At 29.4% G+C, this 217,318-nt stretch carries 148 protein-coding genes, 2 pseudogenes and 1 riboswitch (1 of these 151 only partly in view); of the genes and pseudogenes, 122 read left to right on the forward strand and 28 right to left on the reverse strand.

Features of this window, described 5'->3' with window-relative positions; all coding sequences use genetic code 11:
- From L3B96_RS02240 to L3B96_RS02265, 6 genes are all read left to right on the forward strand, one after another.
- Window positions 1-176, forward strand: the end of a protein-coding gene (locus L3B96_RS02240; RefSeq protein WP_077854556.1) for an amidohydrolase family protein. 1,384 nt of this gene lie to the left of the window's left edge; the window shows 176 of its 1,560 coding nt (coding positions 1,385-1,560); the start codon falls outside the window, past its left edge; the stop codon is at window positions 174-176.
- Between the two features lie 21 nt (window positions 177-197).
- A complete protein-coding gene (locus L3B96_RS02245; protein WP_238858684.1) occupies window positions 198-1,034 on the forward strand; it encodes a sugar phosphate isomerase/epimerase family protein in 837 nt (278 codons plus the stop codon).
- A 231-nt stretch (window positions 1,035-1,265) separates the two neighbouring features.
- Window positions 1,266-2,690 (forward strand): Na+/H+ antiporter NhaC family protein, encoded by a 1,425-nt coding sequence (locus tag L3B96_RS02250; RefSeq protein ID WP_238858685.1) that lies wholly within the window; start codon window positions 1,266-1,268, stop codon window positions 2,688-2,690.
- Window positions 2,691-2,758: 68 nt separating this feature from the next.
- Window positions 2,759-3,727 (forward strand): SIS domain-containing protein, encoded by a 969-nt coding sequence (locus L3B96_RS02255; protein WP_077854558.1) that lies wholly within the window; start codon window positions 2,759-2,761, stop codon window positions 3,725-3,727.
- A 23-nt stretch (window positions 3,728-3,750) separates the two neighbouring features.
- Window positions 3,751-4,596 carry a fructoselysine 6-kinase gene (locus L3B96_RS02260; RefSeq protein ID WP_338108726.1) on the forward strand — a complete coding sequence of 282 codons (846 nt, stop codon included), beginning with the start codon at window positions 3,751-3,753 and terminating at the stop codon, window positions 4,594-4,596.
- A gap of 178 nt (window positions 4,597-4,774) precedes the next feature.
- Window positions 4,775-5,506 (forward strand): GntR family transcriptional regulator, encoded by a 732-nt coding sequence (locus L3B96_RS02265; protein ID WP_077854560.1) that lies wholly within the window; start codon window positions 4,775-4,777, stop codon window positions 5,504-5,506.
- Window positions 5,507-5,614: 108 nt separating this feature from the next.
- On the opposite strand, the gene L3B96_RS02270 is transcribed toward L3B96_RS02265, so the two are convergent.
- A complete protein-coding gene (locus L3B96_RS02270) occupies window positions 5,615-6,817 on the reverse strand; it encodes a DHHA1 domain-containing protein (RefSeq protein ID WP_077854561.1) in 1,203 nt (400 codons plus the stop codon).
- A gap of 299 nt (window positions 6,818-7,116) precedes the next feature.
- Between L3B96_RS02270 and L3B96_RS02275 the strand changes: the two genes are divergently transcribed.
- A complete protein-coding gene (locus L3B96_RS02275) occupies window positions 7,117-7,641 on the forward strand; it encodes a putative ABC transporter permease (RefSeq protein ID WP_238858686.1) in 525 nt (174 codons plus the stop codon).
- A gap of 95 nt (window positions 7,642-7,736) precedes the next feature.
- On the opposite strand, the gene L3B96_RS02280 is transcribed toward L3B96_RS02275, so the two are convergent.
- Window positions 7,737-8,927: a pyridoxal phosphate-dependent aminotransferase gene (locus tag L3B96_RS02280; protein ID WP_238858687.1), complete on the reverse strand. Its 1,191-nt coding sequence runs from the start codon at window positions 8,925-8,927 to the stop codon at window positions 7,737-7,739.
- 670 nt (window positions 8,928-9,597) lie between these two features.
- Here L3B96_RS02280 and L3B96_RS02285 point away from each other — a divergent pair.
- Window positions 9,598-10,860, forward strand: coding sequence for a methyl-accepting chemotaxis protein (locus tag L3B96_RS02285; protein ID WP_238858688.1), 1,263 nt, complete (start codon window positions 9,598-9,600; stop codon window positions 10,858-10,860).
- A gap of 60 nt (window positions 10,861-10,920) precedes the next feature.
- On the opposite strand, the gene L3B96_RS02290 is transcribed toward L3B96_RS02285, so the two are convergent.
- Entirely contained in the window at window positions 10,921-11,847 is a 927-nt protein-coding gene (locus tag L3B96_RS02290) for a DUF4097 family beta strand repeat-containing protein (protein ID WP_238858689.1), read from the reverse strand.
- On the reverse strand, window positions 11,844-12,839 hold the full coding sequence (locus tag L3B96_RS02295; RefSeq protein ID WP_012060942.1) for a DUF1700 domain-containing protein: 996 nt from the start codon (window positions 12,837-12,839) through the stop codon (window positions 11,844-11,846). The genes L3B96_RS02290 and L3B96_RS02295 overlap by 4 nt, the downstream gene beginning before the upstream one ends.
- 266 nt (window positions 12,840-13,105) lie before the next feature.
- On the opposite strand from L3B96_RS02295, the gene L3B96_RS02300 reads away from it, so the two are divergent.
- From L3B96_RS02300 to L3B96_RS02350, 11 genes are all read left to right on the forward strand, one after another.
- Window positions 13,106-13,294, forward strand: coding sequence for a hypothetical protein (locus L3B96_RS02300; protein ID WP_238858690.1), 189 nt, complete (start codon window positions 13,106-13,108; stop codon window positions 13,292-13,294).
- Between the two features lie 393 nt (window positions 13,295-13,687).
- Entirely contained in the window at window positions 13,688-14,362 is a 675-nt protein-coding gene (locus tag L3B96_RS02305; protein ID WP_012060941.1) for a hydrolase, read from the forward strand.
- 178 nt (window positions 14,363-14,540) lie between these two features.
- A riboswitch (Lysine riboswitch) is annotated at window positions 14,541-14,711 on the forward strand.
- 315 nt (window positions 14,712-15,026) lie between these two features.
- Window positions 15,027-16,322: a diaminopimelate decarboxylase gene (gene lysA, locus L3B96_RS02310; protein ID WP_012060940.1), complete on the forward strand. Its 1,296-nt coding sequence runs from the start codon at window positions 15,027-15,029 to the stop codon at window positions 16,320-16,322.
- Between the two features lie 312 nt (window positions 16,323-16,634).
- Window positions 16,635-17,210 carry a signal peptidase I gene (gene lepB, locus L3B96_RS02315; RefSeq protein WP_238858691.1) on the forward strand — a complete coding sequence of 192 codons (576 nt, stop codon included), beginning with the start codon at window positions 16,635-16,637 and terminating at the stop codon, window positions 17,208-17,210.
- Between the two features lie 207 nt (window positions 17,211-17,417).
- The gene (gene lepB / locus L3B96_RS02320; protein ID WP_065418582.1) at window positions 17,418-17,960 is read left to right on the forward strand and encodes a signal peptidase I; all 543 of its coding nucleotides are present in this window, start codon (window positions 17,418-17,420) and stop codon (window positions 17,958-17,960) included.
- A 207-nt stretch (window positions 17,961-18,167) separates the two neighbouring features.
- On the forward strand, window positions 18,168-18,392 hold the full coding sequence (locus L3B96_RS02325; RefSeq protein WP_238858693.1) for a DUF3006 domain-containing protein: 225 nt from the start codon (window positions 18,168-18,170) through the stop codon (window positions 18,390-18,392).
- 209 nt (window positions 18,393-18,601) lie between these two features.
- Complete coding sequence (ftsH, locus tag L3B96_RS02330; protein ID WP_238858694.1) at window positions 18,602-20,734, forward strand: ATP-dependent zinc metalloprotease FtsH; 2,133 nt, start codon at window positions 18,602-18,604, stop codon at window positions 20,732-20,734.
- Between the two features lie 268 nt (window positions 20,735-21,002).
- Window positions 21,003-23,177 (forward strand): RNA polymerase recycling motor HelD, encoded by a 2,175-nt coding sequence (gene helD / locus L3B96_RS02335; protein WP_238858695.1) that lies wholly within the window; start codon window positions 21,003-21,005, stop codon window positions 23,175-23,177.
- A gap of 548 nt (window positions 23,178-23,725) precedes the next feature.
- Window positions 23,726-24,562, forward strand: coding sequence for an ABC transporter substrate-binding protein (locus L3B96_RS02340; protein ID WP_238858696.1), 837 nt, complete (start codon window positions 23,726-23,728; stop codon window positions 24,560-24,562).
- Window positions 24,563-25,319: 757 nt separating this feature from the next.
- On the forward strand, window positions 25,320-25,979 hold the full coding sequence (locus tag L3B96_RS02345; RefSeq protein WP_012060933.1) for an amino acid ABC transporter permease: 660 nt from the start codon (window positions 25,320-25,322) through the stop codon (window positions 25,977-25,979).
- Window positions 25,966-26,688 carry an amino acid ABC transporter ATP-binding protein gene (locus tag L3B96_RS02350; protein ID WP_238858697.1) on the forward strand — a complete coding sequence of 241 codons (723 nt, stop codon included), beginning with the start codon at window positions 25,966-25,968 and terminating at the stop codon, window positions 26,686-26,688. The genes L3B96_RS02345 and L3B96_RS02350 overlap by 14 nt, the downstream gene beginning before the upstream one ends.
- 490 nt (window positions 26,689-27,178) lie before the next feature.
- Here L3B96_RS02350 and L3B96_RS02355 read toward each other — a convergent pair whose 3' ends face one another.
- Window positions 27,179-27,985: a DUF2628 domain-containing protein gene (locus L3B96_RS02355; RefSeq protein WP_238858698.1), complete on the reverse strand. Its 807-nt coding sequence runs from the start codon at window positions 27,983-27,985 to the stop codon at window positions 27,179-27,181.
- A 256-nt stretch (window positions 27,986-28,241) separates the two neighbouring features.
- The gene (locus L3B96_RS02360; RefSeq protein WP_238858792.1) at window positions 28,242-29,417 is read right to left on the reverse strand and encodes a cation diffusion facilitator family transporter; all 1,176 of its coding nucleotides are present in this window, start codon (window positions 29,415-29,417) and stop codon (window positions 28,242-28,244) included.
- 218 nt (window positions 29,418-29,635) lie between these two features.
- Here L3B96_RS02360 and dapA point away from each other — a divergent pair, with 218 nt between their 5' ends.
- From dapA to L3B96_RS02390, 6 genes are all read left to right on the forward strand, one after another.
- Window positions 29,636-30,508: a 4-hydroxy-tetrahydrodipicolinate synthase gene (gene dapA, locus L3B96_RS02365; RefSeq protein WP_238858793.1), complete on the forward strand. Its 873-nt coding sequence runs from the start codon at window positions 29,636-29,638 to the stop codon at window positions 30,506-30,508.
- A 416-nt stretch (window positions 30,509-30,924) separates the two neighbouring features.
- A complete protein-coding gene (locus L3B96_RS02370) occupies window positions 30,925-31,989 on the forward strand; it encodes a phage replisome organizer N-terminal domain-containing protein (protein WP_238858699.1) in 1,065 nt (354 codons plus the stop codon).
- Window positions 31,990-32,137: 148 nt separating this feature from the next.
- Window positions 32,138-33,424 carry a M18 family aminopeptidase gene (locus tag L3B96_RS02375; protein ID WP_238858700.1) on the forward strand — a complete coding sequence of 429 codons (1,287 nt, stop codon included), beginning with the start codon at window positions 32,138-32,140 and terminating at the stop codon, window positions 33,422-33,424.
- 425 nt (window positions 33,425-33,849) lie between these two features.
- On the forward strand, window positions 33,850-43,095 hold the full coding sequence (locus tag L3B96_RS02380; RefSeq protein ID WP_238858701.1) for a glucoamylase family protein: 9,246 nt from the start codon (window positions 33,850-33,852) through the stop codon (window positions 43,093-43,095).
- A gap of 1,536 nt (window positions 43,096-44,631) precedes the next feature.
- Window positions 44,632-46,749, forward strand: coding sequence for a methyl-accepting chemotaxis protein (locus L3B96_RS02385; protein WP_103698805.1), 2,118 nt, complete (start codon window positions 44,632-44,634; stop codon window positions 46,747-46,749).
- A gap of 217 nt (window positions 46,750-46,966) precedes the next feature.
- Window positions 46,967-47,827, forward strand: a complete 861-nt coding sequence (locus L3B96_RS02390; protein WP_012060924.1) for a YitT family protein — start codon at window positions 46,967-46,969, stop codon at window positions 47,825-47,827.
- Between the two features lie 199 nt (window positions 47,828-48,026).
- On the opposite strand, the gene L3B96_RS02395 is transcribed toward L3B96_RS02390, so the two are convergent.
- The 4 genes from L3B96_RS02395 to L3B96_RS02410 all read right to left on the reverse strand — a co-directional run bounded on the left by L3B96_RS02395 (window position 48,027) and on the right by L3B96_RS02410 (window position 49,188).
- Window positions 48,027-48,293, reverse strand: a complete 267-nt coding sequence (locus L3B96_RS02395; protein ID WP_238858702.1) for a hypothetical protein — start codon at window positions 48,291-48,293, stop codon at window positions 48,027-48,029.
- Window positions 48,294-48,337: 44 nt separating this feature from the next.
- Window positions 48,338-48,589 (reverse strand): hypothetical protein, encoded by a 252-nt coding sequence (locus L3B96_RS02400; RefSeq protein WP_236895877.1) that lies wholly within the window; start codon window positions 48,587-48,589, stop codon window positions 48,338-48,340.
- A 98-nt stretch (window positions 48,590-48,687) separates the two neighbouring features.
- On the reverse strand, window positions 48,688-48,909 hold the full coding sequence (locus L3B96_RS02405; protein WP_077838297.1) for a hypothetical protein: 222 nt from the start codon (window positions 48,907-48,909) through the stop codon (window positions 48,688-48,690).
- Window positions 48,910-48,921: 12 nt separating this feature from the next.
- Entirely contained in the window at window positions 48,922-49,188 is a 267-nt protein-coding gene (locus L3B96_RS02410) for a hypothetical protein (protein ID WP_238858703.1), read from the reverse strand.
- Between the two features lie 233 nt (window positions 49,189-49,421).
- On the opposite strand from L3B96_RS02410, the gene L3B96_RS02415 reads away from it, so the two are divergent.
- The 7 genes from L3B96_RS02415 (at window position 49,422) to L3B96_RS02445 (ending at window position 61,422) form a co-directional block, all read left to right on the forward strand.
- A complete protein-coding gene (locus L3B96_RS02415; protein WP_236895883.1) occupies window positions 49,422-51,149 on the forward strand; it encodes a cadherin-like beta sandwich domain-containing protein in 1,728 nt (575 codons plus the stop codon).
- A gap of 467 nt (window positions 51,150-51,616) precedes the next feature.
- Complete coding sequence (locus L3B96_RS02420; RefSeq protein ID WP_238858704.1) at window positions 51,617-52,918, forward strand: cadherin-like beta sandwich domain-containing protein; 1,302 nt, start codon at window positions 51,617-51,619, stop codon at window positions 52,916-52,918.
- Between the two features lie 156 nt (window positions 52,919-53,074).
- The gene (locus L3B96_RS02425; protein ID WP_238858705.1) at window positions 53,075-54,349 is read left to right on the forward strand and encodes a cadherin-like beta sandwich domain-containing protein; all 1,275 of its coding nucleotides are present in this window, start codon (window positions 53,075-53,077) and stop codon (window positions 54,347-54,349) included.
- 230 nt (window positions 54,350-54,579) lie between these two features.
- Window positions 54,580-56,121 carry a cadherin-like beta sandwich domain-containing protein gene (locus L3B96_RS02430; RefSeq protein WP_238858706.1) on the forward strand — a complete coding sequence of 514 codons (1,542 nt, stop codon included), beginning with the start codon at window positions 54,580-54,582 and terminating at the stop codon, window positions 56,119-56,121.
- A 50-nt stretch (window positions 56,122-56,171) separates the two neighbouring features.
- Entirely contained in the window at window positions 56,172-57,416 is a 1,245-nt protein-coding gene (locus L3B96_RS02435; protein WP_238858707.1) for a cadherin-like beta sandwich domain-containing protein, read from the forward strand.
- Between the two features lie 143 nt (window positions 57,417-57,559).
- On the forward strand, window positions 57,560-58,777 hold the full coding sequence (locus L3B96_RS02440) for a cadherin-like beta sandwich domain-containing protein (protein ID WP_238858708.1): 1,218 nt from the start codon (window positions 57,560-57,562) through the stop codon (window positions 58,775-58,777).
- A gap of 872 nt (window positions 58,778-59,649) precedes the next feature.
- Window positions 59,650-61,422, forward strand: a complete 1,773-nt coding sequence (locus L3B96_RS02445; protein ID WP_238858709.1) for an N-acetylmuramoyl-L-alanine amidase family protein — start codon at window positions 59,650-59,652, stop codon at window positions 61,420-61,422.
- A gap of 1,132 nt (window positions 61,423-62,554) precedes the next feature.
- Here the strand turns inward: L3B96_RS02445 and L3B96_RS02450 are convergent.
- From L3B96_RS02450 to L3B96_RS02460, 3 genes are all read right to left on the reverse strand, one after another.
- The gene (locus tag L3B96_RS02450) at window positions 62,555-64,387 is read right to left on the reverse strand and encodes an O-antigen ligase family protein (RefSeq protein ID WP_238858710.1); all 1,833 of its coding nucleotides are present in this window, start codon (window positions 64,385-64,387) and stop codon (window positions 62,555-62,557) included.
- 166 nt (window positions 64,388-64,553) lie between these two features.
- Entirely contained in the window at window positions 64,554-65,423 is an 870-nt protein-coding gene (locus tag L3B96_RS02455) for a glycosyltransferase family 2 protein (protein WP_238858711.1), read from the reverse strand.
- A gap of 75 nt (window positions 65,424-65,498) precedes the next feature.
- The gene (locus L3B96_RS02460; RefSeq protein WP_238858712.1) at window positions 65,499-66,917 is read right to left on the reverse strand and encodes an undecaprenyl-phosphate glucose phosphotransferase; all 1,419 of its coding nucleotides are present in this window, start codon (window positions 66,915-66,917) and stop codon (window positions 65,499-65,501) included.
- A gap of 387 nt (window positions 66,918-67,304) precedes the next feature.
- On the opposite strand from L3B96_RS02460, the gene rfbA reads away from it, so the two are divergent.
- The 24 genes from rfbA (at window position 67,305) to L3B96_RS02580 (ending at window position 98,480) form a co-directional block, all read left to right on the forward strand.
- A complete protein-coding gene (gene rfbA / locus L3B96_RS02465) occupies window positions 67,305-68,219 on the forward strand; it encodes a glucose-1-phosphate thymidylyltransferase RfbA (protein WP_238858713.1) in 915 nt (304 codons plus the stop codon).
- Between the two features lie 33 nt (window positions 68,220-68,252).
- Window positions 68,253-68,804, forward strand: coding sequence for a dTDP-4-dehydrorhamnose 3,5-epimerase (gene rfbC, locus L3B96_RS02470; RefSeq protein WP_238858714.1), 552 nt, complete (start codon window positions 68,253-68,255; stop codon window positions 68,802-68,804).
- A gap of 167 nt (window positions 68,805-68,971) precedes the next feature.
- A complete protein-coding gene (rfbB, locus tag L3B96_RS02475; protein WP_238858715.1) occupies window positions 68,972-69,991 on the forward strand; it encodes a dTDP-glucose 4,6-dehydratase in 1,020 nt (339 codons plus the stop codon).
- Window positions 69,978-70,919, forward strand: a complete 942-nt coding sequence (locus L3B96_RS02480; protein WP_238858716.1) for a glycosyltransferase — start codon at window positions 69,978-69,980, stop codon at window positions 70,917-70,919. The genes rfbB and L3B96_RS02480 overlap by 14 nt, the downstream gene beginning before the upstream one ends.
- A gap of 10 nt (window positions 70,920-70,929) precedes the next feature.
- Window positions 70,930-71,769, forward strand: a complete 840-nt coding sequence (gene rfbD, locus L3B96_RS02485; RefSeq protein WP_238858717.1) for a dTDP-4-dehydrorhamnose reductase — start codon at window positions 70,930-70,932, stop codon at window positions 71,767-71,769.
- A 76-nt stretch (window positions 71,770-71,845) separates the two neighbouring features.
- Complete coding sequence (locus L3B96_RS02490; protein WP_238858718.1) at window positions 71,846-72,622, forward strand: ABC transporter permease; 777 nt, start codon at window positions 71,846-71,848, stop codon at window positions 72,620-72,622.
- A gap of 18 nt (window positions 72,623-72,640) precedes the next feature.
- Window positions 72,641-73,378, forward strand: coding sequence for an ABC transporter ATP-binding protein (locus L3B96_RS02495; RefSeq protein WP_238858719.1), 738 nt, complete (start codon window positions 72,641-72,643; stop codon window positions 73,376-73,378).
- A 12-nt stretch (window positions 73,379-73,390) separates the two neighbouring features.
- On the forward strand, window positions 73,391-77,479 hold the full coding sequence (locus L3B96_RS02500; protein WP_238858720.1) for a glycosyltransferase: 4,089 nt from the start codon (window positions 73,391-73,393) through the stop codon (window positions 77,477-77,479).
- Window positions 77,472-78,803, forward strand: a complete 1,332-nt coding sequence (locus tag L3B96_RS02505) for a UDP-glucose/GDP-mannose dehydrogenase family protein (protein WP_238858721.1) — start codon at window positions 77,472-77,474, stop codon at window positions 78,801-78,803. Before L3B96_RS02500 ends, L3B96_RS02505 begins: the two co-directional genes overlap by 8 nt.
- A gap of 994 nt (window positions 78,804-79,797) precedes the next feature.
- Complete coding sequence (locus L3B96_RS02510) at window positions 79,798-82,485, forward strand: YfhO family protein (RefSeq protein ID WP_238858722.1); 2,688 nt, start codon at window positions 79,798-79,800, stop codon at window positions 82,483-82,485.
- Window positions 82,469-83,599 (forward strand): dTDP-4-amino-4,6-dideoxygalactose transaminase, encoded by a 1,131-nt coding sequence (gene rffA, locus L3B96_RS02515; RefSeq protein WP_238858723.1) that lies wholly within the window; start codon window positions 82,469-82,471, stop codon window positions 83,597-83,599. The genes L3B96_RS02510 and rffA overlap by 17 nt, the downstream gene beginning before the upstream one ends.
- Window positions 83,600-83,727: 128 nt before the next feature.
- Window positions 83,728-84,702, forward strand: coding sequence for a glycosyltransferase (locus L3B96_RS02520; RefSeq protein ID WP_238858724.1), 975 nt, complete (start codon window positions 83,728-83,730; stop codon window positions 84,700-84,702).
- 53 nt (window positions 84,703-84,755) lie between these two features.
- Complete coding sequence (locus L3B96_RS02525) at window positions 84,756-85,907, forward strand: ATP-grasp domain-containing protein (RefSeq protein WP_238858725.1); 1,152 nt, start codon at window positions 84,756-84,758, stop codon at window positions 85,905-85,907.
- Window positions 85,908-85,910: 3 nt separating this feature from the next.
- A complete protein-coding gene (locus L3B96_RS02530) occupies window positions 85,911-86,255 on the forward strand; it encodes an EamA family transporter (protein WP_238858726.1) in 345 nt (114 codons plus the stop codon).
- Window positions 86,248-86,583, forward strand: coding sequence for an EamA family transporter (locus tag L3B96_RS02535; protein ID WP_238858727.1), 336 nt, complete (start codon window positions 86,248-86,250; stop codon window positions 86,581-86,583). Before L3B96_RS02530 ends, L3B96_RS02535 begins: the two co-directional genes overlap by 8 nt.
- Before the next feature lie 162 nt (window positions 86,584-86,745).
- Window positions 86,746-88,662, forward strand: a complete 1,917-nt coding sequence (locus L3B96_RS02540) for a heparinase II/III family protein (protein WP_238858728.1) — start codon at window positions 86,746-86,748, stop codon at window positions 88,660-88,662.
- A 294-nt stretch (window positions 88,663-88,956) separates the two neighbouring features.
- Window positions 88,957-89,808: a glycosyltransferase gene (locus tag L3B96_RS02545; protein WP_238858729.1), complete on the forward strand. Its 852-nt coding sequence runs from the start codon at window positions 88,957-88,959 to the stop codon at window positions 89,806-89,808.
- 1,028 nt (window positions 89,809-90,836) lie between these two features.
- Window positions 90,837-92,792 carry a BglG family transcription antiterminator gene (locus tag L3B96_RS02550; protein ID WP_238858730.1) on the forward strand — a complete coding sequence of 652 codons (1,956 nt, stop codon included), beginning with the start codon at window positions 90,837-90,839 and terminating at the stop codon, window positions 92,790-92,792.
- A gap of 20 nt (window positions 92,793-92,812) precedes the next feature.
- Entirely contained in the window at window positions 92,813-93,280 is a 468-nt protein-coding gene (locus L3B96_RS02555) for a PTS sugar transporter subunit IIA (protein ID WP_238858731.1), read from the forward strand.
- Window positions 93,281-93,307: 27 nt separating this feature from the next.
- Window positions 93,308-93,586: a PTS galactitol transporter subunit IIB gene (gene gatB / locus L3B96_RS02560; protein WP_041900287.1), complete on the forward strand. Its 279-nt coding sequence runs from the start codon at window positions 93,308-93,310 to the stop codon at window positions 93,584-93,586.
- A 38-nt stretch (window positions 93,587-93,624) separates the two neighbouring features.
- Complete coding sequence (locus L3B96_RS02565; protein WP_238858732.1) at window positions 93,625-95,007, forward strand: galactitol-specific PTS transporter subunit IIC; 1,383 nt, start codon at window positions 93,625-93,627, stop codon at window positions 95,005-95,007.
- Window positions 94,979-96,019 carry a galactitol-1-phosphate 5-dehydrogenase gene (locus tag L3B96_RS02570; RefSeq protein WP_238858733.1) on the forward strand — a complete coding sequence of 347 codons (1,041 nt, stop codon included), beginning with the start codon at window positions 94,979-94,981 and terminating at the stop codon, window positions 96,017-96,019. Before L3B96_RS02565 ends, L3B96_RS02570 begins: the two co-directional genes overlap by 29 nt.
- A gap of 15 nt (window positions 96,020-96,034) precedes the next feature.
- On the forward strand, window positions 96,035-96,892 hold the full coding sequence (locus L3B96_RS02575) for a tagatose bisphosphate family class II aldolase (protein WP_238858734.1): 858 nt from the start codon (window positions 96,035-96,037) through the stop codon (window positions 96,890-96,892).
- A 253-nt stretch (window positions 96,893-97,145) separates the two neighbouring features.
- A complete protein-coding gene (locus tag L3B96_RS02580; RefSeq protein ID WP_238858735.1) occupies window positions 97,146-98,480 on the forward strand; it encodes a class II D-tagatose-bisphosphate aldolase, non-catalytic subunit in 1,335 nt (444 codons plus the stop codon).
- A gap of 65 nt (window positions 98,481-98,545) precedes the next feature.
- On the opposite strand, the gene L3B96_RS02585 is transcribed toward L3B96_RS02580, so the two are convergent.
- Both L3B96_RS02585 and L3B96_RS02590 read right to left on the reverse strand, forming a co-directional pair.
- The gene (locus L3B96_RS02585; RefSeq protein ID WP_238858736.1) at window positions 98,546-99,679 is read right to left on the reverse strand and encodes a cadherin-like beta sandwich domain-containing protein; all 1,134 of its coding nucleotides are present in this window, start codon (window positions 99,677-99,679) and stop codon (window positions 98,546-98,548) included.
- Between the two features lie 246 nt (window positions 99,680-99,925).
- Window positions 99,926-100,930, reverse strand: a complete 1,005-nt coding sequence (locus L3B96_RS02590) for a C40 family peptidase (RefSeq protein ID WP_023974323.1) — start codon at window positions 100,928-100,930, stop codon at window positions 99,926-99,928.
- Between the two features lie 265 nt (window positions 100,931-101,195).
- Between L3B96_RS02590 and L3B96_RS02595 the strand changes: the two genes are divergently transcribed.
- The 27 genes from L3B96_RS02595 to L3B96_RS02725 all read left to right on the forward strand — a co-directional run bounded on the left by L3B96_RS02595 (window position 101,196) and on the right by L3B96_RS02725 (window position 140,312).
- A complete protein-coding gene (locus tag L3B96_RS02595; protein ID WP_017212064.1) occupies window positions 101,196-102,287 on the forward strand; it encodes an AI-2E family transporter in 1,092 nt (363 codons plus the stop codon).
- A 368-nt stretch (window positions 102,288-102,655) separates the two neighbouring features.
- Window positions 102,656-102,856: a hypothetical protein gene (locus L3B96_RS02600; protein WP_238858737.1), complete on the forward strand. Its 201-nt coding sequence runs from the start codon at window positions 102,656-102,658 to the stop codon at window positions 102,854-102,856.
- A gap of 131 nt (window positions 102,857-102,987) precedes the next feature.
- Window positions 102,988-103,953 carry a protein tyrosine phosphatase gene (locus tag L3B96_RS02605; RefSeq protein WP_238858738.1) on the forward strand — a complete coding sequence of 322 codons (966 nt, stop codon included), beginning with the start codon at window positions 102,988-102,990 and terminating at the stop codon, window positions 103,951-103,953.
- A gap of 149 nt (window positions 103,954-104,102) precedes the next feature.
- Window positions 104,103-104,795 carry a Wzz/FepE/Etk N-terminal domain-containing protein gene (locus tag L3B96_RS02610; protein WP_077309679.1) on the forward strand — a complete coding sequence of 231 codons (693 nt, stop codon included), beginning with the start codon at window positions 104,103-104,105 and terminating at the stop codon, window positions 104,793-104,795.
- A gap of 280 nt (window positions 104,796-105,075) precedes the next feature.
- Complete coding sequence (locus tag L3B96_RS02615) at window positions 105,076-105,798, forward strand: CpsD/CapB family tyrosine-protein kinase (RefSeq protein ID WP_041901248.1); 723 nt, start codon at window positions 105,076-105,078, stop codon at window positions 105,796-105,798.
- A 124-nt stretch (window positions 105,799-105,922) separates the two neighbouring features.
- Window positions 105,923-106,705, forward strand: coding sequence for a CpsB/CapC family capsule biosynthesis tyrosine phosphatase (locus L3B96_RS02620; RefSeq protein WP_238858739.1), 783 nt, complete (start codon window positions 105,923-105,925; stop codon window positions 106,703-106,705).
- A gap of 344 nt (window positions 106,706-107,049) precedes the next feature.
- On the forward strand, window positions 107,050-107,712 hold the full coding sequence (locus L3B96_RS02625; RefSeq protein ID WP_238858740.1) for a sugar transferase: 663 nt from the start codon (window positions 107,050-107,052) through the stop codon (window positions 107,710-107,712).
- A 157-nt stretch (window positions 107,713-107,869) separates the two neighbouring features.
- Window positions 107,870-109,225, forward strand: coding sequence for a UDP-glucose/GDP-mannose dehydrogenase family protein (locus L3B96_RS02630; RefSeq protein ID WP_238858741.1), 1,356 nt, complete (start codon window positions 107,870-107,872; stop codon window positions 109,223-109,225).
- Window positions 109,226-109,324: 99 nt separating this feature from the next.
- Window positions 109,325-109,774, forward strand: coding sequence for a UDP-N-acetylglucosamine--LPS N-acetylglucosamine transferase (locus L3B96_RS02635; RefSeq protein ID WP_023974317.1), 450 nt, complete (start codon window positions 109,325-109,327; stop codon window positions 109,772-109,774).
- Window positions 109,771-110,259, forward strand: a complete 489-nt coding sequence (gene pssE, locus L3B96_RS02640; RefSeq protein WP_012060890.1) for a PssE/Cps14G family polysaccharide biosynthesis glycosyltransferase — start codon at window positions 109,771-109,773, stop codon at window positions 110,257-110,259. Before L3B96_RS02635 ends, pssE begins: the two co-directional genes overlap by 4 nt.
- A 30-nt stretch (window positions 110,260-110,289) precedes the next feature.
- Window positions 110,290-111,378, forward strand: coding sequence for a glycosyltransferase family 4 protein (locus L3B96_RS02645; protein ID WP_238858742.1), 1,089 nt, complete (start codon window positions 110,290-110,292; stop codon window positions 111,376-111,378).
- A gap of 225 nt (window positions 111,379-111,603) precedes the next feature.
- Entirely contained in the window at window positions 111,604-112,161 is a 558-nt protein-coding gene (locus L3B96_RS02650; protein WP_238858743.1) for an acyltransferase, read from the forward strand.
- A gap of 530 nt (window positions 112,162-112,691) precedes the next feature.
- Window positions 112,692-113,693 (forward strand): hypothetical protein, encoded by a 1,002-nt coding sequence (locus tag L3B96_RS02655; protein WP_238858744.1) that lies wholly within the window; start codon window positions 112,692-112,694, stop codon window positions 113,691-113,693.
- A gap of 134 nt (window positions 113,694-113,827) precedes the next feature.
- A complete protein-coding gene (locus L3B96_RS02660; RefSeq protein ID WP_238858745.1) occupies window positions 113,828-114,988 on the forward strand; it encodes a glycosyltransferase in 1,161 nt (386 codons plus the stop codon).
- Between the two features lie 41 nt (window positions 114,989-115,029).
- Entirely contained in the window at window positions 115,030-115,998 is a 969-nt protein-coding gene (locus L3B96_RS02665; protein ID WP_238858746.1) for a glycosyltransferase, read from the forward strand.
- Between the two features lie 225 nt (window positions 115,999-116,223).
- Window positions 116,224-117,405, forward strand: coding sequence for a glycosyltransferase family 4 protein (locus L3B96_RS02670; RefSeq protein WP_238858747.1), 1,182 nt, complete (start codon window positions 116,224-116,226; stop codon window positions 117,403-117,405).
- Window positions 117,406-117,439: 34 nt separating this feature from the next.
- Window positions 117,440-118,870, forward strand: a complete 1,431-nt coding sequence (locus L3B96_RS02675; RefSeq protein ID WP_238858748.1) for a lipopolysaccharide biosynthesis protein — start codon at window positions 117,440-117,442, stop codon at window positions 118,868-118,870.
- A gap of 40 nt (window positions 118,871-118,910) precedes the next feature.
- The gene (locus tag L3B96_RS02680) at window positions 118,911-120,878 is read left to right on the forward strand and encodes an ABC transporter ATP-binding protein/permease (RefSeq protein ID WP_238858749.1); all 1,968 of its coding nucleotides are present in this window, start codon (window positions 118,911-118,913) and stop codon (window positions 120,876-120,878) included.
- Between the two features lie 1,029 nt (window positions 120,879-121,907).
- The gene (locus L3B96_RS02685; RefSeq protein WP_238858750.1) at window positions 121,908-123,653 is read left to right on the forward strand and encodes an N-acetylmuramoyl-L-alanine amidase family protein; all 1,746 of its coding nucleotides are present in this window, start codon (window positions 121,908-121,910) and stop codon (window positions 123,651-123,653) included.
- Between the two features lie 432 nt (window positions 123,654-124,085).
- Window positions 124,086-125,507 (forward strand): cadherin-like beta sandwich domain-containing protein, encoded by a 1,422-nt coding sequence (locus tag L3B96_RS02690; protein ID WP_238858751.1) that lies wholly within the window; start codon window positions 124,086-124,088, stop codon window positions 125,505-125,507.
- A 323-nt stretch (window positions 125,508-125,830) separates the two neighbouring features.
- Window positions 125,831-128,065: a cadherin-like beta sandwich domain-containing protein gene (locus L3B96_RS02695; protein ID WP_238858752.1), complete on the forward strand. Its 2,235-nt coding sequence runs from the start codon at window positions 125,831-125,833 to the stop codon at window positions 128,063-128,065.
- Window positions 128,066-128,334: 269 nt separating this feature from the next.
- Window positions 128,335-129,642 (forward strand): methyl-accepting chemotaxis protein, encoded by a 1,308-nt coding sequence (locus tag L3B96_RS02700; RefSeq protein WP_238858753.1) that lies wholly within the window; start codon window positions 128,335-128,337, stop codon window positions 129,640-129,642.
- 176 nt (window positions 129,643-129,818) lie between these two features.
- Window positions 129,819-131,873, forward strand: coding sequence for an HD domain-containing phosphohydrolase (locus tag L3B96_RS02705; RefSeq protein ID WP_238858754.1), 2,055 nt, complete (start codon window positions 129,819-129,821; stop codon window positions 131,871-131,873).
- 377 nt (window positions 131,874-132,250) lie between these two features.
- Window positions 132,251-134,356 (forward strand): cell wall-binding protein, encoded by a 2,106-nt coding sequence (locus tag L3B96_RS02710; RefSeq protein ID WP_238858755.1) that lies wholly within the window; start codon window positions 132,251-132,253, stop codon window positions 134,354-134,356.
- A 315-nt stretch (window positions 134,357-134,671) separates the two neighbouring features.
- Window positions 134,672-137,989: an Ig-like domain-containing protein gene (locus L3B96_RS02715; RefSeq protein ID WP_238858756.1), complete on the forward strand. Its 3,318-nt coding sequence runs from the start codon at window positions 134,672-134,674 to the stop codon at window positions 137,987-137,989.
- A 91-nt stretch (window positions 137,990-138,080) separates the two neighbouring features.
- Window positions 138,081-139,148, forward strand: coding sequence for an InlB B-repeat-containing protein (locus L3B96_RS27390; protein ID WP_238858757.1), 1,068 nt, complete (start codon window positions 138,081-138,083; stop codon window positions 139,146-139,148).
- A gap of 291 nt (window positions 139,149-139,439) precedes the next feature.
- Window positions 139,440-140,312 carry a glycerophosphodiester phosphodiesterase gene (locus L3B96_RS02725; protein WP_012060874.1) on the forward strand — a complete coding sequence of 291 codons (873 nt, stop codon included), beginning with the start codon at window positions 139,440-139,442 and terminating at the stop codon, window positions 140,310-140,312.
- 273 nt (window positions 140,313-140,585) lie between these two features.
- Here L3B96_RS02725 and L3B96_RS02730 read toward each other — a convergent pair whose 3' ends face one another.
- The 3 genes from L3B96_RS02730 to L3B96_RS02740 all read right to left on the reverse strand — a co-directional run bounded on the left by L3B96_RS02730 (window position 140,586) and on the right by L3B96_RS02740 (window position 147,061).
- Window positions 140,586-142,535: an N-acetylmuramoyl-L-alanine amidase family protein gene (locus L3B96_RS02730; protein ID WP_012060873.1), complete on the reverse strand. Its 1,950-nt coding sequence runs from the start codon at window positions 142,533-142,535 to the stop codon at window positions 140,586-140,588.
- A 315-nt stretch (window positions 142,536-142,850) separates the two neighbouring features.
- Window positions 142,851-144,641: an N-acetylmuramoyl-L-alanine amidase family protein gene (locus tag L3B96_RS02735; protein WP_238858758.1), complete on the reverse strand. Its 1,791-nt coding sequence runs from the start codon at window positions 144,639-144,641 to the stop codon at window positions 142,851-142,853.
- Window positions 144,642-145,174: 533 nt separating this feature from the next.
- Window positions 145,175-147,061: an N-acetylmuramoyl-L-alanine amidase family protein gene (locus L3B96_RS02740; protein ID WP_238858759.1), complete on the reverse strand. Its 1,887-nt coding sequence runs from the start codon at window positions 147,059-147,061 to the stop codon at window positions 145,175-145,177.
- Window positions 147,062-147,589: 528 nt separating this feature from the next.
- On the opposite strand from L3B96_RS02740, the gene L3B96_RS02745 reads away from it, so the two are divergent.
- The gene (locus L3B96_RS02745) at window positions 147,590-149,185 is read left to right on the forward strand and encodes a peptide chain release factor 3 (RefSeq protein ID WP_012060870.1); all 1,596 of its coding nucleotides are present in this window, start codon (window positions 147,590-147,592) and stop codon (window positions 149,183-149,185) included.
- A 151-nt stretch (window positions 149,186-149,336) separates the two neighbouring features.
- On the opposite strand, the gene L3B96_RS02750 is transcribed toward L3B96_RS02745, so the two are convergent.
- On the reverse strand, window positions 149,337-150,296 hold the full coding sequence (locus tag L3B96_RS02750; protein ID WP_012060869.1) for a DNRLRE domain-containing protein: 960 nt from the start codon (window positions 150,294-150,296) through the stop codon (window positions 149,337-149,339).
- A 413-nt stretch (window positions 150,297-150,709) separates the two neighbouring features.
- Complete coding sequence (locus L3B96_RS02755; protein ID WP_012060868.1) at window positions 150,710-150,994, reverse strand: hypothetical protein; 285 nt, start codon at window positions 150,992-150,994, stop codon at window positions 150,710-150,712.
- Between the two features lie 364 nt (window positions 150,995-151,358).
- On the opposite strand from L3B96_RS02755, the gene L3B96_RS02760 reads away from it, so the two are divergent.
- The 7 genes from L3B96_RS02760 to L3B96_RS02790 all read left to right on the forward strand — a co-directional run bounded on the left by L3B96_RS02760 (window position 151,359) and on the right by L3B96_RS02790 (window position 161,355).
- On the forward strand, window positions 151,359-153,869 hold the full coding sequence (locus L3B96_RS02760; RefSeq protein ID WP_238858760.1) for a glycosyltransferase: 2,511 nt from the start codon (window positions 151,359-151,361) through the stop codon (window positions 153,867-153,869).
- Window positions 153,866-154,828, forward strand: a complete 963-nt coding sequence (locus L3B96_RS02765; RefSeq protein WP_238858761.1) for an NAD-dependent epimerase/dehydratase family protein — start codon at window positions 153,866-153,868, stop codon at window positions 154,826-154,828. The genes L3B96_RS02760 and L3B96_RS02765 overlap by 4 nt, the downstream gene beginning before the upstream one ends.
- On the forward strand, window positions 154,821-155,924 hold the full coding sequence (locus L3B96_RS02770) for a DegT/DnrJ/EryC1/StrS family aminotransferase (protein ID WP_238858762.1): 1,104 nt from the start codon (window positions 154,821-154,823) through the stop codon (window positions 155,922-155,924). Before L3B96_RS02765 ends, L3B96_RS02770 begins: the two co-directional genes overlap by 8 nt.
- Window positions 155,917-156,954, forward strand: a complete 1,038-nt coding sequence (locus tag L3B96_RS02775; RefSeq protein WP_238858763.1) for a hypothetical protein — start codon at window positions 155,917-155,919, stop codon at window positions 156,952-156,954. Before L3B96_RS02770 ends, L3B96_RS02775 begins: the two co-directional genes overlap by 8 nt.
- A gap of 18 nt (window positions 156,955-156,972) precedes the next feature.
- On the forward strand, window positions 156,973-157,863 hold the full coding sequence (locus tag L3B96_RS02780) for a UDP-3-O-(3-hydroxymyristoyl)glucosamine N-acyltransferase (protein ID WP_238858764.1): 891 nt from the start codon (window positions 156,973-156,975) through the stop codon (window positions 157,861-157,863).
- A gap of 332 nt (window positions 157,864-158,195) precedes the next feature.
- A complete protein-coding gene (locus tag L3B96_RS02785) occupies window positions 158,196-159,512 on the forward strand; it encodes a nucleotide sugar dehydrogenase (RefSeq protein ID WP_238858765.1) in 1,317 nt (438 codons plus the stop codon).
- Window positions 159,513-159,567: 55 nt separating this feature from the next.
- Complete coding sequence (locus tag L3B96_RS02790; protein WP_238858766.1) at window positions 159,568-161,355, forward strand: glycosyltransferase; 1,788 nt, start codon at window positions 159,568-159,570, stop codon at window positions 161,353-161,355.
- Window positions 161,356-161,808: 453 nt separating this feature from the next.
- Here L3B96_RS02790 and L3B96_RS02795 read toward each other — a convergent pair whose 3' ends face one another.
- On the reverse strand, window positions 161,809-162,285 hold the full coding sequence (locus tag L3B96_RS02795; protein ID WP_171787453.1) for a PTS glucose transporter subunit IIA: 477 nt from the start codon (window positions 162,283-162,285) through the stop codon (window positions 161,809-161,811).
- A 353-nt stretch (window positions 162,286-162,638) separates the two neighbouring features.
- Here L3B96_RS02795 and L3B96_RS02800 point away from each other — a divergent pair.
- From L3B96_RS02800 to L3B96_RS02815, 3 genes and pseudogenes are all read left to right on the forward strand, one after another.
- A pseudogene (locus L3B96_RS02800) lies at window positions 162,639-163,044 on the forward strand (PTS transporter subunit EIIC); the annotation flags it as partial.
- Between the two features lie 6 nt (window positions 163,045-163,050).
- Window positions 163,051-163,296, forward strand: a pseudogene (locus L3B96_RS02805) (6-phospho-alpha-glucosidase); the annotation flags it as partial.
- Between the two features lie 71 nt (window positions 163,297-163,367).
- The gene (locus L3B96_RS02815; RefSeq protein ID WP_238858767.1) at window positions 163,368-163,919 is read left to right on the forward strand and encodes an SIS domain-containing protein; all 552 of its coding nucleotides are present in this window, start codon (window positions 163,368-163,370) and stop codon (window positions 163,917-163,919) included.
- Between the two features lie 86 nt (window positions 163,920-164,005).
- Here L3B96_RS02815 and L3B96_RS02820 read toward each other — a convergent pair whose 3' ends face one another.
- On the reverse strand, window positions 164,006-165,076 hold the full coding sequence (locus L3B96_RS02820) for a diguanylate cyclase (protein ID WP_077829668.1): 1,071 nt from the start codon (window positions 165,074-165,076) through the stop codon (window positions 164,006-164,008).
- Window positions 165,077-165,255: 179 nt separating this feature from the next.
- On the opposite strand from L3B96_RS02820, the gene L3B96_RS02825 reads away from it, so the two are divergent.
- The 7 genes from L3B96_RS02825 to L3B96_RS02855 all read left to right on the forward strand — a co-directional run bounded on the left by L3B96_RS02825 (window position 165,256) and on the right by L3B96_RS02855 (window position 178,038).
- Window positions 165,256-165,582 (forward strand): hypothetical protein, encoded by a 327-nt coding sequence (locus tag L3B96_RS02825; protein WP_012060854.1) that lies wholly within the window; start codon window positions 165,256-165,258, stop codon window positions 165,580-165,582.
- Between the two features lie 331 nt (window positions 165,583-165,913).
- Window positions 165,914-168,184 carry an N-acetylmuramoyl-L-alanine amidase gene (locus L3B96_RS02830; RefSeq protein ID WP_077829669.1) on the forward strand — a complete coding sequence of 757 codons (2,271 nt, stop codon included), beginning with the start codon at window positions 165,914-165,916 and terminating at the stop codon, window positions 168,182-168,184.
- A gap of 465 nt (window positions 168,185-168,649) precedes the next feature.
- Window positions 168,650-170,635 (forward strand): N-acetylmuramoyl-L-alanine amidase, encoded by a 1,986-nt coding sequence (locus tag L3B96_RS02835; protein ID WP_077829670.1) that lies wholly within the window; start codon window positions 168,650-168,652, stop codon window positions 170,633-170,635.
- 291 nt (window positions 170,636-170,926) lie between these two features.
- Window positions 170,927-171,325: a hypothetical protein gene (locus L3B96_RS02840; RefSeq protein WP_238858768.1), complete on the forward strand. Its 399-nt coding sequence runs from the start codon at window positions 170,927-170,929 to the stop codon at window positions 171,323-171,325.
- 432 nt (window positions 171,326-171,757) lie between these two features.
- Window positions 171,758-174,916, forward strand: a complete 3,159-nt coding sequence (locus L3B96_RS02845; RefSeq protein WP_238858769.1) for a cadherin-like beta sandwich domain-containing protein — start codon at window positions 171,758-171,760, stop codon at window positions 174,914-174,916.
- Between the two features lie 452 nt (window positions 174,917-175,368).
- Window positions 175,369-177,219: a winged helix-turn-helix transcriptional regulator gene (locus L3B96_RS02850; RefSeq protein WP_238858770.1), complete on the forward strand. Its 1,851-nt coding sequence runs from the start codon at window positions 175,369-175,371 to the stop codon at window positions 177,217-177,219.
- Window positions 177,220-177,342: 123 nt separating this feature from the next.
- Window positions 177,343-178,038: a sugar phosphate nucleotidyltransferase gene (locus L3B96_RS02855; RefSeq protein ID WP_012060848.1), complete on the forward strand. Its 696-nt coding sequence runs from the start codon at window positions 177,343-177,345 to the stop codon at window positions 178,036-178,038.
- Window positions 178,039-178,157: 119 nt separating this feature from the next.
- Here the strand turns inward: L3B96_RS02855 and L3B96_RS02860 are convergent, their stop codons facing one another.
- Together L3B96_RS02860 and L3B96_RS02865 are read right to left on the reverse strand one after the other, a co-directional pair.
- Window positions 178,158-178,853, reverse strand: coding sequence for an NAD(P)H-dependent oxidoreductase (locus L3B96_RS02860; RefSeq protein ID WP_065418418.1), 696 nt, complete (start codon window positions 178,851-178,853; stop codon window positions 178,158-178,160).
- 6 nt (window positions 178,854-178,859) lie between these two features.
- Window positions 178,860-179,468 carry a TetR/AcrR family transcriptional regulator gene (locus tag L3B96_RS02865; RefSeq protein ID WP_238858771.1) on the reverse strand — a complete coding sequence of 203 codons (609 nt, stop codon included), beginning with the start codon at window positions 179,466-179,468 and terminating at the stop codon, window positions 178,860-178,862.
- Window positions 179,469-179,941: 473 nt separating this feature from the next.
- Between L3B96_RS02865 and L3B96_RS02870 the strand changes: the two genes are divergently transcribed.
- The 9 genes from L3B96_RS02870 to L3B96_RS02910 all read left to right on the forward strand — a co-directional run bounded on the left by L3B96_RS02870 (window position 179,942) and on the right by L3B96_RS02910 (window position 193,975).
- Window positions 179,942-181,402 (forward strand): oligosaccharide flippase family protein, encoded by a 1,461-nt coding sequence (locus L3B96_RS02870; RefSeq protein ID WP_238858772.1) that lies wholly within the window; start codon window positions 179,942-179,944, stop codon window positions 181,400-181,402.
- A gap of 413 nt (window positions 181,403-181,815) precedes the next feature.
- Window positions 181,816-182,913, forward strand: a complete 1,098-nt coding sequence (locus tag L3B96_RS02875; protein ID WP_012060844.1) for a membrane protein — start codon at window positions 181,816-181,818, stop codon at window positions 182,911-182,913.
- A 1-nt stretch (window position 182,914) separates the two neighbouring features.
- Window positions 182,915-183,181: a hypothetical protein gene (locus L3B96_RS02880; RefSeq protein WP_238858773.1), complete on the forward strand. Its 267-nt coding sequence runs from the start codon at window positions 182,915-182,917 to the stop codon at window positions 183,179-183,181.
- Between the two features lie 416 nt (window positions 183,182-183,597).
- Window positions 183,598-186,000, forward strand: coding sequence for a diguanylate cyclase (locus L3B96_RS02885; RefSeq protein WP_238858774.1), 2,403 nt, complete (start codon window positions 183,598-183,600; stop codon window positions 185,998-186,000).
- A 209-nt stretch (window positions 186,001-186,209) separates the two neighbouring features.
- On the forward strand, window positions 186,210-188,375 hold the full coding sequence (locus L3B96_RS02890; RefSeq protein ID WP_238858775.1) for a YhgE/Pip domain-containing protein: 2,166 nt from the start codon (window positions 186,210-186,212) through the stop codon (window positions 188,373-188,375).
- A gap of 271 nt (window positions 188,376-188,646) precedes the next feature.
- Window positions 188,647-191,334: a sigma-54-dependent transcriptional regulator gene (locus L3B96_RS02895; RefSeq protein WP_238858776.1), complete on the forward strand. Its 2,688-nt coding sequence runs from the start codon at window positions 188,647-188,649 to the stop codon at window positions 191,332-191,334.
- A 432-nt stretch (window positions 191,335-191,766) separates the two neighbouring features.
- Window positions 191,767-192,090, forward strand: coding sequence for a PTS lactose/cellobiose transporter subunit IIA (locus L3B96_RS02900; protein WP_238858777.1), 324 nt, complete (start codon window positions 191,767-191,769; stop codon window positions 192,088-192,090).
- Between the two features lie 77 nt (window positions 192,091-192,167).
- Window positions 192,168-192,476, forward strand: a complete 309-nt coding sequence (locus L3B96_RS02905; RefSeq protein ID WP_238858778.1) for a PTS sugar transporter subunit IIB — start codon at window positions 192,168-192,170, stop codon at window positions 192,474-192,476.
- Window positions 192,477-192,664: 188 nt separating this feature from the next.
- Window positions 192,665-193,975: a PTS sugar transporter subunit IIC gene (locus L3B96_RS02910; RefSeq protein WP_238858779.1), complete on the forward strand. Its 1,311-nt coding sequence runs from the start codon at window positions 192,665-192,667 to the stop codon at window positions 193,973-193,975.
- A 154-nt stretch (window positions 193,976-194,129) separates the two neighbouring features.
- On the opposite strand, the gene L3B96_RS02915 is transcribed toward L3B96_RS02910, so the two are convergent.
- The gene (locus L3B96_RS02915) at window positions 194,130-195,878 is read right to left on the reverse strand and encodes a methyl-accepting chemotaxis protein (protein ID WP_238858780.1); all 1,749 of its coding nucleotides are present in this window, start codon (window positions 195,876-195,878) and stop codon (window positions 194,130-194,132) included.
- Between the two features lie 449 nt (window positions 195,879-196,327).
- Between L3B96_RS02915 and L3B96_RS02920 the strand changes: the two genes are divergently transcribed.
- The 8 genes from L3B96_RS02920 to L3B96_RS02955 all read left to right on the forward strand — a co-directional run bounded on the left by L3B96_RS02920 (window position 196,328) and on the right by L3B96_RS02955 (window position 208,383).
- Complete coding sequence (locus L3B96_RS02920; RefSeq protein WP_238858781.1) at window positions 196,328-197,800, forward strand: L-fucose/L-arabinose isomerase family protein; 1,473 nt, start codon at window positions 196,328-196,330, stop codon at window positions 197,798-197,800.
- A 355-nt stretch (window positions 197,801-198,155) separates the two neighbouring features.
- Window positions 198,156-199,469, forward strand: coding sequence for an extracellular solute-binding protein (locus tag L3B96_RS02925; protein WP_017209824.1), 1,314 nt, complete (start codon window positions 198,156-198,158; stop codon window positions 199,467-199,469).
- Between the two features lie 266 nt (window positions 199,470-199,735).
- Window positions 199,736-200,635, forward strand: a complete 900-nt coding sequence (locus L3B96_RS02930; RefSeq protein WP_012060833.1) for a sugar ABC transporter permease — start codon at window positions 199,736-199,738, stop codon at window positions 200,633-200,635.
- Window positions 200,636-200,640: 5 nt separating this feature from the next.
- Window positions 200,641-201,483, forward strand: coding sequence for a carbohydrate ABC transporter permease (locus L3B96_RS02935; RefSeq protein WP_023975926.1), 843 nt, complete (start codon window positions 200,641-200,643; stop codon window positions 201,481-201,483).
- A gap of 60 nt (window positions 201,484-201,543) precedes the next feature.
- Window positions 201,544-203,313 (forward strand): sensor histidine kinase, encoded by a 1,770-nt coding sequence (locus L3B96_RS02940; protein ID WP_012060831.1) that lies wholly within the window; start codon window positions 201,544-201,546, stop codon window positions 203,311-203,313.
- A complete protein-coding gene (locus tag L3B96_RS02945) occupies window positions 203,313-204,908 on the forward strand; it encodes a response regulator (RefSeq protein WP_238858782.1) in 1,596 nt (531 codons plus the stop codon). The genes L3B96_RS02940 and L3B96_RS02945 overlap by 1 nt, the downstream gene beginning before the upstream one ends.
- Window positions 204,871-206,196, forward strand: coding sequence for a glycoside hydrolase family 30 protein (locus L3B96_RS02950; RefSeq protein WP_238858783.1), 1,326 nt, complete (start codon window positions 204,871-204,873; stop codon window positions 206,194-206,196). Before L3B96_RS02945 ends, L3B96_RS02950 begins: the two co-directional genes overlap by 38 nt.
- 57 nt (window positions 206,197-206,253) lie before the next feature.
- The gene (locus L3B96_RS02955; RefSeq protein ID WP_238858784.1) at window positions 206,254-208,383 is read left to right on the forward strand and encodes a glycoside hydrolase family 3 C-terminal domain-containing protein; all 2,130 of its coding nucleotides are present in this window, start codon (window positions 206,254-206,256) and stop codon (window positions 208,381-208,383) included.
- A 72-nt stretch (window positions 208,384-208,455) separates the two neighbouring features.
- On the opposite strand, the gene L3B96_RS02960 is transcribed toward L3B96_RS02955, so the two are convergent.
- The 3 genes from L3B96_RS02960 to L3B96_RS02970 are packed head-to-tail and all read right to left on the reverse strand — an operon-like array spanning window position 208,456 to window position 211,190.
- Entirely contained in the window at window positions 208,456-209,241 is a 786-nt protein-coding gene (locus L3B96_RS02960) for an SGNH/GDSL hydrolase family protein (RefSeq protein WP_238858785.1), read from the reverse strand.
- Between the two features lie 16 nt (window positions 209,242-209,257).
- Window positions 209,258-210,262, reverse strand: coding sequence for an ABC transporter permease (locus tag L3B96_RS02965; protein ID WP_238858786.1), 1,005 nt, complete (start codon window positions 210,260-210,262; stop codon window positions 209,258-209,260).
- 13 nt (window positions 210,263-210,275) lie between these two features.
- Window positions 210,276-211,190, reverse strand: a complete 915-nt coding sequence (locus L3B96_RS02970; protein ID WP_238858787.1) for an ABC transporter ATP-binding protein — start codon at window positions 211,188-211,190, stop codon at window positions 210,276-210,278.
- 570 nt (window positions 211,191-211,760) lie between these two features.
- Here L3B96_RS02970 and L3B96_RS02975 point away from each other — a divergent pair.
- From L3B96_RS02975 to L3B96_RS02990, 4 genes are all read left to right on the forward strand, one after another.
- Complete coding sequence (locus L3B96_RS02975) at window positions 211,761-213,122, forward strand: 6-phospho-beta-glucosidase (RefSeq protein WP_238858788.1); 1,362 nt, start codon at window positions 211,761-211,763, stop codon at window positions 213,120-213,122.
- A gap of 90 nt (window positions 213,123-213,212) precedes the next feature.
- Window positions 213,213-214,673 carry a 6-phospho-beta-glucosidase gene (locus tag L3B96_RS02980; protein WP_238858789.1) on the forward strand — a complete coding sequence of 487 codons (1,461 nt, stop codon included), beginning with the start codon at window positions 213,213-213,215 and terminating at the stop codon, window positions 214,671-214,673.
- Window positions 214,674-214,995: 322 nt separating this feature from the next.
- On the forward strand, window positions 214,996-215,901 hold the full coding sequence (locus L3B96_RS02985) for a zinc ABC transporter substrate-binding protein (protein ID WP_238858790.1): 906 nt from the start codon (window positions 214,996-214,998) through the stop codon (window positions 215,899-215,901).
- 106 nt (window positions 215,902-216,007) lie between these two features.
- Window positions 216,008-217,054 (forward strand): CobW family GTP-binding protein, encoded by a 1,047-nt coding sequence (locus tag L3B96_RS02990; protein ID WP_238858791.1) that lies wholly within the window; start codon window positions 216,008-216,010, stop codon window positions 217,052-217,054.
- Window positions 217,055-217,318 lie beyond the last annotated feature (264 nt).

Below are 217,318 nucleotides of genomic sequence, written 5' to 3' on the forward strand. Positions count from 1 at the left end.
TAGGCGGCCAATATAATTGCGGATTTGAAGATAAATTAGGAACTTTAGAAGTAGGAAAATTAGCAGATATTGCTGTACTAAATAGAAACATTTTTAAGACTCAAATGGAAGAAATGAGAGATGTAGAAATTTGCTTAACTATCGTTGATGGTAAAATTGTGCATAATAAACTTTAAAGGTTTGAGGGGGAATATTTTATGGAGCTTATAACAAGGGAACAAGTAGCAGGAATGAACATTCATTATCTATTTTATTCATTAGATTATTTTTTAGATTCTCAAGTAAAAGCAGGTATTAAGACCATTGAACTGTGGCCAGGAGTGCCTCATTTTTTCCTTGATTCTATGACTTATAGTGAATGTAAAATTATAAAGAAGAAAATTGAATCAAGGGGATTACAAGTTAAGATATTAACACCAGAAAATTGCACCTATCAATACCAATTTGCAGCTAAGGAACCTGAACTTTGTGAAAAGAGTTTTAAGTATTTTAGTAATGCAATAAAAGTGGCTGGGGAATTAGGTTGCGAAATTATGGCTATAAACTCCGGATGGGGTTATCTAAATGAAGATAGAGAAGAAGCGTGGAAGCGCTCATCAAATATGCTTTCAAGATTATCAGATGTTGCTAGTAGAGAAGGGATAAAGTTAGCAATGGAGTCCTTAAGACCAGAAGAATCACAACTTGTAATTACTCTTAATGATGCAAAAAGAATGTTCGATGAAATAAATCATCCAAATTTAAAAGTAATGATAGATACTATAGCGATAGGAGTAGCGGGAGAAACAATACAGCAATGGTTTGATGTATTTAAGAATGATATAATACACACTCATTTTGTTGACGGAAATCCATATGGACACTTAATTTGGGGTGATGGTAAGTACGATCAGGAAGGTTTTTTAAAGATTTTAAAGGATAATGGGTATAAAGGGTATTTGGGTCAGGAAATTACAGAGTTTAGCTACTTTAAAGATCCAGCATCGCATGATATACGAAATATGACATCGTTTGAAAGATTTATGTTCAAGTAATAGGAGAATAGTATTTCCAACAACTTATGTTTTTATAAAGAAATCATATATAAAGCTTTAATATAAGAATAAGTTGCATTGCATCTTATAATACGTTATAATACGTATTATAAGATGTGGATAAAACAAACATTTATTTTAAGATTATTGGTAATTATATAGGTAATGTTATTGCGAGATAATTACGCAATGTTAAAAGAAATAAATTGATTATTAATAGGAGTGATTAATATGTTTAGTAAAAAGTTAAAAATGCCACATACTTATACGTTACTCTTTGGGTTAATAATTTTGATAGCATTATTAACGTGGATTATACCTAGTGGACAGTTTCAAAAAGAAGATCAGATTGTATCAGGAATGACTAAAAGTGTAATAGTAGCTGATACATATGAACAAGTTCCTAAAATTGATGCAGAAGGAAAAGACTTAAGACAAGGACCTTTTGATGTATTGATGGCTCCAAGTAAAGGAATACAGAAATCAGTTGAAGTTATAGCATTTATTTTTGTATTAGGAGGATCATTTTCAATACTAATGAAAACAGGAGCAATTGATTCTGGAGTTTCAGTTGTAGCAAGAAAGTTTCAAGGAAAAGAAAAGATTATTATAGTACTTATGATGACACTTATTGGAATTGGAGGATCAGTAATAGGAACTAGTGAAGAAACCATACCTTTTTATATGGTATTTATTCCATTAATGATGAGTTTTGGCTATGATTCATTAACAGCTATAATGATGATATTTTTAGCATCACAAGTTGGATATGTTGGAGCAACATTAAATCCATTTTCAGTACTTGTGGCGCAGGGAGTAGCAGGAATACAAGGAAATCCACAATTGTGGTTTAGAGCAATTCAATTTGTTGTTTATATGATTATAACGATAACTTTTGTTTTGCTGTATGCAAAGAATGTTAAAAACGATCCTAAAAAATCCTTAGTTTATGAAGAAGATTTAGCAAACAGAGATTTCTTTTTAGCAAATAGAGAATCATTAGATAAAGTTGAATTTACAGGTAGGCATAAGGTTATACTAATTGGATTTGCTGTAAGCATGGGAATAATGATTTGGGGATTACTTGAAAAAGGATTTTATATGAATGAGATTGCAGCAATTTTCTTAATGCTTGGTTTATTTTCTGGAATTGTTGCTAGATTTTCAGAAAAAGACATGGCTGAAACCTTTGTAGAAGGCTGTAAGGATTTTGCATACCCTGCAGTAATAATAGGTATAGCAAGTGCGATTCTTGTAATAGCTGAGGATGGCATGATAATAGATACTATTTTAAATACTTTAGCAAATAGTTTAAAAGGAATGCCGGTAGCTGTATTTACAACAATAATGCTTTTTGTACAAAATATTATTGCATTATTCGTTCCATCATCATCAGGGCAAGCAGCTTTAACAATGCCTCTTATGGCTCCACTTGGAGAATTAATACATGTTAATAAAGAAGCAATTGTTACTACTTATCAAGCAGGAAATGGATTAACTAATATGATATCACCGACAGGTGGGGTTTTAATGGCTGCACTTGGAATTGGAAGAATAAGTCTTTCTAAATGGATTAAATCTGTAGCAAAGATAGTGATTGTATTAGAAGTAACTGCAGCAATATTCTGTGCAATATCGGCGTATTTGCCAATATAAAAATAAAACAGCATAAAATCATAAAATGATTTAAATATAAAAGATTATAAATATTAGGAGGAATAACAATGAATATTAGAGAAATCGTAGGAAAAATCAAATCAAGTAAGGAAGACGGAATAAAGGAAGTGTTCTTAGTAGCATGTGGTGGGTCTTTAGTAGATATGTATTCATCACAATATTTTTTACAAAGTGAAGCAAGAGAATTAAGAGTTTTATCATATACAAGTAATGAATTTGTACATGCGACACCAAAATCATTAGGAAAAAATTCGGTAGTAATAGCATGCTCACATGGTGGAAATACTCCTGAAACAGTCGAAGCAGCTAAAGTAGCTAGAGAGAAAGGGGCAGCGACTATAACATTAACACATAATAAAGATGCAGATTTAATTAAGTATGCAGATTACAATATCCTTTACGAATGGGGAAATGATACAAGCGTAGAAGACAATCCAATGGCAATAATTCTAAATATAGCAGTCGAAATATTAAATCAAACAGAAGTTTATGAAGGATATAATAAATTTATGGAAGGTTTAAAGATTGTAAATGATGTTGTAAAAAGAGGCCAAGGTTTAGTTGCAGAAAGAGCAAAGAAATATGCAGAAAAATATAAAGATGAGCCAATAACATATGTATTAGGAAGCGGAGCATCATATGGTCATGCCTATGGATTCTCAATATGTTCACTAATGGAAATGCAATGGATGAACGCATCAGCAGTGCACTCAGGTGAGTACTTCCATGGACCATTTGAAGTAACTGATAAGGAAACACTATATTTATTATTAATGAATGAAGGTAGAACTAGAGAATTAGATGAAAGAGCACTTAAATTCCTAAATAAATATGGTGCAAAAGTTGAAGTCGTTGATTGCAAAGAACTTGGAATTAGTGTAATTGATAGTTCAGTAGTTGAATTCTTTAATCCTATAGTATTCTATAGCATTTTATGTGTGTATAGGGAAGAATTAGCAAAACTTAGAAACCATGATTTAGATACCAGAAGATATATGGGAAAAGTTGAATATTAAAATATTTAAGTGTAGGAGAAGATATTATGGTAAAAGTTATTGGGTTAGGAGATAACGTTGTAGATAAATATGAGCATATTAGAACAATGTATCCAGGTGGAAATGCATTAAATTTTGCAGCTTATGCAAAAAAAATAGGAATAAATTCAGCATTTTTAGGTGCATTTGGATCAGATGCTGAAGCAGATCATGTTCAAAATACAATTCATGAACTTGGCTTAGATATTTCAAAGTGCAGACATTTTAATGGAGAAAATGGATGCGCAAGAGTAACTCTAGAAGATGGTGATAGAGTTTTTCTTGGAAGCAATGAAGGTGGAGTTTTAAGAGAAAATGGATTAAATCTTACGCAAGATGATTTAGAATATATTAAAACCTTCGATTTAGTACATGCGGGTTTATACGGATATACTGAGCCAGAACTTGATAAAATAAAAGAATTAAACATTCCAATATCTTTTGATTTCTCTGATGATTTTACAATTGAGGAAGTTGAAAGAATTGCTCCTAAAGTAGATTTTAGCTTCTTCTCATGTAGTCATTTAAAGACTGATGAAATGCTTAATCTAATAATGAAAGCTTATAAGCTTGGAAGTAAAATAGTAGTAGTTACTATGGGAGAAAAAGGTGCATTGTTATATGATGGAACTAAGTTCTATTCACAAGAGCCAGAGCTTGTTGAAGCTGTAGATACAATGGGAGCAGGGGATTCATTTTTAACAGCATTCCTAGTAAATTATATAAGTAACGTCAAAGAAAATAAATTAGATAGGGAAATAATAATTAAAGAAAGTCTAAATGAAGCTGCCATATTTTCAGCTAAAACATGCTTAGTAGAAGGTTCATTTGGATATGGTAAAAAATATTAATTAAAAGTATAGTGGCTGTTGAATATTGATTATTTAATCATTAATATCCAACAGCCATTTTAAGATCACTGGAATAAAGCAAAAAATTCATACTATCAGAACAATAGATTAATTGAAGTTTTAAAAATGTTGTGATAGTATATAATTAATATTATAGATATTTAAAAGGAGTCTTTATATGCTAATACAAGATAATATTATTCCTTTATATCAACAATTAGCGGATATTATACGTAATTCAATAACGAGCGGAGAGTTAAAATATGGAGATAAGATTCCAACAGAAGTTGAGTTAAGTGAAAAATATAATGTTAGTAGGATAACAGTACGTGCAGCTATAAATGAATTAGTTGAGTCAGGTTTTCTTATAAAAAAGCAAGGAAAAGGAACATTTGTAAGTAAGCCAAAAGTTCAGAGGAAAATTGAGTATTTATCTAGTTTTACTGCCGCTTGTGAGGCCAGCGGCTTGAAAGTAACCAATGAAATAATTAAAAGAGAGATAGTGGAGCCAGAAATAGAAGACATTAGAGATTTAGAACTAGATGATGATGATAAGTTAATATATATTCAAAGGGTTAGACTTGCAGGTGGGGAACCATTAATGCTAGAAAATAACTATTTTTCTTTTAAAAGGTTTAATTTTTTACTAACAGAGGATTTAAATGGGTCGCTATATGAATTATTAAGGAATAAATATGATATAAATCCATCTGATTCACCTAACTCAGGAAAGGATCATACCACAATAGAAATTGCAAAAGCTATGGATGAAGAGGCTGCGCTATTGATGGTGCAAAAGGGTGAACCCTTGTTTTATATAAAGACTGTTATTTATGATGATAAGAATAGACCAGTACATATAGGAAAACAGTATGTTATAGGCGAAAGATATAAATTCGTAATATCATAGTATAAATTTATTAAAGAGAAGAGCGTTGAAAGATAAGTCCAACGCTCTTCTCTTTGAATTAAAATCTACATATATATGTTGCAATTCACAATGCACATTTCATATATTTTATGCTAGGGATTGAGATACTTTATTAAATGCATAGTCCATTGCACTTTCTAAATTTGAATTATTTTTTCCTGCTCCTTGAGCTTGGAAAGGACTTCCGCCGCCTTTTCCATCGATAAGAGATATAGCATCTTTTAAAAGTTCATTCATTTTGATATCTTTAATGTCTTTAGAACAAGCAAATAATAGATTTACTTTTTCATCAGATTTTACTGCCATTAGAGCTACTGTGTTCTCATTTTCGATAAGCTTAGAAGTAAGGTTATTCACATACTTTAGGTTTTCACCATCAAATATTTGTTTAATTACTTTAACATTATTTATTTTAGCTGCATTTTCAAGAATTTCCTTAACTTGATATTTAGCTAGTAGAATGTTAAGATTTTTATTTGTTTCATTAGCTTCACGAAGATTTTGATTTAAGTTCTTTATACCATTTATAGCTTCATTTTCATTACAACTTAAATATCTGCATATAGAAGTTTGAAATTCATCTTTCTTAAAAGAATCAGAAATAGCACGTTCGCCAGCTAGAAACTCTATTCTTGTTCCCTCTTTATGTTTCTCAAATTTTTTTATTTTAATAAGTCTTAAGTCAAGAGTAGATGTAGGGTGGAGTCCGCAGCAAGCATTAATATCAAAATCTCCTATTTTTACGATTCTAATATCCTCTTCAGTATTTGGAAGAGCACGTCTAAGAGATAACTTTTTAAGTTCGGCTTTAGTTGGAACAAAAGATTCTACAGGTAAGGCATCCCCTATAACTTTATTAGCAAGTCTTTCTGCTTCTCTAACTTGTTCTTCAGTTAAGACACCATAAATATCTACTGTGCTTATATCAGAACCTAGGTGAATAGCAAAAGTATTAGCGTTAAAAAGGTTGAAGAAAGATCCTGATAAAACATGTTGACCTAAATGCTGATGCATACCATCTTGTCTTCTATCCCAATCAATTGAACATTTAACCTTATGTATCTTGAGTGGTTTCTTTTCAACCACATGATAAACAATTTCCTCTTTTTCGTATACATCAATAACTTTTTGATCTTCTAGAGTTCCAATATCACAGCTTTGTCCGCCACCTCCTGGGAAAAATGCTGTTTTATCCAATATAACATGAAATTTATTATCAATTTCTTTTATATCAACAATTTCAGCAGTAAATTCTTTAAGGTATCGATTATCATAATATAATTTTTCCATATGTAAATTAGCCTCCTAAAATATAATAATATCTAAGGCTCAGCTATAAATAATTTTTATAGTTTGTTTAACCTGAGTCTAAGAAAAGTTCAATAATATCATTATAGCAGATAGTTCATTAATATTGCATTTTTAAGAATCAAGAAATAGGTACAAAATTTCCTTAAAAATTATTATTACCCTATAGTAGAAGTTTTTTACGGGATAAAAGAGTTAAGCCCTACAAATAATATTAGTACTTTAGGTGTACAAAAAGATATGTATCTTTTATGCATTGATATTTAGAAGAGGTGATTAATATGAATGTAGTGTTTTATCTGGTATTTAATTTTATATTTCATTCATTTATAGGGTGGATATTAGAGGAAGGTTATAGCTTTTCAACTACAAAAAAGTTTCAAGAAGATGGTTTCTTAATAGGACCATTTAAGCCGATGTACGGAATGGCAGTTATGTTTCTCATAATATGCAATGAACTGTTAGAGATTTCTGGAATTCCATTAATATTATTATGTTTCTTAATACCAACGACAGTAGAATATATAAGTGGGTATATACTTAAGCACTCTTTTAACAAAGTATACTGGGATTATTCTGAATTTAGGTATAATATTCATGGATTTGTCACTCTTAGATTCTCTATATATTGGATGGTGCTTAGCCTTATTGGTCTTTATTATTTGCAACCCAGTTTATATGAGTTATATATGGAGAATATGAAAATTATTAATATCTTTGTAGTTTTAGGAGGCTCTATATTATTAATAGACCTATATATAACTGTAAAGAAATTAGAATATGAGAAGCTTAGAATGATACAGTAATTTTATTGAAAAAATAATAGAAATCATATTTTTATAAAAAATAGATATAAATATTATTTGAGTAATATTTATATCTACCTAAATTATATAATTTATTATTTTAAATTATATAGAGAAGCTAACTTATCAAAAGCAGGCAAAGATTTTTCTATTTTCTCATATGAAGTGCAGTAAGCTAATCTTACGTGTCCAGGGCATCCAAACGAAGAGCCTGGAACAAGTAATAAATTAAATTGTTTTGCATCTTCGCAGAACTTTTTATCATCATCGATTGGTGATTTTGGAAATAAGTAAAATGCACCTTGTGGTTTAACACAAGTGAAACCAAGAGATATCAAATGATTATATAAAAGATCACGATTTTTCTTATAAATATTTACATCCACTTCAGCATCTAAGGATTTTGCAATTACCCTCTGGAATAAAGATGGAGCATTTACAAATCCTAAAATTCTAGTTGCAATATTTAGTGAAGCCATCATATCTGTAAAATCAGCCATAGATGAGTTGGCAACTACATAACCAATACGTTCACCAGGCAAAGATAAAGATTTACTATAAGAGTACCCAATGAAAGTATTATCATAATATTTTAAAATACAAGGGACTTCAATATCATCATAAACAATTTCTCTGTATGGTTCATCAGAGATCAAATATATTGATGTATTAAATTCTTCTTGCTTATTATTAAGTAACGTTGCTAAGTCTTTTATTATTTTCTCTGAGTAAATAACACCGGTAGGATTATTTGGGTTGTTTATTATTAAAGCTTTTGTTCTAGGAGTAATAACCTCACTTAAAGCCTTTAAGTCAGGCTCAAAAGTTTCAGTATTAGTAGGACAAGTTACTAGTTTACCATCAAAATTTTTTACATAGTTCCCGTATTCTCCAAAGTAAGGAGAAAAAGTAATAATTTCGTCATCTGGATTTAATATAGATTTTAGGATTATATTTAATCCGCCTGCAGCCCCACAAGTCATAACAATATTATCTTTAGAAAGTGTTAAATTATGTTTTCTGTTTATAAAATTACTTATATTTGTTCTAACATCATCATAGCCAGAATTGTTCATATAACCATGTACTAAATTTGGTGTTTCTTCATTCAAGATTTCAAAGATAACTTCCTTTACTTTACTTGGAGGTTCAACATTTGGATTCCCTATACTATAATCGAAAACATTTTCTTCTCCATATATTTCTGATAATCTTTTTCCTTCTTCAAACATAGCTCTTATAATGGAATTATTTGCAACAAGAGATTTCATTTTATTTGATATCATTTCTAGCCCCCCGATTTATATTTAAATTTTATTCTAATTTTTGAAAGTACATTCAATTTGATTGATATATATAGTTTATCACATTTTGTAATAATAATTAATAACACAGTTATTTATTTAGGAATATATTACAATTAAATTTACATAATTTTAGTTTTAAATTATAACTCAAAATGTAAAACCTATTCATAATATTGCAAAAATAATTTTTCATTATAATTCTAAAATATTACAAAAGTTTTACTCGAAATTGTGAATTTCAATATATAAATATATAAAGTTATTTCTAAAATATAATATGTATCTTAGTGAACGCTTAGAAATTATATTATATGTTGCAATACTAATTTAAGTTTAGTGAAGCTTAAAATAACGTTAAACTTTAATCAATATGGTTGAAAATAAAAAAATCGCATGATATGCTAATATGTGTACAAAAAAGTAGAAATTTTACATTAAGTATTAAAATATGGTAGAACGATTACAGTGTAGCATAGTTACTATAGATTAATATAAGATTATATTAATTAACCAGTAGTATTGACTATGTCCAGAGAATCTTTTTGGCATTAGCTAATTGTAGTCGTTAAAAATCAAAGTATATATGATTTTAATAAAATTAAGTATAAGTATTAATTAGATGACAAAGTAGAAAGAAGGGGTGTTTTAAATGAACGAAGACAAAAAAATCAGTTTATTACAGTCTGTTGGAGTGAAAATTTTCTCTGGATATTTCATAATGGCATTAGTTGGAATTGGGATAGGAATAGGGATAAAAACTAGTACGACACTTACGGCTATAGCTGTAGGAATTGCCGTTATATTAGGGGGCGTATTTGTAGTTACAACATTAGGTAAAATAATTACACCACTACATGAAATAAAGAAGTTAGCAGAAAGAATGAGCGAATATGATATTTCAACTAATATTACAATTACAAGAAAAGATGAATTTGGATTTATAGGACAAGCTTTAAATAAAGCTCAGGATAATTTAAGGCATATGATAGAAGTGTGTGCAGATAACGCAACAAATGTGTCCGCTTTAAGTGAAGAAGCATCTGCGGTTGTTCAAGAAATATCAACTAGTTTGGAAAATATAAATTTAGAGTTTGAAAAAATCGATTCAAAAACACAAGATAATAGTAGCAATGTTGAAGAAGTATATGCATCAATTCAACAAGTAAATGCCAATATGGAAGAATTAGAAGCACAAGCGGAAAAGGGTAATGATAATTCAAATGGTATAAAGGAAAGAGCTAAGGCTGTAGAAAAAAATAGCAAAAGAGCAATTGAAAATACAGCACTTGTATATAACCAAAAGGAAGAACATATAAAGAAAGCAATAGAAGAATCAAAGGTAGTAGAAGAGATAAAAGTAATGGCGGACTCAATAGCTAGTATAGCAGAGCAAACTAATTTGTTAGCATTGAATGCAGCAATCGAGGCTGCTAGAGCGGGTGAATCAGGTAAGGGGTTTGCAGTTGTTGCGGAGGAAGTGAGAAAGCTTGCAGAGGAGTCAGCATCATCTGTAATTACTATACAAAATACTATAGAAAGAGTAGAAAAAGCATTTAATAATCTTTCAGAGAATAGTAAAGAGATAATTGGCTTTATTAAAACTAATGTAAAAGAAGATTTAGAAGGATACGGAAGTATCGCTTTACAATATACTAAAGATGGTGAGTTTGTAAGTGCAATGTCTAAAAAAATAGCTGAGATGTCTGAACATGTAAATGCATCAATTGAACAGGTTAGTGCAGCTATATCAAATACTGCAAAAAATTCTGAGGAGGTTTCCGGTAGTACACATAGCATACAACAGGGAATAGATGATACATCAACTGCTATGAAACAAGTAGTTGAAACAATAAGTAAGGAAGCTATTAAGGCAGAAGAACTAAGCAGTATTATTTCAAAGTTTAAACTATAGGATATATAACATAATGCACAATGAACAATTAGTATAAGATTGTCATTGTGCATTAAAATTTTACTTTATATTAAGATTTCCACTTTCAGTAGTAATATTTATAAGAGAACTTTCATCGCCGGAAGATAATTTATCGTTAGGAGAATTTAAGCTTCCAGATTTCGTTTCGTAGTTTATTTTATAGCCTGAGCTTTCTGGTATAGATAAGTGTATGGATCCAGAATGAGAGCTTAAAGACATATTGTTCAAGGAATCAATTATTCTCAAATTGATATCTCCAGATAAAGTATTTCCATTTATACTTCCTAAGTTACCATTTCCAATAATATCACCAGAAGAAGAAGATAGTTTGGTTTCAGTTGATGTTTCTATATTATCAAAGGTTATATTTCCGTTGGAACTATTTAAGTCTAAATAATTTAAAAATGAATCTGAAAGAGATATAGATCCACTAGTAGATGAAAGATTAAGTGTATTTAATGATAAGCTAGAAATATTTATATCGCCGCTGCTTGTGGTTATTTTTAAAGTGCTCTTATCTTTAAAATTATAAGGTATACTTACTGAAATACTTGCGTCACTGGGAGTATCATATCTAGCGTTGAAAGCTAATCTATTACCACTTTGAATTTCATACAAGTCATTAGAAATATTATTGTTGCTTTTGATTTGAATTTTTAAATCATCACCATCATAATCAACGACTTTAATATCTTGCGAGTTTAAGCTGAAGTCGATCTCATTGACATTATCATTTAGGACATAATCTTTAGACAGATATGAAGTATTAAAATCCAAGTTGAAATTGTTAAAATTCAAATTATGTTCCAAGGCACTGGGGCTTAGATGAAGTTCATCGGCGTAGTTAGAAAGTTTGTAGCCACTTTGAACTAGAGCAATGCATCCAGAAGTATAAAATGTAATGGATAGAAGTAATAGTATTAACATAAATATCTTCATATTAGAAGAAATGAATTTCTTTTTCATAGCGACTCCCCACCTTTAAACTTTAAGAACTTATATGTTTTAGCCAAAATTAATATGAGAAATTTGCAGAGATAGAAAAATATAATCATTAAAAGCAGTGATAATGAGAGTGAACCTAAAGAAAATAGTACTATTACCGGGTATGGAAAATTCGAGACAAATGCTGGAATATTAGGTAGCGTAAAAAAGTTTGTAAAAGTTCCACCAATTAGTACTCCAATACTAGCGATAAAAATACTTATTGCTATTCCCAAGAGTCCGATAAAGCAGCCAATAACACCAGTTATAACTGGAAAGAATATTACTAAAGATAAGATTACAATAAAAAATTTTAAGATAATATTTATGTTGAAGTTAGAAATCTTATTTTTAGATTTATTATTAAAAATACTCATTATTTGACGCATATTAAAATTAAATTCTGAAATGAAGGAAATATGATTACTGCGTTTAAAGTTATTCTCATTATTGATATTATATTTTGATTCTTTTAATTCAGCACATTTATAATTGCTTTTTTGAATATCAAGTGATATATTTTCATTATGAAGGTCATAAAAACAATCATTTGAAGCATAAGAATTATTAGACTTAAAATCATTAAAGTTGGAATCAGTTTTTAAATCATTCTTGTTTTCTGAATAGATATTACTGAACTTTTTATTAGTTTTAAAATTGTGACATGCATTGATATGTTTATTATCAGTGCTCACATCAGTGGCATCTATGTTAGAAATCTCGTCGCTAGTTTCAGTGCTAGCATTATTAGTTAAATTATCTAAGGTAATGGTAATATGCAAATGTTCATTTCTAAGTTTATTAACTATTAAATTAGGATCACCTAATTCCTTTGCTATATCGTCTTCTGTTCTTCCAACAGTTAATCTAGTTTTAAAGTAATTTTCATAATAAGAAATAATATCTTGCAGCTTTATTTCAGGAAAGTCTTTTAAACCATCCATTAAAATGTTAAAAAATTCATTTTGGGTCATTGCAATAAATCTCCTTTTACCTAACTTCAGAATATATTTCCTGATTAAAAGTATATGATAGGAATGAAAAGACCACAAGATATTACTTTATACTTTAATGTTTTATTAAGGTGTTGTAACTTAGAAATTAACAAAGTATTAAGAAATTCTTAAGGATGCCCATAGTATTTTATTGGTAGTGTTATTATTATCCACATAAATATGATTAATTATAAAATCGAATTTTGTAATTATACGCTTCAACAAGAAGTTTTGTGAATAAACTTGTGGACAAACTTAAAGGATATAAAATAAAACTAAGGCTCAGCCTTGTAAATACAAGGCTTGTTTATACTGTTGATAATAGTATAAAATCTGTGGATAACTTAATTGTCAAATATGATATTCAATTAGTTGTTTATGAATGTTTTAGAATTAATTATGGACTTGATTTCAATAAATATGGAGATAATTGATTATAGGGAGAGAAATTTGTAGAAAGTCTTTCCTGAGAATTTTTGGTTGAGAAATTTAATGAGATGTATTTATAAACAATATGCACATATTTGTGGATAAAAACTGTGGATATTGTGGATAAATAAAATTTAACTTTAAGTAATACGAGAAAGTAGTATAATATAAATAGTAATTAATGGAATTTAACATATTGTATGAAGATAAGTGATTTATTTTAAAAATATTATAATTATAAGTATATATGCGAAAGATAATTTTAATTTAGAAAATTTTTAATAGAGGGTTAATTTATAGGAAAGTATAATTATAAAAGATAATAAAAGAAAAATGTATAACTAGAGAAATTTATTATAAAAATCTAACCGATAGTTAATGGGGAGGGGATAAAAATTATGACCAATAAAGATGTTAAATATGTTCCTCAAATAAAGGGTACGCTTAGGAATCATGTAATTGAGGTTCCGGCAGTTATAAGAAATTGTGGTGGAATTAAAATTTTTGGGAAGAGAATAAAATCATTGCTATTTAGTACAGATGTAGCATTAATAAGAAATAGCAATGCTGATGCAATTATTGCGGTATATCCATTTACACCACAGCCTGTAATAACACAGGCACTTGTTATGGCAGCTGATGTTCCGGTTTTTTGTGGCGTAGGCGGAGGAATAACACAAGGAAAAAGAGTTGTGAATTTAGCTATGGATGCAGAATTCAAAGGTGCTATGGGAGTTGTTGTAAATGCACCTACGAGTAATGAAATTGTTAATAAGATTAGGTCAACAATAGATATACCAGTAATAGTAACGGTCATTTCTGAAGATGAAGATATTGCTAAAAGGATTGAAGCTGGAGCTACAATACTTAATGTCTCAGGTGGAAGAAATACCGCTAATATAGTCAGAAATATCAGAAAGAGATTTCCAGAGTTTCCGATAATAGCAACTGGAGGACCAACTGAAGAGTCAATTAAAGAGACAATTCAAGCTGGAGCAAATGCTATAACTTTTACACCACCAACATCAGCAAGTATTATGGGAGATCTTATGGATGAGTATAGGAAAGAATAGGAACTTAATAAGCTTGGGTTTTATACCATTAATTTAAAGTTAAAAAAGTATTGCTTTAAGTTTAATTTATGGTATCATATTTGTAACAGTTTAATAAAATGATATTGTGCAGATAATGATTTATAATGTCATTAATATTAAAATATTAATGAATTCTAATAATATAATATATAACATGACCTGGGGTAGAGGTGCTGCAATAAATAGTAGGTATGAGGAGTTGGCAAACGTTGATTTATACTAAAAGGTATTACAGCCGAAGAAAATAGATTATTATGCGATAATCTTTTTCTGGGTATTCATAGAATATGTGAATAACTGTCACGAAGAGTGTTGAGCTACAAGGTACTTTTTTCAGTTATAAATTAACAGTTTGAAAAGAATAATAATGATTTTGTTAGTATAGACGTTCAAATTCATTTATTAATCTTTTGCGAAGAATTGATAATTAATGAAAATATTGTGCATAAATTTAGCGTAAAGATCTACCACTCGTCACAGATATACTCTGTGGCGTTTGTTTTTTATTATAATTATTAGTTAATACAACAGCAATAATCCGGAGTTAATGCAAAAAACGGATATTTTTTATTGAAATTGGTGTTGTGATTTATTTTAATCAATGAAGCAATAGCTAATAAAATATAATTTGGGGGTTAATCAAATGAAGTTGTTTGGAACAATGAAAGTAGAAGACAATCAATTAATGATTGGAGGCATCAGTGCTAAAAATTTAGTGAGAGAATATGGGAGTCCGTTATATGTATTTGATGAAGATTTAATAAGAGAATACTGTAGGGATTATAGAAAATATTTCAAGTGCGAAGAGAATAATAATAGAGTAGCTTTTGCAGGAAAAGCATTTTTGACACTTCAAATGTGTAAATTATTGAAGGAAGAGAATATGTGTCTTGATGTTGTATCTGGGGGGGAATTATACACTGCATATAAGTCTGAATTTCCACTTGAAAAAGTTATGTTCCATGGAAATAATAAGACTCTATCTGAGATTGAACTTGGCGTAAGACTAGGTGTAGGTAATTTTGTAGTAGATAATTATTACGAAATAGACGCATTAAATGATATAGCTAAAGAATATAATAAGGTACAAAATATTTATTTAAGAATAACGCCAGGTATTGAAGCGCATACTCATGATTATATAAAGACTGGACAAATAGATTCAAAATTTGGCTTTGCTCCAGTTGGTACTGTAATAGAAGATGCTATTAAAAAAGCTATAAGTTTAGAGAATATAAATCTTGCAGGAATACATTGTCATATAGGTTCGCAAATATTTGACTTAGAGCCATATGAAGATGCTGTTGAAATAATGTTAGAACTTGTGAGAAATACAAAGGAAAACCTAGGTTACCTAATAAACGAAGTAGATTTTGGCGGAGGTTTTGGTATATATTATACCGAGGGAGACGAACCAAGAAGTACTGAAGAATATTGCAGCACAATAATTAATAAAGTTGATGAAGTGTGTGCGAGAACAGGTCAAGAAAGGCCAATTCTTACAATAGAGCCAGGAAGAAGTATTGTAGCTAATGCAGGAACAACTTTATATACTGTAGGATCAGTCAAGGAAATTCCGAGTGTTAGAAAATATGTATCAGTAGACGGTGGAATGACTGATAATATAAGACCGGCTCTTTATAATGCAGAATATGAATGTATTCTTGCAAGTGGAGTTGAAGGAGATAGAGAAGAAACAGTTACGATATCAGGAAAATGTTGTGAATCGGGAGATATATTATTAGAAAATATTAAAATTCCAGAAGTTAAAAGCGGAGATATTCTAGCAATAATGACTACAGGAGCATATGGTTATTCTATGTCAAGCAATTATAATAGAATACCAAAGCCAGCGGTTGTAATGGTTAAAGATAATGAAACAAGACTTATTTGCAAAAGAGAATCTTATGATGATCTATTAAAGAATGATGTTGAATAGATATAAGTATTTGAATATGTTTAAGTAAGAATTTAAATTATATAGATTTCCTAAAAAGATTATGCACTAATTTTTAAGATTGGTGCATATTTTTGTTATAAAATTAACATCTTATAAATATTTTAGATAGTAAAATATGTTATACTAATATAGCATATTAAAATATGCACATTAGAAAAAAGCGCGAAGCGCAACCAAGATCATTTTAATTAGAAAAAAGCGCGAAGCGCAACTAAGAACTTTTTAAGTGAAATGATTTATATAATTAAGGATTATGAAAAAATGGGGTATTAATGAAAAATTACGTGTAATATGGGACATGGAGGTAATATTGTGGCAGAAAATAACGAAGATGAAATTGTAGCAGATAAAAAAGAAAAAAAGAAGTCCATATTAAATGAATGGATAATTGATATTGCAGTTGTTCTTTGCATAGCGCTTCTCGTATGGAATTTTGTGGGATACGGTGTTTGGATTACAAGTGGATCTATGATTCCAACATTGGAAGTTAAAGATAGATTGCTAGTAACTAGGGTACATAATCCTAAAAATTTAAAAGAAGGAGATATTGTATTATTTAAAAATGACGAATTTAAGGGTGAGATTTTAATAAAAAGATTAATAGGACTTCCGGGAGATACAATAGAAATTAAAAATGGTGTTGTTTATAGAAACGGTCAGGAGCTCAAGGAAGACTATGTGAAAAATAATGAGATATACAATGGAAGTTTTAAAGTACCAGATAATAAGTATTTCTTCTTAGGTGATAATAGAGCTAACTCAGATGATTCTAGGTATTGGAAAGATCCTTACGTTGATGAATCATATATAGAAGGAAAGGCTCAAGTAAAGTATTATCCTATAAAAGATTTTGAAATATTAAAATAATATGAGTTAAATTTTTTACAAAGTGTGAATAATACTTAGTATGTGGTATAAGATAAACGAATCTTGCAAAAGGGAGAACATTTAATGAATGAAAATGATTATGTAATGGAATCAAAGGACATAGATTTAAATTGTTCTGATAACATCACTAATAGGTCAGATAACGATTTTCTAAAGAAAAAATTAGACAAAAAAAAGAATAAAGAATTGCTATCTAATAAAAATATTATAGGAAGTTTTTCGTTTGAAAGCACTTTCTTTAGAGAGTGGATAATTCCTATAATAGCAGCTATAGGAATGGCTTTTTTAATAAATAAATTTTTGATTTACACCGTATATATACCTAGTGAATCAATGGTTCCTACTTTAAATATTGGTGATAAATTAATAGTAACTAGAATTTATGACACTAGTAGGATTAATAGAGGAGATATAGCAGTATTCTATTCAAAGGAACTTGATGAGGTTCTTATAAAAAGAGTTATAGGTCTTCCGGGAGATCACATCGAAATACACGGAGGTACTGTTACTGTAAATGGATCAGATATTAAAGAAGATTATGTAAAAAATAACGAAAATTTTGATGGAGTTTTCGATGTGCCTGAAAATAAGTTTTTCTTTTTGGGAGATAATAGGAGCCGATCAAATGATGCAAGAAGATGGATTAATCCATATATAGATGCCTCAAATATACAAGGAAGAGCTGTATTAAAATTCTATCCATTTAAAGATTTTGGAAGCTTAAATTAATAGTAAGACTTAGGAATATAATATGGTGCAAGATAGACTAGCATGCTCACTTGTTATTTTTTAGTGGTTACTAAGAGTTATTGGTGATATTTTCATAGATATACTGTATAATTTAGGTGATTAGAGGAAAACTTACTTGCGTTCGCTCTCTAAGTAAGCTATTCACTATTCTTGGAATTAATTTATACTGTGAAAAGAGGATGCTAAGTGAGTGAAAAGTATATAATAGATAGAGTAGAAGGAAATTATGTTATAATTGAAAATGAAAATGGGGATATAGATAAAATATCTATTAGGAATGTTACAGGGGATTTTAAAGAAGGAGATATTTTAATTAATATAGATAATAAATATTTTAAAGTCGATAAAAAGTCCACAGAAATTCGCAAAAAACAAATAGATAATAAGATGAAAGATATGTGGGAAGAATGAGCTGATTTATGAATATTAATAAAATATAAATTTAAAATCAATTCAGATATAATTGAGTTTGAGCTTTAGCCTAACTTGTAACAAAGGTGAAAAGGTAAATGAAATTCTATATTGTCTGAAATTGTGTTACTTATATAGGAAATTGATGAATATAAAAGTAGTACAGTATTGGACATAATGATTAATAAATATAATGGGAAGGTGATTAGATGCAGAATAATAATAATGGTAATAAAAAGAATAACAAAAATAAGAATTCTTTTACTATAGCAATTACTTATTTTTTAATAGCTTTTGCATTTTTGATGGCATTTAACTATGCAAGAGAAGAAGCTACAATGAAAGAAATTAACTATAATGAGTTTTTAACTTTATTAGATAATAAGGAAATTTCAAAAGTAGTTATAACTAGTGAAAACTTATTAATAACACCAAGCGAAGATAATGAAGAATACAAAGGTAAAACTTTGTATACAGCAAATATGAAGGATGAAGCATTAATAACTAAGCTTAATGCAGCTGGAATTGATTTTACAGGTAAAAATCCTAAAGAATCACCAATGATGAATATTCTGCTTACTTGGATATTGCCTATGATTCTTATATTCTTCATGTGGAGATTTTTGTTCTCTAAGATGGGCGGAGGCGGAGGCGGTGTCATGGGCATCGGTAAAAATAACGCTAAGGTCTACATGGAAAGTGAAATAAAAGTAACTTTTGATGATGTGGCAGGTCAGGAAGAAGCTAAAGAATCCTTAAAAGAAGTAATAGACTTCTTAAATGCGCCAGCCAAATATACTGAAATTGGAGCTAAATTACCTAAAGGTGTTTTACTTGTAGGACCTCCGGGGACAGGAAAAACTCTTATTGCAAAAGCAGTTGCAGGAGAAGCAAGAGTTCCATTTTTCTCGCTTTCAGGTTCAAGTTTTGTTGAAATGTTCGTTGGAGTTGGAGCATCAAGAGTAAGAGAATTATTCAAAGATGCAGTAGCTAAAGCTCCATGTATTATTTTTATAGATGAAATTGATGCAATTGGTAAGAGCAGAGATAATCAAATGCAAAGTAACGATGAAAGAGAACAAACTTTAAATCAATTACTTTCTGAAATGGATGGATTTGATTCATCTAAAGGTGTAGTTTTACTTGGAGCTACAAATAGACCAGAAATACTTGATAAGGCTCTTTTAAGACCAGGTAGATTTGATAGAAGAGTTATAGTTGATAGACCAGACTTTAAAGGAAGAGAAGCTATACTTCATGTTCATGCAAAGAATGTAATGCTAGGACCTGATGTGGATTTAGCTGAAATAGCTAAGAGTACTCCAGGTGCTGTAGGAGCCGATCTTGCGAATATCATTAATGAAGGTGCTTTAAGAGCTGTAAGAAGAAGAAGAAAAACAGTTCTTCAAGAGGACTTAAGAGAAGCAGTTGAGGTTATAATTGCAGGTAAAGAAAAGAAAGATAGAATTCTATCACCTAAGGAAAGAGAAGTTGTTGCATTCCATGAAGTTGGGCATGCACTTGTTGCAGCGATGCTTAAAGGAGCAGACCCTGTACATAAAATAACTATAGTCCCTAGAACTATGGGAGCATTAGGTTATACTATGCAATTACCAGAAGAAGAAAAATATTTGACATCTAGAGAAGAATTAATAAATCAAATTACTGTAATGCTTGGTGGTAGATCTGCTGAAGAGGAAGTATTTGATTTAGTTTCTACAGGAGCTTCAAATGATATAGAAAGAGCTACTCAACAGGCTAGAAGCATGGTTTCTATTTACGGAATGAGTGATAGATTTGATATGATGGCTTTAGAATCAGTGCAAAATAGATATCTAGATGGTAGAGCTGTCAGAAACTGTAGCGAAGAGACTTCTACTATTTTAGATGAAGAAACACTAAGAATAATAAAGCATGCTCATGCAAATGCTAGACAGATTCTTAGGGATAATAGAGATTTATTAGATAAAATTTCGGAAGTACTTTTAGAGAAAGAAACAATATTTGGAGAAGAATTCTTTGATTTAGTCTATGAAAAATATCCTGAAATGAAGGAAGAAAAAGAAAAGGAAAAATCAGAGAACGAAAAGAGAGTAAAAGAGTTAGCAGAAAGAAGAGCTAAAAAGCATGCTTTAGATATTGTTATAGATGATAAGTCTGAAAAGTCACAAAGAGATTTTCAAGATTTAGGGAAATCAGAATTAATAACAAGTAATCAAACATCTATAATTATGGAAAGTGACGCTAAGGCAGAGGGCGCAGCTGAAAATATTAATGATGATAAATTTATATCTAAAGAAGAGGAATCTGATAAAAAGGATTCTGAAACTGATAATATTTAAAGAGACAAATTGACATGTAAATATAGTATTTAATGCACAGTGGAGGAATGAAACCTAAAAAGAGTTTTTAGCCATACATTGTGCATTTTATAGTTTAAATGTATAATTAACAATACAAAATTCATGGAATTTGTGTGAAAATATTGGCATAAGGGTATAATAATATTTCACAGGAAGAAATAAAAGATTAGTTATTGGTAGTTAATCGCCTTATATGATACTTCAAGGTAATAAATTAACTGCCTATTGATCTAAGGGGGTCACAATATTGAGCAAACAAGTAGATTTTATAAGAGAAGAGGAAAAGTTAAGTGAAATTTTAGAAATTCTAAATAAAGAAATTTTAAAGTATTTAGAAAAAAGAAAGAATGTCACAAACTATATCCTTGAGGCTAGAAAAAAATACGTTGAGGAATATAAAGATGATGAAGACCAGATTATAGATTATTTTGATCACGAAAATTATGTGAAGGAAGAAGCCTATAGAACAATTGATAAAAGGCTTATGGAATATACAAAGCTTAAGGAAATACCTTATTTCGGAAAGGTTTCATTTAAAGAAGGAGAAGACATTCCAGAAGATATGTATGTGGGTAGATATGGATTGACGCTTGAAAATAGTTTTGAACCATTAATTGTTGATTGGAGAGCACCTATTGCATCACTTTTTTATAAAGGAACTCTTGGTAAATCAAGTTATAATCCACCTTCAGGAGAAATAGAAGTAGACATATTATCAAGAAAGCAACTTGTAATTAAGAAAGGTCAGTTAAAAGGAGTATTTGATTCAGCTATAGATGTTAAAGATGAAATACTACAAATGGTTTTAACAGATAATTCATCCGATAAATTAAAAGATATAGTAATGACTATTCAAAAGGAACAAGATGAGATTATAAGAGAGGATAGAAATAAAATAGTCGTTGTAAATGGGGTTGCCGGTTCAGGAAAGACAACTATCGCACTTCATAGAATATCCTATTTACTATACAATTTTAGAAAACAATTTGGAGATAAGGTATTAATCTTTGGACCTAATGATATTTTTATGGATTATATAGCTCAAGTATTGCCTTCGCTTGGAGAAAGTAATATTAAACAAACAACCTTTGAAAATTTTGCGAAGAAAGAAATTAATTTAAAATATGAAAATATAAAGAGCTTCGGTAGCTATATTGAAGATGCTATGAATGGAAAAGAAGATACTTTAGAAGAATATAGATATAAGAGTTCTAAGGCATTTGTTGATTTATTAAATTCTAACTTAGAAATTTTAAATAAAGAATATTTTAAGATACAACCAATTAGATTTAAGAAAGAAGAGATTGTTACAGCTAAAGAGATAGAAGAACTATTTACAAATTATTATAAAGATATGCCTTTGTTTAGAAGAAGTGAGAAAATAAAAAGAATATTAATATCTAAAATAAAAGATAAGAGAGATGAAGAAGTTTATAAGATAAATACTGAGTTTAAAGAAAAGATTAGCAGCTTATCAGAGAAGGAACTTGAAATAGAAAAAAATAATCTAGAATATTTAAAAAGAATTAAGATAAGAGAAATTGTAAGAGCGGTTATGAAATCTCGTGATGAATTAGATACTTGGATTAAGTACGAACCAGTAATAGATATTTATAAGAAAATTGTTAATTTAGATACTGATAAAAACTATATTAATGACTTAGAGAATCTTAATAATGAAGACTTAGGTGAGAATAAAGAAAGACTAAGCTATATGGATTTATCTGGCATACTTTATTTAATGATTAAGTTAAAAGGTATAAAAGTAAAAAATGAGATAAAGCATATTGTAATTGATGAGGCACAGGATTATAGTTTTATTCAATTTGAAATAATTAAAGAAATAACAGGTTGCAAGAGCTATACAATTGTTGGTGATTCAAACCAGAGATTAATAACAACTAGCGAAGAACCTGCAATGCTTCACCTTGACGATGTATTTAAAGATCTTAATGTGGAAATTACAAAGTATGAGCTAAATAAGAGTTACAGATCAACTCAAGATATAATGGAGTATTCAAATAAATTCTTGGATAAAGATAAGATTGTTCCTTTGGTTAGAAAAGGAGAAGCTGTCATTGAAGAAGAAGTTTCTAATAATGAGGAATTTGTTGATACAATAATATCATTAATTGAAGATTATGAAGAAGAGGGATACGAGAATGTTGCAGTAATCTTTAAGGATAAAAATGAATTGAATAAATTCTCTCATGTTATTAAAGAAAAGATCAATATTCAAAGTTTAGATAATGATGATATTATGTATAAGGGTGGAAAAGTAATTCTACCAGCTTATTTGGCAAAAGGATTAGAATTTGATGGAGTTATAATAGTAGAAAGTGAAGAGATCGAACCGTTAGTTAAATATATAATGTGTACCAGAGCATTACACAGGTTGTCTGCAGTTAAGTATTTAATATAGTTATATTATAAACTTAACTCTCAGGCCTTATTATCTTAAAAGCTATACGGCTATATAAAATAAAGAATTTTATATAGAATGAGCTATGCTATCTGAAATTTATATATACTAAGCTAGATAATCAATTTTAAATAATAAGTAGGCGGCACCGATAATATGATATTTATGATGGTGCCGCTTTTATTTTTTATTATGTGAATAATTTTTCATAAAGTATGCAAAGTGAAAAATTATAATATAAATTTAATGAGAATAAAATTTCATGATTTTTTGTGAATTTTAAATTATAGAAATACTAAATAAAATTTTTTTATGATTTTAAAATGATTAAAAAACGCTTAAAGCAAGCTTGAAAGCCTTATAATACTAATATATATAACTATTTCCAATACATAAAATATATATTTAAATATATAATAAGTAATGAGGATAAATTTAATTTTAATGAATAATAATTAAACTTTTTATCATATTTCTATTGAGTAAATATAAAAAAGTGTGTATAATTATGCTATCGTTAGTAGAGTAAAGTTTTGGAGGTATTAATAATGAAAGTTGGTATAGTAAAAAAATTAGTTGCTATTGCAGCAGCATCAGCTATTGCAATAGGAATGGTAGGCTGTGGAAACAGCACTAAAGGAAACAAAGAAAACACAAGCAGTAATGCTTCTGCATTACAGGCAATAAAATCAAAAGGTAAGCTTGTAATAGGAACAAGTGCCGATTATCCACCATATGAATTCCATAAAGAAGTAGATGGAAAAGATCAAATCGTTGGATTCGATATTGAAATGGCAAAAGAAATTGCAAAAGATTTAGGAGTAGAACTTGAAGTAAAAGATATGGCATTTGATGGATTGTTAGTAGCACTTCAATCAGATAAAATAGATATGGTATTTGCAGGTATGACTCCAACAGACGAAAGAAAACAAAATGCAGATTTCTCAGACATATATTATACTGCAACACATAGATTTGTACTTAGATCAGGTGATGAATCTGGAATAACTAAAATGGAAGATTTAAAAGGAAAGAAAATAGGAGTACAAAAAGGTTCAATACAAGAAGGTATAGCAAAGGATAACTTTGATGCAGCAAATATAAAATCATTAGACAAAGTTACTGATTTAATATTAGATTTAAAAAACAATAAAGTTGATGCAGTTTTAGCTGAACAACCAGTTGCTCAAATAAATGTTGATAAGAACGAAGGTATCGCAATTGCAGACAAATTAGAAGTTAAAGATCCAGATGGTGGATCTGCTATAGCTATGAAAAAAGGTTCAACTGATTTAACAGATCAAGTTAATAAGACAATAAAGAGATTAAAAGATGAAGATAAGATAAAGCAGTTTGTATTAGATGCAAATAAACTAGTAGATTAATCCTATTAGGCACTAAAAAGTACGATAGAAAATAACGAGTTAGAGATGTAGTATATATTTTGTTATTGACAAGGTGAATTTAGATAATATAATTTATTCCTTCATGAAAGTTATTTAAAATTTTAGAAGTTATATTGGGATTATTTAAAATCACTTTGTACCCCTTGTGGGTATAAGTTTGACTGAAACCGGGTGATAAAGAGAGAGCTTCACCTGAGAAGTTTTACCTTGTACTAAGTAATGAAAGTTTTAGCATATAGAAACTATAAGGTAATACATACCAGTATAGTAGGATGCAAAATATACTGACATCATAGCTTGTTATTTTTTTGAGTATTAGATATATATGTTGCAATGCACATTTCACAATTCACAATTATGGCTAAAGTTCTTGAAATATTTTTAGAATTATGATGAAGAATTATTTTTTAAATATATATATTTAAAGTTATTTTTATATTGGAAATTAACAACAGTTGAAAATTATCGGATAATGTCTTATAATTAAAAATTAGTGGCTATTTTATTATATGTATATTATCAAGTGAAACTTGATTCAGATGGAGGCTTGTCCATGGCTGAATCTTAGTTGAGCTTATTTAGGGTCGTGTCAATGTTATCTCAAACTTAAGCAGAGAACCTAAATCTACGATTTAGTGTGAATTGCTTACTCATCTGACTTTAGGAAGAGGAGTGTTATATATTGTGAGAGTATTACAGTGGCTAGACATCAGATAAAGAACTAGGAGGGAAAATATTGAATTTTACATTTTTAGGAAAATACTCTGAATATTATTTAAAAGGTGCAGAAATTACTATTGTATTAGCATTTTTTGCAGTGCTATGTGGTACAATCTTAGGCCTTGCATTAACTCTTTTAAGGCGTTCAAAATTTAAACCAATAAGCTATATAGCAGCAGCTTATGTAGAATTTGTAAGAGGTACTCCACTTCTAGTTCAAATCTATATAATCTATATAGGATTACCTAAGCTTATAGGAATAGATATGCCTGATATGACTGTTGGATCAATAGCTTTAGCATTAAACTCAGCAGCATATATATCTGAAATAATAAGAGCTGGTATCGAAGCAGTGGACAAAGGTCAAATGGAAGCAGCCAGAAGTTTAGGAATGAATCAAGGGTTAGCAATGGTTCATGTTATAATTCCACAAGCATTTAAGAATATATTACCTGCTCTTGGAAATGAATTTATTTCTGTAATAAAAGAATCATCAATGGTTTCTGTTATAGGTGTTGCAGAACTTATGTATAATGCAAGTATTGTAAGAGGAAATACAGCTTTAGGATTGGAACCAATAATTGTAGCAGCAGTAGTTTACTTTGTTTTAACTTTCACTTTGACAAGATGTTTAGGTTATGTTGAAAGGAGGATGAAAGCAAGTGATATACGTTAAAGATTTACATAAAAGCTTTGGAAAAAATAAGGTGTTAAAAGGAATAGATGAGCATATCAGCAAAGGTGAAGTTGTAGTTGTAATTGGGCCTTCTGGGTCAGGAAAAAGTACATTTTTAAGATGTCTTAACTTATTGGAGACTCCTACATCTGGACAAATTACTTTTGAAGATAAGGATATAACATCAAAAGCAACCAATATAGATAAGATGAGAGAAAAAATGGGGATGGTATTCCAACAATTTAATTTGTTTCCCCATAAAACAGTATGCGAAAATATATGCTTAGCTCCTATTAAAGTAAAAGGAATCTCTAAAGATGAAGCTAAAAGTATAGCAGAAAACTTATTAAATAAGGTTGGTTTGATAGATAAAATAGATGCTTACCCATCATCACTATCAGGTGGACAAAAGCAAAGAATTGCAATAGCTAGAGCTTTAGCTATGCAGCCAGATGTTATGTTATTCGATGAACCAACATCTGCTTTAGATCCTGAAATGGTTGGAGAAGTTCTAAATGTTATGAAAGATCTTGCAAAGGAAGGTATGACAATGGTAGTTGTTACACACGAAATGGGATTTGCAAGAGAAGTTGGAGATAGAATATTATTTATGGATGAAGGAAAAATATTAGAATCTGGGACTCCAGAGGAAGTATTTAAGAATCCTAAAAATCCACGTACAATAGACTTTTTATCTAAAGTTTTATAATTAACTATACAACAAGGCGTTCACCATAATAACTATTTTTATTAGTTATTATGGTGAACGCCTAAAATTTTAATATAGATAAACCAATTATAATCCATACTTATGCGTATAGCTCGCCGAAATGAATAATATACTTTTGTTCCAGTTTCTAGGTAATTCTGATGGGTGATTCTAAGGCTATAAAGTTGCACCCAAAGTGCTAGCCTCAAAGAACAAGCTTTGAACTAGCACATTTGGAACAACTTATAGCCAAAGAATCACATCCATCAAAATCACCAATGAAACATTCCACAAAAGTATATTACTCATTTCTAGGTGGAGAATATTTCATAGTCTAAGTATGGTTTATGATTGTATTATCTATATAGATACCTAATTAAGAGTGGGAATTCACCGAAACTATAAGAATTATTACTTCGTAAATTTATCTAAAAATTATAAGTACCAGGTTGTATTAACTTTAAAGTATCTAAACTTTTAGTTTAACAAGCTAAAAGTAGTACGAAGGAGAAGAAAATTTATGTGGTGCAATCCTAGTTGAAAGCCACATACCAAGTGAAATTACTATAAACATAATATGGAGAGCTAATACAATTAATGGTGCGGCTAAATTAACTCCGCCTTTTTTACGTAATTTATTTATATATTCAGTATTGCTGAGATTTTGTATATTGATAACATTCATTTTGAAGTTTTTAATCTTACGTTCGCAATTGTTAAGATAAATAAAATTTGCATATAAAGTTAATATAATTCTTATGAGTAGTAGCAAAGATAAGTGTATTCCCCTTGGAAAAATTGCTGAAGATACTAAGGTTAAGAGTATCAAAGCAGCTCCTGGAACATAAAGTTTTCTGTATAATAACCAATAGTAACCGAAGAAAAAACATGGCCAGTTCCAAGATAAAAATTTATGTTTATCGTTATATTTGTTGAGGTGCTTAATATAGAAACCGCTATTATTACCAATAAAGATAGCTAGTTCGTCTCTAGAAATATTGTTGCTTTTGTTGTAAGGAATAGAATATATATTTTTAAATCTGTTTGTATTCTGATTATTATCATAGTCATTTCTATTATGATAGACTTTGTTTTGATTAAAGTTATCATTGGATTTGGAGTTGTTTTCAACATGATCTACTTTAATATCAGCATTAACTCTACTATTTAAGTTGTTTTCAGTATAATCTATATTAGTTTTTTCAGTATTTTTAATCGTAGTACCGAAATAAGAACACATAGGATTTATACACACATCATTTATTCCTAGTTCTTCTGAACAATGTGGACATTTCAAAATTATATCCTCCTTTTAATAGCACTTAATACTAAAAGAATATCACAAATTTATCCAATTAACAATGAGAAGGACAGCAAATAGGATAAGGCAAAAAGGAATAATGAATTGAAAAAATTTAGGTGAGGGTTCAGCTTTATTTATACTTATAGTTTTAAGGATAAGAATATGTATTAAATGGGATGCAGCAATATAGAAAAAGTACAGCCATTATTTCAAACTAGAAGTTCCTTGGTTTGAAATAACGGCTGTATTTTTATGTGTAGTGTTTGTCTATAGTAATGACACAGTTATAAGAAGGATGATATTTCTTCACTCCTTCAGATATTATATTTATAAGTTCAGTATCAGTTATAGAGAGTTCTTTTGATGGTTCAATAACAACGTCAAAAATTAAGTTCTTAATATCACCTTCACCGACTACTCTAAAATCATGTATTGACTCTATATAATCATATTTTTCAATTATGGATAGAATTTCATCATAAGCTTCTTTGACTTCGCCTTCAATAATGCAGATAGGATCGATGTGAATAACTAAGTAAATCTTAAGTGCTTTTGAAATTTCTCTTTCAGCTTTATCGATCACTTCGTGAATATCTACAACGTTAATATTTCCAGGAATTTCAGCATGAATAGATGCCATACATTTACCAGGACCATAATTGTGAACTATTAAATCATGTGAGCCTAGGATGTTATCATAAGACAAAACCATTCTTTCTATGGATTCAACAAGTTCTGGATCTGGCGCTTCTCCTAAAAGTGGATTGATAGTATCTTTAACTAAATTGAAACCGGCATAAACAATGAATAATGCAACAAACATTCCTATATATCCGTCTATAGGGAAAGAAGTGAATTTTGAAGCTAAAAATGAAATAGCCACACAAGTAGTGGTAAATACATCCCCTAGAGCATCTGTAGAAGCAGCTTTTAGAGCAGAGGAATTAATCTTTTCACCAATAAATTTATTAAATTTAGAAAGCCAAATCTTAAAAAAGATAGATATAATAAGCAAAATAAAAGAAGTCATCTCAAAGGTAATAGGCTCTGGTTTAATTATTTTTTCAAAGGAAGATTTAATAAATTGAAAACCAACCAACATTACCATAAAAGCTACAATTAAAGCTGAAAGGTACTCAATTCTTCCATGTCCAAAAGGATGCTCTCTATCTGCGGGCTTGTTTGAAAGTTTAAACCCTAAAATGGTTATTAAAGATGATGCAGCATCAGAAAGGTTATTAAAGGCATCAGCCATAATAGCAATACTGGAAACAACAATTCCTACAGAAAGCTTTATAACAAACAACATAACATTCGCTAATATCCCAATAATTCCACCGAGTATACCGTAAGAACTTCTAACTGTGTCATCTTTAACATTAGAATTATCCTTAACAAATTTATTAACTATAAGTTCAAAAAACATGAAATACACTCCAATCATAAGAAATTACCAATAAGCATTACATCTATTATATTAAATATTTTTAGTTAAGCAAGTATTTTTTTACCAGAAATTAAGCAATCTAACACTAATAAATATATATTTCATATTTTAAATATATTCTAAGTTTATAGTAGCACTTTACTGTGTTATAATTTATATAGAAAATATTCGAGGGGGCAATTTTTATGAAGGATATTATATTTACTGGTGCAGCAGTTGCAATTGTTACACCTTTTACAGAAGATGGAATTAATTTCTCTGAATTAAAAAAACTAATTGATTTTAATATAGAGAATGGTACAGATGCAATTGTAATTGCAGGAACTACAGGTGAGTCTTCAACTATGACTGATGAAGAACACAGGGAAGTTATTAGATTTACAGTAGAATATGTGAATAAGAGAGTACCAGTTATTGCGGGCACAGGATCTAATGATACAGTTTATGCTGTTCAATTATCAAAATACGCTGAAAGTGTTGGTGTAGATGCACTTTTATTAGTAACACCATATTACAATAAAACTACTCAAACTGGATTAATAAAGCATTACAATTATATTGCGGATAGAGTTAATATCCCAATAATTCTATATAATGTACCATCAAGAACAGGAGTTAATATAACACCTGAAACATATGCAGAATTAGCTAAGCATCCACGTATAGTTGCAACAAAAGAAGCTAGTGGGGATCTTTCCGCGATTGCAAAGATAAAAGCGATATGTAAAGATGAACTTAATATATATTCTGGAAATGATGATCAAATAGTTCCAATCTTATCACTTGGGGGAAAAGGCGTTATTTCAGTTTTTTCAAATATTATGCCAAAAGAGTCTCATGAAATTTGTAGTTTATATTTTGAAGGAAAAGTTGAAGAAAGCTGTAACCTTCAAACAAAATATTTAGATCTTATTAATACATTATTTATAGAAGTAAACCCAATCCCAGTAAAGACTGCACTAGGAATTATGGGATATAACGTAGGACCACTTAGAATGCCATTATTCCCAATGGAAGGCAAGAATCTAGAAAAATTACGCGAAGAACTTGCTAAAAATAATCTTATATAAGTTTTAGTATGCATTTTAAGTATAGATAAATAATATGTAATTTAGATTTACACAATAATTCACATAAATAAGCAATATATCAATGGACGCTTGGATGTTATAAATTCGGGCGTTCATTTTTGTTTTTTACAAGGAAATTATAAAAAGTTAAATCTATAAATTAGTGTTGAAAATGTCAGAAATATATATTTTACGAGGCAGATGCGTAAGTTTTTTTGAGATTTACGATTGCCTACCATTTTACTGTATCAAAATATTTTGTGTATTAGATCCAAATTAAAATTTAGATGTATTTTACCCATGGAATAAAATGATTCCTAGAAAAAATATAAAAAATTTTAGAGAAATTATGTAATTGCTCATTTTTATACATATATTCCATATAGAAGACTAATTTAAATGGGAGAGTGTTAAAGATGAAAGAAAGAAAATCTGTTAAATTAAGAGTTGATATGTATGATGATACTAAATCTAAAATAATAGATACAATGAATGAAAGGGACCTTATTCAGTATATTTGGATTAGACTTATTGTCTTAGCTGGGAAGGTAAATTTAGAAGGAGAATTATTTTTGTCTAGAAATATTCCATACACAATGGAAACCCTTGCTATAGAATTTAATAGAGATATTGAACAAGTGAAATTAGCTATGAAAGTTTTAATGGATTTAGAAATGATTGAGTTTACTGAAGATAAAATCTATAAAGTAAAAAACTTTGCTAAGCATCAAAATATTAAAATGAATAAGAATACTGAAATTAAAGATAATGTAGTAAAAGAAAATGATTCTAGTCACAAAATAGATGAGTTTAAAATTAAAGATAGAGAAAATCTAATAGATATTGATTCAAAAAGTAGTGGATACAAAAATGTTGATGAAATTGTTAGAAATAAAACTGCTAAAATTGAAGATAAGAGTATTATGATCCCTAAGGAAGAGATAAATAAAAAGAATAATTATGATAATAATATTAACAATTGTAATAGATATAATAAAGATTCTACCAGTGTGGATTCTAAATTTGTAGTTAAAGGTAATACAGAAAATGAAAGCTTTGAAAATAGTAATAAAAATAATAGTAACACCATAATTGATGAAAGAACGCAGAATAGTGATACCATAAATGCTAGTATAGATTCTATCAATAATAAAGATAACAATAAAAACATAGAATGTATAGATGATAATAGAAATGCAGACGTGATAGCTAGTAATATTGCTTGCATAAACAACAATGCTAACATGAATATCAGCTTAGAAACTGAAAAAGGTTCCTACGAAAGCAATGTAACTAATGCAAAGTCAAGTATACCAATCTCCGTGAAAAATAAGAATAGTAAGGGTAGAAAAAAATCCAATAATAAAAACGTCATTAACGAGATAAATTTAAGTGACGATGATGAAGAAATTGTTGAACTTTGTTCAGGAGATATGCCGCTAGGAAAAGATGAAAAAGTAGTCATGGCATTTACTATGTAGGTATTATCTAATATAAAATTTTCTAGATAATCACATATATAAAATATGCATTATTTTCTAAAAAGGTATATAATATTAAAAGTGAATTTAATATTGTTTAATGTTTTACGAGAAAAATTTAATTTATGTAGGGAGAGATAATAACTATATGAATAATGCGCAAGAATTATTAGATTTTATAAATAAGGGTAAGACGGCTTTTCAAAGTACTTATGAAATTAAAAATATCTTAGATAAGCAAGGTTATACAGAAATTAAAGAAGAAGATAAATGGGAGTTAAAAAAAGGTGGTAAACACTATATTATAAAAAATAACTCTGCATTAATTGCCTTTGAAATAGGAAATGGTGATATTGAAAAAGATGGGTTCAGATTAATAGGGGCACATACTGATTCACCAGGATTTAGAATAAAGCCAAATCCAGAAATGAAAGTTGAAGGACATTATGTGAAATTAAATACTGAAGTATATGGAGGGCCAATACTAAGTACTTGGTTTGATAGACCTTTAAGCATAGCAGGAAGAGTAACTTTAAAGGGAGAAAATCCATTCAGTCCAAGAGTTGAATTATTGGATGTAAATAAGCCAATCTTAATTATTCCTAACTTAGCAATACATATGAATAGAAGCGTGAATGAGGGCTATGAATATAATAAGCAAAAAGATACGTTACCAATGCTTACAATAGTTGAAGATAAGCTAGAAGAGGATAATTATTTAATTAATTTAATAGCAGAAACTTTAAAGGTAGATTCTAGCGATATATTAGATTTCGATTTGTTTTTATATGAGTATGCAGAAGGTATGCTAATTGGCTTAAATGATGAATTTATATCATGCGGAAGACTAGATGATTTATGGATGGTATTTGCAGGATTAAAAGCTTTAATAAGCAGTAATGAAATTAAAGCAACGAAGGTATTAGTAGCTTTAGATAATGAGGAAATAGGAAGCTTAACATCCCAAGGTGCAAATTCATCAATTTTAGAAAATATTTTAGAGAGAATAACTTTGGGTCTTGAAAAAGATAGAGAAAGTTTCAAGAGAGCATTAAGCAACTCAATAATGATCTCAGCAGACTTAGCTCATGCAATACATCCAAACTATGTTGAAAAATGTGATCCTACAAATAAGCCTATGCTTGGAAAAGGGCCTGTACTTAAAATTGCAGCAGGTGGAAGTTATTCAACTGATAGTTATGCAAGTGCTGTCTTCAAAGGAATCTGTGAAAAAGCTGAAGTTCCATGTCAGGTATTTGTAAATAGATCGGATTTAAGAGGGGGAACAACCATTGGACCTATTACTGCATCAAAATTAAATATACCAGTAATAGATATGGGAGCGCCACTACTAAGTATGCATTCAATAAGAGAATTAGCTACTGTAAAGGATAATGAATATACAATTAAGGCATTTACTGAGTTTTTTAATTAATAGATTGTAATAGTAATTAACAATGGGAAATGTCTAAGCATCTATTAAAGTGAAGACTTTTTAATAACTTGTTAATTTTAAAGCATCAGCTAATATCTAATGAACGTTAATAAATAGCCATTTTAAGGTTGTCTACATGATAACTTTAGATGGCTATTTTTTTATAGATTATGAATATAAGAATACTTTTTATAATTTTGGTAAAAATATCTCCGTTGGGTAATTGTTATTAATGTTAGGTATATGAAAGAAAATAATAATCGATAATGCAAAATGTTGTATTTATCTTTAGATAAAAAAATATGATTTCCTTATAGCGAGGTACTTTTGGGAAGTTATGTTTATAAAGTATAAAGATAAATAGACTATCATATTAACCTATTATTTTTTTTGAATATACCAATAGTAAGAAGGGAGTTTTTTACTTGAGGAGAAATAATTCTTATGGAGTAAGAAAGAATGTTTTAAAAGAGTTAGCTGATGGATTTTCTTGCATCCATGAAAATTTTAGGTACTTTAGCAAATTATCTAAGAACGGATATAAAGTGCTTGGGGCATCTGAATGGCTTCTTGATAATATATACTTAATAGAAAAAGAGTACAAAGCGATAAAGATTGAGATGCCTATAGATTATTTTAAGGGACTATCTTCTATAGGTAATGTTAATTACAATAGAAATAAAGATAACAATACAGATGAAGATAATGAAAATAGGGAACTTATTCCACGCATTTTTGTAGTGGCGAAGGACTATATAAATAATGGGAATGAGATTGATTGTGATAAACTTATATCATATATAAACGGACTTCAAGGCGATATTGAAAACGGAAATTTTAATAATAAAGAGAAAATTTTCACTACAGGAGAATTGTGGGCATTCCCATTAATGCTTAAAATAGCTATAATAATAAATTTATCTAAGTATACTAACGAACTTGTTGATATTCAAAAAGAAATCATAAGAGGAAGAGATATAGCTGAAAAGATAATAGATGCAATTAATAACAATAAGTTCGAAGAAAAAATAGGAAATATTAATGTTGGGAAGAATATTGGACCTTTATTTTTAAGAGAATTTTTTAGTGTATTAAGAGATAATTCTATAGAAGATCCAAGAATAAATGATCTTGTAGAGTCTAAATGGAAAGTAAATTCGGATTTAGATAAAAATAATATTAGAAGTGATTTAAGAGAAGAAGTTTTAGAAAGAAATATTGGAGAATACATAACATTTATTAGAAAGATTGAGGGAATAAGCTGGAGAAGATTCTTTGAAGAAACTTCTTTTGTTGAAAAAATACTTAAAAATGATCCTGCGAATATTTATGATAGCATGGATTTTGAATCTAAGGATTATTATAGGCATAAGCTCGAAAAGATGGCTAGAATATCAAACGCAGATGAAATTACTTTAGCTAGCAATATTTTAGAGCTTGCAAGAAATAGTAAAACTAATAAAGAAGAAAATTATAAATGCCATATTGGATATTACTTAATTGATGAGGGAATAAACGAGTTAAAGAAATATGGAAATAATATAAAAACAACTATATCTGCAAATACGTATGTAGCATGCAATATCTTTGGAACACTTTTAATAAGTTTTCTTATTTTATTAATAAGCAGCTTATTAGGTGTTAGATACACTTTGGTACAGTACGTAATTTCGTTCCTTATAATATTAATTCCAGTCAATGAAATAATAATTGGACTTACGAATTATACTGTGGGTAAAGTTGTTGATATTAGATTAATTCCAAAATTAAATTTTAGTTCAGGAATTCCTAAAGAAAATAAAACTGTAGTTGTAATACCGGCTATAGTAAATTCTAAAGAGAAAGTTAAAGAACTTATGAAAAAATTAGAAGTAGCATATTGCGGAAATAAAGATAAGAATATTTATTTTGCTTTGCTAAGTGATTTTCATGATTCTGAGCATGAGACTTCTCCGGAAGATGTTGAGATAATTAAATCAGGAGTTCAATATGCTAGAGATTTAAATGAGAAATATTCCGATGACTTTAAAAATGATCAAGGAGTTAGTGAAAATAGATTCTTTTTCTTTAGTAGAAAGAGAATTTATAATAAGAAAGAAAATGTATTCATGGGCAGAGAAAGAAAACGTGGAAAGTTAATGGAATTTATGGCTCTTATTAGAGATGGTAAGAATCATACTTATAATGTTTTTAGCTCGGATATTCAAGAACTGAAACAAGTTAAGTATCTAATTACATTAGATGAAGATACTTTCATGCCTAGGGAAAGTGCTTTTAAACTTGTAGGGGCTATGAGCCATATTCTTAATATTCCTCATATAAAAAGCAATAGAGTCGCAAGAGGATATGGAATAATGCAGCCTAAGGTGAGCATTAGCCTAGAAGCTAAGAATCAAACTTATTTTTCAAAAGTATTTGGAGGAGAAGAAGGAGTTGATGGATATTCCGTTGCTTATTCTGACACTTATCAAGATTTATTTGGAGAAGGGTCCTTTACTGGTAAAGGAATAATATGTATAGATGAATTTTATAAAGTGTTAAGTAATTCTATAAAAGATGATACAGTCTTAAGTCATGATTTGCTTGAGGGTGGTATTGCAAGATGTGGATTATTAAGTGATGTGGAATTTATTGATGGATATCCAGCATTTTATGAATCTAGCTGCAAAAGATTGCATAGATGGGTTAGAGGTGACTGGCAGCTAATAGGATGGTTATTTTCTAATAAAATAAATTTATTATATAAGTGGAAGATATTTGATAATCTAAGAAGAAGTTTATTAGCACCTAATTTACTTCTCGCTCTTATATTATCTCTCACTGTTTTATTTGGAAGAAGTCAAGTTGCACTTCTTGCCTTTTTAGCTTTAATAACTCCATTAGTATTTGTGGTAACAGATTTTGTTGTAACACCTAAAAATAAATTAATGGGAGCATTTAAAACGCTAGAGCAGATAGTGCTAATAGTAAGCTTTATTCCTTATCAAGCTTTTTTGATGCTTGATGCAATAATAGTAACACTATATAGAGTGATGTTTTCTAAGAAAAATCTTTTAGAATGGCAGTCAGCAGAACTTGTAGAAAAAAACTCAAGGAATAATTTTATTAATTATTTAAAGAGAATGTGGATTGCTCCTATAATGGGTCTGCTTGTACTATACTTATCATTTTATAGTTCGTTAGGAGTAGTTACTTATAGTGTAGTGGTTGCGGCATTATGGATAGTTAGCCCTTATATGGCTTATACCATAAGTATTAAACGTCCAGAACACAAGAAGAATACTTTAAAGAATGAAGAAAAAACTTACTTAAGAAAAATTTCTAGAAGAATATATGCTTATTATGAGGATTTTGTTAATGAAGAAAACAACTACCTAGCTCCAGATAACTATCAGGAGAAGCCATTTAAGGGAGTTGCACATAGAACCTCTCCAACTAATATAGGTATGGGAATTACTTCAAGCATTGCTGCATATGACTTGGGATATATAACTATGGCAGAGTTTGTTGACAGAATAGAACTCATATTAAATAGCATGAAAACTCTTCAAAAGGTTAATGGTCATTATCTAAATTGGTATGATACAAAAACAAAAGAACCTTTATGGCCTAGATATGTATCAACAGTTGATAGTGGAAATCTTCTAGGTAACCTATGGGTACTAAAGAGGTCTATGGAAGAGCTTAAACATAATAAAGTTATAAGAGTAAAAGAAGTTACATCTTTGAATGATATTTACAAAATAATTGAAGATGAAGCCCCTAATTTAAAGCTTAAATTTTCTTCACATATTAACATTGGAGAATATATAAATGTATTAAATGAAATTTCCTTTAAACTTCAAGATTTAAAGGAAACAGAGCAGATAATCAGTCTAAAGCAGAAACTTAAGTCGGAAAATAATAATATAAGTAATGAAAATAACTTAAGTGATGAAGAGGAAAACAGTATAGGTGAATTAAAACTTGAGAGTGAAGAAGCAAGATATTGGATTGATAAGCTTATAGGTGAGGTTAGAAAAAAGATTAGCTATTATAACTTTATTTTTGAAGGTATAGAAAAGTTATATAGCAAGGAATTTTTCGAAGGAGTCCCAGATATTGTTGAATTAATCCACAGATGCGAGAATTATAGAAGAAAAAATGGGGATAATTTCAGAGGCAAATTTAGAGAAAAGATAAATAATTTTAAAAATTACATAGATAAAATAGATAATATAATACAAGATATTGATAAAATAACAGAAGAAATGGATTTTACTTTTCTTTATGATAAAACTAGAGGACTATTCTCTATCGGATATAATGTAGAGGAAAATTCTCTTGGAAACTCATATTATGATTTACTTGCATCTGAGTCAAGAATAGCATCTTTTGTTGCGATAGCTAAAAATGATGTGCCTTCTTCTCATTGGTTTAAGCTAGGACGTTCCATGACTAACGCATTCCATACTCATTCACTAGTATCTTGGAGTGGAACTATGTTTGAGTATTTTATGCCATCATTAATAATGAGGAATTATCCTAAGACCTTACTTAGTCAAACTTATAAGTCTGTCATAAAGGCGCAAAAAAGCTTTGCAAAACAAAAGAAGTCTCCTTGGGGGATATCAGAATCTGCATTTTATGAATTTGATGCGGCAGAAAATTATCAATATAAGGCATTTGGAGTGCCTGGACTTGGTCTTAAGCGGGGACTTGAAGATGATCTTGTAATATCTCCATATTCAACATTAATGGCTATTTCTTTTGATAAAGATTCTGGAATTAAAAATCTTAAAGAACTTGAAAAGTTAGGTGCATTAGGAAGATATGGTTTCATAGAAGCTTTAGATTATACTAAAGCTAGGAAAGATAAGTACATAATGACACTTTCTAAAAGTGATCTTCTTGAGCAGAATATTTCAACAAATGGAAAAAATTATACACAAAATGTGGATAAGTATGAGGATTATGTGGATAACTACGAAAAAATAGTGGATAATACACAGGATAAAAATACAAGTTATATGAATGATAAGCATGTTGATAATGTGAATAATGTGGATAAGAATGATGAAATCAGTAGGATTCACATGAATAATGACGATGAGAGTAATTATGATAACTCAAGTTATCCACAGAAGGTCAATAAAGTTGCAACTTATATGGTACATCATTTAGGAATGTCACTTATGGCTTTGGATAATATTCTATGTAATGATATTTTGATAAATAGATTTCACGATCTTCCTGAGATAAAATCTACAGAACTTTTACTAAAAGAGAAAATTCCACAAAATGTTGTTTTTGAAAGAAATGAAGATTTTTCTGTTAAGAATAGATATTTTGAGGGAGAGGTTTTAATTCCAAGAGTATTTGAAAAAGTGAATCAGGATAGTCCACAAGTATTACTATTAAGCAATGGTGAATATTCATCTATGTTAACAGTAAACGGAAATGGATATTCAAAAAAGAATGATACTATGCTTTATAGATGGAAGGGAAACTCTACAAGTGATGATAGTGGAATGTTCTTCTATGTAAAGAATTTAAATTCAAATGAATATTGGAGTTCAACCTTTGAGCCTTGTAAAGATATTGGAGATAAGTATTCAGTTGAGTTCAATTTAGATAAAGCTAAATTTAGTAGAAAAGATGGCAACATTGAAACTTCGATGGAAGTTTCAATATCATCAGAAGAAAACTTTGAAGTTAGAAAATTAACTTTAAATAACAAAGGAGATAAGGGAAGAAGTATTGAAATAACAAGTTACATGGAAGTGACTTTAGCTACATTCAGTGCTGACGTAGTTCATCCAACATTCTCTAATTTATTTGTTCAAACAGAATATGATGAAAAGGAAAGTGTTCTTATAGGAAGCAGAAGAGGTAGAGTCAAGAATGCAAAAATTCCATATATTTTCCATAAGGCGGTTGTTAATGGAGACTTAGAGGGAAGTATTTCATATGAAACTTCAAGAATAAATTTTATAGGAAGAAATAGAGAATTGAAGAATCCAAAAGCTATGGATAATGATAAGGCTTTAGATAATACTGTGGGAACAGTTTTAGATCCTATAATGAGTATAAGAACAAGAATTAGATTAGAGCCTAACTCCAAGAAGGAAATTTATTATATAACTGGAATATGTGAATCAAAAGAACAAATACTTGAAATATGCAAAAATAACAATGACAACAGTAAGCTAGAGAGAGTATTTAAAAATTATAGCATAAGTGCACAGCTTGAACTAAAGACTTTAGGAATAAGAAGTGCTATAGCCAATATATTCCAAAGTGCTGCAAGCTCAATTTTCTTTCTAACTAATACTAGAAAAAATAGAGAAGAATATATTAGTAATATTTCAATGCATCAAAAGGATTTGTGGGCATATGGAATCTCAGGAGATTTACCTATTATAATGTTGTCTATAGAAAATGAAGAAGACATAAATTTAGTATATACTATGGTAAAATTCCACAATTACTTAAGAATTAAGGGAGTTAAGCTAGATTTAATTATATATAATAATGAAGAAGTTTCTTATGATGAACCACTTCAAAAAAACATAATGGAAGTAATAAGGTCATCCAATGTAGGTAATTACTTAAATAAAGCGGGTGGAATATTTATTCACAATAAGGCAACCATGGACGCTGAAATTAAGGATTTACTAATAGGAATTTCTAGAGTATATGTAGATAAGAATAATCCATTAAGTTCATATGCATATAATGAAAAGAATTTTAATAGATATGTGGACTTAGATGATGAGGGATTAGATTCGCGTATAGCTTTAAGAAATAATTCAAGGTTTAAGGATAAATATAAGGATGAAAATACTAACCAAGATACAGATGGTGAAAACATACCTTATGAAGTATATGATAATGATGAAGAAGTAATTAATATTCATGATTTAATAAAGAATATTAATGAGCCAGAAGATCAAGATGATATTGAAGATTTAGAAATAGATAAAAAATCTAATCAAAGTAAGAAGGAAAGAGAGTTAGTTTATAACTCGGAAATTTCAAGTTTAGTTGATTTAGATTTGGATGTATCAAAAGATTCTAATAATTATAGTAAAGATGCGGATGAGGATCCTGATGTAAGTGATTTAGATTTCTTTAATGGTTATGGTGGATTTTGTAAGAAAGATAATAGTTATATAATAAAACTATCTAATTATAGAAATACACCAGCACCTTGGATTAATGTTATTTCAAATGATGACTTCGGATTTCATATATCAGAAGTAGGATCAGGATATACTTGGTGTGGAAATTCTAGAGAAAATAAAATAACGCCTTGGAGCAATGATTATATTAGAGATCCTATAGGAGAAGCATTATATATTAAAGATAATGACTCAAGTAAGTATTTTTCAATAACACCAAAGCCTGTAAGAGATTCAGGTGATTACTTAATAAAACATAGCTTTGGATACTCTGAATACAGACATACAGCATATAATATAAAAGGAAAATTAGAAATTTTTGCTCCTAAAAATGAAAGATTAAAAATTCAGAGGGTTACGCTAGAAAACTTAAGTAATGAGGATAGAAGTGTTTCGCTATTCTACTATGCAAAACTTGTTTTGGGTGTTTATGAGTATGATAGTTCAAGATATATCTCAACATATATAGGTGGAGATGAATCAAACTACAAAGAAACAATGGATGTAGTAAATAGAAGCAGCATTAAAAATAGTAATGAAGATTTTGCATTTAGAAATAAATTTATAGGTGCTCATAATCCATACAGTGAATACTTTGGAAAATTAAATGCTTACTTAACCATTATAGGTGGGAAAGAATTGAGTTTCACTGGAGATAATAAAGAGTTTTTAGGTATTGGAGGAGAAACCTTTAGTCCTGAGGCTCTAAAACATAATAGATTAAGCAATAAGTCTGGTGGCATCTATGACCCTTGTTTAGCGGCACAAACAAGTATTATGTTAAGAAAAGGTGAGAAAAAGGAACTGCTAATCCTATTTGGTCAAGATGAAAAAGAAAAAATAGATGAATTAATAAGTAAATATAAGATTTTTGGAAATGCAGAAAATGAATTAGATAAAGTAAAACAATATTGGAGCAATTTCCTAGGAAATATACAAGTTAAGACACCAGATAAGTCATTAGATTATCTTTTGAATGGATGGCTTTTATATCAAACTTTAAGTTGTAGATATTTAAGCAGAAGTGCATTTTATCAAAGTGGTGGTGCTTATGGATTCAGAGATCAGCTTCAAGATTCTATGTCACTTGGGTTTGTAAATCCAGAAATAACAAAGGCACAGATACTAAGAAGTGCTTCAAGACAGTATGTAGAAGGTGATGTTCAACATTGGTGGCATCCTGTTGTTAATTCGGGAATAAGAACTAGATTTAGCGATGATTTATTATGGCTTCCTTATGTAACGGCCGAATATATTAACTCCACAGGAGATTACGATATTTTAAATGCTACTGCTCCGTACTTAGAAGATGAACCTTTAAGAGAAGGTGAAGATGAAAGATATACCATAGTAAATCAATCATCAAAGGAAGGAACTATATATGAACATTGTTTAAAAGCTATAGAAAAGAGTTTGAACTTTGGTATTCATAATATTCCTTTAATGGGTAGTGGAGACTGGAATGATGGAATGAGTACTGTTGGAAACGAAGGAAAAGGAGAAAGCGTATGGCTTGGTTGGTTCCTATATTCAATATTAGAAAGCTTTATTGAAATTGCAGATAAGCAAAACGATAAGAAAACAAAGGAACATTTTGAGGAAAGAAGAGAGTTTATACGAGATAATCTAGAGAAAAACGCTTGGGATGGCGGCTGGTATAGAAGAGCATACTTTGATGATGGTACGCCTCTTGGTTCAAGAGAAAATCCAGAATGCAGAATTGACTCGTTAGCTCAAAGCTGGGCAATTATATCAGGTGCAGGACAGAAGGAACGTAGTATTGAAGCAATGGAAGCCGTGGATAATAACCTTGTAAAGAAAGATAAGGGAATGATTTTATTGCTTGCACCACCATTTAGTAATTCTAAGTTAGAACCAGGTTATATAAAAGGATATGTGCCCGGTGTAAGAGAAAATGGAGGTCAATATACTCATGCAGCAGTTTGGGTGATACTTGCTTTAACTAAACTTGGGCTTGGTGATAAAGCAGTAAGCTATTTTAATATGATAAATCCTATAAATCATGCAAAAACAGAGTTGGAGTGTATGACATATAAAGTAGAACCTTATGTGATGGCAGCGGACGTGTATATAAAAGAGCCTCATGCAGGAAGAGGAGGCTGGAGCTGGTATACAGGAGCTTCAGGATGGATGTACAGAGTTGGTGTTGAAAATATCTTGGGACTTAGAAAGATTCAAGATAAGGGATATGCTATAAATCCTTGCATACCAGAATCTTGGAATGAATTTGAAATAAAGATTACAAATGAAAAAGAAGATTACACTATAAAAGTATCTAGAGCAAATAATGAAAATGGGTTAAATGTAAATACTAAGAATAATGAACAAAATAATAATTATAAAAGTAATGCAGAATCCATACCTTATAGCTCAAAAAATAGTGATAATCAAATTGTTACAAAGGTAGTTGTAAATGGAGAAGTAATGAAAGATAAACTTATTCCAAGAAACAGCGGTAAGTTAGAAGTTTTTGTATACTTAAAATGAGTATATAGATAAAACGAATATAATCTATACTTATGCGTATGCCTCACCGAAATGAATAATATACTTTTGTTCCAGTTTCTGGGTAATTGTGATGGGTGATTCTAAGGCTATAAAGTTGCACCAAAAGTGCTAGCCTCAAAGAACAAGCTTTGAACTAGCACATTTGGAACAACTTATAGCCAAGAATCACATCCATCAAAATTACCAATGAAACATTCCACAAAAGTATATCACTCATTTCTGGTTGGAATATATTTCATAGTCTGAGTATAGTTTATGATTGTGTTATCTATAGATATCTAAGTTTAAGAATTAAATTTAAATCTGAAATTTAAATTTTCCACTAAAGCTAAGTTTTCAGTTGATGATCATATAAACTTAATTTAAAAGTCGCATATATAATATTGTTAGGAACTTAGAGTAAATTAATTTAAGCTGTATAAGATGATTTTATAATTATCTTATACAGCTTTTTTTATAAAAGTATAGAGATTTCCATTCATATATAGATAAACAATTCAAGAATTAGACTTATTAGATGAACATATTTACAAATTTTCTAAAACTTCGAGTTCATATCTTCACTAGAAATCATAAATATATTTGTGAAGAAAACATTTGAAAATGAGCTGTTAAAGGTTCTTAGCTGTAGGTTGTTCCAATTTAGCTTGTCAAACTGAAAGTTGGAGCATGCTAAATTGGATACAATCTGCCGCTTAGAAACTTCAGCGATATTTTCATAGCTTTTCGGAACAAAATATTTATGATTTCGGTAAGTTATCACATAAGTTTAGTTTTAAATTTGGATATCTATATAGATATCAAATTTGAGAATTATACTTATAGCTTGAAAAATCTGCTATATCAGAAAGGACAGGTACTCTTTTGTGCAGTGTTACATTAGAGAATATGTTGCAGGCATTTCTTCATCATAAGTTGTTCCATTTTTGCTTGTCACGAGCTTGTCTCGGGAGCATGCTGAAATGGTGCAACTTATGATGTTAGAAAGCCTCAACTTATTCTCAGTAACCGAAATAACAGAGTACCTGTCCTTTCGGTAAGTTATTTCATAAGTCTAAGTCTTGTTTTGGATATCTATATGTTGCAATTCATAATTCATATTTCAAAATTCACAGTTACGGCTAAAATTCTTGTAATATTTTTAGAATTATGATGAAGGATTATTTTTGCAATGTATATAACAAGGGATTTTAATTATTTAAGCGGTATAAAAAATTAAGAGTGTTACCATGAAATTGATATTACTTAGTCTAAGTGAATCTATTCATAAAATTAAGTCTAAGACTAACTTTTCTTTAGAATTTTATTAAATATGTAGTTTATTATATAAAAAACATTATAAATGTTGATAATAGCTAGTAATATGTTATAATTTATCAATAATGCATGAAAAATAAGCATAACTTGTAAAAGAATAAGTATATTTATTGTAATAAACATAATTTTTATAGTGTAAAAAATAATTCTAAAACTACTACTTATTTTATAAGAAATATTGATAAGGGGAGAAAATAAATGGGATTGATTAGAAAACAATATGAAAAGACAATGGACAAGCAAACAAATAATAAAGATAAAAATAGCTCTGTGAAAATAAAGAGCATAAAAAGCGAACTCCTAATCACAATGTTATCAATATCCGTTGTACTGACTCTTGGAATTATTTTATGTGTAAGCACCATTTTATCGAAATATTATGATAATGAAATAAATAGTAAGAATGAAATGTTATCTAAGCTTATATCAAAAAATGTTTCTTCTTTTATGGATACGGCGTATAAAGTGACAGAAGATCTGGCATATAATTCAGAAGTAAGAGAAGGAAGTAAAGATACAAAGGAAAAAGTACTTAAAGAAACTAAAGACAGAAATCCATATTTTGAATTATTATATATGCAGGATGAAAAAGGAATGCAGACAGGAAGATCATCAGGGGATCTTGCTGACAGATCAGACAGATGGTGGTTTGCGCAAGCAAAAAGTTCTTTATCATCATTCGTATCAAAGTCATATTATTCAGTTTCTTCTAAGAATCCAGTAACTTCAATATTTGTTCCTTTGGTTGAAGATAATAAGTTTGTTGGAGTAATGGGGTCTGATATTAATTTAGAAAAATTGCAGGAAGTAGTAAGTGAATATTCAGATGAAGCATCAGGAAGATATTCTTTCATAATAGATGGGGAGGGTGTTGTTGTTGCACATCCTAATACCGAAGTGATTGAAGAATTATATAATTATAAAAACCAAACTAGAACAACTGGAGTCAAAGAGGGAAATCCTAAGGAAGAACCGATAGAAGTGTCGGATGGGTTAAAAGAAATTATAGCTCAGTTGATGGCTGGGAATGATGGTAGCCTTAAGTATAAAGAAAATGGTCAAAATTACTATGCATCTTATACGAACATAAAATTAGATGGGAATTCATTTAATTGGTCAGTCATAACAGTTCAAAAGGAATCCAGTGCAAAAGCTATTATAAATAAAATAACAAAAATTTCATTAATTGCAGGCTTAATAATATTACTTGCAGCAGCTGCAGTAATCATGTATGTATCGAAAAGAATTTCAATGCCTATAATAGAAATATCAAACTTATTATCTATAGCATCAACTGGTGATTTTACAGTAAAATCTTCTACTAGAGCGAAAAATGAAATTAAATTATTAGGTGAAAGCTTCAATGAGATGATGAGTAAGGTTTCTGCTTTATTAATCAAAACAAAAGATTTGACTCATGATATGAAAGAGAGTTCTGCAATTTTGGCTGAAAAGTCTCAGGAAACAACTAATGTGGCAAGGGATATAAATATTACATCACAAGAAATAGCGCAAGGAGCATCTAATCAAGCTAGTGGAGCAGAAGAGAGTGCAAGACTTGGAGAAGACATGAGGGGAGAATTTAATCAGTTAGAGGAAAAGACTAATCTAATGATTAATGAATCAATCAATTCATCTAAAGCAATTGCAAATGGAATTAACAAGGTTCAAGATTTAAAAGAAAAGGCACAAACAACAATTTCCATTGTAGAAAAAACTCAAGGAAATATAGAAAGCTTAAGTGATAAATCTAAGAATATAGAAAATATACTTGGAGTTTTAAAGGGGATTGCAGAGCAGACTCAGTTACTTGCACTAAATGCATCTATAGAAGCGGCAAGAGCAGGGGAAGCTGGCAAAGGTTTTGCAGTAGTTGCAACAGAGATTCAAAAATTATCACAAAATTCAGCAGTATCAACTAAAAATATAGCAGAGATAATTTTAAATATAAAGCAAGATATATTAAGCAGTGTAAGTGATATGAAAAAAGTAAAAGAAGTATCTATGGATCAATTCGTTTCAGTAAATGAAGTGAATGAAGCCTTTAATAATATTACACAGGCGACTGACACAATAACAACTGCAATAGATTATATGGGAAGCTTTGTTGAAGAAATGAATGACAAAAATGAACAAGTAGTTAATTCAATAAATAATATTGCGGCAATATCAGAAGAAACAGCAGCATGTTCACAGGAAGTAACGGCATCAATTCAAACTCAAACGGAAGCTATTTTAGAAGTATCACAGGAAGTGGAAAAACTGAAAGAAAAAGCTGAGCGTTTAGAAATGGAAGTTGATAAGTTTAAAATTTAATAAATTCTCAATGTAAATAGATATCATGTTACTATTCTGGTAGTAATATTGATATTTATTTGCTATATCACATAAATTATTAATAATTACTTGATAAATAGTAAAAACTTTTTGTAGAAACTGTAAAAAATCTGTTGAAAATACTAAAGATTGAATATAGAATAATATCTGAAAAATGAAATGAAACCCAAATAACCATTTTGCAAGGAGTATACAAATGAGTTTATATTATAAGTTGAAGCATAATATAGTTGATGTGTTTTTCATATTTTTAGGCTGCATGATTGCATCGTTAGGGGTAAATCTATTTTTAGTACATGCAAAACTTTTAAGTGGTGGTGCCACTGGTATTGCACTGATTTTAGAGTACACTCTTAAAGTTCCATCTGGAGTAGTAATCTTAATAATTAATTTACCACTACTTGTATTGAGTTATAAAAAACTCGATAGATCATTTACGATTTATACAACAATAGGGATGCTTAGTCTTTCAGCTTCTCTGCTTATAACAAAACCACTTTCACGCCTAATTGATATGAATGGTGATTTACTTATCTTTTGTATATATGGTGGGGTTTTATGTGGTATTGGCTATGGAATGGTATTTTTAAGACATGGTTCCACAGGAGGAACAGATATTATAACCATGCTTATTAGAAAAAAATATTCGAATTTTAATATAGGAAGTTTGGGATTTTCTCTAAACTTGATAATAGTTATTATAGGAGCATTAATATTTGGTATTCCACAAGCATTGTATACTCTTATTTCTTTGTTCATTCAAAGTACAGTTCTTGACAGAGTATTAAAAGGATTTAGCAGTAAAAAACTTCTTCTTATTCTAACAAGAAAAGAAAAGGAAATTATTGATTATGTAATAAAAGATCTTAACCGTGGAGTTACATCTTTGTTTGCTGAAGGTGAGTATACTCATGATAAAAAGAAAATGCTTTACTGTATTGTAAGCTCACACCAAATGGTTGAACTAAAGAGCATTGTGCATCAGATAGATCCAGGAGCTTTTATAACAATTATTGATATATCTGAAGTTAGAGGTAAGGGCTTTTTGACAATTTAAAATAATATGAAAGTCCACCATAAAAATTTAATTTATGGTGGACTTTTTGGAAATAAGCACTAAATTAAAATGATAAACTTTAGTGCCTGAGTATTATGGGGTACGAATATTATTCTTACCAACAGCGGGAAATTTATTCAAAAACATAATAAATTTTTTATAATACTTATTACTGGATTTTTTATAAGTATTTATAAAATTAATCATCTCCATCTATTTCATAATTATCAGGAGAAAGCATATCTTGTGTGTAATCAAATTCTTGATTAGCTATATTATTTACAACAATAGGGTCAACTGCTGGATTAGGCATATTTATAGGGAAATCTACACCAGTTGCACTTTCGACATCATCTCTGCTTGGATGATAATTAGTTCTCATTTTTGGCAAGTAGGAATTAGTAAAGTCTTTTTTACTACCATCTCTCACATCAGAAGTATGAGATACTTTCTTTTCTTCACTCATATAAAATCACTCCTAATTTTATTAAATTATTTTTATTAAGCTCTTCATATTAAATCACTATATTTAGATTCATCAGAGTCGCCGTCAGCATTTAGATCAATAAGCTCTGTATCTAGATTAGTTCTAGATATATTTGCATTATTTAAGCTTTTGGCATTTCTTTCACTCGAGTCAGTAGTTTTTCCTACATTTTCAGAATCAGAAGCCTTTGAGTTTGGTGAATTTTCTTCACTGTACTTTTCCGTTGGATAATCATCGCCAGGGTTTATACTAAATGGAATTTTTGATTGACTCATAAAAATCACTCCTATCTTTTGCTTAATATTATTTATAATATAAATATAGATTTAGAACAGATTTTGACTTGTTATAGATAAAGTTATATTCATGCTATTTATATTAGTGATTTTGGTTCGACTGGCTCAGGATGCTCCAATCCATTAGCATCTTCAATGCTTTTTTCACTTGGAGCATGGTCGGCTTTCGAATCTGGAAGATACATACTTTTTATTTTTTTTAGTTCAGAATCATTTGGGTCTGATGGATGTGAATCAGTTAATTCTTCTCCAGAATAATATTTTTCATTTTCATTAGATGATATTTTTTCTTTACTCATTAATAATCACTCCTAACTTCTCAAAATATTATGGTTTTTGTATTCAAAAGCATCTTCGTGATTCATAGCAACAGGTCCTGTTACTGGATGCGGTTTAGAAGATGTTGAACTCGTTATATTTTTATTAGGGCCGTCAGTTGAAAGGGGATTTAAACTTCTAGTTGGTGCAATGTTATCTCGTCCTTCTTGCCTATTAGAAGATTCAGGCCTTGTACCAGATAACTTCTCAACATCATAATCTCCTAGAGTAGGACTATATGGTGTTCTTTCTTTGCTCATTGTAATCACTCCTCACATATTAAATTTTGAAATTTATTTATAGTACATAATGTCTGAAATTTTGCGATAACTAAAGTAAATAAAACTTAGTTATATTTTATTATCTGAAAAAAGAGTCGTATTAATGCTAGAAATATTTAGATTTTATATAGAAAACATGGTAAAATTATGTTAAGTGATTTTTTTTTGTTATTTTTAAAAAATTCACTTTATAATGGATGAGGAGGAATTTTATGAATAAAAATATAAAAAGAATAATTGCGATCACAGTTGCTGTCAATACAATTTCAACAATTTCACCTACGACATTAAATACATATTTTGTAGGAGCAAAACCTGTTTATGCGTCTTCATATTCTCCAGACGATGAACAATTAAAAACTCTAAAGATAAAGTCTTTAGATGGAGAAACTCTTGATTTACGTGATGGGTATAATGGAGATACAGTAAAATTAAGCGATGAAACAGAATACTATACAAAGCTTACTGATGATAGTGATGGAATTAAGATAACGGCTGACGCTGAAGGTGATGATTATGTAGTTAAGATTTTTACATCTGATGCAGAAAATGCTACAGCTTATGATCCAGGAGATGAGATCTTACTTGGAAAAGGTGATACAACTTTATATATAAGAACGTATGAGTCTAAATCAGCATTTAATAAAGTAAAGAACAATGTATCAGACTGCGAAGAAGAATATACATTAAATGTAAGAAAAACTACAGAAAGTTCTTATGAGGACGATTCTCAAGATCCAATATATCTCGATAATATTGACTTAAGCAAAGGAGATATAGATTTCATAAAGGGAAAAACAAGCTATGACATAAAAGTTGATGAAAATGTTGATAGCATGTGGATCAAAGCAATTCCAGAAAATAATAGCGACAGAGTCAGAGTAGATGGATCATTAGTGGATTCTGATGATAACTATAAGGAAACTGTATCTTTAGATAAAGGTAAAAATGAGATTAAAATAAAAGTTACAGATAGTAAGGATAATCAAAGAACATATACATTAAATGTTACTAGAGGAGACGATTCTGATAACGAAGATGATATATATTTAGATCATATAACTTTAAGTGAAGGCGATATTGACTTTTCTAAAGATGATAATTCATACAACGTTGATTTAGATGAGTCTGTAAGTAAAATAACTATAGGTGCAGAGCCAGAAGATAGCGATTATTCAGTTACAATTGATGGAGATGAAGTAAGATCAAGTGATGATTATGAAAAGAAAGTATCATTAGATAAAGGGAAAAATGTCATAAAGGTAAATGTTGAGGATGAGTTGAATGATAAAAAGAGAACTTATACTTTAACTGTAAATAGGGGTAAGGAAGCAGATGACAGCAAAGACAATAATACTGAGGATACATCGGATAAAAAATCTCAATGGGTTCAAACAACTGATGGTTGGAAGTATTATGATGAAAATGGAAAAGTATTAAAAAATTCATGGCTTTATGATAAAGATCAGAAAGTATACTGCTATTTGGATAAGGATGGTTTAAGAGTTACAGGCTGGCATAAAGATAATGAAAAATGGTACTTGTTAGATAGTAAAGGTGCAATGCTTACAGGTTGGCAAAAAGATAATGAAAAGTGGTATTTATTGGGGTCGGATGGAGCAATGGTTACAGGCTGGCATAAAGAAACAGTAGATGATCAAAATAAGAACACTGATGCATCAACTAATTCAGGAGATAATGATACTAAAAAAGTTGACAATTGGTATTATTTAAATCAAGATGGCTCAATGAGGACAGGCTGGTTATCAGATGGTGGAAAGTGGTACTTCTTTAATGCAGATGGAACAATGCAAAAAGGATGGTTAATTGACTATAATTCAAAATACTATTTAACTGAAGATGGTAGCATGGCAACTGGAACAAGAACTATTAATGGAAAAGAGTATAAATTCAATAATAGTGGAGCTTTAATACTTTAGGAAAATATTATGAACATTAATTTAATTGTACATTTAATTTAGTTTTTAGATTAAGTTACTAATAATGAAACAAGAACTCGCTTTGTTTGCATAAGTGAGTTCTTGTTTTATGAATTAAATGATTATCTAACCAAAAGATAAAATTAAGTTTTCAATTACTAACATATACATTGCAAAAATAATTCTTCATCATAAGTCTGAAAATGTTGCAAGAATTTTAGTAGAAATTTTGAAATGTGCATTGTGAATTGTAACATATATAAGTTAATTATTTATAAAAAATTAATATTTATATAATAGAATTTTTAGAACTATGTAGTATACTTGGAATAGTATAGGATTATAGTTCTATATTTATAATTAAATTAAGTTATGTTATTATAACTATATAATGTTTATTTATATAATAAGTAAGTTATGTAAAAGTAAATAGATTAATTTTATAAATAGAAATAGGGAGGAAGTTTATGCATAAAAAAATTAAATATATAATTGCAGCAACTCTTGTTGTTGCAGCTGTTTCAGGATTTGCACCAAGTAACAATTTTCTATTAGGAAGCGTTGAAGCTTATGCATCAACATATAATGATGCGAGTAATGGAGAATTAAAATCGTTAGATTTGACTTGGGGTAGCGGAAGCAAAATTAAATTGCTTGATAGTTATTCTGGAGATGAAGTAGATTTGTCAAGCGATACTGACTATTATGTGCAGCTTAAAGGTGTGAGTGACTTTAATATAGCTGCAGAAGTAAAAGGAAGTGGATATGTAGTTAAGATGTTCACTTCATCAAGCAGATCTGAAAAAGGTGAAGATGTTGGACAAGATGTTAATATCGGTTCTGGCTATAAAGATATTTATTTAAGAACATATAAGAGTGAGGAAGCATATAAGGAAGCTTATAATGACGGAGATGTAAGTAATTGTGAAAAGACTTATATTATTCATGCAAGAAAAGAAAGTAGTACATCAGAAGCAGAAGAAGATAGAGAATATGCTTATTTAGATGGAATTTACTTAAGTGATGGAAGTGTTGATTTCTCAAAAAATAAAACTTCTTATGATGTGAATGTTGATGAAGATGTTGACAAATTAACTGTTAGAGCTAACCCTGACGATGATGATGATTATATAGAAATTAACGGAAATTCAGTATATGAAGATGACAATTTCGAAAAGACAGTTAATTTAGATAAAGGAAATAATACTATAACAATATATGTTGAGCATGAGGATGAAGATACAACTTATACTTTGAATGTATATAGAGGTAAATCAGCAAATAAAACTGATTCTTCAAATGGCCAAAACTTTGCAATTCAAACTCAAGAAGGCAGCCTTAATGCATGGCAAAGAGTAGATGGAAAATGGAGATATGTAGATGGCACAGGTTCAGTTTTAAAAAATAAGTGGTGGTTTGATAAGGATACCGGAAAGAATTATTATTTAGGACAAGATGGATTTAGGACTACAGGATGGTTTAGTGATAATAACAACTGGTATTATTTCAACGAGAATGGTGAAATGCAGACTGGATGGGTAAATATCAATAAAAATTGGTATTATCTAAATAAAAGTGGAGCTATGCAAATGGGATGGTTAGAAGATTCAACTGGAAACTGGTACTATCTTGATGGCAGTGGAGCTATGGAGACAGGATGGATTGAAGATTCAACTGGGAAATGGTATTACTTGGATTCTACAGGTAAAATGATAAAAGATTCTGCAATGGGTGCTTATAAATTAGGCACTGATGGAGCATTAGAATAATAATACTTCTGTAAATAAATTGTAAACTTGGATGTATCAAGTGCACGATAGTGAAATAAGTGGTAAAATAATTATAATATGTAATTAAGGCACAATTAATAAAATTATAGACTTCTATTATTTTCTTTCATGTGTCTAAAGTGGAGGGAGAACATTATGAATAAAAATTTAAAAAAAATAGTTGCAATTGCATTAGCAATAGGAGCTATTTCAGCAGTAGCGCCTGCAACAAATATAAATTTCTTAACTACAAAAGCTTATGCATCATCTGATGACGATTCAAATGACGAAACTGAACTTGAAAGCTTACAATTGCTTACTGAAAGCGGAAGCAAAATAAAGCTTTACGAAAGCAGCAGCTATGATAGTGATGATAAAGTCGATGCAGATGATGTAGAACCTGATGGAAAATATTATGCTAAGACGTCAGCAGATACTATAAGTATAGATATAGATGGACCAAGTTCGAAATATGTCAGAGTTTTTAAGGGAACTTCTGATTCAACTAAAGGTAAAAAAATAAGCAGTGATATAAGTTTAGATGGAGATTCAACTACTACTCTTACTGTAAGAGTGTATGATGAAGAACCAGATGATGATGTAAGATATGAAGATGACGATTATTCAAGTGAATATACAATAAAGGTTAAATGTACAGCTGATTCTTCGGATTCAGATGATGAGGATTCAAGTGACAGTTCAGATGATTACGATGATATATACCTAGATAGACTTAGTGTAGATGGCCAAAGTATAAGTTTATCTAAATCAAAAGTTGAATATACCTATAATGTAAGTAGTGATACAGATGAAGTAACAATTAAAGCAACTCCAGAAGATGAAGATTATGACGTTACAATAGATGGCGATAGTGTAGATGATGATGATAAGTACAAATCGGATGTAGATTTGGATAAGGGTGAAAATAAAATTAAAATTGAACTTGAAGATGGTGATGATGAAAGAGTATATACATTAATCATAAACAGAGGCGGCACATCATCGACTACAGGAAGTACAACAAATACAGCTTCTGGTTCACCAAGCAGTGCAACTGATGTTTCAGCAACTGTTAAAAATAAATGGGTACAAGTTGGAGGAAACTGGCAGTATAAAGATGCAGCAGGAAATACAGTGAAAAATACATGGGTACAAAATTATTTTGTACAAGCCGATGGAAATATGGCTACTGGTTGGTTAAATTATAGTGGAAAGTGGTACTATCTAGGTTCTGATGGAGCAAGAAAAACAGGATGGCAACAAGCAGGTGGAAAATGGTACTACCTAGACTCAGAAGGTGCAATGCAAACTGGATGGGTTAGAGATTTAGGTAGTGGAAAGTATTACTATTTAAATAGCGATGGATCTATGGCTTATAATACAATGATTGGTAAATATAAGTTAGGATCAGATGGAGCTTGGATTAACTAAGAATATAAATATTATAATAACTAAAAAAGCAAAAGAACGTTTATTTAATAGACGTTTCTTTTGCTTTAAATAAATATATTCAAAAGCTTCAAATATATTTACAATATTTTATATTAGTGGTAATATTACTAAAAAACTCAAAAAGCCTACTTTAATTGTTAATCCTGATATATAATTAATTAAGGATGTATTTACTAATTAAATATATAAGTAGAAACGGGGGAAATAAAATGAAGAAAAATATGATTAAAATAGTTTCAATAGCATTAGCTCTTGGAATCGTTTCAGCAGCAGCGCCTGCTACAAATATAAATGTATTGACTACAAAAGCTTATGCAGCAACTGATAACGATGATGATTATTTGGATCGCTTAGAATTAAATGATGAAGACGGGAATAACATAAAACTATATAGTGATAGTGATTATGACAGCAAAGTAAATGCTAGCGATGTAGAAGAGGGAGAAACTTATTACGCAAAAACTTCATCAGATACTGTAAGTATTGATATTGATGGGCCTGATGAAAAATATGTTAGAGTATTTAATGGGACATCATCTTCTTCAAAAGGAAAAGAGATGGGGGAGGACGTTGATTTATCAGATGATTCTTCAACTACGACTCTTACAATAAAGGTATATGGCAAAGAACCAGATGATGATATGAGATACAAAGATAATGATGATTATAATGTCTTAAGTACATATAGGATTAAAGTAGAGAACGCAAATTATAATCAAAATAAGGATAATGATAATATTTATTTAGAAAGACTCAGCGTAAATAATAATAAGGTTGAGTTGTCAAAATCTGAATTAACTTATACTTATAATGTTGCCAGTGATGTAAAGAGAGTAACAATTAAAGCAACACCAGAAGATGATGATTATGATGTTACTATAGATAATAAAAATGTTCAAAGTGCCGATAATTATAAAAAGGAAGTAGATTTAGATGAAGGTACAAATGAGTTTGAAATAGAACTTGAAGATGGTGACAAAGATAGAGTATATACTTTGGTAATAAATAGGGGGAATCCTTCATCAAATGGTACAAGTTCATCAGATGGGACAGAACCAGAACATCAAGATAGTATTTACCTAGATAAACTAAGCATTGATGGCAGACTTTTCTCATTATCACAATCACAAGTAAATTATAGTTCTAATGTCCCTAGTGATGTAAACAAAGTAACAATTAAGGCTGAACCAGAAAAAGATTTTTATACAGTTAAGGTTAACGGTGATGAAGTATTTGAAGATGATGATTACAAATCAACAGTTAATCTAAAAGATGGTGAAAATAAGATCAAGGTAGATGTTAAAAATGAAAATAGTAGTGAAGAAAGAGTTTATACTTTGACTGTAATTAGAGGAAGTGTGACTTCAACACAAAATAATACTGGATCATCTGCAGCTAATCAATGGGTACAAGTAAATGGAATATGGAAGTATAATGATGCATCAGGAACTTTTGTTAAGAATACTTGGGTAGGAAATTATTACTTACTTGATAGCGGAAATATGGCTACTGGATGGTTAAATTATAGTGGAAGCTGGTACTATTTAGGAAGTGATGGAGCTAGAAAAACAGGCTGGCAGTTAGTAGATGGAGCTTGGTATTATATGGATTCACAAGGTAAGATACAAACAGGCTGGATTAAAGATTCAAACGGAAAGTATTATTATTTAAATAGCAATGGTGCCATGGCATATAATACAACAGTAGGCGGATATAAATTAGGGTATGATGGTGCGTGGATACAAAAATAAGAATTATTAACTTAGAATGGTAATGCATAATAAAAGTGGAGGGATAAACTATGAGTAAAAACATAAAGAGAGTGATTGTAATTGTACTAGCAATAGGAACAATTTCAGCAGCGACACCAGTTTCAAAAATAAATTTATTAACTACAAGGGCTTATGCTTCGACTACTAATGATGAAAGTACATTGGATAGTTTATCATTAGATGATAGTGATGGTAATAATGTAAAACTGTATGATGATAATGATTATAAGAATAGAGTTAAGGAAGAAGATGTTCATGAAGATGAAACATATTATGCCAAAACTTCATCAAAAACTGTAAGTGTGGATATAAGCGGGCCAGATGATAACTTTGTCAGAGTATTTAGAGATAGTTCAGATTCTACTAAAGGTAAAGAAGTAGGAGATGATATTCAGTTAACAGATAAATCAGTTGTTACTGATCTTATTATAAAGGTATATGGGAAAGATCTAGATGGTGAAAGTGTAAGAAATAATGAGCATGATGATAATGAGTATGATCTGCTAAATACATATGAAGTAAAAGTGAGACATGTAGACGAAGCTGATTCAGATAAAACAGATTTTGATGATATTTATTTGGAGAGACTTAGTATAGCTGGAAGTACTATAAATTTATCAAATTCAATAACTAAGTATACTTATAATGTAGATAGTGATGTAAACCAAGTAGCAATAAAAGCAACACCAGAAAATGATAACTACGATGTTACTATAGATGGTGAAGATGCTGATTATGATGATAATTATAAGAGAACTGTTAATTTGGAAAAAGGTCAAAATATCATAAAAGTAGAAATTGAACATAATAATAAAGATAGAGTATATACTTTAATTATAAATAGAGGAAATGTTTCTTCAAGTAATACAAACAATAGTTCAACTAATACTAATACAAATACAGGAAGTAAAGATGTTAAAGCTAATCAATGGGTACAAACAAATGGAATATGGCAGTATAATGATGCAGAAGGAAAAGTAGTAAAGAATAGTTGGATACAAAATTATTATTTAAATGCTGATGGAAATATGGTTACAGGGTGGTTGAATCTTAATGGAACCTGGTATTACTTTGGAACAGATGGAGCTAAGAAAGTTGGATGGCAACAATCAAGTGGAAAATGGTATTATCTAGATTCAGAAGGAAGAATGCAGACTGGATGGGTAAAAGATAGGAACGGAAAATATTATTATTTAAATAGTGATGGGTCTATGGCTTATAACACTAAAATTGGTGTATACAGATTAGGCGCTGATGGGGCTTGGATTAAATAAATTTAATTTTAATCGGGTTAAAAATAAAGAACGCTTATGAAATAGGCGTTCTTTATATTATTTTATATAAGGCAGAATAAAAAAATAACCATGGTATCTTGAACTTGTTATTTATTTCATATGCCTAAAAGGAGAGAGAATATATGAACAAAAATTTGAAAAAAATAATAGCCATAATATTAGCTGTAAATACTGTTAGTACAATTGCACCAGCAGCTAATTTGGGTCTACTAACTACTAAAGCTTATGCAGCCGATAAAATAACTAATTTAACAGTAGAAGATTCAAACGGAGATAATATGTCTCTTTATAGTGAGAGTGATTGTACAGATAAGCATAGGGTAGACAGTGATGATGTACAACCTGGAAAGACTTACTATACTAGAAAGACTTCGGCAGATGAAATAAATATAGATGCAGATGGGGTGGATTCAGATAATATAAGAGTATTTGAAGAAACATCATCAGATACTGAAGGAAAAGATATTGGAGAGGATGTTGATTTATCATCAGGGACAAATGTTATTACTGTAAGAGTATATAACGGAGACCCGGGAACAGTAAAATATAGTGATAATTCTTATGTAAATGAATATAAGATTAGAGTAAAATACTCCGAATCAAATGATGATGACGATGAGGATTCAGACAATGTATACTTAAGCAGTATTACGTTAATGGGAGGAAATATAGACTTCTCAAAAAAAGTGTATACTTATGATGTGCAAGTTCCAGAAGATTTAAGTAAAATTACAATACGTGCAAGGCCTGATTGCGATAGCGGTAAATATGATGATTATAAGGTAAAAATAAATGGAGTAAAAGTTGATAAAGATGATAAATTTAAGGATGATGTATCATTAAATAAAGGGAAAAATGTAATAGATATAAAAGTTGAAGATGATGATGATAATGAAAGAGTATATACTTTAAATATTACTAGAGGTAAAGATAATTCAAATAATAATTCCAAAAGCAGTGAACAAGCAGAAGTTACTAAAACAAGTCAATGGGTTCAAGTTGATGGGAAATGGCAATACAAAGATTCAACAGGTAACTCAGTAAAGAATACTTGGGTGCAAAACTATTTTGTACAAGCCGATGGGAATATGGCGACAGGTTGGTTAAATAATAATGGAAAGTGGTACTATCTAGGAGATGATGGAGCTAGAAAAATAGGGTGGCAATTAGTAAATGGAAATTGGTACTACTTAGATTCACAAGGAACAATGCAGGTTGGATGGATTAAAGACATAAATAATGGAAAATATTATTATCTAAATAATGATGGGTCTATGGCATATAACACAACAATTGGTGAATATAAATTAGGATCAGATGGAGCTTGGTACAATAGATAATAGGAAGAAAAATTTTATTTAATAGATATAGGCAAACAGAATGTAATTTAGAATTATGCGATAATCCACAGAAAGAAGAAACATTGTTATTTCGCAGGACTATGAAAATTTCGCTGAAAGTACTAAATTGCAGGTTGCATTACTAATGCTTGTTCCCAATTTCATTGTGACAAGCATTAGTAGAACAACCTACAATTAAGAACTTTTGACAGCTCATTTTCAATGCCTGCTGCATAAAAATGTTTCTTCTTTCTAGTTGGGATATATTTTATAGTATAAATCCAACATATAATTAGTTTATCTATATAATACAGAAATGATATATAACTAATAATGAAAAAATTAAATTTATAAGAAAAAAGGTACCAAAATGAATTTAAGTAGTTGTATTGTATAATGAAAGTTTATTTGGATAGTTATAGAAGGTATTCATTTAAAATGAATTATATCCAAGTAGCTCAAAATTATAAAAATAGAACTATATAAAACTTAATAATACAATTTTAATTGTATATATTAGTTAACTTAGAATTTAATAAATTTATTTTCTAATATTAACTAAAAAATATATTTATATATTTTTAAAAAAAAGTACCCAAAGTGAATTTTGGCATTGTATTATTTAGTGATATTACAGTAAATACTAGGAAGAACAGTAAATTATGAAAGTTAATAGCATTTTATGTACAAGCATTATGTAATGTGGTATCATGTTATAGTTAATGTAAATGTGTAATAAATTACATGTAGTTTTATTAATTACTAAGAAATTTATACAAAAATATACATTAGTAGTTATTATATAACTTTACATAGTTGTACAATAATGCTATAATTTATCTGAATTTTAAAATTTAGGAGGAAAAGAAATTATGTTTAAAAGAGCAAACAAAATTACATCTTTATTAGTAGCTGCTGCTTCAGTTATGGCTTTAGTGCCTGCTTATGCTGCAGACGTAAAGAAAGTTGATTCAGAAGACGGTACTGTATACAATGCAGTAGCATACAAAGACGGTAAATTCTTTGTTGATGGAGAAATCAACGATGATGAAGAAGCTTACTATGTAGCTGACGGAAAATTCAACAAATTAGATGATGTTGATTCAGGAGATGAAGCAAATCTATTTGGAGAAAAATACTTAGATGTATCAGACGGAGACTACACTGTTGATTTAGATAAAGGTAGTGTAACTGATGATGACGTAGTTGGAGATACTGCAGATGATGCTGCAGCAGCTTTAAGAAAGAAAATCAAAGATGACACAGACGATAGATATAATGAAGATAAAGCAGATGACATAAAGAAGGAAGAAGAGTTAACTTTAATTCCAGGAGCAAAATACGGAAAAGTTTGGTATTCAACAACTTATGATCAAACAGCTGGTAAACATGCTAATGATACTGCACTTTCATTCAACGTTTTCACTGACACAGATGGTAACTATATAGATGCAGATTACAACTTAGGAAAATTAAAAGTTACAACAACTGCTACTGGTGCAAGCGCAGATAAGACAGTAACTATCGAAAATACAAATGATACTTACGATACTCAATCAGCTGATGGTATTGTTGGTAAAGATGGATTAAGTGCTAGTGTTAAACAAAAGGCAGTGCTAACACAAGATGCTGATTATATCTACAGACTTGTAAAAGTAACAGTTAAAACAACTAATGGTGCTGGAATAACAGAAATCAATGATATTAAAATAGATGGAATTCAAGATTCAGTATTTACTCGTGGAACTGATGGAACAGACAAGACTGTATCATTCACAGCTATCCAAAAGATATCAAAAGCACAAAATTCTGATGATGTAGATGGAGCTAAATATGCTAAAACAGTAACTACTTATGCTTTATCTAATGATTCAGGAAGCAAATTAGATGAAGAAAGTTTATTCATAGACAACAATGGAGCTGCTGTTACTACAACTAAATATACTGTAGCTAATGGAAAGCTTATAGCTTACAATACTGCTATTAATGATAATAAAAAAGTAACTGTTGATGCATATACATTAAAGACAAAAGGTGGATACTACTACGCTGATGAAGAAGATAAGAGCTCAGAAGATTGCGAATTAAGTGCTCAAGATAAAGCAACAGCAGCTGTTCAAACAGACGTTGATGGAAACCTTTGGAGATTAGACGGTGGATACATCTACAAATTCGATAACACTGATGACTGGGATAAAGTTTACAAAGTAGACGGATCTTTCGATGAATTCTCAGTTTATGACAAAGATAACATGGTTGCTTGGAGCGAAGATGATGATGTATATTCATTAATCGGAGGAAAGAGCGATGATAACAACGGTGGAACAACAACTCCTGTAACTACAGCAGGATGGACTCAAACTTCAGCAGGATGGACTTACACTAAAGCTGATGGAACTAAAGCTACTGGATGGTTACAAGACGGTGGTGCTTGGTACTACTTAAAAGCTGATGGTACAATGGCTACAGGTTGGGTTCAAGATGGAGCAACTTGGTACTACTTAAACGGATCAGGTGCTATGCAAACTGGTTGGTTAAATGATAACGGAACTTGGTACTACTTAAATGGATCAGGTGCTATGTTATCTAACACAACAACTCCTGATGGATATTATGTAGGAGCTAATGGAGCTTGGGTTAAATAGTTTTAATCTAAACTTATTAGATAAATAAAAAAGGACAAGGCTTAGCCTTGTCCTTTTTTTATCAATAATATTATTATATAATGAATTTACATTTGAAACTCTAATGGGCTAAGTGCTAAATTAAGATTAGAAAGTAGAAAATTAATTGTGATATATTAGAGAGAATAAAAGGATTTTATGATAATAAAAACATGGTAAGATATGATAACAAATAGGGGTAATTCCTGTTTGGAGAATAGGTAATTTAATTCACTTATATTGTGTGCATGTATCATCATTTAGAAATATTGAAATAGATTCCTAAGAGTTTTAGGATTAGGATATATATTTTGTCTATATTCATATTAATATCAGGCTTGCTTGCAACGTTCTAAATCCAGAGCCGCTATTATAGGGTAATTTATTTAAGAAATCCCGCTATATTATAGTTAACTTGAATAAATTAATAGGCTTTAGTAGTGAATCATATGATGACCATTTTTAGCCTTACTTTCAAGTTATAAAACCATTCTTAGATTTCCTATCAATAATATTTATTATTTCGTAATAATAAAATTTTACTGCAATCATTTGTGTTAGTTTATTTTATATAAGTTTTCTTATTAAGTTTTTTATCCTTTCTTTATTGTTAGTATTTTTGTATTTTTATGTAATTCTATTGGCAAGCGAGTATTTTAATATCTAATAGGCTATGGTGAGTATGATTGCATAAGATTATAATACAAACGCCGTAGTATGATGGAACCTATCATCTTTAAGTTAATAACTAATGCTGTAAATTAGAGAATGGGTGAAGTTGTGTGTTATTTTCATTAAATTCAATTGATAAATTTCTTATGCCTTAGGAGCTAAGGGTTTTAATTTATGAAAAAAGACTGTATTAATGATTTTGTAAATAGTGATCGAGTATTGGTAATATACATTTTAATATATTCTCTTTAAAGTATTATTTGCTGGGAGAATTACATCTACTATATATAATTTGCATTCAATAATTTATCTCTAAAGCGAATAATGATAGAAATATGTTTCTTTTATTTAAGTACTATTCTCAAATAAGATGAAAAAATAACCAAGAAGTAATATGTATTCCCTCTTGGTTATTTAATATTAATCTATTAAGATACAATTATTATTTATTACTTTTCTTACGAAGATTTTCCCTATTCATAAAGTTAATTGCAATACCAACTCCGAAAATTATCCAGAATATTGGGGCTACACCCACAACTGAATCGTTAAATATCCCAGCAAATAAGTATCCAATAATACCTAGACATGTAATAGCGCCTAAAGCTTGATTTCTATCTTCAAAGTTGTTTTTAAGAGCATAAAGCTTTATGCTATCAATAATGTAAATAAGAAGCATTGCTATAAATCCAACTAATGCAATTACACCATAATTTATTGCTATTTGCAAATAAAGATTATGAGCCTTATCTACAACTATATTTGGAGTATCATAAGCATAATATTTACCTATTAAATCACCTTGTGGAAAGTCAAACACAAAAGTGTCAGGACCAGTTCCAAGTATCATAGTATTTTTTATGAGAGGAAGAGATCTAGACCAAATGTAACCTCTAGAAGATCCTAATTTTTCTTTACCTTTAAATCCAAAGGTTTCGGGAGTTTGTAAATCAATATAATTCTTTGTGCTCATATCTATTAAGTGAAATATTTTGTTGTCATTTAACTTGAATAGGAAAGTTGGTTGATTGTTTATATTTAAGAGAAGTGAGTCACTGATAACTGACTTCTTATCAAGCTTTCCAAAAGCAAATGTGATATTTTTAAAAGTTTCAATATTTGTTGATAATACTTTGCCATTTAAAGCATATGGAACAACTTCACCATTTGAATCTTTAAATACAGGATTACCACTTTCATAAGTTATTTTTAAAGTATCATTAGGTAGCACAACTTCTGTCGTTGAGTCTATATACTTAATGTCTTTTACAGGAGTATAATTTGTATAATCTAAATCACTAGTATCTTTAAAAATACTGAAAGCATCCGATGCTAAGCTAGGAATTCTTTTGAAAAGACTTCCTTTAGATGCGAAGTTTGCGCCAACAAACAATATAATTAAGGTAATAACACCAATCAAGATACCTTTCCAACGTTTAATAAGAGGTTTATAGAATATTATAATACCAAATATTAAAGCACCTAATACACCAATAATCCCTGAACGTGCAGTACTTCCAAATAAGAGCCAAAATGAAAGAAGAGTACCAATAAAAGATAGAATTTTGTACATAACTTCATCTTCGAAAATTGTATAGCAGAATAAAATAGGTAGAGCAATTGATACGAAACTTCCCATGTAATTATAACTAGCCAAAGTACCATAAATAGTTCCTTTTTCATTAAGTAAATCTATACCTGAATTGGAACTAGCACCTGCAATAGAAGCACCTAAAGAAGTTTTAATTAGATCTTGTCCAATATATTGGAAAAGGCCTAAAAAGGCATTAATAAATACTAAAATTAAAAGTGGAGTAATAATATACTTATAATTATTAGTAGTTTTAAAAGTATAGAGTGAGTATAAAAAAAGTACTATGTAACACGCAATTATTATAAATCCTTCAGCCCTATCAAACATTCCCCAAAAGGATACTTGTTTATATTTTGAAAATATTGCAGATAAAAACGTGAAAAGTGTAAATACACCACATGCGATTAAAATATAATTAACCAACTTATCTTTTCTACTAAATATTTTCTTGAAGAAAATAACACAAGTGATAATTAATATAACGGAAAATATTATTAAAAGAAGAGCTTTTCTTTGTGAAAATAAATCTGTTTTAACTGTTGTGCCCCATATCCTAATTAGATTTTCATCAAGTTTAACGGCTGCCATTCTTACAATTAAAGGTATAGTGCTTAATATAAATGCAATAGGCAAAAAAAAGTTAAAAGATTTTTCATTAGAATTGTTTCTGGAATTTGTCATTTTCTACACATCCTAATATTTTTATTTTTGTAATATACAAATGTTAATATGTAATATTATAGCATTGAGAATAAGCTATTGCAATGTATGCATATATCTATAAATTCGCGTAATAATTGAATGGCAGAGTAAAAACGATTTTTTAGAATTTATAATAATGCTGATTTTATTTAAAAGCATTCTTTATGATTTGAACTAAGTATTTTAACCAAATTCCTATAAATACAAGAAATGTCACAGCAAAATTGTACTTTTTATAATAATGTTTTTTATAAAAAATCCACATTGCCTGATGAAAGTCATATATGACTTTAGATCTTTTCTTTTTAGAACTGCCGCCTTTATAATGTATGATTTGTGCTTTTGGGTAATAGAGTATCTTATATCCCAATTCTTTAATTTTATAACATAAATCTATATCTTCACCATACATAAAAAAATCTTCATCAAGGCCACCTACTTTGTCAAAAATAGATTTTGGCATAAGCATAAATGCTCCAGTAAGGCAATCAACTTCTCCAATATTATCTTCACTTAGATGAAGTGCATTATATTGTCCATACTTTGATGGATTTTTTTTATGTAATTTCAAAAAATAATATAAAGAGGCTTTAGGAGTGGGGAAACCACGTTTGCAAGCATGATCTAGCTCACCATTAGCCAAAACTACTTTACAACCTAATGCACCAATGTTTTTATCTTTTTCCATTTTTGCTAAACATTTTTCTAAACAATTTTCCTTAAGCATAGTGTCAGAATTTAATAATAATATATATTTTCCTCTAGCAAATTTAATTCCTATATTATTTGCCTTTGCAAAGCCTAAATTATCTTTATTTATAATTATGCGAAGTTTTTGGGTTATTACAATGTTTCTATATTCATCTTGTAATTTATTAATGCTACCATCGCTAGAAGCATTATCTACAAGTATTATTTCATAATTAAAGTCATGATGATCTTTAATTATAGAATCTATTGTTTGTTTAGTAAGATTATAAGTATTGTAATTTACAATGATAATAGATAATTTCATGTTTTTTCTCCCTTGATAGGCTTTTATTAAGTGCATAAAAATTATTGATAAGAATAAATAGAAATTGAAGTCTCGTTATAAATTAACTTCATTGTTTGTTGAGTTAGTGTTATCTATCATAATTTTTTCATTGTTTTTAAACCCTTTGAAGGCAGTTTTAAACAATATGCTGATATCCATTAAGATATTCCAGTTTTCTATATAGTGAATATCAAATTCAATTCTTTTTTTTATGGAAGTATCACCTCTATAGCCATTTACCTGTGCTAATCCAGTTATTCCCGGTTTTACTTGATGTTTTACCATGTAAAGAGGAATTTCATTTTTAAAGTTTTCAACAAAATGTGGAAGCTCAGGTCTAGGACCTACTAAACTCATATCACCTTTTAATACATTAAAAAATTGAGGTAATTCATCTATGGAAAATTTACGAATAAAAGAACCAAATTTAGTTTTTCTAGGATCATTATCGGTGCTCCAGCCTGTCTCCTCTTGCGAATTAATTTTCATGGATCTAAATTTATACATAACAAATAAATTTTTGTTTAATCCAACACGTTTTTGCTTAAATATTACAGGACCCTTTGAAGTAAATTTGATAATCACAGCAGTGATAATCATTATAGGGCTTGTACATAATATTAAAAAAAGTGAACCTAGTATGTCTAAGGATCTTTTTATAAAGGCATTTCCTAAGTTGTCTAATGGGATTCTTCTTATATTAATTAGAGGAATGCTTCCGAGTTGATCAATGTATGGCTGGCTTGGAATATATTTATAGCAAAATGGTATTATAGAAATTTTTGTACCGCTTTTTTCACAATCCGAAACTATATTTTCTAAATGCTTTGCATCTGACAAATCAAGAGCACAAACAACTTCATCAGGTTTATATTCATTTAGAACATTATATAAATCAGAATAATTTCCAAGCTTTTTGCCATAGAAATTAGAAACATCTGACACATATCCAGAATAATTATATCCAAAACCTCTATTATTTTTAAGAACATCCAAGTATTCATTTGCAACCTCTCCGGCACCAACAATTACTACATGTTTTAAATTTAGTCCTTTAGTTCTCATTCTTGATAATACTTTTCTTAAAATCAATCTTTTGGCCATTATTAACATGATGTTCACAAAATAAAAAATAATAATAACTAGCCTCGAAATGTGTACTAATTTTAGAACAAATAACAATGATAAAAGAATAGCAGTAAGAATCGTATTTGACTTAATTATTGCACTACATTCCTTTACAAATGATCTTGTTCTAAACGAGTGATAGAGGTTAAAAAAATTAAACAAAATTAAATTTATTGGGATTATTATAATAGAAAATTCAATATATGTAGTTAAAGTTATGTAATAAGTGTCAGGTGAAAAAATATAAAAACGAATTAAATATGCTAGTGTAATTGAGATAAATAAAATTATAATATCTGAAATAGCATTAAATTTATTCAAGAGGTTTTGATTTTCCTTTATCATCTATATCATCCTTTATAGTTGAAATTTAAACTGCTTCATTATCGTGTCATAAATGTCTAAATGTTTACTAAATAACAAAAATCATATACATATTTTAGGTGTATAATATCATTTTACATAAAAGTTTGCAATAAATAAAGGGTTTCAATAAATTGGACTAACTACCAATGTATAATTATAGCAGTAGTCATTTATTTATTCTTTATAATATGATAAAATTCAATATAGAATGTGAATAAAGTGTATATGTTCCAACTTTAAAGTTCTTATTTATGAATAAAGAGGTTTGAAATCTTTAGTTGTGTATTCAAATTTACTTAAGTTAGATTAATTAAATGATGTTCTAGATAATGAAAATTCGATGGAATTCTGATAAATTAATGTCTAATGACTAAAAGTATAGAGAAAGAAGTGATTATTTTGACAAAAGGTATAATACTTGCGGGTGGAAGCGGGACAAGACTTTATCCACTAACTATGGTGACTTCAAAACAGTTGTTACCAGTATATGACAAACCTATGATTTATTATCCATTATCAACTTTAATGTTAGCTGGAATTAAGGATATATTAATAATTTCAACACCTAATGATCTACCTAATTTTGAAAAGTTATTAGGTGATGGATCCAGATATGGAATTAATTTATCTTATAAAGTGCAACCATCTCCCGATGGACTAGCTCAGGCTTTTATTTTGGGAGAAGAGTTTATAGGAAATGATAATTGTGCAATGATTCTTGGAGATAATATATTTCATGGAAATGGACTTAAAAATCATTTGAAAAAAGCAGCAGAAAATGAAGGCCGTGCAACAGTTTTTGGATATTATGTAGATGATCCAGAACGATTTGGTGTAGTAGAATTTGATGTTAATGGAAAAGCTGTATCGTTGGAAGAGAAACCAGATAATCCAAAATCTAATTATGCTGTAACAGGGCTTTATTTTTATGATAATAAAGTATGTGAATATGCAAAAACTTTAAAGCCATCCCAAAGAGGAGAATTAGAGATTACAGATCTAAATAAAATTTACCTTGAACAAGGAAACTTAGATGTAATAACCCTTGGAAGAGGATATGGCTGGCTTGACACTGGAACAGTAGATAGCTTAACAGAAGCTTCAGAATATGTAAAAGTAATTGAAACTAGGCAAGGTCTTAAAATAGCGTGTTTAGAAGAGATTTCTTATAAGAATGGATGGATAGATAAGAAAACATTACTTGAAAGCGCAGAGCAATATGGAAAGAGTCCTTATGGACAGCATTTGAAGAATGTAGCAGATAATAAAGTTATTTATTAATTGCTAATTGTACATTGAAAAGAGGGATACATAATGAATTTAATAAAAACAAAATTAGAAGGGGTTTATATAGTGGAACCAAAAGTTTTTGGTGATGAACGAGGATGGTTTATGGAAACTTACTCTAGAATTAAAACACCAGAAATAGCTTGTGATTTTGTACAGGACAATCAATCTTATTCTAGGGAAAAAGGGATACTTAGAGGTATTCACTTTCAAAATGGAGAGCATGCTCAAGCAAAATTAGTACGTTGTGTTAGGGGTGCAGTACTAGATGTTGCAGTAGATTTAAGAAAAGGCTCTAGTACGTATAAACAATGGGTAGCAGTAGAGCTGTCAGCAGAAAATAAAAAGCAACTCTTTATTCCAAGAGGATTTGGACATGGATTTTTGACAGTAACTAATGATGTTGAATTTGTGTATAAGACAGATAATTATTATAATTATGAAAGCGATAGAAGTATTAGTTATTGCGATCCTGAAATAGGTGTTGAATGGGGAATAGAAAAGCCTATTCTTTCAGAAAAAGATAAAAAAGCACCGCTACTTAAAGATAGTGATTGTACATTTATATATAATAAATAATTAATAATGGACTTAAAGAATTGACAGTTGACAATGTACAATTGGCAATGAAGGATGAAAAGATTGTAGTTTTTCTGAAAAATTAAATTTAAGAAGTTCCAATGGAATTTAATCCTAAATTGTCGATTGTTAATTTTCAATTGTACATTGAAAACGGAGTGTGGAAAATGAAAATAGTTGTAACAGGTGGAGCAGGGTTTATAGGTGGTAACTTTGTTCACTATATGCTTAATAAATATAAAGATTATAAAATTATCTGCGTAGATGCGTTAACCTATGCTGGAAATATGGAAACACTCGCATCAGTTAAGGATAATTCTAATTTTAGTTTTTATAAAATAGATATAGCTGATAGAAATGCGGTGTTCAATATGTTCGGAACGGAAAAGCCTGATATAATAGTAAATTTTGCAGCAGAAAGTCATGTGGATCGTTCCATTGAAAACCCAGAAATATTTTTAAAAACTAATATTATGGGTACACAAGTACTTATGGATGCTTGTAGAAAATATGGAATAAAGAGATATCATCAAGTATCTACAGATGAAGTCTATGGAGATTTACCTTTAGACAGACTAGATTTATTTTTTACTGAAGAGACACCTTTACATACATCAAGTCCATATTCAGCAAGTAAGGCATCAGCAGATCTGTTAGTTGGAGCATATTATAGAACCTTTAATGTTCCAGCTACAATTTCGCGTTGCTCTAATAACTATGGGCCATATCATTTCCCAGAAAAGTTAATTCCCCTTATGATAGCAAATGCTTTAAATAATAAAGAATTGCCCGTATATGGAACTGGTGAAAATGTGCGTGACTGGTTATATGTAGAAGATCATTGCAGTGCAATTGATTTAATTATTCATAAGGGCAGAGTTGGGGAAGTATACAATATTGGTGGACATAATGAACGTACAAATTTAGAAGTAGTTAAAACTATTATTCATGAACTAGGTAAATCAGAAGATCTTATTAAATTTGTTGGAGATCGTAAGGGTCATGATATGCGTTATGCTATTAATCCAACAAAAATTCATAATGAACTTGGCTGGCTTCCTACAACAACTTTTGATGAAGGAATTAAGAAGACTATTAAGTGGTATTTAAATAATAAAGCTTGGTGGAAAAATATAATCAGTGGCGAATATCAAAACTATTATAAGGGGATGTATGAAAATAGATAATACTTTAATAGAAATAAATAGGCCATTAGTATCTATATTATTAGCTGTATATAAACCAAATGAATCTTGGTTTATAGAACAGCTGATTTCTTTAAATGAACAAACTTATGAGAATATAGAGTTATTAGTTTATGATGATTGCCCTGAGTTCCCGGCTAGTGAAGAGTTGATAAAAAGATATATTACAAATTTTTCATATGTGATAGTAAGAGGTCTTGAGAATAAAGGATCCAATAAAGCATTTGAAGAACTTACAAAAATGGCAACAGGTGATTTTTTTGCATACTGTGACCAAGATGATATATGGGAATCTAATAAAATAAAGATTCTTTTAAATACATTGAAAAAGGATAATTCTTTATTGGTTTATAGTGATATGTCTGTAATAGATGAGGAAGGAAAAGTAATAGCAAAAACGTTAATTGAAAAGAAACCAAGAATAAATTATGTTTCTGGGGAAACGTTATTTCCTAAATTTTTTTTTAGTAATTGTGTTTCTGGATGCTGCCTTCTTATAGATAAAAAAATAGCAAAGAAATCTATTCCATTTTCAGAAGTTACTATACATGACCAATGGCTTTGCATGATGGCTAGCTATTATGGAAAAATATCTTTTATAAATGCAGCAATGGTAAGATATAGAATGCATGAAAATAATCAAACAGGAAGTTTAAGGGGAATTTACAATAAAAAAGATTATTATAATTTAAGAGTAGATATATTAAAGCAAAGAATTAATGAAATAAAGAAACATATTAATAACATAAATTTAAATGAAATTGAGAATTTTTGCAATGCTAGGATAAATAAAAATATATTGAAAATATTAAAATACTCTTATTTAGATACAAAAGAAGCATACTTTGAAATTATAATAAAATATATTCCGAATTGGTTATTTAAAATTATAATTAATAAATTAAAGTGAGATGATAAAAATGATTCTTGTTACTGGAGTAAATGGACAATTAGGTTATGATGTTATAAAAGAATTAAATAAAAGGAATGAAGAATGTATAGGAATTGGCAGAGAAGAATTAGATATTACAAATAGTACTGCTACCTATGAATATATTATAAAATTAAAGCCAAAATGTATTATACATTGTGCAGCATATACAGCAGTGGATAAAGCCGAGGATGAAGAAAAAATATGTTCTAAGGTAAACGTATATGGTACAGAGAATATAGCCAAGGCTTGCAAAAAAATAGATTCTAAAATGATTTACATATCTACAGATTATGTTTTTAATGGTAAAGGTAATATTCCATTTGAAGTAGATGGAAATAAGGAATCACTTTCAGTTTACGGAAAATCAAAGTATGAAGGTGAATTGAAGGTGAAAGAAATTTTAGATAAATATTTCATAGTTAGAGTTTCTTGGGTATTTGGAATTAATGGAAATAATTTTGTGAAAACCATGCTTAAACTTGGAGAAAAAAAAGAAAGTTTGAGTGTAGTTTGTGATCAAATCGGAAGTCCTACTTATACAGCAGATTTAGCACCGCTTTTATGTGATATGGCTGTATCGGAAAAGTATGGAATATATCATGCTACTAATGAAGGCTTTTGCTCATGGGCTGAGTTTGCTAAAGAAATTATGAGAAAAGCAAATTTAAATTGTAATATAAATCCCATTCCAACAAGTGAGTATCCAACTAAGGCGGTAAGGCCCTTTAATTCTAGGCTTTCCAAGAAAAGTCTTCTAGATAATGGATTCAATATCCTACCAAATTGGAAAGATGCTTTAGATAGATTTTTATTAGAAATAATATAATGACATAGTATAATCTAATTATTTATTATTCAAAATATTAATTATGAAAATTATATGTGACAAATAGGAGAGTTTTATGAAAAAATATTGGTATAATTTTACTAAGTACAGGCACTTATTGGCTGAGCTGGTGAGAAAAGATATAAAAGTTAAATATAAAAGATCTTATTTAGGATTATTATGGACATTACTTAATCCACTATTAATGATGATTGTTTTAACAGCAGTATTTTCAACTTTGTTTAAGCACAATATACCTAATTTTCCAGTATACCTTTTGACTGGAAAGATAATGTTTGATTTTTTCTCTCAGGCTACTAATGGAGCCTTAGGTTCTGTTATAGGGGGAAGTTCATTACTCAAGAAAGTATATATTCCTAAATATATATTTCCATTATCAAAAGTAGCATTTGCATTTGTAAATCTATTGTTTTCATTAATTGCATTATTACTTGTAATGATAGTAACCAAAACTCCATTTAATTTAACATTAATTATGTTGCCATTGCCGTTATTTTACATATTTCTATTTTCGTTGGGATTGGGCTTAATATTAGCTACTTATACAGTATTTTTTAGAGATATAATGCATTTATATGGAGTATTGCTTACAGCTTGGATGTATTTTACACCTTTGTTTTATCCAGCAGAAATTTTACCAAAGAATATTTTATGGGTATTAGAAGTAAATCCTCTTTACCATACGATTGAAATGCTAAGAAATATAGTATTATATAATAAAGTGCCTACACTTATGGATAATGTAATCTGCCTTTCTTTTGGATTAGTTGCTCTTATAATAGGATTACTTGTATTTTACAAAAAACAAGATGAGTTTATACTTAGTATATAGAAATAAAGGAGTTTAGCGATGAAGGATGAAATAGTGGTTTCAGTAGATGAAGTATCTATGAGATTCAATCTAGGCCAGGAAAAGATAGATAATTTAAAGGAATACTTTATTAAGTTTATAAAAAATCAACTTCTATATAAAGAATTTTGGGCGCTCAAAAATATAAGTTTAAAGGTTAGAAAAGGTGAAGTATTTGGAATTGTAGGCTATAATGGGTCTGGTAAAAGTACATTATTAAAAATAATAGCAGGAGTTATGAAACCTACAAAAGGGAGAGTAAAAATAAAAGGATCAATGGCACCACTAATAGAATTAGGTGCGGGATTTGATAATAATTTAACAGGAAGAGAAAATGTGTATTTAAATGGTGCAATTTTAGGATATTCAAAGCAAAAACTTGATAAAGCATTTGATGATATACTTGAATTTTCAGAGTTGGGTAACTTTATTGATGTGCCTGTTAAAAATTATTCATCTGGGATGGTTGCAAGACTAGCATTTTCTATTGCTACAATAGTAGAGCCACAAATATTAATTGTAGATGAGGTTCTCTCTGTGGGAGATTATAAATTTCAAGAAAAATGTCAAGATAAATTGAAGAAAATGATAGATAGAGGTACTACAGTATTGTTTGTATCTCATTCTATCAAACAAGTAGAGGAATTATGTGATAGAGTTGCTTGGATAGATAAAGGCCAGCTTAGGATGGTCGGAGATTCAAAAACTGTGTGTCAAATGTTTTTAGAGAATAAGTAAAGGAGATTAACTATGAATAGATTTTGGGATATTGTAATGAAACCATGCTTAGAAGCAATAAATGCAAAAAAGATAGTGGAGATAGGATCAGATAATGGTTATGGAACTAAAAACTTAATTAAATATTGTGAAGATGTGCAAGGTACAGTTATATCTATAGATCCATTTCCTAAATATGATAGTGAAGAATGGGAAAAAGAACACGAAGGGGTATTCAAGCTTTACAAAGATTTAAGTTTAAATAGATTACCTTTGCTAAAGGATTATGATGTGATTTTAGTTGATGGGGATCATAATTGGTATACCGTATATAATGAGTTGAAAATAATTGGAAATACTTTCGGGAATAACGAATTGCCACTAATTTTTCTACATGATATTGATTGGCCATATGCAAGAAGAGACTTATATTATAATCCAGATAATATACCAGTTGGTTATAGACAAGCGTATGCTAAAAAGGGTATGTTACCTGGTGAGTTAAATTTAGTAGATGAGGGTGGATTGAATGACCATCTAGATAATTCTATTTATGAAAATAATCCTAGAAATGGAGTTCGTACCGCTATCGAAGACTTTATTAAAGAATTTCCGAATCAAGAGAATATTGAATTTGTTTCTATCCCAGGATTTTTTGGGCTAGGAATAGTTTTTGATAAAAAGAAACATGAAAATATATTAAATGTTATTAATAATCAAACTGTTAAACAAGATGTTATACATAAGATAGAAGATGAACGTATAGATTTTATAATAAAATGCAAAGATTTGAAAAGAAGCAATTTAGAAAAGAATAGACAAAATACGGAATTAAACAAGGAGAATTCAGAATTAAGCAGGCAGAATTCAGAATTAAGCAAGCAGAATTCAGAATTAAGCAAACAAAACACGGAATTAAAAAATAAAATAGACAATTATATACGTATAAAGGATGCATTACAAACAACAGTTCAACAGAAAAAAGCAGATCAGACTAAAATTCAATCCGAAAATGATGTTTTAAAAGATAAGTATGATAATCAGTTAGAAGAAAATAAAAAAATGCAACAATTAATTAAAGAAAAAGATAAGCGTATTAACAAATTAGTAATAGATAATACAATACATTTAGGCTCTATAAAATATAGGATTGGTGATGCAATTGTTAGAGGAATGAAGCCATCTATAGATACAATTAAGATGCCAGTTAGAATAGCGAGATTATTTAAAGAGGGAATACAAAAGAAAAAAAAAAATTCTCTAAAAATAGAGAATAAAGAGAGAAAAGAAAGTGCATTAAATTTAGCACCTAAATTAGATGTGGCTATTCAGAAAGTTGAAAACTTTATGATAAGAGATTTAGAGCAATTAGAAAAAGACAAAAAATATATTTCAAGTTTACATACAAAATATATTGAAACAAGTGGAATACAAGGAAACCCTCTTGTTTCAATTATTGTAGTAAATCATAATGGTGCGGATCATTTAAAAATTTTCTTTAAATCAATTATAGAAAATATAAAGTATGATGCTATTGAGCTTATTGTAGTGGACAATGCATCTAACGATAAGTCATTAGATATCATTAATAATTATGCAAATAATCTAGATATAAAGGTTATAAAAAATTCGAAAAATGAAACTTATTCTAAAGCAAATAATCAAGGTGCGGAAATAGCAAAAGGTGAATATTTTTTATTTGCCAATAATGATATAGAAGTATTTGAAGGCTGGCTTGAGGAATTACTTATTACTTGTTGTAATAATAAAAAAATAGGTGTGGCAGGATCATTGTTATTCTATCCAGAATGTCCAAAAGATAGCCCAAATAAAGATAAGTCCTTCACTATTCAACACTGCGGAATTAAGTTTAATAAAACAGAAGAGCGAATGGTTCCGTACAATTATTTAAATGGGAAATCTCCGAACGAGTCAATAAAGGAGACAACTAGTATTGCAAGTGTAACTGGTGCATCCTTAATGGTTCAGCGTAATAAATTTTTCCAAGTAGGAGGATTTACAGAAGAATATATATATGGTTATGAAGATGTTGATTTTAGCTTAAAGTTAATAAAGAAGGGATATACTAATTACATTGTTCCATCATCAATGGCTTATCACTTTGAATTTGGGACACAATCAAAGCAAAGTTCAGTTGCGGTAAGTAAAAGAAGACTAAATAATATAAAAATATTTAAGTTAAGATGGGAAGCTTGGTTAGAAAAGCAATATAATGAATCTATTTTTACTAAAGATAACAGATTTTTTGATACAAAGATAAAAGTAGCATTTGCAGTAACAGAGGCAGGAGACGATGTAACAGCAGGAGATTATTTCACAGCAATGGAATTTGGCGAAGCCATGAAGAACAGAGGATGGGAAATTGAATTTCTTAAGAGAAAGGGACCTGAAGATTGGTACCAAGTAAATGATGATGTTGATATAGTAATCGCTCTATTAGATGTCTATGATGTGAGAAAAGTTAAATGCAACAATAAAAATTTAGTTACAGTCGCTTGGGCAAGAAATTGGTTTGAAAGATGGGCAAGTAAACCTTATATAAATGACTATACTTATGTGGCTGCTTCAAGTGAGATTGCATGTGAGTATATGGAAGGTATTATTGATAAAAAAGTTTTACTGTTAAAAATTGGAAGCAACAAAGAAAGATTTACTTTAAATAAGATATTAAGTCCAGAGTTAGAATGTGATTATTGTTTTACAGGGAGCTATTGGAATGATCCAAGAGAGATTATTGATATGTTGAATCCACAAAAATATCCGGAATATAAATTTAACATCTACGGTGCAAATTGGGATAAAATTGATAAGTTTGCACCATATAATAAAGGATTTGTATCATATTCTACAATGCCTGAGATTTATGCTTCAACCAAGATTGTTATAGATGATGCGAACAGGGTAACTAAGCCATTTGGTTCAGTAAATAGTAGAGTGTTTGATGCTTTATGCAGCGGAGTTCTTGTCATTACCAATGGTTTACTTGGAGCAGAACATACATTTAATAAATTACTGCCAACTTATACAAATGAAAAAGAACTCCATGATCTTATAACTTATTATTTAACTCATGAAGAAGAAAGAATAGAATTAGTTAAGAAATTGCAAACAGAGGTATTAGAACATCACACTTATGACACTAGAGTAGATGAATTATTAGGAATGCTAGGTTGCGTGAAACCTAGAAAAACAGTAATTATTAAGACACCTGTTCCTAGGGCAGAAATTGCAGAAGAGTGGGGAGATTACCATTTTGCATTAGCACTAATCAGAGAATTTGAAAAATTAGGATATGAAGCTAAATTCCAATATCTTAACCAATGGAATGATGATGATTCTTATGCAGATATAATTATGGTACTAAGAGGTCTTAATAAATATGAACCTAAAAATTATCATTACAATATTATGTGGAATATTTCTCATCCAGATAAGATTACTATGGAAGAGTATTATTCTTATGATACTACATATATTGCCTCAGAAATTTGGGCAGAACATGTTAGAAGAAATGCACAAAACTCTTATACAAAAATAGAAGTGTTATTACAATGTTCAGATACCTTGGTATTTAAACCAGTTGAAAATGATTGTTTAGAATATGAATTACTGTTTGTTGGAAATTCTAGAAAGATATTTAGAAAAGTAATTAAAGATTTAATACCAAGTAAGTATCAATTGTCTGTATTTGGAACAAACTGGAGAGGACTAATTCCAGATGAGTATATAAAAGGAGAAAACATTCCAAATACAGAACTTTATAGGCATTATGGAGGCGCAAAAGTTGTTTTAAATGATCATTGGGATGATATGAGAGAAAAAGGATTTATATCTAATAGAATCTTTGATGCTTTAGCGTGTAAGAGTTTTATAATAACAGATGAAGTACAAGGATTAGAAAAATATTTTGGTGATGCAGTAGTTACTTATAAAGATAAGGTAGACTTAGGGCAAAAAATAGATTTATATATTAGTAATGAGAAATTAAGACAAGAAAAGATAAAACAAGGATACGAAATAGTTATTAAAAATCATACATTTGAACAAAGAGTAAAACAAATAGTAAATGATATTAATTTAGAGGAGAATAATTATGCTTAAAATAGGTGTAGTAGGGACTGGATATGTAGGCCTAGTTCAAGGTGTTATTATGGCGGAATTTGGAATGCAAGTAACTTGTATGGATATAATTGAAGAAAAAATTCACATGTTGCAAGAAGGAAAAGTGCCCATATATGAACCAGGATTGAAAGAACTAATGGATAAAAATGTAGAAGCAGGGAGATTACGATTTTCCACAGATATGAAGTGGACAACTGAAAATAGTGATGTGATTTTTATTGCAGTAGGAACTCCACCTAAGGATGATGGAAGTGCTGATTTGACTTATGTTTTGCAAGTAGCAGAAAGCATTGCTAAGTATATGAATGGATATAAAGTTATAGTTGATAAATCAACAGTACCTGTTGGAACAGGAAAACTTGTTAAAGAAACCATTCAAAAAATATTAAACAACAGAGAATGTAATTATGGTTTTGATGTCGTTTCAAATCCAGAATTCTTAAGAGAAGGAAAAGCAGTAAGGGATTGTTTGACACCAGACCGTGTAGTAATAGGGACTGAATCGGAAAAAGCAAAAAATATTATGAAAAAAGTATATGATGTACTTTACATTAATCAAACCCCATTTTTATTTACCAATATAGAGACAGCGGAAATGATTAAATATGCATGTAATGCATTTTTAGCAGTTAAGATTAGTTATATTAATGAGATGGCACTTTTAGCAGAAAAAGTAGGTGCGAATATACAAGAAATTGCAAGAGGAATGGGAATGGATGGGCGAATATCCCCTAAATTTTTGCATGCTGGTCCAGGATATGGTGGATCTTGTTTTCCAAAAGATACAAGAGCAATAGCTGATATTGCTAAAAAGCATGGTGAAGAATTTAAAGTGGTGGAAGCAGCTATTGCAGCAAATGAAAAACAAAAGCAGAAGATGGTGGATAAAATCACTGCCGTCTTAGGAGAAGATAATCAACTCGAAGATATAAAAGTAGCTATATTAGGGCTGTCATTTAAACCAGATACTGATGATATGAGAGAGGCACCTTCTATAGATATAATTAATGGATTAGTATCTAAAGGAGCAAAAATTCAAGCGTTTTGCCCACAAGGAATGAGTGAGGCAAAGTGGAGGCTTGTGAATATAAAAGAATCAATTTTATATACCAAGAATGAATATGAAGCTGTTGAAGGCGTTGATGCAGTTGTTCTTATGACAGAATGGCATCAGTTTAGAGGGATGGATTTAAATAGAATTAAAGAAAATATGAGGGGAGAAGTCTTTTTTGATTTAAGAAATGTTTATTCAAAAAGTGATGATATAAAATTAATATTTAAGTATTATTCAGTTGGAATGTAAAGATTTTGGAATCTGTTGGTAATTTAGTGCTATTATAAATGGTTGCATACTTAAGCATAGTATTTTGAGTTATATTTTTATTGAAGCTTCTAGAGTAAAACATGGTGATTAATTAAAATCTAAAACATTGGATGAGATTTTTCATATTTTAGATAAATAAGTATTTAGTAAAAATAATCATATTCACATATACAAGTACGGATAATTAGATAAATTTAGATCAAGTAACTTCTAAATCAAGATTGATAGCTTAAATTTTTTTATTCAATGATCAATTATGGTAAAATGTAAAAATTAAAAATAAGGTTATAGTAAGATATTAAATAAGATTAATATCTGTGGAAAATAGAACTAATAAAGTGAAATGCGTTAATGCACGGTAAAGGTGAAAGATTAGATATTGCCTACAGTAAAATATAAAATAGAAAAACTTAGCGAATAAAAGAAAAAATTTAAAAATGATTTTGCAATTTTAAAAATGCATCAATAACTTAGTATGTACTATTTTCTATAAAATATGAATACATGGTTAGGAGTTATCAAGTAATATAAAAGAATTCATTTGTAAAGAGAAATAAGAAAAAGTATATACTTGCAGGAAAAATAATAGAATCAAATTTATTTGAATATTGGATTATGAAACTGGTAAAGCATATTGTGATAAACAAAGGAAGTATTACATAAAGATAGTTAGTGATTTTTTCTATTTTTAAATATAAGTTAAAGACAGACTTGAATTAATATTTTTAATATTACTTAGTCTGAAAATGGATTCGATAGGGAGTATGTCGCTATAGTTAAATTATTCTATTGATAATAATGTATTTTAGAATTCTTTACTACAAGATAGAATATGATTCAAAAACTTGTATGAATATAAACATATGTTTCCCAATTATGTAATAGTTAGATCATGTGTCCGAATGTTGAAAGTAATTTACGATATATGTATTTAAAGAGTCAGCTACGTTTTTATTTGGAGAGGAAATTATTTATGAAGAAAATTATTTATTTATTTCGGGATAAGTACGTTAAAATTTATAGTTTAGTATTTTTTATTATTACGGCAATAGTATTTGCCAAATTTATTTTTGGAAATAATCTATTAATATATACCGACACTGGTTCAGATACATACTATGTATATTGGCCATTTTATAAATTTATATTACAATCAATAAAAGAAGGTACTTTTAGTCTTTGGTCTTTTCATATGGGAATAGGAACAAATATTTTTTCACTTACGGATTTAATGTTTGATCCATTCAACATAATTTTGATTATTTTCCCAATAAAAATGATCCCATATGGTATAGTACTTTTAATGATAATTAAATTATATATTAGTGGATTAATTTTCTATTTATATTTAAATATGATAGGAATTAATGTAAAAGTAACGATTCTAGGAAGTTTGATTTGGGCATTTAATGGATATATAGTACTTTGGGGGCAACATTATATGTTTGCTACAGAAGTAGTCCTATTTACTATTATTATTTATGGGTTAGAAATGTTTTTTAGGAATGGCAAGAAAGGCATATTTATTGCAGGGCTGACTTTATTGCTAATAAATTCAGCCTATATGTCATATGCAGTGAGCATATATATTTTCATATATTCAACAATAAGATTTCTAATATTTAAAAAATTTAAATTAATTAAATTCTTAAAATATTCATGTAAAGTTGTAGTTGTGTATTTGATTTCCATTGGAATAAGTGCTATTGTTTTTATTCCAAGTTGTTATTTAATATTAAGTTCACCTAGAGTTTCAAGTAATAGTAAGGTACCAGATTTATTTCAAAATTATTTTAATATGGCGTCAACATTAACTAGACTATTTAGTAATAATTTAATGGGAACTACTAATTATATTGGATATTGGAACTATTATGAGGACATGATATTATCAAGTGCTATTTTGATGATATTACTAATTCCTCAATTATTTATTATTTTTAAGGAAAAAAGAAAAGTCATTTCGTTGATAATTATATTGGTTATATTATCAATAAGTTCACCAATAGTATCATATGGATTTAATGGGTTTAGTACAGTTGCATATAGGTGGAGTTATCTGATAATATTTACAATAGTATTAGGCGGTATTTTTACATTAAATAAGATAATTGATAATAAAAATATTAATAAGAATCTTTTATTAGGAACAATGATAAGTTTAATTATTGTTTTAGTAATATCGGTCTGTTGTGTATTAGTTAGTACCAATAAGCAAATTAATCCTATAAATTTATATAGGATACTAATACAATGTGCATTTATTATCTCTATAATAGTTTTAAGCTTTTTGATGTTAATATTTTATACAAAGAAGAAAAAAAAGCAATATATATATATATTATTTGTAATAACATTATTAGATTTAACCTCAAATAGCTATATAGCTTTAAATATGAGAAATACATTAAATACATCATATATGAATGAAAATAGTGGGTATTTTGATAATAGTAATAAAGCTATTGAATTAATTAATAGGCTTAATAGTGGGTTTTATAGAGTTGATAAACAATATGATTCTGTATTTTTAAATGATTCTGTTTATCAAAATTATTATGGGATTACAGCATATAACTCATTAAATTCCACTGGATATCTTCAATTTGCTAAGCAGTATGATGACTTTTTCCAAAATACAAGCCAAATTGATAATTTTCAGGGAGATAAAAGATTAATAAGTTTTTTAGGAGTAAAATACATACTTGATAAAGGAAATAAATCCGATGATACTTATAGTTATGTAGATACGGTTAATGATATTAATATATATGAAAATAAGGAGGCGTTTCCGTTAGGATTCACATATGATAACTATATTTTAGATAAAGATTTTCAAAAGTTGAGTGTAGGAAAAAAAGCAGAAACTATTCTTAACAGTGTTGTAATTGATCAAGATGTAGAATTTTTAAATAAAGCAAAAGCTATAAAAAGTAAAATGATTGACTATAATAATTTGGAATTTAAAGATTTAATAATAGATAAAAATGATAAAAATTTAATCTCATATACATCTAAGAATTCAGATTCATGTATAATTATCCCATTAAATGAAAAGTGCAATAGCGATATTTTATTGGAGTTTAATTTAAAAAGTAATGTTGATATGACTGGAAAAGTATATTATAGCACTAACGATACATTTGATGAGAATAGATGTAATGTATTGAATATTAGTCATAAAAAAGAGAAATACTCAATTCCTATTGACTGTAAGAATGTTAAAAACATAAAAATAGTTATTGGAAATAAAGATAAAAAAGTTGATTTACAAAATATTCAGTTGTATGAAAGAGAAGACATGAGTAAATCTATATTAAATAAAGATTTATTCAATATAGATAAATTTACTGAATCAAATATAGTTGGTAAAATATCAACTGATAAAAAGAAAATATTAACATGGACTATTCCGTATGATAAGGGATGGAAAGTTAAAGTGGATGGAGCAGAAACAAATACTCTTAATGTTAACGAGGGAATGCTAGGTATACAGTTAGAATCTGGGCAACATGATATAGAATTAAGTTATACACCACAAGGAGTTGTAATAGGTGGATTTATATCAATTGTAACCATTATGTTTATCTTGCTGAAATCAATAAAAGATAGAAATGGATTATATAGGGAAGGGATGAATAAGAATGATATCATTCAATAGACCACTATTTATTGGAAAAGAAATGGAATATATAAAAAAAGCTATAAGTAATAATAAGATTTGCGGCGATGGAGAATTTACAAGAAAGTGTAATGCTTGGATTGAAGGAAGAACAAAAACAAAAAAAGCATTGCTTACCACATCTTGTACGCATGCACTTGAAATGGCTGCAATATTAGCGGATATTAAAGATGGAGATGAAGTTATTATGCCAGCATTTACATTTGTATCAACAGCAGATGCATTTGTAATGAGGGGGGCAAAAATCATATTCGTGGATATTCGCCCAGATACTATGAATATCGACGAGAACTTGATTGAATCAGCGATTACATCAAAAACAAAAATAATTGTTCCAGTACATTATGCAGGAGTGTCTTGTGAAATGGAAAGAATTTTACAAATCGCGGAAAAATATAATTTACTAGTAGTTGAAGATGCAGCACAAGGTGTTATGTCAACATATAAAGGACAAGCACTAGGTACAATTGGAGATTTTGGATGTTATTCATTTCATGAAACTAAAAACTATTCTTCTGGTGAAGGCGGAGCGATATTAATAAAGGATGAAAAAAATTTAGAACGAGCAGAGATAATACGTGAAAAAGGTACTAATAGAAGTAAATTTTGGCGTGGACAAATAGATAAATATACATGGGTTGATTTTGGTTCATCCTATTTACCAAGTGAATTAAATGCGGCATATCTTTATGCACAATTGGAGAAAGCAGAAGAAATAAATAATCATAGATTAAAACTTTGGAATTTATATAATGAGTTATTGACCCCATTAAAAGAGGATGGAAAAATAGAGTTACCTATAATTCCTAAAGAATGTGAACATAATGCACATATGTTTTATATTAAGACAGATGATATCGAAGAACGAAGTAAATTAATTGTATTTTTAAAGGAACATGGAATAGAATCTGTGTTTCACTATATTCCTTTACATACCTCTCCAGCTGGATTAAATTTTGGAAGGTTTCATGGTGAAGATGTATATACTACTTCTGAGAGTGAAAGACTACTTAGGTTGCCAATGTATCACTCTCTAACTGAAGACGAAGTTAATTATGTAGCAGAAAAAGTTAAATTATTTTACAAAAGATAAAAAACAAGATATTTAAGGATTCAAATATTTGTTAGGTAAATAATTATAATTATGGTATTTGCTTAATAGTAGTTAAAAATTAGTGTGTTATGGAATGCACGAATAGATATTAAAAGTGAGGAATATTAATGAATAATGAAAAATTATCTTTTGTAATTCCATGTTATGGAAGTGAAAATACAATTAAAGATGTTATAGAGGAAATAATAACAACTATAGGAAGTAAAAATAAATATGAAATAATATGCGTTAATGATTGTTCGCCAGACAATGTATTGAGTGTGCTAAAAGAATTGGCATTTAGCAATAATAATATAAAAGTAATTGACTTAGCAAAAAATTCTGGGAAACACTCGGCTATGATGGCAGGATACCGCTACTGCTCTGGTGATGTTATTATTAATTTAGATGATGATGGACAATGTCCTGCATATCGATTATATGAATTGGTTGAGGTTTTACATAACGAATATGATGTAGCGATGGCACATTATGGAGTCAAAAATCAATCTGCATTTAAAAATTTTGGTAGTAAATTTAATGATCTCACAGTAGATTATTTACTTGATAAGCCTAAAGATATTCAAATAACTAACTTTTCTGCATTTAAAAAATTTGTAGTAGATGAAATTATAAGATATGAAAATCCATATCCATATGTAGAAGGTCTTATGTTACGAACAACATTAAATATAAAAAATATTTCGATGGAAAATAGAGATAGGCTTGAAGGAAAATCAAATTTTACATTAAAGAAAATGGTATCTTTATGGTTAAATGGCTTTACAGCGTTTTCGGTAAAACCGCTTAGAATATCTACAGTTTTAGGAATTATTTCATCACTAGTTGGATTTATATATGGGATTTGGATTGTAATTAAAAAATTATTTGTTGATCCTAGTCTACCAATTGGATATAGTTCTATAATGGCGGCAATTATGTTTATTGGTGGAGAATTAATGTTAGTTTTGGGACTTATTGGTGAATATATTGGGAGAATCTATATAAGTATAAATAATGCACCACAATATGTAGTTAGAGAAACAGTAAATGTTAATAAAGATAAGAATAAAAAGGAATTGGACAAAGTATATGAAATTTAAAATGTAATTAACTTTGTTATTATAGCTTAGAATGAAAGAAGCGGGTGCTAATTATGAAAAGGAAATTGATTATTATAGGAGCCAATGATTTTCAAAATCAATTAATAATTAAAGCAAAAGAAAGAAATATTGAAACACATGTATTTGCATGGAAAGATGGAGACATTGGAGAATATACGGCTGATAAATTTTATCCTATAAGTATAATTGAAAAAGAGAAAATATTAGAAGTAGCAAGAAAAATAAAACCTAATGGTGTTATATCTATAGCTTCAGATTTGGCTACAATTACAGTAAATTATGTGGCCAATGCATTAAATTTAGTAGCTAATAGTAATGAATGTACTTTTGTTTCAACTAATAAGTTTGAAATGAGGAAAGCCTTTGAAGAAAATAAAATTCCATGCCCAAAGTTTATTCATGTGACTGAAAATACAAGTTTAGATGAATTAAATATTGATTATCCAGTAATAGTAAAGCCTACAGATAGATCTGGGAGTAGAGGTATAAATAAAGTTTATTGTACCGAAGAAATGAAAATAGCAGTCAAAGAGGCTATTGAAGTTTCATTTAATAAGGAAGCACTAATTGAGGAATATGTAGAAGGAAGAGAATTTAGTATAGAGTATATTTCTCAAAATGGTAGACATAATTTTTTAGCTATAACTGAAAAATTTACAACTGGACAGCCTCATTTTATTGAAACAGCGCATATGCAGCCGGCAAGAATAACAAAAGAACAAGAAGAAAAAATAAAAGAAATTATTCCAAAGGCGCTAACAGCATTAAAAATTGAAAATGGAGCATCTCATTCTGAACTTAAAATCGATGAAAATAATATTATCAATATTATTGAAATTGGTGGAAGAATGGGAGGAGATTGTATTGGTTCAGATTTAGTTCAAATTTCAACTGGATATGATTTTGTTAATATGGTTATTGATATTGCTATAGGTGAAAAATTAAAATTAGTTAAAACTAGTGAACTTAGGGTAGCAGCAGTTAAATTCATTTTTAATGAAGAAGATTACAATATTTATAAGAATATAAAACAAAATCATAGTGATAAAATTTATAGAGTTAGTGAAATAGATCAAATAGGAAGTCGTGAAGTTACTGATAGTTCTACAAGATTTGGATATTTTATTTTAAGTTGCGATACTGTTAAAGAAGTATTAGAACTTCTAAAACTAGGTATGGAGTAAAAAATGAATAATAGAAAGTATTTTAATATTATATTTGTGCAAGCAATAATAGTTATATATACCTTATCTAGCATTTGTGCTAAATTAGCCTCAGCAAATAAATTACTATCAATAAAATTTATTGGGTTTTATGGATTAGAGATAGTGATTCTTGGAATATATGCAGTACTATGGCAACAGGTATTAAAAAGATTTGATGTATCAGTGGCATATGCAAATAGGTCTATTGCACTTATATGGTCACTTATATGGGCTGGAGTATTTTTTGGAGAAAAAATAACTATACCCAATATAATTGGAACACTTATTGTTATTTTAGGAATAGTAGTGGTGAATTTGGATGAATAAATTTATTTTTATATTATTATTTTCTGTGTTAATATCTTCAATATCCCAAATAGTTTTGAAAAAAAGTGCTAATAAGGAGTATAAAAATTTTATTAAAGAGTATTTAAATATTCAAGTGATCATTGGATATGCATTATTATTCATATCTACAATATTAACAATTCTTGCATTGAGAGGATTGCAATATAAAATTGTACCTATAATTGAAGGTGCTGGATATATATATATACTGATTTTAAGCTATTTATTTTTAAAAGAAAAGATTACAAAGAGAAAAATTGTAGGAAATATTATTATAATATTAGGCATTTTAGTATTTAATTTGTGAATAATATATAATGTAAGAATGGTACAAAATTGGAGTTTAGTTGATAAAACTTTTATTGCTTAATTGTTATAGATTCTTAATGAATAGATAAATTGTTATGTAAATTTTAATAAATATTAAGGCTATTGATATGCTTTAGGAAATTTAAGGAAGGGATTTATTTTGAATGTATTAGAAAAAGTTCTAAATGAAATAAATAATAATAAAATTATATTAATCGAAAAATTTAATGATAGGAAGTTTTGGCAGAAGATAAGAGAAAAAAGTATTGTAAATAAAAGTATAAAAATATTATATAAAGAGCTTGAAAAGCTTGAGAATGAAATAATGCCAGAATGCAATTATAGCTTATATAAAAAGTTTGCAGTAGAAGGAAACAGGAAAAAATTTGAAAACGTATATTTTAAGAGAAGACATTATCTTAATACATATGCTTTATGTGCACTATTAGATGGAGAAGAAAAATATATCAGGAAGCTTGAGGATATAATATTTTCTATTTGCAACGAATATACGTGGGCATTGTCAGCTCATCTAAAAAGGGATTCTTTGCTTATTAATGATTATGATGGAACAGATGAACAAAAGCATATATTTAATAGTTCGTTTATAGAACATTATACAACATTAGATTTATTTTCTGCGGAAACAGCGTTTTATTTAGCTGAAATAGCTTATATATTTAGTGATAAACTTAGTCCGTTTATAAAATATAAAATAGAAGTAGAAATAGAAAAAAGAATATTAGAACCATTCCTAAATAAAGAGAAGCACTCCTTTGAAACTCTTAAAAACAATTGGAATGCCGTTATAAATAGCTCAATCGGAATGGCAGCTATTTATATTAATTTGAATAATGAAAAGTTATCAATTATATTAGACAGAAATTTAAAGGCATTGAAAATATATATTGATAGTTTTGGGGATGATGGAGTTTGTACGGAAGGGTTAACATACTGGACTTATGGATTTTCTTTTTATACTATGTTTGGGGAACTTTTGATACAAAGAACAGATGGAAAAGTAGATATTTTTAAAGAAGATAAGGTGAAATCAATTGCGGAATTTCCCATTAAATGTAGATTTTCTAAGGGCAAAGGTATATGCTTCGCAGATGACTTACCAAGTTACAAAATAAGAATTGGAATTATGTCATATTTAAAAGAAAAGATGGATTTTAAATGTGATATATCAGAAAATGAAATAACATATATTGGAGAAGATCACTGCTATAGATGGGGACAATTATTAAGAGATTTTACATGGACTACAGAATTTGAAAATAATGAAGCTAGAAGTGAAAGTCACTATTTTAAAGATAGTATGTGGTTTATTACTAAAGCACTGAAAAAAGATGGTGAAATAATAGGCTTTGCTGCTAAGGGAGGAAATAATGAAGAATCACATAATCATAATGACATAGGAAGTTTTATGTTGCATGTGGCTGGAGAAAATGTCTTAGATGATATTGGAGTCACTGAATATACTGCACAATATTTTGGAAAGGAACGGTATGATAAATTTCTTTGTGCTAGTTCTAGAGGACATAATTTGCCGATAATAAACGGTAATTATCAGTTACAAGGTAAAATATTCTATGCTAAAGATATGATGGTAGATACAAGCGAAGAAGAAGATAATGTTATCATGAATCTGATTCATGTATATCCCGATAAAAGTATTATTTCTTTTGAAAGAAAATGGAATTTTAATAAAGAGAAGAATATATTAAAGCTGATCGATGAATTGAAGTTTTCTGAAGATCCTAAAGAATATGTGGAAAGAATAGTAACACGAAATAGAGTGAATGTATTTACAAATTATGTTCAGATCAGTACAGAATCTGACTATGTAGTAATAATAGATTTTAATAGAAATGAATTTCAAGTTAACACACTAACAGAAAGACATAAACAGCATGATGGGTTAACATATGAGAATATCAATATTATAGATTTCAAAGTATTGAATTTACAAAAAAATTTAAATATTGTTCTTGATATTAAAGTTATAAAGAAAAATAAATTATACTATAAAGAGCTCATAATTAACAAATTAAAGCATATGATGGGTAAATAATATGTATTCAGAAAAATCAATTATTCTAAGGCATCAATTAGTATATTCATTTCAGAATTATAACACTAATAAGTTTATAGAACATAAATTTATTTTTACTTCTAAAAAGCTTGTTTGTTTTTGCTAATTTTATAAATCCACTTTCATTATATTATTTTAATTAAAGATAGCAGCAAGCAAGTTGATTATACGAATTTTAGGATTTACTTGTTATTTAGCATTGAGCTTATTATATATAAAATCATATCCTATATTGTATATATAATTATACGTTATTAGAAGAGGTAATAAATAATGAAAATATTAATAATCTGTCCAATATATAATGGGGAAAAATATATAACAGAATTACATAAAATTCTATTAAGTCAAAGTTTAGATAACAGGCAAACTTTAGAGATATTATATATTTTAACTAAGAGTTCAGATAAAAGTGAAGATATATTAAAAGAATTAAAATGTAATTATACTGTAATAGATCCTAAGGAATTTTCTCATAGTAAAACTAGAGAAATGATTGCTATGAAAACAGATGCAGATATAATCATCTTTATCTCACAAGATGTAAAAATGAAAAATGATTTATGGCTCAAAAATTTGATATTGCCAATAATTAATAAAGAATGTGAAGCGAGCTTTAGCAGGCAGATATGTGAGAATAATACTATAGAAAAATATATTAGAGAAAAAAATTATCCAGAAGAATCTAGAATAGTCTCTAAAGAAGATGTACACAAGTATGGTTTATTGACATTTTTTTATTCAGATGCGTCATCAGCAGTTGATGCGAGTATATATAAAGAGTTAAAAGCTTATGATGGAAAGAAGCTGATAATAAATGAGGATATGTATTTTGCTCATAAATTAATATATGCGGGTTATAGGATAAAATATTGTGCTGATTCAGAAGTATATCACTCACATATATTCACCCTTAAGCAATTATATAATAGATATTTTGATACAGGAGTGTTTTTTAAGGAAAACACTTATTTTTTAAATTATAGAAGTAACGAAAGCGGAATTGTTTTAGCTAAATATGTATTAAAAAGAGCATTTGAAGAGAGAAATTTTAAGGTGATTTTAAACTTGTTGCCTAATTTCGGAATTAGATTTATTGGAAAATTTCTAGGTGAAAGACTTTAAATCAATACCAAAGCTTGCTAAAAAATAAACTCCCCACTAAAAATATAAATGAGGGAGCATTTAAGCTTAAGCTACTTCATATTCAGTAACTTTTCTTTCTGTTAATTTAGCAGAGTCTTTTCTTACAAAGGCTCTAGATTCTACGGCAAAAGTAAGCGTAAAAAAATTAAAGGATAAATAAATGTAAACCTCTATTGTTAAAATTATCATAGATTTTAACAATGGAGGTTTATTTATATGAATAATAATGAAAATATCAATTGGAGAGAAATTGTTTCTGACCTTTCTTATTAGAGAGAAAAATTAGAAAATTTTTTCAGGAATTCCAAGCAAAGTGATCCCTTATATAAAAGTATAGCTTTTAATGGATTATTATCTCATGTTGTGAGCATGAAATATCAACATGAACTGGATAATAAGTTGTGCAAATGAACTTCGGTTTATTTTTAATTATGTGAAAAAGGAACTACTAAAAAGAAATTATACTCATGTCGATAAAACATATGTGAATATTATTAGAGAAAACTGAAAAGATTCGAATTTAATAATTCTCTATGACTGCTAGAAAACAAGGTTTGGCTCATATTATAAGAAAATTCTTTGAAATAATATCCACCTTAAGCATGAAACTTTAAATAAATCATACGTACCAGAAGAGTTTAATCATTGAGAGTAACTTTATGAAAAGGAACGCGCTAAAAAATATATAACATGGTCTGAAAACACTTAAGATGGACTGCTCATTAAGACCACCTATAAAACTCAACCCAACAGAGAATATAAGTTTTTCTGTTGGGTTTATTTTATCACTTAAATTATTCTATCACTATGTATTAATTTTCTTTGACACTTACCTTGAATCTTAACATTATATCAAGATCACTAAAGAGATATAAGACTATACTTTTTATTAAGATGGTAATATATTCGCAATCAAAGGATATCTTATTTCCTTAAATAAAGGAAATATATTGACTATGCTATAATATATATCTTTGATAAACTTTAATCATACCGGAGGGATTCAAATGGTAAATATGCTAAGTAAAAGGATCGCAAATATTTTAAAGTTATTATTAGAAAGTAAGAAACCTTTGACGAGTGAAGAAATATCAAAATTTTTAGGGGTATCCTCTAGAACAGTAAGGAGTGATATTAAGGCTTTAAATGATTTACTGAAAAAAAATGGAGGCATAATAAACTCAGAAAAATCAAAAGGATATACTTTATTAGTTAGTAACAAGATTTTATTTAATAAATTTGAGGATGAAAACGTGGAAAAGGATGATAAACATTTACTTGAAGTAAAGGTTTCCACACCGGAAGAACGCATTTCTTATATAATAACAAAGTTACTTTTAAATGCATTAAATGATAGGCAGATAACTCAAATGGATTTGGCAGAAGAAATGTTTATAAGCTTATCTACATTGAAGAATGATCTTAAAGAGGTTGAAAAAAATTTGGCCAAATATGATTTGAAAATAATTGGCTACAAGACAAAGGGGATGATGATCTACGGAAATGAAGCGCAGATAAGGTATTGTATTTCTGAGTATATATTTAGTAACAATAAGTCAAATTGTATAGATGATAATGAATTCTATAAAAATATATTTAATGGAATAGACTTAAGGACATTAAAAGAGATAGTGTTAAAAATCATTTCTAAATATTCGATAAGACTCACCGATGCCGCTTTCGAAAATATACTAACGCATATTGCAATAACAATTAAAAGATCTAGCAATAAAAATTTAATTGTATACAGTATAGATCAGATAAATGTAATTGAAAAGACATCAGAATTACCAGTTGTAAAAGAAATAGTGAAAGAAATCTATGAAAAATTAAACATCTATTTAATTGGAACAGAAATATATTATATAACCCAGCACTTAATAGCAAGCAAAAAATATTTAAATATAATTGAGAATGAAGATATTGATGAATGTGATTATATAGTGCAATTGATAGTTAATAGAGTAAAAGAAATTACAGAAATTGATTTTTCGGATGATGGTCAATTAATAACAGGTTTGAAAATTCATCTAAAAATTGCAATAAGCAGAATGAAATTTGATATGAATATTAGAAATGATATGCTTGAAGTTATAAAAAATAATTATCCGCTAGCTTTTCAGATAGCAGTTATAGCAAGTAAGGTAATAGAGGAAAAGGAACAAGTTATTGTTGATGAAAATGAAATAGGATATGTAGCGATACATTTTGGAGCAGCTTTAAGCAGAAAGGGAATTAATAACGAAGTAAATTATAAGACAGCAGTAATAGTGTGCTCAACAGGTATAGGAACAGCTTTTCTAATTAAGGCGAAAATAGAAGAATATTTTAAGACCAAGATAAAAGTAATTAAGACCATATCAGGATATGAGCTAGATGAAAAATTAATTAATAGCGTAGATTTAATCTTAACAACAATTCCTATTAGAAAAATAAATTCTGAAAAAATAGTCCAAGTAGGTAACTTGCTAGATGAGAATGATATAAAGAAAATTCAAGATAAATTATTAGGAAAAGATAATTCAAATGAATTAAGGTATGAGGATTTTTTTAGAAAAGAGTGTTTTTACAAAAGTAAAAACTTAAAAAATAGAAATGAAGTTATAGAATTCTTAACAAATGAGATGATATCAAAAGGTTTTATGACAGATAAGGGAAAAGAATCAATTTTTGAGAGAGAAGAAATGTCTTCTACAGAAATTGGACATTTAGTAGCAATACCTCATCCAATAGAAAATGATACAAAGATTTCATCTATATCAATTTTAGTTTTGGAGAAGCCTATAATATGGGATGAACTACCTGTGCAAGTTGTATTTTTAATAAGTATATCAAATGATAAATTTAAACTGTGGGAAACAGTATTTATGAAGATGTTTAAATATTTAGTAGAAGAAAATGGAGTAAAAGAATTAATAAAAAACAAGAATTATGACAAGTTCATAAATAATTTTATTAAGTAAACTTTAAGGATGTGAAAAATGTGGATATAAATGATTTAGTAAAAGATGAATTAATAGATATAGCACAAGAAGATTTAGAATATAAGGAAGTCATAAGTTATTTGGGAAATTTGCTTCTAAAAAATGATTATATAAAAGAAGATTATATAAAAGATGTACTTTTACGAGAAGAAATATTTCCAACAGGATTAGAGCTTAAGAATATGGGAATAGCAATACCTCACGCAAATCCTAATAACGTTTTAAAAAATGGAATAGCTATTTTAAAATTAAAGAATCCAGTTAGGTTTTCAAATATGGAAACAGGAGATGATGTATATGTGAATATTGTATTTATGCTGGCACTAAAGGATCCTGATGATCATTTGAAAATGCTTCAAAGTTTATTTTTAATGTTTCAAAAGGAAGAGGTTATGGATGAGTTAGCTAATGTACAAAGTGATAAAAATATAAAGATAATAATGTTAAGAAATTTAAAATATAGCTAAAAATTATTAAATTTAGGAGGAATAAATATGAAAAAAGTCATAGTAGCATGTGGTGGAGCTGTAGCAACTTCTACAGTGGCAGCTAACGCAATAAAGGACCTTTGCAAAGAACATGGTATAAAAATAGAAATAATACAAATAAGAATGTCAGAAATAGAAAGTAGCTGTGATGGAGTAGACTTAATAGTTACAACAGCTAGAATGAAAAAGGATTTTGGCGGAATTCCATATGTAAATGGTATGGCATTCCTAACAGGAATAAATAGAGAATCCATCGAAGAACAGATTTTAAGTTATTTAAGATAACTTAATATAAAAAATTTTAAATAGGAGGAGTAATAATTATGGAATATTTATTAAGTGTTATTCAGTACTTTGTAGACCTAGGAGCATCTGTAATGCTTCCAATTGTAATCTTTGTAGTAGCCTTATGTTTAGGACAAAAGCCAGGCAAAGCATTAAAATCTGGTATTTCAATAGGTATAGGTTTTATTGGTATAGGTTTAGTTATCGGTCTTATGTTAAATAACTTAGCACCAGCAGCTTCAGCTATGGCAAAACATTTTGGACTTAGCATGAGTGTAGTTGATATAGGGTGGCCAGGTTCATCACCAATGACTTGGGCAAGCAATATAGCATTAATTGCAATTCCAACAGCCATAGTTGTCAATATAATTATGTTGGTACTTAAACTAACTAGAGTTGTAAATATTGATATATGGAATATATGGCATTATGCATTTACAGGTGCTTTATTACACTTAGCAACAGGTAGTTTTTTAATTGGTATGATAGGTATTGTTATACATGCAGCATTAAGTTATAAATTTGGAGATTGGTTCTCACCAATTGTTGAAGATTATTTTGGACTTGAAGGCGTTGCTATACCTCATGGAACTTCTGCATATTTAGGACCAATAGCAGTTCCAATAGACTGTCTTTTAAATAAGATTCCAGTAATAAAGGATATTGATATAAACACAGATAAGATAGAGAAAAAGTTTGGCGTTGTTGGGGATCCAGCTATAATGGGTGGAATTCTAGGAGTAATAATAGGAATATTAGCAGGGTATGATGTTAAGGGAATTTTGACCTTAGGTATGCAGATGGCAGCTGTTATGATTCTTATGCCTCAAGTTGTAAAGCATATCATGACAGGTTTGCTTCCAGTTTCAGAAGCAGCTAAGAAGATGCTAGAAAAAAGATTTAAGGGAGGAAACTTCTATATTGGCTTAGATCCAGCATTATTATTGGGTGATCCAACAGTTGTTACCGCATCATTAATATTTATACCACTTACTATAGTAATAGCTATGATTGTACCTGGAAATCAAATATTGCCATTTGGTGATTTAGCAACTATAGGTTTCTTCGTAGCAATGGCAGTTGGTATTCATAAAGGAAATTTATTCAGAACATTAATATCAGGAAGTGTCATAATGTTTGTAACTATATGGATATCTAACCAAACAATTGGATTACACACAATACTTGCACAAAATGCAGGACAGCTAAAAGATGGTGTAACTAAAGTGGCATCTTTAGATCAAGGAGGTTCACCAATTACTTATATATTAACTCAAATATTTAACACAACTAATGTAATGGGACTTGTAGTGATTGCTGCATTATATGCATTCTGCTTAATATTTACCTATGGATGGTATAAAAACAAAAAGAAAGAGATGATGATAGCTGATGGCACATATGAAAGCACTAATAATTGAAGATGTAAAAAAAATATTATATAAGGATATTGATATTCCAAAAGTTGAAAAAGATAATGTATTAATCCGCGTTAAAGCATGTGGAATATGCGGATCAGATATACCTCGTGTAAGAGATGGGGCAGTTCATAGCTTTCCACAAGTAATAGGCCACGAATTTTCAGGTGAAATTGCAGAAATAGGAGATAAAGTAAAGGACTATAAAGTTGGAGACAGGGTTACGGCAGCACCTCTTATACCATGTGGAAAATGTGAAAATTGTCAAAAAGGCAGGCCAGCGATGTGTACAAGTTATTCTTTTATAGGTTCTAGAGAACAAGGTGCTATGGCGGAATATGTTGCAGTCCCTAGTAAAAATATTATAAAGCTAGCTGATAACGTAACATATGAGCAAGGAGCATGCATAGAACCAATAACAGTAGCATTACATGGAGTGGAGAGAGTAAATATAATTTCAGGAAAAAAAGCGATAGTTTATGGTTGCGGTACAATTGGAATTTTACTAATGCAATGTTTAAAGGCTAAAGGTATAGAAAAGATATATGTAATAGATATAGATGATTTTAAATTATCAATTGCAAAAGAACTAGGTGCATATGAAGTGATTAATCCTTTAAAAACAGATGTTAAAGAGTATTTTTATAAGCATGGAAAAGCTGATTATGTTTTTGAGACTGCAGGTGTTAATTTCATACAGAGTGAAGTATTAAATTTAGTAGCTAGGCTAGGAAGCGTAGTATATGTTGGAACAGCTCATAAGGATATAACTATAGATCATAAAACTTTTGAGAATATTTTAAGGGGAGAATTAAATATAACAGGTTCCTGGATGTCATACTCAGCACCATTTCCAGGAAATGAGTGGAAAGCTGCAGTAGAGTATTTAGAATCGGGGAAAATAAATGTAGATAAGATTATAACGCATAAATTTAAATTAGAAGAAGGATATAGTGCATTTGAAGCTATGCTTAGTAAAGATGAAAATTCATTAAAGGTAATGTATACACTATAAAAATGGAGGTAGAAAATGAAATTATTATCAACAAGGGAAATGCTTTTGAAAGCCCAAAGAGAAGGATACGCAGTACCAGCATTTAATATACACAATCTTGAAACATTGCAGGTTGTAGTAGAAACAGCAATGGAAATGAGATCGCCAGTAATTATAGCTGGAACACCATCAACAATAGAAGAATATGCGGGTCCAGATTATATTAAGGCAATGGCAGAAGTAGCAGCACAAAAGTATGATATTCCAATAGCTATACATTTAGACCATTTTGAAGACGTACAAGCAATAAAGAGAGATATAGATATTGGCTTTAGATCATGTATGATTGATGCATCGAAGTATGATTTTGAGAAAAATATTTCAATAGTAAAAGATGTAGTAGAATATGCTCATAGGTTTGATGCAACTGTTGAAGCTGAACTTGGGAAATTGGGAGGAAGAGAAGACGATTTAGTTATAAGTGAAAAAGATGCTATTTATACAAATCCAGATGATGCAGCGGAGTTCGTAAAAAGAACTAAGGTAGATTCACTTGCAGTTGCTATAGGAACTGCTCATGGATTATACAAAGGTGAGGTAATGCTTGATTTTAATAGGTTAAAAGAAATCAGAGATAAAGTAAGCGTGCCATTAGTATTGCATGGAGCATCAGATGTAGCAGATGACTTAGTAAAGAAAGCTATTTCATTTGGGATATGTAAGGTGAATATTGCTACTGATTTAAAGATTACATTTTCTAATGCAGTTAAAAGATATTTTGAAAAGAATCCTGATGCAAATGATCCAAGAAAGTATATGACTCCGGGCAAAGAAGCTATGAAAGAAATGGTAAAGCACAAAATCGAAGTATGCGGAAGTGCAAATAAATACTAAGAATAAAGCATAGATAGAACATGAAAAATGTCGATATGTTTAGATTTAAATGATTAACTAATATAATGAATAGAAATTTAAATAAAAAAAATCTTAGGAATAGATACACCAAACCTAAGAAAAATAAAATTAAATGAAATATACACATTTTATTATAGAAAATGTGTATATTTCATTTAATTTTATTATAGAAAATTGCAGATAAAAAATCAATAGAATTAAGAATTTAAGATGGTTAAATGGAGGTCTTATAATGTTTGTTAAGAATCCCATGTTAGATATAGTTAAAAAGCAGAAGAATGGAATAAAGAAGGGGATTTATTCTGCCTGTACAGCAAATGAATATGTAATTGAAGTGGTTTTGGAAAGAGCGCTGAAAGCAAAAGAGCCGGCGTTAATTGAAGCTACTGCAAATCAAGTGAATCAATTTGGAGGCTACACTGGAATGAAGCCTAAGGATTATGTGAATTTTATTTTAGAAATAGCAAAGAAAGTAGGTTTTCCTAAAGAAAAAATAATACTTGGTGGAGATCATCTTGGACCATTAACTTGGATTGAGGAAAATGCTAGTGAGGCTATGAAAAAATCCAAAGAGCTAATAAGAGAGTATATTCTAGCTGGATTTACTAAAATTCACATTGATACAAGTATGAAGGTTGCAGATGATAAAAAATCTGAAGTTTTAGACACGGCTGTTATAGCGGAAAGAGGAGCTGTACTTTGTGAAGTTGCAGAAGAAGCCTATAAGGAATTATTACAAAGTTTTCCTGATGCGATTGAGCCTGTTTATGTAGTTGGAAGTGAGGTGCCGATTCCAGGAGGAGCACAAGAAGAAGAAAGTATACAAGTTACAAAGGTTGAAGATTTCGAAGCTACGGTGGAAACTTTTAAAAATGCCTTTTATAATCGAAACTTACATGAGGCATGGAAAAAAGTTATAGGTGTTGTAGTTCAGCCTGGAGTTGAATTTGGCGATGAATCAGTTCATGAATACAATAGAGAAGCAGCTAGGGAGTTAACAGAAGCACTAAGTAAATATGATAACATTGTATTTGAAGGACATTCTACAGATTACCAGACAGCTGATAGTTTGAAGAAAATGGTTGAAGACGGGATAGCAATACTAAAAGTTGGACCAGCTTTAACATTTGCACTTAGAGAGGGACTTTTCGCTTTGAGCTATATGGAAAATGAATTATTTAAATATGATGCAGATGTAGAAATTTCAAATTTTATTGAAGTACTTGATAAAGCAATGATCAAAAACCCAAGCAATTGGAGGAAACATTATCATGGAGCAGGCAGTAAAATTAAATATGCTAGAAAATATAGCTACTCTGATAGATCAAGATACTATTTTCCAACAGAAGAAGTAATATACGCACAAAATATTTTAATAAAAAATATGAAGTCTGTGGAGATACCGTTGACTTTAATAAATCAATTTATGCCAATTCAATATAATAAGATAAGAAATGGATTGTTAAGGAATGATCCAGAGGAACTTATTAAAGATTGGGTAGTTAATTGCGTTGATGAATATATTTATGCATCAACTCCATCAGAAGTGAGTAAACAAGTTATTTAAAAAATTAGGCAGCTAGTTCTTGCATTCTACACAAGATTAGCTGCTAGTTTTTTATTTTAAAAGGATTATTTAGTATAAGTCCCATCAGAACCTAGTTTATATCCATCGATTGTGGTATTTTTAGCCATAGTTCCTGATTCTCTTAGATAATACCATTTTCCAGAAGAATCTTTTATCCAGCCTGTTTTCATTGCACCGCTTGCATCAAAGTAATACCAGTCATTTCCGATTAATGTCCATCCCACAGCCATAGTTCCGTCAGCTTTTCTATATTGCCAGCAGGCTTCTGCTTGTACAATTTGAGAGGTTTGATTAGTTGCGGTAGTACTATTATTTGAAGCTACTTGCGAACTGTTACCTCTTGTTACAACTAAATAGTATTCTCTAGTTTTATGATCAGAATTTATAATTCTAATTTTTATAATATTTTTTCCTTCATCTAAAGATACGAGTCTTGTATCTTTATCATCACTAGGATCTAAATCTTTGTCATTAATCGATAATTTATAGCTTTGTTGCTCTGGAACAGCTTTAACATTAATATAAGATATATTTTCATCAACATTTATATTTTGTACAGGTTCTGTTTTATCAAAGGAGAAATCGATTTTATTACTATTAGGATCAAATAAAACTAGTCGATTTAAGTAAATATCATCATAGTTTTTTAGAGTTATTGTATTATCATCTATAGTTTCTTCGGTATCGCCATCAATAACACTATCTTCATCATTCATTTCTCTTTCTACAACAAGTTCATATTCTAGGGAATAATTGCTATCAGAGGCGTTTTTAGAATCATAAAGTCTTATATAAATAGTCTTGCTTTGACCTTCCGCGATATTTATTTTACCATAGATATCACTTAGCTTTATATTTTCATTTCCAACAAAGACTCTTATATCAGCGGCCTTAGTTTCAATGGTGCTCAAGTTAAAGCTAGTTTTATTAGAAGGAATTTTTGAATATATAACTACTGGAATTTTGTCGCCTTTTTTTACTCTATAATCTCCTTTACGAGTTATACTATTGTATATTGACAAAATAGAACCTTCTGATGTTAGATCTAAAGATGTTATTTCATCTCCAGAGTATGCATAAGCGCATTTTTCTCCTATGCTCATAGTTGATGGCATCCATGTATAAAAAGCTGTACTTATAACGGTAAATATAATAATTTTTTTTACATTTTTGTTCATGATAAATCGCCTCCACAATAATTATGTATTCGATTAAATTATACCATTTTATATATATTCTATAAATACTAAAATATTACAATATATTATCTTATGAAAATTTACAAAATAAAGCAGCTAGTTTCTTTAATTAAACTAGCTGCTTTGCTTATAGTATATAATTTTATTTTTCGATATATGTTGCAATTAATCTTATACATCTCAGTATTAATTTAGTACTTAGCTTACTAAAGTTTTAAGTTAATATTAATTTAAAACTCTACCAAAATATTTCATATTTGAGGTGCTTAACTTACTTATTTTAACGACATCGCCAGTGTGAGGAGCCTGAATATACATATCATATCCTATGTACATACCTACATGAGTTGAATCTGAAACTTTATTGAAGACTAAATCCCCAGGTTTAATTTCTGCCATGCTAATAGGCTTGGCAAAACTTTGCTGTTCTTGTGATGTTCTTGGTATAGCGATCCCTTTAGAATTAAAGACATACTGCATAAGTCCGGAGCAATCAAACCCTTCAGGAGATTCCCCTCCCCACAAATATGGAACTTTCAAATATTTCTCTGCTTCTTCTATAACTCCTTTAGCCTGATCTGTAATATCAGAAGGTAATGTTACAGGAATAGTGATTCCTATATCCCCTGTTAATAGTGCGTTATTATCTTGTACATATTTTAAGAGCGTATCTTTTTTATCTTCCAAGTCCTTAATTTGTTTTTCAACATCATCTTTATCAGTTTGTAATTCTTGATTTTCTTTTTCTATAGTGGTTTTAATGTTTAAAAGATTGTCTTCTGATTTTTTTGTTTCTAAAATTAAATCTTTATCGCTTGTACAAATTTGAGAAATCAATGACACTCTTTTTAATGCATCTAAAATATCACCTGAAGAAAATAAGGCGTCTAAATATTGTAATGGTGTAGCTTCAAAGCCTCCATTGAATTGAATGCCCTTTAATCGTTCAGATAACTGGTTTTCTCTTTCAGTAAATTGTGTTTGGGTTAAATCGAGCTTAACTTGGTTATCTTTTATATCATTTTCTTTTTCAAGAATTTGCTCTTTTAGTTGATTTAACTTATCCATGTTATATTCAATTTCATTATCGTATTCCTGTATGTTTTGTATAGCTTGTTCAAGTGTTAAGTTGCTATCATTAGGGTCCGCCAATGCTGGTACTGAGTTGCATATTGACGTAATAAGTAGCGCTGAAGCCACTATCGCCCCAATTCTATTATTTTTTTTCATCTTATCCTCCTTTATGCCTACTCTATAGATATGGTTTTTGTAAAGTAGAATAGATTATTTAATATTATCCGATAACTTATATTATACTACAAACAACTTACAAAATAATTGCAATTTATTAAGATTTTATTAAAATGTTAAGGTAAATGGTTCCAGAGCATAATTATTTTATTTAAATTTATTAATATGGAAAGGTTTATTGGAATTTCTTGTTTTAAGCATATGATTTATAGGATATAATAATTACTAGAAGGGGGAATAAGATGTGAATTTCTTAAGAGAACTATTTAAAAAAGATATAGTCAGAAGAATTTGCGTTCTTCTTATTATTGTATTTTTTATGTATATATTAAGATCAATGCTTAATCTATTTTTACTTACATTTTTCTTTACATATATTGCATACAGTCTACAAGTAGGAATTACGAAACGGTTAGATAAGTTTATAAAGGTGAAACCGATAATAGTAACATTATTTTTATACATATTCATGACATCTATTATTATCTTTGCAAGTTATAGGTATATACCAATAATTATTAGACAGCTTACAGAGATTGGGATGAAAATATCTAGATTTGATTTTAGAGATATTGGTGGGGAAGTTTTATCTACGTACATTGTACCATACTTTGGAAAGGTTGATTTCATGTCATTTTTTAAGAATTCTGAAATAAATGATTTATTGAAATTTGATCAATTTTTGAAATATGCTTCAAATATAGGTACTTGGAGTTTTAATATATTTGTGTCTTTAATATTAAGCCTCTTTTTTATGGTTGAAAGAGAGAAAATCAAAGAATTTTTCTCAGAGTTTCAAGATAGTAAGATTGCCATATTATATAGGTATACAAAAGATTTTGGAATAAATTTTTTGAATTCATTTGGAAAAGTAATTCAGGCTCAAATAATTATTGCATTTGTTAATAGTATTTTATCTGTTATATCTCTTTTTGCATTGGGATTTCCGCAAGTTTTAGGCCTTGGAGTTATGATTTTCTTATTTAGCTTAGTCCCAGTTGCAGGAACAATTGCATCGTTAATACCTTTAAGTATAATAGCATACACAGTTGGCGGTTTTAAAATGATTTTATATATTCTTATAATTATCGCAGTTTTACATGCACTTGAGAGTTATGTATTGAACCCTAGGTTTATGGCAGATAAGACTGAATTACCAGTCTTTGTCGTATTTATTACACTTTTAGTATCAGAGCATTTTATGGGAGTTTGGGGGTTATTACTTGGAGTGCCTCTTTTAATGTTTGTATTAGATTTGTTGAATATCAAACCAAGATCTAAAAATGGAAAGCATAGAAAACTTGTGACACTTAAGAAAAAACGCATTGTTGAGTAAAATTACTCCCTAAAACTTTAGAAGGAAATATCTTAGCTAGGTTAAAACTATTGGTTTCAGCCTAGCTTTTATTTTATGCTTTAATGCTCATAAAACCACCTACTAAGTGAATTTATCAGCCTAAAGTAGATAATTTCACTTAGCAGGTAGGCTTAACTTCTAATTTTATTCAAGAATTATATTTTAAATAGAGTACAGTACAAAGGGCAAATGTTTAGAGATATTTGTATATATTTGAGTATTTATTAATCAAAGTATTTGGTGTTCATTTGAATAATCACATAATTTTCACATAACTATTTCATACTGGGTAATGGTGAGTGATTTTCCATTATGTAGATAAATCAATTATAAGTAAGATTTATATTATGAAATATATCTTAACTAGAAATAAGAATTATGCTTTTGTGAAATGTTTCATTAGGAATTTGATGGTTTTGATTCTTAGATTAAAAGTTGTTCCAAGTATGCTAGTTCAAAGCATGTCTTTGAGGCTAGCATCTTGGATGCAACTTGTGATCTTAGAATCATCCATCATAAATTCCTTAGAAACTGGAACAACAGCATAATTCTCATTTCGGCGAGATATATGAATAAGTATAGATTATAGTTGGATATCTATAATCATTAGCAAAGCACAAAAGAATCTAAGATTTATGAGTGAAAAATATTCAAATATCAAGAGGAAGGGTGATATTTAATGAAGAGGAATAAGGTTGCATATATAATAGTAGCTTTAGTTATAATAGGAGGAGCAACTATTATGTATAGTATAAATCAACATTATAAAAGTAGTAAAATAGCAATTGAAAAGACAAATAGTGTACAAGCTAATAAAGTGAAACTTGTAATAGATACGGATAATATGGACGTATTACCCAAAAACTTTAGGACTACTAAGGATAAAATTAATGATGAGAAATCAAAAGATATTAACCTTACAGGATTGAGTGATCTAAATATTTCTGGTAGTGGAGCGCTTTCGGAGAAAAGTTTAGCGATGGTAAAAGAAAAAATAGGTGATAAATCTATCATAGATATTGATTTGCGCCAAGAAAATCATGGATTTATCAATGGTATGGGAATAAGTTGGTTTGGAAAGAATAATCAAGCTAATAAGGGAATTGGCAGAGAACAAATTATATTAGATGAAAAGAGCAATTTAGATAAAATATCTAAGGACAAGCATGTTGAGTTTGATGAACTGCCAAAGGGAAAGTCTGTAAACACAGTAAAATCAATTGATAATCCTAAAAGTGTAGAAACAGAGGAAGAATTAGCTAAAGGCTTGGGTATGAGTTACTTAAGAATTACAGTTACAGATCATGAGAAGCCTTTAGATGATCAGGTAGATTTATTTATTGAATCAATTAAGAATCTGCCAAAGGATACATGGATACATTTCCATTGTAGAGGAGGAGCAGGCAGGACTACAACATTTATGTCTATGTATGATATGATGCACAATGCAAAAAATGTGAGTTTTGAAGATATAATGAACCGTCAAAAATTGATTGGTGGATTAGATTTACTAAAGGAAACAAATAAAGATGAAGATAAATCAAGAGTAGAGTTTTTAAATATGTTTTATAAATATTGCAAAGATAACCAAGATGGCTATGAAACATCGTGGTCTCAGTGGATTAAGAATAACGGAAATCAATAATGCAAATGTATAAAAGGTTAATTCTAGTGGAAATTTTCCATTAGGATTTTTTTATTTTAAAAATATGAATGAAAGAGAAGGAAATTACTAAAAATATAATTATTGTATTTAGGACTATTGAAAAATTTATTGTATATGGAGAAGTTTAAATGATGAATAACGATATTATAAGAATTGATGAAATAGCAAATCCAATAATAAAAAGATGGAAAATGATACTCTTAGTAACATTAGTAACGACATTGTTAGCTTTAATTATAAGCTATTTTATAATTCCACCTAAATATGAAGCAAATACTAAAGTTTTTATAGGAAAGGAAAATACAACTGGTCAGGATCAAAACTATAGCACTAATGATGTGCAAATGTATCAAAAACTAATAAAGACTTATGCAGAAATAATAAAGACCAATGATTTAGTACAAAGGGCCATAGACTCAAGTGATATAAACTTAAACTCAGAAAATGTTCTTGATAATTTATCAGTTACGCCAAGAACAGATACACAAATATTAGAAATTAGTTACGTGAGTGCAAACCAAGCATTAGCTGGGGATGTAGTGAATTCAGTTACAAATGAGTTTATAAGATCATCTAGAGAGTTTATACCAAATGGTAACGTAAAGGTTGTAGAAAGTGTTAAGGTACCTCAAAAACCAGTCAGTCCAAATAAAAAAATGTATATAGGAGTCGGCCTTTTGCTTGGTCTGATAGGCAGTGCTGGAGCAAGTTTCTTATTAGAGTTCTTTAATAATACTTTTAAAACTAGGGAAGAAATAGAGGAGATTTTAGGATTACCAGTTCTAGGAGTTATTCCTGACTTATTTAAAGAAGGTAAGTGATGTGAATTAACATGAAAAGCGGAGATAGAAATCCTATTTTTTATCAATTAATGTGCTAGATAATTAAAATAAATCATCTACTCTTAAAAAATGAAGGTTATGTTAATAAATTATTTGTAAACAAATGCAAGTTGTACTTTGTGATTATTAATGTAGAAAATTTATTTTGATGTTAGGAAGGTGTGAAATCATGTCGTTACTAGAGAAAATAAAAGGCTATACACTAGAAATAATGAAAAGATATAAATTAGAAGAAGCGAGGAGTTATAAAGCAGATAGAATGAAAAGTTATAAATTAGAGAAAACAGTAGTTGATAATAGAATTCATGCCGGCTTCATAGTAGAAGATAAACCTAAATCTATAGTTGCAGAAGCTTATAGAACATTGAGAACTAATATACAATATTCTTCCTTTGATAAGGAGATAAGAACAATAGCTGTTACTAGTGCAGAAATGGCAGAGGGAAAATCAACAGTTGCAGGAAATATTGCTGCATCTTTTGCTCAAAATGAAAAGAAAGTGATACTAGTAGATTGCGATTTACGAAAACCCTCAGTTCATAAAAATTTTAAAGTCTCAAATTTGATTGGACTTTCTGAAGTTCTTCTTGGAAAGGCTGCAATTGAAGAAGCAGTACAAAAAAGGAATGATAATTTCTATTTTTTAACATCAGGGAAGATTCCACCAAATCCATCAGAAATGTTATCATCTTCTGCTATGAGCAATTTAATAGAAAGATTAAAAGTAGAATTCAATATAGTGGTTTTAGACACAGCACCGCTTAAAGCAGTTACAGATGCACAAATACTATCAACAAAGGTAGATGGGACTATTTTAGTTATAAGGGCGGGAGAAACGAAAAGAGATATAGTAATGGATGCAAAAAATCTTTTGGATAAAGTGGGAGCTAATATAATAGGAACAGTATTACATGCGGTGGAGAATACAAGAGGAAAATATTCTTATTATTATGGAAATGATGAAGATAAGGATAATTTATAGTGAACAAATGTTAGTTTATAATATAAGGAATAAAAATATATGTAATTTCGGCTGATTACCACATAATCCTAAGTTCAAAGTTTAGTATCCGCAAAATAAATTATACACTAAAAGAGGTGAGGTTATGATAGATATTCATTCTCATATACTGCCGGGAATTGATGATGGATCTAAGGATATGGAAATGACTTTAGAGATGCTAAGAAATGCAGAAAAAGATGGAACAAGAAAAATAGTTGCGACACCTCATTATTTATTAGAGTACGGGGAAGCTACTATTGATGAAGTTAAATCGCTGGTACAAGAAGTTAACTCAATTATAAATAAGGAAGGTATAAATATAAAAGTATATAGTGGACAGGAAGTTTATTTTAATGAAAATATAATTAATAACTATTTGGAGGGTAAAATAGGGACAATAAATGATTCGAGGTATATGTTAGTTGAATTTTCAATGCACAAGTTTGATGATAATATATTTGATACCCTTTATGAACTTCAGGTTAGAAATATCACACCTATAATAGCACATCCAGAAAGATATAAGCCATTTAGAGAAGAACCTTCACTTATTAATGGATTTATTGATCAAGGATACTTATTTCAAATGAATGCAGGAAGTATAACAGGTAGATTTGGAGAAAGTATTAGAAAAACTACAAATATATTTTTAGAGAATAATATATATAATTTTATTGGTTCTGATGCTCATGACATAGATAACAGAACCACTGGCATCAGAAAAGCTATAAATACATTAGATGATAATAATAATGAAATAATAAATAAAAATATCTTTGAAGAGAGCTCTAAAAAGCTGATCAATAATGAAGTTATAAATTTCGTTGGAAAAAAAGTTAAGATAAAGAAATCAATATTTTCGTTTTTTAAAACTAAGTCAAAGTAAATAATATTTTGAAGTGCCTAGAACGTAATAGATAAGGCAAGGGGGACGTTCTTTTAGCTCACAGCTGCCATAAAAAAGAAAATAAATTAAATATTTGTCATAGAACGCTATATTAGCAACTAACCTTTTTATTGCTTAATATAGCGTTTATTGTGCGTTGAATTATAGTAGACATACAAGGTAAGATATTTAGTAAGAAGTGCAGAAATACAAAATATTATGATTATAAAAGTCTATAAAATAAAATCAACAAATGAAAAAATGTTGTCATTTATCAAAGTAAATATAAATTAAAAAAGCTAAAGTATTTAGCTAAAAATTAATTCTTATGAGGTGGTGATAAAATGCAACAAGTAAAGGTTAATAAAGGAGAATTCATTTTTCAAGAAAGTATAGAACGCAGGATTGAATATTACTTTTTTAAAAGAGTTATGGACATACTTTGTTCATTAATCGGATTAATAATCTTGACTCCATTATTTTTAATTGTTGGAATTTTAATTAGACTTGAATCTAAGGGATCTATAATTTTCTCTCAGGAGAGGATTGGTAAAGACGGGAATGTATTTAAAATGTACAAATTCAGATCAATGGTTGTTAATGCTGAGGAGTTAAAAGGTAAGCTATGTCATAAAAATGAGATGAGCGGACCTATGTTTAAAATTAAAGATGACCCTAGAGTAACTAAAATAGGTAAATTTATAAGAAAGACAAGCATTGATGAACTTCCACAATTGTTTAATGTTCTAAAAGGTGATATGAGTTTAGTTGGACCTAGACCATCTCTTCCAAAAGAAGTAGAAAAATTTGATAATTGGATGATGACAAGGCTTGAAGTAAAACCTGGTTTAACATGTTACTGGCAAGTATCAGGAAGAAATGATATTGATTTTGAAGATTGGATGAAACTAGATATTAAGTATGTAAGGGAAAGAAATACTTTAGTTGATATTAAGTTAATATTTAAAACATTTTTTGTGCTGTTTGGAGACAAGCATGCAAGTTAAGTGACTTTAGGCATATGGACGTGTTATTTTTTGATTATACATTAATAGGGCGCATTAGAGGAAATGATGAGTTTAAATCTATTGTCTCTAAAGCTATGGGTAATATGGGAGCAAATAAATTTAATCAATTAGAATTACGGAATATATGGAGGTAAGTATGAAAATAGTAGTAGCAGGAACAGGATACGTAGGTTTAGTTACCGGAGCATGTCTTTCTGAAATTGGACATAATGTAAATTGCGTTGATATAGATAAAAATAAAGTTGAAATGATGAAACAAGGAATTTCACCAATATATGAACCAGGATTAGATGAACTTTTAAAAAGAAATCACGATGAAGGTAGATTAGATTTTACAATAGATTATAAAAATGCTTATAAAGACGCTGATTTGATATTCATAGGGGTTGGAACTCCGGAAAGAGACGATGGTTCAGCAAACTTAGATTATGTGTTTAATGTATGCAGACAAATTGCTGAAAATGCTGAAAGAGATTGTTTAGTAGTGGTTAAATCAACAGTACCAATAGGAACTAATGATAGAATTGAAGAGTTTTTAAAGGAAAATGTTAAAAATAATATTCAAATAGAAGTAGCTTCAAACCCAGAGTTTTTAGCGCAAGGAACCGCAGTTGTAGATACTTTATATGCAAAGAGAATTGTAATAGGAGTTGAATCTAAAAAAGCGGAAGAACTTTTAAAAGAGGTTTATGAAGGCTATAATCAACCAATTGTTGTTACGAATAGAAGAAGTGCAGAAATGGTTAAATATGCATCAAACGACTTTTTAGCACTTAAGATATCATTTATGAATGAAATAGCAAACTTCTGCGAAATGGTTGGAGCAGATGTTGAAGATGTAGCTAAAGGAATGAGTTTTGATCCAAGAATAGGTGATAAATTCTTAAATGCTGGAATCGGATATGGCGGATCATGCTTCCCTAAGGATACAAAAGCACTTCATTGGCTTGCAAATGATAATGGATATGAATTAAAAACAATAAAAGCAACAATAGAAGTAAATGAAAATCAAAAATATAAATTATTTAGACAAGCTAAGAATAAATTTGGAAGTTTAAGAGGATTAAAAGTGGCTGTGCTTGGATTAACATTTAAGCCTGGAACAGATGATTTAAGAGAAGCTCCATCTATACCAAATGTAAGAAGATTATTAGATGAAGGTGCTGAAATAATTGCATATGATCCAGTTGGAGTTGAGAATTTCAAAAAAGTATATCCAAGTGGAATAACATATGTAAGTACTCCAGAAGAAGCTTTAAAGGATGCAGATATGACATTCATATTTACGGAGTGGAATGAAATTAAATCTTTAGATCTAGGTGTATATGAAAAGCTTATGTATACTCCAATTATATTTGACGGTAGAAATTGTTATAAAGTTAAAGAGGCTAAAGAAAGACAAATAGATTATTATTCAATTGGAAGAAAATCTGTATTGAATTTAGAAGAAAAAGCTTTAAGTAAAGTAAAAACAGCAATGGTAATTAAATGAAACTTTTCAGATGGACATGGTAACTCCATCTGAACTCATAGATTAAAGAATGTTAACCATGGCATGGTAAATTTTTAAATGGTTAAGGAGGAGAATATTATGAAGGTATGTTTTATAACATCAAGTGGTGGTCACTTAACTCATTTAATCCAATTAAAAGAGTGGTGGAAAGATAAGGAGAGATTTTGGGTAACCTTTGAAAAGGAAGATTCTAAATCAATACTTAAAGATGAAAAAAAATATTGGTGCTATTTTCCTACAAATAGAAATATAAAAAATTTAATCAAAAATACGTTCTTATCAATAAAAATATTACTTAAAGAAAAACCAGATCTTATTGTCAGCACTGGTGCAGCACCTGCAATTCCATTTTTCTATATTGGAAAATTATTCGGTGCAAAAGTTGTTTATATTGAAGTGTATGATAGGATAGAAAAACCAACTATAACGGGGAAGGTAGTTTATCCTATAAGCGATTTATTTATATTGCAATGGGAAGAACAAAAGAAGTTTTACCCAAGAGGACAAGTATTGGAGGGATTATTTTGATATTTGTAACAGTAGGAACACATGAACAAGGCATGGAAAGATTATTTATCCAATTGGATAAATTAATTGAAAGTGGAGATATTAAAGAAGAAGTATTTGCTCAAATTGGGTACTGTAATTATGAGCCTAAAAATTATGAATACAAGAAAATGATTGGCTATGATGAAATGGATGAATATGTGAGAAAAAGTGATATAATCATAACTCACGGAGGACCAGGAAGTATATTTCATCCTCTCCAATATAATAAGGTTCCAATTGTAGTGCCAAGAGATCCAGAGTTTGATGAACATGTTGATGATCATCAAATACTTTTTACCAAAAGATTAGATAAAAATTCAAAGATCATTGGAGTATATGATATAGAAGATTTATGTAGCGTAATAAGTAATTATAAAGAATTATCGGCAAAATGTAATACATATAGTTCTAATAAAAATGACTTCATTAGAAAGTTTGATAATGTAATCGGCCAGATAATGTAGAACAGCATTCATAAATAAAGGAGATTATTGATGAATATATTATATCTTAACAGAGGTATGGGTCTTGGAGGAGTTGAGAAATGTATTATTCAACTATGTAAGTTATTCAATAGCAGTAACAAAGTTATAGTTGCAAGTATGGGTGGTGAATTAACTAAGGATTTAGAAAAAATGGAAGTTAAACACTATAATATTTTAAATACAGATTCCAAGAATCCTGATGTTATATTAAATAACTTAATGACTATATATGAGATAGTTAAAAAGGAAAATATAGATATAATTCATAGTCATCATAGAATGACAACATTATTAGCTAAATTAATATCGAAAATTACTAAAGTTAAAGTGATACATACTCAACATTTATGTATAGAAGATAAGTTTAAGTTAACGAATGTATCTTTAAAAGGCATTAAAACAATAACTGTAAGTGAAGCAGCTAAAAGAATTTTAATTGAAAAGGCTGGTTTAGAAGAAAAGAATATAAAAACTATATATAATACTGTAGAAACTGAGCATGATAGTAAAGAAGTTGATGATAAGCTTTTAGAGCTAAAGAAAAAAGGATACTTTATAGCAGCTCAAGTAAGTAGAATAGTAGATTACAAAGGAATCTATGATTTTATTTCTATCGCAAAAAGTACTGCATTAGAAAATGAAAAAATAAAGTTTGTATTAATAGGTGATGGACCAGAGCTAAGTAATATTAAAGAACTTATAAGGAAAGAGCAACTAGAAGATTATATTTATCCGCTGGGAGCTAAGGATAACATTATAGAATATCTAAAATATATAGATGTATTATTACTATGTTCCTATATAGAAGGTTTGCCTCTAACTCCAATAGAAGCATTCTCGCAAGGGGTTCCAGTTGTAGCTACCAATATAGATGGAACAAATGAAGAAATAGAAAACGGATATAATGGATATTTAGTAGAGGCTAAAGATATTGAGGGCTTTAAAGAAAAAATACTTGAATTATATAAAGATGAAAAAAGATATTCTTATATGAAGGGTAATTGCTTTGAAATTTTCAATACTAAATTCAATAAAGAGATATATTTTAAATTACATCTTAAAGAATATAAAGAAATTTTAAGCCATGAAAGAAAATAATGAGTCCAAAATGTCATGATTATTTTTCATTATGTGAGGAAGCAGATTGAACTCATAGCGAGTCTATTAGTAAAATCTGTTGGTAAGAAGAGAACCCAAATCTATGATTTGGTGTGAATCGCTTACTCATGGAGCGTAACAAGTCGAGTTCCCTCTATAATGGAAAACAGGATTGGTAGATGGATTTGTTATTTTTTTGATTATAATTTAAGTTAGGTGAGATAAATGATGATTGGAAAAGGCATTAAGTATTTAAGATCATTAATGAGAATTATTGTATTAAAAATAAGATATAGTAATAGAATTGAGTTTGAAATTAAGAATTTAAAATCACTTTATATAGGTAAAGGTGTAAAAATAAGAATAAGTAAAGGAAATGTATTATCTCTTGGCAATAATGTTTATATCGAAGATTATTGCAGCTTCGAATGTATAAATGGAAGTATTTATGTTGGAGAGAATACATTTTTTAATACTAATAATAAAGTAGTATCTTTAGAAAAAATAAGTATTGGATCAGATTGTCTATTTGGACCCAATATAGGGATTTTTGATCATGATCATCGCTATGATATTAGCGATAAGCCAATAATATCTCAAGGCTATAATACTAAAGAAATAAATATAGGTAATAATATTTGGATTGGGTGTAATTCTACTATTACACGTGGAGTAAATATATGCGACAAAGTTGTTGTTGCTGCAAATTCAGTTGTAACTAAAAACATTGTTAATAAAGGGGTTTACGGTGGAGTTCCCGCTAAACTTATTAAAGAACTGTAATGACAGTCAAATTCTTCTCTATTAGATGATATATATCATCTCTTTAATCTGTTATTTTCTTTATATTTATCCAAAGATGAATATATAATTTCAACTTTTGGGTAATCTATATATAGAACTTTAAATTCAGTCATATAAAAAAATAACAAGTCCAAAATGCTATGATTATTTTTCATTAGGCAAGGAAGCAGATTGGTCTCATAGCGGGCTATTAGGGTAATCTGTTAACATAGCATAATGGAAAATAGGCCTAGCAGATGGATTTGTTATTTTTTTGATTATGTCTAAGAAGGGAGTAACAGATGCTTTTCGTTCTGAATGTATTATTTGATATTTTTATCTTTCAAAATTGTCTAATTACGTATATTCCACAATTGGGGTATATTGATGAGCTATTTACATTTATGCTGATAATTCTATCAGTTTTTTATATATTTAATGGAAAAAATAAAATAAGCATGTATTCTAGTGAAGTCAAATCTATAATTTTATTTTTTTGTTTGCTACTTGTAGGAGTAGCAGGAAACGTCATGCATAAAATTCAACCAGAGAAGATTGCTATATATAAAGATATTCTAGCTATAAGTAAATTTGTAGTTTGTTACACATTTACGCTAATTGTATCAAATAATATAGATAAAGATTTATTGTTAGAAAAGGTAGCAAAAAGATCAAGAATTTATGTAAATGTAATATTTACTTTTTTGATTTTAAACATAATTCATGATATAGGAATGGCATCAGATATAAGATATGGAATAAGAAGTTATAAATTTCTATATCAGCATCCAACATATTTGGTTTCAGCAATTGTAATATTTTTATGTGTAATATTAAGTGATAATAGAAAAAAGTTTGATAATTTTATTATTTTTGAATCAATAGCTATATTGTTTTTTTCGTTAAGAAATAAAGCATTTGTATTTATATTAGGATATTTCTTTATGAAATTAGTGATGAAATATGCTAAGTCTATAAAAATAAGATATATATTGATACTTGCTGTCATAGGAATATTCTCGACATATAACAAAATAATAGAATATGCATCATATTATCTTACAGCTGCTCGGCCAGCGCTATTTATAGTAGGTTATAAACTAGCTTGCAAATATATACCTTTTGGAAGTGGTTTTGGAACCTTTGCATCAGAAATATCTGGAGATTATTATTCGCCTATATATTATGAATATGGAATAAATTTAGTTAGTGGATTAGAGGAAACCGCCCATTCGTATATTGGTGATACTTTTTGGCCTTATGTATATGGTCAATTTGGCTTTTTGGGTTTAATTATATTTTTATGGATTATATTGAATATATTTAAATCAATACAGAAAAGATATCAGTATAATAGAGAAATTCAATCAGCGGCATTTTTGCTACTATTATATATCTTAATAGCATCTACTGCAGAAACTATATTTACGGATGTAACAGGCTGCTTTACTTTTGCTGTGATTGCTACGTATCTAGGAAACAACATTATAGAAAGTGATTCACAAGAATGTGCTACTGCTAGTATAGAATAAGATAAAAATTAATTAGCTATTTATAAGTGAAGAGTGATTTCATGAAAAGAATTTACTCATGAATCTTAGAAAGCAGAGCTTCATATATGTGAATGATAATTATAGTGCCTGATATCAGATGAAGGAAGGTTGTTATGGAAAATAAAACGTTAAGAGTTCTCCAAGTTGTGGATTCATTAGGAGCTGGAGGAATTCAAGCCTTTATATTAAATATAAATAGAAATATGCATTTAGATAAAGTTAAGTTTGATTATGTAGTATATAAGAATAAAGAAGAAACTGAATTTTATGATGAAAGTGTTGAGAAAATGGGTGGACAAATAATATGTCTAGAAAAAAATACTGGGATTAAAAGGCTAAAATCTTTTGTAGATTTATATAGATTACAAAAAGACAAAAAATACTCAGTAGTACATATACATGGGGATCGTGCAAAGAGCTTTTTTGAAGCAGTTGTTTTTAAAATATGTAAAACACCTACAATTATTATGCATTCACATAATGATAGAATAAGTAGAGATAAGAGGTTTTATCATTTACATTTAGGAATACAGAATGTCATAAGAAGCCTTTGGAAATATGTAGTTGATTATGAATTTGCATGCTCAACTAATGCGGCGCAATGGATGTTTTCCAAGGAAGATGTAAGAGATGAAAAGGCTAAGGTTATAAATAATGGTATTGATGAAAAAAAGTTTATTTATAATGAAGGGATAAGAAAAGAATATAGAAGAAAATTAAATTTGGAAGACAAATTTGTATTAACTCATGTAGGGCGCTTTAGCTATCAAAAAAACCATGATTTCTTAATAGATATTTTTAATTCTGTGAATAAGCAATACAGTAATTCAGTGCTATTGCTAATTGGAGAGGGAGAATTAAAAGAAAAGATTGAGGATAAGGTTAAATCACTGAATTTAGAGGATAAAGTAATATTTTATGGACTTTGTAATGAAATTCATAACATTCTACAAGCGTCGGATATATTTGTTTTTCCATCTCATTATGAGGGGCTTCCAGTGGTTGGAATAGAAGTTCAGGCCGCAGCTTTGATGGCTGTAGCCTCTGATGCTATAAGTAATGAAATAAAGATAACTCATTATTGGAAATCTGTTTCTTTAGATAGTCCACCAGAGGAATGGGCAAAGATAATTCTCAAATATAAAGATGGATATAGCAGAAAGGATACTTCTGAAGATATTATGAAATCAGGTTTTAGCGCTAGAGCAATATCAAGAAACTTGGAAAATTTATATATGAATGCTAATAATAATCAAAAAAGTGGTAATAAATAATTTAGTATAGAATATCTTAGTGGTTCAAGGAGAACAAATATATGATAAGTATTATTATTCCGGTTTACAATGTTGAAGAGTATATTAAAGAATGTTTAGATAGTCTTTTAATGCAGACGTATAAAGATTTGCAAATATTGATTGTTGATGATGGCTCAACGGATAAAACTATCGATATAGTTAAAGACTATGAAGATAAATTTGAAGACTTCACTATATTGTATCAAAAAAACCAAGGAGTATCTGTTGCTAGAAACACAGCATTTGATTATATAAAAGGTGAATATACTATATATATTGATCCAGATGATTTTTTGGAATTAGATATGCTTGAGAATATGTATAATAGAGCAGAAAAAGTTAATGTTGACATAGTAATAAGTGAATATTACGTATATTATGATGAAAAAGATAGCAGAAACTATATTGAGAAATATATGATAGATCCAAGAAGAATATATAACAATTATGAGGTTATGAATCTTATGCTGAATTATGAATTACAAGGTCAACTATGGAATAAGTTTTTTAGAACTGAATTATTAAAACAAATTGAGTTTAAGTTTGAACCTCATAGATATATTCAGGATGCATTTCCAGTTTTTAAAGCAATACATTCAAGTAAGGGAATAGCTTTTATAGATAAACCATTGTATTACTATAGACAAAGAGCAACATCAACAGTTCATAAGAAAAATGCTAAGCTCGCAGAAGATTATTATTTCGCTATGAGCAGTATTATAAATTATATAGAAGATAAAAATATAAAAGTAGATAAGAAAAGCTTAAACATTTTTAGAATTAAAGTATTATCTCATTTTATAGCTCACTACACTAATGCACATGAGGAGAATAATCTAAAAAGTTTTAAGGAAAGTAAATATAATGAATTGAGTGTGAAAAATAAGGATTTTTTATTTTTAAATGAGATATCTAAAGACGATAAATTAAAGCTATTTTTATGGAATTGTGGTTTATACACAGTTTTAAAGAAAATAAAAAATAGATGATATATTTTAAGGGAGAGAGACTTTGGTAAGAAAATATTATTATGTACTCAGGCGCAATTAAAAAAATAATAAATCAGTATGTTTGCTTATTTTGCATCATACTTCGTCAGCAAATTTAGCTAATAGACCTTGTTATGAGCTGAATTTACTTCCTTGTCTGACACGAAATATTCAGCGCATCTTTGGTTCATTATTTTCTTTCATGTGCCTTTATAAGGAGAAACTATGAAAATATGTTTTATAACTACCACAATTTTTAATTTGGGAGGAGTTCAAAGAGTAGTATCCGTTTTAGCCAGTGAATTAAGTAAAAATAATAAAGTAGATGTGATTTGTACAGATAGAACTTTTAAAGTTAATAGAGAGATGTATAATTTGAATTCTAATGTAAGTATAAAGTTTAATTCAGAGCTGTTACATAAGAAGTTTACTAACAAAGTTATATGTAAGATTTCTAGAGAGGTGAATTCTATAACTGGAATTTTAAATAATTCTGTTATGAGTGATTTATTACTTTACGGATATTGCCCTAATGAAGTTCAAGATAGGTTTATAAATTATCTAAATACAAGAAATTATGATGTTATCATAGGTATAGAAGGTTATTATAGTATAGTTCTTGGAAAAATAAGTGATAAGTTAAATGGTAAGACTATAGGATGGATGCATAATTCTTATGATGCGTATTTAAATAATAAGGGCAAATATTATTGGAAGCAAGACGAGTTGTTTAAAAGATATATACCAAAATTAAATTATAATGTAGTTTTAACTTATGATGACAAGATTAGATATAAAGAAAAGCTAGGAATAGATTGCAAAGTAATTTATAACCCTCTAAGTTTTGAATGCAATAAAAAATCTTCGTGCGATAAGAAAAGTATAATTTTTGTTGGAAGATTGCTAGAGCAGCAAAAGGGATTAGATCTTCTTATTGAAAGTTTTAATATAATTCACAAAAAGAAAAGTGATTGGATTTTAAAAATAGTTGGAGAAGGTCCGGATAGAGAAAGTCTAATAAATCATATTGAAAAGTATAATCTAAAAAATAATGTAATATTGCTTGGTCAATGTGATAATGTTAAAGATCATTATTTGGAATCTTCAATTTTTGTTTCAACTTCAAGGTGGGAAGGCTTTGGATTAGCTATCACAGAAGCAATGGAATGCGGATTGCCAGTAGTGGCTTTTGATAATTCTGGTCCTAAAGAAATAATAAGCAAGCCGAACATAAATGGAGTTTTAGTTGGGGATTATAATATTAACAAATTCGCTGATGAGATTATATCCTTAATAGAAAATGATGAGAAAAGAGCAAGTATGTCATTAGAATCTATAAAAAGAGCTCAAGATTTTAAGATAGATAATATTATTAAACAGTGGATTAAAATTATAGAAAAACAATAGATGCATGATGTAAGTATTTATAACCGGAGGAATAATGAGAGAGTATTCAAATTTAAAAAGTGGAATAATGATTACGTTCATATCTAAATATAGTAATATATTTGTACAGTTAATTATAAATTCAGTGTTAGCTAGGTTATTGATGCCAGCAGATTTTGGCATAATTGCAGTAATAACTGTATTTATATCATTTTTTAATATGCTTGGTGATATGGGGATAGGACCTGCTATAATACAAAATAAATCTTTAGATGAAGATGAGATTTCAGATATATTTAAGTTTTCAGTAATTGGGGCTATAGTCATAGCAATTGGATTTTACTTTTTTTCTTATTTCATAGCTTATTTTTATAATGATAAGATATATATAAGGCTAGGAGGATTATTATCTTTTTCTGTGTTATTCTCCATATGTAATATAGTACCAAATGCTGTGCTATATAAAGCTCAAAAGTTTAAACAAGTAGGAATAATAAATATAATTGTAAATGTAGTAGTTGGTATTTTTACAATATCTCTTGCCTTTAAAGGATTCTCTTATTATTCATTGGTTTTCGATTCAATATTAAAAAGTTTATTTATTTTTATATTATGTTTTAGAATATGTAAATTGAAAATAAATAAAGGTTATTCATATAGTTCAATAAAAAAGATACAAAATTATTCAAGCTTTCAATTCTTATTTAATTTTATAAATTATTTCACCAGGAATTTAGATAACATATTAATTGGTAAGTTCTTAGGTGCATCAACTTTAGGGTATTATGATAAATCCTATAAACTTATGCTTTATCCAGTACAAAATTTAACAAATGTAATAACGCCTGTATTGCATCCAGTATTATCTGAATATCAGAATCAAAAGGATATAATTTATGAAACATATATAAAAGTTATAAAAGTTCTTGCTTATTTAGGAATTTTTATAAGCGTATATTGCTTCTTTTCTGCAAATGAAATAATACGCATAATGTATGGTCCTAATTGGGATGCATCAATACCAATATTTAGAATATTATCAGTGACAATTGTGATACAAATGGTATTATCAAGTATTGGATCAATATTTCAAGCTACTGGGTATGTTAATAAATTATTTTCTACAGGAGTAGTATCAGCAGTATTCACTGTAAGTGCAATAGTTACAGGAATAATGAATAGAAGTTTAATTATATTATCGTTAGGATTAGTTATAGCATTTATATTAAACTTTATCCAATGTTTTTATGTACTTATAACTCAGGTATTTGAAAAAAGCTTTATTTCATTTTTATTACAATTAAAGAACATTCTTATTATCGGCGTATTAATGGTTGGAGGATATATATTAATAAGCAAAGTTGTAATAAACAATATGTTAGTAAGTGCAATATTTAAATTTATTATTGGAATTATAACTTACGCTATAGGATTATACATAACAAAAGAATATAGACTATTGAAAAAGATAATTTTGAGAAAATAGAATTGAAATGTTGATAAAATCAACAAGGAGTATACGAAAAATGGCTTTATTAGAGTTGAGAAATATTAATAAATATTATAGATTAAAAGATAATGATAAATTTCATGTATTGAATGATATTAATCTATCTTTTAATGCTGGAGAATTAGTTTCTATTATAGGAGAGTCAGGTAGTGGTAAGTCTACACTAATGAATTTAATTGGTGGATTAGATTCTGATTTTTCAGGAGAATTACTTGTAAATGAAAAAGATATTAAAAAGTTAAGAAGAAAAGAGCTTGATAAATATAGAAAAAATGAAGTTGGATTTATTTTTCAAAGTTTTAATTTAATTGGTCATCTATCTGTTTTAGATAATGTTACGATTGCAATGACACTATCTAATGTTAGAAAAAAAGAACGATTGAAACGTGCAAAAGAAATATTAAGAGATTTAGGTTTAGAGAATCATATAAATAAGAAACCAAGTCAATTATCAGGTGGTCAAAAACAAAGAGTTGCAATAGCTAGAGCTTTAATAAATAATCCTAAAATAATTATTGCTGATGAGCCTACGGGTAGTCTAGATTCAAAAACTACAATTCAAGTTTTAGAAATAATGAAGGATATTGCTAAAAAGGGAAAGCTAGTAATTATGGTTACTCATTCTGAAAGAGTAGCATCCGCTTCAAGTAGAATAATTAAAATATCAGATGGAGAAATAATTGATGATAACAAGGTCATAGAATTAGATAATGAAGTTAATATAGAAAAACAAGATAATATTAGAAAGCAAAATCAAAATCTTAGTTTAATATCATCTGCAAAATTAGCGCTTGTTAATATGAAAGAAAAACTTCCACGTAATATACTTGTTTCTGTGGGAGGTAGTATAGGAATAATGAGTATAATTTTAATGTTGTCATTAGGCAATGGAGTGAAATCTTATTTTAATAAGACTATGAACAATTATGTAAACCCATTAGTAATAGAAGTTAACATGCCTAGTGAAGAAAATGAGGATATAAATTTAGATGTTACAACAGTCCAGAAACCGGACGTTAATTCTACTAAACCATTTGAAGAAAGCGATATTGATACATTATCAAAAATAGAAAATGTATCTTCTGTGGAAAGGGGTTATAGTATAATTTCTCTTGGGGCGAATTCGTTAGTATACAATAATAAAACTAATAATTTAATGAATGTTTCAACAATATCTTCAAATATAACCGCATCTAATGTTGAAGCTGGAACATTACCTAAAGCTGGGGAAGTATTAATTAATAAAGCATTAAGCGATAATTTGGGTAAAGATATTATCGGCCAAAAAGTGAATTTACGCATACTTGCAAATCAAAAGATTTTAAATAGAGACTTTATTGTAAGTGGCGTTTATACTACAACAAGTGGAGATTTAACTGCAAATATGAAATCTGCTTTTTTAAATTATGCTGATTTAGAAAAGTTATATTCAGATAACGGCTATAAATTGAAGCCTAATGTGGTTTATGTTAACACAACAAATAGCAAATATACCCCTCAAATTAAACAAAAGGTTAATGAACTTGGTTATTCACAGTCATCTCAGGAACAAATGGCATCTATGTTTAATCAAATGATAGATATATTAACATATGTACTATCAGGAATTGCAGCAATATCTTTAATTGTATCAGCGATTATGATAATAGTTGTTATGTACATAAGTGTTGTAGAAAGAACTAAAGAAATAGGAATAATAAAAGCAATTGGAGCTAGAGCAAAAGACATACGTAGAATTTTTGTTTCAGAAGCTTTTTTAATAGGATTTTTTAGTGGCGCAATAGGTTTAATAGGAGCATATTTAATTATGAGAGGAATAAATCTTATGTCAAATAAACTATTTGGAGTAAGTGTAGTTTTAATAAAAAGAGAATATGCAATACTTGGAGTTATCGTAAGTATTGTAATAAGCACATTAGCAGGTTTGTTACCAGCAAATAAAGCTGCAAGGTTGGACCCAGTAGAATCATTAAGGAGAGAGTAAAGAAAATAAAAGTAAAATAGCCTCGAAGCTATTAGTAGTATTTATTAATAAGAAGGTAGCTGGAGCATTTACTTTTTGAATAGGTGATAATGAAATAAAGTGAAAAGCTTAGTTACATATATAGATATTGAATTCAAAGAGTTAACTTATTAGATAAGCGTATTTACAAATTTGCTAAAACTTTAAGTTCATATCTTTAATAAAAATTATAAATATAGGTTATGCGCTTAGCATGGGGTAGGCGCATAACCTATATTTTTTGTTGGCATGCCTAAAAGATAGTCTTTTCTGCTTTAAACAAGGTTTCTTAATCAATTGAGTATTGTATTTAGAAATTAGAATTATGATTTTATTGATGAAAGTATTTTTCTTAGATACTTTAAAGGATGTTTTATATAGGGCCTTAATAAATTAGGATTCATGGACGGCTACAAGTGTAAGAAATTATAAAGTAGAAAACTATATGTCGAATTTTGCATTTTATTATAGGAAGGTGGAATTAATGAATTTATATTACACTAATGCCATGAGTTTTCAACTTATAATTTAAAATCATTCAGGAATTGTTAAGGAAATTCAATTATAATAAAGATACGGGTAAAATTCTTAGCATCCTAAAGGAAAGCTTTAAAGTCAAGCTTTTGTAGCCTGTTTTCATATATAATGCCTATGTTAATATATTAATTACAACCAGGTAATGTATATATGAAGATAATTAATTGGAGATTGATATAATTGCGCTCAAATATTGGTATTTTATTAAGCAAATCTTATAGAAACTTGGCCCTTAATTTTACAGTTAAGTATGTAGGTTTACAATAAAAGAATAAAATTCAGTAAGTACTAATATTTTATTAAAAAAATATCGACAAAAACCTCCAAATAAATACAAAAAGACGTAGACAAGCATAAATAAAGTTGCTATAATAATATTCGTAAACCAAAATAATATTTTTTAACCAAGATATTATTTTTAAACTAATAAGTAATTAATAAACCAAAAAATGAAACTCTAGGAGGAATATACAAATGATAAAAAGAATGACTAAAGCAACATCGTTACTAGTAGCTGCAGCTGCTATTATTTCAATAGTACCTGCACATGCAGCTGACTACACAAAAATCGATTCACAAGAAGGTACTATCTATAATGCAGTGGCATATAAAGATGGTAAGTTTTATGTTGACGGAGAAGTTAATGATAAAGACGAAGCAGCTTATTATTTAGCAGATGGTAAATACAATAATTTATCAGATATTGATAGTGGAGCAGATACTGATATTTATGGATCTAAATATTTAGATGTACAAGATGGTGACTATTTTGTCGACTTAGACAATGGTTCAGTAACTGATGAATCTATAAAAGAAAATGCAGAAGATGATGCTGCATCAGCTTTAAGAAAAAATCTTAAAAAGGATAATGATAAAAGATATGTTTCAACCGAAGCTGAAACAATTCAAGACTTAGCTGGAGCAGAAATTGCAGGAAATAAGTTCTCAGCTCCTTGGTATAAATTCCAATACACAAAAGATAATGCAACAAATGGTACAAACACTAAATTAAATGTATATACTGATGCTCAAGGAAACTATATTGATGCTGATTATAACTTAGGATCAATTAAAGTAACTACAACTGCTGCATCTGGAACTACTAATAAAACAGCAACTATAAGTAATACAGATGATACATATGATGCTGCTGGTGAAACTGTAAAAGATCAATTATCAGCAAGCGTTGATAGTGATAATGCTAAAGTAATTGGGCAAGATGCTAATAACATCTATAGAATAGCAAAAGTTACTGTAACAGTTAAGAACGGATCTACAATAGCTAAAATAAATGGAATAGATGTTTCTGTTGATACAAAGACTTTTGATACAACAGTATCTGGAAGTGTAAGCTTCAGCGTTATTCAAAAAATATCAAAAGCACAAGCTTCTGGCAATGTTGATGGAGCTAAATATGCTAAGTCAGTAACAACTTATATAGTTTCTGATGAAGATGGAAAGAATGAAGCTTTCACTTATGACAACTATACTGTTGCTAATGGAAAATTAGTTGGTTATACTGCTAATGGTACAAATGTAAAAACTGCTACAGGAACATTAAGTTCAAAGAATGGTTACTATTATGTTGATTTAGGTGATGAAGCAAGTGAAGATGTACAAGTAAATGGTAGTAAGAGTGCTGTTGATACAGATGCCGATGGAAATCTTTGGAGATTAGATGCTGGATATATCTACGAGTGGAATAATGACGAAGATTGGACAAAAGTGTACAAAGTAGACGGTTCTTTTGATCAAATGTCAGTATATAACAAAGATAATATCGTAGCTTGGAGTAAAGAAGATGATGTTTACTCAGTAATCGGTGGAAAAGGTACAACAGATCCTACTCCAGTTGTAAATAAAGGATGGGTTAAGACTGATGCAGGTTGGACATTCTACAATACTGATGGAACTCAAGTAAAAGGACAATGGGTTAACGATGGTGGAGTTTGGTATTACATCAAAGCTGATGGAACTATGGCAACTGGTTGGATTCAAGATGGATCAACTTGGTACTATTTACAATCATCAGGAGCAATGAAAACTGGTTGGTTAAATGATAACGGAACTTGGTACTACCTACAATCATCAGGAGCAATGTCTACTGGTTGGTTAAATGATAATGGAACTTGGTATTTCTTAAATTCATCAGGAGCAATGTTAGCTAACACAACTGTTGATGGATACAAATTAGGAGCATCAGGAGCTTGGATTAAGTAATAAATTAAAATAAATAGAAGTTTAGATAATAAATTTTAACTTCTACAACATAATACTAAAGATAAAAGATTACTTTTGAATAATTTCCTTATTCAAAAGTGAGTATAGGTAATCAAGGCTGCTCATAATGGTTTATTTAAATCGTTATGAGCAGTTTTTTTGTGGTATTATTAAATAGTATTTTTACTAAAGTGTTAAAATAAAATTAATATAAAATTAAGATTTAAGATTATTCATCCGCGTTTACAGTAAAGTATTATAATGGTAACATTATTATTAGAAGAAATATAAAAATAGAATTAATCATATTGGATTCGCAGTTTATTAATATACATATAGAAGTGAGTATCTGTAGAATTTATACTCTATTTATATATTAAATATAGAGATTTAGTTTAGAAATATTAAGTGGTGACAAAAGGGGGGCAGAATATGAGTAAAATGGTCAGAAGGATAATTTCAACATTTTTTATTATTTATAGCGTTTCATTTTTACAGACAAGCTCTTTGAATTTGCTTATGACAAAGGTTTATGCAGAACAAGATAATCCTTCTTTAAAAGATATTTATTTAAGTGATGGAGGAAATCTCGATTTTTCAGAAGATAAATACTCATATGTCACAGATGTTGGTAATGATATTGATCAAGTGTTAATTAAGGCTAAACCGTATGATTTACTAGATACGGTTAAGGTTGATGGAGAAATAGTAACTAGAGATGATAGTTATAGAAAAGTAGTACCTTTAGTAAAAGGTAAAAATAAGATAGAAATAGAAGTCTTAGATAATAGGAGCGATGCAACATCTACCTATAATGTGTATATTTATAAGGGAGGAAAAGATGCTGTTTATCTAAAGGATATTAATATAAATGATAGTAATATTGGATTTGATAAAAACACCAATTTCTATAATATAGAGCTAGATGAAGGAACAAATATGATGGAGCTTGAGGCAACTCCAGAGGATGGAAACTATTCAATGACAGCCAATGGAAAGCAATTAAGTAATGATTCTATAAAGGTTAAGTTTAATGGTATAGGAAAATATACTATTAATCTAGGGGTTAAAGATGATGATACTCAAAGAATTGGAAATTATACTTTAAATATGTACTTAGGTATTCCGGTAACACCGAATGTTCAGGATACAATTAATTCAATAATAAAACCTAATCAATGGGTAATAGTTAATGGAAGATGGAGGTATAATGATACCGCAGGTAAGTGTTTGAAAAATACTTGGTATTATGACAATAAATATAAAAGCTATTTTTATTTCAACGCTAGAGGAAATATGCAGACAGGTTGGATGGAAGACGACGATAAGTGGTACTATCTAGAGGCAAATGGAGAAATGCAAACTGGATGGTTATATTATAAAAATGAATGGTACTTTTTAGATAATAATGGTGTAATGAAAACTGGTTGGATTAAAGATAATGATAAGTGGTATTTCTTGAAAGACGATGGCACGATGGCAACAGGATGGATAACCAGTAATGGAACTTGGTATTTCATGGAGCGTAATGGTAGTATGAGAACAGGGTGGATATATTATGGAAAACAGTGGTATTATCTAGATCAATCGGGCGACATGAATACTGGATGGGTAAATGAAAATAATCAATGGTATTTTCTAAATGCTGATGGCAGCATGAAAGCTGGAGAATGGGTGTATTGGAAAAATAACTGGTATTATTTGAATTACGCGGGTAATATGAGGTGTGGATGGCTTTATAAAGATGACAAGTACTACTATTTTAATGAGGATGGCGCTATGAGGACTAGTCCTGTAGAAATTGATGGATATATATATAATTTTAATAATGATGGTTCCGTGAATTTTGGGTAATTACCATATCTAAATCTGACTTTTAATTATTTGAAAAAAGCAAGTTTTGTGTAACATTATAGTAGAAAATACAGAATATATTAGAATAAAAGTCAAAAAGGAACCAATATTTCCAAGGAAATTTGTATATTGTAGAGGAAATAAGTATTAATAAAGGCAGCATATCTATGTTTATTTAATTAAAGAAACTTTAGGAAAATTCGATAATAAATATAGTAATAGATTATATACTTTATGAACTTGAATATGCTGTTTCTGGTGTTTAAATACATTAGAAATGGATGATAATAAATTTCGTAAACATAAGATGGGAGGACATACTAATGAGTGCAAAAAAAATCAATCTTAATAAGATTACTTCTTATTTATTAATTTTTACTGTATTTTTTACACTTATGCAGACAGTAAATTTACAGAAAGCTAGTGCAACTGATGAAACTCAAGTAAAAGGTCTGCAATTTCACATAGGAGATGTGAATGGAAAAACTAAAAATATTGATGGAAACGAGAAAGATGGATATTTATGTGAATTCCTTCCAATAGGTGAAAATTTCACTTTGGTAGCTGATTCGGGTTATTCTATTGTAGGTGTTCAAAGTAGTAATTCAAGTTTTATGAATGTTAAAGGAATTCCAAATTCAAGTGGAGGAAAGGATTATGTAGTAAATACAATAACTGATTATAGTGATTTTACACTTACGGTGACTATGAAAGATAGTTCAGGAAAACAATTTATCTATCCAATAAAGATGAAGTTTGAATCAGATTCTTCTCTTTCGTTCGGAACTTTAAGGGTTACATTAGATGGTAAAGCAACTTACGATTTACTTTTCACACAAACAGATGCAAATGGAAACTACAATATTCCTGATGTAAATTCTGATGTTAAAATGGCGAAAGTTCAGTTGTTCGACAATAATAAAACGCCAATGAATTTTTCTGCTAATGGAGGTAGCAGCGCTGCTGAGGCGACTGTAAACTTAACTGGTGGAGACAATGTTATAAGTATAGCTGTGACAAACCAAAATATCTCTAGACAATATAAGTTGATTATAACTAAAAAAGGAGAGGCTAAATTACAATCATTAGTGCCATCAACGGGTACTTTATTACCAGCATTTAATTCAAGCACTTATGACTATACACTTCAAGTGCCAACGGCTCAAACAACAATTGCATTTACACCAACAGCGGTAGATAATTCATCTACTATTAAAGTTAATGGTGTGACTGTAAAAAGTGGAAGTAGAAGTCAAAATATAAAGTTAGACGAAGGAGAAAATGATGTTGAAGTTATTGTTACAACTAAGGATGGGGATACAAATACATATAATATTAAAGTAACGCGTACAGCTTTATTTAGAAGTTCTCAGCTTATTGGGTTGACACTGACATCAGGAACTCTAACTCCTGCTTTTAATAAAGGAATATATGAATATTCAGGAACCGTCGATAATAGTGTTACATCAATAGGGGTTACTCCAACAGCAGAGGATGTTAATGCGACAATTACGGTTAATGGAAAGAAAGTACCTAGTGGTGCAACTTCGCCTTATATAAGTTTGGATGAAGGTGGAAATACCATAAATGTAAAAGTTACAGATTCTAAAGGAAACAGTAATACATATGTATTAAATATTACAAGAAGATATCCAAAAGATAATGTTAATTTAGCTAGTCTTTCTGTAACTGATGGAACAATGTCACCAAAGTTTGATCCAGAAACTTACCTTTATAGTGTTAAAGTAGCTAGAAATATTGAAAAAGTAAGAGTTATGTATACTTCACAAAATGACAAAGCAAAGATTAAGATAAATGGTAAAGAGTATACTAATGGACAATCTGATTACATAAAACTTGATATAGGAGCAAATCTTGTAGTTGTTGAAGTAACTGCTGAAGATGGAAAAACAACGACTACTTATAAGTTAAGCGTAATTAGGGGAGATATAGAAGGGACCAACCAATGGGTTCTTGTTGGAGGAAATTGGACATTCTATAATGCGGCTGGTATGCAAATTAAAAATCAGTGGGTTAAGTATGACAATCAATGGTATTTCCTAGATATAAACGGGTATATGCAAACTGGATGGATACAGGATTCTGGTAATTGGTACTATTTAAATAAAGATGGTATTATGCAAACAGGTTGGTTTTATGACAAAGGATATTGGTATTACCTTGAAGCTAATGGAGCTATGAGGGTTAATACATGGGCTACTTACGATGGAAAATGGTATTACTTTAATAACTTTGGAGAAATGCAAACAGCTTGGGCACAATATAAAGGTAAATGGTACCTTATGGATGATCATGGGGTAATGCAAAAAGGTTGGGTGACCTATGATAGAAATAAGTACTACTTGAATGATGATGGTAGTATGAGGATAGGATGGTTATATAATGGAAAGTCATGGTACTATTTAGATGATAGTGGAATAATGATAACTGGATGGAAGAATATAAATGGAAAGAATTATTACTTCGATGCAGGTGGAGTTATGAAGACTGGAATGCTGTTCCTTGATGGGCAATGGATAAATTTAAATAATGCATAATTAAGAATAGAAGTGATATCTCATAATAGGATATCGCTTTTATTTTTGTACAAAGGATAAGTTAAAACTATGTAACATTATTTATATATATGTCCAAATAATGTTATAACTGTAGAGTTATGTTTATATTAGTTGAATGTAGAAAAAAATAATGATATTATAAAGTTGGGTAGGATAGTAAATCACTGTCTATAAATATGAATCCATTTATTAAAATATTTCATAAATGAATGCAATTAGATTGGAAGGTACATATAGGAGGAGACAAAATGAATAAAGAGAAAAAAAATGTATCATTAAAGGTTAAACTTCAAGTTTCGTATGTAATTATGTCTATTTTGGTATTTATATCAGGAATAGTGAATTTTAAGCAGCTTAGTGATATAAAAAATGGTATTGCTAATGGAGATACCTTGGCAAGAGATATTACGACAACTGTAGTTGTATGTATCATAAGTATAATTGCTGCAATTTTTGCTGGGTTTTATATGCATAAAAATATAATTTCAAGACTAAATACTCTTCAGAAATTTGCTATGAAGTTGGCAAGCTATGATTTTTCAGAAGGTATTGAAATAACTAAAGATGATGAAATTGGGGCGACTGGAAGAGAATTAAACGTAGCTCAGGAGAATGTAAAAAATCTTATTTCAACTATTTTAAATGAAGCTTGTAATATGAGTGGATTAAGTCAGGAACTATCTGCGAATGTAGAAGAAGTATCAGCCAAGCTTGATGAAGTTGATAATTCATCCAAAAATATAAATGTTACAATGACGGAAACAAGTGCAACGGCAGAAGAGATTGCTGCTTCTATTGAAGAAGTTAATTCCAGCATGGAAAGCTTGGCAAATAAAGCAGCCGATGGAAGTACAAATGCTGAGAAGATTAAAAGAAGAGCTGAAAAAGTTAAGGAAGATAGTAAAATTGCTATTGCAAATACAACACAAATAAGAGAACAAAAAGAAAAGGATATAATAAAGGCAATTGAAGATGCAAGAGTTGTTGAGGAAGTTAAAGTTATGGCTGGGGCTATAGCTGATATTGCGGAGCAAACTAATCTTTTGGCACTAAATGCAGCAATAGAAGCGGCTAGAGCAGGAGAATCAGGAAAAGGTTTTGCGGTTGTTGCAGAAGAAATTAGAAAACTTGCAGAGGAATCTTCCCAAACTGTTTTTACAATCCAAGATACAATATCTAAGATACAGGATGCAGTTAAAAATCTTTCAGATAACAGTAATGATATACTTAACTTTATGTCGAGTGAAGTTAATAAGCAGTTACAGGATTATGCTAAGATTGGAGAAAAGTATAGTAATGATGGTGATTTTGTAAGCTCAATGTCAGAGGAACTAGTATCAATGGCTCAAGAGGTTGAAGCTACAGTTGAGCAGATAAATGAAGCACTTCAAAGTACAGCGGCAGATGTTCAAAAATCTTCTGTAAATAGTGAGAAAATACAATCAGAAATAGAGACTAGTTCAGCAGCTATATCACAAGTGGCCAATGCAGCAACTCAGCAAGCTCAGATAGCAATGCATTTAACGGAATTAGTACAAAAATTCAAATTAAAATAATAAGTTGAAATATTTAATGGCCATCAAATTTAGGATGCATTTATGTGCAAACTATTTTGATGGCTATTTATAAATAACATAAAAGATAATAATATTGCATAATTTGAATATGTTTTCAATTTGACTAAATAATTTGGTTTAAATAGTTTCAATTAAATAGGGTTGGGGGAATTGGCATGAGTATTAAATATAAAACACTCTTAATAGGCTTTTTTAGTATTTCATTAGTAATCGGAGCAACTATTTTAATATTTCATTTATCTTATTTTGGTTATATAAATAAAGACCAGGAGCAGCATATAAAAAGAGACTTCGATGTTATAGAGTATATATTGAAAAGCGAAGAAGAGGATATGGAAACAGTGCTTATTGATTGGGGACAATGGGACGATACGTATAATTTTATAAATACTAAAAAACAAGAATATATAAAATCAAATTTACAATCAGACACACTGAATAATTTAAATTTAAAAAGTATGATATTTCTAAGTAGTAATGAGGAAATAATTTATTCAAAAGAAAACGATATAGAAGCAGAATTAAGTAGAAATATTATGAATAAGTTAATGATTTCTAGTAAAAATTTTGATAAAACAGGATCTGGAAAAATCGGCTTAATATCGCTGCAGGGAAAGGTATATATGGTTGGAATATTACCTATAACAGAATCTGATAAGCATGAAGAGAGTAATGGATTTTTGATAATGACTCGTGAAATTGATAAGAAGTTAGTACAGTATGCAGAAAAGGTATCTTCTGTAAGTTTTAATTTGTCAGAAGCATTTCAAGATAAATATAAGAGAGATAAAGATCTATCTTACATTTACTTAGACGATAGTATAATAAGCTACAATAAAAATAACTTTGAAGCTTATAAAACAATCAAGGATATTAATGGAGAAGACTCTATTCAAGTTACAATAGTGGATACAAATCATAGTGATGAACAGATAAATTATTTTTTGAGAAGTTTTATTTTTAAGTTTTTATGTTTAATAGTTATAGTTATTGTTTTTTACACTCTTAGTTTTGACCGGTATATATTTAAGAGGATTACGAAATTAACTAAATTCATAGAAAAGGTTGGAAAAACAAAAGATATGACGCTAACTATTGATATTAATGGCAAGGATGAAATTCATAAGTTGGCTAATGAAGTTAATAGAATGCTTGAAAGGATTAATTCAGCGAATGATGAAATATTATTTCTTAGCTATACAGACAAACTTACTCACCTAAGAAACAGGTCGTATATGGAAAAATTGTTTGAGTCTATAGATAATAGTAAAGATATTAGTTATCATATCATAATGGGCGATCTTAATGGGTTAAAATTAACTAATGATGCTTTGGGGCACTCAGAAGGAGATAAGCTGCTCCATCTTGTAGGGAAAATACTAAAAGATAATTGTGCTAGTGACGATATAATATCTAGGTGGGGTGGGGATGAATTTGTTATTTTAGTTAAAAACAAAAATAAAGATTATATAACAAATTTAATTGATAGAATAAGAGAAAAATGTGAAAGTGAGGCAGAATTCCATTTCAAGATAAGCATTGCTTGGGGAAGCGCCGGATCGTATGAAGAAGGATCTAACACTGAAGCTATAATGGGATTAGCAGAAAAAAGAATGTATAGAAATAAACTTATGGAAAATAAAAGTGCTAGAAGTGCGGCCATAAATTCGCTTTTGAGGACTTTGCATGAAAAACATAGTGAGACAGAGGAGCATACTATAAGAATTAAAAATCTAAGTGTAAAATTAGGTAAGAGTATAGGATTGCCAAAAGAAAAACTAGATGAATTGGAGCTATTGTCTTCCCTGCATGATATAGGTAAAATTGGAATACCTGAACATATACTTATGAAACCTTCTAAACTAACAGATGAAGAATGGAAGATTATGAAAACTCATTGTGATATAGGTTATAGAATTGCATTGTCAACTCCAGAATTGGCTCATATTGCAAGTAAAATATTGGCTCATCATGAAAGATATGATGGTACCGGTTATCCGAATAAACTTAAAGGAGAAGAAATACCACTGCTTTCGAGAATAATAAATATAGTTGATTCCTATGATGTAATGTCTCATAAAAGAGTTTATAAGGATGCTTTTAGTAAAGATTATATCATTGAAGAGTTAAAAAGATGTTCGGGGACTCAATTTGATCCTCATCTTGTAAAAAAATTCATAGCTTTATTGGAAAGAGATGGTGAACTTTAAAAGTGTTTGTATGTGTGTATAAAAAATATATATAGATATTAAGATTATATATTTTAGCCTCAATTTAGCACATGTCTTACTAGAGATTTAATATTATTTTATTAATGTAAAATGCATATAAGGGAATAAATTAATTAAAGAGTTTTAGAATGACCATATCAAAGATATAATTTTTGTATCACGATATGGTTATTTTTATGCGGATATTTATAGCTCAATTCGTAAATATAGTTATATCATTAATTATATAATTAGATATTTGTCCAATGAATTTTACATAATATAATGCACATTAAAAGTAACTATATATTGTTAGAATATTTAAACTCACCAGTATAAATGATATAATATATATAGATATTTTGGAGGCGATTGGCATGATAAGAAGAATTAATAAAATATTAGCACTTATATTAATTGGGACAAGTATTATAGCTACAATACCAAATAGTGTTTTCAGTACTCCAGTTAAAGCGGAGACTAATGATATTTCGAAAATAATTTTAGATACACAAAGTAATAATATAGCTCTTTCTGGAATTGATATAGGATCAATGGTTCCTGATGGAGATACTCTTGTAGGAATGGCTGAAAACACTACTATAAACCCTCAGTTAGAAAATGGAGTAAAATTGATGTTTAGCAGCAAAGGAGCAAAGTCAATCGATAATGAGGAATGTGGCAAGTTATCGTATAATCTGTCTGGTTCGTTAGTTGATGAAATTTCAGCACAAGTTTATGAGGTTTTGAAAGATCCAATAACAAATGCAGTTGTATCGAAGGCAGAATCGGCTACAGGAGGTGCTATACCAGAGGAAACGCTTAAAAACGTAATCGAACCTATAGTAGAGAAAAACTTACAGGCAGCATTACCAAATGCTATTAAGAGTAGATTTCAGAATATCCCTATATATCAGTATACTGGGAAAAATAATTCAGGTGATGTTATAGCTCAGGCTTTTGTGGTAAAGGGGTTAGTAGGATCAATAGTTAATACTGTGGTAGGAAATGGCGCATATTGCATAAATACTTATAGTGCTAATTTGAGGAATGCATCTTACAGTAGCCTAGATATAGTTCCTTCATTAACATTTGACCCAGCAGCAGGTACAACGGCTTATTCAAAAGCAATTAATTTGGATAATGGTTCTAAAGTTATTGGTGATGGGATGAGTATCAATGTTATTGATTCTGTAAATAACAAGATATATGTAATTAATAATCCAATTTATAATATGTTAAAGGCAAAACAGGGGCAATCAGATAAAATAAATAGAGATTTAAATATTATTGATTTTAATGGTGTTACTGACTTGAGCGGGAGCTTAAGTTTTCCTTTGGATATAGATGGAACTAAATTCTCTATTTTAAGCTTATCATTAACTAAAAACGGAGATATCACAGCAAATAAAAGTTATAAATATGCTGTTGTAGTTGGAGATTACGAAAAGAATTTATTAGATAATATGATTGATGGAGTTAATCTAGGTAATGTTGGGGATAAGATAAAGGGAATGATAAAAAGTGGGACATACAATATGATTCCAGATATAAATACTCAAATTGGCGGCGTGATAGATAAAGGTAAAAATGAATTTGATAAAACTATAGATGGAATAAGTGATGGGATAAATGACATAAATGACTCTTTAGATGATCTTACTGATGCTCTTAAAGATAAGAATAATGATGTTGATGATGCTTGGGATAAAGTGTTTGACAGGTACGATAATGATAAAGGCTGGGGAAAACATGATGGATATATATACTATTATGATAAAGACGGAGTCAGTTTAAAAGGGGTACAAAAGATAAATGGAAAAATATATTATTTTAATAGAATTGATGGAGCTATGGAAACAGGTTGGCAGATTGTAGATGGTAAGAAGTGTTACTTCGATAAGAAGAAAGGCTATGAACTATTTAACCAATGGGTACAAGATGGTGATGATTGGTATTATGTTGGTGAAGATGGAGCCGTTAAAAAGATGGAGTGGGTCAATTACAATGGTAAATATTATTACTTAAAGGCTGATGGGAAGATGGTAAAGGACTGGTTTAAAGTTGATGAGTACTGGTATTATTTTAATAATGATGGATCAATGTCAGCTTCAATTTGGAAATCTTCTAATGGAAAATGGTATTATTTAAAAGATAATGGACAGGCAGCTAGTGATTGGCTTAACTTGGGTAGTAACTGGTACTATTTTAAGAATACATCAGGAGAAATGCAGACAGGTTGGTTTAGAGCTAATGGAAATTGGTATTATTCAAATGATGATGGCTCAATGAAAACAGGATGGATTTATTCTAAGAATAATTGGTATTATTTAGATGAAGGTACGGGTGTAATGAAAAAAAATGAATGGGTAGTTATTGATGGTAAAAACTATTATTTTAATATTAATGGAGAAATGGTAACGGGATCAAGATATATAGATGGAACAAAATATGTGTTTGGTTCAGATGGAACCTTATATTAATTGAAGTCATGAATTAAATCTAAGGGGGAAGACGGCAACTTTCCTCCTTAGATTTTTAAATTATACTCAATATGGGATATTTAATGTAAAATGGTATTATATCTATATAGTTATTCAAAAAAGCTTCGATAATAAATAGAGTAATAAGATAAATTCAGGAATATTATTTGGATAATTGTGAGATAAGAATTCAATTGTTCAAAAGTACATATTATCTCTGCCAAATTTTATTCTAATAGTTGTTTGAATTATGGTAAGACAAAAGTACTTTTTAATATAAGGTACTATGAAAAATATAAGATAGGGGTAGATTTGATGAAATGGAAGTTTATAAATAAAATAATTTCAGCAATTACCGTTTCTATGACATTATTCACTCTAATTCCATTAAGGGCTTCAGCCGAATGGGTAAATGATTATCAAGGGAATTTTTATTATATGCAAGATAATCAAAAAGTTACAGGATGGAAGAGGATTGACGGACAGATATATTATTTTGATGGAAATGGGAAAATGCAAACAGGATGGATCAAAGCAGGCTCTTCATGGTACTTCTTGCAAAATGATGGAGCACTGAAAACTGGGTGGATTAATTATAATAAGAAATGGTATTATGCAGATTCAAGTGGTGTAATTCAAACAGGAATTGTTAATATCTCAGGAAAAGTTTATATTTTTGACGATAACGGAGCGATAAAGACAAATAATACAGTTATAAATGGAGAGTTTTACACTATTGGTTCTGATGGAGAAGTCGTTGGAACTAAAATGCCAACTCCAGAAAAAGAGTATGATGATTCAGGAAATTGCATTCAGGTATTGAAGAATACTGACAATAAGGTAATTACCTCTCCAACTGACTCGAAATTTAATGAAGTTATTGAGGATAAAACTGAATCAGATGACAATCCAAATGAAGGAAGGACCTTTAAAGTTTTACTTAAAGATTCAGATGGATCAGAGCTTAAAACTAAAACTGTTAAATATGGTAAGTCATTTGACTTATATAAGCCAACTAAGGATGGACGTGTTTTTGCAGGATGGAATGCTAAAAGCAATGGATCTGGAAAGAGCTACGATGCAGATGATAGTATAAAAGTAGAAGAAGATATAATACTATATGCACAATGGAAAGAAGATACATCGGTTTATGTAGAAGATATTAATATAAAAGGAAACTCAAATGTTACTGTAAATAAATCCGTTACAATGACAGCAGAAGTATCACCAAGTAATGTTACTAATGCAGATGTGACATGGTCTGTTTCTGATGAAACTGGAAAAGCAACTATTGATAGCAATGGAGTATTGACTGGAGTATCAGCTGGAACAGTTATGGTGAAGGCAACTGCAAAGGACGGCTCTGATGTAAGTGGAACAAAAGAAGTTACAGTTACAAACACAGATGTAGTGGTTCCAGTAAGTAAGGTTACAGTAAGCGGACAATCAGGAGAATCAACAATAACAGCTGAGAATGGAACTCTTCAAATGAAAGCGACTATATTGCCAGAAGATGCAACTAATCAAGCTGTAACTTGGGAAGTTCAAAATAATACAGGAAGCGCATCTATTGATTCTTCAACTGGGCTTTTAAAGGCAATATCTAATGGGACAGTTACAGTAAAAGCAACTGCAAGTAATAATGTTGTTGGAAGTATGACGGTAACGATAAGTGGACAAAGTACAAAAATATTGGTAACTAGGATGGATATTACTACAACTAAAACTGATTTTGCAATTACAGAAGATGGTGGAACATTACAATTGAACTTAAATATAACCCCAACTACTGCAACTAATAAATCAGTAAAATGGTCAATTAAGTCTGGACAAGACAAAGCGACAATTAATAGCTCAACTGGACTTTTAAAGGCGGTAACAAATACAAATGGAACACCAGTAACTGTACAAGCTGAGGCATTAGATGGTAGTGGAGTAGTTGCGACTAAAGATGTTACTATAAGTGGTCAAAAAATTAAGGTTTCTAAAATTACTATAGATGGACAAGATTCAGTAACAGGAACTGGAAAAGTAACTATGGATAAAACTGTATTACCAAAGGATGCAACTAATGGTGCAGTAGTATGGTCTGTTGAGAATAATACAGGAAGTGCTACAATTGATACTAATACTGGTGAATTAACTCCAAAATCAAATGGAAAAGTAACAGTAAAAGCGACTGCTACTGATGGAACGGGTATTAGTGATACGAAAGAAGTCACTATAAGTGGTATCGACAATAATATACCTGCAACTAAGATTAATATAGCAACAAAAGATGGAGCAGCTTTATCAATAACAGAAGATGATGGAACACTTGGATTGATAGCTAGTTTATTACCAAGTTATTCTACAACAACATCAGAAGCTGTAAATTGGGAAGTTATTAGTGGAAGTGATGGCGGAAGTGCTAAGATTGAAGGTGGAACAGTAGGAAGTTCTATAAATATAAAAGGAGTGACTAACGGAACTGTTACAGTAAAAGCAAGTGTAGTAAATGCAGATGGTACAACCGCAATTGGAAGTGCAACTGTAAGGATAGCTGGACAAATTACAAATGTAACAGATATAACAATAAGTCCTGATGAAGCTCCAGAAGTAGTGGTTGGTGGAACATTGCAGATGAGTGCTAGTGTAGATCCGAATAATGCAACATATAAAATAGTGAACTGGTCTGTTTCCAATGGAACAGGAACAGCAACAATTACATCTTCAGGAGTGTTGACAGGAGTATCCTCTGGTGATGTTAAAGTGATAGCTACTGCAGATAATGGAAAGGGAATTAGCAAATATATAACAGTAAAAGTAATTCCACAAGTTAAGGTTACTAAAGTTACAGTTAATGCACCAGATGGAAGTGGAAATGAAATAACGGATGGTGGAGCATTACAAATGACTGCAAGTTTTGAACCAACAGGGGCGACTAGTAAAAGTGTGACTTGGTCGGTAACTCCTGGAACAGGAAAAGCAACAGTTGATAGCAATGGGCTATTAAGCGCAGTATCAAATGGAACGGTTACTGTAAATGCAACTGCAACAGATGGATCAAAAGTTGTGGGAAGTCTGCCTATAACTATAAGTGGTAAAGTAGGGACAATAACTGTGACAGGAACAGGAAATATTTCTACAATAGTTATTCCAAATGGTACATTACAAATGCTAGCAACGGTGGGGCCAACAGATGCAGTTAATAAAGCAATAACTTGGTCAGTAACGCCTGTAACAGGAAAAGCAACAATTGATAGTAATGGAATTTTAACTGCAGTATCAAATGGAACGGTTACTGTAAACGCAGCTGCGACAGACGGGTCTGGAATTGTCGGACAGTCAGTTGTAACAATAAATGCAGCATCTGGAATTACAATAAATCAATCAAGTAATACAGTAGCTGTTGGAAACACAGTGAAATTGACTTCAGTTATAAGCCCAACTAGCGTAACAGGTAAAAAAGTGATATGGTCTATAAGTAATATAGACGGAACAAATACGGATCTTGCGACTATTAATTCAACTGGAGATTTAACAGCAGATTTAACAGCTTTAAAACAAGGCAGCGTTAATATAAAAGCAACTCTTGATGATGGATCAGGAATATCAGTTACAAAAACAATAATAATAAATCCAAATAGTTAAAGAGTGTATAAAATACTAAAGGAAAAATGGTCAAGTTGTAGTTTTATGACTTGACCAAATAATTAGGAAAGATAAGGGGGAGAACTTAATTGTGAAGTATGAATATTTAAGGAAATCTATTGCAGTAAGTCTTGCTATTTCATCATTAATTACTGTAGCTCCAGTAAAGTCTTTAGCTGCATGGATTGAAAACTATGATGGGAGTTGGAGTTATGCAGATATATATGGTTATGCTAATGGAGGATGGAAGCAAATAAACGGAATTTGGTATTACTTTGATTCTTATGGATTAATGAGAACTGGATGGATTCTTGACAACGGAGAGTGGTATTATACTGATCTAAGTGGAGTAATGCAAACAGGTGTAATTCAAATAGAAGGAAAGATTTATATATTTTCAGAAAACGGTGCAATGCAGAAGGGAACTTCTATTATAAATGGAAGGATCTATAACCTTGATGATAGTGGAGCTTGTATAGGAAGTGATTATCCAATACCGACTAAAAGTTTTGATTATTATGGAAATAATACACTTCCATATGTACCAAATCAAATAATTGATGAGGACTCAAAAATGTCAAAGGATATTCCTACAGACCCTTCAAAGGAAGTAAAAAAACAATATAAAGTTAAGTTTAAAGATCCTGAGGCTGAGGACGATGATGATGAGTTGCTTAGGACAAAAACTGTTGATGAAGATACAATGCTTACTTTGTATAAACCAGTTAAGAATGGGTATACTTTCATTGAATGGAATACAAAAAGTGATGGTGATGGTTCAAGCTACGAGTATGATGATAGAATAAAAATAACTAAAGATATCACATTATATGCTCAGTGGAAGAAAAATGAAGACACAAGTGGTGAAACTACTACAAAAGTAGAAAATATAGTAGTTTTAGGACCTATTTCTGGAACTACAGAGATAAGTTCAATAACCACTAAGGGTGGAAGTTTACAAATGAGTAAAAAGGTATATCCTACCAATTCGGATAATCAAAAAGTAAAGTGGCTAGTTGTAAACGAGGATGGATCAGCAACAATAAGTGATACTGGTAAGCTAACAGCGATATCAAATGGAAAAGTTATTGTAAAAGCAGTTGCAACTGATGGCTCAGGAGTTATAGGAACTAAAGAAATAAAAATAAGTGGTCAATAAAAAGTATGTATAAACCTGCACAAGAATATGCTTGGAACAAACTTATTCTTGGCAGGTATTTTTTACATTTAAAATTCTACTTATCTAAGTATTTAATCAGAATAAAATGCAGAAATTAAACTATAAATATATTTAAAATATAATAAATATAGAGTGTGTTATTATAAATTGTTTTTAATTAAGAATCATGAAACTAATATTCATTATGGTAATATAGTTATGTTTAGTGTAAGATATGTATATTAGGGGAATTGTGTAAGATAAATTATATTTTAACAAGGGGGGAATAACTTGAAGATTTTAAATATTGCGCATAGAGGTTATAGTGGAAAGTTTGATGAGAATACAATGTTGGCATTTAAAAAAGCGATTGAGTATAATGCTGATGGAATAGAGGCAGATGTTCAGCTTTCTAAGGATGGAGTTCCAATTATACTTCATGATGAGACTTTAGATAGAACTACAAATGGCCATGGCTTTGTTAAAGACTATACTCTAGATGAACTAAAGATATTTAGAACTAAAAGTGTACCGGAAATTCAACTTTTAAAGAATGATTCTTTGCAGGAAATGGCACATTTAAAGTTAAATATGGCAACAGAAAGAAACTATGAGGAAGGTAAACAAGCTGGTAGCTATAAGGTTGGGAAATATACTATGGAAGAAGTAGAATATTTTCAAAACAGAGGTGGAGAGGAAATACCAACTCTGCGAGAACTATTAGAGCTTGTTGCAGACTCTGATTTGAAAGTATTAAATTTGGAACTTAAGAATAGTGTCATAGAATATAAAGGTCTAGAGAAAAAAGTTTTGTCTATGATTGATGAATATAATTTAAGAGATAAGGTTATAATATCAAGCTTTAATCATACTAGTTTAGTAAAAGTAAGAAAACTTGAGAATAATAAAAAGATCACTTTAGGTGCTCTGACAGAAACTATACTAGTTAATGTACCTAAATATTTGAAAGCCATTTCTGTTGATTGTTATCATCCTCATTTTTCAAGTATATTAAACGAAGAATATATTAAAGAAATTAAAGATGCAGGAATAAAAGTAAATCCATATACAGTTAATAGTTTAGTTGATATGAAAAAGGTGATAATGGTTGGAGTAGATAGTATAATTACGAATGAAGTTGAACTTTTAAATACATTATTATAAAAGTTTTTAATATTAGGAAATTATAATTTAGGGTAACCTCCAAAATAACTATGATCAATAATTTAAAGATTATATTTACTTTTATGTAAACGAAGTTATATTAGATTTAGAATTTGAATCCCGTTATATTAAAATGTAAGGCTGTCTCAAAAAGTATCTATTTCTTTTGAGACAGCCTTGTTATAGTAAACCTAGGAGAGGTTTAAAAGAGCATATTATTTAGGTTAATATATAGATTTTATATTATTAATTTTATAGTTTATATATGATAATTTATACCCAAGCACCGCTTGCAGATAAGTTGTATCCATTAACTACTGTGTTAGCGGCCATAACACCATTTGAGTATAGGTAGTACCAAGTACCATTATCATTAAACCAACCAGTTTGCATTCCGCCCCATGATTGTAAGTAGTACCAATTGCCGTTATCATTTAGCCAACCAGTCTTCATTCCACCCCATGATTGTAAGTAATACCAAGTACCGTTATTATTTAGCCAACCAGTTTGCATTCCACCCCATGATTGGAAGTAATACCAAGTTGATCCATCTTGAACCCAACCAGTAGCCATAGATCCATCAGCTTTAAAATAGTACCAAGTTGATCCATCTTGAACCCAACCTGTCGCCTTATTTCCGTCAGCTTTAATATAAGACCAAGTTCCATCTGAAGCTTGTACCCATCCTGTTTTTACTACTGGAGTATCATCAGGGTCAGTATTAGATTGTTTTCCACCTATTAATGAATAAACATCATCATCTTCGCTCCAAGCAACGATATTATCTTTATCATAAACTGAGAATTCATCAAATGATCCGTCTACTCTGTATACTTTGTCCCAGTCATCAGTATTATCAAATTTGTAGATATATCCACCATCTAATCTCCATAGATTTCCGTCAACATCTGTTTGAACAGCAGCACCTTGGTTTTTGCTGTTTTCACAATCTTCTTTGCTTTGATCTTCCTCATCAGCATAATAGAATCCACTACTTGATTTTAATGTATAAGCTCTAACAGTAACTTTGTCGTTATTGTTAATTTCAGAATTGTAAGCTATAAGCTTTCCAGAACCTACAGTATAGTTAGTTGTAGTGACTACGTTGCCTGAAGTATTTATAAATAAATCTTCAGCATCTAACTTTTTACCATCTTTATCAGAAAGTGCATAAGTAGTTACAGTTTTAGCATATTTAGCGTCATCAATATCACCAGAAGCTTGAGTTTTTGATATTTTTTGAATAGCTTTGAAAGATACAACTTGTCCGTTATTTTCAACTTTGAAGATATCGTTGCTATTATTTGGATCAACTTTAACACCATTTATTTCACTAATTGTAGCAGCTGCACCAGTGGTAATAGTTATTTTTACAGTTGCAAGTCTATATATATAATCTTTATCTTGGGTCAATACTCTATCTTGAACAACACTTGCACTTAATTTATCAGAGCCGCTAACGCTAGTTCCATTGATAATTCCATCAGCTGCATCGTAAGCGTCGTTTGTGTTCTCTATTGTATCTGTCTTTGTTAATGTAGTACCAGAAGCACTTGAAGCTGTTGTTGTAACCTTAACTTTACCTAAGTTATAGTCCGCATCAATATAATTGCCTTTATCATCAGTAAATACATTAAATATTTGATGGGCTGAATCCAATCCATTTAATCCATTAACATTTTTATCTATAGATTTTTGAGCGGCTTTATATTGTGTATAATACCAAACCTTATTATACTTTGCTCCTGGAATTAAATCGAATAGGTCACCATGATTTGAATCTTTAATAGTATTTGCTTCAGTTTCATTATACCTATCATCTGTATCATCTTTGATTTTTTTTCTTAAAGCAGCAGCAGCATCATCTTCAGTATCACCTTTAATATCATCATCAGTTACGCTACCTTTATCTAAGTCAACAGTATAGTCTCCATCTGATATATCTAAATATTTTTCTCCAAATAGAGCTGCGCTATCTCCTGAATCAACATCGTCTAATTTATTGAATTTTCCGTTGGATAAATAGTAAGCTTCTTCGTCATCATTAATTTCTCCATCGATATAAGCTTTACCGTCTTTATATGCTATTGCATTATAGATAGTTCCATCATCAGAACTAATTCTTTTCACCTCAGCAGCATTAGCGCCACTAAAAGGTACTAATGAAGCAACTGTTGCTGCTGCTACTAATAGTGATGTTACCTTTCCCATGCCTCTTATCATAATATTGTCCTCCTCTTATGAAAATAAAATTTAATAGTATTTAAGCTAATTAAAATATTTAGCTAATAGTTATGAATGAATAATCAATTAAATGTAATATTATTAATATACAGGTAAGATTTTGTCATTCACTATAATATACAACTCTTTAAACAGTACTTGGTACTTTTTTAAGTGGTAAATTTTCTTAAGATTTTCTTAACGTGTCTTAAGAAAATCTTAAGGAGGTTGATTTTATAAATAAGATCTGAATATCGAATGAAAGAAGAGCTATACCAAATAGATTTTGATATAGCCCAATTATTAATATATCCTCTATCTAATCCAAGCGCCTGAAGCATTTAATTTATATCCATCAACAATTGTGTTAGATAACATTGAACCTGATGCGCTTAGATAGTACCAAGTTCCATTATCATTTAACCAACCAGTCTTCATAGCACCTGATGATTGTAAGTAATACCAAGTTCCATTATCATTCAACCAGCCAGTTTTCATGGCACCTGACCCAGTTAAGAAATACCAAGTTGATCCATCCTTGATCCAGCCAGTAGCCATGGTACCATCTGCTTTAATGTAGTACCAAGTTCCAGAATCATTAACCCATTGTCCTTTTAATTGAGTTCCATTAGTGTTGTAGAAAGTCCATCCTGCATCAATTTTAACCCATCCTTTGTTTACTACAGGAGTTGTTGGTTCAGCTGGAGTTGTTGGAATTGTCTCTTTTCCGCCTATTATCGAATAAACTTCATTATTTTTATTCCAAGTTACGATATTATTATCATCGTAAACTGAAATTTGATCAAAAGAACCATCGACCTTATACACTTTCGTCCAGTCTTCGTTATTATCCCACTTATATATATATCCGGCATCTAATCTCCAAAGATTTCCGCTTACATCTGTATCAACAGCACTTTTGGAACCATTTACTTTAACATCTTCACTTGATTCATCAGCTAAATCAACATAATAATATCCATTTCTTGAGGTTAATGTTGCTGTTCTAACTTTTAAATTTGAACCATTAGCTGTATATCCGACTAATTTCCCGTTAGCAATAGTATACTTGTCATAAGAAAAAGACTCATTTTTTCCGTCCTTATCAGAAATAACATAAGTTGTCACCGATTTAGCGTACTTAGCTCCATCGATGTTACCTGAAGCTTGTGATTTTGATATTTTTTGAATGACATTGAAGCTTACTGTGCTAGTACCAGAACCCAATGTACTATTGTTTACAGTAAATGTATGTCCGCTATCAACAGTGACGTCCATTCCATTTATTTTAGTTATTTTAGCCCCATTAGCAGAATTCACAGTAACCTTGGCTGTTCTATAAATATAGCTACTATCTTGTCCAATAAGTTTTCCAGTAGAAGTATCAACGCTTGCTGATATTTTATCTTTTCCTGTAATAGAATTAGTGCCATCAGCATCGTAAGTATCGTCTGTATTAGCTATAGTTATAGTTTTTAATGTAGATGAAGATGCAACTGTAGTTACTTTTAGTGATCCTAAGTTATAATCAGCATCAATGTAGTTTCCTTGAGCATCAGTATATACATTTAATTTAGTAATTGCCCCGTTTGTTGAATTGCCCTTTGTATATTCAAATTTATACCATGGGTCTGAGAATTTGTTTCCTGGAAGTTCTTTATCTGATAGTTTTTGGAATGTTTCAGCTTCAGTTTTGTTGAATCGTCCATCGTTATCTTTTTTTAGATTCTTTCTTAGGGCAGAAGCTGCATCATCTTCTGCAGTTTCTTTCATAGATTCATCAGTTACTGAGCCATTATCTAAATTAATGAAATAATCCCCGTTTTGTATATTCACATATTTAGAACCATAGATTTCAGAAGAGGATCCACTATCAATATCTGATAGATTATTGTATTTACCGTTTGCTAAGTAATAAGCAGCCTCATCCTTGTTATTAACTTCTCCATCAATATAAAATTTACCATCTTTGTATGCTGTTGCACTGTATATAGTACCTTCTTGTGAGTCGATTTTTTTATAATCAGCCGCATGAGCAGGCACTATTGAGATAATAGCGGCTGCAGCTACTAGTAATGATGTTGCATTAGTTAATCTTTTTAACATAATTCATCCTCCGTTTTATATAATATTTTATTTAAATAATATTTTTTTAAAATTAAAAGCAATATTTAACTTTTTCGCTATATTATACATGATATATGCAAAAATTTTGGTACTTTTTTTGGAAAAATATCAGAATTGTAAGAAAATTAAGGATGAGAATGATTTGTGTTTTAATATAATATACATCCCTTTAAGTATTAATTAGGTACCTTTTACAGTGGCTTGACGTGATATTTTCATATAGAACTTAATGTGAGTTTATAAAGGATAATTAATTAGAAATATAGGAGTAGGTTATAAATTTCTGAAATCTATAGAGAATTTAAGGTGAAAATAGTGCTATATAGGAGTGGAAAAATTAGAGCAGTATAAAATATATGCAGTTAGAGATTAATTTAGATATAAAAATGTTATAGTTTATAGAATAAAAAAATAACAAGGAAAACTATACCATCGTTTAGATAAGGATGTATTGTATATAAACGACAGTATAGAAAACCTTGTCCTTTTATAAAGGAATAATTAGATTAAAACTATCTAATCCAAGCTCCGTTAGAGCCTAATACATAACCATCAACAGTTGTGTTAGATAACATAGCCCCTGATGAATTTAAATAATACCAAGTTCCATTATCATTTAACCAACCAGTAGCCATAGCTCCTGATGAATTTAAATAGTACCAAGTTCCATTTAAGTTTAACCAGCTAGTAGCCATAGCTCCTGATGGATTTAAGTAATACCAAACTCCATTTAAGTTTAACCAACCAGTAGCCATAACACCATCAGTGTTTAGATAATACCAAACTCCATTTAAGTTTAACCAGCCAGTAGCCTTAGTTCCGTCTTCTTTATTATAAGTCCAAGTTCCATCAGCAGCTTGTACCCATCCTGCAGTTGTAGTTGGAGGATTAGTGTTATTATCATCATCAGAAGATTTTCCACCTATTAATGAGTAAACATCATCATCTTCGCTCCAAGCAGCTATATTGTCTTTATCATAAACTGAAAGTTCATCGAAAGATCCATCAACTTTGTAAACCTTGTCCCAATCATCTGTATTATCAAATTTATAGATATATCCACCATCTAATCTCCATAGGTTTCCATCAACGTCTGTTTGAACAGCTGATGTCTTATCATCTTGAGAACTTACTTCACAATCTTCTTTACTTTCATCTTCTTCGTCGGCATAGTAGTATCCGCCCTTTGTTTTTAATGAATATGCTCTGACAACAACTTTTTTATACTCATTCATTTCTGTATTGTAGGCTATAAGCTTTCCATTAGCTACAGTAAATTTAGTATCTTCATTGATAGTGCCATCAGTATTTAAGAATAAGTCTTTAGCATCTAGGTTTTTACCATCTTCATCAGAAAGTGCATAAGTAGTTACAGTTTTTGCATATTTAGCTCCATCCACATCGTCGGAGTCTTGAGCCTTGGATATTTTTTGAATAGCCTTGAATGATACAGTCCTTCCATCATTTTCAACTGTAAATATCTGTGGTTTGTCGTTTGCGTTTTCCGGGTTAAGTTCAACACCATTTATTTCACTTATTCTAGCTGTAGCAGCATCATCAGTAGTTACATTTACTTTTATAGTTGCAAGTCTATAAATATAATCATCATCTTGTGTCAATATTTTATCTTGGGAAACACTTGCAGTTAGTGCATCATCCTTACCAGCAGCATCGTATTTATCATTAGTATTTTCTATTGTTTCTGTTTTAGTTGATGCACCATCAGCAGTGGTTGTAACCTTAACTTTTCCTAAGTTATAGTCAGCATCAATGTAGCCACCTTTTGTGTCAGTATAAACATTGAAAACTCGTTTATTTTGATCAGTTATTTCCTTTAGTCCATTAACATTATCATTCACAGCTTTATCTGCTGCTTTATATTGTGTATAATACCATGGAGTTTTATATTTAGCACCTGGAATTATATTTAATTTAGTTAAATCTTCAGTATCATCTTTATTTTCATCTATTATATTATCAGCAAAATCTTCATCATATCTGTCATCAGTGTCATCTTTAATTTTCTTTCTTAGATCTGCTGAAGCGTCATCAGCAGTATCGCCCTTAGTATCATCATCAGTTATACTACCTTTATCTAAATCAACAGTGTAATCACCATCATTTATATCAAGATATTTTTCTCCGAATAGATCAGCGTCATCTCCTGAATCAATATCTTCTAGTTTGTTAAATTTTCCATCAGATACATAGTAGGCTTCTTCGTCATCGTTAATTTCTCCATCAACAAAGAACTTACCATCTTTGTAAGCTACTGCATTGTATACAGTACCATCATCTGAATCAATTTTTTTTACATCTGCAGCATACGCAGGTACTAAAGACATAACTGAAGCTGCTGCTACTAATAAAGATGTAATTTTGTTTGCTCTTTTAAACATAATTTTTCCTCCCTAATAATTAAAAATTTAATATAAAAATAAAATTTGTTAACAAAACTTATAATTTCATCTAAAAGTTTTGAAACTAACAGAAACTAATATAATATGATTTAGTTTATGTTCCATTAAATCATTATATAGTAAAAAAGTGACAAAAATGTTATGAAAATATAAATTTAATCTAAACAAATAATTAAATTTTTGTTACTATTTACTTTTTGTTTTTATAATTAATCTTATTTAACAGATTAGTTTATCTGGCATTAATAAAGGACAGGCTCAAGTAAATATACTGCATAAAGTGTACATAATATATTTCATATGATATAATAATTTAGTTAATAATGAAGTAGTATAAGTATATATAAATGAAGTTATAAATTTTAAATAAAGCCATATAGGCTTTATCATTTTAAAATAATGATATATAAAATTTAGGAGGACTTGTCCAATGTAGATAAAGTACTTTTAATAATTTTCGTAGAAATTTTATGAATTAATTGATTATAAATTTAGGAGGATTTAGCGTTGGCTGATTATATAAAAGAAATAGAAAAAAGAAGAACTTTTGCAATTATATCTCACCCTGATGCAGGTAAAACTACACTTACAGAAAAGTTTTTATTATATGGAGGAGCTATTAGACTTGCAGGTTCCGTTAAAGCTAGAAAGGCATCTAAGCATGCAGTTTCTGACTGGATGGAAATCGAAAAGCAAAGAGGTATCTCAGTTACTTCTTCAGTTATGCAATTTAACTATAATAATCACTGTATTAACATATTAGATACTCCAGGTCACCAAGACTTCTCAGAAGATACATATAGAACTCTTATGGCTGCAGACTCAGCAGTTATGGTTGTAGATGCTGCTAAGGGTATAGAAGATCAAACAAGAAAGTTATTCCACGTTGCTTCTTTAAGAGAAATGCCAATCTTTACATTTATAAATAAGATGGATAGAGAAGCTAAAGATCCATTCCAATTATTAGACGATATTGAAAATGAACTTGGAATTAAAACTTATCCAATGAATTGGCCAATTGGTTCTGGTAAGGAATTCAAAGGAGTATACGAAAGAGACAATAACAGGATTATAGCTTTCAATGGTGGAAATCACGGTCAAAATGAAGTTGAAGCAATAGAAGGTTCACCAGATGATCCTAAGTTTAGAGAAATATTGGGAGATGCTCTTCACGATAAATTAATGGAAGATATTGAGCTTTTAGATATTGCTGGAGATGAATTAGATTTAGATGTTGTACGTCGTGGAGAATTAACACCAGTATTTTTTGGATCAGCATTAACTAACTTTGGTGTGGAACCATTCTTGGAACATTTCTTAGAAATGACTACATCACCACTTGCTAGAAATTCAAGTGGTGGAACTATTGATCCATTTGATGATAAGTTCTCTGCTTTTGTATTTAAAATTCAAGCAAATATGAATAAGGCTCATAGAGATAGAATCGCATTTATGAGAATTTGTTCAGGTAAATTTAATAAAGGTGAAGATGTATACCACATGCAAGGTGGAAAGAAGATTAAATTAGCTCAACCACAACAATTTATGGCTCAAGATAGAGAAATTGTTGAAGAAGCTTATGCAGGAGATATAATCGGTGTATTTGATCCAGGTATATTTTCAATTGGAGATACACTATGTGCACCATCAAAGAAATTTAAATTTGAAGGAATTCCAACTTTTGCACCAGAACATTTTGCAAGAGTAAGACCAGTAGATACTATGAAGAGAAAGCAATTTATAAAAGGTGTTTCTCAAATCGCCCAAGAAGGAGCAATTCAAGTATTTAAGGAAATTCACATTGGTATGGAAGAAATAATAGTTGGAGTTGTTGGTGTGCTTCAATTTGAAGTATTAGAATACAGATTAAATAGCGAATATAATGTTGATGTTAAAATGGATAGATTAGATTACAGATATGTAAGATGGATTGAAAATAAAGATGTTAACATGGATTCATTGAACTTAACTTCTGATACTAAGAAGGTTAAAGATTTTAAGGATAGAAATCTTCTTATATTCCAAAATGACTGGGGTATAAGCTGGGCACTAGAACATAATAAGGGATTAATCTTATCTGGTGTAGGAAAAAGTGAGGACTAAAAACTATGTATTAACAGATTTATATTACAAGTAAATATGTAAAAATAATGAGAGCTTAGGCAGATTAAAGAAAATAACAAGTCCAAAATGTCATGATTATTTTTTTTATGTGCTTTAAAAGCTCTCATTATTATTATATAAATTCTAGGAACTAAAAGCCTTTATAGGAACCATATAAAATCACATCTTCTGCATCACCAGATTGAATAGGAGGGCTTACAGCAATATTATACGTTTTATCTATAGGAAGAGGAGTATTATTTAAGGAATTATCATACTCATCTGATACATAATAATGATTTACTTGTCCACTAGAAGCGCGAGTTACTTGTAAATCTACAACTATATAATAAACTGATGTTGGAGCTACAGTTCCTGTCACTCGTACCGTTCTAGTAATGGAGGTATTTGAGGGGAATGGATTGCAATTACCTCCGCAAGCTTCTTTACAAACTTTAAATAAAATCGATTCAAGTTCTTCTTTGCATATTTTTATATATTTCTCACAACAATCATCTTTGAAGTATTCATCGTTATATTTTTTTTTACAACAATCCTTAGAATATTTATTAGTACATTCCTTTTTCAAACATTTATTGGGGGAATATGGATCATAATTTACTATTATAAATGGCATAAGATAGTTGTCTGAACTTTTTACAGATCCGAAGCTTGTGAGTATATCTTCATTTCTTCCATATAGTATTATACCCTTATTTTTCAAACTATTTTTTACCCATGACGAAACTATTGTTGTAATATCTATTGTTACTGATATATTATCTGTCAATGGATAAAAGTTTATTACAGTATAATGATCATAATTAGGAGAATTATTATAAGTTGTATAAGTACTGAAGTATTCATAGAGCGGACTTATGGAGAATTTTTTACTAGTATCATAATAAAAATTATCAGTTTTGAAAAGCGTAAGCTTTGCATTATGAACTGTAGCATTAGTAGGTATTGATGAGATATCCCAAAACAAATAACTGTAGTAGTTATAGTTACCATCAGCGCCTACTATTATTTTATCTTCATTTAGACTTTTATCAGAATATTTATTTGTAATGCTTAGGCTTTTAATAGCTGGAATTGTAATACTATTCATTATTAACCTCCATTTCTCCGATACTATTGCAATATTATAGTATTACTTCACATTACTTAAAAACAGGTTCCACTTTAATATAGTATATGAGATCTATAAAAAGGAGTGAATAAACATACTATTCAAATTTTATACAAATAGCTGAGTACTTTATGTGGAATTATTTTCAAAGATAATTAGAAGATTAAGATATACTGTATGTTATATTTAACACAATGAAAAAATAATAAGTTCATCAGTCAAGATTATTTAATTCTTTAGAGAAAATTATAATACAGTCAAATACGTGGATGACTTTTAGAAGTATGTTAAACTCACACCTTGCGGAGCAGATTTTTTATAAAAATTATATAGGCATATTAAAAACATGGAGTCGGATATTAGACTCCATGAAATTTATATTATGGTTCCTATTAATGTTTGAAGCTATTTATAACGGTTGTCGAACTAACTGATTGGGTACCAAATAATTTAGGAGTAATAATTATCTGATAGTTACCAGCCCCAGCCCATACTTCAGCAGTAGCTCTTGTAGCACTAGCAGCAACTTGAAATGTTTTATAAAAAGTTTCATGACCACCATTACGAGAAGCAACGGCTTGTATTTCAATAAAACCTGCATCATTGTGTGCAGGGATAGTTCCTGTAGCATAAATTGTTTGAATAGTGCTGTTTTGAGGTGTATCAAAACTTGCCATTAAATAACATCTCCTTTAATTGATTCCTTAGATTTTTTGTATATTTATAGTATATTATATTATTGTTTTTTAATTGTGATACAGCAATACATAATTTAGTGGGGGAAGTAAATTATCTTAAATTTATGATTAAAAGAATTCTATTGATCAATTTGTATTAAGTTAAGGCACGTAAAAATAAATAACAAGTCCAATTTGTCATGGATATTTTTCATCAGATAAATTGACTATTATTTTTTTGAATACACTAACATTAAACTCATTTAGAAGTAAGATTCAAAAAAAGTCAATAATAAGAAATAATAAATCATAATTTAAATCAGCAGAGAGTAGAATATTATAATCAGAATTTTGGAGTGGTTTAATGAAAGACAACTTGGTTAATATTGTAATGCAATCAAAGGATGAATTAATTAATGATACTGAAAATTTAAAAGAAGATATTTCATGTGTCGTAAAAGATAAGATGAAATTGGCGTTTTTTGTAAGGCTAGGATTAGATAGTTTTTTAGGCGATATTATTGAGGGTCTGTCACAAGAATATGAGATAAAAAAAATTATAGTAACAGAATATAAGCAAATTGAAGATGGTATGCAATGGGCAGATATTTGCTGGTTTGAATGGTGTGATGAATTAATAGCATATGGAAGTAAATTAGAGTTAGCTGGAGAAAAGAAAGTTATATGTAGGCTTCATAGTTATGAAGCCTTTACAGATTATATTAATAATGTGACTTGGAACAGTATAGACAAGCTAATAGTAGTAGGAGCACATATAAAAGATTTCATTGTTCAAAATTTTGACATAGATGAAAAAATAATTAGTGTTATCCCAAATGGAATAGATGAAAAAAAATGGACATATAAAGAGCGAGAAAATGGATTTAATATAGCTTATGTAGGATATATTAATTATAAGAAAGGTCCTATGCTTTTATTGCATACATTTAAGGCTATTTATGATGAGGATAATAGATATAAATTATATATTGCAGGAGTTTTTCAAGATAATAGAGATGTGCTTTACTATAATCAAATGGTTAGAGAATTAGGATTAGAGAATAATGTTATATATGAAGGCTGGCAGAATGATTTAGATAAATGGCTTGAAGATAAAAATTGTATTTTATGTACAAGTGTTCTTGAATCACAAAATATAAGCGTAATGCAGGCCATGTGCAAAGGAATAAAACCAATAATACATAATTTTGTAGGGGCTAGAGTAATATATCCATCTCAATATGTATGGAATACGATAACTGAAGCTGTCGAAATGGTTTCTGATAAAAATTATACTTCAAAAGTATACAGGGCATTTATTAAAGAAAGATATTCATTAAATGATCAATTAATAAAAATCAAAGATCTATTGATTAGTTCGTCCGAAAAAGGATCTAAAGAAAATTTGAATTATATAAATCCAGATCATTTAAGGAAAAGTAGTGACCAAGTTGATTTAATGAAAACAAAATTTATGGTAAATTCAGATGACATGACTAATACAGAAGCATTATTTGATTATTTATTAAGCATCAATGATGAAGAAAGCTATATGAAATATTTAAGTGAGTGGTTTATAAGAAGTAAATATGAATTAACATTCAAATTCAATTATTATTATGGAAATATGTATAGGAGATTTACTAGTTATTCAAGATTTAAATATATGCAACAAAATGTATACGAGGAAATGGATAAAATCGGGGAAAGAATTTTAGATGAGAATTATTTGACTTATTTTAATAATAAAAAAATGAGTTTAAAAGAAAATAAGAGAAAGATTTTATTTATATTAAATGGTTTGGATATACATCAGAGTGTAACACAATTCTTTATAAATTATTTAGAAAGTTCTGAGAATGCTAAAGATAGATATTCAGTATTGAGTCTTTTAAATAAGAATGAATTTAATAATAGTAAAGAAAGTATAGAATATTTTAATAATTTAAATGTAAATTTACTTGTACCAATTAGCAATTCTATTGAGGATAAAATTAAAGAATTCTACACCTATATAAGTGAAGAAAATTTTGATTATGTAGTATATCAAAGTTTATATTTTGCACCGATAGGAATATTGTTATACCCATTATTAAAAAAGGTTTGTAAAATTATTGGAAAAATTCAATTTCAACAGCCGGAAGATTATTTTGATAAGAAATTAGATTTTTGTTACACGTATATTAAAAAAGATAATTGCTGTGAAAATATATTTGAATTAATTTCACCAATAAATACTGAGTTAGTGGATAAAAATCTTAATATAAGAACTTTATTTAATATTGATAGGAAGAAAAAAGTAGTAATTTCAATTGGAAGGTCTATAAAGTATAAAAACAATGAATTTTGGAATTTTGTAATTAAGCTTATTAATGAAATAGATGACATATGCCTTGTTGTATTTGGAGGCGATTATAGCGAGTTTGAAGAATATGTTCCAAGTAAATTAATCCAGGAATGCAAGGTGATTTTTGCAGGATTTAATTTAGAAGCATCATCATATCTAAAAAGTTGCGATTTTTATTTGAATTCATATCCTGGTGGAGGATACTCTTTAGAAGAAGCTTATTATGCAGAATTGCCTATTATTACTTTTTATAAAGAAGAAAATAATGAAGCATTTGATGTAATGAATGCTAGTTATATGGCTCCAGCATATTTATATAATAATGCAAAAACTATTTTCCCTAAAACAGGTGATTTTGATAAATTATTAAGTTATTCTAAAAAATTAATTCAAGATAACAGCTTTAGAAATACTGTGAAAATGAATAGAAAAATAGAAAGCAATAATTTAAAATTTGAGTATTTTGTAAAAGAGTTTGAAAAATATATGGATAATATAGCAAATAATAATGGGAGAAATAATAAATGATAAAAAGTAAAAAAATATTTCTAACAGGTGGTGCAGGCTTTATAGGCACAAAGTTGTGCGAAAAGCTTAGCAGTAATAATGAATTATTAATATATGATAATTTAAAGAGAAACTCGATTAAAAATACAAAATTATTAAATAAAGATAATATAAAATTAGTTAAAGGAGATATTTTAAATTTTAATTTTTTAAAGCATGTCATAGATGAATTTAAACCTAATATAGTAATCCATTTAGCTGCGATTGCAGGAATAGATACTGTTATAAAAAATCCAGTGAGTACTATGAAGGTCAATATGATTGGAACTTATAATATTCTTGAATCATTAAAAAATCAAAAAATAGAAATATTTATAGATTTTTCAACTTCGGAGATATTTGGATCTTATGCATATAAAGTTGATGAAGCTCATACAACAAATTTAGCTCCTGTAGGGGAAGCAAGATGGACTTACTCAGTCTCAAAACTTGCAGGTGAACATTTAGCTTATAGTTTTTATAAGGAGTATGGACTTCCAATCGTAACAATAAGGCCTTTTAATATATATGGAGATGGTCAGGTTGGTGAAGGCGCGATTCATCAATTTGTTGTAAGAGCCATCAAAAATGAACAGATACAAATTCATGGCGAAGGAAATCAAATACGATCTTGGTGCTATATTGACGATTTTATAACAGGAGTAATGTTATGCTTAGATAATGAGAAAGCAATAGGACAAGCATTTAATATTGGAAATCCAAGAGGAACTATTACTATAGCCATGCTTGCAAAATTAATAAAGAGAATAGCAAAGTCTAAATCTGAAATTGTTTATGTACCAAAGAATTATGTGGATATAGAACTTAGAAGTCCAAGCATAGAAAAAGCTAAAGAGATTTTGAAATTTGTACCTAAGTATGATTTAGATGAGGGGTTAGAAAGAACAATTAATTGGTATAGAGGTGTTCTAAATGATTAAACTCGCTTCTCCAGATATAGGGCAGGAAGAATTGGATGAAATAAAAAAAGTTTTTGATTCAAAATATTTGGTGCAAGGAGACAAAGTAGAAGAATTTGAAAATCAATTAAAAGAATATTTAAATGCTAAATATTGTTTTGCTGTTAGCAGTGGAACTGCTGCATTGCATTTAGCTTTGCTTGCTATTGGAATAAAGGCAGATGATGAAGTTATAGTACCTGATTTTACTTTCCCAGCAACAGCTAATGTAGTAGAAATTGTAGGTGCTATAACTAAGTTTGTAGATATTAAACTAGATAGTCTATGTATAGATACAGATAAAATAGAGAATGCAATTACTGATAAAACAAAAGCAATAATACCTGTTCATGAATTTGGACAGTCAGCAGATATGGATAAAATAGTGACCATAGCTAAAAAATACAATTTAAAAATCATAGAAGATGCGGCGTGTGCACTTGGAGCGGAATATAAAGGAAAAAAGGTCGGAACGATTGGAGATATTGGTTGTTTTAGTCTTCATCCAAGAAAAGCTATAACAACGGGTGAAGGTGGAATCGTAGTTACAAATAATTCTAAATTAGCAGAAAACATTAGAACACTCAGAAATCATGGACTGAACTATAAAAACGGGAAAATAAGCTTTGTAGAGGCAGGTTTAAATTATAGAATGACAAATATCCAAGGAGCTATTGGAACAGTACAAATGAAAAAATTAGAACTAATAAATGAGAGAAGAATTGAATTAGCAAATAAGTATAATAATTTGCTTAAAAATGTGAAGTTTATAACATTACCAGAAAAAAAAAGTTATGAAAAACATGTTTGGCAGACATATCATATACTTTTAGATAAAAGAATTGACAGAGATAAATTAATTATAGAGTTAAAAGATAAAGGAATAGAAACTAATTTTGGTGCTTATGCTGTACATGAAGAGCCTTACTATAAAGAGAAATATGGGTATGAAAATTGTCAATTTTACAATTCTGTATATGCTCATAAGCATGGAATAGCATTACCTTTGCATAACAATATTTTGTGGAAAGAGATAATTTATATTGTATCAGAATTGGAGAAAATATTAAATGAATAATAATATAATAATGTATTTCAAAGAAAATGGAATGATGAATCCAAAGAGAAGTATTAATCTAATATGCAAAGCGATAAAATTTACTAAATTGGATTTAAGTGGACTTATAGTTTTTACTGAGGCTGCATGTGGGGAGTTTATATATACGCCTATAATAGCAGCAATGGCTGGGGCTAAAAAAGTGTATGCAATAACTAAAGACTCAAAGTATGCATCTAAAGATGAGGTGAAAAAGAAAACAATGCTATTTGCTGAACTTTGTGATGTTGTAGATAAAATAGAGATAGTATTTGATAAAAGGAATATTAATCAAGCTGATATAGTAACTAATTTAGGTTTTGTAAGACCTATTGATAAAGAAACAATAGATATGATGAAAGAAAATGCAGTGATTCCATATATGTGTGAAACATGGGAATTAAGAAATGAGGATATAGATATAGAGTATTGCAAACAAAAAGCTATTAATGTAATGGGAACAAATGAAAATTATCCAGGATTAGATACATTCAAATTTAGTGGTCCACTTGCAGTGAAGATGTTATTTGATGTGGGCATAGAGATTTATAAAAGTAAGATTGTAATTGTAAGTAATGATAATTTTGGACAGATTATATACACCACATTATCAAAATTGTCATTAGATGTAGTTGTGATAAAAAATTTATTAGAAGAAAACCATGATTTATTAATAAATACAGATGCTTTAATTGTAGCAGATTATACTTCAGAAAAATGTTTTATAGGCATGAATAATTCAGAAATAACATCAAAGAAATTGAAATCATTGTCAAGTTTTATAACAGTGATACAGTATTCTGGGATAGTGGATATTGACGATTTAAAAGAAAACTGTATAAATTTTTATCCGGATTATAAAGTTGGAAATTATAGAATGGGCAAAACATTAGCATATTTAGGACCTAAACCAATAATTGATTTACATTGCGCTGGACTTAAAGTTGGAGAAATCATGTATAAAAATAGTAAAAAACATATTAGAAATAAATTGTGTCAAGAATTTTTATAAGTAGGAGGAAGGTTAAAAATGAAATTATCTGAATTAGTTAATAAGATAGAGAATATTAGTATTTATAATGATGGAGAATTTGATAATCTTGATTATTCAAACTCTAAGACGAGAAGTAGGATTTTAACATTTATTAATGATGAAAAATATATACACACATTATCAGAATCTGTAACTTGTATAATATGTGATGCTAAAATAGCTAAAATACTTCCTAATAAATATGGGATTTGTTTATCAGAGAATCCACGTTTAAGTTTTTACTTAATCCATAATTGTTTATGCAGAGATCTTAACTTATATAATAAAGAAGAGTTTGAAACTATTATAGGAGATAATTGTATAATACGTGATAGGAAAGGTATAAGCAGAAGAAATGTAATTATTGGTAATGGTGTAACTATAGAGGAAAATGTTATTATTAGAGAGAACGTTAAAATATTGGATAATTCAGTGATTAGATCTGGAGTTATACTCGGAGGTGAAGGATTTCAGTTTAATAAAGAAGGAAGAATTTTTTTTATTGAGCATTGTGGCGGTGTAGAAATAGGTAGGAATGTTGAGGTGCAATACAATACCTGTATTGATAAAGCAATGTTTCCATGGGATAATACTGTAATTGGAGAAGAAACAAAAATTGATAATTTAGTACATGTAGGACATGGAGCAAAGATTGGTAAAGGATGCTTAATTGCAGCGAATGCATTAATTGGTGGAAGTTCAATCATTGGAAATGATTGTTGGATTGGTGTAAGTGTAACTATATCAAATGGACTTATTATAGGTAATAATGTGAGTATTAAAATAGGAGCTGTTGTTACTACCAATATAGCAGATGGAAGCGCTGTTTCAGGAAATTTTGCAATAGAACATAGCAAATTTATTAAATTTATTAAGAGTATAAGATGAGTTGTATATTTATGCTTTATGTGTAGTTATAGAGTTAACGTGCAAGATAAATGATGTAGTAGTAGTCAAAAATCTAGATAGTAATATTATGGATGTTGGAAATCCAACTAAACTATATAATAACGGTTAAATAATAAAAACAAGTAAGAATGAGATAACATATACTTTTCTTTAGTATATACTATCTCATTCTTATTTTTTCAATATACTGCAAAATCAAAGAACTAATTAATAAGAAAAACATATTATATTATTGAACTTAGGCACATTTAAATAAATAATAGATGTATTTGCGTTAACCGGAAAAAATTTACTAACCAGGGGAGAATTTAATGTTAAATAAGGATAACTTGAGTTATAAGATTAATAATAAAACAGCAACTATAGGTATTGTTGGGTTGGGATATGTAGGTCTGCCTTTAGCGGTTGAATTTGCAAAAAGTGGATATAAAGTATTGGGATTTGATATTCAAGAGAAGAAAGTTAATATGATTAATAATGGTGAAAATTATATTAGCGATGTTATGACTGAAGAATTAAAGTTTGCAATTAAAAATAGAAGATTAAAAGCAAGTAATGAAATTAAGTTTTTGAAAGACACAGATGTAATATTAATTTGTGTTCCTACTCCATTAGATAAATATCAACAACCTGACATAAGCTATGTTAAAGAATCTACAGAATCAGTTGGAAAGTACTTGCATGAAGGGATGCTCGTGATTCTAGAAAGTACAACCTACCCAGGAACTACTGAAGAATTAGTATTACCTACATTAGAGAAAATGTCTGGTTTAAAGTGTGAAAAAGATTTTTACTTAGCGTTTTCACCTGAAAGGGTGGACCCGGGAAATTCAATATATAATACTGCTAATACGGCAAAGGTAGTCGGAGGAGTAGGAAGAGATAGCACGGAAATAGCAGCAGAATTATATAGAAAAGTTTTAAATAGCGAAATTTTTGAAGTATCTACGCCAAGAGTAGCTGAAATGGAAAAGATTCTTGAAAATACTTATAGAAATATAAATATTGGATTAATTAATGAAATGGCAGTTATATGTAATAAGATGAATATAAATATTTGGGAGGTTATAGAAGCAGCAAAAACTAAGCCTTATGGGTTTCAAGCATTTTATCCAGGTCCCGGGCTTGGCGGGCACTGTATACCATTGGACCCATATTATTTAACATGGAAAGCTCGAGAATACGATTATCACACAAGACTTATAGAAACCTCGGGAGAAATCAATAATTTTATGCCTCAATATATAGTGCAAAGGTCTGCTACTATATTGAATAAATTTAATAAAGCTTTAAATAGGGCAAATATCTTGATATTAGGAATCGCCTATAAAAGTGATATAGGCGATTATAGAGAAAGTCCAGCGCTTAAGATAATAGAAAATTTTCAAAAACAAGGTTCAGAAGTAAAATTTTATGATCCATATATATCATCTTATATGTATAAAGGAGAAGAGCATTATGGAATAAAATTGACACAGGAAGTATTAAGGAATGCAGATTTAGTTATTATAACCACTGCCCATAAAAAATATAACTATAGTTTTATTCAAGAAAATTCTATATTCATATTTGATACAAGAAATGCAACTAAAAATGTTCAAAACAAAGATAATATTGAATTGCTATAAGATACTAAAAATATCTATGGAATTAAGAGCATATTCCATAAGATAGGAGGATTGCATGAAGAATCAAGTAAGTTTGTGTATGATTGTAAAAGATGAAGAAGAATATTTACCTAAATGTCTTAAAAGTATTAAGGATATTGTTGATGAAATAATAGTAGTTGATACAGGTTCTACAGATAAAACAGTAGAAATTGCCCAAAATTATGGTGCGAAAATTTATTACTTTAAATGGAATAATAATTTTAGTGAAGCTAGAAATGAATCTTTAAAATATGCCACAAAAGATTGGATATTCATATTAGATGCAGATGATGAGTTGAGTTTAGAGGGAAGAGAAGCCTTTAAAGTATTACTAGATATGGAATTAGATGAAAAAGCAATTTATCATTTTGAAACATTAAGTTACTATGGAAGTGTGATAGAAAATGGTAATATTGCTGTAAATTTAAATCCACGGTTATTTAAAAATTATCGTGGTATTCATTATGAAGGGGAAGTTCATAATCAATTAATTAGGGTAGATGGAGATTATAATGCTGTTTGCAATGATGTAAAAATATATCATTATGGATACCTTGATAAAAGAATCATTTCTAAAGATAAAAGAAATAGAAATATACCTATTTTGAATGAGCAAATTAAAAAAGATCCTAATAATAAATTTGCTTATTTTAATTTAGGAAATGAATATGGGGCAGAAGATGATACGAATAAAGCGTTGGAATGCTACTATAAAGCCTATGAAAATTTTACTCCCAATATAGGTTTTGGTTCCTTATTGATATTACGAATAATTGTCTCTAATTTAATATTAAAAAAATATGATAAAGCTTTAAAATTTATAAGTATAGGAAATTCGAATTATCCCAAATGTACAGATTATTATTTTTATGAATCGATTGTTTGGAAAGAGACCGATAGACCTACTCTTCAAATAAAGGCATTGAAAAAATGTATTGAACTTGGTGAACCGCCTTCTGAATTTAAATTTATATTTGGAACATGGAGTTATAGAGCTTATTATGAGTTGGGTAAGGCCTATATGAAATATAGGGATTATTATACTGCTTATAATTATTATGTTGATGCGTTGAAATCAAAACCCGATTATATTGAACCTTTATATGATATAGCAGATGTATTAAAAGCACAAAATGTATCACTGGAAGAGATGAAAAGAATAATGGAAGAGTTTTTTCCAGAAGACAAAAAGGTTCATTATGGAACTATTGCTGATTTATTTTATTATATTGGATATTACAACATAGCATTAGAATATATAAAAGAATATGAAGAATCAGTAAATGTTACTGAAAATACAATCATGTTAAAATCAAGATGTCTTATAAGAACTGGAGATTTTAAAGAATGTACTAGTATAAATTATAATGATAAAAAAAGCTCAAATTATGTAATTTTGTCTATGTATAAAGTTTTAAGTTTCGTATTACTAAATAGATATGAAGATGCATTATTTATAGTAAATAGTTTTAACGCAAAGAATTTATCTAATTATGATAAAAAGTATTTAGGAGTATATTCTGAGTTAATAAAATTAGTAACCCAAAAATCAACAAGTATGTTGTCAGAGGATGAAAATGATAAAGAATATATGAATATAATTTTAGAAGTTATAGAAATATTGCTTATAAATAATAAATTTGATGAATTAACAGTAGCAGTTAATTTGCTGAATTTAGTAAACACTAAATATGCATTACTTTATCTTGGGAAATTATATTATAAACATGGGTATGTTGATCTTGCGAAGAAAGAAATATTAAGATCAATAAAAGAAGTAGATATATATGATGCAGAAGGATTAGATATATTAAAATACTAAATTAGTTAATAGAGGTATTCAAACCATAGATCATACTTATGGGATAGTTAACCGAAATTGAATAAACTTTTGTTCCATAGGGTTATGAAATTTTTAATAAGAGGTTTCATGTGCAAGGTTGTGCCAATTTTTGCATAATTCTAACATAAAATTAGGACAAGCAAAAAACGCATAACCTTGTACTAAGAACTCTAACAGTTTAGATTCAATGATTGTTTCACGAAATGTATGTAGTTTCTAGTATGGAAACACATTCTAATTAGAAGTCTAATTAATTGTTTATCTATAGAAATTTTTAAAAAATTCATTGTATTTATTAGATAATAATGGTGAATTGTCATTCTTTATGTGATATTTATGTTTGGTTGAATTATTATATTACAAAGGAATGACTTAATTATTTTATAGCAATAAAGAATCCGTACTTTCGATAAGTTAACACATAACTTATAGTTATAAGCTGCATTTTAATACAACATCTTTGCCACCAGAAACTTGTTTGCCAATAATGGGACTTAATGATTTTAATTTGTCATGATTTACTATTATAACTGGAGTTATCAGTGATAATCCTTTGGATTCTATAAGTTTTCTATCTATTTTTAAAATAGGTGTACCAGCAGTTACTTTAGTATTAACAGATTTTAAGATTTCAAATCCTTCACCGTTTAATGAAACAGTTTCTAAGCCTACATGAACTAATAATTCAATTCTATTACTAGTGGTTATTGCAAAAGCGTGTCCACTATCCATTATTAATGATATAGTACCGTCACAAGGTGCAACAACTATATCACCAGTGGAATTAATTGCGATTCCATCACCCGCCATTTTGTCTGCAAATACTGGATCAGGAACTTCGCTTAGATCTATAGTTCTTCCTGAAATAGGAGCAATTATAGTTAATGGTTTCTTAAAAAAATTAAACATAAATATATGACTATATTAAAGATATTTTTAGATATATTCTACTTTATTGGGATATATAAGGAGAAAATATTTCTGAACGATAATCTTCAAAAAGTCATTCACCTCTCTTTCGTGTATTCTAATTATTATATAACGTTAACATAATTACAATGAATTATACTAGTCAACTTTCTTATTGATATGTGTATTCTTAAGTAGAATGCGTAAAATAAAATCACAAGATTCAACTAAGGTGTATTAAGTATAATATAGGTTAATTTTACTTATATTTTATTTAAAAGCAATAGTATTACATAATAGTGTGAAAATTCACGTAAAAAGTGGAAAATTTCATAAAGGTGTAGTAGGCATTCCTATTATATTTAACATTTCATTATTTTCTAAGTACTATCATTTCACAGTGGGGCGAATTTTTTGGAGTTGATTTCTCTGCTCAAGTAGTAGGAACTAGTGGTCTCACCATGATAGCCGATATTAAGACATTGGACATGGGAATGATTGGTGCATTACTCATTTCAGGACTTGTAATTTATTTACATAACCGTTTTTTTTGATACTGAATTACCAGAATAGTTGGAAACGTTTAGCAGATCTACATTTGTATTTATGATTGGATTCTTTGTTATGATTCCAGTAGCAGTTCTTGCGGCATTTATATGGCCTGAAATTCAACTTGGAATGCATAGTTTTCAAGGTTTTGTAAAAGGTGCAGGGGCATTAGGTGTATGGGTGTTCATTTTCTTAGAACGTGCTTTAATTCTATTTTATGTGGTTGAAACTTCGAATCCAGAATATACTCGTGAAAATGAAGTAATGGATGGAAGAGAAAAACATGTATTTGGAATATGTAAAAAAATTATTGAAAGTGCTACAAGCAAAGACAGAGGTTTTGAAGTGGATGCACATGCAACATATATTGTAGATTTAGCATGTGCAATAGCTTAAAATACAAGGGAAAGATTCTTACTTATAGTTCTAAATGAAGGTGCTGTAGAAAACTTCGATAGGACAGCAAATGTAATGTTTCTCATACAACTATTTTACGTTTTACACATAAATTAGGATTACAAGGGTATAGTGAAATGAAAATTCATTTCAAATGGGAAGATAAGCAACAAAATTCATTCGATAATAAAAAAATTGAAAAAACATATAAAGATATTGAGAAGACCATGGAAATTATGAAAGAAAGAGATTTCTACGATGTATTTGAATTAGTTGAGAAGGCAGATAAAAATTATGTTTATGGATCTGGAGCAGTACAAAAAAATGCAGCAAAAGATTTAAAGCGTAGTATGATTTTTGGCAATAAGCTAATCTATGTCATAGAGGGAAGGGAAGAAACTAACATTATTTTAGATGCTTTATCTTCAAAAGATATTTTTTTCTTATTATCTTTATCCGGAAACAATTTATTTATGAATGAGTTTGCGCAAAAGTTAAAGGAAAAAGATGTGAAAATTATTTCTATTACTCAGGTTGGAAATAATGAATTAGCTTCCATCAGCGATATTAGCCTTCAATTCTATACACATCCAATTTCAGTAGGAGAAAATAAAACAAAACTTTATTCAACTACACAATTTTTTCTGATAAATCAAATATTGCTTTTAAAATACTTAGAATATAGATAATGCTTTTAAATCTAACGGCAGATTTATTACTTAAATAAAACTGAGATTCAGGTGAATTTAATCTACACCTGAATCTCAGTTTCATTTTAGCATACTTTATTTCTTCCTGTGCGCTTTGCTAAATATAATGCATTATCAGCTTTGCTTAAGAGAGTATTTATATTTTTTGTTATATCAGGATAAGAACTAATTCCAATGGAAACTGTTATTTTTGCTGTGGCATTATTGTCAAGTTTAAAAGTATTGCATTCTACATTTTTTCTTATCTTTTCGGCAATATCAACTGCATGTTTGTAATTGCAATCTAGTAAAACTGCAGTGAATTCTTCACCACCATTTCTTGAGATAATATCGAAAGTTCTACAAGAATCAATTAAAAGTTTGCTAAGTTGTTTTAATACTAAATCTCCAGAATGGTGTCCATAGGTATCATTAATATGTTTAAAAAAATCAATATCTATCATGAGAATTGATAAGTTTTCTTTCTTTTGTAAGGTGTTTCTAATTGTTTTATCTAATAGTCCATTAAATGCTCTTACATTATTAAGCCCTGTAAGAAAATCTTTTCTCGAGTCGAATTTGAGTTTTTTATACATTTTATTAGTTTTAGAGATGTAGTTTAACTCATAATAAACTACAGTAGAAACCATTATTATAGAAATAACAAAGTTTCCTAGAACAGGGAGTATAAGATTCATATCTTTTAAAACTAATGAAATCCAAATTATTGTTGATATTATGTTAACTATAGTCATCAAAAAATATTTCTTTGAAAAGTTTATCTTATATCTTGATATAATAGTAAAAATTATTAGTAATATAAATAAATTTACAGAAGTAATTAAAGAAGAATAATTTATTCCAAAGAAAGTAAGTCTAAATAGTATTATTATAAATACACTTATAAAAGTTGATATAAATCCTCCATAAATTGAAGTGATTATAACAGGAATAATTCTAAAATCTATTATTGTATTGTGAGTCAAATTAATTCCATAAAATATAAGTACACATCCAGATAAACCAGATAGCATGCCAAAGCATAATTTGAATTTTACTTTAGAATTTGATTTTATAAATTCATCATTTAGTATGTGGCTCCCTAAATATAAAAAAGATATAAGCATTGCAGCGTTCGCAAATAATAATTTAAGCATAAATTCTCCTTTCGATCTAACATATCTAGCAGTTATAATCTATACTTCTGATAAAATATATTGTTCAAATTATTATTATGTATTTATTAAATAATAATACTTTTATTTATAAAGTAACAAAACGACAAGATTACTCATATTATTATTATATAAAATCTTTGTACATGGAGAGGAAGAGAATGAGTAACTGTAACTATTGTGATCCTGGCTTTGAAAGTCCCGGAGCAAACACTCTTGGAGCAAATTGTAATGAACCAATTAGTGACCTAACTTTGTCTACAATGGTTGTAGGAAATCAAGAAGCCGTATTAAGTCGTTTAGTAACGGTACTATTATTTCTATATGCATTTACTAACCAAAATTTTATTTGTCATTTAATCAATACTAACGAAAAGCTGTTATGTAACCAAATGTGTCTTACAGATAAATTAGTAGACAATTTAATAGACAACCTAAATGACTGTAAGAGCGATCTTGCAGGTTGTAGGAGACACCATAGTCACTAAAAGAGAGCACTAAAACAGGCTCTCTTTTAATTATGTGCAATAAAATATTTTTGTTTGAAGATATATATACATTATAATTCAGCTTATATATTCTAAGCATATCTGATAATGTGTTTTATTAGAACTCTAGATATAATTTTACTATAAAACAGATATATGATTGTAATTAATTAACACATTTACATATTAAAAATTGATTAAAGCTATGAAATTTATTGATAAAAAACAATAACTGTGGTTTTATTCTAAAAAAGTCCACATTTTTTCAAATTTGCCTTTAATGCCATGACGTTTTTTGTTAAAATCAAATGTAAGGAGGTGGCACACTGTTTTGAATATTAAAAAGAAATTTACAACATTTGCTTTAGCATTTGCAGTTGTATTAAGTTTAATTCCAGGATTAAGTGCACAAGCGGCAACTACTGATTTTAAAATAATTTCAGAAAGTAAGGTTACTGCAAAGCAAGCAAAAAGTTGGGCTAAATCTAAAGGAGCAACAGATACTTTTGCTGATTTAGCAGATCTCTACTTCAAATACGCATCAGAACATGGTGATGTAAATCCAGCAATCGCATATGTACAAGCAGCAAAAGAGACTGGATATGGTAATTTTGGTGGTGTTCTAGATGAAAGTTATCACAATCCATGTGGACTTAAAAATCCATCTGGTGGAGGCGATACTGATAAAAATGCACATCAAAAATTTGAAAGTTGGGATGAAGGTGTACAAGCACATTTGGATCATTTGGCTCTATATGCAGGAGCAGATGGATATCCAAGAAAAGATACGTATGATCCAAGACATTTTGTGACAATTAAGGGTAAAGCAACTACGGTAAATTCTTTGGGTGGAAAGTGGGCACCTAGTGCTACATATGGAGAAGAAGTTAATGCATTATACAAAAATTTAATGGATTATGCTGGAATAGATTATCCAAAAGATAATGGTAAAACTCCAGATAATCAACCATCAAATGCGTCACCAAATCCAGCAACTCCTGAAAGTAAGCCTAGCGCACCAAATGCATCTGATATTATTACAGAGAATAAACCTCAAAGCTCAAATGATACTGTAGACAATAGTGTTAGTATAACATCAAATATTGGTTGGAAGTATGAGAATGGAGCTTGGTATTACTACAAATCAGATACTACCAAAGCAGTCGGTTGGATTAAACCAGATAAAAATTGGTATTACTTAAATGATGAAGATGGTAAAATGACAACTGGCTGGATAAAAGATAATGGAACATGGTACTATATAGATAAATCAGGTGCTATGGCAAAAGGTTGGAGGCAAGTAGATAATAACTGGTATTTACTAAAGGATTCAGGTGTCATGGAAACTGGATTTCAATTTGATGGATCAGGATTATATTATCTAAATGATTCTGGAGCTATGGCTACTTATAATGGTTGGACAAAGATAAATAATAAGTGGTATTACTTTGAGAAAAGTGGAAAGATAAAAATTGGATGGTTCAAGGAAAATGCTAAGTGGTATTATCTTCAAGGCGATGGAAGCATGGTAACTGGTCTTAAAAATATAGACAATAAGAAGTATATGTTTAATGATAACGGAACCATGACTACTGGTTGGATGAAATTGAACAATTACTGGTATTACTTTAATACAGATGGCAGCATGGCATCAGGATGGATTATTGATAATGGAACTTACTATTATTTGTATGAAACCGGAGCTATGGCGAAAGGATGGATTAATCTTGGTGGAGCGTGGTATTATTTAAAAGACAGTGGTACAATGGCGACAGGATGGGTTACATCTAATGGAGATTCGTATTACCTAGATACTTCAACAGGAAGAATGGTTACTAATACAACAATAGATGGATTTAAGATTGGCTCTGATGGGAAAAAGCAGGCTTCATCTAATCAAAATGATGAAGATAGTTCAGGAAATAATACTCCAACAGATCAAGACGATGAAGATAATTCAGGAAATAGCCCTTCAGCAGGAAGTAATTCTTCAAATGGTAAAAAGACTATAGTAATAGATCCAGGACATGATTATGGCAAAGATTACGGTGCTGAAAGCACTATTGATGGAGTTACTTACAGTGAAACAGTTCTAAATATGCAAGTTGCAGATAAGTTAAAGACAGAACTTCAAAATAGAGGATATAATGTGATAATGACGAGAAATCTTGGTGAGCAGCCTTCATATGGCTCATTAGTTGCGAGTCTTACTCATAGGGTTGATGTTGCAAATAATGCTAATGCAGATTTCTTTATAAGCGTACATCATAATTCAGCTGGGGAGACAGCGAAAGGCGTTCTGACTCTTTATAGTTCAGAATCCCAGGACTCTAAGTTTGGGGGAAAACTAGATAGCAATAGAATAGAAAGAAGTAAGCAAATGGCAACTCTTATAAATAATAATATTGCTAATAAGCTTGGCTTAAATAATAGAGGTGGACAGGAACAAAATTTATTTGTATGTAGAAATACCAATATACCAGCAGTTTTAGTTGAAGTTGGATTTATAACCAATAAAGAAGAAGCAGCAAGATGCGCTGATCCAGCTAGTCAAAAAAAGGTAGCTCAAGCAATAGCAGAAGTTATCGCTGGTAATATTTAAAATGTAATTGTATTAAATTAACTAAGATCCAGGGAGAAAACTAAAGTTGGATATAGTTGAGTTCATACCATCAATATGTATATTATAATTACAAAATTTACAGTAGATAAGTATTAAATAAAGGCTTTGAAGTGTTATTCAATAACATTTCAAGGTTTTTATCTATTTATCAGAGTATGCATTAGCAAAGTCGTTGGTTTTAGTAAAAGCATTTATTATTAGTAAGACTAATATTTAGCGAATTGTATAATTAAAGAATATAAAAAATGTAAATTTATGTAGCCTTGTTGCTAAGTTTATGGTTATATTCGATAATTTTCCTTAAGATAGTGCCATATAATTGGATATATTAGTACCTAAAATAGAATAAAAGCTTGTACTATATAATAGGCAAACTACTTTTAGGGAAAATTTGTCTATATAATTTTTGTTCTTTAGAACTAAATAGAACGGGGGAAAGCTGTTTTGAAGGCTATTAAGAGATCGACTACATTATTTTTTGCTTTTGTGATAGTTTTAATATTAATTCCTATTACTAGCGTAAAAGCTGCTATCACTGATATTAAGATAGTATCAGAGACGAAAGTAACAGCAAAACAGGCTGAACAATGGGCTAAATCAAAAGGTGCAACAGATGCGTTTATTAATCTGGCAAAGTTATATTGGAAGTATTCGCCAGAGCATGGAAATGTTAATCCAGCTGTGGCATATGTGCAAGCTGCAAAGGAAACAGGCTATGGTAAATTTGGAGGAGTTATAAATGAAAGCTACCATAATCCATGTGGATTGAAAATAAGTGCTGGTGGATTGGATAATGATCCAAATGCTCATCAAAAATTCAACACATGGGATGAAGGTGTTCAAGCTCATTTAGACCATCTAGCACTTTATGCAGGTGTAGATGGATATCCAAGGAGTGATTCATATGACCCAAGGGATTTTATTACCATAAAAGGTACAGTAGTAACGGTAAATGCTTTAGGTGGAAAGTGGGCTCCAAGTCTTACATATGGAGAAGAGGTTAATCAATTATATAATGATTTATTAGTCTCAGCAGGAATTGTATCAAAATCAGATAATGACACTTCTAAAAATTCTGGTAGTGATAACGACTCAGGCAAAACTGTAGGAACTGATAAGCCTCAAACAAATACAACAGTTCCAACTGGAATGGAAGCAACCAAGCCAATCCCAGCATCGCCGGATGGTAGTAAAGGTATTTCTTCATCAATAGGTTGGAGATTTGAAAATGGAAATTGGTACTACTACAACTCAGATGGATCTAAAGTTACTGGGTGGATTAAGCCTGATGGTAACTGGTATTACTTATATAGTGATGGAAGTATGGCAAAAGGCTGGAGCCTTTTAAGAGGAAAATGGTATTACTTTAAATCAAGTGGAGCAATGCAGCTTGGATGGATAAAGGATAGCAATAAGTGGTACTATCTTCAAGGAGATGGAAGTATGATTACTGGATTTAACTTGATTGATGGTAGGAAATATTTTTTAGATTCAAGTGGAGCAATGAAGACTGGATGGGTTTCAATTAGTGGACAATGGTATTATTTCAATAGTGATGGAAGTATGCTGACTGGATGGGTTAAACCAGATGGAAGCTGGTACTATTTGTATTCTAATGGAGTTATGGCGACAAATTGGCTTCAGCTTAATGGAACATGGTACTATTTAAGAAGTAATGGTACTATGGCAACAGGCTGGATTTTATCTGGAAATGCTTATTATTATCTATTACCTGTTTCAGGGGCAATGGCTAAGAATACAGTTGTAAATGGATGGCAGATAGGTGAAGATGGAAAAAGAGGAGATAGAATGCCTGGAAGCACAAATGGTAAAGTCATAGTTATAGATCCTGGACATAACTTTGGTGGTGATGATGGCGCTTATTCAACCAATGATGGTATTACATATTCCGAAAGAGATTTAAATATGCAAGTTGCGGATAAGCTAAAAGAAAAGCTTGAAGCAAATGGATACACAGTAATAATGACTAGGAAATCATCTGATAGAGAAGTATTAGGAGTTAATCAAAGCCTTACTAATAGAGTTAATATAGCAAATAATTCAAAGGCTGATCTATTTATAAGTTTGCATCACAATTCAGCTGATGCAGAATCTGCAAGAGGAGTTGAAGTTTATTACAGCTCAAAATCACAAGATGAAAGTTTTGGCGGGGGATATAGTTACGATAGGCTTTCTAAAAGTATGAATATAGCTTCATCCATAGCATCAGCTCTTACAAATAGTACGGGTGCCATAAATAGAGGTGCTAAAGATGGTAATTTATTTGTATGCAGAAATACTACAATGCCAGCTGTTTTAGTCGAATTAGGATTTATAACAAATACAAATGAAGCTAAAAAATGTGCAGATTCATCATATCAAGATGTAGAAGCAACAGCAATTGCTAATGCAGTTTCAACAATAATTTAAATGATTTTACTGCTGAACAGAATTGGTAATTTAATAGCTATAAAAATATAGTGAGAAAAGTTTTAATACAATATACTGATATAATATTTGGTATATTGTATTATTTTTTATAATAATACTTACAGTAAAGAAGTGAGTTCATATTTAAACTAATAGGTTGTAAAATTTTGCAGGATTTGATTACGAATGTATATCATAAAAAATTAATGGATTATTAATAATATAAATGTTGATAGATCTTATTAATTATACTATATTTTATATTAATAGAATTCAAGAGAGGTGAAGTCCATGGATAGGTTAAGAAGATTTATGTTTGGAAGATATGGTGGAGATGAATTATCTAAAGCATTACTTGTTTTATCTTTTATACTACTGTTGATAATGAATTTCGTACCAAAGGATTTAAGATTTTTAATAATATTAGCATATATTCCTGTTATTATATGTATGTTTAGGATATTTTCAAGAAATATATATAAGAGAAGAAATGAGAATTATAAGTATTTAAAAATTAAAAATAAAATAGTAATGTGGTTCAAGAATAATATAAATAGAATAAAAACATTAAAAAACTATAAATATTATACTTGCTCAAATTGTAAGCAAAAATTAAGAGTGCCAAGAGGAAAAGGAAAAATTTCTATTACATGTCCGAAATGTAATAGTTCGTTTAAAGGAAAATCATAAAGTGTTTCACTTAGGGAATATGAATAAGATTATAGAAGTTTAATAAAAGTACCTTCCATAATATATAACTGCTGTATTATATTATGGAAGGTTATTTTTTATTTAGATATTAATATAAGATTATTCATTATTTTATATTATATGATTTTTAGGTAAATTTAATGAATACGCCTTAATACATTCATATAAAGGATATAAATGTCTAAAGGCACAAGGAAATGATTCGATAATAAATAATGGAATGTATTTAAAATTAGTAAAATAATAGTAATTTATTATAACATATTAACACATAAGGGATTTATATAAATTTAGATATTTTTTATTTAATATAATTCTAAGATATGTCTTAATATGATGAGATAAATAGGCGAGCGGCTATATATAAACTAAATTTTGAATTTAAAGCACAATTTAAGGAGGACGAGAATAATGAGCAAGATTAAAAAAAGGTTTATAGCGCTAATAGTGGTATTTACAAGTATAATATCACTTATACCACTTGGATTTAATTCAGAAGTGGCAAAAGCGGATGATATACCTGCAGAAGCTACAGCCAGCAGAGTGAATTTAGATGGAACTATGACACCTCTTCCAAGTAGAATAGATAGTAATACTCAGGAAGAGATACATACTGCTAATTCTCTTGAGGATAATTTCGATATATCTCTTAAAAATATTCAAAAGACTCAAGCTGAATTGATACAGCAGGCGAAAGATTCAAAATCATCAATTACCGGAGTTACAAAGCAGGAAATAGTTGTTAAGGCTATAAATGAAGCTATACTAATCAATGATGATGGGACTGCAAATGCAGATGGACAAAATGCTGTAGCAGGGATGGGGATAACTCTAAGTTATAGTAACAGCACTGGAAATGGTGGGCCAACTCCTGTAGAAAATGATTCAGAAAGAATAGGGGTAAAGATAACAGGGTTACCAGCAGGTGTTAATAAAATTAAATATTCAGTTAAAATAACAACTTTGTCAATAATATATAAAGAAACTAAAAATTCTGACGGAACTGTAACACAAGATGCAACTCCGGATCCAGCTGGAGAAAAGACAGTTACAAAATATGAAAAAACAATAACAATAGAGAATGGTAAGGATTATGCAACTAACCAAATAAGTGAAATGACATTTAAAGCTTATGTTGGTGATGCAGATGCATTTAATGATAAAGATGAGATTTTAGATGCCACAAAAAATGAAAATAATACAGTGCCATTTTTATATTCGACTACGGTGACACCAGATCCTAATATGAAATTAAGATATAATTTTGATGTGCCAGATTCGCTTTCAGCATTAAAATATATCATGACTTTTGGAGATATGATTAATTTAGATAAAGGTGTTGAATTATATAAAAATGGTATACGTGCTGTTGATGGAAGTTTCAGTCTTAATGGACAGAAATTATCTGGAGATTTATCAAATCGAAGTAAGTCAGATTTAATAGTAATTAAGGTAAACTCAGTTACTAATGACAGTAGCTCTACTGTAAAGATAGCGAAGGCATATGCAGTAGAAATTAGATACAATAAATTAGATGCAGAGAAAGATTATAGCTTAAAAAATGCAGGTATAACAAAGCTTGATTTTAATGACGATGACGATGTTAAAGCGTATATTGGAAAGGCGTTTACTGTCACAAAAACTACGTCTGGTTTTTCAGAATATAAAGGAAAAATATACGTAGATTCAAGGGCAGGAATGATAAGTATAAATCCTACGTTAATAAGATCTCAATCCAGTAACAATGTAGCATATACTGTGACTAATAATTATAAAGATTCATCAGGGAAGACTAAAACTGAACAGTCGCAGCTCAAAAATGGAAAACAATATGTTAATTTTGATACGAGCTCAGATTATAATCAGATACAGATAGATGCCTATGAGGGGAAAGATGGAAATATAACCAATTCATCACAGATATTAGCGAGATATCTATTAGATGTCGTTGTTATAAATAATGATAATAACTTTACAATGAATTTAGAATTTAGTAAAACTACAGATAGTAATAGTGATGTGGTGTTAACACAACCAGGAGTAACTAAAGCGAATAATGGGGAAGTTAGTTTTACTTCATCTAGGCGTAGTTATGATTTGTATTATGGATCACCTAATGCAAATTCAGTTATAGTTTCTTTTACGGGGCATCAAAGTGATAAGCATGAATATATAAAAGTATTTTTTGCCGATGATGTAAATAGTACTAATCTTGAGGAGGCCACTGAATCAGTGAATAATACACCTGATAAGGATCTTGTAAGAAGTACTAGCCTTAATGTGAATATTGCTCATAGTAGAAAGAAAATGGTTGTTCAAGCCTACTACGATAAAGTAGAAACAAAGAAAGATGAGAACGGCCAGGATGTAAAGGAAATAACAGGTACGTATACTGTAGGCGATAGCTATGTGCTTTATCTTCCGGAAAATTTTACAGGTGAAGTGACACCAGATCCAGGAGCAAGTTCAAGCAATGCTTCATTAAATTCATTAAAAATTTCAGGATATACTTTAACTGATAGTGATGGGAATTCAGGATTTTCAAGTGATAAATTAGATTATACAACTACTGTGGCAAAAGAAGATACAACTGAAAAGATAACAGCAATAGCCCAAGATGATAATGTTAAGTCAATTATTGCAAGTATTAATGGAAGTGATGCAACTTATGATTTAACTTCTGGAGAATCAAATGAAATTCCTTTAAATACAAATGGGAATACAACTATAACCATAGTTGTAACAGCACAAGATGGGAAAACTAGTAAAACATATAGCATTGTAATTAAGAACAATTCAAAAGGTAGTAATGCTAATTTGAAAAATGTTATTCTTAGCCAAGGAGACTATACATTTGATCCTAAAGAAGATATAACTAAAGTTCGAGTTGATCAAAATGTATCTAAGATTAATGTAACTCCAATAGCAGAAGATTCCAAATCAACAATTAGTGTTAATGGAGAGGAATATTCAGATTCTGCAATAAGTGTTAGCCTTAAAGGAGCTCAGAAAACGGAGATTGATATAGAGGTTATATCTGAAGATGGCAAGGAGACTAAAACTTATACTTTAGAAGTTTACAGAGTTGACTCTTCTGATTGGAATAACGATGATAATAATAATGATAGTGGCAATGATGATGATCAATTTTACGATGATTACAATGATTGTTGGGTAGATTTAACTAAGTATGATGAATGGGGAACAGTAAATGGGAAACCAGTATACTTTGATAAAAAAAGCAGACAAGTTAAAAATGCATGGGTATCTACTGGCGGAAAGTACTACTACCTAAATAATTTAGGATACAGAGCATCAGGGTGGAAAGTTGATGATAAGACTGGTCAGACATATTACCTAGATCCAACAACCGGAGAGATGAGAAAAGGATGGATGAATCTAAATAATAGCTGGTATTACTTGGGGTTAAATGGAGTAATGAAAAAAGGCTGGTTAAATTTAAATGGAAAATGGTATTACTTTACTCCGAATGGACAAATGGTTGTAAATCAAAGTATGTATATTGATGATGGTGTATATAAATTTGGACAAGATGGAGCTATGTACTAAAAATATTTATAGTTTTTAAGCTATGATTTCTAATTATACATATAGCTTATCGAAATAGAGATTATGCTATTTCTACAGTTTCCAATGATTTATGATTGATGGATGTAAGGTCATATTTACAAATCAAATATGTACTGTATAGTAGGGATTTAGAAATTTATATACAAAAGGCACTAAGAGGGGAGGCTTTTCAACTTTCGCTTGTCTGATTAAAGATTTAGGCAAGCGAAAAGTGAGTTTAGCTTTCCTATTAGTGCTTTTTTTAAATATTAAGAGTTCAAATTAAAACAAATGTATTTGATTTTAAACAAGTATCATATAGAGGCGAACTTTGGGGCAGAAATATACAAGGGAGTTTTTATTGACAACTGAAATTTTAGGGAATATAATAATTATAGTTCAAAATTCGAACAATAAATGCTATGTTTAATTAAAGGGGAGTTAGGTGTAATATGTTAGAAGATAGGATAGAAATTTTAAAGACGCTGAATGATAATTTTAATATTAATCAAAGAGAATTGGCTAAAAGAACTAATATATCACTTGGGAAGGTTAATGCGGTTTTAAAAGAATTTACCATGGATGGATTTATTGACAGAATAACAAATAATAGAGGAACTTTATATAAAGTAACTGAAAAGGGCATGAAGTTTTTAGAAGAAAATATTGCTTCTGCAAAAAGTACTAGATTAAAGATTCATGAAGAAGAGAAAAAAAAAGTTAAACAAGCTGTAATACTTGCAGCAGGTAAGGCAGAGGAATTTGGGAAACCTGTAGGAATGTTGGATATTGAAGACTTTAGGCTTATTGATAGAACTCTAAATATTTTAAAAGAAAATGGAATAACTAAGACCGTTATAGTAACTGGATATGAAAGTCAGTACTATGAAGAAGCTTTTAAAAATAGTAAAAATATAATATTAGTAAAGAGCGATACTTATAAGTGGACAGGAACAATGCATTCATTATCTTTAGCTAAAGATTATATAGATGATGATTTTTTACTTATTGAAAATGATTTGATTTTCGAAAAAAGAGCTATTAAGGAATTAGAAGAAAGTCCAAATCGTGATTGTATTCTTTTTACAAATGAAAGTGGATCAGGTGATGAAGCCTTTGTTGAAATAAGGGATAATCATTTATTTAAAATGTCTAAAGATATTCATCAATTTAATAGAATTGATGGAGAAATGATAGGACTTACTAAGATATCACATAAATTATATACAATGATGCTTGAAGAATTTAAAGGGAATGTAAATCCGTATTTAAATTATGAATATGTACTTTTAGATGTTGCTAGAAATTATAATATTGGTTTTGTTAAAATAGATGATCTTGCATGGGGGGATGCAGATAGTTCTAAGGAATATGAAAAAATCAAGAATTATCTTTATCCAACTATAAGAAGAAGAGAGTTAAGTTATGAGATAAGTAACATAAAATCTATTGTTAGAGAATCATTAAAAGTAACAGATGAAGATATTACAGAAGTTGAGCCAGCAGGTGGTATGACAAACAAAAATTATAAAATATGTGTTAAAGGTGATAGATACATATTAAGAGTCGCAGGTGTTGGAACGGAACAAATGATTAATAGAAACACAGAAATGTTTAATTCGGCGATTGCTTCTGAGAAAGGCTATAATGTAGAAGTACCTTATTTCAATCTTGAAACTGGAGTTAAAATATCTAAGTTTATAGAAAATGCTGAAACTTTAACTCATAGAAGTATTAAGAAAGAAGAAAACTTAAAGCAAGTTACAGCTATCTTAAGAGACTTGCATGAATGTACTGATTTTCATATGGATAATGAGTTTAGTATGTTTAGGGAACTTGAAAAATATGAAGGGATTTTAACAAAAGATAATGGAAACTTTTTTGAGGATTATGCTGAAGTAAGAGAAAAGGTTATGGATCTTGAAGAAGAATTAAATAGATGCAACAGAGTCTATGTACCATCTCATAATGATTTGGTTTCGGAAAACTTTGTTAAGGATACTGCAGGCAGAATTTATTTAATCGACTGGGAATACAGTGGGATCAACGATGATATGTGGGATTTGGCAGCTCTTTCTTTAGAAAATGAATTTTCAGAAGATGATATAGAGTTAATGTTTAGATTATATTTTAAAGGAAAAGATGCTGATAAAGATTCAAGAAGAAGATTATTAATTCATCAAATATGCCAAGATTTCTTATGGGCTGTTTGGACACTAATCAAGGAAGCAGAAGGAGACGATTTTGGTACTTATGGATTAGATAGATATAATAGAGCTAAGGAATATTTAAATAAACTTTAATTATAAATCAAATTTATAATTCTGGTTAGATATCACATAAGCCTAGGATATAACTTGTTTATTTATATGTATTGAAATTTAAGATGATTTATATATTTTTAATTAGCTGAGGAGAAGGTAGATATGAGAGCAATTTTAATGGCAGCGGGCATGGGAACAAGATTAAGACCATTAACTGAAAATACTCCAAAATCTTTAATAGAAGTCAATGGGATGTCTTTACTTGAAAGACAAATAATAAATTTAAAGGAGATTGGTATTAACGAGATTATAGTATTAACTGGATATCTCCATGAAAAGTTTGATGATATAGTTAAGAAATATAATTTAATCAAAGTGGTTAATGATAAATACGATATCTATAATAATATATATACTATGTATTTAGTTAGGCAATACCTTAGGGATGCATTTGTAATTGATGCAGATAACTATATTACAAGGAACTTCTTACCTAAAAGTAAACCAAAAACATCATTATATTATTCAGCTTGTAAAGAAAATATAATAGGTGAGTGGATTTTGAAATATGATGAAGATGGCAGAATACATAGTGTTGAAATTGGAAAAGAAGGAGATAAACCTGATTTTATAATGTCAGGAGCATCTTTTTGGACTGCTAAAGATGGCGAATTTATTTCTAATAAAGTTGAAGAAGCAATAAACAAAGGGGACTTTAGAGATTTATATTGGGATAGTATTGCTGTAGATAATCTTAAGGACATGGAAGTGCATATTGAAAAGATACAATCAAATGATATATTTGAAATAGATTCATTGGAGGATCTAGCATATCTGAAAAACGCACTTAAATTATAATTTAATGATATAAAAGCAAAATATAATATGGAAATATGAAAAACTACACTAAAATATACTTATTTTGATAAAGGTATATTTTTGTGTAGTTTTTTATGTAAAAATATATGTTTAAAAGGCTACTGAATATGTCTATTATGCAAATGAGATTGATATTTCCAGGAACTTAATTGTATAATATTTGGGCTGCTATCTATAAGAGCGTTATTATCTTTTGAAAAAATCACTTTCCTTAAAATTAATCTTTTCTTATTGTATGTACGATTATGTAGGCCTAATATTTTGTAGGAAAGTTTGAAAATATCCTTATGTATTCTCATTTTAGTTTTTAAACTCACATCTTCCCAACTTATCTCATAAAGAGTTCTACAAAACTTTAAAGTGTTTTTTATTCCTAATGAATTAAGATTTCTCTTTAGAATTTTAGATGTATAAAAAAGACCAGCACCAGAAGTCGTTGATATGGACAGTCCTATTTTATCATTTATCTGGGATCTTGAGCTACTTAATAGGTAACAACAAGATAGTCTGTGCAAAAACAGTTTCATTTCATTGCTAATATCACATTTTGATACTGGAGAAGCTATTATAAGTAAATCAGAGCTATCTAATGAATTTATGATGTACTCCATACCATTAACAGTTTTTGAATCAATATCGGGATAAGAAAGACGTCCATTGTAAATATAATCTTTTGATAAGAAAAATTCCGTGACTTTTAATTCAATATTAAGTTTAAGAGCATTTAGCAAGAGTTGCACACAATTATATGTATTTGTCTCGCTTGAGTTATCATAAATGACAATTACATTCACAAGTGATCATCCTTTCACTATATATGTGTCTTTGAATTCTGAAATATGATTTTCTAAGAATCTACGTTCTTTATCAGTTAAGTTTTCGTGCTTATAAAATAGTAAGAAAACTGGGGAGTAGAATTGAAGTGCTAATGTATAAGGGTCTTTTTTTATAAATACGTTTGAACTTATTAATTTTGAAAATACGTCAGCTTGAAAATCTAATATATCATCAATAAATATCTTATTATATAAATCTGAAAGTTCAGAGTTGTTGCATTGCTCTATTGTCAGCAATTTTCTGAATTTAATCATATTCTCGTCTTCTAAGTAAAAATTAAAAATGTATGAACTTTTTTTGAAAAAGTATTCGTCAGATAACCAATTTGTTTTATTAGGAAGATTCTCATCAGAATTATCCCTAATTTTTATACTGTTCAAAAATTTATTTACTAGATCTGAATATTTTTGGATTATAGTATCAAAAATATCTTGCTTATTTTTGAAGTGATTATAAAGAGAACTTGCTTTTATGCCAACTGCTTTGGCGATATCTCTAACAGATATTGCATCAAAACCTTTCCTTGAAAAAAGATTTAATGATTCAGATATAATTTTTTCTCTTGTATTCATAAAAACTCCTCACAAAAATATTATTGCATAACCTTAAAGTGCTTAATTTATATTAATATATATCAAACACAAATACATATAAATTATAATTAGAGTTTGAAAAATAAGCATAATATCGCACTACTATTATCTTATAATTTAAAACTAACAATCGTTAGTTTGATTATAACTCAAAATAAGGAAGAAGTCCATAAATTTTCAACACTTTCCATAGAATTTCTATATGAATTGACAACGAATAAACTAGAATGTACAATTGAAAAAGCGAAAAATATACACATATAAAAAAAGCGCGAAGCGCAACTAAGAACTTATATAAAAAAAGCGGGAAGCGCAATCAATAACTTGTTAAGTAGAAATAAATTTAATTGGAACTGTGCATTTTAATAAAATAATTTCTAATTTATCACAGTGCGCTCAAAGGTCATTAAATGTGCATTATTGATTAGAATACATATATGGAGGGCAAACAAATGGCTAAATCTATTTCAAAAAATGCGATATTCAAAGCAATGCTTAACTTATTTAACATAATATTACCGATTTTGGTAATTCCATTAGTTACCAGATCAGTTGGTAAAGAATTGTACGGTTATATGGGATATGGAGATTCTCTAACTGCATATTTTTTAATATTCGCAAGCTTTGGAATTTACCAGTATGGACTAAGAGAAATAAGTAAAGTTCGTGATGACAAGGCTAAACTTAGACAAACGTTTACGAGCTTGTTTCTTTTTGCAAGTGTTACTAATATCCTAGCTTCAGCTGCATACATGATATTTGTAGCTATTTTTTATAAAAATGAACCGTATTTTTATACATGTATAGTTATGGGATTTAATTTGGTATTTAATCTTTTTTATGTGGAATGGGTTAATGAAGCATTAGAAAATTATGATTTCATTGCTATTAAAACAATGATAGTTAGAATAGTATATTCTGCATTGATTTTGCTATTTGTTAGAAAACAAGAAGATTATTTGTTTTATTTATATTTAGTTATAGGATTTAATTTTATAAATAATATAATAAGTTTTGTATATGTAAAAAGAAAAGTAAGGTTTGATTTTTCTAATCTTGAATTTTTTAGACATTTAAAACCTATGTTTTACGTTGTAATTCTATCTAATACAGGAGTTTTATATACTCAGCTTGATAAAATTATGCTAAAAGACAGTATTGGAGGAACTACTGATGTTGGCTATTATTATATGGCCCAGAGAGTAACTACTATAGTAAGTACACTACTATTAACAGTTATTCAAGTTACTATGCCAAGGCTCTCTAACTACTTGGGAAATGAATCTAAAGGTGAGTATTTGGTCTTACTAAAAAGGGTTATAAAGATATATTTTCTGATTTTATTTCCAGCATCTATAGGTCTTTTGTGCCTTTCTAAAGAGGCTATATATATCTTTGGAGGACCAGAATTTTTAGCAGCAGTTCCGGTTATGGTTATATTTTCAATCCATATGTTAAGTGTTGGAGTGGAAGGGGTAATAGCGAATCAAATAATATATCTTCACGGAAAAGAAAAGTATGATGCAATGTTAGTATTAATTGGAGGAATACTTAATTTAATTTTTAATACAACATTATTTCTAACAGGAACATTTAATATGGTTACTGCTATAAGTACAACTCTTTTAGCAAATCTTATTGTAATAGGTTTAGAATATAGGCTGGTTAAGAAAGTTATAAAATTAGATATACATTTGTTCGCTTACGAGAATATAAAGTATTTCTATTATTCTTTAATATTCATTCCTATAACGTTTGGAATAAAGCTTGTTATACATAACATACTTTTTGGATGCGTAGTGGAGGTTTTTGCATGTGGCTTAATATATGCTGGAATTCTTATATTCACTAAAGATCAGGTGTTTTTTGAGCTGACAGACAAATTACTTTTGAAATTCAAGCTTAAAAGATAATTAAGAATTGAATAAGGTATAAAGGGGATATTATTTATTATATAACTCTTAAGTTAGAATCATGCGTTTATGAGTGCTGTTGGGGATTGACATGTAAAATGTTAAAGATATAGCGCTTTCAAAGGCATGATTTTTCATTGATCCCTTAAATATGAATGAGAATAAATCAGTTTGAATCTTTTTATGAGAATTTATAATATTTTTTGTGTGAACATATTGATTTGAACGATGAACAATGATAATATAATTTTGTTCACAAAATGAACTTAAAATTAAGGCTTAAATAAGTTTAATATATATTCATTTTGTTTATTATATAGTATAAGAAATAATTTAGTTTAAGAAGATTATTATAAGGTAGAAAACGCTAAAATTATACGAATAAGAAGTTATATTTAAGGGGGAGATTTTTGATGCAAAATATTATAAAAAATACCACAGTTAATGAAGCTGCGGTTATTGCAAAAAGGAAATTATCGGCACAATTTTTTAAAAAGGGTATTACAATAGCTTTATTTTCAGGTCTCATGTATGGATTCTACTCAGCATTTCTAACTTTGGGTATGACTAAAGGAGTTTGGGGAGATTGGACAGGAGTAAATTCAGCTGGTTTATCAGCTTTTGTTATTACGTATTTATTGGGGGCACTTGGAAGTGCAGTAAATGATGTTTGCAGCGCTGTATGGGCGGTGATTTATGCAATTATTAAAGGTAAGTTTGGGGATTTCTTAAGATGTATTAATACTACTCCAGGTCGTGTAATGATGTTAGCAGCTCTTATAGGAGGACCTATTGCTAGTACAGCTTATGTTATTGGGCTTCAGATGGCAGGCTCAATAGTTATTCCTATTACTGCTCTTTGTCCAGCTATTGGCGCTATTTTAGGCAGAATTTTATTCAAGCAGGAATTAAATAAACGTATGATATTGGGTATTGCTATTTGCGTTTGTGCAAGTTTTATGATCGGAAGTACAGGTATTACAGGGGATGCACCAAAAGGTATGCTATTAGGTATTTGCATTGCTTTCATCGCGGCTCTTGGATGGGGTTTTGAAGGTTGTGTAGCTGGCTATGGTACATCTATGATTGATTCAGAGATAGGTATTACCATTCGTCAGGCAACAGCAGGTCTTTCAAATTTAATTATATTCATTCCTATTTTAGGGATGATAGCAGGTGGAGTTAATATTTCAGCAGGACTTGTGGCTCAAGCATTTACAAGTGGTTCTGCTATGATTTGGTTTGCTGCAAGTGGCCTTTGTGCATTTATTTCATTTATGACATGGTATAAAGGAAATAGTATGTGTGGTGCTGCACTTGGTATGGCTTGTAATGGTACATATTCATTCTGGGGACCATTTTGCTGCTGGATATTACTTGGTGTAATCTTTGGAATAGATGGGTGGTCTCTACCTCCAATCGCTTGGGGAGCAGCAGTACTAATGATAGTTGGCATATTAGTAATTGCAATGAATCCGCTTGATTTATTCAGAAAAAAGGAGGTAAGATAGTATGAAACCACTTAATTATGCTATTTTAAAATACTTTACGAAAGTTCCTGAAGCTTGTGCAGAAGACGTTATTGAAGCTTTAAAAGGTGAGTATGGTAAATTTAAAGCCCTTAAAAGAGATGCCGTAATTTCAGCACTAATGACGGCAGAAGCTAATGGACTTTTAGAAGAAACAAGGTTTGATATGGATGAATCAGGCAACTTAAGAGTTTATTATCATGCAAATGAAGAAGGAGCAGCTACAATTAATAAATATATTAGAGACTAATGACTATATATTTGTGCTAAGGAAAAAATGAATAATAGCGATTTAATCATAGAATAAAAGACAATAATATATTTTAAAGTTTAAATATATAAAATGCACAACTCATACTGAGTGGTTAGGAATAAGGCACATAAACTTTTATTGTGCTTAAGGTTTATTAAAACCAAGATCTCTAATCATCCAATATGAGTTGTGTATTCTTTTTTTGTTACAGAACACTAGTTTAAGTTGTAAAATTCAGATATAGAACTTTTCGAAATAATTATTAAATGATAAAGAAGAATGCAATATTGATATTAAATTGGTTATAACTACAAAAAAACATAATAATTAATATAATATATATAAAATAATTATAAAATCTGATAAAATTAATATATAATTTGTCTATTAATGATATATTAATGAGGTGAAAGATGAATATTAGAAGAAAGTTTATAGTGTTCTCTATATTATGGGGAATAATTCCTGCAATTATTTCGACAAGTATATGTATTTCAAATTTTAATTCTAGAAATTTAGAATTAACTAAGCAGAATGTTGAAACATTTTCCAAGGATCAATCTATACATTTAAAAGCTTTTTTTGATGAAAATATTAGCAATCTTAATAACGATACCAATATACCAGCGGTCAAGGAATTATTAACTGCGTTAAATAATAAGGAAGATATAGAAGCTAAAAGTCATGATATACAAGTTCTAAATGAAATCTTAGCTGGCAGAAAACAAGGAGAGTTTTTTTTAAGCAGAGAGATACTTGTTGGCAAAGAGGGTCTAATTATTGCATGTGGTGATAGTGATTTCATAAATAAAAAGGTTATGATTTCTAATAATGAAGTGGAGAAGCTTAAGCAAAACGAAGTTGTTGTAACAAACATTATAGAAAGAGAAGATTTTAATAATGGAGCTAAAAGTGCGGTAATTGCAAGCCCAATATTTTTAGAAGGCAAATACCAAGGTTTTATAGCTAATATAATAAATATGAATTATTTTGAAGAACTTGTAAACGATGTTAGCTTTTTTGATACTGGAAGAATACTAATAATGGACCAAAATGGCGCTGTTGCAGCTGGAACTAGCAATAATATAAAAGAAAATATAAAAAAGATAAATGTTCCTAATAATTTGTACGAGCAGTGGGAAAAGATAGATTTTGATAGTACACCTAATGGAATAATCGAATATAAAATTAATAACACTGAAAAGATAGGATATTATTCAAGGATTAGTAATACTGGCTGGATAGTATTAAGTGCAATTGAATTATCAGAATTTAAGACGCCAACTGAGAGAACTATAAAGAATACCGTGGCATTTTTTATAATTATTTCACTATTAATAACAGTATCATATTTATTTATAGTTAATTATTTCTCTAAGCCTATATATAAATTATTGGAGGTAATTAGAAAAATAAAACAAGGTAATATGGATGATCGATTTATATATAACAAGGAGGATGAATTTGGAGAAATAGCAACAGCATTTAATGGGCTGATGGATACTATAGAAAAGAATAAAAAGCATATAGAAGAAAAAAATAGAAGGCTACAATCTCTAACATCCAATATACCAGGCGGAGTATATACGTGCAAAATAGAAAATGGAGAATATATTTTAGATTTTGTAAGTAGTGGGTGTCTAAGCATTTTAGGTTACAAAGAAGATGAATTTACTGAAAATCAAAGGCGTAAAAAATTAATTGAATTAATTTGCGAGGCTGATAGAGAAAGAGTAATGAGGGAGATAAGAGAACAAATAAGTAAATATGGTAAGTACACTGTAGAATACAGGGTTAAAAGGAGTGATGGAGTCAATGTATGGTTATTAGATAACGGTCAAATAGTAGAAAATAGCTATGGTAAATTATTTAGCTACAGCGTAGTAATAAATATAACTGAATCCAAAATAACTCAAGAAGAGCTTAGAATGAGTGAGGAGCGCTATCGTATAATTATGTCTCAAACAGAAGACGCAATTTTTGAATGGAATATCCCAAAAGATACTGTTTATTTTTCTGGAAATTGGGAAAATAAGTTTAGCTATAAATCAGTTGTAAACAATGTTAGTGAGATCATATATAAAACAGATTATATTTATAATGATGATATAAAGAATTTTGGAAAATTGCTTAATGGTATTATATATGGGGATACATATAAAGAAGCTGAAATTAGAATAAAGAAAAATACTAATGAATATATTTGGTGCAAAATAAGAATAACTGCCATGTTTGATGAAAATGGAGATATATTTAAGGCCATAGGGATAATTATTGATATTGATGAAGAAAAGAGAGAGAATGAAAAACTTTTATTTAAAGCACAAAGAGATAGTTTAACTAGCTTATATAATAAAGGAACAGTACAAAATATGATTGAAGAATATATGAAAAGTGCTAAGAAAGGCGATAGTGGAGCGCTATTTGTTGTAGATCTTGATAATTTTAAAGCTGTAAATGATAATTTAGGTCATCTAGCAGGAGATTTTGTTTTAACTGACATTTCACTAATGTTTTCAGAGATATTCAAAGAAGATTCTATTGTAGGACGAATAGGTGGAGATGAATTTGTGATATTCCTTAAAAATATTACATCGGAAGAGTTATTAATTGAAAAAGCAAAAGATCTAATGAATGGTTTTAGGAGTAATAATACCGATGAAGTTTTAAGTCAAAAAGTTTCTGGAAGCATAGGAATAGCAAAATATCCAGAGCATGGTAAGAGTTTTAAGGAACTTTTTACAAATGCGGATAAAGCAGTCTACTTAGCAAAAAGTAAAGGTAAAAATAATTATTGCATTTTTGAAGAAAATTAATTATACGAATAATAAGATAATACTGATAGGATAGTTCTCATCAGTATTATTTTTGATTAGAATCTATTGCTGAGTTGTCGTAGTAAAATCATAAAAGTGCTTTTGAATTATTTAATACTTTAATGGAGAACATAAACTTAGCATTGTTATACTTGTATTGTTTAATTGTGCCTTAACATTAAGTTCAAGAAGGAAGGTATGCAAAAGTTATGAGTACAATATTTAAAATTTACAAAAGGGATATAAGAAAAATAACAACTAATATTCCTCTCATGATTATAATAGTAGGGTTACTTTTCGTACCTGCTTTATATGCATGGATTAATATAATAGCTTCTTGGGATCCATATGGAAACACCAAAGGACTTTTAGTAGCAGTAGTAAATAATGATGAAGGCTCTCAATTTCAAAACCTAGACATTAATATAGGTAGAGAGGTAATAGATAAGCTAAAAGGTAATGAAAGCATTGGATGGACTTTTGTTAATGAGGATGAAGCAGAAAGTGGAGTAAAATATGGCAAGTATTATGCTAGTATAACTATACCTGAAGATTTTTCAAGTAATCTTCTCTCAGTTGCAGCAAATGGGGAACCTAAAAAAGCTAAACTTATTTATTCTGTTAACGAAAAAATTAATGCTATAGCACCTAAAATTACAAAAAGCGGATTAACCAGTTTACAAAATGAAATAACTAGTTCTGTTACTGAAGAAGTAAGCAGTACTGTGCTTAATTATATGAATGCTTATGGTATTGAACTTGAGAAAATTAAGCCTCAGCTAGAAGAACTTATGAATATTATAAATGACATAGATAATAACCTACCTCAAATTGGTGAAGGCATAAATAATGCTTATAATGGGGCAGTAGATCTAAATAACTTTATACAAAATATTCAAGGGAATATACCTAATATAACAAATTCGCTTAACAACGCTCAAAATGCTGTTCAATCCAGTAATGACTTTTTTATTAAGGTTAATGACACAATAAAAAATATATCTCCGTATGTTAGAACAGATTTAGCTACAGTAAAGGCTAATTCTACTGCAACAAGAGATGCACTTAACGGTATTAATAATTCCGTTGATACAGATGCTAAGGGGCAGCAGGATATTCTAAGATTAGCTTCAACTAAAATGAATAATGCACTATCTGCTGTTAATAATGATATAAATATACTTCAGTCTGTAAATAATATTTTACATAGTAGTGCAATATCTAATTCTATAAATAAAATGCAAAATATTAGGGATCAATTAGTTCAAAATAAATTAAATTTAGATGCTTTGATAACTACATTAAGTAATGGTAATAAAATTTCTTCCGATGCAGTAGAATCTCTAGTACAAGGGATAGATAAAACATCACAACTTATTGATGATTCAATAAATAATTTTGACAGCGCTATTTCGCCAGCAATAAATAGTCTTGTGAACAATACAACAAATATGGCAAACAACTCATTAACACTTTTAGAAAGTGCAAAAAATAATATACCTTTAATAAATAGTCTGTTAAAAGATGCTAATATTGGTACTGATTTAGGGGCAGAACAGATTAAAAATATTAAAGATAAATTTCCAAAAACTGAGGAGACTATCCACAGTAATGTTGAAAAATTTAAAAGTTTGAGTAATGATGAAAAATTCAACGAACTCACAGGTCTTCTACAGAAAAATACAAAGGATGTAAGTGATTTTCTGGCAAATCCAATTGAGCCAGTTCAAAATAGGGTATTTCCTATACCTAATTATGGATCAGCTATGGCTCCATTTTACAGTACTCTTGCTATATGGGTAGGTGGATTTACATTACTTTCTATACTGTCTGTCCATGTGGAAGCGCTGGATGATGTCAAGAATTTAGGAACTACAAAAATGTTTTTTGGCAGGTTCTTAACTCTTGCAACCCTTTCATTACTCCAAGCCATTATTATTGTTTTAGGAAATTTATTTTTTATTAAAACTTATTCTGTAAGTCCAGTAATACTTTTAATATTTTCTATGTATGTAAGTATAATTTTCATAATGATTATATACACTTTGGTATCAGTATTTGGGAATGTGGGTAAAGCTTTAGCTTTAATTATAATGGTGCTTCAAGTTTCAGCATCAGGAGGAACTTTCCCAATACAGCTTACGCCTAAGTTTTTTCAAAATATAAGTCCAATGCTTCCTTTTACATATGCCATAGGAGGAATGAGAGAGGCAGTGGGTGGAATTATCTGGAGTTCCTTATATTACAATATTGGAATTTTATCTATATATTTTTTCCTCTCAATAATTATTGCTGTATTTTTAAAAGAAAAGATGAATAAGAAGTCAGAAAAATTTGTTAATAGTATGAGGGAAAGCGGATTAGTAGGAGAGTGAAGATAAACGCTAATCAAATTATGTTCATTTTATGTAAATGTATGAGCTTAATTTAATTGCTTGAGGTAGGTATTTACAAGAAAGTAAAAAAGCAATAAGATAATTTGTAATTGGACTATTAAAAACAAATATTATTATTGTCATTAATAAAGTAGGCGAGACTAATAAATAGTATGTTATTATATTACTATGTATAGAGTCTCGCTTTATATATTTTAAGTTAAGTAGTATATGCAAAAATATTTTAAGTTAATGGGGGGGGATTAATGAGATGAGAAGAATTGAATTAATTCTTGCAAAGTTAAGAGAAATAAAAGATTTGTTTCCAAATGGAATTTCTGCATTAGAAATTGCGGATGAGTTAAACCTTAGCAGAGCAAATGTAAGTAATGATTTAAATAAATTAGTAAGTGATGGGAAGGCAGTAAAGATAAAGGGAAAGCCGACACTATTTATTGCAATAGACGAGGAAAACGTTACCTCAAATTTATCAGTCATAAATAAGTTTTCGGAAGTTAACCCTAGTCTATATTCAGCAGTAGAGCAAGCAAAAGCCGCAATATTGTATCCACCAAATGGAATGAATATATTATTACTTGGGGAAACAGGAGTTGGTAAATCGACTTTTGCAGGACTAATCTATAAATATGCCATTGAAATGAATGTGAAATCTAAAGATAGTCCTTTTATAACATTTAATTGTGCAGATTATGCAAATAATCCTCAGTTATTACTTGGGCAATTATTCGGAGTAAAAAAAGGTGCTTATACAGGGGCGGATTTTGACAAGGTCGGTTTGCTAGAGAAAGCTAATGGAGGAATTTTATTTCTTGATGAGGTTCATAGATTGCCTGCAGAAGGGCAGGAGATGTTCTTTACATTTATGGATAGAGGGGTATATAGAAGGCTTGGAGAAACAGAAAGTGAAAGAAATGCAAGTGTTCTTATAATAACGGCTACTACAGAGGATCCAAATACTACATTGCTGAAAACATTTACTCGAAGAATTCCTATGGTTATAACAATACCATCATTAAAGAATAGAGGAATGGAAGAACGATTCAATCTAATAAAACAATTTATGATTGAAGAGTCAGGAAGACTTGGGAAAAGTATTAAGGTGTCAGTAAACTCGATAAAAGCTTTTTTATCATATAATTGTGAGAACAATGTAGGGCAGTTAAGATCTGATATACAATTAGCTTGTGCTAAAGCATATGCTGATTTTCTGTCGAATAGAAAAGATGTAATAAAGATAAATAGTATAGATTTACCGCTATATATAAGGGAAGGTTTATATAAAGAGATAGAACATAGACAGTTATGGAACAAATTGATTGATATAAATAAGAGATATCTAATATTTGATAAGGATGAAGATAGGGAGATATTTGAAGAAGGTACTAATGATAGCAATATCTATGAGATGTTAGATTTAAGGACAAATGAACTTAAAGCAAAGGGAATAAAAGGAGAACATCTAGAGGAAGAAATAGAAAAAGATATTGAAGATTATTTTAAAAAATATATTAACGATTTTAGTACTAAAGTTGATATGACCAATATAAAAAACATCGTAGAGAAAGATGTTATGGATATAATAGAGGAGATTATTTTATTCTGCGAAGAAGAACTGGGAATAAAGCTAGACAAAAAAATAAGTTATGGGTTAGCAGTTCATATTAGTAATTCAATAGATAGAATAAGGAGAAATAAAAAAATTGTTAATCCTAAATTAAGTAGTATTAGAGAAGAAAATAAAAAAGAATTTAGTGTGGCTTTAGATGCTTTGAAGATGATAGAGAGATCAATTGATATAAGTATGCCAATTGATGAAGCCGGATTTATAGCTATGTTCTTAAGTTATAATTATAGAAACTTAAGATATATACAAAATGATGTGAAGATAATAATAATTGCCCACGGTATTAGTACTGCGACATCAATGGCTGAGGCAGTTAATAGTCTGCTTGGAACAGAAAATACTGAGGGTATTAATGCACCCATAGAAGAAAAGCCTGAGAAGATATTAGAGAAAACTATAGAATATATTAGAGAACAAAAAATTAAATCGGATATATTATTTTTAGTAGATATGGGATCACTTACGACTTTTGGAAAAGAAGTAGAAAACATATTTAATATAAAAACTAGAACCATACCATTAGTTAGCACTTTGCATGCATTAGAAGCAACAAGAAAATCTATGATGGGATATTCTTTGGACGAAATATATAGAGAAACACTAGATGTTAATAGTTTATATGATGATAATGTTGCAGACATAGATTATAAGGAAAACGAGAAAGATAAAAGATTAGCAATAGTAACAGTGTGTACAACTGGTGAAGGTGGAGCTAAGACTATTAAGGGAATATTGGAACGAAATCTAACTTTTGATAAAAATGTAATAGAAATTGTGCCTATAAATTTTATAGGCAAAGAAAATGTATATGAAAGAATAGAAAAATTAAGGAATAAATACGAAATTATTTGTTTTGTCGGACCTTTTGAATTAGATGTAAATAGTCCGCAGTTTTCGCTAGATGATATTATAGATGGAGATTGTGCTAAGGATATACAAAACCTTATTGATGCAGAAGAAACATATATAAAAATGGAGGAAACTTTAGAGCGTGATTTAAAAAATGTTGATGGAATAATGGTACTAAAGAGTATAAAGAAATTCAATAGAACTGTTACTGAAGAATTAAAGGTTAATATAAAGATTAATATTCTAATTGGAATAACACTTCATATGGCGTGTGTAATAGATAGATATAAGGAAGGTAAAATTACCTTAGAATTTGAAGGGAAAAAGGATTATATAAAAAATAATTTAAATTTATATAAAATTGTGAAAAATGCATGTGCACCTATAAATACAAAGTATTCAATTAGTGTTTCAGATGATGAAATATGTTATTTGATGACATTCTTTGATAGTAATAACATTTAATAAATGAATCATGGAAAAATAAGAAATATATAAATATCTATTCTGTGGGATAACTAGTAATCTTACTTTATAGATATTTATATTTTTTTTTGTTTAAATTTATAGACCAAGTTTTATAATTTAGTGCAAAATATTTTCTTGAATCTATAATAGCTAAAAAATTGGGTATAAAACATATAATAAATACACAAAATAAAACACATTGACCATTTGTTTTAAAAAAATTGTGAAAAAGTAAAACACATAATAATTGTTTTTAAAGTGTTTTATTATCCTCAAAAGTGCATAAATGCTACGATTGAACTCATAATCACATTTTTATTTCTGCATCAGAAACTTGGCACGGTTATTGCTTTATATATAAGCATAAGAAAAACAAAACAAAATTAATATAAAGTGTAAAAACAAAAAGTATTAAAAGGAGAGAGCAAAATGGAAGAATTAGAATTAGCAATCATGAATATTATAATAAACGCTGGAGACTGCAAAAATCATGCTTATATGGCTCTTAATAATGTAAACGAAGGAAATTATAAGGAAGCTGAAAAAGAAATGCAATTAGCAAATGATGCATTAGCTAAAGCTCATGAAGGTCAGACAATGTTTCTTCATAAAGAAGCTAATGGAGAAAAAGTTGATATATCGGTTTTATTTGTACATGCACAAGATCATTTAATGACAGCAATAACTGAAAAGAATTTAATTGAACAAATAATGGAATTAAGGAAAATTATAAATACATTAGTAAAACAATAAAAGAGATATAAATTTAATTAATCAACAACTATAATTCTTATTTTAATAAACTATATATATTTAAGGAGGAATCAACTATGATGAAAATTAGATTATTTTGCGCAGCAGGAATGTCAACAAGTCTTTTAGTTAGTAAAATGAAGGATGCAGCTAAGGTCAAAGGTGTAGAAGTAGATATAGAAGCTTTTCCAGAAGGACAAATGGATAAACATCTAGAAAATGTAAACGTTGCGCTATTAGGGCCACAAGTTGGATATACATTAGGAAAAGCAAAAAAGATATGTGAACCACTTGGAATTCCAGTGGATGTAATACCAATGGTTGATTATGGAATGATGAATGGAGCAAAAGTGCTAGAATTTGCACTAAATTTAGCTAATAAATAAGAACTGAATTTATATAGAAAAATGTAATGTAAAACTGAATTATTGTACAAAGTTCTATATAGTTATTTAAGATATTAGCAGGCTATATGGAAAGTTGTAACTTTAATATAAAAGATAATATTAAGCCTAACATATTTATTATTATATATTCTGACTATCATATTATATTTAATTAAGGAGGAATCATTATGTCAATTGGAAATACCCTAAATGAAAAGGTTATACCAGTAGTTATGAAGTTTGTTAACCTAAAAGGTGTTATAGCATTAAAAGACGGTATTTTATTTACATTACCTTTTATTATGGTAGGATCAGTATTTTTATTACTTGCACAAATACCATATCAGCCATTTAACGATTGGATGGCTAGTCAGCTTGGACCGGGATGGACAGAGCCATTATTTCAAGCTTATGGAGCTACATTCTCAATAATTGCATTTATTGCGGCAATAGGTATAGCATATACCTATGCGAAAAACGAGGGACATGAACCTCTATCTGCAGGAATAATATCATTTGTAGTATTTTTATTAACAACTAATTCTTATGTGATGACTAAGGGCGGAGAAAAAGTAAGCGATGTTATTAGTAAAGAATTTGCTGGTGGAAAAGGAATGGTTACAGCAATTATTATTGGTTTAGTTGTAGGCGCAATTTACTCATGGTTCATGAAAAGGAAGATTACAATTAAAATGCCAGCTGGTGTACCACAAGGGGTTGCAAACTCATTTGCATCATTAATACCAGCAGCAGTTATAGTACTTGGAGCAACAATACTTTATAGTATTCTTAAGTATGGAATGAATACAACATTTATAGAACTAATATATAAGTTAATACAAACACCATTACAAGGAATGACAGATTCTCTAGGCGGAGTTATTGTTATGACATTTATAATCCCATTCTTATGGTGGTTCGGAGTACATGGATCATCAATTATAAGTGGTATAATGACAGGAATACTAACATCAAATGCAATGGAAAACCAAGCTATAGTTAATAGTGGAAGAGCACTTACAGTAGCTAATGGCGGTCATATAGTAACACAACAATTTTTAGATAATATGATTGGTATGACAGGTTCAGGTGTAACAATAGGACTTGTAATATGTATGTTATTGTTTGCGAAATCAGCACAAAGCAAAGAATTAGGTAAATTAGCTATAGTACCAGGATTCTTCAATATAAATGAACCAGTTTCATTTGGAACGCCAATAGTAATGAATCCATTTATGGCAATACCATTTATACTTACTCCAATGGTTACAGGGTTAATAACTTATTTTGCAATGTATACAGGGTTAGTTCCATTATTTACTGGAGTATTAGTTCCATGGACAACACCACCAATAATAGCAGGACTTATATTAGGTGGATGGAAAATGGCGTTATTGCAATTAGTAATTATGGCAATATCATTTGTTATTTACTACCCATTCTTTAAGAAACAAGATGCTTTAAACTTTAAAAATGAACAGGCAGCACAAAATGCATAAAATTGAAATTTAATATAGATTAAATCAAGAACATTTTTAAAAATTAATAGTCGTAATTTAATTAAAGCTAAATTATTATTACTTTTGCTATAATAAATAGCCTCCATATAAAATAGTTATTTTCAAAGACTATTTATATGGAGGCTTATTTATATCAATGTTGTAATTTGAATTCAGAAATTTGCTCATGCATAATTTGCGAGTGAGATGCTAATTCTTCAATAGATGCTGATGTTTCCTCTGCTGTTGCTAGGTTAGTTTGGACAATATCTGATATAATATCCACTTTTAAAGTCATTTTTGATATTGCACTTGTTTGCTCTTCAGAAGCAGTAGCTATTTCCTTTACTAACTCTGAAGTAAATTCAACATTTTCGACAATGCTATTTAAGGCTATACCAGTTTCATTTGCTATCAATTCGCCTTTAGATACAGTGTTTAATGAGTTCTTTATTATTTGAGTAATATTTTTAACAGAATTAGAGGATTGTTCAGCTAATTTTCGTACCTCATCAGCAACAACGGCGAAACCCTTTCCAGCATCGCCTGCTCTGGCAGCTTCTATAGCTGCATTTAAAGCTAATAAGTTAGTTTGTTCAGATATTGACTGAATTGTATTTATAATTGCTGAGATTTCATTGGAGGCAGTAGCAATCTCGTTTATAGATTCCATTAATTGTTTCATTTTATTATTTCCATCAGCAACAATCTTTGTTGTTTCATTGTAATAATTATAAGCTTTTTCAGAGTTATTTGTATTCTTTTTTACTTGATCAAGTATTATATTAAAGTTTCCCTGAAGTTCTTGCACTGCACTAGCTTGATTAGAGGCTCCCTCGGAAAGTACCTTTGTAATTGAAGAAATTTCTTTCGCACTATTTGCAGTAAAATCAATTGATTTATCTATATCTAAAAAGCTAGAATTTAAGTTAGCTATAATTTCATCTAAAGATTTTTGTATTGGCGCAAAATCCCCAATGTAATGAACTGATTCCATTTTGTTAATATCTAAATTTCTATTTGATAATTCCTCTAATGTATATGTTATATCTTTAATATATAATTTCAGCATATCTATAGATTTCTTTAAATCATTGAACATATCACCCATTTCATCTTTTGAAGAATATTCATTATCTATGTTTAATATTCCATTTGATAAATTTGTAGAAACTTTTTTTACATTATTTATTCCTTCAAATATAGAGGATTTTAAAGTTTTACCTAGAGATCTTGGAATGAGTATTAAAAATATAATTATTAAAACAAGAATTACGGTAGCCAGATTTCTATAAAGAATGGATTCATTTACAAATGTTTGTGCATTTTCTTTAGAAGATTCGTATAATTGAGAAATATAATTTTCAACAATATCTATTTGAAAGCTATATGTATCCAACTTAGAAGTTATTGTACTTTTAGGATCATTATTTTTGATTGAATTGCATAGTTCTTTTCTATAGGTATCAGCAATACTTAAATTTTTAGTAAGTTGATCAATAGCAGATTTATCACTTGTATTTTGCTTCAATAAGTCTATCTTACTGGTGAGTTCTTCAAGAGCTTCATCGGAATTTCTTATAAAGTCTTCCTTATTTTTAGGACTATTTTCTATTACAGCTCTAGAAATATTTGTATCGGAAACCTGAAATGCAAGCCTAATATCGGATAATGCTTGAGAAATATGATAAGGACCATTATATAGAGAAAAAGTTCTAGCAGATAATGATAGTAGTACACCTATAGATATAACCATACTCAATAGTGTAAATATAAGTATAAAATTAAAGGTTGTATCTATTTTTTTACTTATAGAATAGTTTCTGAATTTTTCGTTTAATTTGAATGATTTACTTATGAAGGATTGTTTATCTTTATTAAAAGCTTTTTTAATTTTATTCATACCGAATCACTCCTACTAAATTCAAAGTGAAAACATTAACATATATTATTATATCAAAGTTTACATATTACAGCAATTGAATAAATAGATAAAAATTTATGCATTTTACAGTATATAACTATTAGAAAAATTAATTATGAAAATGTATACAAAAAGGTATTGACTAATTAATATAAAAGCTTTATTATAGACTTATCAAACAACATTTAAAAAGTTATTTTAAAATATATTTAAAGTGAAACATTAACAAGTACTAAAGCTAAATTTAAAACTCGGACAGGCTATGTAAAATAATAGCTAGATTCAATTATTTAGGAATAGGATATTAATTAATACCTAACTTAATAAATCTAATTTGTAGCATTAAAATATCGAATAATATACTTCGTAAAATTTGTCAAGATCTGATTATAAGAATTTAAAATTCATAAAAAATGGAGGAGTTAAAAATGAATAATATACCACAAGTAAAATTAGGAATTGTTGCAGTAAGTAGAGATTGTTTCCCAATGGAATTATCAGAAAATAGAAGAAAAGCAGTAGTAGAAGCTTTTAATGGAGAAATTTTTGAATGTCAAACAACTGTTGAAAATGAAAAAGATATGAGAAAAGCTTTAGCTGAAGTTAAAGAAGCTGGAGTAAACGCATTAGTTGTATATTTAGGAAACTTTGGTCCTGAAACTTCAGAAACTTTACTTGCTAAAGAATTTGATGGGCCAGTTATGTTTGCAGCTGCTTCAGAAGAAAGCGGAGATAATTTAATAGGCGGACGTGGAGATGCATATTGCGGAATGTTAAATGCAAGCTACAATTTAGCTCTAAGAAACATTAAAGCATACATTCCAGAATATCCAGTAGGAACAGCACCAGAAGTTGCAGGAATGATTTCTGAATTTGTACCAGTTGCTACTGCATTATTAGGATTAAAGAACTTAAAGATAATTTCTTTTGGTCCAAGACCTCAAGATTTCTTAGCTTGTAATGCACCTATTAAACAATTATACAATTTAGGTGTTGAAATAGAAGAAAACTCAGAACTAGATTTATTTGCTGCATTTAATGATCATAAAGATGATCCAAGAATTCCAGACATTATAGCTAGCATGGAAAAAGAATTAGGTGAAGGAAATAAAATGCCTGGTATCTTACCAAAGCTTGCTCAATATGAAATTACATTATTAGACTGGATGGAAGAACATAAAGGTTCAAGAGAATACATTGTATTTGCAAATAAATGCTGGCCTTCATTCCAAACACAATTTGGATTTGTACCATGTTATGTAAACAGCCGTCTAACAGCTATGGGAATTCCAGTATCATGTGAAGTTGATATTTATGGTGCATTAAGTGAATACATCGGAACTTGCATAAGCCAAGATGTTGTAACATTACTTGATATAAACAATACAGTTCCAGCTGATATGTATGAATCAGAAATTAAAGGTAAATTTAACTATTCATTAAATGATACATTTATGGCATTCCACTGTGGTAATACAGCAGCTTGTAAATTAACATGTGGAACAATGAAAAACCAAATGATTATGGCAAGAGCTCTTGAACCAAATCAAGAACCAAATATAACTAGAGGAACACTTGAAGGAGACATAGTACCAGGAGATATTACATTCTTCAGATTACAAAGTAATGCAGATGCAGAACTTACAGCTTATGTAGCAGAAGGTGAAGTATTACCAGTTGCAACTCGTTCATTTGGAGCTATAGGAGTATTTGCAATTCCTGAAATGGGAAGATTTTATCGTCACGTATTAGTAGAAGGCAGATATCCTCATCATGGAGCAGTTGCATTTGGACACTTTGGAAAAGCTGTTTACAACTTATTTAGATATTTAGGTGTTAAAGAAGTTGGATTCAACCAACCAAAAGGTATGCTTTATAAAACTGAAAATCCTTTCAAATAGTATTGGATATTTACCAGAATCAAAGGGTTATAGATAAATATTCTTGGCAGTTTTTTTATCTATCTTTGTTTTTGAGATAATATATTTCAAAGGCTGAAGGCAGGTTCCCCTCCAGCTTTCAGCCTCAATTTATAAAAATTTAATATATGAATAAAAATATAAATGCCTTCATTATTTAGATAGTATTTTAGAGAACTATTTAAAATGGAGGTTATTTATGCGTTTAATAAAGAAAAATTATAATAGGATATAAAATTATATCTAAAAGACAAATTATTCAATTTTTATTAAACGTTATCAATGCTAATATATAAGTATATCAAATATATGAAAATTCTAGGGGGTAGAAAGGTATATGAATAAGAATTTGAAAAGGATAGCATCAATCATAATGACAGTAACTATGGTTTCTGCATCAATGATTGGCTGCGGAAACAGCACTTCACAGACAAGCAGTGGATCTGCTTCAGGAAAGACAAAATTGACATTATGGCATATCCAAACATCAACAGCAGCAGATGCAATTAAAGCATCAGTTAAAAGATTTATGGAAGCTAACCCACAATATGACGTAGAAGTTGTTGATCAGGTTAATGATTCCTACAAACAGAAATTATCTATGGCAATGAGTTCAAATCAGACTCCAGATGTATTTATTCAATGGGGAGGATCAGGATTAATTGATTATGTAAATTCAAATAAAATTGCTGATCTTACAGAATTCATGAACAAAGATAACTACAAAGATAAATTTATAGATGCTGGAATTAATCAATGTTCATACAATGGAAAAATTTATGCCGTTCCAGTTGAAAACGTATCCGTAGCAGGTTTCTTCTATAACAAAGATGTTTTTGCTAAATATGGAATACAAGAGCCAAAAACTATTTCTGAATTAGAAGCTGCATGTGATAAGTTAAAAGCAAACGGAGTAGCGCCATTTGCTTTAGCTAATGCTACAAAATGGACAGGATCTATGTATTATATGTACTTAGCAACTCGTTTTGGTGGGTTAAATGCATTCGCAGATGCAGCATCAGGAAAAGGAAAATTTGAAAACCCTGCATTTGAATTTGCTGGAAGCAAAATTCAAGATTGGGTTAAAAAAGGTTACTTTATAGATGGATTCAATGGTATGGATGATGATAGTGGTCAAGCTAGACAAGCATTATACAAAGGTGATGCAGCTATGGATTTAATGGGTTCATGGTTCACAGGTACAGTACTTGGTGAAAATCCAGACTTTATGAGTAAATTAGGATTCTTCCCATTCCCAGCATTAGACGGTTCAAAAGAAGATCAATCGCTTTGTGCAGGAACAGTTGGAGATAACTTATATTCAATTTCAGAAACATGTAAAGATAAAGAAGGTGCTTTTAAATTAATTCAATCTTTATTAGATGATCAAGCATTACAAGATCGTAAGAAATTAGGTAAGATTATTCCACTTAAAGATTTCAAACCAGACGATGCATTAACACAAAAAATCTTAGACACAGTTAACCAAGCAAAAGGAGTTCAATTATGGTATGACCAATACTTACCAGCAGAAGTTGCAGAAGTACACAAATCAACTTGCCAAGAAATATTTGGGCTAACTAAGACTCCACAAGATGCAGATAAGGAACTACAATCTGCTATGGATTCATATAAGGCAAAAAATAAATAATTATAGCAGCATTAAAAAATAATGTAAAAGCTGTTGCAAAATAAAAATTCTATTATATATAAACAATTGCAAATTTAGATTTGAGTTATAGCTTATCTTTGAATGAGAATGTGCAAAGCATTTATGATTTCTGAAAAAGGAGTACAAATATGATATATCAGAGATGTAAATATGTTTATATTATAAGTCAAATGCAGAAGTTGAACTTATGCGGTGGAATTAATTTTGTAACAGCTCAATAATTATATAAAGGAGAGAGAGAAAAAGTGCAATCACAAACTAATAGTTTAGCTAAAAGACGTGCCGCGTCAACGAGAAATGCAGCAATTATATTTCTTGTGCCAGCATTTTTATTCTTAATAATATATATAGCATATCCAATTGTCTACTCTTTTAATTTAAGTTGCTATAATTGGAATGGATTTGCATCAAATAAGGTATTTGTAGGATTAAATAACTGGAAAGAACTTATTGCTGACCAAATTTTTAGAAAAGCGTTTCTAAATAATATTGTTATTATGGTTCTATCTATAGCTGTCCAATTACCAATAGGTCTTGCTCTTGCAACATTTTTAGATTTTGGTGGGAAAAAATTTAATATATTTAAAGTAATTTGGTTTATACCAATGTTAATGTCATCTGTTGCAATTGGTTATTTATTTAAGTACGCATTAGATGCAAATTCTGGTATAGTATCAGGAATATCAAAGTTATTAGGTGGGCATTCAGTAGACTTATTAGGTAACCCTAAGACAGCACTATTAACCATCACAATAGCTATTTGCTGGCAATTTATTCCCTTCTATATGGTGTATTTTTTGGCTGCATATAGTGGAATACCATCAGATTTATATGAAGCAGCAATAATTGATGGAGCAAAAAAAAGTCAGTATTTTTGGAAAATAGCACTTCCACTTATGAAACCAGCTATTAAAAGTGCAATTGTATTATCAATGGTTGGATCATTAAAATATTTTGATCTTATATATGTTATGACAGGTGGAGGACCAGGTAACGCGTCAGAACTTATGGCAACTTATATGTATAAGAATGCGTTTTTATCTCAAAGAATGGGATATGGTTCAGCAATTGCTTCAGGAATGTTTATTCTTATAACAATAATATCATTAATCACAATTAAAACATTAAATAGAAAGGAAGATTGACTATTATGAAGCAGAATTCATTAATAAAAAAATTATCTATAAAAGCTATCGTTGGAATACTAGCAATAGCATGGCTTTTAATTACAATAGTTCCTTTTATATTTATGTTATTAGCAGGATTCAAACAGCAATTTGAGATGCTTATGGGAAGTGTATTCGATTTACCAAAAAGTTTATATTTAAAGAATTTCATTGACGTATTCAAAGGAAACATATTTATTTACTTTAAAAACAGTATATTAGTACTTATAGTGTCGCTAGTAATTTTACTATTCTTAAGTGCATGTGCATCTTATCCATTATCTAGATTCAAATTTAAGCTAAATAAACCAATATATGCTATAATAGTAGCATGCATGTCAGTACCAGTTCACGTAACACTACTTCCAATATTTTTGATGACTACTAAGATGGGATTGTATGATAGTCCTTGGGCATTAATAGGCCCATATGTGGCTTTTAATTTGCCAATCTCAGTATTTATATTAGTTACATTTATGCAGGCAATTCCTAGGGAATTAGAAGAAGCAGCTGAGATAGATGGGTGCAATAAATATAAAATCTTTTCAAATGTTATGCTTCCATTAGTGAAGCCAGGGCTAGCAACTTTAGCAATTTATAATGGTGTTGCTATATGGAATGAATTCAGTTTTGCATTAGTTTTAACTCAAACATTACCTAATAGAACATTACCACTTGCTATTTGGGAATATCAAGGTCAATATACAATGAATGTTCCAATGATTATGTCGGTATTAACTATTTCTATGTTACCAATGATCATAGCATTTATTTTTGGACAAGATAAATTAATAAAGGGTATGATGGCAGGAGCCGTCAAAGGTTAATAATATATTTATGGTGGGTATTAATTCTTATATATAAGAATTACAAAAAGGGATACAGGTATGTATAAGGAATTGAGAAAAGTTATAAATAAGCTATCTAAAATGAAATTTAATCAGAAGATTACTACATTTTTTATATTGGCAGTCTTAATTACTAATAGTTTTGTAATTTTTGCTGTTTATCAATTAGCAGGAAAGCAAATTACTGAAAAATCCAGTGGATTAGTGCAAGGACAGTTTGAAACAATAACGGATATTTTAAATATAACATTAAAAAATATTATTGAGACATCGAATATGATTACAGGAGACAGTAGGGTTAAAGAATTCTTAATGAATAATAGGTTGACTTCAAAGAATTATAACAAAGATACAAGTGATGCATATTCGTCAGTAAGATATCTCTTGAATACAAACAGTTATATAGATTATATTGGATTGGTGAAATTTGATGGCCCAGAGTTAATATATGTTGGAGAGTCTTGGACAAGCAGCGATTTCAGGACTCAAACTTTAAAAGATTATCAAGATGCTATAGGCACAAAGTTTGGTAACTGTAAGATAAGCATGAAGAAAAAAGTATTTTATCCAGATCAATATGTACTAAATATATATCAACCGATCAATGATAAATACAATTTTAATAAATATACTGGATTTTTAGTAATAGGAATTGGAGAAAAAAGTATAAAAGAATTTTACTCTAATTTGGATAAAGGGTTAAAAGTACAAACATATTTAACAGATAAAGATGGAGTTATTATATCTAATGAAGATAAATCTCTGATTGGAACAGAAAGTCCTTATAAAAGCGTATTACAAGGAAAAAGTGGCCAACAAAAAGTTGAAGATAAGATGGTTATTTATGAGAAGCTTGATAATTGGGATTGGTATATGGTTGGTGAGATACCCACAAGGTCAATGTTAAGGGATACCAATGCAGTAATAATTTTAATAATAGCTTTAGTAATAGGTGCCGGAGTATTAATTAGTATAGCTTGCTATAAATTAAGCAATAACTTATATAAGCCAATGGATGACATTGTAAGAAAGATGAGAGAGGTTTCGATGGGAAATCTCGAAGTTAGAATGGAACATGATTATGATGGCAAAGATTTTAGGCAACTAGCAAGTGGCTTTAATATCATGATTGAAGAAATTAATATACTTATGTATAGGATAAAAAAGGAGCAATCTGAGATTAAGCAAATCGAATTAAACAGACTGCAATCTCAAATTAAACCACATTTTTTATATAACACACTAGAGTGTATACATTGGCAGGCTTTATCTGATGGAAATAAAGATGTATCAAAAATGGTGAAAGCGTTAGCTAATTATTATAGATTATGTCTAAGTAGAGGGAAAGATGTTATTCCTATTTCGCAAGAACTAGAAAATGTAGAAAATTATTTGATCATACAAAATATGAGATATAGTGGCATTGCTGAGTGTGAAATAAATGTAGATGAGAATTTCAAAAATGTACTAATACCCAAGCTTACACTTCAACCTTTAATAGAAAATTCCATTTATCATGGAATAAGGGTGAAAGATGGGTATAAAGGTAAGATATTAGTTACCGCAAGAGAAATAAATAACAAGATAGTTATATCAGTTGCTGATAATGGAGTTGGAATGAGACAAGAACAAATTGATGAAATAAATAGCTCTATATCAGTATTTGATGAAAAAACTGGATATGGCTTAAGGAATGTTCATAAGCGAATTGAAATATTATTTGGTAGTGGGTATGGATTATACTACAAGAAAAATGAACATGGTGGAACTACGGTAGATATTATATTACCTAAAGGAGAGAATAATTAATGTATAAAGCTATAGTTGTAGATGATGAGGAAATGATTAGAAAAGGAATATGTAGTGTGATTCCTTGGGAGAAACTCAAGATAGATACTGTTAAAATGGCATCCTCAGGAATTGAAGCTTTAAAAATCATGGAAGAAGAAGCATTTGATATCATGATTACAGATATATGTATGACTGAGATGAATGGATTATCTTTAGTAGAAAAGATGAATTATCTAAATCCTAGGTTAAAAATTATTGTTTTAACAGGATATGATAATTTTGAATATGCTCAAAAATGCTGCAAGATGCAGGTGGAGGATTATCTCTTAAAGCCAGTAGATGAGATAGAACTTGAGAATGCTATCGAAAGATTAATAGAAGATTTAGAGCATGAGAAAACTTTAAGCCATGAGCAAAAGATAAATAGCAGGATACAAGGTGTAACAGAACAATTAAAGCTTGAACAGATTATGCAAAATTTACTTTATGAACGAGTGAAGACAAGTGAATTTAAAAAAGTATTGAGGGAGTATTCTTATGATAAGGAAGAGATGCTTCAAATTGCTTTGGTATGTCCAATTATAGATGATAATTTAGCTTGGAAACAACATTTTGAATTATTAAATTTATCTATTAAAAATATTTGCATTGAATTATTTGATTCTAAGAAACAAGGGATTACATTTGAGGACAAAAATAAAAATATAGTAATCGCCATATTTATAAGAGAAGAGTTAGAAGAAGTAACATTAAGAGTACAACATTTAATTGAGTATTTGAAAAATGAGTATGATATTAATCCTAAAGTAATTCTTGGAAGCGTTGTAGGAGGATTTAATAAGATCAATATTTCATATAACGACGCATGTGTTTTATTAAATAATAAGAGCACATATGGGAAAATCATAACGAAAGAACCTAGAGAAATACGTTTGACTTTATTTAACGAGAGAGTCCAGGAATTTAAGAAGAATATGATAGATAATATAGATGACCTTGAGAAAGTAATGAGTATTTATGAGGCTTATTCAGAGGCTATAGAGTTTTATAATTTATCGACATCATTAGTTAAGAAAACATGTTTTGATATTGGAGGAGGAATATATTTTTCCTATGCAATGGAAAAAGGAGATATATCAGATAATAAGTTAAATTCTTTATTAATTTCATTAAAAAATTGTAGTAGAAGTGATGCGTTGAGAATTACACGAGATTTCATAATACAAATACTTCAGACTGATATTGGAGAAAGCCATGAAATTATAAGAAAAGCAAAACAATATATTAATGACCATTTAAATGAAGACATTTCAGTATATAGTATAGCGGAAATGCTTTATTTAACTCCAACCTATTTTTCAAAGCTATTTAAACATAGTACAGGAGAAGGCTGTAATAACTACATTATACGTAAACGAATACAGAAGGCTAAATCCTTATTAGAAACAACTAGTATGAAAACAGGTAAAATAGCAACTTTAGTGGGATATAAGGATACAAATTATTTCTCTTTAGCTTTTAAAAAACAGACAGGAATGTCACCAACTGAATTTAGAGAAAAAGGAGGAAGTTATAATGAGGAAAGCAACTTTGATTTCAACAACAAAGACTGATCGCTTAGTAAGCAGTACTATAAATATTAGTAAAGATAAATCGTACCATACATTAGAGCTAAATGGAGAATCTTATCAAACTATTGATGGATTTGGTGGATGTTTTAATGAGTTAGGATATATAGCATTAAAAAAGATTCCAAATGATAAGAAAGAAGAGGTGCTTAGAAATCTATTTGATCCAGAGGAATGTAATTTTACTTATTGCAGATTGCCAATTGGAGCAAATGATTATGCAGAAAGCTGGTACAGTCTAAATGAAACTAAGGGCGATTATGGAATGAAGAATTTTAGCATTGAAAGAGACAAAGAATGCTTGATTCCGTACATTAAAGAAGCAGAAAAATATAGTGGGGAGCTTAATTTATTTGCTTCTCCATGGAGCCCCCCAACTTGGATGAAGTTCCCGGAAGTATACAATTTCGGAACATTAATATGGGAGGAGAAAAATCTAAAAGCATATGCTCTTTACTTTAAGAAATTCATTGAAGAATACCAAAAAGAGGGTATTAAAATTAATCAGGTACACATACAAAATGAACCTATAGCAGATCAGAAGTTTCCATCATGTGTTTGGTCAGGAAAACAATTACGTGATTTTATAAAAGAATACATCGGGCCATTATTTGAAGAGAATAAACTTGATGCTGAGATATGGCTTGGAACATTAAATTCTCCTTATGATGATTATGGAGATGAAAATTGGCAATTTGGTCAATATAATAATTTTGCTAACACTGTACTAAGTGATAAAGATGCAAAAAGATATATAAAGGGTGTTGGATATCAATGGGGAGGAAAGCATGCTTTGCTGCAGACAAAAATTGCTTATCCAGAAATGAAATTGATACAGACAGAAAATGAATGTGGAGAAGGAAAAAATAGCTGGGAATATGCTGAATATGTATTCAATTTAATGTGGACATACTTTATAAATGGAGTAAGCGCCTATACCTATTGGAATATGGTACTTGAAGAAGAGGGAATAAGCACTTGGGGATGGAAACAAAATTCACTTATTACGGTGACAAAAGATAATGATGTTAAATATAATCCAGAGTATTATCTAATGAGACATTTTTCGAAATATATAAAACAAGGAGCAACAATGAAAGGCTTAAAAGGGGACTTTGCAGGAAATGCTCTGGCTTTTGAGAATCCAGATGGAAGTGTTGTATTAGAATTATTAAATCCATTTGATGAATTACAAGAAGTTACATTTAGTGTTAATGGCGAAGATTATAGCTTTAATATTCAGCCACATTCTTTCAATACATTAGTTGTTTAGTCTTATAATTAAAAAAAGTTAGAATAAATATTATGATTATTTTAGGAGATGTGTAATATGGTCGAGGAAAAAAGAATTACTCATGAATATGCGTTAGAAAAAGCAAAAGAATTAGTAGGGAAAATGACGCTAGAAGAAAAAGCAGAACAATTAACTTATAAATCATCAGCTGTAAAAAGATTAAATATACCTAGATATAATTGGTGGAATGAGGGATTGCATGGAGTAGCGAGAGCAGGCACAGCAACAGTATTTCCACAAGCCATAGGATTAGCTGCTATGTTTGACGATGAGTTATTGAATGACATTGCAAAAGTTATCTCAACAGAAGGCAGAGCAAAGTATAATGAAAACAGCAAAAAAGATGATAGAGACATCTATAAGGGAATAACTTTTTGGTCACCAAATGTTAATATTTTTAGAGATCCTAGATGGGGTCGTGGTCATGAAACCTACGGTGAAGATCCATATTTAACATCTAGATTGGGCGTGGCCTTTGTAAAAGGACTTCAAGGAGAAGGCAAATATTTAAAAGCGGCAGCATGTGCAAAACATTTCGCTGTTCATAGTGGACCAGAAGGATTAAGGCATGAATTTGATGCAGTTGTAAGTAAAAAGGATTTATATGAGACTTACCTCCCTGCTTTTGAAGCTTGTGTCAAAGAAGGTGATGTAGAGGCCGTAATGGGGGCGTATAATCGTACAAATGGTGAACCTTGTTGTGGAAGTAAAACTTTATTAAGAGATATATTAAGGGGAAAATGGAACTTTAAAGGTCATGTAGTATCCGATTGTTGGGCAATTGCTGATTTTCATTTGCATCATAGGGTGACAAGCACTGCTACAGAATCAGCAGCATTAGCTATGAAAAATGGATGTGATTTAAATTGTGGTAATGTGTATCTTCAATTATTGCTTGCCTATAAAGAGGGATTAGTAACAGAAGAAGATATAACAACAGCAGCAGAAAGATTAATGGCAACAAGAATAAGATTGGGAATGTTTGATGAAGAGTGTGAATATAACAAAATACCATATGAGTTAAATGATTGTAAAGAACATAATGAATTATCATTAAAAGCAGCTAGAAATTCAATGGTTTTATTAAAGAATAATGGAATATTACCATTAAATAAAAATAACTTAAAATCAATTGCTGTTATTGGCCCTAATGCTGATAGTCAGATCATGCTTAAAGGTAATTATTCAGGAACTGCATCTAGATATATAACTGTGTTGGAGGGAATACATGAAGCCGTAGGAGAAGATGTAAGAGTATATTATTCTGAAGGTTGTCATTTATTTAGAGACAGAGTTGAAGAATTAGCAGAACCTAATGATAGATTAAAAGAAGCAATATCAATAGCAGAAAGATCAGATGTTGCAATTCTATGCCTCGGATTAGATTCTACAATTGAAGGTGAGCAAGGAGATGCAGGTAATAGTGAAGGAGCTGGTGATAAAGCAAGCTTAAATTTACCAGGAAGGCAGCAAGAATTATTAGAGAAAATAATAGAAACAGGTACACCTGTTATATTAGTTATTGGCGCAGGAAGTGCATTTACATTTAATAATGCAGAGGATAAGTGTTCAGCTATATTAGATGCTTGGTATCCTGGAAGTAGAGGTGGCAGAGCTGTAGCTGACTTAATATTTGGAAAGTGTTCACCAAGTGGAAAGTTACCTATTACATTTTATAGAAATACTAAGGATTTACCAGAATTTATAGATTATTCAATGAAAGATAGGACATATCGCTATATGTCTTGTGAAAGCTTATATCCATTTGGATATGGATTAACTTATTCTACTGTAAAATTATCAGAATTGCATGTACCAGATGTAGAAAGTGATTTTGAGGATGTAGAGGTAAGCGTAAAGATAACTAATACAGGAAATTTTGACATAGAAGAAGTTGTGCAATGTTATATAAAAGATATTGAATCTAAACATGCTGTTAGGAATCATAGTCTAGCAGGATTTAAACGTGTTGGGTTGAAAATAGGAGAAAGCAAGATTGTAAAAATGAAAATCAAGAAATCATCATTTGAAGTGGTAAATGATGATGGAGAAAGGATATTAGATAGCAAAAGGTTCAAATTATTTGCTGGTATATCACAACCAGATAGTAGAAGCGTTCGGCTTGTTGGAATATCTCCTTTAGAAGTTGATATCAAGCTAGTATAAATTTTTATAGTATATTATGAAGCTGCTCTAGTCAGAAAATACTTATCAGACTAGGCAGCTTTATTTAATATATTACTTATAATTTTTTAAAGCTTCAATTATTCTGTCAGAAATAGCTTGATAACCGGTGCTATTGGGATGAAAATTATCAGCAGCTAGATAATCTTGTAAGTTGTATTTGAAAAGATCATATGTTGGAATAAAAAGCGCATTTGAATCTAATGATAAAAGCTGTTGACTTTGATAATTCCATTCATTTAATATGCTTACCTTATCAGATGTAAGATCTTTTCCGAATGGGTTATACAAGCCAATGAAAACTACCATAGATGACGGATTATTGGTCCTTATTATATTAAAAATAGATTTTAGATTGGCTAAATAAGTATCTTGAATATCTTTTATCTTTGTTGTGGATGAGCTTATATCTGTATTTTTAAGCTTACTTATTTCATTGCCACCTATAGATATAAATATCATGTTTGATCCTTTAATGTCAGCTAATGTTTGTGACTCTTGAACTGCATTTAAAAGCCCATTAGATACATCCCCGTTTATGGCAAGATTATTTATTTTAATCTCCTTTGAAACTTTAGTTTTCCAGTATTCTGAAAAATAGCCTGAAAAGCCAAGTCCTTTTTCATCTCCAGTTCCTTTAGCAAGGGAGTCACCAAGAACTAATATGTTGTAATAATTTTGATCTAATTCTTCACTCTTAGGTTGTTCAGATTCCTTATCTGATATCTCTTTAGGAGGGCGAGAACTTATTGATAATGCTGATATAAATCCGGTAACTAAGGTTATGGTGGAAACTATGGATAGCAATAAAATAAATTTCCATTTTATATTTTTAAACATTTTAAATCCCTCCTTTTTAAACTAATACATCTTGTTTTAAAAACACAACAAAACTAACAATAAAGGCACCTATGGCCCAAGCTAGAAGTACTAAAGTGCTAAAACTTAATGACATTCCACTTATTGGAGTATATGATCCTGTAAGATACTGAGGTAAGTTTAGATTGATGGCAAAAAAGTACTTTATTGAAGGCCAATCATTTAGAAACAATCTAAGAAAGCCTCCCCCAACTAATGTAGCCATCATTATACCTATAGAGGTAGCCGTATTTCTTACTAAAACTGAAATCATAAATGAAATTGTACCGATAACAATTGATACAAACCATCCAAGAGAGTATACGAGAATTAAATATTGCAATTCGGTTACTTTGATTACATTGGAAACATCTAAGGTTCCGGAAGCAGAGCTAAAACCTGTAGCTACAGGCTCGTTAAATCCCCAGTTATTAAAAAATAAACCAGAAATTAAAATTGAAAATAGAGCCATCTCTAGAATTACTATAGAAAACATGATTAGAAGTGCTATATATTTACTAAGTAATATCTTCCATCGAGGAACAGCTCTTGTTAGCAGTACTTTTATAGTTTTAGCAGAAAATTCTCCACATACGCTATCCCCAGCCAATAGAATTATTAGTAAAGGTAGTAATACTGATATGGACTGTTCCATTAGCTTAACTGAAAATTTTGCAGCACTTGGAGTAATTGGATTTATGTTGTTATCTAAATAATACTGGTTTTGCTGAATTTGAATATTAATTGAGGGCTTACTTTCGTCAGGGGTATCAGGTCTATTAAGCCTATTTTTTAGGTCCTGAATTTGTTGTTTTTGCAATGACTGCCAAGGAATATCGCCACTTTGAGTAGTTGTCTTTAAATACTTATTCAAAGTGTTTTGATATTGATAATTTTGGCCATATGCAAAAAGCGAAACTAAAATTAGGATTATAGCACTAATAAGTAGAAGTTTCCGCCTATATAATATTTTATTAACTTCATTTTTAACTAATACTAGCAATATATACACCTCCTTAACTAACAATAGAGTTACTTTCTGTAAGTGATAAAAAAAGATCTTCCAAAGTTCTCTGATTTATACTTACGAACTTTATTGCTATTCCTTCTTCGATAAACGAAGAATTAATTTTTTCAATTTTTGATACATCAACTTTTGCTATTATCTTATTATTTATTAGTGAACTATCAATATTCCACTTGTCTTTTAATATTTTAATTCCCTTTGAATTATCACTTAGAACAAAGGAAACTTCCTTATCACTTATAAGTTCAGAGACTGAAGCATATTTTAGTAAAGTACCACTTTTTATTATTGCAACAGTATCACACATTAATTCAACCTCAGATATCAAATGGCTCGAAACGAGAACGGCAATATTTTCTTTTTTAGCAAGATCTTTAATAATATGTCTAAACTCATTTATTCCTGAAGGATCAAGTCCATTTGTAGGCTCATCTAATATAAGAAGCTTTGGCTTATGAATAAGAGCTTGCGCAAGTCCTAACCTTTGTTTCATTCCCAAAGAATAAGTAGACACTTTCTCATTTATTCTATTCTGCATTCCTACAAGTTCAATTACTCTCGTTATATCTTCATTAGTAATATTTTTATTCATAGAAGCAAGCATCTTCAAATTTTCTAAACCACTTAAATAATTATACATATCTGGACCTTCTATAATACATCCAACTTTAGACATAGCCTTAACATAATCCTTAGTAATTGAATAGCCATCGATTAAAATTTTTCCACTAGTAGGGGAAGAAAGGCCGACAATCATTCTTAAAGTGGTAGACTTTCCAGCACCATTTGGTCCAAGAAAACCTAAAACCTCACCTTCATTAATTGAAAAGGTAATGCCTTTAACAATTTCTTTATTTTTTATAGATTTATGAACATTATCTAATAACAATATTTGTTTTGCCATAGTACACCTTCTTTTTATAATTATTTTAAGATTGATTAAAGTATGTAAGATATAATAATCTATTAAAAATTCGATTCAAATCAGTTTCTTGTGGAAAAGAATTCATGGTGAGAATAAATTCATTATAACTCTTATTATCTATTAATTTTATGTTATATATATATTGCAAAAATAATTCTTCATCATAATTATAAAAGTATTGCAAGAATTTTAGGTGTAATTGTGAAATGTGCATTGTGAATTGCAACATATATATTAAATATTACTGAAATTTGTTTAGGTATAATATTCCCATTACTTTGCTTATTGATTCCTAGTAAGTAGTTAGATTAGCTATATTATGAAACAAACTGTTTTATAAAAAAACAAATAACTAAATAGTAGCATGTGTCACTAAATCCGAAAAAATAAGGTATTTTACTTTTTGGTGTGATATCTTTTAGGTAAAGGATTACTTATATATTTTATAAGAAAGTAGCTCTTGTATTTTATATCCAAGTAATTTTCAGATTAGGAAAATATCTTAAATTAAAAATTTGCCTGAGGCGAGATCAAGGGAGGAAATAAGTAATGAAAAAAGAAAAAATCAAAATAGTTACTATTGGTGGAGGATCAAGTTACACTCCTGAATTAATTGAAGGTTTTATAAAAAGGAAAGATGAATTGCCTATTAAAGAAATATGGCTTGTAGATATTGAAGATGGAAAAGAGAAGTTAGAAATAGTTGGAGCAATGGCTCAAAGAATGGTTAAGGCAGCAGGGTTGGATTGGAAAGTTAATTTAACTTTAGATAGGAGAGAGGCCCTTAAGGATGCGGATTTTGTGTCGACTCAATTTAGAGTAGGACTTTTAGATGCAAGAATAAAGGATGAAAGAATTCCTTTAAGCCATGGAATAATTGGACAAGAGACTAACGGTGCTGGTGGAATGTTTAAAGCATTTAGAACAATTCCAGTAATATTAGACATAATAGACGATATGAGAGAGTTATGCCCTAGTGCATGGATTGTTAACTTCACAAATCCATCAGGAATGGTGACTGAAGCAGCTATAAAATATGGCGGATGGGACAGAACTGTTGGATTATGCAATGTTCCAATCAACTGTATAGAAGATGATGCAAAGATGCTTGGAGTTCCTTCAAGTGAATTATTCTTTAAGTTTGCTGGATTAAATCATTTCCATTGGCATAGAGTATGGGATAAGGAAGGTAATGAAAAAACTGCAGAAGTAATTGAAAAATTGTACAATCCATTATTAGCAGAAGAAAAGAAAGATGCAGGAGTTGCCAATATTAAAGATATCAAGTTTAACTATGAGCAGATTAAAGACTTGGGAATATTACCTTGTCCGTATCATAGGTATTACTATATTACAGATGATATGTTGAAGGAAGAACTTGAAAGTTACTCAAAAGGTGAAACTAGAGCGGAGGTTGTAAAAAGAACAGAGGCAGAATTGTTCGAACTATATAAAGATCCAAAGCTTGACTATAAACCAGAACAATTGACTAAGAGAGGTGGAACTCACTACAGCGATGCTGCCTGTGAATTAATTGCTTCAATCTACAATGACAAGAGAACAACTATGGTAGTTAGCACAAAGAATAATGGCGCATTAGAGGATCTTCCATATGACTCTATAGTAGAAGTTTCAAGTACAATCACGTCTCATGGACCAGAACCGATTAATTTTGGAAAGTTTGACCCAGCACCAAGAGGTATGGTTCAAATAATGAAGGGAATGGAAGAAACAACAATTTCAGCAGCAGTTACAGGGAACTACAACAAAGCTCTTCATGCATTTACAATAAATCCATTAGTTCCAAGTGGACAAATTGCTAAAGATTTATTAGATGAAATGTTACTTGCACATAAAAAACACTTACCACAATTTGCTGAAAGAATAGAAAAACTAGAGAAAAATAAGTAATAAACTTTGCAAAATCAGAAGAACAAAGAATGTTTAATAATAAATTTCAAGGATTGCTAAATGATTTCTTTGAAGAAAGTGGGGATAAAAATGTTAAATAATAAATTTCAAGGATTACCAAAGGATTTTTTATGGGGGGGAGCAACCGCTGCAAACCAATTTGAAGGTGGGTATAGAGAAGGTGGAAAAGGCCTTAGTACATCAGACGTTATGACAGGTGGTACGCATACTACACCAAGAAGAATAACTCCAGAATTAGAAGAAGGAACGTATTATCCAAGTCATGAAGCTATAGATTTTTATCATCACTATAAAGAAGATATTAAATTGTTTGCTGAGATGGGGTTTAAGACCTTTAGAATGTCAATAAATTGGACTAGAATTTTTACGAATGGTGATGAGCTAGAACCAAATGAAGAAGGATTAAAATTCTATGATGATGTTTTTGCAGAATTAAAAAAATACAATATTGAGCCATTAGTTACAATATCTCATTATGAAACACCTTTTGGTTTAACTAAAAAGTATAACGGGTGGGCAAGTAGAGAAGTTATTGATTGTTATGTTAGATATTGTAACACAATATTTAACAGATATAAGGACGTTGTAAAATATTGGCTCACATTCAACGAAATAAATTGTTTAACAATGCCATTTGGTACATTTATGGGTGGCGGAATTTTATTGGATAAAGGTGGTGAACTTGAATTTAATAAAGAGATTGACGATAGTAGACAAATAAGATTTCAAGCTCTTCATCACCAATTCATTGCAAGCGCAAAAGCTGTTAAACTGGCACACCAAATTAATAAAGATTTTAAGGTAGGATGTATGATTGCATATATGACAACATATCCTTATACATGTAATCCAGAAGATGTACTTTTAGCTCAGGAAAGAGATAATTTGAATAATTTTTTATGTTCTGATGTTCAAGTAAGAGGAGCTTATCCTGGTTTTGCAAAGAGATTTTTTAGAGAGAATAATATAGAAATAAAGATGGAAGAAAATGATGAGCAAATTCTAAAGGAAGGTTGTGTAGATTTCTATACATTTAGTTATTATATGTCAAACTGTTCAAGCACAGATCCAGAATTAGAAAGAACATCTGGAAATATACTTGGAGGTGTAAAGAATCCATATCTTAAAGCAAGTGATTGGGGATGGCAAATTGACCCTAAAGGATTAAGATGGACATTAAATAATATTTATAATAGATATCAAATTCCTTTAATGGTTGTGGAAAATGGTTTAGGTGCTGTGGATAAAGTTGAAGAAGATGGATCAGTTAATGATGAATATAGAATTGATTATTTAAGAGCACATATTGAAGAGATGAAAGAAGCAGTTAATGATGGAGTAGAATTAATAGGATATACTCCTTGGGGATGTATTGATTTAGTTAGTGCATCAACTGGAGAAATGAAAAAAAGATATGGATTTATTTATGTTAATAAAGATAATGATGGAAATGGAGACTTAAGTAGATCAAGAAAAAGGAGTTTTTATTGGTATAAGAAAGTAATAGAAAGTAATGGAGAAGAACTTTAATATAAACTATATTTAAATATAGAATTACTGAAATGAGCATAATACTTTTATTGTGGTTTCTAACGAAACATTTAATAAAAGTATTATGCTCAATTTTTTTATAAAACATATTACGGTAATTAGAAAGAAAAGCCTAATGTTGATTTTAGAGGGATACATTTTTTTATAATGAAAAATGTAATAACTAGTACCATATGCAATATAGCAAGATTTATGAATAATAATAATTAATATTAGATTTTAGATATTATTGACATATTTAAATGTTAAGCGTAATATTATTAAATGCAAATGCAAATCGTATGCATATGGAGGTGCAGATATGAAAAAGAAAATTATTTCAGGAATTTTAGCTTTACTAACTGGTGTTATGCTAATAGGTTGCGGAGCTAATACAAAAACTACGACTGAAAATACGAAAGACACAAAAGATGATAAATTAAAAATTACAGTTTCAATTTATCCATTAAAAGAATTTACAGAAGAAATAGCTGGAGATAAGGCAGATGTTACTTGCTTAGTTCCAAATAACGTGGAACCCCATGAATATGATCCGAAGGCTCAAGACCTTGAAGGATTAACTAAAAGTGATGCATTTATCTATAATGGACTTGGAATGGAAAGTTGGATAGATAAGGTTAATGATGTAATTAAAGATAAAAATATACCTGTTGTAGATTCGAGTACAGGTGTAGAAGCTAGAAAAGAAGAAGATGCTATTGATCCTCATAGCTGGTTAAGTTTAAAAAATGCAGAAATACAATCTGAAAATATAAAAAATACTCTTGTGAAATTGGATGAGAAGAATAAGGATTATTACGAGGGAAACTACAGCAAATTCAAAGGTGAATTAGAAAATCTATATGGTGAATACAAACCTAAATTTGAAGCATTAAATAAAAAGAACTTTATAACAGGACATGCTGCTTTTGGATACTTATGTAGAGATTTTAGGTTAACACAGAAATCAGTAGAAAATTTATTTGCTGAAGGTGAACCGACACCCAAACAATTAGAAGACTTGGTTAGCTTTTGTAAAGAAAGTAATATAAAAACTGTTTTTTCAGAATCACTTGCAAGTCCTAAGGTTTCAGAAACTTTAGCAAAAGAAGTAGGTGCAAAAGTAGTACCAATATTAACATTAGAATCTAAAGAAGATGATAAGAGCTATTTGGAATCAATGAGATACAATTTAGATGAAATCTATGGATGCCTAAAAGATGAATAGAAGTATGTAAAGAAGTTGCTGATAAAAATGAGCAAGAACAAATGAAGAAAAGTTTGGGTGACTTTGTTTATGGTAAAGAAAATAATTATATGGAGATGAGTTTTATATGACAAAAGTGGATATAATTTCAGGTTTCCTTGGAGCAGGAAAAACAACACTTATCAAGAAGCTTATACAAGAAGAATTAATAAAGGAAAAAGTTCTATTAATTGAAAATGAGTTTGGAGAAATAGGAATAGACGGTGTTTTTCTTAAAGATGCAGGGATTGAGATTAAGGAAATGAATTCAGGATGCATATGCTGCTCTTTAGTTGGAGATTTTAAATGTGCGTTGAAAGATGCTTTAGAAAAATATAAGCCAGATCGTATCATTATTGAACCATCCGGGGTAGGTAAGCTATCTGATGTAATAGAAGCGGTTTCCAATATAAATGAAGATGATAATATCTCATTAAATAGTTTTGCAACAGTAGTGAACTCGATTAAGTATAAAACCTATATAGATAATTTTGGAGAATTTTTTAATAATCAAATTGAAAATGCAAGTGCCATTATTTTGAGCCGTTCACAAAAATTATCAGACGAAAAATTAGATATATGTGTTAAAGAGATAAAAAAGCATAATAATAAAGCTAGAATTATTACTACTCCATGGGATGAATTAAGTGGAAAACAAATCTTAAGTGTAATTGAAGGGAGCAATTCTTTTGAAAAAGAGTTGATGACTAATGAAAGTTTAGAGAAACATAGCCGCAATTGCAATCATAATGAGAAGCATAAACACACTGATAAAGTTCATAAATGCCACTGCTACAATCATGAAGAAGATAATAATGAAACTCATGAATGTCATTGCCATCATCATGAGCATCACCATGCAGATGAGGTATTTGTAACCTGGGGAATAGAGACTCCTAAAAAATATAAGTACAATGAATTAGATAATAAATTAAGAAAATTGATACAATCAAAAGAGTATGGAGAGATTTTACGTGCTAAAGGTATTGTTCAAGATATTGAGGGAAAATGGATTAACTTTGACTTAGTTCCGGAAGAATATGAAATTCGTTATGGAAATGTTGATTACACAGGCAGGATATGTGTTATAGGAGTTAACTTAAAGAATAATAAATTAGAGAAACTATTTTGTTAAAGAGATTTTAATTATGAAGTATTGATAATGTAATATAAGAATAGATGTATTAGATATAATAATGTAGTTTATTTAAATTATAAGTTTTATTTTGGATAAAAGCATGTAATTCTGATGTAAATTGGGAATTTTACAATTAGCTTTTATCCTTTTTATATTAATGCGTAAATATTTCCAGTTTAATATTATATCTATAATAGTGCAAAAATGCTTGAATAATTTTACAACTGAATAAAATAAAAAAACATTTATGATAAATCCTTG

It is taken from the genome of Clostridium sp. YIM B02569 (genome assembly GCF_022320765.1).
In the GTDB taxonomy this organism is placed as follows: Bacteria; Bacillota; Clostridia; order Clostridiales; family Clostridiaceae; genus Clostridium; species Clostridium beijerinckii.

Coding starts and splice junctions, on each gene's coding strand:
- L3B96_RS02710 (WP_238858755.1), top strand. CDS start 132,251: ATGATAAGAAGAATTAATAAAATATTAGCACTTATATTAATTGGGACA.
- L3B96_RS02490 (WP_238858718.1), top strand. CDS start 71,846: ATGAAAAAATATTGGTATAATTTTACTAAGTACAGGCACTTATTGGCT.
- L3B96_RS02590 (WP_023974323.1), bottom strand. CDS start 100,930: ATGAAAAAAAATAATAGAATTGGGGCGATAGTGGCTTCAGCGCTACTT.
- L3B96_RS02870 (WP_238858772.1), top strand. CDS start 179,942: ATGGCTAAATCTATTTCAAAAAATGCGATATTCAAAGCAATGCTTAAC.
- L3B96_RS02425 (WP_238858705.1), top strand. CDS start 53,075: ATGAATAAAAATTTAAAAAAAATAGTTGCAATTGCATTAGCAATAGGA.
- L3B96_RS02405 (WP_077838297.1), bottom strand. CDS start 48,909: ATGAGTAAAGAAAAAATATCATCTAATGAAAATGAAAAATATTATTCT.
- L3B96_RS02510 (WP_238858722.1), top strand. CDS start 79,798: ATGAAGAAAATTATTTATTTATTTCGGGATAAGTACGTTAAAATTTAT.
- L3B96_RS02780 (WP_238858764.1), top strand. CDS start 156,973: ATGAAATTATCTGAATTAGTTAATAAGATAGAGAATATTAGTATTTAT.
- L3B96_RS02585 (WP_238858736.1), bottom strand. CDS start 99,679: ATGAACAAAAATGTAAAAAAAATTATTATATTTACCGTTATAAGTACA.
- ftsH (WP_238858694.1), top strand. CDS start 18,602: ATGCAGAATAATAATAATGGTAATAAAAAGAATAACAAAAATAAGAAT.
- L3B96_RS02270 (WP_077854561.1), bottom strand. CDS start 6,817: ATGGAAAAATTATATTATGATAATCGATACCTTAAAGAATTTACTGCT.
- L3B96_RS02620 (WP_238858739.1), top strand. CDS start 105,923: ATGATAGATATTCATTCTCATATACTGCCGGGAATTGATGATGGATCT.
- L3B96_RS02885 (WP_238858774.1), top strand. CDS start 183,598: ATGAATATTAGAAGAAAGTTTATAGTGTTCTCTATATTATGGGGAATA.
- L3B96_RS02680 (WP_238858749.1), top strand. CDS start 118,911: ATGGCTTTATTAGAGTTGAGAAATATTAATAAATATTATAGATTAAAA.
- L3B96_RS02705 (WP_238858754.1), top strand. CDS start 129,819: ATGAGTATTAAATATAAAACACTCTTAATAGGCTTTTTTAGTATTTCA.
- L3B96_RS02375 (WP_238858700.1), top strand. CDS start 32,138: ATGAATAATGCGCAAGAATTATTAGATTTTATAAATAAGGGTAAGACG.
- L3B96_RS02940 (WP_012060831.1), top strand. CDS start 201,544: ATGTATAAGGAATTGAGAAAAGTTATAAATAAGCTATCTAAAATGAAA.
- L3B96_RS02650 (WP_238858743.1), top strand. CDS start 111,604: ATGATGATTGGAAAAGGCATTAAGTATTTAAGATCATTAATGAGAATT.
- L3B96_RS02550 (WP_238858730.1), top strand. CDS start 90,837: ATGGTAAATATGCTAAGTAAAAGGATCGCAAATATTTTAAAGTTATTA.
- L3B96_RS02975 (WP_238858788.1), top strand. CDS start 211,761: ATGAAAAAAGAAAAAATCAAAATAGTTACTATTGGTGGAGGATCAAGT.
- L3B96_RS02565 (WP_238858732.1), top strand. CDS start 93,625: ATGGAATATTTATTAAGTGTTATTCAGTACTTTGTAGACCTAGGAGCA.
- lysA (WP_012060940.1), top strand. CDS start 15,027: ATGAAGTTGTTTGGAACAATGAAAGTAGAAGACAATCAATTAATGATT.
- L3B96_RS02750 (WP_012060869.1), bottom strand. CDS start 150,296: ATGAATAGTATTACAATTCCAGCTATTAAAAGCCTAAGCATTACAAAT.
- L3B96_RS02815 (WP_238858767.1), top strand. CDS start 163,368: ATGAAAATTCATTTCAAATGGGAAGATAAGCAACAAAATTCATTCGAT.
- L3B96_RS02920 (WP_238858781.1), top strand. CDS start 196,328: ATGAATAATATACCACAAGTAAAATTAGGAATTGTTGCAGTAAGTAGA.
- L3B96_RS02990 (WP_238858791.1), top strand. CDS start 216,008: ATGACAAAAGTGGATATAATTTCAGGTTTCCTTGGAGCAGGAAAAACA.
- L3B96_RS02390 (WP_012060924.1), top strand. CDS start 46,967: ATGAGTTTATATTATAAGTTGAAGCATAATATAGTTGATGTGTTTTTC.
- L3B96_RS02635 (WP_023974317.1), top strand. CDS start 109,325: ATGAAGGTATGTTTTATAACATCAAGTGGTGGTCACTTAACTCATTTA.
- L3B96_RS02695 (WP_238858752.1), top strand. CDS start 125,831: ATGAGTGCAAAAAAAATCAATCTTAATAAGATTACTTCTTATTTATTA.
- L3B96_RS02670 (WP_238858747.1), top strand. CDS start 116,224: ATGAAAATATGTTTTATAACTACCACAATTTTTAATTTGGGAGGAGTT.
- L3B96_RS02580 (WP_238858735.1), top strand. CDS start 97,146: ATGTTTGTTAAGAATCCCATGTTAGATATAGTTAAAAAGCAGAAGAAT.
- L3B96_RS02955 (WP_238858784.1), top strand. CDS start 206,254: ATGGTCGAGGAAAAAAGAATTACTCATGAATATGCGTTAGAAAAAGCA.
- L3B96_RS02985 (WP_238858790.1), top strand. CDS start 214,996: ATGAAAAAGAAAATTATTTCAGGAATTTTAGCTTTACTAACTGGTGTT.
- L3B96_RS02890 (WP_238858775.1), top strand. CDS start 186,210: ATGAGTACAATATTTAAAATTTACAAAAGGGATATAAGAAAAATAACA.
- gatB (WP_041900287.1), top strand. CDS start 93,308: ATGAAAAAAGTCATAGTAGCATGTGGTGGAGCTGTAGCAACTTCTACA.
- L3B96_RS02480 (WP_238858716.1), top strand. CDS start 69,978: ATGAAAATAGATAATACTTTAATAGAAATAAATAGGCCATTAGTATCT.
- L3B96_RS02700 (WP_238858753.1), top strand. CDS start 128,335: ATGAATAAAGAGAAAAAAAATGTATCATTAAAGGTTAAACTTCAAGTT.
- L3B96_RS02450 (WP_238858710.1), bottom strand. CDS start 64,387: ATGACAAATTCCAGAAACAATTCTAATGAAAAATCTTTTAACTTTTTT.
- L3B96_RS02690 (WP_238858751.1), top strand. CDS start 124,086: ATGAGTAAAATGGTCAGAAGGATAATTTCAACATTTTTTATTATTTAT.
- L3B96_RS02435 (WP_238858707.1), top strand. CDS start 56,172: ATGAGTAAAAACATAAAGAGAGTGATTGTAATTGTACTAGCAATAGGA.
- L3B96_RS02410 (WP_238858703.1), bottom strand. CDS start 49,188: ATGAGCAAAGAAAGAACACCATATAGTCCTACTCTAGGAGATTATGAT.
- L3B96_RS02630 (WP_238858741.1), top strand. CDS start 107,870: ATGAAAATAGTAGTAGCAGGAACAGGATACGTAGGTTTAGTTACCGGA.
- L3B96_RS02735 (WP_238858758.1), bottom strand. CDS start 144,641: ATGTTAAAAAGATTAACTAATGCAACATCATTACTAGTAGCTGCAGCC.
- L3B96_RS02385 (WP_103698805.1), top strand. CDS start 44,632: ATGGGATTGATTAGAAAACAATATGAAAAGACAATGGACAAGCAAACA.
- rfbA (WP_238858713.1), top strand. CDS start 67,305: ATGACTAAAAGTATAGAGAAAGAAGTGATTATTTTGACAAAAGGTATA.
- L3B96_RS02825 (WP_012060854.1), top strand. CDS start 165,256: ATGAGTAACTGTAACTATTGTGATCCTGGCTTTGAAAGTCCCGGAGCA.
- L3B96_RS02500 (WP_238858720.1), top strand. CDS start 73,391: ATGAATAGATTTTGGGATATTGTAATGAAACCATGCTTAGAAGCAATA.
- L3B96_RS02675 (WP_238858748.1), top strand. CDS start 117,440: ATGAGAGAGTATTCAAATTTAAAAAGTGGAATAATGATTACGTTCATA.
- L3B96_RS02795 (WP_171787453.1), bottom strand. CDS start 162,285: ATGTTTAATTTTTTTAAGAAACCATTAACTATAATTGCTCCTATTTCA.
- L3B96_RS02855 (WP_012060848.1), top strand. CDS start 177,343: ATGAGAGCAATTTTAATGGCAGCGGGCATGGGAACAAGATTAAGACCA.
- L3B96_RS02445 (WP_238858709.1), top strand. CDS start 59,650: ATGTTTAAAAGAGCAAACAAAATTACATCTTTATTAGTAGCTGCTGCT.
- L3B96_RS02575 (WP_238858734.1), top strand. CDS start 96,035: ATGAAATTATTATCAACAAGGGAAATGCTTTTGAAAGCCCAAAGAGAA.
- rffA (WP_238858723.1), top strand. CDS start 82,469: ATGATATCATTCAATAGACCACTATTTATTGGAAAAGAAATGGAATAT.
- lepB (WP_238858691.1), top strand. CDS start 16,635: ATGGGACATGGAGGTAATATTGTGGCAGAAAATAACGAAGATGAAATT.
- L3B96_RS02295 (WP_012060942.1), bottom strand. CDS start 12,839: ATGACCCAAAATGAATTTTTTAACATTTTAATGGATGGTTTAAAAGAC.
- L3B96_RS02535 (WP_238858727.1), top strand. CDS start 86,248: ATGAATAAATTTATTTTTATATTATTATTTTCTGTGTTAATATCTTCA.
- L3B96_RS02865 (WP_238858771.1), bottom strand. CDS start 179,468: ATGAATACAAGAGAAAAAATTATATCTGAATCATTAAATCTTTTTTCA.
- L3B96_RS02645 (WP_238858742.1), top strand. CDS start 110,290: ATGAATATATTATATCTTAACAGAGGTATGGGTCTTGGAGGAGTTGAG.
- L3B96_RS02905 (WP_238858778.1), top strand. CDS start 192,168: ATGATGAAAATTAGATTATTTTGCGCAGCAGGAATGTCAACAAGTCTT.
- L3B96_RS02610 (WP_077309679.1), top strand. CDS start 104,103: ATGATGAATAACGATATTATAAGAATTGATGAAATAGCAAATCCAATA.
- L3B96_RS02775 (WP_238858763.1), top strand. CDS start 155,917: ATGAATAATAATATAATAATGTATTTCAAAGAAAATGGAATGATGAAT.
- L3B96_RS02530 (WP_238858726.1), top strand. CDS start 85,911: ATGAATAATAGAAAGTATTTTAATATTATATTTGTGCAAGCAATAATA.
- L3B96_RS02290 (WP_238858689.1), bottom strand. CDS start 11,847: ATGAAAAAGAAATTCATTTCTTCTAATATGAAGATATTTATGTTAATA.
- L3B96_RS02305 (WP_012060941.1), top strand. CDS start 13,688: ATGACCAATAAAGATGTTAAATATGTTCCTCAAATAAAGGGTACGCTT.
- L3B96_RS02980 (WP_238858789.1), top strand. CDS start 213,213: ATGTTAAATAATAAATTTCAAGGATTACCAAAGGATTTTTTATGGGGG.
- L3B96_RS02420 (WP_238858704.1), top strand. CDS start 51,617: ATGCATAAAAAAATTAAATATATAATTGCAGCAACTCTTGTTGTTGCA.
- L3B96_RS02570 (WP_238858733.1), top strand. CDS start 94,979: ATGGCACATATGAAAGCACTAATAATTGAAGATGTAAAAAAAATATTA.
- L3B96_RS02770 (WP_238858762.1), top strand. CDS start 154,821: ATGATTAAACTCGCTTCTCCAGATATAGGGCAGGAAGAATTGGATGAA.
- rfbB (WP_238858715.1), top strand. CDS start 68,972: ATGAAAATAGTTGTAACAGGTGGAGCAGGGTTTATAGGTGGTAACTTT.
- L3B96_RS02875 (WP_012060844.1), top strand. CDS start 181,816: ATGCAAAATATTATAAAAAATACCACAGTTAATGAAGCTGCGGTTATT.
- L3B96_RS02280 (WP_238858687.1), bottom strand. CDS start 8,927: ATGATATCAAATAAAATGAAATCTCTTGTTGCAAATAATTCCATTATA.
- L3B96_RS02950 (WP_238858783.1), top strand. CDS start 204,871: ATGAGGAAAGCAACTTTGATTTCAACAACAAAGACTGATCGCTTAGTA.
- L3B96_RS02785 (WP_238858765.1), top strand. CDS start 158,196: ATGTTAAATAAGGATAACTTGAGTTATAAGATTAATAATAAAACAGCA.
- L3B96_RS02715 (WP_238858756.1), top strand. CDS start 134,672: ATGAAATGGAAGTTTATAAATAAAATAATTTCAGCAATTACCGTTTCT.
- L3B96_RS02615 (WP_041901248.1), top strand. CDS start 105,076: ATGAAAAGTTATAAATTAGAGAAAACAGTAGTTGATAATAGAATTCAT.
- L3B96_RS02245 (WP_238858684.1), top strand. CDS start 198: ATGGAGCTTATAACAAGGGAACAAGTAGCAGGAATGAACATTCATTAT.
- L3B96_RS02840 (WP_238858768.1), top strand. CDS start 170,927: ATGGATAGGTTAAGAAGATTTATGTTTGGAAGATATGGTGGAGATGAA.
- L3B96_RS02655 (WP_238858744.1), top strand. CDS start 112,692: ATGCATAAAATTCAACCAGAGAAGATTGCTATATATAAAGATATTCTA.
- L3B96_RS02495 (WP_238858719.1), top strand. CDS start 72,641: ATGAAGGATGAAATAGTGGTTTCAGTAGATGAAGTATCTATGAGATTC.
- L3B96_RS02440 (WP_238858708.1), top strand. CDS start 57,560: ATGAACAAAAATTTGAAAAAAATAATAGCCATAATATTAGCTGTAAAT.
- rfbC (WP_238858714.1), top strand. CDS start 68,253: ATGAATTTAATAAAAACAAAATTAGAAGGGGTTTATATAGTGGAACCA.
- L3B96_RS02900 (WP_238858777.1), top strand. CDS start 191,767: ATGGAAGAATTAGAATTAGCAATCATGAATATTATAATAAACGCTGGA.
- L3B96_RS02880 (WP_238858773.1), top strand. CDS start 182,915: ATGAAACCACTTAATTATGCTATTTTAAAATACTTTACGAAAGTTCCT.
- L3B96_RS02265 (WP_077854560.1), top strand. CDS start 4,775: ATGCTAATACAAGATAATATTATTCCTTTATATCAACAATTAGCGGAT.
- L3B96_RS02925 (WP_017209824.1), top strand. CDS start 198,156: ATGAATAAGAATTTGAAAAGGATAGCATCAATCATAATGACAGTAACT.
- L3B96_RS02910 (WP_238858779.1), top strand. CDS start 192,665: ATGTCAATTGGAAATACCCTAAATGAAAAGGTTATACCAGTAGTTATG.
- L3B96_RS02915 (WP_238858780.1), bottom strand. CDS start 195,878: ATGAATAAAATTAAAAAAGCTTTTAATAAAGATAAACAATCCTTCATA.
- L3B96_RS02960 (WP_238858785.1), bottom strand. CDS start 209,241: ATGTTTAAAAATATAAAATGGAAATTTATTTTATTGCTATCCATAGTT.
- L3B96_RS02505 (WP_238858721.1), top strand. CDS start 77,472: ATGCTTAAAATAGGTGTAGTAGGGACTGGATATGTAGGCCTAGTTCAA.
- L3B96_RS02545 (WP_238858729.1), top strand. CDS start 88,957: ATGAAAATATTAATAATCTGTCCAATATATAATGGGGAAAAATATATA.
- L3B96_RS02395 (WP_238858702.1), bottom strand. CDS start 48,293: ATGAGTGAAGAAAAGAAAGTATCTCATACTTCTGATGTGAGAGATGGT.
- L3B96_RS02850 (WP_238858770.1), top strand. CDS start 175,369: ATGTTAGAAGATAGGATAGAAATTTTAAAGACGCTGAATGATAATTTT.
- L3B96_RS02845 (WP_238858769.1), top strand. CDS start 171,758: ATGAGCAAGATTAAAAAAAGGTTTATAGCGCTAATAGTGGTATTTACA.
- L3B96_RS02520 (WP_238858724.1), top strand. CDS start 83,728: ATGAATAATGAAAAATTATCTTTTGTAATTCCATGTTATGGAAGTGAA.
- L3B96_RS02250 (WP_238858685.1), top strand. CDS start 1,266: ATGTTTAGTAAAAAGTTAAAAATGCCACATACTTATACGTTACTCTTT.
- L3B96_RS02275 (WP_238858686.1), top strand. CDS start 7,117: ATGAATGTAGTGTTTTATCTGGTATTTAATTTTATATTTCATTCATTT.
- L3B96_RS02820 (WP_077829668.1), bottom strand. CDS start 165,076: ATGCTTAAATTATTATTTGCGAACGCTGCAATGCTTATATCTTTTTTA.
- L3B96_RS02970 (WP_238858787.1), bottom strand. CDS start 211,190: ATGGCAAAACAAATATTGTTATTAGATAATGTTCATAAATCTATAAAA.
- L3B96_RS02935 (WP_023975926.1), top strand. CDS start 200,641: ATGAAGCAGAATTCATTAATAAAAAAATTATCTATAAAAGCTATCGTT.
- L3B96_RS02755 (WP_012060868.1), bottom strand. CDS start 150,994: ATGGCAAGTTTTGATACACCTCAAAACAGCACTATTCAAACAATTTAT.
- L3B96_RS02765 (WP_238858761.1), top strand. CDS start 153,866: ATGATAAAAAGTAAAAAAATATTTCTAACAGGTGGTGCAGGCTTTATA.
- L3B96_RS02740 (WP_238858759.1), bottom strand. CDS start 147,061: ATGTTTAAAAGAGCAAACAAAATTACATCTTTATTAGTAGCAGCAGCT.
- L3B96_RS02945 (WP_238858782.1), top strand. CDS start 203,313: ATGTATAAAGCTATAGTTGTAGATGATGAGGAAATGATTAGAAAAGGA.
- L3B96_RS02730 (WP_012060873.1), bottom strand. CDS start 142,535: ATGATAAGAGGCATGGGAAAGGTAACATCACTATTAGTAGCAGCAGCA.
- L3B96_RS02455 (WP_238858711.1), bottom strand. CDS start 65,423: ATGAAATTATCTATTATCATTGTAAATTACAATACTTATAATCTTACT.
- L3B96_RS02600 (WP_238858737.1), top strand. CDS start 102,656: ATGAAATATATCTTAACTAGAAATAAGAATTATGCTTTTGTGAAATGT.
- L3B96_RS02685 (WP_238858750.1), top strand. CDS start 121,908: ATGATAAAAAGAATGACTAAAGCAACATCGTTACTAGTAGCTGCAGCT.
- rfbD (WP_238858717.1), top strand. CDS start 70,930: ATGATTCTTGTTACTGGAGTAAATGGACAATTAGGTTATGATGTTATA.
- L3B96_RS02605 (WP_238858738.1), top strand. CDS start 102,988: ATGAAGAGGAATAAGGTTGCATATATAATAGTAGCTTTAGTTATAATA.
- L3B96_RS02340 (WP_238858696.1), top strand. CDS start 23,726: ATGAAAGTTGGTATAGTAAAAAAATTAGTTGCTATTGCAGCAGCATCA.
- L3B96_RS02790 (WP_238858766.1), top strand. CDS start 159,568: ATGAAGAATCAAGTAAGTTTGTGTATGATTGTAAAAGATGAAGAAGAA.
- L3B96_RS02895 (WP_238858776.1), top strand. CDS start 188,647: ATGAGAAGAATTGAATTAATTCTTGCAAAGTTAAGAGAAATAAAAGAT.
- L3B96_RS02370 (WP_238858699.1), top strand. CDS start 30,925: ATGAAAGAAAGAAAATCTGTTAAATTAAGAGTTGATATGTATGATGAT.
- L3B96_RS02625 (WP_238858740.1), top strand. CDS start 107,050: ATGCAACAAGTAAAGGTTAATAAAGGAGAATTCATTTTTCAAGAAAGT.
- L3B96_RS02255 (WP_077854558.1), top strand. CDS start 2,759: ATGAATATTAGAGAAATCGTAGGAAAAATCAAATCAAGTAAGGAAGAC.
- L3B96_RS02665 (WP_238858746.1), top strand. CDS start 115,030: ATGATAAGTATTATTATTCCGGTTTACAATGTTGAAGAGTATATTAAA.
- L3B96_RS02285 (WP_238858688.1), top strand. CDS start 9,598: ATGAACGAAGACAAAAAAATCAGTTTATTACAGTCTGTTGGAGTGAAA.
- L3B96_RS02525 (WP_238858725.1), top strand. CDS start 84,756: ATGAAAAGGAAATTGATTATTATAGGAGCCAATGATTTTCAAAATCAA.
- L3B96_RS02400 (WP_236895877.1), bottom strand. CDS start 48,589: ATGAGTCAATCAAAAATTCCATTTAGTATAAACCCTGGCGATGATTAT.
- L3B96_RS02415 (WP_236895883.1), top strand. CDS start 49,422: ATGAATAAAAATATAAAAAGAATAATTGCGATCACAGTTGCTGTCAAT.
- L3B96_RS02760 (WP_238858760.1), top strand. CDS start 151,359: ATGAAAGACAACTTGGTTAATATTGTAATGCAATCAAAGGATGAATTA.
- L3B96_RS02660 (WP_238858745.1), top strand. CDS start 113,828: ATGGAAAATAAAACGTTAAGAGTTCTCCAAGTTGTGGATTCATTAGGA.
- L3B96_RS02430 (WP_238858706.1), top strand. CDS start 54,580: ATGAAGAAAAATATGATTAAAATAGTTTCAATAGCATTAGCTCTTGGA.
- L3B96_RS02460 (WP_238858712.1), bottom strand. CDS start 66,917: ATGATAAAGGAAAATCAAAACCTCTTGAATAAATTTAATGCTATTTCA.
- L3B96_RS02360 (WP_238858792.1), bottom strand. CDS start 29,417: ATGTTTTTTGAACTTATAGTTAATAAATTTGTTAAGGATAATTCTAAT.